Annotated in this window: 198 protein-coding genes, 7 pseudogenes and 2 riboswitches (2 of these 207 only partly in view); of the genes and pseudogenes, 109 read left to right on the forward strand and 96 right to left on the reverse strand. The window is 71.0% G+C overall.

What is annotated here, in order from left to right:
- Together OG413_RS30620 and OG413_RS30625 are read left to right on the forward strand one after the other, a co-directional pair.
- Positions 1-1,060, forward strand: partial view of a glycoside hydrolase family 26 protein gene (locus tag OG413_RS30620; RefSeq protein ID WP_266811276.1) — the 3' portion only. It extends 125 nt beyond the left edge of the window; the window shows 1,060 of its 1,185 coding nt (coding positions 126-1,185); the start codon falls outside the window, past its left edge; it ends in the stop codon at positions 1,058-1,060.
- Positions 1,061-1,285: 225 nt separating this feature from the next.
- On the forward strand, positions 1,286-3,808 hold the full coding sequence (locus OG413_RS30625; RefSeq protein ID WP_266811278.1) for a SpoIIE family protein phosphatase: 2,523 nt from the start codon (positions 1,286-1,288) through the stop codon (positions 3,806-3,808).
- 78 nt (positions 3,809-3,886) lie between these two features.
- Here OG413_RS30625 and OG413_RS30630 read toward each other — a convergent pair whose 3' ends face one another.
- On the reverse strand, positions 3,887-5,269 hold the full coding sequence (locus OG413_RS30630) for an MFS transporter (RefSeq protein WP_266811279.1): 1,383 nt from the start codon (positions 5,267-5,269) through the stop codon (positions 3,887-3,889).
- Between the two features lie 340 nt (positions 5,270-5,609).
- Here OG413_RS30630 and OG413_RS30635 point away from each other — a divergent pair, with 340 nt between their 5' ends.
- The gene (locus OG413_RS30635) at positions 5,610-6,479 is read left to right on the forward strand and encodes a helix-turn-helix domain-containing protein (RefSeq protein ID WP_266811280.1); all 870 of its coding nucleotides are present in this window, start codon (positions 5,610-5,612) and stop codon (positions 6,477-6,479) included.
- Positions 6,480-6,511: 32 nt separating this feature from the next.
- Here OG413_RS30635 and OG413_RS30640 read toward each other — a convergent pair whose 3' ends face one another.
- On the reverse strand, positions 6,512-8,026 hold the full coding sequence (locus tag OG413_RS30640) for an APC family permease (protein WP_266811282.1): 1,515 nt from the start codon (positions 8,024-8,026) through the stop codon (positions 6,512-6,514).
- 253 nt (positions 8,027-8,279) lie between these two features.
- Here OG413_RS30640 and OG413_RS30645 point away from each other — a divergent pair, with 253 nt between their 5' ends.
- The 3 genes from OG413_RS30645 (at position 8,280) to OG413_RS30655 (ending at position 11,907) form a co-directional block, all read left to right on the forward strand.
- Positions 8,280-9,728, forward strand: a complete 1,449-nt coding sequence (locus OG413_RS30645; RefSeq protein ID WP_266811283.1) for an aldehyde dehydrogenase — start codon at positions 8,280-8,282, stop codon at positions 9,726-9,728.
- 135 nt (positions 9,729-9,863) lie between these two features.
- Positions 9,864-11,291, forward strand: a complete 1,428-nt coding sequence (locus tag OG413_RS30650; protein WP_266811284.1) for an FAD-binding oxidoreductase — start codon at positions 9,864-9,866, stop codon at positions 11,289-11,291.
- Between the two features lie 82 nt (positions 11,292-11,373).
- Positions 11,374-11,907, forward strand: coding sequence for an Lrp/AsnC family transcriptional regulator (locus OG413_RS30655; RefSeq protein ID WP_266811286.1), 534 nt, complete (start codon positions 11,374-11,376; stop codon positions 11,905-11,907).
- Here OG413_RS30655 and OG413_RS30660 read toward each other — a convergent pair.
- Complete coding sequence (locus OG413_RS30660; RefSeq protein WP_266811288.1) at positions 11,851-14,118, reverse strand: heavy metal translocating P-type ATPase; 2,268 nt, start codon at positions 14,116-14,118, stop codon at positions 11,851-11,853. The genes OG413_RS30655 and OG413_RS30660 overlap by 57 nt on opposite strands.
- 96 nt (positions 14,119-14,214) lie before the next feature.
- Between OG413_RS30660 and OG413_RS30665 the strand changes: the two genes are divergently transcribed.
- Both OG413_RS30665 and OG413_RS30670 read left to right on the forward strand, forming a co-directional pair.
- Positions 14,215-14,601, forward strand: coding sequence for a metalloregulator ArsR/SmtB family transcription factor (locus OG413_RS30665; RefSeq protein ID WP_266811290.1), 387 nt, complete (start codon positions 14,215-14,217; stop codon positions 14,599-14,601).
- Positions 14,602-14,779: 178 nt separating this feature from the next.
- A complete protein-coding gene (locus tag OG413_RS30670; protein WP_266811292.1) occupies positions 14,780-15,835 on the forward strand; it encodes an iron-containing redox enzyme family protein in 1,056 nt (351 codons plus the stop codon).
- Here OG413_RS30670 and OG413_RS46960 read toward each other — a convergent pair.
- From OG413_RS46960 to OG413_RS30685, 3 genes are read right to left on the reverse strand one after another with little or no spacing between them, the layout of a single operon-like run.
- Positions 15,821-16,120, reverse strand: coding sequence for a CDGSH iron-sulfur domain-containing protein (locus OG413_RS46960; RefSeq protein ID WP_323137938.1), 300 nt, complete (start codon positions 16,118-16,120; stop codon positions 15,821-15,823). The two genes, OG413_RS30670 and OG413_RS46960, sit on opposite strands and share 15 nt — an antisense overlap.
- The gene (locus tag OG413_RS30680; RefSeq protein WP_266811294.1) at positions 16,095-16,760 is read right to left on the reverse strand and encodes a HemK2/MTQ2 family protein methyltransferase; all 666 of its coding nucleotides are present in this window, start codon (positions 16,758-16,760) and stop codon (positions 16,095-16,097) included. Before OG413_RS30680 ends, OG413_RS46960 begins: the two co-directional genes overlap by 26 nt.
- A gap of 39 nt (positions 16,761-16,799) precedes the next feature.
- On the reverse strand, positions 16,800-17,927 hold the full coding sequence (locus OG413_RS30685) for an L-histidine N(alpha)-methyltransferase (RefSeq protein ID WP_266811296.1): 1,128 nt from the start codon (positions 17,925-17,927) through the stop codon (positions 16,800-16,802).
- Between the two features lie 475 nt (positions 17,928-18,402).
- On the opposite strand from OG413_RS30685, the gene OG413_RS30690 reads away from it, so the two are divergent.
- From OG413_RS30690 to OG413_RS30735, 10 genes are all read left to right on the forward strand, one after another.
- The gene (locus OG413_RS30690) at positions 18,403-19,161 is read left to right on the forward strand and encodes a serine hydrolase (protein ID WP_266811298.1); all 759 of its coding nucleotides are present in this window, start codon (positions 18,403-18,405) and stop codon (positions 19,159-19,161) included.
- The gene (locus OG413_RS30695) at positions 19,158-20,753 is read left to right on the forward strand and encodes an alpha/beta fold hydrolase (RefSeq protein WP_266811300.1); all 1,596 of its coding nucleotides are present in this window, start codon (positions 19,158-19,160) and stop codon (positions 20,751-20,753) included. Before OG413_RS30690 ends, OG413_RS30695 begins: the two co-directional genes overlap by 4 nt.
- 77 nt (positions 20,754-20,830) lie before the next feature.
- Positions 20,831-21,688 (forward strand): AraC family transcriptional regulator, encoded by an 858-nt coding sequence (locus OG413_RS30700; protein WP_266811302.1) that lies wholly within the window; start codon positions 20,831-20,833, stop codon positions 21,686-21,688.
- A 372-nt stretch (positions 21,689-22,060) separates the two neighbouring features.
- Positions 22,061-23,149, forward strand: coding sequence for an iron-siderophore ABC transporter substrate-binding protein (locus tag OG413_RS30705; protein ID WP_266811304.1), 1,089 nt, complete (start codon positions 22,061-22,063; stop codon positions 23,147-23,149).
- A gap of 69 nt (positions 23,150-23,218) precedes the next feature.
- On the forward strand, positions 23,219-24,235 hold the full coding sequence (locus OG413_RS30710) for an iron ABC transporter permease (RefSeq protein ID WP_266811306.1): 1,017 nt from the start codon (positions 23,219-23,221) through the stop codon (positions 24,233-24,235).
- 113 nt (positions 24,236-24,348) lie between these two features.
- Complete coding sequence (locus OG413_RS30715) at positions 24,349-25,362, forward strand: iron chelate uptake ABC transporter family permease subunit (RefSeq protein WP_266813177.1); 1,014 nt, start codon at positions 24,349-24,351, stop codon at positions 25,360-25,362.
- A 56-nt stretch (positions 25,363-25,418) separates the two neighbouring features.
- On the forward strand, positions 25,419-26,246 hold the full coding sequence (locus OG413_RS30720) for an ABC transporter ATP-binding protein (protein ID WP_266811307.1): 828 nt from the start codon (positions 25,419-25,421) through the stop codon (positions 26,244-26,246).
- Positions 26,243-27,952, forward strand: a complete 1,710-nt coding sequence (locus OG413_RS30725) for an ABC transporter ATP-binding protein (RefSeq protein WP_266811309.1) — start codon at positions 26,243-26,245, stop codon at positions 27,950-27,952. Before OG413_RS30720 ends, OG413_RS30725 begins: the two co-directional genes overlap by 4 nt.
- Complete coding sequence (locus OG413_RS30730) at positions 27,949-29,763, forward strand: ABC transporter ATP-binding protein (protein WP_266811311.1); 1,815 nt, start codon at positions 27,949-27,951, stop codon at positions 29,761-29,763. The genes OG413_RS30725 and OG413_RS30730 overlap by 4 nt, the downstream gene beginning before the upstream one ends.
- Positions 29,764-29,815: 52 nt before the next feature.
- Positions 29,816-30,709: a siderophore-interacting protein gene (locus OG413_RS30735; RefSeq protein WP_266811312.1), complete on the forward strand. Its 894-nt coding sequence runs from the start codon at positions 29,816-29,818 to the stop codon at positions 30,707-30,709.
- 107 nt (positions 30,710-30,816) lie between these two features.
- Here the strand turns inward: OG413_RS30735 and OG413_RS30740 are convergent, their stop codons facing one another.
- Together OG413_RS30740 and OG413_RS30745 are read right to left on the reverse strand one after the other, a co-directional pair.
- The gene (locus tag OG413_RS30740) at positions 30,817-31,476 is read right to left on the reverse strand and encodes an MSMEG_1061 family FMN-dependent PPOX-type flavoprotein (protein ID WP_266811313.1); all 660 of its coding nucleotides are present in this window, start codon (positions 31,474-31,476) and stop codon (positions 30,817-30,819) included.
- Between the two features lie 362 nt (positions 31,477-31,838).
- On the reverse strand, positions 31,839-32,786 hold the full coding sequence (locus OG413_RS30745) for a MerR family transcriptional regulator (RefSeq protein ID WP_266811314.1): 948 nt from the start codon (positions 32,784-32,786) through the stop codon (positions 31,839-31,841).
- A gap of 124 nt (positions 32,787-32,910) precedes the next feature.
- Between OG413_RS30745 and OG413_RS30750 the strand changes: the two genes are divergently transcribed.
- Positions 32,911-34,458 carry an alpha/beta hydrolase gene (locus tag OG413_RS30750; RefSeq protein WP_266811315.1) on the forward strand — a complete coding sequence of 516 codons (1,548 nt, stop codon included), beginning with the start codon at positions 32,911-32,913 and terminating at the stop codon, positions 34,456-34,458.
- 103 nt (positions 34,459-34,561) lie between these two features.
- Here the strand turns inward: OG413_RS30750 and OG413_RS30755 are convergent, their stop codons facing one another.
- The 3 genes from OG413_RS30755 to OG413_RS30765 form a co-directional block, all read right to left on the reverse strand.
- On the reverse strand, positions 34,562-35,548 hold the full coding sequence (locus OG413_RS30755; RefSeq protein ID WP_266811317.1) for an alpha/beta hydrolase family protein: 987 nt from the start codon (positions 35,546-35,548) through the stop codon (positions 34,562-34,564).
- A gap of 106 nt (positions 35,549-35,654) precedes the next feature.
- Positions 35,655-36,368: a C39 family peptidase gene (locus OG413_RS30760; RefSeq protein ID WP_266811319.1), complete on the reverse strand. Its 714-nt coding sequence runs from the start codon at positions 36,366-36,368 to the stop codon at positions 35,655-35,657.
- A gap of 161 nt (positions 36,369-36,529) precedes the next feature.
- Positions 36,530-37,528 (reverse strand): helix-turn-helix transcriptional regulator, encoded by a 999-nt coding sequence (locus tag OG413_RS30765; RefSeq protein WP_266813179.1) that lies wholly within the window; start codon positions 37,526-37,528, stop codon positions 36,530-36,532.
- Positions 37,529-37,950: 422 nt separating this feature from the next.
- Between OG413_RS30765 and OG413_RS30770 the strand changes: the two genes are divergently transcribed.
- The 8 genes from OG413_RS30770 to OG413_RS30805 all read left to right on the forward strand — a co-directional run bounded on the left by OG413_RS30770 (position 37,951) and on the right by OG413_RS30805 (position 47,594).
- A complete protein-coding gene (locus OG413_RS30770; RefSeq protein ID WP_266811321.1) occupies positions 37,951-38,670 on the forward strand; it encodes a cupin domain-containing protein in 720 nt (239 codons plus the stop codon).
- On the forward strand, positions 38,667-39,731 hold the full coding sequence (locus OG413_RS30775) for a hypothetical protein (RefSeq protein WP_266811323.1): 1,065 nt from the start codon (positions 38,667-38,669) through the stop codon (positions 39,729-39,731). The genes OG413_RS30770 and OG413_RS30775 overlap by 4 nt, the downstream gene beginning before the upstream one ends.
- On the forward strand, positions 39,728-40,924 hold the full coding sequence (locus tag OG413_RS30780) for a hypothetical protein (RefSeq protein ID WP_266811325.1): 1,197 nt from the start codon (positions 39,728-39,730) through the stop codon (positions 40,922-40,924). The genes OG413_RS30775 and OG413_RS30780 overlap by 4 nt, the downstream gene beginning before the upstream one ends.
- Positions 40,921-41,841, forward strand: coding sequence for a hypothetical protein (locus tag OG413_RS30785; RefSeq protein WP_266811327.1), 921 nt, complete (start codon positions 40,921-40,923; stop codon positions 41,839-41,841). Before OG413_RS30780 ends, OG413_RS30785 begins: the two co-directional genes overlap by 4 nt.
- A 100-nt stretch (positions 41,842-41,941) precedes the next feature.
- Entirely contained in the window at positions 41,942-42,484 is a 543-nt protein-coding gene (locus tag OG413_RS30790; protein ID WP_266811328.1) for a hypothetical protein, read from the forward strand.
- Between the two features lie 101 nt (positions 42,485-42,585).
- Positions 42,586-44,361 (forward strand): asparagine synthetase B, encoded by a 1,776-nt coding sequence (locus OG413_RS30795; protein ID WP_266811330.1) that lies wholly within the window; start codon positions 42,586-42,588, stop codon positions 44,359-44,361.
- 85 nt (positions 44,362-44,446) lie between these two features.
- Positions 44,447-45,808 carry an aldehyde dehydrogenase family protein gene (locus tag OG413_RS30800; protein WP_266811332.1) on the forward strand — a complete coding sequence of 454 codons (1,362 nt, stop codon included), beginning with the start codon at positions 44,447-44,449 and terminating at the stop codon, positions 45,806-45,808.
- A 121-nt stretch (positions 45,809-45,929) separates the two neighbouring features.
- A complete protein-coding gene (locus OG413_RS30805) occupies positions 45,930-47,594 on the forward strand; it encodes a hypothetical protein (protein WP_266811334.1) in 1,665 nt (554 codons plus the stop codon).
- Positions 47,595-47,622: 28 nt separating this feature from the next.
- On the opposite strand, the gene OG413_RS30810 is transcribed toward OG413_RS30805, so the two are convergent.
- A complete protein-coding gene (locus tag OG413_RS30810) occupies positions 47,623-47,952 on the reverse strand; it encodes an alpha/beta hydrolase fold domain-containing protein (RefSeq protein WP_323137939.1) in 330 nt (109 codons plus the stop codon).
- A 418-nt stretch (positions 47,953-48,370) separates the two neighbouring features.
- Positions 48,371-49,960, reverse strand: a complete 1,590-nt coding sequence (locus OG413_RS30815) for an ABC transporter substrate-binding protein (protein ID WP_266811336.1) — start codon at positions 49,958-49,960, stop codon at positions 48,371-48,373.
- An 817-nt stretch (positions 49,961-50,777) separates the two neighbouring features.
- On the opposite strand from OG413_RS30815, the gene OG413_RS30820 reads away from it, so the two are divergent.
- Both OG413_RS30820 and OG413_RS30825 read left to right on the forward strand, forming a co-directional pair.
- Positions 50,778-51,395, forward strand: coding sequence for an SUKH-4 family immunity protein (locus tag OG413_RS30820; RefSeq protein WP_266811337.1), 618 nt, complete (start codon positions 50,778-50,780; stop codon positions 51,393-51,395).
- A gap of 262 nt (positions 51,396-51,657) precedes the next feature.
- Entirely contained in the window at positions 51,658-52,782 is a 1,125-nt protein-coding gene (locus OG413_RS30825; RefSeq protein ID WP_266811339.1) for a hypothetical protein, read from the forward strand.
- A gap of 76 nt (positions 52,783-52,858) precedes the next feature.
- Here OG413_RS30825 and OG413_RS30830 read toward each other — a convergent pair whose 3' ends face one another.
- The 5 genes and pseudogenes from OG413_RS30830 to OG413_RS30850 all read right to left on the reverse strand — a co-directional run bounded on the left by OG413_RS30830 (position 52,859) and on the right by OG413_RS30850 (position 58,967).
- Positions 52,859-53,686, reverse strand: coding sequence for a PhzF family phenazine biosynthesis protein (locus tag OG413_RS30830; protein ID WP_266811341.1), 828 nt, complete (start codon positions 53,684-53,686; stop codon positions 52,859-52,861).
- A gap of 144 nt (positions 53,687-53,830) precedes the next feature.
- Complete coding sequence (locus OG413_RS30835) at positions 53,831-55,909, reverse strand: iron ABC transporter permease (protein ID WP_266811343.1); 2,079 nt, start codon at positions 55,907-55,909, stop codon at positions 53,831-53,833.
- Between the two features lie 22 nt (positions 55,910-55,931).
- A pseudogene (locus OG413_RS30840) lies at positions 55,932-56,813 on the reverse strand (iron-siderophore ABC transporter substrate-binding protein); the annotation flags it as partial.
- Position 56,814: 1 nt separating this feature from the next.
- Positions 56,815-57,585 (reverse strand): annotated as a pseudogene (locus tag OG413_RS30845) (ABC transporter ATP-binding protein); the annotation flags it as partial.
- Between the two features lie 116 nt (positions 57,586-57,701).
- The gene (locus tag OG413_RS30850) at positions 57,702-58,967 is read right to left on the reverse strand and encodes a cytochrome P450 (protein WP_266811345.1); all 1,266 of its coding nucleotides are present in this window, start codon (positions 58,965-58,967) and stop codon (positions 57,702-57,704) included.
- A 131-nt stretch (positions 58,968-59,098) separates the two neighbouring features.
- Here OG413_RS30850 and OG413_RS30855 point away from each other — a divergent pair, with 131 nt between their 5' ends.
- The 3 genes from OG413_RS30855 (at position 59,099) to OG413_RS30865 (ending at position 61,614) form a co-directional block, all read left to right on the forward strand.
- Positions 59,099-59,698: a hypothetical protein gene (locus tag OG413_RS30855; protein ID WP_323137941.1), complete on the forward strand. Its 600-nt coding sequence runs from the start codon at positions 59,099-59,101 to the stop codon at positions 59,696-59,698.
- A 180-nt stretch (positions 59,699-59,878) separates the two neighbouring features.
- Positions 59,879-60,613, forward strand: coding sequence for a hypothetical protein (locus OG413_RS30860; RefSeq protein ID WP_266811349.1), 735 nt, complete (start codon positions 59,879-59,881; stop codon positions 60,611-60,613).
- A gap of 206 nt (positions 60,614-60,819) precedes the next feature.
- Positions 60,820-61,614, forward strand: a complete 795-nt coding sequence (locus OG413_RS30865; RefSeq protein ID WP_266811351.1) for a methyltransferase — start codon at positions 60,820-60,822, stop codon at positions 61,612-61,614.
- 190 nt (positions 61,615-61,804) lie between these two features.
- Here OG413_RS30865 and OG413_RS30870 read toward each other — a convergent pair whose 3' ends face one another.
- The 3 genes from OG413_RS30870 to OG413_RS30880 form a co-directional block, all read right to left on the reverse strand.
- A complete protein-coding gene (locus OG413_RS30870; RefSeq protein WP_266811353.1) occupies positions 61,805-61,996 on the reverse strand; it encodes a ferredoxin in 192 nt (63 codons plus the stop codon).
- Between the two features lie 28 nt (positions 61,997-62,024).
- Positions 62,025-63,242, reverse strand: coding sequence for a cytochrome P450 (locus OG413_RS30875; RefSeq protein ID WP_266811355.1), 1,218 nt, complete (start codon positions 63,240-63,242; stop codon positions 62,025-62,027).
- Between the two features lie 459 nt (positions 63,243-63,701).
- Entirely contained in the window at positions 63,702-64,838 is a 1,137-nt protein-coding gene (locus OG413_RS30880; protein WP_266811357.1) for a sorbosone dehydrogenase family protein, read from the reverse strand.
- Between the two features lie 320 nt (positions 64,839-65,158).
- Between OG413_RS30880 and OG413_RS30885 the strand changes: the two genes are divergently transcribed.
- From OG413_RS30885 to OG413_RS30895, 3 genes are all read left to right on the forward strand, one after another.
- Entirely contained in the window at positions 65,159-65,461 is a 303-nt protein-coding gene (locus tag OG413_RS30885; protein WP_266811359.1) for a helix-turn-helix transcriptional regulator, read from the forward strand.
- The gene (locus OG413_RS30890; RefSeq protein ID WP_266811361.1) at positions 65,458-65,850 is read left to right on the forward strand and encodes a VOC family protein; all 393 of its coding nucleotides are present in this window, start codon (positions 65,458-65,460) and stop codon (positions 65,848-65,850) included. Before OG413_RS30885 ends, OG413_RS30890 begins: the two co-directional genes overlap by 4 nt.
- Positions 65,851-66,346: 496 nt before the next feature.
- Positions 66,347-67,228 carry an SDR family oxidoreductase gene (locus OG413_RS30895; RefSeq protein ID WP_266811363.1) on the forward strand — a complete coding sequence of 294 codons (882 nt, stop codon included), beginning with the start codon at positions 66,347-66,349 and terminating at the stop codon, positions 67,226-67,228.
- A gap of 149 nt (positions 67,229-67,377) precedes the next feature.
- Here the strand turns inward: OG413_RS30895 and OG413_RS30900 are convergent, their stop codons facing one another.
- Positions 67,378-68,448 carry an AraC family transcriptional regulator gene (locus OG413_RS30900; protein ID WP_266811365.1) on the reverse strand — a complete coding sequence of 357 codons (1,071 nt, stop codon included), beginning with the start codon at positions 68,446-68,448 and terminating at the stop codon, positions 67,378-67,380.
- Between the two features lie 615 nt (positions 68,449-69,063).
- Between OG413_RS30900 and OG413_RS30905 the strand changes: the two genes are divergently transcribed.
- The 9 genes from OG413_RS30905 to OG413_RS30945 all read left to right on the forward strand — a co-directional run bounded on the left by OG413_RS30905 (position 69,064) and on the right by OG413_RS30945 (position 84,010).
- The gene (locus OG413_RS30905) at positions 69,064-70,599 is read left to right on the forward strand and encodes an acyltransferase domain-containing protein (RefSeq protein WP_266811367.1); all 1,536 of its coding nucleotides are present in this window, start codon (positions 69,064-69,066) and stop codon (positions 70,597-70,599) included.
- Positions 70,596-76,778, forward strand: a complete 6,183-nt coding sequence (locus tag OG413_RS30910) for an SDR family oxidoreductase (RefSeq protein WP_266811368.1) — start codon at positions 70,596-70,598, stop codon at positions 76,776-76,778. Before OG413_RS30905 ends, OG413_RS30910 begins: the two co-directional genes overlap by 4 nt.
- A gap of 18 nt (positions 76,779-76,796) precedes the next feature.
- Complete coding sequence (locus OG413_RS30915) at positions 76,797-77,813, forward strand: 3-oxoacyl-[acyl-carrier-protein] synthase III C-terminal domain-containing protein (protein WP_266811369.1); 1,017 nt, start codon at positions 76,797-76,799, stop codon at positions 77,811-77,813.
- Between the two features lie 8 nt (positions 77,814-77,821).
- Positions 77,822-79,309 (forward strand): cytochrome P450, encoded by a 1,488-nt coding sequence (locus OG413_RS30920; RefSeq protein WP_266811371.1) that lies wholly within the window; start codon positions 77,822-77,824, stop codon positions 79,307-79,309.
- Between the two features lie 4 nt (positions 79,310-79,313).
- Positions 79,314-80,423: a Rieske 2Fe-2S domain-containing protein gene (locus OG413_RS30925; protein ID WP_266811373.1), complete on the forward strand. Its 1,110-nt coding sequence runs from the start codon at positions 79,314-79,316 to the stop codon at positions 80,421-80,423.
- A gap of 116 nt (positions 80,424-80,539) precedes the next feature.
- Positions 80,540-81,433 carry a 3-hydroxyacyl-CoA dehydrogenase family protein gene (locus tag OG413_RS30930; RefSeq protein WP_266811375.1) on the forward strand — a complete coding sequence of 298 codons (894 nt, stop codon included), beginning with the start codon at positions 80,540-80,542 and terminating at the stop codon, positions 81,431-81,433.
- A 2-nt stretch (positions 81,434-81,435) separates the two neighbouring features.
- Positions 81,436-81,732 (forward strand): acyl carrier protein, encoded by a 297-nt coding sequence (locus OG413_RS30935; RefSeq protein WP_266813181.1) that lies wholly within the window; start codon positions 81,436-81,438, stop codon positions 81,730-81,732.
- Positions 81,725-82,831 carry an acyl-CoA dehydrogenase family protein gene (locus OG413_RS30940; protein ID WP_266811377.1) on the forward strand — a complete coding sequence of 369 codons (1,107 nt, stop codon included), beginning with the start codon at positions 81,725-81,727 and terminating at the stop codon, positions 82,829-82,831. The genes OG413_RS30935 and OG413_RS30940 overlap by 8 nt, the downstream gene beginning before the upstream one ends.
- A 42-nt stretch (positions 82,832-82,873) precedes the next feature.
- Positions 82,874-84,010, forward strand: a complete 1,137-nt coding sequence (locus OG413_RS30945) for an HAD family hydrolase (protein WP_266811379.1) — start codon at positions 82,874-82,876, stop codon at positions 84,008-84,010.
- Positions 84,011-84,085: 75 nt separating this feature from the next.
- Here OG413_RS30945 and OG413_RS30950 read toward each other — a convergent pair whose 3' ends face one another.
- Positions 84,086-84,748, reverse strand: a complete 663-nt coding sequence (locus tag OG413_RS30950) for an O-methyltransferase (protein ID WP_266811381.1) — start codon at positions 84,746-84,748, stop codon at positions 84,086-84,088.
- A gap of 3 nt (positions 84,749-84,751) precedes the next feature.
- Entirely contained in the window at positions 84,752-84,985 is a 234-nt protein-coding gene (locus tag OG413_RS30955) for a DUF5988 family protein (protein WP_266811383.1), read from the reverse strand.
- A 956-nt stretch (positions 84,986-85,941) separates the two neighbouring features.
- Here OG413_RS30955 and OG413_RS30960 point away from each other — a divergent pair.
- The 6 genes from OG413_RS30960 (at position 85,942) to OG413_RS30985 (ending at position 92,131) form a co-directional block, all read left to right on the forward strand.
- Positions 85,942-86,595 carry a TetR/AcrR family transcriptional regulator gene (locus OG413_RS30960; RefSeq protein WP_266811385.1) on the forward strand — a complete coding sequence of 218 codons (654 nt, stop codon included), beginning with the start codon at positions 85,942-85,944 and terminating at the stop codon, positions 86,593-86,595.
- A gap of 209 nt (positions 86,596-86,804) precedes the next feature.
- Positions 86,805-88,493 (forward strand): hypothetical protein, encoded by a 1,689-nt coding sequence (locus tag OG413_RS30965; RefSeq protein WP_266811387.1) that lies wholly within the window; start codon positions 86,805-86,807, stop codon positions 88,491-88,493.
- A 281-nt stretch (positions 88,494-88,774) separates the two neighbouring features.
- Complete coding sequence (locus OG413_RS30970; protein WP_266811388.1) at positions 88,775-89,134, forward strand: hypothetical protein; 360 nt, start codon at positions 88,775-88,777, stop codon at positions 89,132-89,134.
- 134 nt (positions 89,135-89,268) lie between these two features.
- A complete protein-coding gene (locus OG413_RS30975; protein ID WP_266811389.1) occupies positions 89,269-89,952 on the forward strand; it encodes a response regulator transcription factor in 684 nt (227 codons plus the stop codon).
- 2 nt (positions 89,953-89,954) lie between these two features.
- The gene (locus OG413_RS30980) at positions 89,955-91,472 is read left to right on the forward strand and encodes a HAMP domain-containing sensor histidine kinase (protein WP_266811391.1); all 1,518 of its coding nucleotides are present in this window, start codon (positions 89,955-89,957) and stop codon (positions 91,470-91,472) included.
- Positions 91,469-92,131 (forward strand): hypothetical protein, encoded by a 663-nt coding sequence (locus OG413_RS30985; protein WP_266811393.1) that lies wholly within the window; start codon positions 91,469-91,471, stop codon positions 92,129-92,131. Before OG413_RS30980 ends, OG413_RS30985 begins: the two co-directional genes overlap by 4 nt.
- Positions 92,132-92,358: 227 nt before the next feature.
- Here OG413_RS30985 and OG413_RS30990 read toward each other — a convergent pair whose 3' ends face one another.
- A complete protein-coding gene (locus tag OG413_RS30990) occupies positions 92,359-95,700 on the reverse strand; it encodes a S8 family serine peptidase (protein ID WP_266811395.1) in 3,342 nt (1,113 codons plus the stop codon).
- Positions 95,701-96,011: 311 nt separating this feature from the next.
- On the opposite strand from OG413_RS30990, the gene OG413_RS30995 reads away from it, so the two are divergent.
- The gene (locus OG413_RS30995) at positions 96,012-96,206 is read left to right on the forward strand and encodes a hypothetical protein (RefSeq protein WP_266811397.1); all 195 of its coding nucleotides are present in this window, start codon (positions 96,012-96,014) and stop codon (positions 96,204-96,206) included.
- Between the two features lie 130 nt (positions 96,207-96,336).
- On the opposite strand, the gene OG413_RS31000 is transcribed toward OG413_RS30995, so the two are convergent.
- From OG413_RS31000 to OG413_RS31010, 3 genes are all read right to left on the reverse strand, one after another.
- On the reverse strand, positions 96,337-96,969 hold the full coding sequence (locus OG413_RS31000; protein ID WP_266813183.1) for a L,D-transpeptidase: 633 nt from the start codon (positions 96,967-96,969) through the stop codon (positions 96,337-96,339).
- Between the two features lie 358 nt (positions 96,970-97,327).
- Positions 97,328-99,466 carry a choice-of-anchor A family protein gene (locus OG413_RS31005; protein ID WP_266811399.1) on the reverse strand — a complete coding sequence of 713 codons (2,139 nt, stop codon included), beginning with the start codon at positions 99,464-99,466 and terminating at the stop codon, positions 97,328-97,330.
- 310 nt (positions 99,467-99,776) lie between these two features.
- Complete coding sequence (locus OG413_RS31010) at positions 99,777-100,904, reverse strand: NAD(P)/FAD-dependent oxidoreductase (protein WP_266811400.1); 1,128 nt, start codon at positions 100,902-100,904, stop codon at positions 99,777-99,779.
- 81 nt (positions 100,905-100,985) lie between these two features.
- On the opposite strand from OG413_RS31010, the gene OG413_RS31015 reads away from it, so the two are divergent.
- The gene (locus OG413_RS31015) at positions 100,986-101,657 is read left to right on the forward strand and encodes a TetR/AcrR family transcriptional regulator C-terminal domain-containing protein (protein WP_266811402.1); all 672 of its coding nucleotides are present in this window, start codon (positions 100,986-100,988) and stop codon (positions 101,655-101,657) included.
- A 213-nt stretch (positions 101,658-101,870) separates the two neighbouring features.
- Here OG413_RS31015 and OG413_RS31020 read toward each other — a convergent pair whose 3' ends face one another.
- The 7 genes from OG413_RS31020 to OG413_RS31050 form a co-directional block, all read right to left on the reverse strand.
- Positions 101,871-102,740: an alpha/beta fold hydrolase gene (locus tag OG413_RS31020; protein WP_266811404.1), complete on the reverse strand. Its 870-nt coding sequence runs from the start codon at positions 102,738-102,740 to the stop codon at positions 101,871-101,873.
- A gap of 90 nt (positions 102,741-102,830) precedes the next feature.
- Positions 102,831-103,940: a peptidase C39 family protein gene (locus OG413_RS31025; protein WP_266811406.1), complete on the reverse strand. Its 1,110-nt coding sequence runs from the start codon at positions 103,938-103,940 to the stop codon at positions 102,831-102,833.
- Positions 103,941-104,030: 90 nt separating this feature from the next.
- Positions 104,031-106,133, reverse strand: coding sequence for an iron ABC transporter permease (locus OG413_RS31030; protein ID WP_266811408.1), 2,103 nt, complete (start codon positions 106,131-106,133; stop codon positions 104,031-104,033).
- Positions 106,130-107,194, reverse strand: a complete 1,065-nt coding sequence (locus OG413_RS31035; RefSeq protein ID WP_266811409.1) for an iron-siderophore ABC transporter substrate-binding protein — start codon at positions 107,192-107,194, stop codon at positions 106,130-106,132. The genes OG413_RS31030 and OG413_RS31035 overlap by 4 nt, the downstream gene beginning before the upstream one ends.
- Before the next feature lie 68 nt (positions 107,195-107,262).
- A complete protein-coding gene (locus OG413_RS31040) occupies positions 107,263-108,126 on the reverse strand; it encodes an ABC transporter ATP-binding protein (protein ID WP_266811411.1) in 864 nt (287 codons plus the stop codon).
- A 152-nt stretch (positions 108,127-108,278) separates the two neighbouring features.
- Entirely contained in the window at positions 108,279-109,169 is an 891-nt protein-coding gene (locus OG413_RS31045; RefSeq protein WP_266811413.1) for an AraC family transcriptional regulator, read from the reverse strand.
- 349 nt (positions 109,170-109,518) lie between these two features.
- Positions 109,519-110,181, reverse strand: coding sequence for a deoxynucleoside kinase (locus tag OG413_RS31050; RefSeq protein WP_266811414.1), 663 nt, complete (start codon positions 110,179-110,181; stop codon positions 109,519-109,521).
- Positions 110,182-110,900: 719 nt separating this feature from the next.
- On the opposite strand from OG413_RS31050, the gene nrdI reads away from it, so the two are divergent.
- The 3 genes and pseudogenes from nrdI to OG413_RS31065 form a co-directional block, all read left to right on the forward strand.
- Complete coding sequence (gene nrdI, locus OG413_RS31055) at positions 110,901-111,716, forward strand: class Ib ribonucleoside-diphosphate reductase assembly flavoprotein NrdI (RefSeq protein WP_266811415.1); 816 nt, start codon at positions 110,901-110,903, stop codon at positions 111,714-111,716.
- Positions 111,695-112,021, forward strand: coding sequence for a hypothetical protein (locus OG413_RS31060; RefSeq protein WP_266811417.1), 327 nt, complete (start codon positions 111,695-111,697; stop codon positions 112,019-112,021). The genes nrdI and OG413_RS31060 overlap by 22 nt, the downstream gene beginning before the upstream one ends.
- A 77-nt stretch (positions 112,022-112,098) precedes the next feature.
- Positions 112,099-112,290 (forward strand): annotated as a pseudogene (locus OG413_RS31065) (bifunctional 2-methylcitrate synthase/citrate synthase); the annotation flags it as partial.
- 81 nt (positions 112,291-112,371) lie between these two features.
- On the opposite strand, the gene OG413_RS31070 reads toward OG413_RS31065, so the two are convergent.
- On the reverse strand, positions 112,372-113,784 hold the full coding sequence (locus OG413_RS31070) for a hypothetical protein (RefSeq protein WP_266811419.1): 1,413 nt from the start codon (positions 113,782-113,784) through the stop codon (positions 112,372-112,374).
- Between the two features lie 137 nt (positions 113,785-113,921).
- A riboswitch (cobalamin riboswitch) is annotated at positions 113,922-113,997 on the reverse strand.
- Between the two features lie 163 nt (positions 113,998-114,160).
- Positions 114,161-114,232: riboswitch (cobalamin riboswitch) on the forward strand.
- Positions 114,233-114,425: 193 nt separating this feature from the next.
- On the opposite strand from OG413_RS31070, the gene OG413_RS31075 reads away from it, so the two are divergent.
- The 5 genes from OG413_RS31075 to OG413_RS31095 are packed head-to-tail and all read left to right on the forward strand — an operon-like array spanning position 114,426 to position 121,749.
- On the forward strand, positions 114,426-117,146 hold the full coding sequence (locus tag OG413_RS31075; protein WP_266811421.1) for a prenyltransferase/squalene oxidase repeat-containing protein: 2,721 nt from the start codon (positions 114,426-114,428) through the stop codon (positions 117,144-117,146).
- A complete protein-coding gene (locus OG413_RS31080; RefSeq protein WP_266811423.1) occupies positions 117,143-118,072 on the forward strand; it encodes a hypothetical protein in 930 nt (309 codons plus the stop codon). Before OG413_RS31075 ends, OG413_RS31080 begins: the two co-directional genes overlap by 4 nt.
- A gap of 4 nt (positions 118,073-118,076) precedes the next feature.
- Positions 118,077-119,261, forward strand: coding sequence for an energy-coupling factor transporter transmembrane component T (locus tag OG413_RS31085; RefSeq protein ID WP_266811425.1), 1,185 nt, complete (start codon positions 118,077-118,079; stop codon positions 119,259-119,261).
- Complete coding sequence (locus OG413_RS31090; RefSeq protein ID WP_266811427.1) at positions 119,258-120,913, forward strand: ABC transporter ATP-binding protein; 1,656 nt, start codon at positions 119,258-119,260, stop codon at positions 120,911-120,913. Before OG413_RS31085 ends, OG413_RS31090 begins: the two co-directional genes overlap by 4 nt.
- Positions 120,910-121,749: an ECF transporter S component gene (locus OG413_RS31095; protein WP_266811429.1), complete on the forward strand. Its 840-nt coding sequence runs from the start codon at positions 120,910-120,912 to the stop codon at positions 121,747-121,749. The genes OG413_RS31090 and OG413_RS31095 overlap by 4 nt, the downstream gene beginning before the upstream one ends.
- Before the next feature lie 117 nt (positions 121,750-121,866).
- Here the strand turns inward: OG413_RS31095 and OG413_RS31100 are convergent, their stop codons facing one another.
- Both OG413_RS31100 and OG413_RS31105 read right to left on the reverse strand, forming a co-directional pair.
- On the reverse strand, positions 121,867-123,489 hold the full coding sequence (locus OG413_RS31100) for an ABC transporter ATP-binding protein (RefSeq protein WP_266811431.1): 1,623 nt from the start codon (positions 123,487-123,489) through the stop codon (positions 121,867-121,869).
- Positions 123,486-125,105 carry an ABC transporter ATP-binding protein gene (locus tag OG413_RS31105; RefSeq protein WP_266811433.1) on the reverse strand — a complete coding sequence of 540 codons (1,620 nt, stop codon included), beginning with the start codon at positions 125,103-125,105 and terminating at the stop codon, positions 123,486-123,488. The genes OG413_RS31100 and OG413_RS31105 overlap by 4 nt, the downstream gene beginning before the upstream one ends.
- Before the next feature lie 223 nt (positions 125,106-125,328).
- On the opposite strand from OG413_RS31105, the gene OG413_RS31110 reads away from it, so the two are divergent.
- The 3 genes from OG413_RS31110 to OG413_RS31120 are packed head-to-tail and all read left to right on the forward strand — an operon-like array spanning position 125,329 to position 128,449.
- Complete coding sequence (locus tag OG413_RS31110) at positions 125,329-126,360, forward strand: ABC transporter substrate-binding protein (protein ID WP_266811435.1); 1,032 nt, start codon at positions 125,329-125,331, stop codon at positions 126,358-126,360.
- The gene (locus OG413_RS31115) at positions 126,357-127,391 is read left to right on the forward strand and encodes an iron ABC transporter permease (protein WP_266811437.1); all 1,035 of its coding nucleotides are present in this window, start codon (positions 126,357-126,359) and stop codon (positions 127,389-127,391) included. Before OG413_RS31110 ends, OG413_RS31115 begins: the two co-directional genes overlap by 4 nt.
- Positions 127,388-128,449: an iron chelate uptake ABC transporter family permease subunit gene (locus tag OG413_RS31120; RefSeq protein WP_266811439.1), complete on the forward strand. Its 1,062-nt coding sequence runs from the start codon at positions 127,388-127,390 to the stop codon at positions 128,447-128,449. Before OG413_RS31115 ends, OG413_RS31120 begins: the two co-directional genes overlap by 4 nt.
- Before the next feature lie 78 nt (positions 128,450-128,527).
- Here OG413_RS31120 and OG413_RS31125 read toward each other — a convergent pair.
- Positions 128,528-128,656, reverse strand: a pseudogene (locus tag OG413_RS31125) (pirin family protein); the annotation flags it as partial.
- Between the two features lie 31 nt (positions 128,657-128,687).
- Here OG413_RS31125 and OG413_RS31130 point away from each other — a divergent pair.
- Positions 128,688-129,107 carry a hypothetical protein gene (locus OG413_RS31130; RefSeq protein WP_266811441.1) on the forward strand — a complete coding sequence of 140 codons (420 nt, stop codon included), beginning with the start codon at positions 128,688-128,690 and terminating at the stop codon, positions 129,105-129,107.
- Positions 129,108-129,652: 545 nt separating this feature from the next.
- A complete protein-coding gene (locus tag OG413_RS31140; RefSeq protein ID WP_266811443.1) occupies positions 129,653-130,807 on the forward strand; it encodes an oxygenase MpaB family protein in 1,155 nt (384 codons plus the stop codon).
- A gap of 124 nt (positions 130,808-130,931) precedes the next feature.
- Here OG413_RS31140 and OG413_RS31145 read toward each other — a convergent pair whose 3' ends face one another.
- A complete protein-coding gene (locus OG413_RS31145) occupies positions 130,932-131,120 on the reverse strand; it encodes a carboxylesterase family protein (protein ID WP_323137943.1) in 189 nt (62 codons plus the stop codon).
- Between the two features lie 439 nt (positions 131,121-131,559).
- Between OG413_RS31145 and OG413_RS31150 the strand changes: the two are divergent.
- Together OG413_RS31150 and OG413_RS31155 are read left to right on the forward strand one after the other, a co-directional pair.
- A pseudogene (locus tag OG413_RS31150) lies at positions 131,560-132,017 on the forward strand (transposase); the annotation flags it as partial.
- A gap of 202 nt (positions 132,018-132,219) precedes the next feature.
- A complete protein-coding gene (locus OG413_RS31155) occupies positions 132,220-132,435 on the forward strand; it encodes a helix-turn-helix transcriptional regulator (protein ID WP_266811445.1) in 216 nt (71 codons plus the stop codon).
- 162 nt (positions 132,436-132,597) lie between these two features.
- Here the strand turns inward: OG413_RS31155 and OG413_RS31160 are convergent, their stop codons facing one another.
- Positions 132,598-132,906, reverse strand: coding sequence for a hypothetical protein (locus tag OG413_RS31160; protein ID WP_266813324.1), 309 nt, complete (start codon positions 132,904-132,906; stop codon positions 132,598-132,600).
- On the opposite strand from OG413_RS31160, the pseudogene OG413_RS31165 reads away from it, so the two are divergent.
- A pseudogene (locus OG413_RS31165) lies at positions 132,853-133,594 on the forward strand (IS6 family transposase). The gene OG413_RS31160 and the pseudogene OG413_RS31165 sit on opposite strands and share 54 nt — an antisense overlap.
- 241 nt (positions 133,595-133,835) lie before the next feature.
- The gene (locus tag OG413_RS31170) at positions 133,836-134,447 is read left to right on the forward strand and encodes a TetR/AcrR family transcriptional regulator (RefSeq protein ID WP_266811446.1); all 612 of its coding nucleotides are present in this window, start codon (positions 133,836-133,838) and stop codon (positions 134,445-134,447) included.
- Here OG413_RS31170 and OG413_RS31175 read toward each other — a convergent pair.
- From OG413_RS31175 to OG413_RS31185, 3 genes are read right to left on the reverse strand one after another with little or no spacing between them, the layout of a single operon-like run.
- Positions 134,411-135,550: a nitrilase-related carbon-nitrogen hydrolase gene (locus OG413_RS31175; RefSeq protein ID WP_266811447.1), complete on the reverse strand. Its 1,140-nt coding sequence runs from the start codon at positions 135,548-135,550 to the stop codon at positions 134,411-134,413. The two genes, OG413_RS31170 and OG413_RS31175, sit on opposite strands and share 37 nt — an antisense overlap.
- Positions 135,547-136,908 carry an ArgE/DapE family deacylase gene (locus OG413_RS31180; RefSeq protein ID WP_266811449.1) on the reverse strand — a complete coding sequence of 454 codons (1,362 nt, stop codon included), beginning with the start codon at positions 136,906-136,908 and terminating at the stop codon, positions 135,547-135,549. Before OG413_RS31180 ends, OG413_RS31175 begins: the two co-directional genes overlap by 4 nt.
- Positions 136,909-136,910: 2 nt before the next feature.
- On the reverse strand, positions 136,911-138,692 hold the full coding sequence (locus OG413_RS31185; RefSeq protein WP_266811450.1) for an amidohydrolase: 1,782 nt from the start codon (positions 138,690-138,692) through the stop codon (positions 136,911-136,913).
- A 223-nt stretch (positions 138,693-138,915) separates the two neighbouring features.
- Here OG413_RS31185 and OG413_RS31190 point away from each other — a divergent pair, with 223 nt between their 5' ends.
- A complete protein-coding gene (locus OG413_RS31190) occupies positions 138,916-139,551 on the forward strand; it encodes a helix-turn-helix transcriptional regulator (RefSeq protein WP_266811452.1) in 636 nt (211 codons plus the stop codon).
- Positions 139,552-140,203: 652 nt separating this feature from the next.
- On the opposite strand, the pseudogene OG413_RS31195 reads toward OG413_RS31190, so the two are convergent.
- The 3 genes and pseudogenes from OG413_RS31195 to OG413_RS31205 form a co-directional block, all read right to left on the reverse strand.
- Positions 140,204-140,945, reverse strand: a pseudogene (locus OG413_RS31195) (IS6 family transposase).
- A 1,145-nt stretch (positions 140,946-142,090) separates the two neighbouring features.
- A complete protein-coding gene (locus tag OG413_RS31200) occupies positions 142,091-142,783 on the reverse strand; it encodes a response regulator transcription factor (RefSeq protein WP_266811453.1) in 693 nt (230 codons plus the stop codon).
- Positions 142,780-143,901, reverse strand: coding sequence for a sensor histidine kinase (locus tag OG413_RS31205; protein ID WP_266811454.1), 1,122 nt, complete (start codon positions 143,899-143,901; stop codon positions 142,780-142,782). The genes OG413_RS31200 and OG413_RS31205 overlap by 4 nt, the downstream gene beginning before the upstream one ends.
- Before the next feature lie 168 nt (positions 143,902-144,069).
- Between OG413_RS31205 and OG413_RS31210 the strand changes: the two genes are divergently transcribed.
- The 3 genes from OG413_RS31210 to OG413_RS31220 all read left to right on the forward strand — a co-directional run bounded on the left by OG413_RS31210 (position 144,070) and on the right by OG413_RS31220 (position 146,631).
- Positions 144,070-145,263: a lipase gene (locus OG413_RS31210; RefSeq protein WP_266811456.1), complete on the forward strand. Its 1,194-nt coding sequence runs from the start codon at positions 144,070-144,072 to the stop codon at positions 145,261-145,263.
- Between the two features lie 181 nt (positions 145,264-145,444).
- Entirely contained in the window at positions 145,445-145,744 is a 300-nt protein-coding gene (locus OG413_RS31215) for a hypothetical protein (RefSeq protein ID WP_266811457.1), read from the forward strand.
- Between the two features lie 536 nt (positions 145,745-146,280).
- Positions 146,281-146,631 (forward strand): hypothetical protein, encoded by a 351-nt coding sequence (locus OG413_RS31220; RefSeq protein ID WP_266811458.1) that lies wholly within the window; start codon positions 146,281-146,283, stop codon positions 146,629-146,631.
- Between the two features lie 166 nt (positions 146,632-146,797).
- On the opposite strand, the gene OG413_RS31225 is transcribed toward OG413_RS31220, so the two are convergent.
- Positions 146,798-147,571 carry a hypothetical protein gene (locus OG413_RS31225; RefSeq protein WP_266811460.1) on the reverse strand — a complete coding sequence of 258 codons (774 nt, stop codon included), beginning with the start codon at positions 147,569-147,571 and terminating at the stop codon, positions 146,798-146,800.
- A gap of 757 nt (positions 147,572-148,328) precedes the next feature.
- On the reverse strand, positions 148,329-149,294 hold the full coding sequence (locus tag OG413_RS31230; protein ID WP_266811462.1) for a pirin family protein: 966 nt from the start codon (positions 149,292-149,294) through the stop codon (positions 148,329-148,331).
- Between the two features lie 155 nt (positions 149,295-149,449).
- On the opposite strand from OG413_RS31230, the gene OG413_RS31235 reads away from it, so the two are divergent.
- A complete protein-coding gene (locus OG413_RS31235) occupies positions 149,450-149,803 on the forward strand; it encodes a tetratricopeptide repeat protein (RefSeq protein WP_266811464.1) in 354 nt (117 codons plus the stop codon).
- Positions 149,804-149,838: 35 nt separating this feature from the next.
- Here the strand turns inward: OG413_RS31235 and OG413_RS31240 are convergent, their stop codons facing one another.
- The 5 genes from OG413_RS31240 to OG413_RS31260 all read right to left on the reverse strand — a co-directional run bounded on the left by OG413_RS31240 (position 149,839) and on the right by OG413_RS31260 (position 153,597).
- Complete coding sequence (locus OG413_RS31240) at positions 149,839-150,552, reverse strand: TetR/AcrR family transcriptional regulator (protein WP_266811465.1); 714 nt, start codon at positions 150,550-150,552, stop codon at positions 149,839-149,841.
- Positions 150,553-150,565: 13 nt separating this feature from the next.
- On the reverse strand, positions 150,566-151,459 hold the full coding sequence (locus OG413_RS31245; RefSeq protein WP_266811467.1) for an SDR family NAD(P)-dependent oxidoreductase: 894 nt from the start codon (positions 151,457-151,459) through the stop codon (positions 150,566-150,568).
- A gap of 119 nt (positions 151,460-151,578) precedes the next feature.
- Entirely contained in the window at positions 151,579-152,346 is a 768-nt protein-coding gene (locus OG413_RS31250; protein ID WP_266811469.1) for an SDR family oxidoreductase, read from the reverse strand.
- A 239-nt stretch (positions 152,347-152,585) separates the two neighbouring features.
- Positions 152,586-153,362, reverse strand: a complete 777-nt coding sequence (locus OG413_RS31255; RefSeq protein WP_266811470.1) for a CbtA family protein — start codon at positions 153,360-153,362, stop codon at positions 152,586-152,588.
- Positions 153,363-153,381: 19 nt separating this feature from the next.
- Positions 153,382-153,597, reverse strand: coding sequence for a CbtB-domain containing protein (locus tag OG413_RS31260; protein WP_266811471.1), 216 nt, complete (start codon positions 153,595-153,597; stop codon positions 153,382-153,384).
- 278 nt (positions 153,598-153,875) lie between these two features.
- Here OG413_RS31260 and OG413_RS31265 point away from each other — a divergent pair, with 278 nt between their 5' ends.
- The gene (locus OG413_RS31265) at positions 153,876-154,499 is read left to right on the forward strand and encodes a histidine phosphatase family protein (protein WP_266811472.1); all 624 of its coding nucleotides are present in this window, start codon (positions 153,876-153,878) and stop codon (positions 154,497-154,499) included.
- 70 nt (positions 154,500-154,569) lie between these two features.
- Here the strand turns inward: OG413_RS31265 and OG413_RS31270 are convergent, their stop codons facing one another.
- From OG413_RS31270 to OG413_RS31285, 4 genes are all read right to left on the reverse strand, one after another.
- Positions 154,570-155,238, reverse strand: a complete 669-nt coding sequence (locus tag OG413_RS31270; protein WP_266811474.1) for a 4'-phosphopantetheinyl transferase — start codon at positions 155,236-155,238, stop codon at positions 154,570-154,572.
- On the reverse strand, positions 155,235-156,224 hold the full coding sequence (locus OG413_RS31275; protein WP_266811476.1) for a metallophosphoesterase: 990 nt from the start codon (positions 156,222-156,224) through the stop codon (positions 155,235-155,237). The genes OG413_RS31270 and OG413_RS31275 overlap by 4 nt, the downstream gene beginning before the upstream one ends.
- A 197-nt stretch (positions 156,225-156,421) precedes the next feature.
- Positions 156,422-157,609, reverse strand: a complete 1,188-nt coding sequence (locus OG413_RS31280; RefSeq protein ID WP_323137944.1) for an MraY family glycosyltransferase — start codon at positions 157,607-157,609, stop codon at positions 156,422-156,424.
- A gap of 392 nt (positions 157,610-158,001) precedes the next feature.
- Positions 158,002-158,799 (reverse strand): inositol monophosphatase family protein, encoded by a 798-nt coding sequence (locus OG413_RS31285; protein WP_266813190.1) that lies wholly within the window; start codon positions 158,797-158,799, stop codon positions 158,002-158,004.
- A 645-nt stretch (positions 158,800-159,444) separates the two neighbouring features.
- Here OG413_RS31285 and OG413_RS31290 point away from each other — a divergent pair.
- From OG413_RS31290 to OG413_RS31305, 4 genes are all read left to right on the forward strand, one after another.
- Complete coding sequence (locus tag OG413_RS31290; RefSeq protein ID WP_266811477.1) at positions 159,445-160,542, forward strand: DUF6235 family protein; 1,098 nt, start codon at positions 159,445-159,447, stop codon at positions 160,540-160,542.
- A gap of 201 nt (positions 160,543-160,743) precedes the next feature.
- Complete coding sequence (locus OG413_RS31295) at positions 160,744-161,229, forward strand: DUF6423 family protein (RefSeq protein WP_073721169.1); 486 nt, start codon at positions 160,744-160,746, stop codon at positions 161,227-161,229.
- Positions 161,226-162,560, forward strand: coding sequence for an FAD-dependent oxidoreductase (locus tag OG413_RS31300; RefSeq protein WP_266811481.1), 1,335 nt, complete (start codon positions 161,226-161,228; stop codon positions 162,558-162,560). Before OG413_RS31295 ends, OG413_RS31300 begins: the two co-directional genes overlap by 4 nt.
- Positions 162,553-163,002 (forward strand): DUF6187 family protein, encoded by a 450-nt coding sequence (locus OG413_RS31305; RefSeq protein WP_266811483.1) that lies wholly within the window; start codon positions 162,553-162,555, stop codon positions 163,000-163,002. Before OG413_RS31300 ends, OG413_RS31305 begins: the two co-directional genes overlap by 8 nt.
- 201 nt (positions 163,003-163,203) lie before the next feature.
- Here the strand turns inward: OG413_RS31305 and rpsN are convergent, their stop codons facing one another.
- Positions 163,204-163,509 carry a 30S ribosomal protein S14 gene (gene rpsN / locus OG413_RS31310; RefSeq protein WP_266811485.1) on the reverse strand — a complete coding sequence of 102 codons (306 nt, stop codon included), beginning with the start codon at positions 163,507-163,509 and terminating at the stop codon, positions 163,204-163,206.
- Complete coding sequence (gene rpmB / locus OG413_RS31315) at positions 163,509-163,745, reverse strand: 50S ribosomal protein L28 (protein WP_266811487.1); 237 nt, start codon at positions 163,743-163,745, stop codon at positions 163,509-163,511. The genes rpsN and rpmB overlap by 1 nt, the downstream gene beginning before the upstream one ends.
- 68 nt (positions 163,746-163,813) lie before the next feature.
- Between rpmB and rpmG the strand changes: the two genes are divergently transcribed.
- The 11 genes from rpmG (at position 163,814) to OG413_RS31370 (ending at position 173,740) form a co-directional block, all read left to right on the forward strand.
- Positions 163,814-163,978 carry a 50S ribosomal protein L33 gene (gene rpmG, locus OG413_RS31320; protein WP_266811489.1) on the forward strand — a complete coding sequence of 55 codons (165 nt, stop codon included), beginning with the start codon at positions 163,814-163,816 and terminating at the stop codon, positions 163,976-163,978.
- Positions 163,979-164,071: 93 nt separating this feature from the next.
- Positions 164,072-164,326 carry a type B 50S ribosomal protein L31 gene (locus OG413_RS31325; RefSeq protein ID WP_266811491.1) on the forward strand — a complete coding sequence of 85 codons (255 nt, stop codon included), beginning with the start codon at positions 164,072-164,074 and terminating at the stop codon, positions 164,324-164,326.
- The gene (locus tag OG413_RS31330) at positions 164,326-165,480 is read left to right on the forward strand and encodes a GTP-binding protein (protein WP_266811493.1); all 1,155 of its coding nucleotides are present in this window, start codon (positions 164,326-164,328) and stop codon (positions 165,478-165,480) included. The genes OG413_RS31325 and OG413_RS31330 overlap by 1 nt, the downstream gene beginning before the upstream one ends.
- Positions 165,481-165,519: 39 nt before the next feature.
- A complete protein-coding gene (rpsR, locus tag OG413_RS31335) occupies positions 165,520-165,762 on the forward strand; it encodes a 30S ribosomal protein S18 (RefSeq protein ID WP_266811495.1) in 243 nt (80 codons plus the stop codon).
- A gap of 250 nt (positions 165,763-166,012) precedes the next feature.
- Complete coding sequence (locus OG413_RS31340; RefSeq protein WP_266811497.1) at positions 166,013-166,315, forward strand: hypothetical protein; 303 nt, start codon at positions 166,013-166,015, stop codon at positions 166,313-166,315.
- Between the two features lie 148 nt (positions 166,316-166,463).
- A complete protein-coding gene (locus tag OG413_RS31345; RefSeq protein WP_266811499.1) occupies positions 166,464-167,984 on the forward strand; it encodes a Y4yA family PLP-dependent enzyme in 1,521 nt (506 codons plus the stop codon).
- Positions 167,974-169,293 carry a pyridoxal-phosphate dependent enzyme gene (locus tag OG413_RS31350; protein WP_266811501.1) on the forward strand — a complete coding sequence of 440 codons (1,320 nt, stop codon included), beginning with the start codon at positions 167,974-167,976 and terminating at the stop codon, positions 169,291-169,293. The genes OG413_RS31345 and OG413_RS31350 overlap by 11 nt, the downstream gene beginning before the upstream one ends.
- Before the next feature lie 59 nt (positions 169,294-169,352).
- Positions 169,353-170,513, forward strand: coding sequence for an aminotransferase class V-fold PLP-dependent enzyme (locus OG413_RS31355; protein ID WP_266813192.1), 1,161 nt, complete (start codon positions 169,353-169,355; stop codon positions 170,511-170,513).
- Positions 170,514-170,580: 67 nt separating this feature from the next.
- Positions 170,581-171,336, forward strand: coding sequence for a trans-aconitate 2-methyltransferase (locus OG413_RS31360; protein ID WP_266811503.1), 756 nt, complete (start codon positions 170,581-170,583; stop codon positions 171,334-171,336).
- A gap of 111 nt (positions 171,337-171,447) precedes the next feature.
- The gene (locus OG413_RS31365) at positions 171,448-172,650 is read left to right on the forward strand and encodes an NAD(P)/FAD-dependent oxidoreductase (protein ID WP_266811505.1); all 1,203 of its coding nucleotides are present in this window, start codon (positions 171,448-171,450) and stop codon (positions 172,648-172,650) included.
- A 172-nt stretch (positions 172,651-172,822) separates the two neighbouring features.
- Complete coding sequence (locus OG413_RS31370; protein WP_266811507.1) at positions 172,823-173,740, forward strand: RNA polymerase sigma-70 factor; 918 nt, start codon at positions 172,823-172,825, stop codon at positions 173,738-173,740.
- Between the two features lie 48 nt (positions 173,741-173,788).
- On the opposite strand, the gene OG413_RS31375 is transcribed toward OG413_RS31370, so the two are convergent.
- Positions 173,789-175,243, reverse strand: a complete 1,455-nt coding sequence (locus tag OG413_RS31375) for an NAD(P)/FAD-dependent oxidoreductase (RefSeq protein ID WP_266811509.1) — start codon at positions 175,241-175,243, stop codon at positions 173,789-173,791.
- 115 nt (positions 175,244-175,358) lie between these two features.
- On the opposite strand from OG413_RS31375, the gene trxA reads away from it, so the two are divergent.
- Complete coding sequence (gene trxA, locus OG413_RS31380) at positions 175,359-175,739, forward strand: thioredoxin (protein ID WP_266811511.1); 381 nt, start codon at positions 175,359-175,361, stop codon at positions 175,737-175,739.
- A gap of 77 nt (positions 175,740-175,816) precedes the next feature.
- Here the strand turns inward: trxA and OG413_RS31385 are convergent, their stop codons facing one another.
- The 3 genes from OG413_RS31385 to OG413_RS31395 all read right to left on the reverse strand — a co-directional run bounded on the left by OG413_RS31385 (position 175,817) and on the right by OG413_RS31395 (position 178,225).
- Positions 175,817-176,113, reverse strand: a complete 297-nt coding sequence (locus OG413_RS31385) for a hypothetical protein (protein WP_266811513.1) — start codon at positions 176,111-176,113, stop codon at positions 175,817-175,819.
- Between the two features lie 61 nt (positions 176,114-176,174).
- Entirely contained in the window at positions 176,175-177,197 is a 1,023-nt protein-coding gene (locus OG413_RS31390) for a LacI family DNA-binding transcriptional regulator (protein WP_266811515.1), read from the reverse strand.
- Between the two features lie 86 nt (positions 177,198-177,283).
- Complete coding sequence (locus tag OG413_RS31395; RefSeq protein ID WP_266811517.1) at positions 177,284-178,225, reverse strand: glycosyl hydrolase family 18 protein; 942 nt, start codon at positions 178,223-178,225, stop codon at positions 177,284-177,286.
- A 275-nt stretch (positions 178,226-178,500) separates the two neighbouring features.
- Here OG413_RS31395 and OG413_RS31400 point away from each other — a divergent pair, with 275 nt between their 5' ends.
- Complete coding sequence (locus OG413_RS31400; protein WP_266811519.1) at positions 178,501-178,968, forward strand: type II toxin-antitoxin system PemK/MazF family toxin; 468 nt, start codon at positions 178,501-178,503, stop codon at positions 178,966-178,968.
- A 102-nt stretch (positions 178,969-179,070) separates the two neighbouring features.
- Here OG413_RS31400 and OG413_RS31405 read toward each other — a convergent pair whose 3' ends face one another.
- Complete coding sequence (locus OG413_RS31405) at positions 179,071-179,907, reverse strand: TIGR02452 family protein (protein WP_266811520.1); 837 nt, start codon at positions 179,905-179,907, stop codon at positions 179,071-179,073.
- 147 nt (positions 179,908-180,054) lie between these two features.
- On the opposite strand from OG413_RS31405, the gene egtA reads away from it, so the two are divergent.
- The 4 genes from egtA to egtD are packed head-to-tail and all read left to right on the forward strand — an operon-like array spanning position 180,055 to position 184,437.
- Positions 180,055-181,392, forward strand: a complete 1,338-nt coding sequence (gene egtA / locus OG413_RS31410) for an ergothioneine biosynthesis glutamate--cysteine ligase EgtA (RefSeq protein ID WP_266811522.1) — start codon at positions 180,055-180,057, stop codon at positions 181,390-181,392.
- Positions 181,392-182,723, forward strand: coding sequence for an ergothioneine biosynthesis protein EgtB (gene egtB / locus OG413_RS31415; protein WP_266811523.1), 1,332 nt, complete (start codon positions 181,392-181,394; stop codon positions 182,721-182,723). Before egtA ends, egtB begins: the two co-directional genes overlap by 1 nt.
- Positions 182,723-183,478, forward strand: coding sequence for an ergothioneine biosynthesis protein EgtC (gene egtC / locus OG413_RS31420; RefSeq protein ID WP_266811525.1), 756 nt, complete (start codon positions 182,723-182,725; stop codon positions 183,476-183,478). Before egtB ends, egtC begins: the two co-directional genes overlap by 1 nt.
- Entirely contained in the window at positions 183,475-184,437 is a 963-nt protein-coding gene (gene egtD, locus OG413_RS31425) for an L-histidine N(alpha)-methyltransferase (RefSeq protein WP_266811527.1), read from the forward strand. Before egtC ends, egtD begins: the two co-directional genes overlap by 4 nt.
- Here the strand turns inward: egtD and OG413_RS31430 are convergent.
- From OG413_RS31430 to OG413_RS31440, 3 genes are all read right to left on the reverse strand, one after another.
- On the reverse strand, positions 184,380-185,303 hold the full coding sequence (locus tag OG413_RS31430) for a 1-acyl-sn-glycerol-3-phosphate acyltransferase (RefSeq protein WP_266811529.1): 924 nt from the start codon (positions 185,301-185,303) through the stop codon (positions 184,380-184,382). The two genes, egtD and OG413_RS31430, sit on opposite strands and share 58 nt — an antisense overlap.
- The gene (locus OG413_RS31435; RefSeq protein ID WP_266811531.1) at positions 185,300-186,169 is read right to left on the reverse strand and encodes a GNAT family N-acetyltransferase; all 870 of its coding nucleotides are present in this window, start codon (positions 186,167-186,169) and stop codon (positions 185,300-185,302) included. Before OG413_RS31435 ends, OG413_RS31430 begins: the two co-directional genes overlap by 4 nt.
- A gap of 164 nt (positions 186,170-186,333) precedes the next feature.
- Positions 186,334-187,587, reverse strand: a complete 1,254-nt coding sequence (locus OG413_RS31440; protein ID WP_266811533.1) for an extracellular solute-binding protein — start codon at positions 187,585-187,587, stop codon at positions 186,334-186,336.
- Between the two features lie 204 nt (positions 187,588-187,791).
- Here OG413_RS31440 and OG413_RS31445 point away from each other — a divergent pair, with 204 nt between their 5' ends.
- Positions 187,792-187,998, forward strand: coding sequence for a dodecin (locus OG413_RS31445; RefSeq protein WP_266811535.1), 207 nt, complete (start codon positions 187,792-187,794; stop codon positions 187,996-187,998).
- A 9-nt stretch (positions 187,999-188,007) separates the two neighbouring features.
- On the opposite strand, the gene OG413_RS31450 is transcribed toward OG413_RS31445, so the two are convergent.
- The gene (locus OG413_RS31450) at positions 188,008-188,496 is read right to left on the reverse strand and encodes a hypothetical protein (RefSeq protein WP_266811537.1); all 489 of its coding nucleotides are present in this window, start codon (positions 188,494-188,496) and stop codon (positions 188,008-188,010) included.
- Between the two features lie 56 nt (positions 188,497-188,552).
- Here OG413_RS31450 and OG413_RS31455 point away from each other — a divergent pair, with 56 nt between their 5' ends.
- Positions 188,553-189,617, forward strand: a complete 1,065-nt coding sequence (locus OG413_RS31455) for an MsnO8 family LLM class oxidoreductase (RefSeq protein WP_266811539.1) — start codon at positions 188,553-188,555, stop codon at positions 189,615-189,617.
- 107 nt (positions 189,618-189,724) lie between these two features.
- Positions 189,725-192,190, forward strand: coding sequence for an excinuclease ABC subunit UvrA (locus OG413_RS31460; RefSeq protein ID WP_266811541.1), 2,466 nt, complete (start codon positions 189,725-189,727; stop codon positions 192,188-192,190).
- A gap of 84 nt (positions 192,191-192,274) precedes the next feature.
- Here OG413_RS31460 and OG413_RS31465 read toward each other — a convergent pair whose 3' ends face one another.
- Genes OG413_RS31465 through OG413_RS31475 form a run of 3 tightly spaced genes read right to left on the reverse strand, consistent with a single transcriptional unit; the run spans position 192,275 to position 195,676 of the window.
- Positions 192,275-193,021 carry a succinate dehydrogenase/fumarate reductase iron-sulfur subunit gene (locus OG413_RS31465; protein ID WP_073721137.1) on the reverse strand — a complete coding sequence of 249 codons (747 nt, stop codon included), beginning with the start codon at positions 193,019-193,021 and terminating at the stop codon, positions 192,275-192,277.
- The gene (locus tag OG413_RS31470) at positions 193,018-194,967 is read right to left on the reverse strand and encodes a fumarate reductase/succinate dehydrogenase flavoprotein subunit (RefSeq protein WP_266811542.1); all 1,950 of its coding nucleotides are present in this window, start codon (positions 194,965-194,967) and stop codon (positions 193,018-193,020) included. Before OG413_RS31470 ends, OG413_RS31465 begins: the two co-directional genes overlap by 4 nt.
- A gap of 1 nt (position 194,968) precedes the next feature.
- On the reverse strand, positions 194,969-195,676 hold the full coding sequence (locus OG413_RS31475; protein ID WP_266811544.1) for a succinate dehydrogenase: 708 nt from the start codon (positions 195,674-195,676) through the stop codon (positions 194,969-194,971).
- Between the two features lie 97 nt (positions 195,677-195,773).
- Between OG413_RS31475 and OG413_RS31480 the strand changes: the two genes are divergently transcribed.
- Positions 195,774-196,694, forward strand: a complete 921-nt coding sequence (locus OG413_RS31480) for a LysR family transcriptional regulator (RefSeq protein WP_266811546.1) — start codon at positions 195,774-195,776, stop codon at positions 196,692-196,694.
- 48 nt (positions 196,695-196,742) lie between these two features.
- Here the strand turns inward: OG413_RS31480 and OG413_RS31485 are convergent, their stop codons facing one another.
- The 3 genes from OG413_RS31485 to OG413_RS31495 form a co-directional block, all read right to left on the reverse strand.
- On the reverse strand, positions 196,743-198,917 hold the full coding sequence (locus OG413_RS31485) for a bifunctional diguanylate cyclase/phosphodiesterase (protein WP_266811548.1): 2,175 nt from the start codon (positions 198,915-198,917) through the stop codon (positions 196,743-196,745).
- Entirely contained in the window at positions 198,914-199,732 is an 819-nt protein-coding gene (locus OG413_RS31490; RefSeq protein WP_266811550.1) for an SAM-dependent methyltransferase, read from the reverse strand. The genes OG413_RS31485 and OG413_RS31490 overlap by 4 nt, the downstream gene beginning before the upstream one ends.
- A gap of 823 nt (positions 199,733-200,555) precedes the next feature.
- Entirely contained in the window at positions 200,556-200,888 is a 333-nt protein-coding gene (locus OG413_RS31495) for a hypothetical protein (RefSeq protein ID WP_266811552.1), read from the reverse strand.
- A 112-nt stretch (positions 200,889-201,000) separates the two neighbouring features.
- On the opposite strand from OG413_RS31495, the gene OG413_RS31500 reads away from it, so the two are divergent.
- The 3 genes from OG413_RS31500 to OG413_RS31510 all read left to right on the forward strand — a co-directional run bounded on the left by OG413_RS31500 (position 201,001) and on the right by OG413_RS31510 (position 202,636).
- A complete protein-coding gene (locus OG413_RS31500) occupies positions 201,001-201,135 on the forward strand; it encodes a hypothetical protein (RefSeq protein WP_266811554.1) in 135 nt (44 codons plus the stop codon).
- Between the two features lie 15 nt (positions 201,136-201,150).
- On the forward strand, positions 201,151-201,915 hold the full coding sequence (locus OG413_RS31505; RefSeq protein ID WP_266811556.1) for a DUF4239 domain-containing protein: 765 nt from the start codon (positions 201,151-201,153) through the stop codon (positions 201,913-201,915).
- Positions 201,916-202,099: 184 nt separating this feature from the next.
- Positions 202,100-202,636: a hypothetical protein gene (locus tag OG413_RS31510; RefSeq protein WP_266811557.1), complete on the forward strand. Its 537-nt coding sequence runs from the start codon at positions 202,100-202,102 to the stop codon at positions 202,634-202,636.
- Between the two features lie 95 nt (positions 202,637-202,731).
- Here the strand turns inward: OG413_RS31510 and OG413_RS31515 are convergent, their stop codons facing one another.
- Complete coding sequence (locus tag OG413_RS31515) at positions 202,732-203,283, reverse strand: hypothetical protein (RefSeq protein WP_266811559.1); 552 nt, start codon at positions 203,281-203,283, stop codon at positions 202,732-202,734.
- Between the two features lie 321 nt (positions 203,284-203,604).
- Here OG413_RS31515 and OG413_RS31520 point away from each other — a divergent pair, with 321 nt between their 5' ends.
- A complete protein-coding gene (locus tag OG413_RS31520; protein WP_266811561.1) occupies positions 203,605-204,264 on the forward strand; it encodes a class F sortase in 660 nt (219 codons plus the stop codon).
- Between the two features lie 86 nt (positions 204,265-204,350).
- Here the strand turns inward: OG413_RS31520 and OG413_RS31525 are convergent, their stop codons facing one another.
- Positions 204,351-205,193, reverse strand: coding sequence for a polysaccharide deacetylase family protein (locus OG413_RS31525; protein WP_266811563.1), 843 nt, complete (start codon positions 205,191-205,193; stop codon positions 204,351-204,353).
- Between the two features lie 164 nt (positions 205,194-205,357).
- Between OG413_RS31525 and OG413_RS31530 the strand changes: the two genes are divergently transcribed.
- A complete protein-coding gene (locus tag OG413_RS31530; protein WP_266811565.1) occupies positions 205,358-205,819 on the forward strand; it encodes a universal stress protein in 462 nt (153 codons plus the stop codon).
- A gap of 112 nt (positions 205,820-205,931) precedes the next feature.
- Here the strand turns inward: OG413_RS31530 and OG413_RS31535 are convergent, their stop codons facing one another.
- Positions 205,932-207,146 (reverse strand): CapA family protein, encoded by a 1,215-nt coding sequence (locus OG413_RS31535; RefSeq protein ID WP_266811567.1) that lies wholly within the window; start codon positions 207,144-207,146, stop codon positions 205,932-205,934.
- A 270-nt stretch (positions 207,147-207,416) separates the two neighbouring features.
- Between OG413_RS31535 and OG413_RS31540 the strand changes: the two genes are divergently transcribed.
- On the forward strand, positions 207,417-208,001 hold the full coding sequence (locus tag OG413_RS31540; RefSeq protein WP_266811569.1) for a sigma-70 family RNA polymerase sigma factor: 585 nt from the start codon (positions 207,417-207,419) through the stop codon (positions 207,999-208,001).
- Here OG413_RS31540 and OG413_RS31545 read toward each other — a convergent pair.
- Entirely contained in the window at positions 207,935-208,132 is a 198-nt protein-coding gene (locus tag OG413_RS31545; protein WP_266811571.1) for a zf-HC2 domain-containing protein, read from the reverse strand. The genes OG413_RS31540 and OG413_RS31545 overlap by 67 nt on opposite strands.
- A gap of 111 nt (positions 208,133-208,243) precedes the next feature.
- Between OG413_RS31545 and OG413_RS31550 the strand changes: the two genes are divergently transcribed.
- Entirely contained in the window at positions 208,244-208,831 is a 588-nt protein-coding gene (locus OG413_RS31550; RefSeq protein WP_266811573.1) for a hypothetical protein, read from the forward strand.
- Between the two features lie 61 nt (positions 208,832-208,892).
- On the opposite strand, the gene OG413_RS31555 is transcribed toward OG413_RS31550, so the two are convergent.
- The 11 genes from OG413_RS31555 to OG413_RS31605 all read right to left on the reverse strand — a co-directional run bounded on the left by OG413_RS31555 (position 208,893) and on the right by OG413_RS31605 (position 221,155).
- On the reverse strand, positions 208,893-210,083 hold the full coding sequence (locus OG413_RS31555; protein WP_266811575.1) for a sensor histidine kinase: 1,191 nt from the start codon (positions 210,081-210,083) through the stop codon (positions 208,893-208,895).
- Positions 210,080-211,570, reverse strand: coding sequence for a cation acetate symporter (locus OG413_RS31560; RefSeq protein WP_266811576.1), 1,491 nt, complete (start codon positions 211,568-211,570; stop codon positions 210,080-210,082). The genes OG413_RS31555 and OG413_RS31560 overlap by 4 nt, the downstream gene beginning before the upstream one ends.
- Positions 211,567-211,929, reverse strand: coding sequence for a hypothetical protein (locus OG413_RS31565; RefSeq protein ID WP_266811578.1), 363 nt, complete (start codon positions 211,927-211,929; stop codon positions 211,567-211,569). The genes OG413_RS31560 and OG413_RS31565 overlap by 4 nt, the downstream gene beginning before the upstream one ends.
- Before the next feature lie 64 nt (positions 211,930-211,993).
- Positions 211,994-212,746 (reverse strand): LytTR family DNA-binding domain-containing protein, encoded by a 753-nt coding sequence (locus tag OG413_RS31570; protein ID WP_266811580.1) that lies wholly within the window; start codon positions 212,744-212,746, stop codon positions 211,994-211,996.
- A gap of 60 nt (positions 212,747-212,806) precedes the next feature.
- Positions 212,807-213,667: an Fpg/Nei family DNA glycosylase gene (locus tag OG413_RS31575; protein WP_266811582.1), complete on the reverse strand. Its 861-nt coding sequence runs from the start codon at positions 213,665-213,667 to the stop codon at positions 212,807-212,809.
- Positions 213,668-213,754: 87 nt separating this feature from the next.
- A complete protein-coding gene (locus OG413_RS31580; RefSeq protein ID WP_266813194.1) occupies positions 213,755-214,627 on the reverse strand; it encodes an amidohydrolase in 873 nt (290 codons plus the stop codon).
- A gap of 64 nt (positions 214,628-214,691) precedes the next feature.
- Entirely contained in the window at positions 214,692-215,003 is a 312-nt protein-coding gene (locus OG413_RS31585) for an L-rhamnose mutarotase (RefSeq protein ID WP_266811583.1), read from the reverse strand.
- 1 nt (position 215,004) lies between these two features.
- Positions 215,005-216,000, reverse strand: a complete 996-nt coding sequence (locus OG413_RS31590; RefSeq protein WP_266811584.1) for an aldo/keto reductase — start codon at positions 215,998-216,000, stop codon at positions 215,005-215,007.
- A gap of 131 nt (positions 216,001-216,131) precedes the next feature.
- The gene (locus OG413_RS31595) at positions 216,132-217,499 is read right to left on the reverse strand and encodes a wax ester/triacylglycerol synthase family O-acyltransferase (protein ID WP_266811586.1); all 1,368 of its coding nucleotides are present in this window, start codon (positions 217,497-217,499) and stop codon (positions 216,132-216,134) included.
- 259 nt (positions 217,500-217,758) lie between these two features.
- Positions 217,759-219,825: a SpoIIE family protein phosphatase gene (locus OG413_RS31600; RefSeq protein ID WP_266811588.1), complete on the reverse strand. Its 2,067-nt coding sequence runs from the start codon at positions 219,823-219,825 to the stop codon at positions 217,759-217,761.
- Positions 219,826-219,925: 100 nt separating this feature from the next.
- Positions 219,926-221,155: a DUF6777 domain-containing protein gene (locus OG413_RS31605; RefSeq protein WP_323137946.1), complete on the reverse strand. Its 1,230-nt coding sequence runs from the start codon at positions 221,153-221,155 to the stop codon at positions 219,926-219,928.
- Positions 221,156-221,361: 206 nt separating this feature from the next.
- Here OG413_RS31605 and OG413_RS31610 point away from each other — a divergent pair, with 206 nt between their 5' ends.
- Together OG413_RS31610 and OG413_RS31615 are read left to right on the forward strand one after the other, a co-directional pair.
- On the forward strand, positions 221,362-221,871 hold the full coding sequence (locus OG413_RS31610; RefSeq protein WP_266811590.1) for a DUF1990 family protein: 510 nt from the start codon (positions 221,362-221,364) through the stop codon (positions 221,869-221,871).
- Positions 221,872-221,893: 22 nt separating this feature from the next.
- Positions 221,894-223,330, forward strand: coding sequence for a lipase maturation factor family protein (locus OG413_RS31615; RefSeq protein WP_266811592.1), 1,437 nt, complete (start codon positions 221,894-221,896; stop codon positions 223,328-223,330).
- On the opposite strand, the gene OG413_RS31620 is transcribed toward OG413_RS31615, so the two are convergent.
- The 6 genes from OG413_RS31620 to ureC form a co-directional block, all read right to left on the reverse strand.
- Entirely contained in the window at positions 223,308-225,662 is a 2,355-nt protein-coding gene (locus tag OG413_RS31620; protein WP_266811594.1) for an alpha-L-fucosidase, read from the reverse strand. The two genes, OG413_RS31615 and OG413_RS31620, sit on opposite strands and share 23 nt — an antisense overlap.
- A 231-nt stretch (positions 225,663-225,893) precedes the next feature.
- Positions 225,894-227,243 carry an ammonium transporter gene (locus tag OG413_RS31625; protein WP_266811596.1) on the reverse strand — a complete coding sequence of 450 codons (1,350 nt, stop codon included), beginning with the start codon at positions 227,241-227,243 and terminating at the stop codon, positions 225,894-225,896.
- A 47-nt stretch (positions 227,244-227,290) separates the two neighbouring features.
- Entirely contained in the window at positions 227,291-228,280 is a 990-nt protein-coding gene (locus OG413_RS31630) for an urease accessory protein UreD (protein ID WP_266811597.1), read from the reverse strand.
- A 1-nt stretch (position 228,281) separates the two neighbouring features.
- Entirely contained in the window at positions 228,282-228,902 is a 621-nt protein-coding gene (gene ureG / locus OG413_RS31635) for an urease accessory protein UreG (protein ID WP_266811599.1), read from the reverse strand.
- 31 nt (positions 228,903-228,933) lie between these two features.
- Positions 228,934-229,749: an urease accessory protein UreF gene (locus OG413_RS31640; RefSeq protein WP_266811600.1), complete on the reverse strand. Its 816-nt coding sequence runs from the start codon at positions 229,747-229,749 to the stop codon at positions 228,934-228,936.
- Between the two features lie 2 nt (positions 229,750-229,751).
- A protein-coding gene (ureC, locus tag OG413_RS31645; RefSeq protein WP_266811602.1) for an urease subunit alpha crosses the window boundary here: on the reverse strand, positions 229,752-230,686 show its 3' portion. It continues 790 nt past the right edge of the window; only the last 935 of its 1,725 coding nucleotides appear in the window; its start codon lies off the right edge, out of view — the gene reads right to left on this strand; its stop codon occupies positions 229,752-229,754.

Genomic DNA, 230,686 nt, shown 5'->3' on the forward strand with positions numbered 1-230,686 from the left:
CCCGCCCGGTGCGGGCGGTACCGCACACGGCGCCTACCTGGACTACGGGCCCGCCGGCGTACGAAGAATGGCCGGCCTGTCGCGCTGGCTCGGCGGTGCCGAGCTGCGCGCGGGGCACAGCTATCTGCCGGGCGATCTCTGGGTGAACATCGAGGGCAGACCGGAATTCCTACGTTCCTGGGCGAACTGGCGGCAGGCGAAGAGCGACCGGATGTTCGTGCTCAACACTCCCATGCTGGAGCGGAACGAGGAGCACGTCCCGGACGCCGTGGTCCGCACCATGCTGCGCGCGGGGGCCGCCGGAGAATACGACGAGCACTTCCGGAAGCTGGCCGAACGCCTGGTCTCCCTCGGTATCCCGGACACGGTGATCGTGCTCGGCTGGGAAATGAACGGCACCACGTACACACATCGCTGCGGCCCCGATCCCGCGTCGTGGAAGGCGTACTGGAAACGCATCGTCACCGCCATGCGCGAGGTTCCGGGCCAGCAATTCCGTTTCGACTTCGCCCCCAGCCGCGGGCGGGACGCGATTCCCTGGACCGACTGCTATCCCGGCGACGACGTGGTGGACATCATCGGCATGGACTCCTACGACCAGCCCCCCGGCGAGTCCTTCGACGACCAGGTCAACGCACCCTACGGACTGCGGAAACACGTCGACTTCGCGGCCGAGCACAATAAACCCATCTCCTATCCGGAGTGGGGCCTGTTCCGTAACGGCGACAATCCCGAGTACATGCGCCGCATGCTCACGTGGATCGACCAGCACGATCCGCTGTACCAGACCCTCACGGACTACTGTCCGCACGGTGTGTGGCAATGCGCCGACAACCCGGAGTCCTCACGGGTGTACCGCTCCATGCTGACCGAGCAGGCCGCACCGGCCGACCCCGCCACCCCGGCCCCCTCCCCGACGCCGACACCCTCCGCACCCGTCCCGCCGACCCCGACCGCGCCCGTGCCGGATCCGGGCTCCCGCAGATGGTGCGTCACGCTTCCCTTCAGCGACTGGTTCGGCCATTGGCTGAGGGAACGCAAGATCTGCGTGCGCTACTGACCCGCCCATGGAAACGGCTCCGACTCCCGCGGGAGTCGGAGCCGTCCACCCACACGGGTCCAGCGCGGGGGAATGCGGGACGAGCGGCGCCCGTCGTCACGACAACGCGCGTGGGGACGGCGCGGTCACGCCGCCGAACGGGGGAAGCTCCCCGCGCACGGCCACGCTCGTGCACATTCCCGGCGGAAGCGGGACCATGGAATCCCAGAGAGTGTGGTGAGGCGCATGGCAGCCGCCGCTGAGCAGCCCGAGCCGGGCTCCGGCGCCCTGCCCTCCACGGGACCGCAGGGGCCCTTCGACGCGTCCAACGACGCGACGGCCGTGATCGCCGGGGACGGCACGGTCATCGGCTGGACCAAGGGGGCACAGGACCTTCTCGGGTACACCGCCGCCGAGGTGACCGGCCGGTCCGCGGCCATGCTGCTGGCGGTCCCCGAGGACCCCATCCGTACGGCGGGTGTCGCCGAGCGGTGCCGGGCGGGGACGGGCTGGAGCGGACTGATTCCCGTGCGGTGCCGGGACGGCCGCCGCATCGACGTGGAACTGCGGGTGTCCGCGTCCTTCCGGATCGACGGCCGCGAGTGCTTCCTGGTGTCCGGCACGGAGCGCAAACCGCAGTGGACGATGCGCCAGTCCGTACTGGACGGCTTCCTGACCCGCTCGCCGGTCGGCATGGCGGTGCTGGACACGGAGCTGCGCTACATCTGGCTCAACGACACCCTGGAGCGTCTGGGCGGTGTCCCCCGTGAGCAGCGTCTGGGCCGCCGGATGAGCGAGGTGCTGCCGGGGCTCGGGGCCGACCGTCTCGAAGAGCTGATGCGGAAGGTCACGGAGACCGGCGCACCGGTCACCGACTACGAGTACCAGGGTTGGAGCTGGGCCGATCCGCATCGCCCGCACGCGTACTCGGCCTCGTTCTTTCCGCTGGTCGACGAGGAGCGGACCGTCACCGGCGTCTGCTACATCGTCCTCGACATCACCGACCGGTGGAACGCCCAGCGGCTGCTGTCCCTCGTCAATGAGGGCGGGGCCCGCATCGGCAGCACCCTGGACGTGCTGCGGACGGCTCAGGAGCTGGCCGACTTCGCCGTGCCGCGCTTCGCCGACCTCGTATTCGTCGATCTTCTGGAGCCGGTCGTCAGCACCGATGAACAGCGGGTGCGGCTTTCCAGCACCCTGCGGGCGGCCGACGGTCCAGTGATGCGGCGGGCGGCCATGTGTTCGGTCCGGGAGGGCTGCCCGGAGGCCGTCGCGCGGATCGGGGAGCTGGTGGACTTCACCCCCCCGCCGCACGATCCGCGTTTCCTGATCGACGGCGAGCCGGCGCTCATCCCGGTGCTCGACCCCACGAGCCCGATGTGGGCCGTGGACCAGCCCGCCAGGGCCGCGCGCATGCGGGAGTTCGGGCTGCACTCCCTCATCTGCGTGCCGATGCGCGCCCGCGACACCGTGCTGGGCCTCGCCACGTTCGTACGGTCGCGGAATCCGGTCTCCTTCGCGGAGGAGGACGTGGCACCGGCCCGCGAGCTGGTGGCGCGGGCGGCGGTGTGCGTCGACAATGCCCGCCGCTACACCAGGGAGCACACGGCGGCGCTCATGCTTCAGCACAGTCTGCTTCCGCAGACGCTCCGCAGCGGAACGGCCCTGGACGTGGCCTCCGCCTATCTGCCCGCGGACGCGAAGGACGGGGTCGGGGGCGACTGGTTCGATGTGATCCCGCTGTCCGGCGCCCGGGTCGGCCTGGTCATCGGCGATGTCGTCGGCCACGGCATCAGCGCCGCCGCGACCATGGGCCGGTTGCGCACCGCGGTGCAGACCCTGGCCGACATGGACCTGGCCCCCGATGAACTGCTGGCCCGCCTCGACGATCTGGTGCTCCGGCTGAGCCAGGAGGAGTCCGACGACGAGGCCGCGGGCCCCGCCAGCACGACAGTGCTGGGCGCCACGTGTCTGTACGCCGTCTACGACCCCGTGACGCGCCGCTGCACCATGGCGCGCGCCGGGCATCCGCCTCCCGTGCTCGTCACCCCGGAAGGCGACGTCAGCTTTCCCGAGCTGCCCGCGGGGCCGCCGCTGGGGCTGGGAGGGCTGCCGTTCGAGGCCGTGGAGATCGAACTTCCCGAAGGCACTCTGCTCGGCCTGTACACCGACGGTCTGATCGAGGGCGCCGACCGGGACGTCGAACTCGGCATGTCCCGGCTCGGCCGCGCCCTGGCCCGGCCCGGCCTTCCCCTCGACACGCTGTGCACCAGCGCCGTCGAGCAACTGCTTCCCGTGCCGCAGCCCGACGACATCGCGCTGCTGCTCGCGCGCACCCACGCCCTGAGCGGCGACCAGGTCGTCTCGTGGGACGTACCCAGCGAACCGGCGGCCGTCGCCGGGACGCGAGCCCGCGCGGCCCGTCAACTGGAGAGCTGGGGACTGGCGGAGCTGGCGATGACCACCGAACTGATCGTCAGCGAGCTGGTCACCAACGCGATCCGGTACACCTCGGGGCCGGTACGCCTGCGGTTGCTGCGCCAGTCGGTCCTGATCTGCGAGGTCTCCGACGCGGGCAGCACGTCGCCCCGTCTCCGCCACGCCCGGACGACGGACGAGGGAGGGCGCGGCCTGTTCCTCGTCGCTCAGCTCGCCGCGCGCTGGGGCACCCGGTACGCGGCCCACGGCAAGATCATCTGGGCCGAGCAGAACCTTCCGGAGGACGACCCGCATACGCGTCCTCCGGAGGACGAACCCCATACGGGGTGAGCCCGTTGGTGTCGCTCGTCGGCCCCGGCGGGAGTGCCGCACGGCCCCCGAGGCAGGGAAACGCCACTGCGCCCGGAGCTATCGCCCGATCCGGGCGGCCGTCGGCAGGCCGAGCAGCAGGACGACGCCCGCGGCCACGGCGTACGCGAGGTGGTGGCCCGACAGTGTGGGGGTGCCGTGCCCGGCGGTGGCGGCCACGGCGGCCAGCACGGTCGGGCCCACGGCGCTGCCGATCTGGAGAGCGGTGACCGTCACCGCCGACGCGGTGCCGTGGGCCGCTTCCGGGACGCCGCTCAGACCGGTGACGCTGATGGCAGGGAAGGACAGCCCCTGTCCGATGCCGGTGATGACCAGCCCGGCGAAGACCGGCCACCAGTAAGTGGATTGGGCACCGGCCAGGCACCACAGCAGCACTCCGCCCGCGGTCAGCAGCAGCCCCGCGACGAGGACGGGGCGGGCCCCGAACCGTGGGATCAGCCGGCCGGACACCAGCGCCGCGCAGGTGACGGCGATGCTGACCGGCAGCACGGCGAGGCCGGACGCGGCGGCGGACATTCCTCGCACCTGCTGGAGGTGGAGCGGCAGCAGGAACAGCGCACCGCTCACGCAGAAGTAGAAGGCCGCCCCCATGAGCGCGGCGGTCCTGACGCCGTCCAGGCGCAGCAGCGCCCGGTCGAGAAGCACCGCGTCGGCGGACCGGGTGCGCCCTCGCCGCCACCACACGGTCCCCGCCACCGCCGCGGATCCGAACGCGACGAGGAACATGCCGCCGCCCGTCCGGGCCGCCAGGTCGGCGCCCAGGACGAGCAGGACGATCGCCGCCATGAGGGCACCGGCGCCGACCGGGTCCGGGCGGCGCGCCCGCTCCACCGTGCCGGTGGGCAGACACCGTACGGCGGCCGCGGCGGTGACCGCGGCGGCCGCCGCCTGCAGGACGAACACCCAGCGCCAGCCCAGCGCGTCGGTGATCACCCCGCCGAGTACGAGCCCGGCGCCGTAGCAGCCCGCCTGCGCGGACGCGTAGACGCCGAGCGCTCTCGTCCGGGCGGCGCCCTCCGGGTACAGCTCGGTGACCAGGGCGGTGGCGGCGGGCATGGTGGTCGCCGCGCCCGCGCCCTGCACCACGCGGCCCGCGGCGACCAGCCAGAAGGCCGGGGCGAGGAACGCGAGCACGGCTCCGGCGGCCAGCATCAGCAGCCCGACGACCAGCACCCGCCGCCGTCGGAAGCGGTCGGCCATGGCACCGCCGCACAGCAGCAGTCCGGCGAACGCGAGCGCGTAACCGGTCACCGCCCAGGACAGATTCTGCGCCGAGGTGCCGAATTCGGCGCCCAGGGAGGGCAGGGCGCTGTTGAGTACGGCGACGCTCCCGGCGTCGAGCCCGGCGGCGGCGCTCAGGACGAGAAGGGGCAGGTGCCTCGGCGCCACCGGCGGGCGGCCGAGTGTGGGGGCGGTGGACATCTACGGGCTCCGAAAGGCGTGGACGATGCGGACGGGGCACAGTCTTCGCAGGTCGGAGGAGGTGGACCAGATACCGGTCGGGGGTGGCCCCGGCAGGGCCACCCCCGGGACCGCCGCCGGTCGGGGCGAGGAGAGATAATCGGGCGATATGGCTCTCGTTCCCCCGGCCCCGCGCTCAACGGCCCCGGCGTCCGGATCCGCGCGCGTCGCTTTTGCCCCCGCGCCGCCGGGTCCCCCGGCGTCCGGCGCCGTGCCTTCCGCTCCCAACCCTTCCGTACCCAACCCTTCCGTACCCGTGCCTTCCGTACCCGTGCCTTCCGCACCCGCTCCTTCCGCTGCCGTGGCCTCCGCTCGTGGTGCTTCCGAGCCGCCGCTGCCCGAGCTGGCGCACTTCCTGCGGTCGCGGCGGGCCAGGCTGACGCCGGAAAGCGTGGGCCTGCCGCGTTCCGGGGCGCGCAGGCTGCCCGGTCTGCGCCGGTCCGAGGTCGCCGTGCTGGCCGGGATCAGCCCCGAGTACTACACCCGGCTGGAACAGGGCCGCCAGCGTCACCCTTCGGCGGAGGTCCTGGATTCCCTGGCCTCGGCGCTGCGCCTGGACGCCGACGCCCGACGCCATCTGCACCGCCTCACCCTCCGGGCGTCGCGGCGGGGCGAAACCGGGGGCGACGCGGCCGGGGGCACCCCGAGCGTTCCGGCGGCGACGCTGCGCCTGCTGCGGACCATCACGGTGTGGCCCGCCTACGTCGTCAGTCCGGTGCGTGATGTGCTGGCCTGGAACGACGCGGCGGCCCGGCTGATCACCGACTTCGCCGCGCTCCCCGTCCCGCACCGCAACCTCGCCTGGTTCGCCTACGCCGACCCGCACTCCCGGAGGCTCTTCGTGGACTGGGACGCCGTGGCCCGCGGCAATGTGCACCGGCTGCGCGACGCGCTGGCCGCCGATCCCCACCATGCGCGGGGCAACCGGCTGGTGGCCGAACTGGCCGCGCACAGCCCCGGGTTCGCGGCCGCCTGGGAGGATCACGACGTACGCGGTCCGGGCACCGGCCACAAGGATCTCGACCATCCGGTGGCGGGGCGCCTGCGGCTCGACTACACGGTGTACGTGCTCCCCGGTGCGCACGCGCTCGAACTGGTCGTCATGACGGCCCCGGAGGACTCGCCCTCGTACCGGGCACTGGAGGCGGGCGCGGCAGCCGGACCGGGCTGACCGGACTCCCCGGTCCGGTCAGCCGCCGGGGATCACACCGGACGGCCGTCGGCGCCCGGCGCGTCCCGCTCCCCGGTCCGCTCCCTCGCACCGGTCCGCTCCCCCGCACCGGCCCGGTCCTGGACCTTGGTCCGGTACAGCCACAGCAGCACGGCCAGTACGAGTACGGCGAGCGCCACACCCAGCTCGGTGTAGCCCCCGTATCCGGTGATGGAGAAGCCGGTCGCTCCGACCACCAGCACCACACCGAGGAACGCGGCGAGCGCCCAGGCCAGGGGGACGAAGAAGCGCGGCAGCCGGATGGGCCGTGCCGCGTCGGGGCGGTCCTTGCGCAGCAGCGCGAAGCCGGAGACGGCCAGTACGTGCGTGAGGATGTATCCCAGGTTGCCGGTGACGATGATGGCCAGCGGGGTCTGGAGCACCGTGAGCACGAAGACGTTCAGGACCAGGGCCACCAGCAGGGCGCGGGCGGGTACGCCGCGCTTGTTCAGGACCCCGACCTGCTTGACCGTGAGCCCCGACCTGCCCATCTCGTACAGCACCCGGGAGCCGTCGGCGAGACCGGTGATCATGATGAGCAGCAGGGAGGCGATGAGGAAGACCACCATGAGGTCGGCGGCGCCGCCCACCAGGTCCTGGAACGCGCCGATGTAGAAGGTGGTGGGCTCCGCGGTGATGGCCTTCTCCCCCACGTACCCCGAGAGGGTCAGCGGGAGCAGGATGAAGACGCCGAGCGAGAACAGCACGCCCGCGCGCAGTGCCCTGGTGGTGTCGCGCACGGTGTCCTTGTACTCGGGGGCGAAGGTCGCGCACACCTCCACGCCGAACGAGGTCCAGGCCATGACGTAGAGCCAGACCAGTGCCTCGCGCAGCCCCGAGGCGCCGTGCAGATTCCAGTGCAGGCCCTGTGCGCTCCAGTCGCCGGAGAACAGCGGCAGGACGATGAAGACGGCGAGCGGTATCAGCAGGGCCCCGCCGGTGACGTAGACGACCCACATGGCGACATGCAGGCCGATCATCGCCGCGCCGAACAGCAGGAGCATCACCAGCAGGCCCACCGCGATGGGGAAGTCGACCTTCAGCGGTCCGAACTCCACGCTCCAGTCCTGGCCGGGGAACCACTGGGCCTGGACGAAGGAGCCGATGAGCCCGGAGTAGACGGCCAGTGCCGTCGTCCAGGGGAACCAGTAGCCGATGCTCGCGACGGGGCCCACCACGGGGGCCCGCGTCTTCCAGCCCTCCGTCGCGTAGTGGGCTATCCCGCCGGAGGATTCGGGGAACATCGCGGCCAGTTCGGTGTAGATCCAGTTGGTCGCGGTGGCCAGCACCATCGAGGCGGCCCACAGGGCGATCGCACCCCAGGCGCCGAGTCCGCCGATGGAGGCACCGAGCGAGGCGATGAGCGCCGCCGGCATGGTCAGCGACATCGCGAAGCCGTCGAACCAGCTCATCTTCCTGGGCAGCGCCGGGGCGTTCGCGCCGTCCGCTCCCGGTGGTGCGGGCGAGCGGGGTGGGGCTGGGGGCGGGTTCTGCGGCTGGACTGACATGGCGATCCCCTCGGGGTGGACGCAGACAGAAGTAGCGATGGGGCCTGGTTATAGATGAAGCGAAAAACACCTGTCAATACTCATGAACAAGCAGTGAGTGAGTTGTGATTTTGCTGAATCAGCAGTCTTGACAGTTCTTGTTTGCTCGGCGAGTCTCCAGTCATCGCTTCGCACCGGACCCCTGGGCCGAGCGGCCCGCGGCCCCGTGCCCCGGCCCACGCCCCCGGCCCGGACAGGACAGAGAGGCCAACGCATGAGCACCCCGACCGCCGACCGGCACCAGCTCTTCATCAACGGCGCCTACACCGATGGCACCTCCGGGGCCGACCACGAGGTCATCAGCCCCGCGACGGGCGAACTCGTCGGCACCTTCCCGCTGCCCGCCACCGCCGATGTCGACGCGGCGGTGCGCGCCGCGAACGCCGCCCAGCCGGCCTGGGCCGCCACCAATGTGTGGAAGCGCGCCGAGCTGTGCCACCGCATCGGCGACGAGCTGAGCCGGCGGGTCGACGAACTCGCCCGCCTCCAGTCGCTGGAGCAGGGCAAGCCGCTCGGCGAGTCCGTCGCCGACATCGAAGAGGCGGCGAAGCTCTTCCATCTGCACGCCGAGGACGCCGTACGGCTGCACGGTGAGACGCTGCCGTCCACCGACAGCACCAAGCGGATGTTCACCTTCCACCGCCCGGTGGGGGTGTGGGGCATCATCACGCCCTGGAACTTCCCGCTGCTGATGCTCGCGGAGTTCGTGGCCCCCGGGCTCGCCACCGGCAACGCCCATGTCGTCAAGCCGCCGGCCAACACCCCGCTCACCGTCCTCAGGGCGATGGAGGCGTTCGTCGCCGCCGGACTGCCCGACGGACTCGTCAACATCGTGCCCGGCGAGGGCGAGACCGGCGACGCGCTGGTCCGTCACGAGGGCATCCACGCGATCGGCTTCATCGGCTCCACCGCGACCGGGGCGAAGATCCAGGCCGCCGCCGGACTCAAGCGCTCCATCATGGAGTGTTCGGGCAACGGGCCGCTCGTCGTCCTGGCGGACGCCGATGTCGAGGCCGCCGCCAAGGCGGCCGTCGACGGCGCCTACCCCTGCGCCGGGCAGGTGTGCTGCGCCACCGAACGCGTCATCGTGCACACCGACATCCACGACGCCTTCGTCGAGGCCGTGCTGCGTGAGGCCCGGCGCATCACCCTGGGCGACCCCTTCGACCCCAAGACCGTCCTCGGTCCCCTCAACAACGAGGGCGTCGCGGCCAAGATGGACCGTCACATGGCCGACGCCCGCGAGCGCGGCGCGCGCATCCTGCTCGGCGGCAGGCGCGCCTCGGGTCACCCGACCGATCTCTACTACGAGTTCACCGTGGTGGACGGTGTGCCGGAGGACAGTCTGCTCTCGCGCGAGGAATCCTTCGGACCGGTCGTCCCGATCATCACCGGGCAGGACGAGGACGACCTGCTGCGCATCGCCAACGACGACAGACTGGGCCTCCAGGGCGCCGTGTTCACCCGCAGCATGACCTCCGCCTTCCGCTTCATCGAGGAGATGGAGGTCGGCCAGGTCATCGTGAACGAGAGCAACAACTGGTGGGACATCAACATGCCCTTCGGCGGCGCCGGCAGCCGTTCCACCGGCTGGGGCCGGATCGGCGGCAAGTGGACGCTCATGGACATGACGGACACCCGTACCGGCGTCATCAGCCTCTGACCGGCGCCGCGCCCGCCCCGCGCCGCGCGACACCGCCGTACGTCTTCACCGCCCAGCCCGCGCGGGCCGGACCCCGGCCGATGCCGGGGCCCCGGCCCGCGCGCCCCCACCCGCCGGCAACGAGGTATCCGCCCCATGACCACCGCAGCCCCGCGCCCCGAGCAGCGCGGCACACACCACCGCAGCCGCCTGCGCGACACGAAGGCCGCCCCCTACTGGCTCGACCGGCCCCAGCACCCCGAACCGCTGCCCCGGCTGACCGCCGACACCACCTGCGATCTCGCGGTCGTCGGCGGCGGCTACACCGGGCTGTGGACCGCCCTGCTCGCCAAGCGCGCCGACCCCGCACGGGACGTCCTGGTCCTGGAGCAGAACACCTGCGGGCACGCGGCCAGCGGCCGCAACGGCGGATTCTGCTCACCGAGCATCACCCACGGCCTCGCCAACGGCGCCGACCGCTGGCCCGCCGAGGCCGGACTGCTGCACCGCCTGGGCATGGAGAACTTCGACGCCTTCCAGCGGGACCTGGACACCCATGACATCGACTGCGGATTCGTGCGCGGCGGCAAGGTCACCGTCGCGGCCACCCCCTGGCAGGCCGAAGGGCTGAAGGGCGCCCACGCGCTCGCGCACCAGTACGGCGAACGGACCAGGCTGCTGGACCACGCGGAACTGAAGCGTCACATCGACTCGCCCCTCTGGACGGCCGGTCTGTGGTCCCCCGACTACGCGCTCCTGGACCCGGCCGCGCTCGTCTGGGGCCTGCGCGCCGCCTGTCTGGCACTCGGGGTCCGGATCGCCGAGCACACCGAGGTCACCGCCCTGACCAGCCGTCAGGCCGGCCGGGTCCGCCTCACCACTCCGTACGCCGAGGTCGGCGCCCGGCAGGTCGCCCTCGCCACCAACGTCTACCGGCCGCTCCTCAAGCGCCTCTCGCTCAGCATGATCCCCGTCTACGACTACGCGCTGACGACCGAACCGCTGAGCGACGGGCAGCTCGCCGCCATCGGCTGGAGCGGCGACCACGGAATCACCGACGCGGGCAACCAGTTCCACTACCTCCGCAAGACCGACGACAACCGCGTCCTCTTCGGCGGCTACGACGCCATCTACCACTACGGCAACCGGGTCGAGGAACGCCTCACCCAGCGCCCGGCCACCTTCGACACGCTCGCCGCGCAGTTCGCCGAAGCCTTCCCCGCCCTCGCCGATGTCCGCTTCTCGCACTCCTGGGGCGGCGTCATCGACTCCACGACCCGCTTCTGCATGTTCGCCGGTACCGCCGCGCGGGGGCGGATCGCGTACGCCCTCGGCTTCACCGGGCTCGGCGTCGGCGCCACCCGCTACGGCGCCCGGGTCATGCTGGACCTGCTCGCCGGTGAGCGCACGGAGCGGCTGGAGCCCGCCATGATCCGGCGCCCTCCGGTGCCTTTTCCCCCGGAGCCGGTCCGCTATCTGGGGGTGGAGGCCACCCGGTGGTCCATGGCCCGCGAGGACGCCCACGGGCGCCGCAATGTGTGGCTGCGCACGCTGGACCGGCTCGGCCTCGGTTTCGACTCCTGAGCCGTGCAGGATAGGCGCCTACGACCGAAGATCCAGGCCCCCGCACACCGCGTGGGCCGTACATGAGAGCCGGAGCGACAGCATGAGCACGCTGGGTGGCAGCCCCCTGGACGACACCGACCGTCAGATCATCGCCGCACTTCAGGCGGAGGGCCGCCGCCCGTACAGCCAGATCGCCGAGGAACTCGGCATTCCCGCCTCCTCCGTGCGCTACCGGGTCCAGCGCCTGGAGGAGAACGGAACGCTCCAGATCGTGGGGATCGCCAACCCGCTGACCATCGGGTTCGACCGGTTCGCGATGGTCGGCATCCGGGTCCGGCCGGGCACCGCCCAGGAGGTCTGCCGACGGTTGCGGGAACTGCCGGAGACCTCCTACGTCATCATGACGGCGGGCACGTACGACGTGATGGCCGAGGTGATCTGCCGGGACACCGACCACTTCACGGATCTGATGAACCGCAGGCTGCAGCTGATCGACGGCCTCGTCTCGACGGACTCCTTCTTCGTGCTGGAAGTGCACAAGCTGGCGTACGGCTGGGGTGTCGGCGAGGTGGACACCTCACTGCTCGACGCCCCGCAGCCGCCGCTGGGAGCGGGGATCGACCAGCGCGACTGAAGCCCGCCGCCCCCTCCGGTCAGTCCGACGCCGCTGCCGCCGCCGCTGCCGTGCGGTGCAACAGCCGGGTCGCCGCCGCGCCCGGTGGAAGGCCACGACGCCCCAGCTCGTGCCGGTATCGATCGACGGGACGGTCCACCGGGTGCCGCGGCGGCTGGTCAAGGCGTACGAGCGCGGCCTGCCGCACCCCCGGGGGCCGAGCCTCCATGACGCACGACCGGCTGCCCGGCGCCAGGCACTGTCGCGCAGCAGGCGCAGTCCGTTGAGGCCGACGATGACGGTGGAGCCCTCGTGCCCCAGGACGCCGAGGGGCAGCGGAAGGTGCCCGGCCAGGTCCCAGACGACCAGCGCGGAGATGAACACTCCGGCGATGACCAGGTTCTGCACGACGAGAGCGCGCGCCCTGCGGGAGAGTGCCACGACGGCGGGGACAGTGGCGAGTTCGTCGCGGACGACGACCGCGTCGGCGGTCTCCAGCGCGAGGTCGGAGCCGGCGCGGCCCATCGCGATGCCGGTGTGGGCGGCCGCGAGCGCGGGCGCGTCGTTGACGCCGTCGCCGATGACCAGCACCTTCGCCCCGGCCTTCTCCTGTTCGCGTACGGCGGTGACCTTGTCCTGCGGCAGCAGTCCGGCACGCACATCGGCGATCCCGACCTCGTCGGCGAGGCGGGCGGCGGCGCGCGGGTTGTCGCCGGTCAGCAGCATCGGCGTACGGCCGGTCAGTGCCGCGAGAGCCGCTACGGTGGCGGCGGCGTCCGGACGGAGCCGGTCGGCGATGCCCAGCACGCCGACCGGGACCCCGTCCCGCTGGACCAGGACGGCGGTGCGACCGCCGTCCTCCAGTGTGCGCACCACCTCGACGGCGCGGTCCGATGCCTCGACGGCGCCGGCCGACGCGGTGCCGGTGAGGACGGAGAGCAGCCGTGCGGGGGCACCGACCGCGATGGTGCGGCCGTCGACCGCGGCCGTCACCCCGACCCCGGGGGCGGAGGTGAAGTCCTGGGCGGCGGGCGGCTCCAGGCCGCGTTCGCGGGCGGCGTCGACGGTGGCGCGGGCGAGGGGATGTTCGCTGGGGTGTTCGGCCGCCGCGGCCAGGGTGAGCAGTTCCTCCGCGCTCAGTCCGCTGCCGGGCAGCGGGTGGACATCCGTGACGCGCGGTGTGCCTTCGGTCAGGGTGCCGGTCTTGTCCAGCGCGACCGCGTCGACCTGCCCGAGACGCTCCATCACCACGGCGGACTTCACCAGGACGCCATGGCGTCCGGCGTTGGCGATGGCCGACAGCAGCGGCGGCATGGTGGCCAGCACCACCGCACACGGCGATGCCACGATCATGAAGGTCATGGCCCGCAGCAGCGAGTCCGTGACCTCCGCGCCGAAGGCGAGCGGGACCAGGAACACCGCGAGCGTGGCGACGACCATGCCGAGGGAGTACCGCTGTTCGACCTTCTCGATGAACAGCTGGGTCGGCGCCTTGGTGGCGGACGCTTCCTCGACCATGGCCACGATCCGCGCGATCACCGAGTCGGCCGCGTCGCGTTCGACGCGCACCCGCAGGGCCCCGGTGCCGTTGAGGGTTCCGGCGAACACCTCGTCGCCGCTCTCCTTGGCCACCGGCAGGGGTTCACCGGTGATGGTGGCCTGGTCGACGTCGCTCGCGCCGTCCAGGACACGGCCGTCGGCGCCGACGCGCTCACCGGGGCGGATCAGGATCGTGTCGCCGACCGCGAGGTCCCCGGTGGGGACCGTCTCGTCGGTGCCGTCGGCGCGCAGGCGGGTGGCGGTGGTGGGAGCGAGGTCGAGCAGACCGCGGACCGCGTCCTGGGTACGGGCGGTGGCCAGCGCCTCCAGGGCGCCGGACGTGGCGAAGATGACGATCAGCAGCGCACCGTCCATCACCTGCCCGATCGCCGCAGCACCGAGCGCGGCGACGATCATCAGCAGATCGACGTCGAGGGTCTTGTCCTTGAGCGCCCGGAGACCGGCCCAGGCCGGCTCCCACCCGCCGGTCCCATAGGCCGCCGCGTACAGCGGACCCCAGACCCAGGCCGGGAGACCGGTCAGTTGCAGCGGCAACGCGAGCAGGAACAGCGCCGGCGCGGCCCCGGCCCAGCGGGCCTCCGCCAGCGTCAGCACACGCGTACGGCGCCTCGGAGTGAGGGTGGCCCGTCCGCGTCCGGCCGGGGCCGGACACTCGGTGAGGGTGGAAGACATGGCGTGGACGTTCCTCAGTGGAGGAGGCACGGGCAGTACGGCCACCATACAAGAACGTATGAACAGGTTTTCACGTGTCATCGGTAGAATGAACTCATGGGACACGGAGCCGACGTCAGGAACACCGCCACCACTCGTGAGCGTCTGGACGCCGTGGGGGCCACCGATGTCGCCGCCACCCTCCAGGCGCTGGCCACGCCGTCCCGGCTGCGCATCCTCGCCCGCCTCCAGGAAGGCCCCTGCGCCGTCGGGGACCTCGCCCAGGCGGTCGGCATGGAGTCCTCGGCCTGCTCCCACCAGCTCCGTCTGCTGCGCAACCTCGGCCTGGTCACCGGTGAACGCAACGGCCGCTCGATCGTGTACGCCCTCTACGACCACCATGTCGCCGAACTCCTCGACCAGGCCCTGTTCCACGTCGAGCACCTGCGCCTCGGCCTGCGCGACGCCCCGGCCGCCGGAGCGACCCCGTCCGGAGCCGCCTGACCGGCCGGTCGGGCGGCGTACCCGCCTCCCCCGCGCACCCCGCCTCCCCGCGTCACGGGTCGTTCACCCGGCCAGTGCGACGAGAAGGGCGTCTGGCGGCGCGGGGCCACGGTGAGCGAACATGTCTGTACCGACCGTGCGCATGACATCCACGTGATCCGATCGAGCTGGAGAGTCGATGACCCCCGTCGCCGCCACCGGAGTTGTGCCTCACCTCACCCCCGTACTACCCGTTCCCCGCGGGCCGTTGTCGGCAGCGGTGGTCAGCGCGCTGGCGAAGGACCCCTCGAATCCGCCGGAGCCGCTTCCGCCGCACGACGTGGACCGGATCGATCCGTACGGCGAGGACCTGACGCTGGCCCTCCACACCTGCTACGAGCTGCACTACCGGGGTTTCGCCGGTGTCGACCCGCTGTGGGAGTGGGATCCGGAACTGCTCCGGTTCCGGGCGGTGATGGAGCGCGTGTTCCTGACGGCGTTGCGCTCGGACGCCGTTGGCGGTGGCGGTGACGGTAATGACGTCGCTTCGGCGCTGGACGCGTTGCTCGTCGAGCCGGTACCCGGTGACGGGGTCTCGCATTTCCTTCGGGACTCCGCCGACTGGGGGCAGGTACGCGAGTACTTCGCGCACCGCTCGGTGTATCACCTGAAGGAGGCCGACCCGCATGCCTGGGTCATTCCCCGTCTGCAGGGGCAGGCCAAGGCGTCCCTGGTGGCGGTCGAGTTCGATGAGTTCGGTGGTGGCCGCGCCGAGAACGCGCACTCGCAGATGTTCGCCGACCTCCTGGTCGGGGCCGGACTGTCCGCCGCGTATCTGCACTATGTGGATGACGTCCCGGCGCCCGCACTCGCCCTCGTGAATCTGATGTCGATGTTCGGACTGCACCGCAGACTGCGCGGCGCTCTGGTCGGTCACTTCGCGGCGGCCGAGATCAGTACGGCGCCGAGCGCGCAGCGGATCGCCCAGGCGCTGGAACGGCTGGGCGCGGACCCGGCGTGCACCCTCTTCTTCACCGAGCACATCGAAGCCGACGCCGTGCACGAGCAGGTGTTGCGCCGCGATGTCATCGGTGACCTGCTCCGGCGGGAACCCGACCTCGCCGGTGACGTGGTGTTCGGCATCGCGGCAACCGAGCTGCTGGAGGGCAGGCTGTCGGCACACCTGCTCACCGCCTGGCGGACCGGTACGACATCACTGCGCCGGGCGCTGCCCGAGCACTCAGTCGGGAGGTGATCCCCCGGTCCCGTCCTGCGGGGCCTGACGAACGCGTCGGCGGTGGCTGGTGTCACAGAACGGCGGACGTCTGCTGCGCTGACAGACGCACAACGCGACCACGAACCGGTCCGAGACGACGGTCCGGCCGTCCCCGGTCACGATCTCGACCGGCCCCTCGACGAGCAGCGGTCCGCCGGGGACGACGGTGACCCGCCTCCGGTCCCGGTCGCGCGGGCCGGGAGCCGGACCCGGTTCCGCGCTACGTTCCGGTTCCGCGCTACGTTCCGGAGTCCCGACGGTCACCGCGGATCACCACCAGTTCCTCGTGACGTTGTCCTGCCGTGATCATTCCCTGGTCCTGCAGCAGTGCGACGCGGCCGTTCATGACCGGACCGAACGGCACTGTCCGCCGGGCCACCACGGCGGCCTTCAGTCCGCCCTCGTGCAGCTGGTCCACCGTGGTGTCCACCCCGCACACGGCGGAGTGCACGATCAGCAGCATGCCGCCGCTGGAGAGCATCCCGGGGGCGTTGGCACACAGGGGATCCAGCAGGGCCCGACCGTCCCGTGCGGCGTCCCAGGCCCGGCTCGGGCCGCTCCGGGGGAGCTCCCGCCGTGGGGACGGTACGTACGGCGGGTTGGCGAGTATCACGTCGAACTGCCGACGGGCGGGGAATGTCAGGGCGTCGCGGCGTTCGACCCGGACCGGGAGCCCGCGTACCCGGGTATTGAACCGCGTCGCCAGGGTGGCACGGAGCGAGATGTCCACGGCGGTGATGTGCCCCGCCCCCGCGGCGGCCGCCGCGACGGCCAGCGCTCCGGTACCGGTGCACATGTCGAGAACTCGTGCGCCACAAGGGATTCCGGCGTCGCGCAGAGCCTGAACCAACAACCACGTATCCGCCTGGGGCCGGTACACGCCCGGGGGTCTCAGTAACCACACGGCGCAATCCGCACATCGCGGGAATCGGCCTGACTCCTCTCAGATCTCATCGGCCGCCTCTCGACGGCCGGATGAGCGGGTGAAGAGAAAGATGCCGTACTGCCATTCCTCGTCGGTCCACTGTGCGCGCAGTTCAAGACCGCGTGCGGTGACGTCGGCCACGAACTGCTCACGCCGGAACTTGTGGGACAGACCGACGTTGAGCGAGTCGCCCCGCCGAAGGTTCAGCTCAAGATCCAGCTCGTGAAGCGCGACGGAATGGTCCTCGGTCGCGTAGACGCGCGCATCGACGGTTCCGGTGCCGGCGTCGAAATGCGCCCGCGCGGAGAAATTCCGCGCGTCGAAATTACCGCCGAAACGCCGATTGAGGTGGTCCAGATGATTGAGCCGGAATGGTGTGAAGGCGGATCGGCCGGCCGGATCGTTGTAAGCAGATTCGAGTATCCGGGCCGGCTTCAGAAGGTCGACCGACACCAGGAATCCGTCACCGGGACGCAGCGTGCCGACGATCTCGGAGAGCAGCTTGTCACGCTCCTCCAGCGGCATATTGCCGAAATTGCTCCCGAGGAACGACACCGTCAGCGGTTCGGGCCCGCTGTCCCGCAGCCAGGCAAGACCCGCCTCGTACCGGCCCCACAGCCCCCGCACCCGCAGGTCGGGCAGTTCGGCGGTCAGATCCCGGCCACTGGCCTCAAGCATCTCGCGGCTGACGTCGATCGGCAGATAGGAGGTCGCACGACGCTCGACGCAGGCCGCCAGCAGCAGACGGGTCTTCTTCGCGCTCCCGCTGCCCATTTCCGCTATCAGTCCGCACCCGATCAGGTCGGCGATCTCCCCGGCATTGCGCTTCAGCAGCCCGTACTCGACGCGGGTGAGGTAGTAGTCGGGTAACTCGGTGATCAACTCGAAGAGATCCGACCCGAGCGCGTCATATCCGAAGTGCGCGGGAATCCTTGGCGGATTCTCCCGCAGACCGGTCAGAAGTGCCGACCGGTCGTCCCAGAAAGCCGCACCATCGTCAACGGCCACGATATCGACCTGACTCAGCGACATGATCTCTCCCCTGGCTCTTCGAACCGCGCCTCCCCGGGCGGCGGCCGTAGTTCCGTGCCCGTCTCGCGCGCCGATCGGACAGAACGCAATGGCGGCTTGCTCTTCCGGCCGCACCCGTGGAGCCTGCCACTGCGCGATAGAGCGCAAACGGATTAAGTCAGCCACATCGCGGTCCGTCCGCTATCGCATATGCCAGAGGCCGCAGTTCACCCACGACGGCCACCGATGGGCCGCCGCACCGCGCTCCCCGAGGCCACTGGTGGACGCGATACCCCCGCCGCCCGCCGTCACCGAGTCGAGCCGGACATTGACTCACGGGGCGTCATATCGGTGCCTTAATCACGGTCCGGGCCGAACTCCGGGAGGCGAATTTCACTGTCTTCAGGTGGGGTTGGTGTAGCAGGCACCACCGGGATCGGGGGGACAGCTGTAGTGAGTTCGGATTACCGCGCGCCTAGCGTCTGGCGGTATGAGACATGACCGGAGAAGAGCGAGGAAACTCCCCTTCAGGATGAGACAACGGGCTTGGTGCGCAACGGCGTTAGCCGCGGCCGGCTGCGAGGCGGCGCGCGGCGCGCCCGCCGACGCCTTGGACACCCTTGTCACCCGGCACGGAATACCGGGTACGGCGGCCGAGGTCATCGACCCGGACTGCGGCCGGTGGTCCGCCGCCCGTGGCGTCGCCGATCTGCGTACCGGCCGCCCGATGCGTGCCGAGGACCGGCTGCGGATCGGCAGCGTCAGCAAGACGTTCACCGCCACGGTCGTCGTGCAGCTCGCCGCGGAGGGCCGGACCGGGCTGGACTCTCCGGTCGAGCGCTATCTTCCGGGGCTGATCCGGGCCAACGGCTATGACGGCCGGAAGATCTCCGTACGTCGGCTGCTCCAGCACACCAGCGGCCTTCCCGACCATGTCGAATCCATCGCGCCGCCGCCGGTGGACGAGTGGCGCTTCCGCCACTTCGAGCCCCGCGAACTGATCGCGACCGCGCTCACCATGCCGCCCCCGGACAAGAAGTGGCACTACGCGACCACCAATACCGTCGTCGTCGGGCTCATCGTCGAAAAGGTCACCGGACGCGGCGTCGAGGCGGAGGTGACCCGCCGGATCATCAAGCCCCGCGGCCTGCGCGACACCTACCGGCCGGGCGACCGCACACGTGCCCGGGGCCCGCACTCGCGCAGTTACGTCATCGCCCCGGGCGGAGCGGACGGCGCACCGCCGTCCCGGTCCGACGGCACCGAGTGGAACGTGGCCCTCGGCGGTGCGGGCGGCGCGCTGATCCCTGCCGTGGACACGGCCCTGTGCGCCACCGACCGTACGCACCAGCTCAAGGAGACTCCGTGAACACCCTCCGCCCGGCCGCGCGCCGCGCCTCGGCCGCGGGCCTCGCGCTCGCCGCCTGCCTCACCGCTTCCCCCGCCGTGGCCACGGCACTCCCCGCCACGGACCGCGACCGCGCCACGACGGCCACCGGCGCCACCGGGGCCGGGCTCGACCGCTACTACCGCCAGCGCCTCGACTGGGGAACCTGCCTCAAGGGCCCCGACGACACGATGGGCCGGGACCTGGAGAAGGCCGGTGTACGGTGCGCGGACGTGACCGTACCGCTCGACTACGCCGACCCCCGGGGCCGTACGATCACCGTCGCGATATCCCGGCTCAAGGCCACCGACACCCGCCGCCGGATCGGCTCGATCCTCCTCAACAACGGCGGTCCGGGCGGCACCGCCCTCGAATCACCGCCGGATGTCCGCAAGGCGATGAAGCGGGTCGGACCGCGCTACGACATCATCGGCTTCGACCCGCGCTTCGTCGGCCGCAGCACCCCGCTGGACTGCGGCTGGCCCGTCGGCACCTCCATCGCCTCGGCCGGTCTCGGCCGGGCGTCGTTCGAGCGGCAGGTCGCCCTCCACAAGAGCCTGGCCGACAAGTGCCGCGCCACGAACGCGTCGGTGCTGCCCCACGTCAGCACCCGCAACACGGCCCGCGACATGGACGTCATCAGGGGCACGCTCGGCGAACGGAAGATCTCCTACCTGGGCTACTCGTACGGCACTTACCTGGGCACCGTCTACACGCAGATGTTCCCCGGCCGCTACGACCGCGTGGTCCTCGACGGAGCGCTCGCCCCGCAGGACTACGGCCCCCGGCTACTGCAGGGCGCCGAGGACGCGAACGAGCGGGCGCTCTCCGGCTGGGCCGCCTGGGCGGCGGAGCGCGACGCCGCGTACGGTCTCGGCCGCACCCGCGCCGAGGTGCTCGCCACCGTCGACCGGGTCTACGCGGTGTCCGCGCGCGACCCGCTGACCGTCGGCACCGCCCCCGATGTCTTCCGCATCGACGACACCCAGGTGCCGTTCCTCCTGATCGCCGGGGTCGCTGACGACAGCGAAGTGGAGCGGGCCGCCTTCGGCGAGCAGGTGTCCGTGCTCGCCAGGGCCGCGGAGGGCCGGCCGACCCGGCTGTCGCCGCAGTTCGCGGCGATGCTGCGGCGTGCGCTGACGGGTGGGGAGTCGCAGTCGGGCAGCGTGCAGTCCGCGATCATCTGCGGGGACAGGGCGGCGCCGCGCGACACGGAGGTCTACTGGCGGGACATCGAGCGCAGCCGCGCCGCGCACCCGCTGTTCGGCCCGCTGACCAACAACATCGGCCCGTGCGCCTTCTGGGACCGGCCGCGTGAGGAGCCCACCCAGGTGCGGCGCGACGCCCCGGCGCTGATCGTGGCCGCCACCGGTGACCCGCGTACGACGTACCGGAGCAGCGTCGCGCTGCACGGCATGCTGCCGAGCTCCAAACTGATCACGCTCAAGGGCGCCAACCGCCATGCGGTCTACGGCCTTTACGGCAACGCCTGCGTGGATGCCGAGGTCAACACGTACCTGGCGACCCGGAAGCTGCCCGTGCACGACCGGACCTGCGTCAAGCAGACCGGCTGAGCCGGCCGGAGCCGGCGACGGGAGCGGCCGGGCCTGCCCGGCCGCTCCCCAGCGTGAAGTTAGGGTAGCCTAAGTTCATGCCGATCACCCTTCCCCGTCACCAGCGCGGCGAGGCCCCCTCGACAGTCCCGCTCCAATGGGCCGAACCGCCGGGCGGTGGCGGCGAGGTGGCCGACCCCTATCTGCTCACCACATCGGTCTTCGACGGCGCCGAGCCGAAGGAGCCGCCGACCTCCGCGGTGCACACGCACACCGACGGGCTCCTGGTCTGGCCGCACTTCGGTTCGCTGACGCTGCACACGCGCACCACGGTGCGCCGCCTCATACCCGGACAGGGTGCCTGGCTGCCGCCCGGCACCCCGCACGCCGCGTTCCACGAACCGGGCAGCGTCTGCTGCTACACCTATGTGGCGCGGGCGGCCGCCCCGCCGCAGTGGTCCTCCCCGCGTCCGATGAAGGTGGGCCGCGCGCTCCAGGAGATGCTGCTCCACCTCGACGCGACCTCGATGCCCGACGATCTCCGGCTGCGGACGCAGCGCGTCATCATCGAGATGCTGGAGGAGGACACGCATCCGGTGATCGAGGTACCCGTACCGGAGGACTGGCGGATCCGGGTCCTCGCCGACGATGTCATGCGCGACCCGGAGAGCGATCGCTCGCTGGAGGAATGGGCGGCCCGGCACGCGCTGAGCGTGCGCACCGTCACCCGGGCGTTCGGCCGCGATGTCGGGATGCCGTTCACCCGCTGGCGTTCGCTGGTACGGATGTCCGTCGCCACGGCTCTGCTCGCACAGGGGCGCCCGGTCAATCTCGTCGCGCACCGCTGCGGATACTCCACCACGAGCGCGTTCTCCGCCGCCTTCCGCCGGGTGACCGGGGCCAGTCCGACCGAGTATCTGCGCGAGCAGAACGTGCCGGTACCGGCCGGCCGCTGAGCCGCCCCGGCGGGCGAGTCCCGCCGGTGACCGTACCCTCTTGCCGCACCCCCTCGCCGTACCCCCTTACCGCTCGTCCGCCCGTCCACCGGCACCAGAAGTGTGCCGGGGACGGGCTTTCGGCCGTTGCCGCCCGGCACGATGCACCCCGGATCCGCGCTCCGCCGGACATTCGGCGGGACGTGGCCGATACGCGACGCACCCTGGCCGCTCCGCGACCCCCACGAGACTCCCGCCTCTCTACTGTCTCCTTGGGTAAGGGTTGCCTAACTTTCTGGTGCGCGGAGTCGCGCACCGTATGCACCCGCCTTCGGTGGTTTTCCCTCACCCGTGCCACGTCGCACCGAACGCGGTCAGGATCCAAGGAGAGACATGTCCACATTCACCCCGGCCCGACGCGGACCGGGAGCCCTGGCCCGCGCGCTGGCGGTGGCGGTCGCCGCCGTCGTCGTCCTGACGGGCTGCGGCGGCAACGCGTCCGAGTCCGACTCGGCCGAGGCGAAGCCCGGTGCCGCCGCGGCCGGCTTCCCCGTGAGCATCAAGCACGGCCACGGGACCACGACGATCAAGCAGAAGCCCAAGCGCGTCGTGGCGGTCAGCTGGATGTCACTGGATGTGGTCGCGGCCCTGGGTACGGTCCCGGTCGGTGTGGACAAGCAGTGGGGCGGCGACAAGCAGGGGTACACGCCCTGGTTCCGCAGCACGGTCGAGAAGCTCGGCGGCCCCCTGCCCGAGACGCTGAACTACGGTGACGCGGGCGAGATCGACTTCGAGCAGATCCTGTCGCTGGAACCCGACCTCATCGTCGGGCTGTACTCCGGCATCAGCGACGTCGACTACAAGCGCCTCTCCGAGATCGCGCCCACCATTCCCTATCTGAAGAAGCCGTGGGACGGCGGGACCTGGCAGGAGATGACCCGCACCATCGGCACGGCGCTGGGCGAGACCAAGAAGGCCGAGAGCGTGGTCACGGACGTCCAGGGGCAGTTGGCCTCCGTCGCCGCGGACCACCCCGAGTTCAAGGACACGACGTTCACCTACGGGGTCGCCCTGACGCCCGGCTCGACGGACCTCGGCCTCTACGTCGACTACGACGCCCGGGTCCGGCTGCTGACCGAGATGGGCTTCAGGAACACCCCGTCGATGAAGGCGATCTCCTCCACCGTCAAGGGCACCAACTGGTACGGCGGGATCAGCCTGGAGAAGCTCGACAGCATCGAGGCCGACATCTTCGTCGGCTGGGCCAACGGCCCCGACGAGGTCCCCTACACCCTCAAGGACCCGCTGTTCACCCGCTGGAAGCCGATCGCCGGGAAGCACTACGCGTTCGTCCAGGACCCGGCGATGGGCATGGCCACCAGCGGACCGTCGGTGCTCTCCATCCCCTGGGCGATCGAGCGGTACGTCCCGATGCTCGTCGACGCCGTCTCGGGCAAGGGCAGCACCGGCGCGGACAACTGACCGACCCCGCCGCTCTCCACAGGTGACGCCCTCCCCCAAGGACAACCATGACGACCGCCTCACCCACGGGTGACCTCACCACCGGCCCGGCGCAACCGGTACCGCCCGCTGATCCTGCTCACCGCCGTCGGGCTGCTGCTCGTCGTGGCCGTCCTCAGCGTCATGGTCGGCGCGCGTTCCATCGCGCCGGGCACGGTGTGGGACGCGCTGTTCCACTTCGACGACTCCGACGAGCACGTCATGGTCCGCGAACTGCGGGTCCCGCGCACCACGATCGGACTGGTCGTCGGCGCGGCACTCGGCCTCAGCGGCGCGCTGATCCAGGCGTTCACCCGTAACCCCCTGGCCGATCCCGGCATCCTCGGCGTCAACGCGGGCGCGAGCCTCGCGGTGACCTTCGCGGTCGCCGTACTCGGGTACACCGGCGCCGGCCAGTTCATCTGGTTCGCGCTGGCGGGGGCCTTCGGGCTCACCGTGCTGGTCTACACGCTCGGCTCGGTCGGCGCCGGTCGCGGCAGCCCGGTAAAACTCACCCTCGCGGGCGTCGCGTTCACCGCCGTGTGCGGCGGCTTCACCTCCGCCATGGCGCTGAAGAGCACGACCACCTTCGATGTCATGCGGTTCTGGTCGGTCGGCTCCATCGGCGGCCGGTCGCTCGACATCCTCCCGGTCGCCCTGCCACTGATCGGCGCCGGTCTCGTACTCGGGCTGCTGAGCGCGGGATCGCTCAACGCCCTCGCGCTCGGGGACGACATCGCCCGGTCCCTGGGCACCCGCCTCGCGGTGACCCGGGTGGTGCTGGTCCTCGCCGTCACCCTGCTGGCCGGAACCGCCGTCGCCGTCGCCGGACCCATCTCGTTCGTCGGCCTCATGGTGCCCCACATCGTGCGCTGGTTCGTGGGGCCCGACCAGCGCTGGATCCTGCCCGTCACCGTCATCGTCGCCCCGGCCTTCCTGCTGAGCGCCGACATCATCGGACGCCTGGTGCTCCCCTCCGGGGAACTGCGGGTCGGACTCGTCACCGCGCTCGTCGGCGCCCCCGTACTCGTCGCCCTCGTCCGGCGCCGGAAGGTGAGCACCCTGTGACCGCCGAAGCCGCACCCGCCACGACCGAAGCCGCACCCGGCACGACCGTCGCCGTACCCGCCGCGACCGAAGCCGCACCGGACCGGGTCGACTTCGGCCGGACCACCTGGACGCTGCGGCGTACCGGACTGGCCCTGCGCGTCGAGCGCCGGTCCGTCCTCGTCTGCGCCGCGCTGGCCGTCACCGTGGTGGCCCTGGGCATCGCCACCCTGGGCTCGGGGTCCATCTCGTTCACCCCCGGCCAGGTCCTGTCCGCCCTGTTCGACCCGGACGCCGACTCCCGGGCCCGGCTCGTCGTGGTGACCTGGCGGCTGCCCAGGCTGCTGTTCGCGATCATCTGCGGCGCGGCGCTGGCGATCAGCGGCGCGATCTTCCAGTCGCTCACCAAGAACCCGCTCGGCTCCCCCGACGTGATCGGCTTCGCCTCCGGTTCGTACGCGGGCGCGAGCGTCGTGATGCTTCTGCTCGGCACCGCCAACTACCTCGCGGTCGCCACGGGTTCACTCATCGGCGGGGCCGCGACCGCGCTGCTGGTGTACGTGCTGGCCTACCGTCACGGGCTGCACCCGTTCCGGCTGATCATCGTCGGCATCGCCGTGGGCGCGTTCCTCAGCTCGCTCACCTCGATGCTGCTCCTCTCCGTCAACCCGCAGCAGGCGATGCTCGCGGCCACCTGGGGGGCCGGCTCACTCAGCGGACTCGGTTTCGGCCAGCTGTGGGTGACCATGGTCGTCTTCGCCGTCCTGCTGGTCGGCTCCGCCGCCGTGGTCCGGCCCCTGATCCATCTCGAAATGGGGGACGACACCGCGGTCTCGCTCGGGGTGAGCGCGCAGCGCGCCCGGCTCACCGCCACCGTCGTCGGGGTCGCGCTGACCGCGCTGGTGACCGCGGCGGTCGGCCCGATCGCGTTCGTCGCACTCGCCGCACCCCAGATCGCCCAGCGTCTGACCCGGAGCTCCACCACCCTGCGGATCGTTCCCGCGTCACTCACCGGCGCCGCGGTCCTGGTCGGCGCCGACTTCGTCGCGCAGCGCATCGACCTGCCCGTCGGTGTCGTCACCGTGTCCGTCGGCGGGGCCTATCTGGCCTGGCTGCTCGCCCGCCAGTACGCGGGCAGCCGCCGATGACCGCGCCCGCGGCGCACCGCCTGCCCACCCCGTCCCCCAGCTGCCAGGAGTACCCCGTGACCACCACGACGCAGAGCACCCGGACCCCGGTACCGGCCCGGCTGGAGGTGCGGGACGCGTCCCTCGGCTACAGCCGGCGGCCGGTCTCGGAGCACCTGGACGTACGTATTCCGGACCAGTCCTTCACCGTCGTCATCGGCCCCAACGCCTGTGGCAAGTCGACCCTGTTGCGGGCCGTGGCCCGGCTGCTGAAGCCGACCGCCGGGCAGGTGGTGCTCGACGGCCGGTCCATCGCGAGCTACCGCTCCAAGGAGGTCGCGCGGCTTCTCGGGCTGCTGCCGCAGACCTCGCAGGCGCCGGACGGGATCACCGTCGCCGAACTGATCGCCCGGGGCCGCCACCCGCACCAGGGGCTGCTGCGCCAGTGGACCGAACAGGACGAGCGGGCCGCGCTCGACGCCATGGCGGCCACCTCCGTCACCGAACTGTCCGGCCGGCTCGTCGACGAGCTCTCCGGCGGCCAGCGCCAGCGGGTCTGGGTGGCGATGGTGCTCGCCCAGCAGACCCCCGTCCTGCTGCTGGACGAACCGACCACCTTCCTCGACATCGCCCACCAGATCGACCTGCTGGAGCTGTTCACCGATCTGCACCGCGCCGGTCACACCCTCGTCGCCGTGCTGCACGACCTGAACCACGCGGCCCGCTACGCGACCCATCTGATCGCCATGCGCGACGGCAGGGTCGTCGCCGAGGGCGCCCCCGAAGAGGTGGTGACGGCCGAACTCGTACGGGAGGTGTTCGACCTCCCCTGCCAGGTCGTGCCCGACCCGGTCACCGGCACCCCGATGGTCGTCCCGCTCGCCCGGCAGCGGGACGCACGGTGAACGAACCCACCGCCGTCCGCGAGCCCGCCACCGGCACCCGCCCGGAACTCCCGGACCGCGAACCCAGCACCGTACAGGCACTGTTCCGCACCGCTCTCCTGCGGCAGGGGCGCGGCGGACGGCTCGTGCTCACCACGCTCTCGTTCATGGTCCACGAACTGTGCGAGGCCCTGGTACCGATCCTCATCGGGATCGTCATCGACCGGGCTCTGGCCCCTTCGGACAGCTCGGCGCTGATCGGGTGGCTCGCCGTGCTCGCCGGGGTGTTCGTCGCCCTGTCCTTGTCCTACCAGCGGGCTTCGTCGGCCATGGTGAGCGTGTACGGCTACGGCGAACACGCCCTGCGACAGCGCGCCATGGACCGGCTGCTGGACCCGCGCTCCCTCCTGCGGCGCCCAGGAGCGGGAGAGGCGCTCTCCCTGGTCTCGTCCGACACCTACCGTGTCGCCGGGGTCTCCTGGAGCGTCGTGCAGCAGGCGTCCACCATCACCGCGATCCTGACCGCGTCCACCGCCCTGCTGCTGATCTCCGTCCCCCTCGGTCTGGGCGTCATCACCAGCACCGTCCTGGTGCTGCTCGTCATGCGCAGGATCTCGATGCCGCTGGAGGCCCGGGGGCTGGCCGAGCAGAGCTCGGCGGCGCGGGCCGGTGAGGTGGCCACCGACATGATCACCGGACTGCGGGTGGTCATCGGCATGAACGCCCAGGCCGAGGCGGCCCGCCGCTACCGTGCCGCGAGCGACGAGTCACGGCGCGGCGCCGTCACCGCCGCGCGTGCAGTCCTGGCGTACTCCAGCCTCAGCGTGCTCATGTCCGGTGTGTTCCTCGCCGCGCTCGCCACCGCGTCCGGGTACCTCGCGCTCGACGGGCGCATCACCATCGGTCAGCTCGTCACCGTCCTCGGGCTGGCCCAGTACCTCCAGGGCGCCCTCGCCCATGTCGGCACCTTCGCGTCCAACTGGATCCACAAACGCGCCTCCGCCCGGCGGCTCAGCGACCTGATCAACGAACCGCCCCTGATCGGCCCCGCGTCGGCCGCCGCCCGCACCGTACCGGCCCCTTCCACCCCGGTCTCCGGCACCACCGGCCCGGTTCTGCGCTGGCACCCGCCCGGCCGGGACGAGCCGCTCCAGCTGCGAACCGGCGACCTCGTCGGCGTCGTGCCCGCCCACCCCGCGCACGCCCGGAACCTCAGCGACCGGCTCGGCTACCGCGTCCCGCTCGACCGCGGTGAACTCCTCATCGACGGGATCGACGCCGTCGACCTCGGCCCCGACCGGGTCCGCGCGCGGATCGCCGCGCCGCCCCACCACGGCGCCCTGTTCTCGGGCACCCTGCGGTCGAACCTCGTCCCCCGCGGCCGCGACGGCGACCCCGCCGTGCTCCGGGCGACGATGCTCGACGACGTACTCGAACACCTCGGCGGGGACGGGAGCGACATCGGCGAGCGCGGCCGCAAGCTCTCCGGCGGCCAGCGCCAGCGCCTGCTGCTCGCCCGCGCGCTGCACTCCGGGGCCGACTTCGTCGTCCTCGACGAGCCCACCACCGCGGTCGACCCCGCGACCGAACAGCGCATCGCCGAAGGACTGCGCGCCCTGCCCGCCACCACCCTGCTGATCACCACCAGCCGCATCCTGCTCTCCGCCTGCGACCGGGTCATCGACCTCGGCGCCGCCCACCACGAACCGAACGGAACCCCCCGGTGACCCCGGCGCACCCCACCCTGCCCATCGCCGGCCCCCGCCGCACCCGGCGGGAACTGCGGCGCCGACTCGGCGCCCACCGCGTCCGGCTCGCCGCCGCGCTGCTCACCCTGCTCAGCGGTACGGCGGTCACGCTGGCCACCCCGGCGATCCTCGGGAGCATCGTGGACGCGGTCACGGAGCAGGCCGGACGCGGCCGGCTGACCGCTCTCGGCGTCGCTCTCCTGCTCGTCGCGACCGCCGGCGCCGCCCTCGCCCACGCCGGAGGCCGGATGCTGATCACGGTGGTCCAGGACGTCCTGGCCGCGCTGCGCGAGGACGTGTTCGAGACCGCGATCCACCTGCCCGTCGCCACCCTGGAATCCTCCGAAAGCTCCGACGTGGTCTCGCGGGTCACCCGCGATGTCGAGGCGATCTCGGAGGCGGCCTCGGATGTGCTGCCCGACATCACCAACGCGGGCTTCACCATCGGCCTCAGCCTGGTCGGGCTGGCCGTCCTCGACCTCCGGCTCGCCCTCGCCGGTCTGGTCTGCCTGCCCCTCCACATCCTCGCCACCCGTCAGTTCCTCGCCCGTTCCCACGTCGTGTACGGGGACATCCGCCGACTGGAGTCCGCACGCGGGCAGTCCGTCATCGAGGCGGTGCACGGGGCGGAGACCATCCGTACCTACCGGACGCAGGGCGAGCACCTGGGAGAGCTGTCCGAGCGCGGTGAGCTCGCCATCGAGCGGCAGCGCGACGGGGTGAAGTTGCGCAACCGCTTCACCGGCCTGCTCAACGCGGCGGAGTTCATCGGGCTGGCCGCCGTTCTCCTGTGCGGTTACGCGCTGCTCGGCTCGGGGGCCATCACGCTCGGCGCGGCCACCGCCGCCGCCCTCTACTTCCACCGGCTCTTCGGTCCGGTCGGCGCGCTTCTGGGCAGCCTGGACGACGTGCAGCGGGCCACGGTCGGCCTGGCCCGCCTCGTCGGGATCACCGACCTGGGCCGCGACCGGGACGAGACGCACGGGCGGGACGAGACGGACAGCCGGGGCGAGACGGACGGCCCGGCTGACGCGGACGGCCGGGGCGAGGCCGACGGCCCGGCCCGTGCGCCGCACCGCCCGGCGATCGAGGTGAAGGGCGTCTCGTTCTCGTACGACGGCACCCGCCCCGCGCTCAGCGAGGTCTCCCTGCGCGTGCCCGCCGGCAGCAGCCTCGCGCTCGTCGGCGCCAGCGGCTCGGGCAAGACCACGCTGGCCCGCCTGATCGCGGGTCTGGGCGAACCCTCACAGGGCCGGATCACCATCGGGGACGGCATCGCTCCCCCCGGCCGGTACCTGGTCACCCAGGAGGTCCACCTCTTCGGCGGCACCCTCGCCGACAACCTGAGGCTCGCCCGCCCCACCGCCACCGACGAAGAACTCCGCGACGCCCTGCGCGAGGTCGGCGCCGACTGGGCACTCGACCAGGAATGCGGGCCGGACACCGTGCTCGGCCCCGGCGGCACCCCCCTCGACGACGGAGCGGTCCAGCACCTCGCCCTGGCCCGGGTGCTGCTCGCCGATCCGCCCGTGGCCGTCCTCGACGAGGCCACCGCCGAGTCCGGACCGCAGGCCAGGAACCTCCTGCGGGCGGCTCTCGGACGAGTCACCCGGGACCGCACCAGCGTGATCGTGGCGCACCGCCTGGAACAGGCACGCGACGCCGACCTGGTCGTCGTCCTCGCCCGCGGCCGGGTGGCCGAGCAGGGCACCCACGGTGAACTGCTCGCCCGCCGCGGCGAGTACGCCGCCCTCTGGCACGCCTACACCGCGACCGCTCCCCCTTCCTGACCTCACCCCGACGCACCGCACCACCACCACGCCAGCACGAAGGAGCACACCCATGACCATCCACCGAGCCGTCGTCGCCCGGGTCCTGCCGCTCACCGGAACCATGGTCCGGATCACGTTCCACGGCGCGGACCTCGCCACGTTCACCTCGACGGGAGTCGGCGACGAGTACGTACGCCTCTTCTTCCCCCACGGGGCCGACCGGGCCGACCTGTCACTGCCCGAGACGACGGAGAACGGCGACTGGCAGACCCCGGAGGGCAGGCCCACCGCCCCCATGCGCACCTACACCATCCGCGCGGTGCGCCCGGAGGCCGGGGAGATCGACATCGACTTCGTGCTGCACTCCCACGGTGTGGCGTCGAGCTGGGCCGCCGCCGCGCGCCCCGGCGACATGATCGGACTCAACTCCCCCACCGGTCTCTACAGTCCCCCCTCCGACCTCACCTGGCAGGTCCTGATCTCCGACCTCACCGGCCTGCCCGCCGTCGCACGGATCCTGGAGGACACCCCGGACGGGGTCACGACCCGGGCGGTCATCGAGGTGCCGGGACCGGCCGCCGTCCAGCCGCTCCCGGACCGGCCGCACATCAGGTCGACCTGGAGCTACGGCGGCAACGGCGAGGGCCCGAGCCGCCTGGCCGAGCTGGTCGCCGCCGCGATCCCGCCCGGCGCGGACCTGACCGGCGGATACATCTGGGTCGCGGGCCAGACCAACGCCCTGCGCACCGTGCGCCGCCACCTCCGCAAGGACCTGAAGCTCCCCATGGAACGCTTCAAGGTGGTCGGCTACTGGGTGCCGGACTCCGACACCTGGACCGAGCGCTACGAGGCCCTGCCCGCGGACGTACGGTCGGAACTGGACGCCCTCTGGGACAACCCGGCCGACGAGCCGGAGGACCTCACCATCCGGTACGAGGCCCGCCTCAGCTCCCTCGGGCTGTGAGGCGGCGCGGGCCGAGGCCCGCAGGGCTCACGGGCTGACCCGCGTTTGATCCTGGGGCGTGCCGGCCCGGGGTCCGGCCGCCTGGTGTTCGCTCGCGGATCGGCCCGTCACTCGTACCGGTACTCCAGCGAGTCCGCCTCCGCCTGCTCGATGTCGGCGATCGTCAGCTCCGGCATCCGCAGTTGGGCCAGCGTCACCTCGGCCGAGGTCGGCTGGGCGTCCGTCGGCAGCCACTGCTCCGGCTTCCAGGCCCCGCTGCGCAGCAGCGACTTGGGGCAGTGCGGGTAGACCTCCTCGATCCCCAGCACCAGCGCGCTGCCCGGCGGCTTGCCCACGGCGGTCAGCTGCGACAGCAGCTCCGGGCGGGTGGAGACGACAGCCCGGCCGTTCACCCGCAGGGTGGTGGTCCGCCCGGGGATGACGAACAGCAGCCCGGCCCGTCCGGTGGCGATGACGTTCCGCAGGGTGTCCAGGCGCTTGTTGCCGGTCGCGTCCGGTATCGCCACCGTCCGTGCGTCCAGGACGGCGACGAATCCGGCGGGGCCTCCGCGCGGAGAGACGTCGCAGTTGCCCTCGGCGTCCGCGCTGGCGACCAGCACCAGCGACGAGCAGCCGATCAACCGCCGCGTGTGTTGGGTGAGTTCGGTCATCTGCTTGCGCACGGCCGCGTCGCCGGGGAGTCCGTAGGCCCGGCGCAGCGCCTCCTGGTCGGGCACAGCGTCGCGGCGGAGCGAGTCGAAGGCACTGCCGGCAAGGGGTGTCGTCATGCCTCCGACCCTATGGGGCCGACCTGCGATTGATCTCGGTCGGTGGGGGTGGGGACATGGAGACGGCCGCGCGAGTTGTCCGGTGTGCGATCGGGCAGGCCCGCGCGGCCATGTCCCGTCCTGCCGCCTGTGGTCTGTCGCGCCGGCATCTGGGCGAGTTGGTCGCGGAAGTCGCCCCGCGCTGGGTGGCGCGCTGCTGGTCCGTGCGTCATGGGCGACGTGAGGACGGCCGTCGGCGGAGGCGAGTGCCGGGTCGGGCCGGAGTACGAACCGGTCTTCATCGACCGGCTCCTGGTGGCACCGGTCCATCCGCGGACATCAATCGCGGGTCGGCACGTCAGGCTTTCCGGCCCCGCCGGGGTTCAGGCCGCCCGCTCGGCGCTCTCCCCCGTCAGCGCCGCGAGCAGCCAGTCGTGCGCGGTGCCGGGGGTCGGCTCGGCACGCCCGTCCCGCGGGCCGATCACCTCGGCCACCAGCTCCCAGTACCGGTCGATCCGCGGGTCCGCCGCGAGCCTGCCGGTCAGCAGACGGCGGAAGTCCGCGCTGTCACCCGTGCCGTACGAGGCGGCGTAGGCGGCGACGAAACAGTCCAACGCCTCGCCCGGACGCGGTGCCCGCCCCCATCGCAGCTGAGCCGCCGCCAGGCCGTACGCCTCGCCCAGACCGTCGTACAGCACCGCCGGACGGAAGTCCGGGGAGGACCGGTGGACCACGGGCTGCACCCGCTCGGTCCCCTCGCACGGGCGTGTCACAAAGGCGTTCAGCCGCGCGAAGGCCAGCACCTGCGCGGGCGTCGGGTCGTCGGGCGGCGGCGGCACGGCCTGATCCAGGAACGCCGCGAGCGCCCGGCCCCGCATCCGTCGCGGCAGCCAGGCCCGCCAGAACCGTACGAGCGGGTCCGTACTGGGCGGGGCCGTCACCGTACCGATGAGCCGCAGCCGCTCGGCACGTTCCTCCGGCGCGCACTCCTGGACCAGCCGCAGTCCCGCCTCGCGCCACCGCAGCGCCCCCAGCCGGCTGCCGACCTCGCGCAGCTGTCCGGCGACGGCTTCCTCCAGCGCACCGCCCGACCCGTCCTCCTCGTCGAGGATGCGCCGCACCTCGGGGACCGGCAGGTCCAGGGCGCGCAGGGAACGGATCAGCAACAACCGGTCCAGGGCGTCCGGGCCGTAGCGGCGGTGGCCCCCTGAGCTGCGCGCGGTCTCCGGCAGCAGGCCGCGGTCGGAGTAGAAGCGGACGGTCTTGACGGTGACTCCGGCGCGCCCGGCGAGCTCGCCGATGCCGCACAGGCCGTCGTGCGACGGGAACACTTGAACCTCCCTCAGGGGGAGTTCCTACCGTACCGGTGCGAGCGGACGGGCGATCGAGGAAGGCTCGGCCGCCGCGCGGACCTCGGTGTACGGGCTCCGCGGCATGACGTACGAGGAGAGGCCAATGACCACATTCATTCTGGTGCCCGGTGCCTTCACCGGCGATCATGTGTGGGACGAGACGGCGGCGGGGCTGGCCGCGGAGGGCGCCGAGGCGCACGCGGTGACGCTCACCGGGCTCGGCGGGAGCGAAGGGCTCGGCAGGAACGGCGGGAGCGCGGCCCCCGGGACGGACCTGGAGACGCACATCGCCGATGTGGTGCGGCTGATCGACTCCGTCGGCACGGCGGACGGCCGGGACATCGTGCTGGTGGGTCACGACTACGGGATGCACCCGGTGCTGGGCGCCGCCGACCGGCGTGCCGGGCGCATCGCGCGGATCGTCTGCCTGGACACGGGCCTGCCGCGGAACGGCGTCCCGGCGCTGGCCGCCGTGCCCGCCCAGGGCGTGCGCGAGGAGTTGCGGACGCGGGCGGGGCAGGACACTCCGGTGGGTGACGAGGTACTCCCGGCCCCGGACTCCGGGGAGGACTGGCAGCGCTGGGGCAGCACCGCCGGTGTTCCCGAGGAGGCGCTGGACCGGCTGACCCGGCTCGCGGCCCCGCAGCCGCTCGGCACCCTGCTCCAGCCGCTGCGGCTGACGGGCGCGGCCTCGGCGGTGCCGACCACCGGCGTGCTGTGCACCGCCAACGGCGCGAGCATCGAGATGGTCCAGACGGTGGTGGGCCTCGGCGACCCCGCCCTCCAGGCCCTCGTGGACCAGCGGGTGAGCTTCTTCGAACTCCCCACCGGGCACTGGCCGATGCTCTCCTGTCCCGGCGAACTGGTCACGGTGCTGCTGCGGGCTGTCGCGGGCGAGGGGCGTCGGCTGACCCCGGCGACGGGCGAACGGCCGGCGCACCTGAGACCGTTCCTTCTGGACCTGCCGGACATCCCGCGCGAGCGGAGCGGAAACGTGGATCTGTATCTGCCGCCCGAGGGCGAAGGGCCATACCCGGCCGTGGTGTTCGTGCACGGCGGCCCGGTGCCCGCCGCCGCCCGGCCGACCCCGCGGGACTGGCCGACGCTGACCGGGTACGGCCGGCTCGCCGCCCTGCGCGGGGTGGTGGGCGTGACGCTGGACCACCGGCTGCACGAGATCACCGACCACGCGCGCGCCGCCGAGGACGTCGCGGCGGCGGTGGATCTGGTCCGGGCCGACCCACGGGTCGACCGGGACCGGGTCGCGCTCTGGTTCTTCTCGGGCGGCGGCCTGCTCGCGGCGGACTGGCTGGGCGCGCCGCCCGGGTGGCTGCGCTGTGTCGCCGCGAGCTACCCGATCCTCGCACCGCTGCCGAACTGGGGGCTCGGTGGCAGCCGCTTCCGGCCGGTGAGCGCGGTGCGCGGGGCCGGTGAGCTGCCGGTCGTCCTGGTCCGGGCCGGGCTGGAGATGCCGGAGATCGCCGTGACGGTCGCGGAGTTCCTGGCCGCGGCCGACGAGTGCGGAGCCGCTGTCGAGGTGATCGACGTGCCCGAGGGCCACCACGGGTTCGAGACCGTCGACCCGACCGACGCGTCACGCGACTCCGTCCGCAGGACGATGAGCTCCGTCCTGTCGCACCTGACGTCCTGATGGCCTGACCCCACCTGACCACCTGACCGCCTGACCCGGCACGGGCAGCTCGACGGTCACCCGGCACCGTCTGCTCGACGGTCCTGGAGCGCGAGTGCCCTGCCTACGCCTTGCGGAGCCGGGCGACGATGCCGTCGAGGTCCCGCCGGAACAGGTCGGGGCGGACGAAGTGCCCGCCGGGCACCTCATGCCACTCGTGCGGGATACCCGCCGCGCCGAGGCCGGCCCGGAACTCCCGCTGCCCGGCAAGCACCTGCGTCTCGTTGAGCGTGTCGAACCAGTTGATCGGGTCGGGGCTGGTGCCGGCGACCAGGAAGACCCGCTTGTCGCGGTAGCTCTCGATGCGCTGCACCGGGTTGTCGGCGCTGACCCTGGCCTCGTCCCACAGCGGCGCACCGTAGACCGAGCCGCCTCCCAGCTCCACGGCCGCGGAGGAGACGTTGGCCCAGTGTGTGACCAGCCCGGCGTCGCGGCGCAGGCTGGCCGGCCCGGAATGGGCACTCACCGAGGCGAAGTGGCCGTAGTACTTGGCCGCGTACTTCAGCGCGCCGAAGCCGCCCATCGAGAATCCGGAGACGGCCCGGCCGTCGTACTCGGCGTAGGTCCGGAAGTTGGCGTCGATCCACGGGAGGAGCTGGGCGATGTGGAACGTCTCCCAGTTCCGGGGGCCGGTGTTGGAGCTGACCGGATTGGAGTACCAGCCCGCGTGGCCGCCGTCGGGCATCACGACGATGACCGGCTTGCCCGCGGTCCAGGCGCGGATGCCCATGCGGTCGAACGTGATGAAGTCCTGGTCGGTTCCGCCGCCGTGGAAGAGGTACAGGACCGGATAGCGGCGTCCACCGGTGTGGTAGCCGTCGGGGAGCAGGACGTTGACGCCCGGATCCCAGCCGATCGCGTCGGTGGCGAAGCGGTAGTACCACATCCGGGGATCGCCCTCGTTGTGGTCCACGATGCGCAGCCCGAAGCCGTCGCCGGCCGCGCCGGCGGCCGACGCCGAGGCCGGCACACCTCCGGCGCCGAGAGCCGTCGCCGCGGTGATTCCGCCGATGGCCCTGATGACGTTCCTGCGGGTGGGGTGTGTGCTCAACGTGATCTCCTGGTGGTGGGGGAAGCGGCGCGGACTCGGCGGCGGGACACCGTGCGGGGTCGGCGGCCGGACCCGGATGCCGGGGCGGCCGTCGGCCGGGCGGACGTCAGGCGGAGTACCCCTTCGGGGGAATCAGCGTGGCGAGCTGGTCGAAGGAGATCCAGTAGATCTGGTTGCCGCTGAAGGAGGCGGGGTCGGCTATGAGAACCGTGCGGTCCACCTCGTCGTAGCCGAAGACGGTGAAGTAGTGATAGATCGTCTGGTCCGACGGGTATCCGGGCGGCTGGTTGCCCGGCGGGGCGACGATGTTGGCCACCAGCGGATAGTTCCGGTCGATGTCGAGGACGATGTCCGACCACAGCAGGTCGCGCTGCGCCTGGGTGGGCGGGTCGTTCGGCATCTCCTTGGTCTCGTACCAGCCCCCGCCCAGGTTCGCGTTGAGTACGCCGGTGACCTGGCCGATGTGGTCGGTGCCCGCCTCGGTGGTGCCGAGCTGCCGGGCCAGCTCGCCCTGACCGGGCGGGGCGGTGCGGGCGGAGAGCGCGATGCGCGTGGCGGCCGGGCCGCACCAGTAGCCGGTCTCCTGGACCTGGTAGTCGATCTGCAGCCAGTGGGCGCTCCGGGTACGGCCGGAGTCGACACTCAGCCGGTCGCCCGGCCGGTTGTACCCGCTGACGACGGCCGTACCGGCCCGGGAACCGTGGGTGAGTACGGACACGGCCGTGACGCGCGGTGCGGAGGACGCCTGGGCCGTGACGGGAAGGAGGAGTGTTCCGACGGCGACGGCGGCGATCGTGGTGGCCACAAGTCTCTTACGCATGGGGGCTCCTGGTGGGGGACGGGCCCTTACGGGAAGAAGCGGCGTGGGTAGGCACCCAGCCGTGGGGGACGGGCGAGGACCAGCGTGGTTCCACACCCACCACGGGCACAAGCGAGGTAAGTCCAGGCTTACGACCGGAGTTGGGGCCCGGTGCTCGCGGCCTACCGGCCGGCCGTCCGCCCCTCGGCGGCCAGCAGCGCGCGGCCCTCCGCCGTAGCGACGTGAAAGGTCCGTCCGGCCCTGCGGACGGTGGTGATCAGACCCGCCGCGCGCAGCACGTTCAGATGCTGGCTGACGGCCGGGTGGGTCACTTCCAGCAGGCGGGCCGCCTCCACTGTGGAGCAGCCGTCGCGGGTCGCGCGCAGAACGCCCGCGCGGGTGTGCCCGAGCAGCGGTCCCAGGGGGCCGGCGCCTTCTGTCGGGCGGGCATCGGGGGCGGGCAGGGCCCAGTCGGCGTTGTGGTGGATGGGATGGACCAGGACGGGTGGCAGTTCCCCGTCGGCCAGTGTGATCGGTGTGGGCCAGCAGAAGAACGACGGTTGCAGCACGAGGCCCCGTCCCTCCAGGCGCAGCTGCTGTTCGACGGGGTACGCGACTTCCAGTACCGGTGGCCGCCAGCGGAACTGCGGACCGAGTCCGGCCAGCAGCCCTTCGGTTCCGCCGTCCAGGAGACTGTGCAGCCGGACGGCACGGTCGGCGTCGACATGTGCCCGGACGCATTGCCAGTACGGTGCCAGCGCCTCCAGCTGGTAGGCGTTAAGGGCATCGCCCAGCTGACGCAGGGCATGCGGGTCACCGTTGGCCAAGGCGCCTGTCCAGCCCGCCAGTTGCCATGAGGAGGCCAGCCGCGTCAGCTCGGTGCGCAGTCGCGGGCGCGGTGTGCTCATCAGGGTGTCGACGGCCGCCTGGAGGGTGGTGCGGTCGCCGGAGGTGGGGGTGAGGAAGTCCGGCGAGTAGCCGCGGGGCGGCAGCAGGCAGGACAGCAGTCGGCGACTGTCCGGGAGCCGGGGCCGCGCCCAGCGGCGCCACGCGCCGAACACCCTCTCGCCGTCGCGGCGTTGCAGCGTCTGCACGCTGTTGCTGATCTCCCAGAGGAAGTCCGGCCCCGGGGCCACTCGAACCCGTACCAGGTCCTCGGACGTGAAGTACACCCGCAGCATGGCGGCTCCATCGATGGGTGAAGGCGTGCCGATGCCGACCGCTGCCATGTCCGTCTGATTCGTCTGCGTCCGCCTGCGCCTGTCTGTGCCTGTCTGCTCAATGAGCTTGTGGAGAAACGGAGTTGCCCCGATGCGCCACCGCTCCCGCGCAGCGTACCGCCGTACCGTGGCCGTACGGGCGTCGCTCGCGCGAGGCCGTTTCTCCGGCCCGTGGGACGACTCCCCCGGCGGGGGCCGTCCCACGCCGCCGGGTTCGCGGTCCCCACCCCCGTGTACGGCGCCGTCCGCCCGACCTGCGTTCACTCACCGTTCCCGCGCGCGTTGCCCAAGAGTCGCCGCGGAGGCTCCCCTTGTTGTGATCCAAGGCCATACGATGCGCTTGCGAAGCGCGCGCCGCGCACAGGAACACAGGGGGAGGCGCGATGTCAGGGAATCCGCGTGACGGCATATCCGACTCGATGCCGGGCGGGGCGTGGGGGACGCTCCCCGAGGGTGTGGAGCTGTACCACCTGAGGCCGGACGGAGGCATCGAGCTGGCCGACCGCGACGGCCCCCGCCTGCTGGGGCCCGAACGGGAGTTCCTCCGCTTCATCGATGACGGGCAGTTCGCCCACTATCTGGTGGGCGACGCGACGACCTCCCCCGAGCATCCCTCGAACGCCACGGTCAAGCTCGGTGTCGTGGGGCCGCGCAGCGCCTTCACCCCGCATGCCCATGGCGGTGAACACTTCGTCCTCAGCCTGGGCCACGCGGCGTGCGGCCTCTACGACGCGGACCGCGACCGGGTCACCGACATTGCCCTGACTCCCGGAACGCTGATACGGATTCCGGAGATGATGCCCCACTCCTTCGCGAACAGGGGCACCGATCCACTGACCATCCTCGCGGCCAACACCGGTTACGGGATCGACCACGAGGACTACGCGATCACCGCCGGTGAGGCCGAGCGCCGCGCCGCGGGCGGCATCCCGGCGGCCGGGCAAGTGGCCGTGGCCGCCGCCACCGACTACCGGGCACTCGCCGCCGCCCTGCGCGACATCGAGCGCCTCCAGCGGGACCGCGGCATCTCCACCACCACCGTCCGCGAGCGTCTGGCCGCACGACTGCGCCGTGTGGCGACCGCACTGGAGGTCCGCCGGTGATCTGTCCGCAATGCGAGAAGAACCTGCTCCGCAAGGAGCGTCCCAACAACACCTGCTCCCACTGCCGGCGCGGCTACGCGCTGGACCCCAAGACCAACTCCCTCGGCCTCAGCGACCTGCGGGTGCGCAGGATCCTCGCCAAGGTGACGGAGAACGGCAGCATCGCGGTGACGCCGGACCAGTTGTGGTTCGCGCTCTCCCGCAACCGCCTCAAGCAGGGCACGTTCGCACCGGGGTGCGCGGGTTCCTCGCTCTTCGCCGGGCTGGTCGTCGGTGCCTTCGGCGTTTTCAGCGAGATCGTGGTCCTCCTTCTCGTCTCGGGCGCCCTGCTGCTCATTTCCGCCGGGTTCACCTACGCGCGGGCCGCCGGTGCGGGCCGGGGCTTCCCGGCCATGAGCCGTGCGGCGTTCCGCACGGAGGCGCTGGCCCCCTGGCAGCGTGTGTACGGCGGGCTGCCGCCCGGGGTGCTCGACGACGCGCCCCGCGTTCCCCCGCAGGCCGGAGCCCGCGCGTTCTCGGGCACGGAGCCCAGGGCCGTACTGCTGTGCCCCGACCGTTCCATCACGGCGTTCCTGATCGCCGACGGCCTGCCCGCCCGCTACGGGATCGCGGCGGCCGGTGACCTCGACGCGGTCCGTGCCCTGCCCACGCGGGGCCCGGTGATCGTGCTCCACGACGCCGACGCGCACGGGGAACTCCTCGTCCGGCGCGTCCGCGAGAGCCTGGGGCAGCGCGCGGTGATCGACGCCGGGCTGCCGCTGCGTACCGTCCGCTCCCTCGCACGGGCCGTGCCCTACCGCGACCGGAACGGCCGGCCCGACCGGGAGACCATGGCGCGGCTCGCCGCGTTCGGCGAGTTCACCGACGAGGAGCTGAAGTGGCTGGGCAGGGGCTGGCGGTACCCGCTGGCCGGCATGCCTCCGGCCCGGCTGCTCGCCGCCGTCGCCCGGGTCGCCGAACAGGTCACCCGGAGCGTCGATCCGGAACGTCGTCGCGCCGCGTCCGTGGGATTCATGACCTGGCCCGGTCCGACGGCCGCGGACCTGGCGGGAGAGCGATGATCTGCCCCCGGTGCACCGCCTCGCTCAAGGGCAAGGAGCGCACCGGCCGGGTGTGCGTGCGCTGCCACAAGCGCTTCGCGCTGGACCCCGCGGTGCACGGCAAGGGCATGCACGACCTCCGTGTCCGGGGCATCGCGCGGCGGGCCACCGACCACGGCCGGCTGAAGATCGCACTCACCCAGCTCTGGTACCTGTCCCGCAGCGACAACTACGCGTGGGCCGGGCGGGAGCGGGAGGGTGTGCCGGCCAGGATCCGCTGGCTCGTGGCCCTGCCGGCGGCCGTCGCCCTCCTTCTGTGCACCGTCCTGGTCGACGGCGACCTCGCCTTCTTCGCCGGAGCCGCCGCTTTGCTGATCCTCGTCGCCGCTTCGGCCATGCGTCATCGCCCCGCGGTGCCACCCCGTTCGCAGATCATCCCCTCCGAGGAGAGATTCCGCGGTCTGATGACGGGCGCCTGGCCGACGGCATACGGCGGACTGCCCGCGGGCGTCTTCGACGACGCCCGCCCGCTGCCCCGGCCGCGCGGTGCGGGCCCTTCCCGTGCGTCCGCGCCGGTGTCGCGGCCCAGGGCCGTGATCCTGTGCACCGACCGGGTGGTGTCACTCTTCCTCACGGCCAATGACGTTCCGGGCCGACTGGGCGCCGTCCTGCTGGACACCACCGGCCCGGACGGACCGGCGGGGCATTCCGCCCTCGTTGCCGAGGCGCTTGACCGCCTCGCGGAGTACCGCGGCGCGCTGCCGGTGGTCGTCCTGCACGACGCCGACCCGCTGGGCGTGCTGCTGGCACCGCTCATCCGCGCCGCGCAGCCCGACCGGGTCGTGGTGGACGCGGGCCTGCCCGTCTCCGCGGCCCGGGGCAGGAAGGGTGTCGTACGGCTCGCCCGGCCCAACCGGATCGCCGACGCGGAACAGCTCCGCACGGTCGCGGGCCTGTCCGAGGCCGACGCCAAGTGGCTCGCCGACGGCTTCTGGAGTCCCATCGCCGCCGTACCGCCGCCCCTTCTCTCCTCGATCGTCGAACGAGCCGTGGAGCGGGCCCTGACCGTCCCGCCGCCCGGCCCCCAACAGGCCCACACCCACGGCTTCCTCACCTGGCCGCAGGCACCGCAGCCCCCACAGACCCCTCGGGCGCGGGGTACCGGCCGTCCCGGCACCGGCCCGTCCACGAAGGAAGGCACCAGCTCCGCATGACTCCGCGACGCCCCCAGGCTCCCGGAAGCGGTACCTCCACCGCCCCGGCACCCCGAACCGGACGCGGGCCCGGCGCCCGCCTCCTCGATCTGGCGATCACCGGGGCCGCCGCCCGCGCGGCGGGCCCCGGCGGCATCAGGTTCACGGAACGGCAGCTCTACTACGAGACGTGCCGCGTCCTGAGCCCGGCCGCGACCCTGCTCACCCGCGTCCCCCGGACCCCCGCCCCTCCCCTGCGTCTGCCGGCGTTCACGCGCGCTCTGGAGGCGCGGGGCAGGGAGAGCGTCGAGGGCCTGCTCCCGCCGGTACCGGCGCGGCCGCCCGCGCTGCCGCGGCCCCCGGCCACGCCGGAGCCGGGCGAACCCGACCTGTACGCCTACGGGTTGCCCCGCCTCCTCGTCTGCCAGGACCGCTCGATCGCCCGCATGCTGCTCGCCAACCATGTGCATCTGGAGGCGGCCTGCCCCGTCCTCGCGGCGGACGACGCCCTGCCGCTCGCCCCGCGCCTCGTCGGGGCGCTGGAGCGGGCGGAGGGCGCGACGGTCCACGTGCTGCACGACGCGAGCCCCGAGGGCATCGAGCTCCCGGCGCGGATCAGGGCCGCCCTCGGCCGCGTCCCCGGCGTACGGATCTCGTCGATCGGGCTCGTACCCCGGCATGCGGCGGCCCTTCGGCTCCCCACCGGCCGCGGCCCGGCACCGGCTCCGCCGCTGCGGCCCTGGCCTCCGGCGCTGCGGCCCCAGGAGGCCCAGTGGCTGGCGGGGGGACGGTTCGCGCAGGTCGCGGCCGTGTCACCGCCCCGCCTGGTACGGACGGTCCTGCGCCTCACCCGGGGACCCCGACCGCCGCGGAACTCCCTGTGGGTCGAACTGCGCGGGCTGCGTACGACGGGCTTCCTGACCTGGCCCGTCTCATGACCCACCACGTCATCCCGCCCGTGAACCGCGGGGCGGCCGGTCCGGGCGAGCCCTGGCACCCGCGGCCACGACCGCCCCACAGATCCGAGGAACGCACACGATGATCCGACCTCAAGAGATCGGCTACTCCGACGAGCTGCTCGCCGACGGAAGCGTCCACCGGCGCTACGAGGACGGCCGGGAGGAGTGGCGCCACCGCGAGGGTTCCCACCGCGACCTCGTGCGGTGGCACGACAACCGGAACGCCGCAGGCACCGACGAGCTCCTCGGCAACCGCATCATCAAGCGCACCCTCGCCGACGGCACGGTGACGTACGCCCGCGACATCGGATACGGCCGCACCCTGTGGGGCCGCGGCGAGACCGTGATGGTCAACCGGACATCGTTCGGCGGCAGGATGGGCGTCATGCTCACGGGCCTGGGCGTGGCGGGCCTCGCCATCACCGCCGCCCACCTGCCGCCGCTGAGCATGAGCCCCGCGGAGGAGGAAGCGCTCCGCCAGCAGCAGGCACAGAGCCAGTCGTCGTCCTCGGGCGACTCGGGTGGCGGCGGGGGCGGCGATTCCGGTGACGGCGGGTCGGGGGACTGGGACGCGGGCTGGAACGGCGACGACGACGCCTGGAGCGACGACGACTTCGGCTGAGCCGGCCGTTGTCGGCACGACCGAAAGCCGTGGCGACGGCAGCAGGGGCCGGGCCTGGGGCAGCGGCACGTAACAGGGAACATCAAGGAGAGGAGCCGTCCATGGCACGCTTCTGCGTCTGCCTGGCCCCGGCCACCCGACAGGCCCGGACCCATATCGAGGCGATGGGCGCGGCCGGGACCGGCCGCGCGCCCGTGGATGTCGCCGGGGCCGACCTGGGACTGATCGCGGCCGAACCCGGCCGCGCCGAAGGCCCGTTCACGGCGTACGGCCTGACGGCGATGGGTGAGGTCACCCTCCACAACCGCCCGGACCTCCTGTCCGCGCTGCACGCCGAGGGGTCGCCCGTACCCGACCGGTGCTCCGACGCCGAGCTGCTGTTGCGCTGCTGGGCGCGGCTCGGTGACGCGGGGGTGGCGCTCGCCGAGGGCATGTTCGTGCTGGCCGTGCTGGACGGCAGGGACCTGGTCCTGATCCGCGACCAGGTGGGCGCGCGCACGCTCTTCTACGCCCGCGCCGAAGGGGCGTGGGCCGCCTCGACCTCGCTGAGGGCGCTGCGGCGCTGGCCCGCGCTCGGCACGTCAATGAATCTGTCCGCGGTCCGTTCCTTCCTCACCTTCGCCTATCTGCCGGGCGAGGAAACGCTCCTGACCGGCGTGCGGGAGGTTCTGCCCGGACGGGTGCTGCGGCTGGCGGAGGACGGCACGGTCACCGAAACGGTGTACTGGGAGCCCCGCGAACACGTCGCGCGACCGCTGCCGCAGGATCCCACGGAGCATGTCCTGGCCCTGCGGGCGCTCCTGGAGCGGGCGACGGCCGACCGGCTCCCGGCGGCGGAACCTGCGGCGGTCCTGCTCTCCGGCGGGATCGACAGCTCCCTGGTCACCGCGCTGGCGGCGAAGCTCCACCACCATCCGGTGCGCACGTACTCGATCAGTTTCGGCGACGAACTCCCCAACGAACTGGGCTACTCGGGCCTGGTGGCCGCCCACTGCCGCACCCGTCACCGGGTCCTGAACGTGTCGGGGGAGACGGTCGCCTCACGGCTCGCGGAGGCGGCCGCGCTCCTGGACAGCCCGGTGGGCGACCCGTTGACGGTTCCGAATCTTCTGCTCGCGGAGGCCGTCGCCGCGGACGGCGCCTCGGTGGTCCTCAACGGCGAGGGCGGCGACCCCGTGTTCGGCGGCCCGAAGAACCTTCCGATGCTGGTGCAGGAGATGCACCGTGAAGCGGGGGCGCCGTGGGACGAGGACCGGGCGACCGCGTATCTGCGCTCGTACCGCAAGTGCTGGACGGATCTCCCGACGCTGCTGACCCCGCGGACCCTGGACGCGCTGCGGGACGCCCCGCGCCCCCAGCGGTTCGTGGAGCCGTATCTGATGCCGGGCGACGGCAGCCCGCACCGCATGGACCACCTCCTCAACCAGCTCCTGCACTGCAATCTGCGGACCAAGGGCGCGCACCACATCCTGACGAAGGTGGAGCGGCTGACGGCGTCGCAGGGCATCGAGGGCCGCTCACCGCTCTTCGACCGCCGGGTCGTCGACCACGCGTTCGCGACGCCACCGACGTACAAACTCCGTGGCTCGGCGGAGAAGTGGATCCTCAAGGAGGCCGTGCGCGACCTCCTGCCCGACACGGTCGTCGACCGGCCGAAGAGCGGGATGCGGGTGCCGGTGCAGCAGTGGCTGACGGGTCCGCTGCGCGATCTCGGGAACGATCTGCTGCTGAGCCGGCAGGCGGTCGGCCGGGGCCTGTTCCGCCCGGACACGGTGCGCGCCTGGATGAAGGGCGAGGGCACGCTGCTGCCCCGTCAGGGCGGCAAGCTGTGGCTGGTGCTGACGCTGGAACTGTGGCTGCGCTCGTACGCGTTGTGAGGTACGGGCGGCGGGATACGGCGGGTGTCGGAGACAGCGGGTGTCGGAACGGACGGGTGTCGGAGACAACGAGTGGGAAGCAGCGATGAACACGGAACTCATTGACCCTCGTACGGGACGTACTCGCGGCACGGCGGCCGTCTCCCGCGAGCCGGAGGTGACCGCGGCGGTGGCGGCGGCCCGTACGGCACTGGGCACATGGAGCGCCCTGACCCCCAGGGACCGGGCGCGACGGCTGGAGCGGCTGGCGACGCTGATCGAGGACGGTGCGGCACAGTACGCGGCCCGTGAGCGGGCCGGGACGGGCAAGCCGGACGCGGAGACGGCGGGCGAGATCGAGCAGGTGGCGGATCTGTTCCGCTTCTACGCGACGGCGGCGCGGACCCGGACGGCCCCGGCGGCGGGCCGGCTGGTGGCCGGGCACGAGAGCTGGGTGCGCTGGGAACCGATGGGTGTGGTCGGGGTGATCGTCCCCTGGAACTACCCGCTGATGATGGCGGCCTGGCGCTGCGCCCCGGCACTCGCCGCGGGCAACACGGTGGTGGTGAAGCCCGCGGAGACCACTCCGGACTCGCTGGAACTGCTGGCGGAGCACGCCGCGCGGACCCTGGGCGAGGGCGTGCTCCAGGCGCTGGCGGGAGACCGGCGAACGGGTCGGCTGCTGGTCGAGTCACCGGTGGACATGGTCGCGTTCACGGGCAGCGGCCGGGCGGGACTGGATGTGGCGGCGCGGGCGGGGACGCGCCGGATCAGCCTGGAGCTGGGGGGCAACGCCCCGGCGCTCGTGCTCCCGGACGCCCCGGCGGACACGTATGCCGCGCTCGCGGAAGCGGCCACGTACAACGCGGGCCAGAGCTGCGCGGCTCCGGCCCGGGTCATCACGCTCGCCGGGAACTACGAGTCGACGGTGGCCCGTCTGACGGAGGCGATGGGCGCCCGGCTGGCGGGCCGCGACTTCGGCCCGCTGAACAACCCGGACCAGGTGGCGCGGTACGACGCCCTCGTCGCCTCGTCGTCGGCGAAGCGGCGACGGGAGGCCGGCGTCGCCGCCCCGCCCGGCGAGGAGCGCGGCCATTGGCGGGCGGCCCTGCTCCTGGCGGATCTCCCGCACGACGACCCGGCGGTCACCGAGGAAGTCTTCGGCCCGCTCCTCACGGTCCAGTACGCGGACACCGTGGAGACGGCGTTGGACCTGGCCAACAGCGTCCCCCAGGCCCTGGCGGCCAGTGTCTGGACGACCGATCTCGGCACGGGGCTGGACCTCGCGGCCCGTCTCGACGCGGGCGAGGCATGGCTCAACTGCCATCTGGTGCAGACCGCTGAGCTCCCGCACGGCGGGCGGGGCGCGTCCGGCCACGGCACGGACCTGAGCGCGCTGGCGCTCCAGGAGTACCAACGGCCCAAGACGGTGACGGTACGGCTGTCGCCCGGCATACCCGGAAGCTGAGCCTTCGGCATACCCCGGAGCTGAGCCCCGGTTGGGCCCAGGGGCCCTTCTGGTGGGCCCGCCCGTCCCTCTACGGTCCTGGGGCAGACCGGGTGACGGCAGCGGAAGGCATGGGTGGGGCATGAATGGCGGGCGTAGGCAGAAACGTGGCACAAGCCGGGCCGGGGGCGACCGCGGGCAGAGCGCTCTGGAGTATCTGGGGCTGCTCACGGTCGTCGGCGCGGTGGTCGGCGGGGTGGTGGTGACGTCGGTCTCGGGGCAGTTGTCGGGCGGGCTGGCGGACGCGGTGTGCCGGATCGCGCCGTCGGGAGGTTTCGCCGGTCATTGCGGCCCGGAAGCGTCGGCCTCGGACGTGTCTGCGAACGCACAGGATGACAACGTTGCCACCCTGGAGGGAAGCCGCTCCGCAGGCCGGCTCCTGCCGGGTGAGAAACCCCTCAGCCAGCTGTTCGAGCCGGCCAAGTGCCTGCTGAGCGAGGACCAGACCAAGGACGCGGTCTCGGTGCAGATCCTGTTCCTCAAGCTGAACCACAGCGAGGAGCTCAAGGTTCAGCAGTGGTCCGACGGCACCGTCACCGTCGAGCGGATGAAAACGGACAGCGTCGGCGTCACCGCGAGCGTCTCCGCTGGCATCCCGGGTCTCAGGGACTGGGGCGGCAGCGCCTCGCTGAGCGGCAGCTTCGCCACGGGCAACGGGGTCGGCGGTCAGTGGGAGTTCGCCAACAACAGGAGCGGCGATTCCAACGCCGACCTCACGGCGAATCTGGACGACGCCAAGGACTTCGTGGAAGCGCTCAAGCAGTCGGAAACCTGCGCGGCCATGGCCGGCACTCCTGTCTCGCCGATCAGTCAGGTGGGGTGCAGCAACAACGCCCTGCGCCAGATGCAGAAGGACGATCCGACGAAGATGCCGGACCTGGACATCTCCAAGACCACCACCGAACTGGCGGGCGGCGTGAGCTTCGGCCAGTCCTTCACCAGGAGCACGAAGAAGGGCGGCGACGAGATCGGCAGCGTCTCCACCGACCTCGCCTCCGGATCGATGACCAACGACGTGGTGGTCATGCGCTCGACCACCGGCAAGGACGACACCGTCACCTTCGTCTACACCTTCTCCCTCACCGGAAAGACCGGAGTGGGCAGGACCGCCGAGGGGAACCGGATGCAGCAGGTCTCCGTCACCTACGACGCCGACGACTACGACGCCGAGGAGAAGAAGGGCACGCCCCACCGCCCGACGGACCTGGAGATCACCACCAGCACCGAGAAGGGCTCCAGCACCGGCGGTTCGGCGGGCGGCGGCGCCAACGCGGGCCCCGTGACCATCGAGGTCAGCGGCGGGAAGGGCAACACCACGTCCGAGATCCACACGGAGACCGCGGCGGTCGACCTCATCGACGGCCAGGACAGCGAGACCGTGGAGAACTGGCTGCGCGGACGCGGAAACCCGGCGGCGTCCGACGGGATGCCCACCCCGTCGGACGCCGCCGCACCGCCGAACGGGGACACCGGCCCCCTGATGCGGCTCCTGCACGACCAGGCGGGCATATCCACCGTCGACTACAAGGCCAACACCGACTGGTGGAACGCCTCGCTCGGTATCGGCTTCGGCATCTCGGCCGGCCAGGTGTCCCTCGGCTTCAAACTTTTCGGGATCGACATCTCCCACGAACACCGGACCCAGTCGGTCACCGGCGATCCCGTCTACGCGGGCGCCCCGACCAGGGACGGCAACCGCCCGTGGAAGCCGTGGACGAACTGCACGAAGACCACCCCCATCGCCTGACCGTGCGTACGGCCGGATGGGCGGGCTATCAGCGAGTGCTGGGCGTGGGCGGGCTGTTGAGGGCCCGGCGGAGGACGCTCATGCGGTAGTCGGTGATACGCGTGCTGAGTTCGGCATCGGGTGCGAGCAGCTCACCGGCGTGGATGCCGCCGGGGTAGACGTGCGGCTCGACCGGAACGCCTGCCCGCATGAGCCGGTGGGCGCAGGCGACGTTCTCGTCGCGGAAGAGGTCGAGTTCGCCGACGTCCAGGTGGGCCGGCGGCAACCCGCTCAGGTCGTCGGCGCGGGCGGGGGCCGCGTAGGGCCCGACCCGAGATCCCCGCCGACATCGAAGCCGGTGTTGCCGCGCGGACGGCACGAGCCCAGTACATCGGACAGGAAGGACGCACTTACCACGTACTGCTCGGGGAACAGGCGCTGCTCACCAACATCGGGGAGCGGACGTCATGCGGGGGCAGTTGCGAAGGCTGCATGACGCCGCTGCCCTCCCCGGACTCACCCTGGGGATCATCCCCGCACGTGCCGCGCTCAGGATCTACCCGGGCGACGGCTTCTCCCTCGTTCGACGTTCGACCAGCATGCGCGATGAAGGCACGCCGCGCACCCTGCCGCGTCGTGGACGTGGCAGGGGCCCGAGAGCGCCGCGCCCGGCCGTGGCGGTGGCCAGTCCGGCCGCCACGGCCGGGGGTCCGGCCCTCACCTCGCCCGGCTCATGGGGCGACGCCGCGAACACGCCTTCTGTACGCCGCCGATGCCCCCGTACCGGACGCCCGGCGCTACTCCGCGGTGCTCAGTTCCCAGAACCGGAAGACTGTCGAGGTGTCCAGGCAGTTCTGCAGTCCCCGGACGTTCTCGTGGGCGACCGCGTACTGCTTGCCCTGCCACAGCGGCAGGAGCGGCAGCTCCCGCGCCACGATGTCCTGCAACTTCATGAACTCCTGCCGGGTGTTGGCGCGGTCGGTCATGGAGGAGGTCTGCGGGATGATCTGCTTGATGATCTCGTTGTTCTCATAGTTGTTCGACAGGACGTTGCCCTGGCCGAAGAACGGCAGGGTGAAGTTGTCCGGGTCGGGGTAGTCCGGCACCCAACCCTTGACGTAGACGCCGTACTTGCCGTCGGCGATGCCCTGCTCGTACTCGTCGAACGGGACGGACTTCATCCTGGCGTCGAAGAGTCCGCTCTCGTTCAACTGATCGGCGATGGTCTGGAGTTCGTCATCGGTGGCGGGTCCGTAACGGCTCGGGGTGGACCAGAGGGTGAGTTTCACCTTGTCGGTGATGCCGGAGTCCCGCAGGACCTCCTTCGCCTTTTTCGGCTGCGGGCTGTCGCCGTAGGTGTCGAAGAAGGAGGTGCCATGGCCGGTGATGCCGACCGGGATGATCGAGTAGAGCGGCGTCGCCGTGGACTGGTAGACCTCGCTGACGAGCGAGTAGCGGTCGACGAGATAGGCCATGGCCTTGCGCACGGCGAGCTTGCCGACCACGGGGTCCGCGACGTTGAAGACCATGTGCTGGACTTCGGCGCTGCTCCCCTGGACCACGTCGATGCCGTCCGCCTCCGCGGTGGGCGAGGTGTCCAGCGCCGCTATCGCCTTGGCGGTGAGGCCGCGGTAGGCGATGTCGACGTCACCCTTCTCCAGGGATGATTTAAGGTCCTGCTGGTTGCCGTGGAAGAATTCGAGCGTCACACCGGAGTTCTTCACCTCGGCAGTTCCGTGGTAGCCGGAGTAGACGGAGAAGACAGCCTTCTCCTTGTCGAAGGAGTCCAGCTTGTAGGGGCCGGATCCAACCGTTTTGCCATCCTTGAGCAGACTGTCCTTGGGATAAATCCGGCGGTCTACGATAGAACCGGCACCCGAGGCTATCTTGCTGGGAAATGTCGCGTCGGGGACTTTGAGGCGGAAGACGACGGTCTTGTCATCCGGTGTACTGATCGACGAGATGGTCGAGAGCAGCGGCGCCGGGCCCGCCGGATCATTGATTTTGATGGCCCGGTCGAAGGAATACTTGACATCCGCCGATGTAAGGCTGTTGTCGTTGCTGAACTTCAACCCATCACGCAGGGTGCACGTATAGGTCTTGCTGCCGTCCGAGAACTTGCACTCCTCGGCGGCCTCCGGCACCGGGGAGGAAGCCCCTGGCGGGAAGCTCAGCAGGGACTGGAAGACGTTGTTGAACAGCAGCCATGACCCCGGGTCGTACCCCGCGGCCGGATCGGTCGCGAGGATGTCGTCGGACATCCCGACGACCATCTTCTCTTTGGACTTGAATGTCCAGATCTGATCCGTGGAGCCGCAACCCGTCAGCAACACCGCTGCCAGTCCCCCGGCGATCAGGGGGCTCGACCGCTTCGTACGAACCTTCACAGAACGTGCCTCATAATCTCGGCCGGCCGTGTGGGTGTCCCCGGACAACCGGATCAGGGTCAGGAAATACTGCAAATACCTTGGCCGTCCAGGACTGTCAACCCGGCCGGTCTCGGCGGTAGGACCGACAGCCTGTCCGGACACGCTGTTCACCTGAAATTCTGGCCATGGTGACTGACTGCCAGATTTCCGGCCGGTGAACAAAGACAGACCATGATCGGTCCCGTGGTGCAGCTTGACAATCTAGTAGGAGACCGCGCCGCGCGGTGGCACATCATCAGACAAAAAATTCCCATGGCCTGCCCGTAATGTTGGCCTGGTTTGCCAGATATCACATCATGGTGGTCGAGCCGGCCGATCCGGTCGTCGCCCCGGATCGGCCGTTCGGTGAACATGTGCGAGGAACGTACGCGGGCCGCCGAGGCGGTGGTCGGGCATCCCTCCCGGTATCTCTGCCGCATCTCTCCTGCCAACGACGGCCGGTCACCGGCTCCGGACCGCCGTCACGTTCCCAAGTCGCGCCGTCGAGGCCGAAAACCTTCGGATCATCCACGGAGCGCCCGTGAGGACGCACGCGCGCTTGCCCACGTGTGCCTCCTCTGCCGCGTAACACTCCCCCCCGGCTCCGGACTTTGGCCGATATCCGGGAGGGGAGGGATGCCCGGACCGTTGCCTCGACAGGAGTTGGCGGCGCACGCGCCAGGTGACGCACCGGCATCTCCGCACCGGCGCGCACGGCGGCGCGATGCCTGAGAGATGATGTCCGGCATCCCGGTCCGGGACGGCGGAAGACCAAGTACCCGGAGGGGCGCACCGCATGATCTTCGACGTCGATGAGGAATGCATGCGCCCGGACGTGGCGGGATCGCGGCGCGTCCGGGCCTCGCGCGAGGTTCTCGGCGACGTCGTACGGCGGCCGGAGGACCTGCGCGCGCTCTGCGACATCGGCTTCCCGCAGAGTCCGTTCCGGATGGCCCCGCCGATCGTGGCCCCGGAGTGCGCCTTCGAGCGGTCCTCCATGGTGCACCTCGGAGATGCCGTGGAGATCGCCGAGCGCGAGTTCGGTGAACTTCTCCTCTTCGGAGCCGTACAGGGCTGGTACCTCTTCCTGCACCTGGGCGACGGAACGGTGCACGCCTTCCCGGACGAGATCGCGCTCTTCCCCGGGGACTTCCGCCCGGTCCACTCGGACCTGTCGTCGCTCCGGCGGCTGCTGGAGCTGTTGTACCGCCAGGAGTTGAGCGCCGAGAGGACGTACGTCCCCGGGGCTACCGGCGCCCCGAGCCGCCGGATGGAACGCTTCACGGGCGAGGTCCGCGCCGAATTCTTCGACGCCGACCCGGTAGCGCTCTCCACGGACAGCCTCTGGCCCGCCTTCTTCCGCGATATCGAGGACGGCCTCTACGCCACCTACTGCACGGGCCGGCGAAAGTAGCGCGGCGCGTTCTCACTCGCTGCACGTAGCAGCCCTGCCGACGGTACGAGCGCGGAGTCGGCGGTCATCGCCGGCCGGCCGCCGGGTAGTTGCGGGCGGCCGGTCATCCGGCGGCCGGTCGCACGGACGGTCGGAGATTTGGCTTGAGTTGTGGCCCCGAGCGTGGTGACCCCGGCGCTCCACGCACGTTGTAGTTGGTGTGTCGAACATTCCGTCTGTCTCATCCCATGCTCCCCCCGCACCGACAGTGAAGAGCGACCCGTTGCCGTTCCTCCTGTCGGCCCGGCAGGGAGCAGCCGCCCGCACCCTTCTGGAGTACGTGGGCACGCTGCCGCTGACCGGAGCCGACGCGCAGTTACTGGCCATGGTCATCGCCATCCGCGCCGCCCGGGGCGGGGTCGGCAATCTGACCGGAGCGGACCTTCGCTCCCTGCGACTGGGCGACGCCGAAGCCGCCCTCGGTGCGGTGACCGCTCTGGGGTGGCAGCCACAGGGTGACCTGCTCCACGGCGATCCCGATACGCCCGTGGGCGTCGTCGTGCCCGATCTGGCCGGCGACACGGACCGCAGGCTCCCCTTCGGCAAGAACATGCGCTCACGGGTGTCGGGATGGACGACCCGCGCCCTCGCCGCCAAACCGGTGAAGAAGACCTCGCCCGCAACGCGCCTGGCCGCCCTGTACCTGGCCGCGCACAGCACGTCCGACCGCTGCGGCGCTCTTCCGGACGGACTTCCGGCACACTGCCACGCCGCCCTTCCGGAACTGTTGGCCAAGGGCTTCGTAGCCGAACTCGAAGGCGACAGCTACCTGTTGTCCCCAGTCGTGCGCCACCTCTCGGGTCAGTATCCGCGCCCCGGCGACGAGGAGAGGGAAGAGCGCGAGCAGCAGCGCAAGCCACAGCCCGACGAACACGGCCTGCTGCCGGCCGAGCGCCTGCGCTGGGAGGAGTGGAAAGCGCGGGCGAGCACCGCGTTGCGCCGGCATGTCGACAACGTCCAGCGCTGTCCGCTGTGTTCGCTCCCTGAATGGCGGGTCGCCGAAGCGTTCATCGGCAGGCCCGTTCCCGCCCAGCGCAAGGCGCACGCGCGTGCCGCCTACACCGCGTGGAAGGACAACAATCCGGATCGGGGCCCCCGCGCCGCCGAGTTCGCCGCCGCCTTCCGCGCCGACCATGGGCACGGCCCCTCCATCAGGCAACTGTGCGAAGGAATGGGCTGGGGGAAGCAACGCCGTGCCCTGCGGACGCACATCATCGACCGCCTCATCGCCAACGAGTGGCTGATCAACACCGAGCCGGTTCCCTGGACACTGCGTCCGGGGAAGGCTTTCCTGGACGGCGCGTCAAACCCCGTCGAAGCCGACGCGGCGCAACGACAGGCGACGTGAGAACGCCCGGCTCGTTCGACTCGACGACCTGCCGCAGCCGCTCGAACGGCTGTGACCGGCCCTCGGGGTCGGCCGGTCAGACGAGCAGCGTCGCGTCGAGGACGGTGACCGCGTGTCCGTTGAGATGGACGCGGTCACCGTGCACGGAGGTCCTGACCAGTCCGGTGCGCGCGGACACCTGTAGGCCGGTGAGCCCGTCGCGGCCGGTCCGCGCCGACCAGTAGGGGGCCAGCGCGGTGTGGGCGCTGCCCGTGACCGGGTCCTCCAGGATGCCCTCGGCGGGCGAGAAGAAGCGGGAGACGAAGTCGTACTCCAGGCCGGGCTCGGGCGCCGGGGCCGTGATGATGATGCCCCGCAGGTCCTCACGCCGGGTCACCCCGGCCACCGCGTCGAGGTCGGGCCTCACGGCCCGGACGGTGGCCTCGTCGGGCAGGACGGTCAGCAGGTCGCCGAGCGCACCGGTACGGAACGCGGCCTCCGGCGACACCCCCAGGGCCTCCGGCAAGCCCTCCGGCACCGGGACCTCGGTGCCGGGCGCGGCCGGGAAGTCCAGGGTGATACTGCCGTCCTCCTGCGCGTGCGCGGTGAGAATGCCGCTGCACCGGCTGCGGAAGCGCAGCGTCCCGGTGACGCCCCGCTCCCGCCGCAGGGTGTGCGCCGTGGCCAATGTGGCATGGCCGCAGAGATTGGTCTCGATGAGCGGGGCGAACCAGCGGATCTCCCAGTCGGCGTCCGCCTCTGTGGGGAGCGGCCGCGCGAACGCGGTCTCCGAATGATTCAGCTCGGCGGCAACCCGCTGCATCCAGGCATCCTCGGGCCACTCCCCCGCATCGAGCAGGCACACGCCCGCAGGGTTGCCCGCGAAGGGCCGGTCGGTAAAGGCGTCAACGACGTGGATTCGCATACTGCGACCATACCGACGCCAATCACAGTCCACCCAAGTCCAATTCGATGGAAGTGGACTGGATTTCAGTGCCGGATTCCCGATGGTCTCCACGCCCGTGCCCGCGACCGGGCGGGCAGTGGGTGACGGTCGGAGCGAGTACCCCTACCGCGTCTCCCCCCGGCTCCGTACCAGCAGCCACAGGAAATACGGCGTCCCGATGACCGCCGTGAGCAGTCCTGCCCCGAGCTGGGCCGGTGCGATCACCGTCCGGCCCACCACATCCGCCGTACCCACCAACACCGCGCCCAGCAGTACCGCCACCGGTACCACCCGCACATGGCGGCGGCCCACCAGGGCGCGCGCGGCGTGCGGCGCCACCAGTCCGACGAAGGCGATGGTCCCGGCGGCGGCGACGGCCGCGGCGCTCAGCAGAACGCCCAGCGCCAGGAACCCGAGGCGCGCGCGGGACAGCCCCAGTCCCAGCAGCCTGGGGGTGTCCCCGTCGAGCGAGACGAGGTCGAGCTCGGTACGCCGGGCGACGGTCACGGCGACCGCCGCCACCAGGACGACGGCGAGCGGCAGCAGGTCGGGCAGGGTCCGCCCGTACGTCGAACCGGACAGCCAGGTCAGCGCCTTGGTGGCGTTGAACGGGTCGGTGAGGACGATGAGCAGGCTGATCAGGGCGGAGCTCGCGGTGGCGACACCCATGCCGACCGGGACCAGGCGGTTCTGCTGGAAGCCGCCGCGCGCGGACAGCCCGAAGACGAGTGCGGAGGCGAGGGCGGCGCCCGCGAAGGCCGCGGCGGCGAGGCCCATCGGCCCGGCCGCGGGCACGGTCGTCACCAGGATCACCGCGCCCAGTGCGGCTCCGCCGGAGACGCCGATGATGCCCGGTTCGGCGAGCGGGTTCCGGGTCACCGCCTGGACCAGGGTGCCTGACAGCGCGAGGGCCGCACCCGCGAGAAGAGCGGCGAGCACCCGTGGTACCCGGGTGTCGAGGACGAAGGAGACGGCCCGGCCGGCCCTGCCCCGCATCCAGTTCATGACATCACCGAACAGCAGCTTGGTGTCGCCGAGCAGTACGGAGACGACGGCCAGCCCGATCAGTAGCGCCACCAGCGTCCCGGCCACGGTCAGGAATACGGCTCTGCCGCGGATGCGTAACCGCTCGGGTGGGGCGGCGGCCCCGGTGTCCCGGCCCCTGGTCGCCAGCACCACCAGGAAGACGGCGCCGACGAGACTCGTCACCACACCGGTCGACACGGCCACCGCCGTGTCCGACGACACCAGTGTCCGCAGCGCCACGTCCGAGCCGATCACCAGGGCCGCACCGGCCAGTGCGGACAGCGTCACGCTCGTACGTACCCGGGAGAATCCGCGATAGCGACGCGCCAACAGCCGTACGACGGCGGGGGCGCACAGTCCGACGAAGCCGATCGGACCGGCGAGGGTGACGGCGGCGGCGGACAGCAGCGCGGACAGCACGACAGTGGTCACGCGGGTGGCCCGCACCGGTACGCCCAGCCCGCGCGCGGCGTCGTCGCCGAGCGCCAGGGCGTCGACCCGGCGGGCGACCATCAGCAGCCCGGCCAGCCCGATGACGGCGAGCGGCGCCATCCACAGCACCCCGCCGAAACCGTTCTGCGCGATGCTGCCCTGGTTCCAGGCGTACAGCCCCTCCGTCTGCACGGGGAACAGCAGCAGCAGACCTTCGGTGACGGAGGTGAGACCGAGGGTCAGAGCGCTGCCCGCCAGAACCAGCCGCACGGTCCCGGCTCCCAGGCCGGACAGCCCCAGTACCACGGCCGCCGCCACCAGGCCGCCGACGAAGGCGATGCCGGAGGAGGCGAGCAGCGGCAGCGAGACGCCGGTCACGGCGACCAGCCCGAGCGAGGGGTAGGAACCGGCGTTGACCGCGAGGGTGTCGGGTGCGGCGAGCACATTGCGGCTGACGGCCTGGAGAGCGGCGCCCGCCACGCCGAGCACCGCTCCGACGAAGAGCCCTGCGGCCATGCGCGGCAGGCGTGAGGCGATGACCACGGAGGCGTCCGCCGGGTCTGCCTGCCCGGTGAGTGCCTTCCAGACCTCGGCGGCGCCGACGGCGGAGGTGCCCTGTGCGATGTCGACGAGCGCGAGGACGGCGACCAGCAGGACGAGCGTGGCCGTCACCGCGACCACGCCGCCCCTCCGGGAAGCCGCCGCCGTGGTGGGGGCGGAGGGGGCGGTGGTGGTGACGGCCATGATGTTTACGCGCGCTCCGTCATCACTTCTTCAGCGCGGCGACGACCGAGTCGACGTACGACTCCATCGACCCGGTGCCACCGAACATCCGCACACCGTCGGGCAGCCGGTGCACCTTGTCCGCCTTCACGAACGGAAGGGACTTCCACACCGCGTTGTCCGCGAGCGCCCCGGTGAACGGTGTGCTGCCCTTGTCACCGTCGCTGCCGATGTACGCGAACTCCACGTCACCGAGCTTGGTCAGCCCCTCGACGTCGGTGGCGGCGAGGCCGTAGGCCGGGTCGCCCTTCATCGTCCAGGGGTTCCTCAGCCCGAGCTTCTCGTTCACGGCGCCGATCAGAGAACCGCTGGTGTACGGCCGGATGGACACCTGGTTGCCGGTCACGTACCCGTCCGCGAAGGCGAACTTCGTCCCTTTGTGCCCGGCCTTCTCCAGCTCCCGCTCGCCCTCGGCAAGCTTCGCCTCGAAACCCTTCTTGAGCTTGTCGGCCTGCTCGGTGGTGCCCGTGGCCTTGGCGATCAGGTCCAGTTCGCCGGTCATCCGCCCGAGCGGATCGGCGGCGTCGGCGGCCTTCAGGTCCAGGACGGGGGCGATCTTCCGCAACTGTGCGAGGGCCGCGGCGGGCAGGTCGCTGGTGGCCACGATGAGATCGGGCGCGAGGGCGGCGACGGTGTCCATGCTCGGCTCACCGCGTGTGCCGATGTCCTTGGGCTCGTTCGTCAGCGGAACGGCCGTGTCCCAGGTCCTGTACCCCTTGACGTCAGCGACACCGACCGGCTCGACGCCCAGCGAGACCAGGTGTTCGACGACGTTCCACTCGGTCCCGACGACCTTCTTGGCGGGACCGTCCAGCTCCACCTTCGTACCGGACGCACCGGTGAGGGTGATGCGCTCGGCTGACTTGTTCGATCCGAATGCCGTACGTGTCCGTCAGCCGCTCCGGAGTGAGCACGTCCTCGGGCTCTCCGTCCGCGATCACCCGTCCCGCCCGGAGCAGCACGATCCGGTCGGCGACGGCCGCCGCTTGATCCAGGTCGTGCAGCACCACGCCGACGGCGATCCCGTGGTCGTCCGCCAAGTCCCTTATCAGGTCCAGCAATTCCACCTGGTACCGCAGGTCGAGGTAGGTCGTCGGCTCGTCCAGCAGCAGTACGCCGGTTTCCTGGGCGAGACACCCCGCGAGCCACACCCGTTGCAGCTGACCGCCGGAGAGGTGCTCGGCACCCCGCTCGGCCAGCTCGGCGACCCCGGTCATCCCGAGTGCCCGGTCCACGGCCGCACGCCCACCCGCATCGGCCCGGCCCCAGCGCCCCCGGTACGGATACCGCCCGAACTCCACGACGTCCCGCACGGTCAGCCCGCTGGGCGTGGGCCGGCCCTGGGTCAGCAGCGCCACGTGCCGCGAGAACTCGCGGGGTGTCAGGGCGAAACCGTCCGTACCCTCATCGAGGGTCAGCGCCGCACTCCGCGCCCGCTGCAACCGCGCGACGGTCCGCAGCAGCGTCGACTTCCCGCTGCCGTTCGGCCCGACCAGTACGGTCACCTGCCCGGGAGCGAGGTCGAGGAATGCCTCGTGCACGACGTCGACACCGTCGTACGCCACGGTGACGCCCGTGGCGGACAGGGTGTGACCGCGAGAGTGCGCGGCCTGGGGAAGTGCTTCACCAACTTTCACAAATTGAAGGTTAGCCTAACCTTACTTTGGCTGAAAATCGCTGGTGCGGTGCCCCTGCTCCTGCCTCGGTGCCGGGTGCGGGGGCTCCGTACCGGGTGTGTTCGCGTGGTCCGGGGCTACAGGCGCACCGGGAGGGCTTTCAGGTGCCAGTTGACGGGGTTGGTGCCGCGTCGCAGGTGCCGCGGATCGATGGCGAGCCGCAGGTCCGGGAAACGGTTGAGCAGGGCGGTCAGGGCGGCGGCCGTCTCCTCCTGGGCGAGGTGTGCGCCGAGGCAGCGGTGGGCACCGTGTCCGAATCCGAGGTGGGGTTGGCGGCCACGCCGGGCACGGGTGATGTCGAAGCGGCCGGGGTCGGCGAAGGCGGCCGGGTCGCGGTTGGCCGCGGACACGATCGGCAGGACGGCTTCACCGGCGCGCACCGGGGTATCGCCGAGGGTGACGTCGCAGGTGGCGTACCGGGGCAGTGCGCGCACGACGGGGCCGCAGTAGCGCATGAGTTCATCGACGGCGTGCGGCATGAGCGTGGGGTCTTCACGCAGCAGGGCGAGTTGGCCGGGGTGGGTGAGGAGCGCTTCGGTGCCGTTGGCGATGAGATTGACGGTGGTGATGTGCCCGGCGACGACGAGGTTGACGACGAGAGCCACCAGTTCGTCGGTGCTCAGCCGGTCGCGGTGGTGGGGGCTGAGCAGATCGGAGATGAGGTCGCTTCCGGGGTGGGTGGTGTGGTTCTCGATGAGGATGTGGGCATCGTCGACCATGCCGGCGAGCGCGTCGCCGAGTTCGTCACCGCAGGTACCGGCGGTCAGCGTGCTGCTGCGGGCGCGCCAGCGGTCGCGGTCGGCTTCAGGGACGGCGATGAGTTCGCAGATGACGGTGATGGGCAGCGGCCGGGCGAAGTGCTCGACGAGGTCGACGACGCCGTCCTCGGTGTGGTCCGGCAGGCGGTCCAGCAGCTGGGCGGCGATGGCGTCGATCCTGGGGCGCAAGGACGCCACACGTCCCCGGGAGAACGCGGCGGTGACCAGGCCGCGCAGCCGGCGGTGATCGGCGCCGTCCGCGTCGAAGATCCCGGCGCGCAGATACTTCTCCTGGCCCAGGCGCATGCCGCGGGCCTGCCAGGTCTGCTCGGTGCGGTGTGCCACCGGTGCGCCGGGAACGGTGGCGGCGTCAATGGTGAAGCGGGGATCGCTCATGACGGTACGGATGTCGTCGTGGCGGGTGGCCACCCACATCGGGTCGACCCCCCGCACGCACCCGCGCACCATCGGCCCGTTCTCGTCGGTCTGCGCGTATGCGGTGAACGGATCCCGTACCAGCGCCTGATCCGAGAGGTCCAACAGCGCGTCGTCGGCGTCGTCGGCATGCAGGTCCTGAACGGCCATACCAGAATTCTCCAAACATTTGGGGATTCGGCTACGCCATCATCGCCTCGGGGACGAACCTCGCGCACCCCTGATGGGCGCTAATCCACCCGGCCGGGTGCCATGACCGGGCCCCCGGGAGAATGCCGGGCATGGATGATGCCTTCACGCTCCTTCGGCGCGCGACCGATCTGCTTCCCGAGATCACGCATGCCGAAAGCTGGGTGACACGCGAAGACGTGCGCGAGTACCAGCGGCACCAGGAGTGGGAGCTGGTGCTGGATCTTCTGATGGAGATCGGGGACGACTGTCCCCTTCCCTCGCACTTCTGGTCGCTGCTCACGGAAGCTGCTGAGCAGATGATGCTGGAGGACAGCGCCCGCTGGTGCGATTGGCGCGCCGGGGAGGTGCGACACGGCACCTTCCGGGCCAGGTTGAGCCTGCTGAGGACGGAGGAGGGCGGGCGCCGGACCGCGTTCTCCGGGGATGGCCACCTCAGGCCGCTGTGGGGCATCGGCAATCGCGCACCCAACGGGGAGCGGGCTGTGAACGTCGCGCGGCTGTGGGTCGAACAGGTGCCGAGGATGGCGCCGGGCGAAAGTGCCACGGTCCGCTTGGCTCCCCTCAGCCCCGAGCAGTGGCGCCATCTTCGGCCCGGCGACGTGATCACGATGCATGAGGGCAGGCCGGCTGTCGGCACAGCCACGGTTATCGAGGTCAGGCCACCGGTCGATCCGGACCACGAGCGGTAGTTGGGGACGCGAGCGGGCGGCGCCCTCCGCTCCCGCACTCGTGCGGCCTTCTGGTCGGCAAGGCGTGCTCATGCTTAGCTGTGGCACGCGGGCTCCCGCGAATCACGCTCCTCATCTGGATATCCCATGGATCGCCCCGTCCCACCCCGCGACTCCATCACTCTGAGGAAGAGGTTCTTCATGCGCTTGACCTGCCGTCTCACGGGATTGGCCGCGGCCGTCGCCGCGCTCACCCTGACCCTCATCACTCCAGCCTCGGCCGCGCCCGTCGCCGCGCCCGTCGCCGCGCCCACCGCCGCGTCGGCCCCCGCCGAGCGGGCGGTCTCATCCGTCGGCCCGGTGCAGCTCTACATCGGTGGCCTGGGAAGCGGCCCGTACAACATCGCCGTGCAGTCGGCGGTCGGCACCGCGGCGGACAGTGCCGTGGCCAAGGGATTCGATCCCGCCCGGTGCAACCTGGTCAAGGGCCCCACCGTCGTCAATCAGCTCCCGAACGGGTACGTGCAGGTCGCGGTCGAGTACCTCTGCGCGGGGGATCCCTACACCCCCGGTCCGACGTTCATGCTCAACCGCTATCACAAGAGCTCCGACACACAGAGCAACAGCTGGTACCACCCCACCGGTTACCAGTTGCAGGGGCCGCTCGGTTCGCTGTACACCTACGCGGCCCCCGGCACCACGCCGTTGTACCTCTGCCAGGTCAGGGGTGACCACTTCACCAGCACGGACGTCAACTGTGAGGGCCAGCAGTACGTGACCCGCCTCGGCTGGCTCTACACCACCCAGCCGGCCGGCGTGGGCACCGTTCAGCTGCTCCGCTGCCTGCGGAACGAGAACCGCCAGATCTTCGACTCCATCCAGCCCAACTGCGAGGGCCAGATCCACGGAGGCGTACTGGGATACACCCTGTCCTGAGGGCCTGGCACGCCCGTATCGGCCCGCCCGTATCGGCCCGCCCCGACCGGACATGCCCCGCCCGCCGGGCGGGGCATGTCCGGACACCCCCGGCCTCGCACTTCGATCCGTCCCGTAGTCACCGGACTGGGCACCGACCCCGGCGCCACCCGCCGTCTGCTGCGGGCGCTGGCCGCTTCGGGCCTGGCCACCGAACCGCGCCCGGTGTGTTCGCCCTGACGCCCCATGGCGCACTGCTGCGCACCGACCGCCCCGACTCGGTCGCCGAGTTCGTCGGCATGTTCCTGGACCCGACGATGGTGAGCGCCTGGGGCCACCTCGACGACAGCGTCCGGACGGGACGCGTCGCGTTCGACGACCTGTTCGCCAGCGATTTCTTCGGCTTCCTCGCGAAGCACCCCGTGTTGTCACGGGCGTTCAACGCCTCGATGCGCCAGGGCACCCGGGCGACCGCGGCGATCCTGCCGAGCGTGCTCGACCTGGACGGAGCCACCTCGATCACCGACGTCGGCGGCGGCACACTGCTCGCCGCGATCCTGCCCGCCCGCCCGCATCTGCGTGGCGTGCTGTTCGACAGTCCCCAGGGGTCGGCTGAATCCGGTCCGGTGCTGGACGCCGTCGGCGTCGCCGGGCGCTGCGAGGTCGCCACCGGGGACTTCTTCGCCGCGGTGCCCGCCGGGTCGGACGTCTATCTGCTCAAGAGCATCGTGCACGACTGGGACGACGAGCGGGTGGTCACGATCCTCGGTCACATACGGGCGGTGATCCCGCCCGAGGGGCGGCTGTCGGTCGTCGAGCCGGTACTGCCGGAGACCGTCGACGGGTCGCTGCCGCCGATGATGTACCTCAGCGACCTCAACATGCTGGTCAACGTGGGAGGCCGGGAGCGGACCGAGGCGGAGTTCCGTTCGCTGTGCGGGCGCGCCGGGTTCTCCGTGGCCGGGGTGACACGTCTGCCGGCACCGGCCGCGATCTCGGTGATCGAGGCTGTCCCCGCCTGATCCGTGTTCATCGGGCCGACGGCCCTACTGCCTGACTGCCTGACTGCCTGACTGCCTGACTGCCTGACCGTGCCGTCGTCGGAGAGGTACGACGCCGAGCACCCGAGGCCCGAGGAGCACCCTGGCTCCGCGGGCCTCGCACAACGTGTCCGGGGCCTCGATGACCGGACCCCGGCATCCGGGCCCGGTGCTAGGCCACGGTGATCGCTTGCACCGGGCAGACCCGGGCGGCCTCGCCCGCCAGCGGGCCGACGGTGCCACCCTCCGTACCCGGCAGCAGTTCGCCGTAGCCGTCGTCGTCCTGGGTGAACAGGTCCGGGGCGGTCAGCGCGCACTGTCCCGCGCCGATGCACACATCCGTGTCGATACTGATCCGTGTCATGGTCGGCTCCTTTCCGAAAGAGTGCGGGTCACCAGGCCACGGGCAGTTCGAGCATGCCCTGGATGGTGTCGCCCGGCTTGAACGGGATCTCGTCGGCGGGCGCCGCGAGCCGAAGCCCCGGCAACCGTGCGAAGAGGCTGCGCAGGGCGATCTCGATCTCGGCCCGCGCGAGGTTCTGGCCGAGACACTGGTGGATACCGAAGCCGAAGGCGACGTGGTGGCGCGACCGGCGGCCGAGGTCGAGCTCGTCCGGTGCGGGGTAGGCGGCGGCGTCGCGGTTGACCGTTGACGTGGACAGGACGATGCCTTCGCCGGCCCGGATCGTCACCCCGCCGATCTCGATGTCCTCGGTGGCGACCCGTGAGACCGTGTCCGCGATCGACAGGAAGCGCAGCAGTTCCTCCACCGCGGTGGGCATCAGCTCCTTCTCGCTGCGCAACCGTGCGAGCTGGTCGGGGTGTTGAAGCAGGGTGAAGGTGCCCAGCGAGATCATGTTCGCGGTCGTCTCGTGGCCCGCGACGAGGAGAATCTGCGCGAGGCGGACCAGTTCGTCGCGGCTGACCGCCCCGGTGTCGAGCCGTTCGGCGATCAGCTCGTCGAGCAGTCCGTCCCCCCTGACGGCCCGTTTGTGGTCGATCAGTGTCCGGAAATACTCGTCGAGATCGTCACGGGCGGCCTGGACATCAGTGACCACCGGCCCGCGCAGCAACGTCCGCGTCCGTGACTCGAAGAAGTCGTGGTCGGAGTACGGGACGCCGAGCAGCGCACAGATCACCATCGAGGGAACCGGAAGGGCGAACGCGTTCACCAGATCGACGGGCGGCCCCTGCTCGATCATCCTGTCCAGCAGCCGGTCCACGGTCTCCTGGATCTGGGGACGAAGGGTCTCGGTGCGCCTGAGGGTGAAGCTCGGTACCAGCATCCGGCGTTGTGCGTGATGCTCCGGGTCGTCCACACCGAGCAGTTCGATGCGGCGCGTGGCCAACTTCGCCACCCGCTCGGTGGCCATGGGAAACGCGGGGTTCTGCCGGTCGGCGGACAGCCGCTGGTCGGCCAGGAGCGCGCGTGCCTCGGCGTGCCCGGTGACCAGCCAGACGGTCCGGCCGTCGTAGAGCGTGGCGGGCGACAGCGGCTGCTGCGTCACGCCGGGGGGCGGCCGATACCCCGTCGGCGGGTGATAGGGGCAGGTGCGGTCCTGCGGGAAAGCGATGGTGTCGGCCTGAGGGCCGGTGTCGGTGTCTGCCATGACGAGCCTCGCAAGAGCAGGAGGGAAGGAGTCCTACCGATCTCCCCCTACTAGATGCCTGAGTCACCTATTTGGTCTATGCACTGTTCGGCCAACTCGCGTCCGCCCGGAACGCGGCTCACGCGGAGGTGATGCCGGAGGCCGAGGCCAACGGCTTCGAGGTGTGGCCGTGCTCCGCGCACGGAAGCGCGGCCACAACCCGTTCAAGGCTGTGGCCGCGCTTCCACGAAGGGGCACCGGCCTGCCGCCGGTCCCGGGCCGGGCCCGGCGGGCCCGGCCCGAATATGGCTCGAACGCACGGCGCCGAACGCGCGGCACCGACTCCGTGCCGTCCGGCAAGGATGGCCGAACCGCGGGTCCCGCACTCGAAGGACGTCAAGTTCTCGGGCCGGGGCGGATCAGTTCCGTCCACAGGCACGGGTGGATCACCCAGCAGACGGATGGATCACCCAGCAGTCGTTACGCCGGGTCGATGCGCGAGACGGTGCCACCGATGTCGAGCACGTACAGCTCGCCGTTGCCGCCCTGCACGAACGAGACGACCTCGCCGCCGCTGACTCCGAGGTCGCTCACACCGGTCACCTCGCCGTTCTCCATCTGCAGAGCGCGGACGGTGCCGTCGCAGTAGTCGCTGAACACGTACTGACCCTTGAGGTCCGGGATCGCCTCGCCGCGATAGACGAATCCGCCGGTCACCGAGCAGCCCAGTCCGTTGCGGTCGTACTCGTGGATCGGCCGCACGTGGTTCGCGGGTTCCGTGCCGCCCCGGAAGGGATGGCTGCCCTCCATCTGGGACCAGCCGTAGTTCTCGCCGCCCTCGCTGTTCGCCGGGGCCCAGTCGATCTCCTCCCAGGCGCTCTGGCCGACGTCACCGATCAGCAGGTCGCCGGTGCCCGCGTCGAAGGAGAACCGCCACGGGTTGCGCAGCCCGTACGCCCAGATCTCGCCCTTCGCGTTCGGGTCGTCCACGAACGGGTTGTCCGGCGGGATCGCGTACGGCTCGCCGCCGCTCGGGTCGATCCGCACCATCTTGCCGAGCAGCGTGTCAAGGTTCTGCCCGTTGCCGTGCGGGTCGCCGCCCGAGCCGCCGTCGCCGAACGCGATATAGAGGTACCCGTCGGGGCCGAACTTGATGTCGCCGCCGTTGTGGTTCGAGTAGGGCTGCGTCTGGGTGAGGACGGTGCGCCGGGTGTCCGGCTGGATCTTGCCGTCCCGCACGGCGAACTCGTCCACGGTACTGGTGCCTTCGAGGTTCGTGAACGAGATGTAGAAGTGCGCGAACTCCTTGTCGAACGCGACGCCCAGCAGGCCGCGTTCGCCGTCGGTGGTGGTCTCGCCGGAGATGTCGAGGACCGGATCGCCGAGTCCTTGATCACCTAACACCCTTACGGTGCCGGCGCGTTCGGCAATCCAGACCGTGCCACCGGGACCTGCGGTGCCTGCGGATGGATTCTTGGCCGTGGTCACTTCCTTGAGCGCGACCTTCGGGGCCTGACGTGGGGCGGCGGGCTCGTCGGCGGACGCCGTGGTGAAGGCGAGGGAAGCGACGAGGCAGACGGCGCCGATGATCGCCGAGCTTCTGGTGCGAACGTTCACCGTGATCCTCCTGGAGGCGGCGAAGAGGGAGGTCACCCGGCTGCTTGGGCAGAGTTGAGTGGGTGTTGCCCGCGCCAGCACGCAACCTGGGTGGGGGGATGGTGTGCTACTGGCTCCGGATGAGGATACGGGGACAGGGGTGGTTGGTGTAGACCAAGGATCGATCCATCTGTCTCCGTTCCGCTTGCGTTCCGCTTCCATTCCTCTCCCGTCGCGACCTCCGCCGCCGTGCTCCCCGGTACCTACCCGGCGGTGGGCCGACTCGGGCAGCGACGCACCTCGACTTGATAGGCAAGCGAACGTTTGCCTATCATGGAGTCATGGCCGACGACCTTTTCAAAGCCTTGGCCGACCCCACCCGCCGCACCATCCTCGACGAGCTCACGGAGAAATCCGGACAGACACTGTTCGAGATCTGCTCGCGACTGAGCATGAAGCATCAGCTCGGCCTCTCGCGCCAGGCGATCTCCCAGCACCTCGCCGTGCTGGAGGCCGCCGGGCTCGTCGGGACCAGGCGGGAGGGCCGCTACAAATTCCATGACCTGAACACGGCCCCGCTGCGGCAGATCGCCGAGCGATGGCCCGTGCCAGACACATCCGGACCGGAGGAGAGCACCCCATGAAGATCCATCTGACCAGCGTCTTCGTCGACGACCAGGCCAAGGCCCTGCACTTCTACACCGAAATCCTCGGCTTCGTGAAGAAGCACGACGTCCCTCTGGGCGAGAAGGACCGGTGGCTGACCGTCGTCTCGTCCGACGACCCCGGCGGCACCGAACTCCTTCTGGAGCCCGCCGGCCACCCGGCCGTCAAGACCTACCGCGACGCGCTCGTCACGGACGGCATCCCGCTCGCCCAGTTCGCCGTCGACGACGTGAAGGCGGAGTACGAGCGCCTGCACGGCCTCGGCGTCCGCTTCACCCAGGAGCCCCTGGAGATGGGCCCCGTCACCACCGCCGTGTTCGACGACACCTGCGGCAACCTGATCCAGATCGCGACACAGCCGCAGTAGGCGTTCGGGGCTCGACCGTGTACGGGGGCGCGGCGGCGACCGGCCCTTCGTGTCCTGTCGCATGGAAACTGTCGGATTCTCACTCGGTCCTGTCGGCCCTGCCGGATTCTCACGGCGCCGCGGCCGACCGTCGGCGGGGCTTCTCGGCGAACCGCGGACAGCCCGGCACCGCTCGGTCCGAGGAACGGGGCCCGGCACCGCTCGGCCCAAGGAATGGGGCGACGTGATGCGGTAACCGTCATCACCCCCTAGCGTGATGACGGCCAAGGGCTGTCCCGTCATCCCTGGTGAACCGGCGCGCGGCGTCGGATGCGGTGCATCGCAAGGCGGAGGGGCTTCCGCGTCCTGGATGTATTCGGGCGTTCCGACAACGCCGCGAGAGTGGGGCCTCCCCTGCTTGAGCGCAGCCGAGAGCTTGAGGAAGTAGCTGTCGTCGCGCGCCCGCCAGGGATGACGGGACAGCCCTTGGCGGCAACAGGAAATCGGAGGTTCCCGCATGCGGGTTTTCGTCACCGGCGCGTCCGGCTGGGTCGGCTCGGCCGTCGTCCCGGAGCTGATCGGCGCGGGCCACCAGGTCCTCGGGCTCGCCAGGTCCGATACGTCGGCCGCCGCGGTCACCGCTCTGGGAGCTGAGGTGCTCCGCGGCGACCTGGACGACCAGGACGCGCTGCGCGCCGGGGCCGCCCGATGCGACGGGGTCATCCACCTCGCCTTTATCCACGACTTCACCGATTTCGAGGCGTCGGTGCAGGCTGACGCGCGCGCCATCGGGACGCTGGGCGCCGCCATGGAAGGCTCCGGCAAGCCCCTGGTCGTCACTTCCGGCACGCCGGCGGTGACGGGGAAGGTGGCGACGGAGCGCGATTCCTCGGCTCCCGGCTCACCCGGGGCGGGCAGAGACGCGAACGGCGCCATCGCTCTCGGCACGGCCGCGCGCGGCGTCCGCCCGTCCGTCGTACGTCTGCCCCGGTCGGTCCATGGCGCGGGCGATCGGCACGGCTTCGTCGCCAGTCTGATCGAGACCGCCCGCGACACGGGCGTGTCCGGCTACGTCGACGACGGCTCCAGCCGCTGGCCCGCGGTGCACGTGCGTGACGCCGCAACACTGTTCCGGCTGGCCCTGGAAGAAGCCCCGGCAGGATCGGTGCTGCACGCGGTCGCCGACGAGGGCGTTGCGACCCGCGACATCGCCGCCGCGATCGGCCGCCATCTGAACCTGCCGACGGCCGTGGCCCCGGCCGAGGGCTTCGGCTTCCTCGGGATGCTCCTCGCGATCGACCAGCCGGCGTCCAGCGCCATCACCCGCGACCTGCTCGGGTGGCGGCCGGTCCAGCCCGGACTCATCGAAGACCTCGACAAGGGCCACTACTTCGCCTGACCACCGCCTCGGCACCGAAGCGTTTGCGTCGAAGGACACGTCGACCGCGTCAAGATGCTCACCCACGAGCCCCTCCCCCTTCATCAGCCGGCCCGGCAAAGTCGCTTCCGTATCGTGGAGCTTGTCGCGGCGAGGCGGGCTCGCCTCCGTCACTTCGTACGGTCCGGCCGAGGACGCGGTCGTTCACCGAGGGAGGTTCGTCCCCCACCGGGCTGAGAATTCCCTCTGAACGCGGCGGCTACCGCTCGTTCGACTTCGCTCCGGTCCCGTGACACGCGAGCGGCGTCCCGGAAACGCTTGGGCGCGATTCCGGTCGCCCGCTTGAAGGCGTGACTGAAGGCGCTCTCGGAGGCGTAGCCGAGGGAGAGCGCCAGCTCCGACACCGGTGTGTCCTTGTGGAGCAGGGTCTGTTCGGCCAGCCGCATGCGCCATTGGTGGAGATAGGTGAGTGGTGGCACGCCGGCGACCGAAGTGAAGACTCCGGCGAAGACGCTGCGGGACATGGCCGCCGCCTGGGCGAGTTCGGTCAAGTGCCAGGGCCGGGCGGGATCGGCGTGCATCAGCCTCAGGGCCGGGGCGATGCGATCATCGGCGAGAGCCCGGAGCCACCCGGCGGGGTAGGACTCGCTCCGGTCGAGACAGGCGCGGAGCACGTGGGCGAAGACCAGTTGGGAGAGGTATTCGGCCACGCTGTCCCCACCGGGACGGTCGGAGCTCATCTCCCGCAGCATCTGGTCGAGGAGCCAGCACAGCGCGGGCGCCTCCTCACCCGCGCGGGGCAGGCGGATCACCGGGGGCAACGCCTGGAGCAACAAGTCCTCTCCCGCGGTGTTCAGTTCGAAATGCGCACCGACCGACACCACTTCGGTGATGTCCTCGTCCCCGGCATGGGCGAAGAGCTGCGGCGAGGTCCCGAGCAAGGCAAGCGCGTCCTGCGGCGGCACGGACGGGTCGGAGGCCAGAACATAGGAGAGACCTCCGCCGAAGGCCACCGCATCCCCCTGCTCCAGAAGCACGGGGTGCTCGTCGCCGTCGACCATCAGCCAGCTGACGCCGCGCAGCACGGCGTGGACCTTGAGTCTGCCGGGGGCCGGAAACCGCAGGGCCCAGCCTCCCCCGGCGGTGAGACCCCGGACGAGCACACAGCGTGCACCGGTCACGCCGAGGGTGTGGGTAAGCGGATCAGGAACGGTCGAACCCAGATACGGCGGTGCACCCATGAAAGGACTCTCGCGCAACTTATCCGGACTGACAAGCATTTACCGGGGGCGACTTTTCGTTGCATCCTAAATAAGTCACACGCCACGGTCGACAGGTGACGAAAATATGAACAATCCCACTTGCGTTCGCACGCACATCCGACATGCATGATTTCGAATCACACCACCCAAGAATTCCCGAAACCTCATGGCCGAAATGGCGTACATGCCGCTGAAAGAGGGAATGGACTCCGGCAGCCGCGGATTCAGAGCAACACATCGACTCTATCGAATTTCAGCTCGACATTGCAGAGAGTGAATCTCCGCCACAGAAAATCGTTTCGCACCTAATCCCCGCTGCTAGCCAGGTAGTTCACCGAGACTGGCGCCACAGGCCCGCGCCTTCGCGACACACTCTCGGCTTTACCTGGCGACAAGAGCCTGATCCCTCGCCCTTACCTGATTGGTAATCCATGGCGGTGAGCCGGGGGCGCATTTCGCTGGACTCACTGAACGGGTACAGCAAAACAAAGTGGACGCATGTCGTGGTTTTCGACACGCTGTCGTGGCGTTTCAGATCCCCGGCCGACAGATGCGACATCGCCAGAAGTCGGGACGGAGAAAAGGGTGATGCACATGGTGGGTTCTGTCTTTGTCATGCCCGGTACGGTGGCTCCCCCGCGCGGGGGGATCCTGCGCGACTTCCACAACCGGTACGAGACCGTACGTGAATCGCTGTCCCTCATCGACAAGGCAGCCCGGGAAATGGGGCTGCCCGACATCAGCGCCCGGCTGATCGAGCACAACGGGACGAGCGACCGGCGTGGCCCCGAGGTGCAGTATCTGGAGATCTTCGCAGTCGCCATCGCGACGCACCACGTGCTGATCGCCGAGGGCGCCCGGCCCGTCGCGATCGTCGGACAGAGCATCGGGGAGCTGTGGGCCCTGGCCGCCGCGGGACGCCTGTCCGTGGAGGATGCCGCGCGCCTGGCCGTGGCGCGGTCCCAGGCACTGACCCGGCAGGGCTGGGGCGGAAAAATGCTCGCGGTCGGTGTGGACGGCCGCCGGGCGGAGTCGCTCGCCGGACTGATCGACCATCCCCACCTCGTACTGGCCTGCGAGAACACTCCTCGGCAGAGCGTCATCAGCGGCCCCGAACCGTTGATCGAGCATGTGGAGCGGGTGACCGACGCGCTCGGCTGGCCGAGTTTCCGCCTGGACGTCCCGCATCCGACCCATAGTCCCGCGATGGCGCAGGCCGCGCGGGACCTGCGGGCGACCGCGCCGCGGGTCCCCTACGGTGCCGGGCGCTGGCGGGTGTGCTCACCCTGGCTGGGCCGGGATATCGGCGACGACGACCCGGTCGACCTGGTCGCCGACGCACTCACCGCCCGGGTCCGCATGCTGCACACGATCCGTGACCTGCATGCGGCGGGCGCCGACGTCTTCGTGGAGTGCGGGGAGTGGCCCGTCGTCACCAAGTTCGTCGAGGCGTCGATCCCGGGGGTGCGGTGTGTCGTCCCGCTGAGCGAGAGTGATCCTGTCGAAGCCGTCCGGGCGCTGGTCACCGAGTCCACCGACGGCGGCCCATTCCGCCCGCGCCTGCCGGCGCCGTCGAGCAACGGAGGCGGTCTCGCCGTGCGGGTGAGTACGGCCACGTCGGCCGACCCGGTTTCGGCACTCCCCACCGCCGTTCCGTTGCCCCGGGCCGACGTGCCCGTACCCACGCCCGCCATGTCCTACGTGGCCACGGTCTCCCCTCCGGCCCCTCCGGCCCCTCCGGCCCCTCCGGCCCCCGTGGCCCCCGTGGCCCCCGCTGCCCCGGCGGCACCCACAGCCTCGGCGGCTCCGGTCTCGATCGCCCCGGCCGCCCCGACCGTCGCGGATGTCTCGCCGACGTCCGCCGGGTTGGACTACGAAACGGTGCTGGCCGAGTTGCAGACGCTCTACGGCGATTTCCTGGGCTACCCGCCGGACCTGCTCGGTGAGGACGACGGCCTGGAGTCCGAGCTGGGTGTGGAGTCGCTCAAGCAAGTCGCCCTGCTCGGGCGGGTGTCCGACCGGTTCGACCTGCCCGATCTCCGGGCGAACTCCTCCCTGCTGACCGTCGGCACACTGCGCCGGATCGCGGAGTCCGTCGTGCAGGGCCGGGCGGAGGCTGCCGCGCGATGACCTCCACCGACAACCTGCGAGGCCGGGTCGCCCTCGTGACCGGGGCCGCGAAGAGCCTCGGCGCGGACATCGTCCGCCGTCTGGCGGGGAACGGCGCCCATGTGATCGTCAACTACTTCCACTCGGTCGAGCAGGCGAAGCTGCTGCGGGCCGAGCTGGAACAGGCCGGTCACAGCTGCGAGTTCATCCGCGCCTCGGTGGCCAAGACCAGCGAGATCGACCGGATGTTCGACCTGGTCCAGGAGCGGCACGGCAGTCTGGACATTCTGATCAACAACGCCGCGGGCGGGGCGTTCCTGCCGCTGTTCGGCATCGATGACACCTATTGGCAGCGGGCGTGGTCGACCAATGTGATGGCGGCGTACCACTGTTCGCGCCGGGCGGCCGAGCTGATGGCGGGACGAGAGGGCGCGAGCATCCTCTGCCTGTCCAGCGTCGGGGCGCATCAGCCGGTTCCGGGGTACGGCCCCGGCGGTGTCACCAAGGCGGCCCTGGAGTCGCTGGTCCGCTATCTGGCCCTTGAGCTGGTCGGCCGGGGCATCCGGGTCAACACGGTGCTGCTGGGATCCGTCGCCAGCGAGATCGTCGTCAATCTCGACGACCCGGACATTGCGCTCGGTGACCCGGCCGGGACCAGCGAACTGATGCGCCGTACCCTCTCGACGCCGGAGGCGGCCAAGTTGATCGTCCACCTCCTGCACGAGGACACCGGGTACATCACCGGGCAGACCATCGTCGCCGATGGCGGCATCAGCATCGGCGGGATGCAGGGAATGCGGCTGCACAGCAGGCTGGCCGACCAGGTCCGTACCCCCGCCCCGCGCCAACCGGTCCCGCCTGCGGTGGTGACGACGCCCGAGGTGAGAAGTCCCGCCCCTGAACAACCGGCGGCTGTCCACCCCGCGCCCGCGCCTGCCTCCGCGCCTGCACCTGTACCTGCGCTTGCGTCCGCACCCGCACCCGCACCGACCCCGGAGCAGGATCGAGAGCCGGAGACGGACCCCGGAGCCGTCGCGGTCGTCGGCCTCGGCCTGACCCTGCCCGGCGCGAACAACACGGCGGAGTTCTGGGACCGGCTGCGGGAGGGCGTCCTGCTCTCCAGCGAGCCGTCCGCCTTCGACCTGAAGCACTTCTGGGCACCCACCCGGGAGGAGACCGACGCCTTCTACGTCCGCGAGGCCGGGTACCTCCACACCTTCGTCCCCGATCCCGCCTCGGTCACCGAACCGGACGGGAACGCCGGCCACCCCGGGTGGCCGCGGACCACGCGCTGGCTGCGGCACTGCGCCGTCCAGGCCCTCGCAGGGGTGGCCCGGCGTCCGGAGGACAGGTGGCTCGCCGCGACCACGGGTATCCACGACCAGACGGGGCTCGGCCCCCAGGGTGTGGTGCTGGGTGACGAGTACCGGCGCATGGTGCGCGAGGCGATCCCCGCCGACCGGGACGGTGACTGGCTGGCCGAACTGGCCGACCACGCGATCGGCGCGCACTACGGTGGAGACGGCGGGAACCCGCAGGCCTACCTGCCCGCGTCCGTGTCCCGCGACGCGCTGCGCGGGTTGATCCCCGCCGACTCGCAGCACCTGACTCTCGACTCGGCCTGTGCCAGCGGATTGTTCACCCTGGACGCGGCGGTCAAGGCGCTGCGCGAAGGCTCCTGCGACGTGGCGCTGGCCGGCGGTACCGCGGTGGTCGAGCCGATCGGGTTCACACTCTTCTGCCGGGCCCAGGGCATTTCGATGAGCGGCAGGGTACGTCCCTTCGACCGGGCGGCCGACGGGACCCTCATCGGTGAGGGCGCCGTCATGCTCGCCCTGAAGTCGTACGCGCGGGCCGTGGCCGACGGCGACCGGGTGCTCGGTGTCATCCGGGGCACCGGTCTCGCCGCCGACGGCCGGGGAAAGGGCATTCACGCTCCGGCCACCCGCGGGCAACAGCTGGCGATCACCCGGGCCTGGGCCGACGCGGGCGTCGAGGCCGACGACGTGGACTGGATCGTGGCACACGGCACCGGCACGCCGGTGGGCGATGAGATCGAACTGCGCTCGCTGCTCTCCCGGCTGGGGCCGCGGAAGCGGGCGTGCCTGCTGACGTCGAACAAGCAGGTCTTCGGGCACACCGGTGTGCTGGCGGGCCTGGTCTCGGTCGCGCACGCGCTGGTCGCTCTCGAACGCGGGGCGGTCCCCGGTCAGCCCGTGGTCACCGATCCGCACGCGCTGCTGGGTGACGGCACGCGACTGACCGTACCGGTCAAGGACGCGCCCTGGCCGACGGACGACGCGCGACCGCGCGTGGTGGGGGTGTCGTCGTTCGGCCTCGGAGGAGCGGACGCGCACGTGGTTCTCTCCGACCGTGTGCCGCGGGCCGCCCCCGCGGAAAGGCCGGGACGTGTCCGGCCCGCCGACGCGGAGGACCTGGTAGTCGTGGGCTGGAACACCCACCTGCCCGGCCTGGACGCCGCCCAAGTGCCCGCCTGGCTGCGCGGTGACGGCCCGCTCCCGGAAGCCGACTTCGGTACGCCGTACCCCCTGCCGTCCCCGCGTGATGTACGCATCCCGCCGCTGACGATGCGGCACATGGACGCCGCCCACCTGATGATGCTCCAGGTCCTCGGCCCGCTGCTGGACCGGCTCGGCGAGCCGGGCACCCGCCTGCGGCCCACCACCGCGGTGCTGGTGGGGTCGACGCTGCCGACCACGCACAACACCCGGGCCGCACTGCGGGTGCACGCCCGCGAGTGCGCCACCACGTTCGACATCCTGCCCGACCCGATGCAGGCACAGGCACTGAAGAAGTACCTCGCGAAGGGAATGGAGGAGGCCAAGGGGGTGATCCCCGGCGACCTGAACGAGGACGACTTCACCGGGGCGGTCTCCTGCATCCTGTCGGGCCGGGCCGCCAACTACTACGACTTCCAGGCCATGGGCACCAGCGTCTACTCCCACAGGGACTCCGCGCACACCGCGGTCGACCTGGCCCTGCGTCAGCTCAGGCACCGGGCCTGCGACCTCGCGCTCGTCGGCGCGGTATGCCTGCGACCGATCAGCGGCTGGGACCGCCACCTCTCGGGTCTGGTGCCGGAGGGCCGGTCCATCGCGGAAGGCGCCGCCGTCCTGGCGGTCACTCGGCTTTCCACCGCGCTGGAGCACAACCTGCCCGTCCTGGGCTCGCTCTCCACCACGGCCGGCGATGCCGGCCCCAGGCCATCGGCAACGCCCGCGCACGCCCTCGCCGCGGTGGCCGACGCCGGACACACCTATCTGTCGCTGGACGCCGTGCTCGCGGTCCTCAAGGCCGTCGTCAGCGGAACGGACACCGTCGTGACGCCCGCCGCCGCCGGATCACCGCCGATCCGGTTCACCCGGCCCCCGGCCGACCCGCAACACCACAGCCCGGCCCGGGAGGAGCCGGAACAGGTTGCACGCACCGGGCAGGAGCACACCACGCCCGCCCGGACCACCGAGCCGGACCACACATCGACCGACCGGACCACCGAGCCAAAACACACGGCGAACGACCGGACCACCGAGCCGGAACAGACATCGACCGACCGGACCGGGCCGGAGAATGCCACGCCCGACCAGGCCACCGCGCCGGAGCACACCACACCCGACAGAACCGGGCCTGAGCACACCGAGGACTTCCTCGGTCGTCGCCAGACCTTCCGTCTCGTCCCGACTCCCCCGCCGCCGGGAGACCCTGACACGCCGTCGATCCCGCCGGGCACCGTCGTCATCACCGACGCCCCGGACATCGCCGCGGCGGTCACCGGCCCGGACATCGCCGTCTGGTCACCGCGGCCGGGCCTCGAAGCCGCCACCCATGTCCCGCCCGAGGCCGCGCCCGACGCCCTGACCGGTCTGCCGTTCGTCCCGCGCCACATCCGGGTCCTGTCCCGGCTGCCCGTCCTCCACGACGGGGACGAGCACGGGGGCGACGGTGCCGAGGCCGCCCGGATGGAAGATCTTCAGGACCTCACATTCACCACACTCCAGGCGGCGCTGCCCGCCCTGCGTACCGGCGGCTCGCTCAGCGCGCTCCTGCTCGGGGCGGTACCGGACGACCTCCCACCCCCGCTGAGCGCCCTGTTCACCGGCCTCGTCCGCTCCGTCCGGGCCGAGGTCCCGCAGTGCGGCGGGGTGACCCTGCTCAGCGACGCGGCGGACACCGCGACCGCCCTGGACCAGTTGGCACGGGCGGCCACCGCCCAGGTGCCGACGCGCACACTGGCCTGCCGCGGTGACAGTTGGCTCACCCTGGCCGTCGCCGACGACCCGGCGCCGCCGCCCCCGGCGGGACATGTCACGCTGCCGCCCGGCGCGGTCGTGGTCGCCTTCGGCGGCGCGCGGGGCATCACCCCCGAGCTCCTCCACGCGGTCGCCCGCGCCGGCGACCGGCCGCACATGTACGTCATCGGCCGCACCCCGCTGCCGGAGACCGACGACGCGCTGCCGCCGCAGGCCGAGTTCATCACCGCCGAACGCCGCAGACGCCCCGGAGCGTCGGTGGGCGAACTGCGCGCGGCGTACGAGAAGGCCCAGGCGCGCCTGGAGGTACGCCGCACGGTGCGGCGGCTGGCGGAGCTGTGCGGCCCGGACCGAGTCCACCACCGGGTGTGCGACGTCCTGGACGCCGAGCGCACCACCGCCGTCCTCGGCGAGATCCTCGACCGGCACGGCCGGATCGACCTGCTCGTCAACACGGTCCTCGACCTGCGTTCGCGGGCGCTGCACGCCAAGACCCTGACCGATTTCCGGGCGGTACGGGCCACCAAGGCGACCGGCTACCGCAACCTCAAACGGGCCCTGGCCGGGCGTCCGCCCCTGATCTGGTGCAATTTCAGCACCCTGGCGACGCTCGCTCCCGCGCCCGGTGACATCGACTACTGCGCCGTCAACGAGTACCTGGCGTACGCGAGCGCGTGGGCACAGCGGCACGGACCGGACGGCCACCACGAGACGGCGATTCTCTGGAGCGGCTGGCGGGAGGTCGGCGTCGCCAGCAGCGTCACCATGCGGGAGACCCTCAAACGCAACCGGATGGACGCCTACGTCAGTACCGCGCAAGGATGCGCGCAGTTCCTCTCGGCCGTGACCCGGCCACCGGCCAACGGGGTGGCGTTCTTCATCCGGGAAGAGGAACGCGTCCTGCTGGCCCGGCGCGGGATCAGTACCTGGGGTTCCTCCGGCGAGCTGCGGATCCCCGCCCCGGACGCGCCACCGCCCGCCCCACCGGATCCGGCGCTGACCACCCCGCTGCTCGACGGTGTCCTGCACCGAGGCAGGAACTGGGCCGTCTTCACCAAGACCTGGGATCCACGCACCCTGGCCGAACAGGACGGGCGGTGGATGCGCCACCACCGGGTCAACGGTGAGTACACGCTGCCCGGCACGTTCGCCCTGGAGGCCGCGGCCGGCGCGGCAGCGACGCTCTGCCCCGGCCTCCAGGTCACCGGGTTCCGCGGTCTCGTCTGCCGGACGTCGATCACGGTCAGGCTCGCCGGGCCGCCGCGCACCGTCGCGGTGGAGGCCCGGGTCACGAGCCGCGAGCGCGACCGCGCCGAGGTGGCCGTCAGGATGACGGCGCACCGGATCGGCAAGAACGGCAAGGTGCTGCGCTTCAACGACCTGTTGTGCGAGACGACGGTCATGCTGGCGGATCGCTTCCCCGACCTCGCCGGCCCTCCCGACTGCTCGTCCCACGAACCCGAACCCGGTTTCGCGATGCCGGTGTACTCCCCCGACCCGCCGATCTCGCTCACCGGCCCGTTCGCCGGCACCAGCGACTACGCCCGCGGGCCGGACGGGAACAGCGCCCGGTTCAGTCTGGACCACGCCGCCTGGGCTCCGGTCCTGGCGGGGACGACCGTACCGGCGATCCTGCTGGACGCGATGGTGCACCTGTTGCTGCTGCCGCCGCGCGGTGACCAGCCGCCTCTGGTCGGCCCGATGGCCGGCCTCGACGAGGTCGACCTCAGGGGGCCGGGCAACGACTGCCGGCTCAGCGCGGAGAACCCGGCCATCCGGCTGCACTGCGACTTCGCCACCGGGGCCCTGACCGCCGTGACGGGGCACGGCCGGGTGCTGGCCCGGATCACCGGGGTCAGCGCCCATGCCCTGGACCACAGCGGAGAACTGGTCCGGCCTCGCGGCCGCGTTCCGCAGTCGCCCCTTTCGTGACAGCCCGAGGAGACAGCAGTGTTGTGGCAGAACATCGCGATCGCCGGGACCGGCGCGTGGGTACCACCCGTCAAGACCGGGCACGAACCGTGGGACCTGACAGTCACGGGGCAGCCCTCCCTGGCGGCGCTCAACGGATTCACCTCGGCCGCCGTCTCGACGGACAGTACGGCGACGCAGATGGCGGCCCGCGCCGGCCTCAAGGCGCTGCGCCACGCGGACGTCGCCGCCGCCGATCTGAGTCTGCTCGTGCACGCCAACTTCCAGGACGAGGACCACTACACGCCCGCGCCGTACCTGCTGCGGGTGCTCGGGGGGCCGGACACCAACGGGATCGAGCTCGGCGCCGCCAGTGACGGCGGGGCCGCCGCACTCGTCGTCGCGGCCGAACACCTCACCGCCAGACCGGACGCGAAAGCCGCGCTGGTCACGGCCGCCGGCCGGTTCCCGGAGGAGCGGTGGGGCCAGTCCCAGGAGATGAATTACGTGGCCGGTGACGCCGGCGCCGCCGCCGTCCTCACCCGGGGAACGGGCTTCGCGCGCCTGGTGGCGACCGCCCACGCCACGGAGCCGCAACTGGAAATGCTGACCCGGGCCAGGAAGGGGCCCGTCGGCACCGACCGGTCGTTCCCCATCGAGGAGACCGGGTTCATGCCCCACATCGACGCGCTGCAGCGGTCCACCCGCCGCTGTATCGAGACCATCCTCGACGAGACCGGTGTGAATCCGGCGGACATCTCGCATGTGGTGTCCATCGCGATCGGGTCGGTCGTGCTCGACCTGGTGCTCGCCGGCTCACCACTCAACGTCCGTTCCGGGGACACCGCCTGGACCTTCGGCCGGCACCTCGGCCACGCCGGTCCGTGCGACGTACTCCTCGCCCTCGACCGGATGTTCCGCTCCGGCACGCTGCGGGCCGGGGAACGCATCCTCGTCGTGAGTTTCGGGGTCGGCTTCCGCTGGACCACCGCGCTGCTAGAGGTCACCCACGATCACGCCGCCGCGGTGCCGGCCGGCCGATCCACGAAGGAATGAGGCTGTCCATGACAGACACGACCGCGGCGACCGCCGCGTCGGTTCCCCTCGCCCCGCGGGCCCTGCCGCTGCTGGGCCACGCGCTGCCCCTGCTCCGCGATCCGCTGGCGTTCATCATGTCCCTGTCCGAGTACCGCACGATGGTCCGCGTCCGGCTCGGACCGAGTACCGCCGTGATGATCTGCGATCCGGCCCTGACCCGGCAGGTGTTCCTGAACGACCGGGTCTTCGACAAGGGCGGCCCGATCTACGACCGGATCAGTGAGGTCATCGGCGACGGCCTGTCCACCTGCTCGTACACCCTGCACCGGCGGCAACGACGGCTGTGCCAGCCGTCGTTCCACCCCACCCGGCTCGCCGGTTACGGGGTGGTGTTCGCCCGTGCCGCCGAGCTGAAGGCGGGCTCCTGGCACGACGGTGATGTCCTCGACGTCACCCAGGAAATGATGACGCTGACGACGCGAGCCACCATGGAGACGATGTTCAGCGGCTCGCTGCCGGCGGAGACCATGCGGCGGTCCCTGGCCGACACCGCCACCATCGTGAGCGCGTTCTTCCGCCGGATGATGACGCCGCCCCTGCTCCGATGGCTGCCGACTCCGCGGAAGCGGCGGTACGACCACGCCCGTAACCGGCTGTCGGCCACCATCGCGGAGATCATCGCCGAACGGCGGGCCGATCCGACCGACCATGCCGACCTGCTCTCCGCACTGGTCGCGGCGGTCGACGAGGAGAGCGAGGACGGCAAGAAGCAACTCGACGACACCGAACTGGCCGACGAAGCCCTCACGTTCTTCCTCGGCGGGATGGAGACGACGGCGATCACCCTGGCCTGGGCGCTGAACCTGCTCGCCACGCACCCGGACGTCCAGCGCCGCCTCCAGGCCGAGACCGACAGCGTCCTGGCCGGTGGGAAGCTCGACCCCGCGCACCTGCCCTCGCTCGGCCTGGCCGCCCGCGTGGTGACCGAGGCGCTGCGGCTGTATCCGCCCGCGTGGATGATGACCCGCACCCTCAGGGAGGACGCCGAACTCGGCGGGGTACGGCTCAAGAGCGGCAGCATCCTGGTGCTCAGCCCGTACCTCCTGCACCGCCGGCCCGACCTCTACACCGAGCCCGACCGGTTCGACCCGGACCGCTGGCTCGACGCTCAGCCCGACCGGGCCACCTACATCCCGTTCGGCGCCGGCCCTCGTAAGTGCATCGGGGACCAGTTCGCCCTCAACGAGGCCATCCTGGCCCTCACCGCCATCGTCGCGCGCTGGGAGGTGTCCCCCGTCGGCGACGAGCCGTTCCGGCCCAAGGTGGAGACCAGCCTGAGTTCGCGCGGGCTGGGCCTGCGGCTCAGTGAGCGGCGGACGGGCGGCGCCGACGGCGCCGAGCTCCGCGACGCGGCCGTGCCGCGGCCCACGCCCGCACAGGCGCCCGCACAGGCGGGCGCCGAGCCGTCCGCGGAGCCGGGCGGCGCGTGCCCGGTGAAGCACGGGGAGCGATGACGCCATGAAGCCTCACCTCAAGCCGCTGGTGAAACAGCTTCTCAGCTCCCGGCAGGCCGACCTGCTCACCGCGGCGCCGGCCGACACCCTGCACACTCCCTCGCGCCCGTATCCGAACGGGTGGTTCAGCCTGGCGTTCACCGACGAGCTGCGGCCCGGATCCGTGACCACCCGTCCGCTCGCGGGCGCGGAGGTCGTCCTGTACCGGACGGCCGGAGGCACGCTGCGGGCCGTCCGGCCCCGGTGCCCGCATCTGGGAGCGCATCTCGGGGTCGGCGGGTGGGTCGAGGGTGAAGACATCGTCTGCCCCTTCCACCAGTTCGCGTTCGACCCGGCCGGTACCTGCGTACGCACGGGCTACGGCCAGCCACCGCCGAAGGCGTCGCTGTCGCAGTACCCGGTGTGCGAGGCCAACGGCTCGGTCTATGTGTGGTGGCACTCCCTGGGCCTGCCCCCGCAGTGGGAGGTCCCGGTCTTCCCCATGGACGACCGGCAGCCGTTCAGCCATGACACGTTCGATCTCGCCGGTCATCCGCAGGACGTCATCGAGAACGCGTTCGACTGGGGTCATCTGCCGACGTTGCACGGTCTGAAGGGTCTCGACATCGGGGGCACACCGGTGGCCGGACAACCGGTCAGCACCGTCACCGCGACCGCCCGCGGCACCATGATGCGCGGCTTCCGCCAGTCCTACACGCTCACGGTGATCGGTCTGGCCACCATCGCGGCGCGGACCGTCCTGCCCCGGGGCGCGGGCAGCCTGTACGTGATGCTCCACGCGACCGCGACCGGGCCGGGACGCATGCAGCTCCGGTTCGGTACGAAGCTGGAGCTGAGCGGCCTTCCCGGCATGCCCGACAGGATGGGGCGCGCGGCGGTGAGGCCCGTCGCCCGGCTGCTCAGCGCCGTACTCCAGCGGGTGGCGAGCGTCGACACCGGCGCGGACCTGCTGATGTGGCACCACCAGGAGCACGTCGAGCATCCGAAGCTCGCCAAGGGGGACGGTCCGATCGGCCGATACCGGCAGTGGGCGCAGCAGTTCTACACGGAACCCACGGGCGGCCTCGCACCACCGCGGCCTTCCCGTACCGAGGTGAGCCGCTCGGAGGAGTGAGGGTCGGCGGCAGCAGTCCGGGGGCGCGGGCCGCTCCCGGGGCCGCTGTCGTCTGCGATCACCGTGTTTCGACGTAGCCCGGGAGCCGGCCGGGCCGGGACCGAAAGAGGGACGACATGGCAGCGGAGAGCGGTACGCCCGGCGCCGGGCACCGATTGGCTGTGCTCGGAGCGGGGGTGATGGGGTCGGGCATCGCCGCGCTGGCGGTCGGGCACGGGATCGCGGTGTCGCTGATCGACCTGGACCGGCGCCGGCTGGACGAGGCCCCGGCGAGGATCGGCCACCAGGTACGGATGGCGCGGCTGATGGGCGCATTGCCGGACGAGGCCGTCCCCGGCGCTCTTGTCACCGGTCTGTCGCTCGATGGTCTGGTGGCGGCCGACGACGCGGCACCCACCGCAGTGATCGAGGCGGTCACCGAGGACGCCGACGCCAAGGCGAAGGTGCTCGCGGACGTGTCCGCACTGGTCGCGCCCGGTACCCCGATCATCTCCAACACGTCGGCGATTCCCATCGACGAACTCGCTCGGGCGACGGCCCGGCCGGTGGATCTGGTCGGCACCCACTTCATGAATCCGCCCTACCTGATCCGGACGGTCGAGGTCATCCGGGGTACGCACACCGGCGAGGCCACCCTGGACGCGCTGCGGGCACTGCTGGCCGCGCTGCGCCGCGTACCGATCGTGGTCGACGACGCGCCGGGTTTCGTCACCAGCCGGATCCTGCACCCCATGATCAACGACGCGGTCCGGGTGGTGGCGGCGGGTACCGCGAGCGCCGAGTCGGTCGACCGGCTCATGCAGGGGTGCCTGGGTCACCCGACGGGACCGCTCCGCACCGCCGATCTCATCGGGCTGGACAACCTGGTCGACTCGCTGTGGGTGCTGCACAGCCGGACCGGTGACGAAGGGTGCCGCCCCTGCGGCCTACTGCTGGAGATGGTGCGGGCGGGCCACCTCGGCCGCAAGAGCGGACGCGGCTTCTACGAGTACGAGGGAGAACACGCATGACCATGCCATCCGACCAGCAGGTGCCGGAACCCGTCGACGGCCCCGGAACCGTCCGGACGGACCTGCTGCGGTTCCTGGAGCGGCAGACGGGGAGGACCTGGGCGATCGATGCGGACGTCTTCGGTTCCGGTGGGTTGTCCTCGCTCTTCGCCATGGAGCTGGTGGTGCATCTGGAGCGGACGTACGGGATCGCCATCCGCGGCTCCGACCTGCGGATGGAGAACTTCCGCACCGTGCTGCGGATGACCGCGCTGGTCGAACGGCTCCGGCAGCCGGCCCCCGGCGGCCCCGGTGCGTGAGGCGGTCGCCGCGGCGGCCTCGGCTCTCACCGAACTGGTCGGCGACCGCGCCTCCGCCTGGGACCGGGAGGGCCGGCTGCCCGAGGACGTGGTGCGGAAGCTCGGTGCGGCCGGGCAGTTGACCGCTCAGATCCCGGCGAGGTACGGCGGACCGGGGTGGAACAGCGCGGACAGCGGGGAGTTCACCGCCCATGCCGGCAGCCTGTGCAGCTCGCTGCGGAGTGTCATGACCTCGCAGGGCATGGCCGCGTGGACCGTCGAACGGCTCGGTGACCCGGCGCAGGCGGCGGATCTGCTGCCGCGGCTGGCCTCGGGCGTCACGGCGGCCGTGGCCTTCAGCGAACCGCAGGCGGGCAGCGACCTGTCGGCCATCGCGACCACCGTCACCGTCGACGGGGATGCCCTGGTGCTCACCGGCCACAAGAAGTGGGTCACCGCCGCCGACTACGCCGATCTCTTCCTGGTCGTCGCCCGGATGGGTGAGGAGGGTGCCGTGGTGGTGGTGGACCGGGCCGCCCCCGGCGTCCAGGTGCGGCGGGTGGCCGATCCGTTGGGCTGCCGGGCGGCGGGACACGCGGAAGTCCGTTTCGACGAGGTGCGGTTGCCGATCGGCAGCCTGTTGGGCGGCGGGCGGCAGCCGCTGTCCCTGCTCGTGACGACGGCCCTGGCCTACGGCCGGATCTCCGTCGCCTGGGGGTGTGTCGGGATCCTGCGGGCCTGTGCGGCGGCGGCCGTCGACCATGCCCGGTCCCGGCACCAGTTCGGCCGGCCGCTGGGGCAGCACCAGCTCGTCGCCCGGCACCTGGCCGACCTGTGGACCGCGGAGCAGGTCGCCACCCGGGCCTGCGAACACGCCAGTCGATGCTGGGACGAGAACGCAGCCGACCTGACCACCGCCATCGTGCTGGCGAAGTACGTGAGTGCCCGGCACGCGGCCACGGGCGCGGCCGCCGCGGTCCAGGTACTCGCGTCGGCCGGGGCGCAGGACGGTCACATCGTCGCGCGGGCGTACCGCGACGCCAAGCTGATGGAAATCATCGAGGGCAGTAACGAGGTGTGCCAGCTGATCCTGGCCGAGCACGCGCTCAGCCGGAGGTGACCCGTCCGTGGTCGCCGAAGAAGTCGTTACAGGGAGCCGAACATGAGCGACACCGCCCCGGCGGTCCCGCCCGCGATCGTGAAGTGCCTGGTCTGGGACCTCGACAACACGCTCTGGCACGGCACACTGCTGGAGGACGAAAACGTCGTCCTGTCCGAAGCGATCCGCGAGGTGATCACCGGCCTGGACGCGCGGGGCATCCTCCAGTCGGTGTGCAGCCGCAACGACCACGACCACGCCTGGGCACGGCTGGAGGCGCTCGGTGTCGCCGACTGCTTCGTCCTCCCGGAGATCGGCTGGGGGCGCAAGTCGGACGCTGTACGCCGGATCACCGACCAGTTGGACTTCGCTCCCGGCACCATCGCCTTCATCGACGATCAGCCGGCCGAACGGGCCGAGGTCGCCCACCATCTGCCGGACGTGCGCTGCTACCCGGCGGAGGCCGCCGCGACGCTGCTCGGCCTGCCCGAGTTCAGCCCGAGGTCGGTGACCGTGGACTCGCGGCAGCGCCGGAAGATGTACCAGGCCGGCTTCCGGCGCACGGACGAGCGGGCGCGGTTCACCGGCTCGCACGAGGACTTCCTCCGCTCGCTGGACATGGTGATGCGCATCGGGCGGGCCACGGAGGACGAACTCTCGCGGGTCGAGGAACTGACCCTGCGCACCAGCCAGATGAACGCGACCGGGGTGCACTACCCGGACGAGGTGCTGCGCGCGCTCCTCGCCCACCCCGACTACGAGATTCTGGTCACGACGCTCACCGACCGCTTCGGGCCGCACGGTGCGGTGGGTGTGGTGCTCCTCAGGAAGCACGCGGAGGCGTGGCACCTGCGGCTGCTGGCCACCTCGTGCCGTGTGGTGGCGTTCGGCGCGGGGACGATCATCCTGAACTGGCTGGTCGACCAGGCCGCCCGAGCCGGTGTCCACCTGCTGGCGGACTTCCGTGCCACCGATCGCAACCGGATGATGGAGATCGCCTACCGGTTCGCGGGATTCGATGAGCAGCCCTGCGACTGCCGGAACCCGGTCCCGGGGAGTTCCGGCGACGACGTCCAGCTGCTGCACCTCGTCGCCGAGCGGCGGGACTCGCCCGCGGTGGCCCGGCTGATCGCTCCGGACCTCACCGACCGGACGTCACCGACCGGCGCCGCGGGCGCGGGCGCGGGCCTTCCGGATTGAGTGCGACGGCACCGGCCGGACCGGCCGACCCGACCCCGATCCGATCCGGCCCGATCCGGCCCGATCCGCTGGCGGTCACCTTCGGCGGACCAGAGTGATGCCGTCGGCCACCGGGAGCATGCAGATGTCGACCCGCTGATCGTCCCGGATCCTGGCGTTGACCTCACGGACACCGGCGGTGTCCGCGTCGTCGGCGAGGGGGTCGATGACCCGGCCCGCGAGAAGTGTGTTGTCCACCACCAGCAACCCGCCCCGCCGCACGAGCCGCAACGCCAGCTCGTAGTACCGCGGATAATTCGCCTTGTCGGCATCGATGAAAATGAGTCCGAAGCTCTCGGAATGGCCGTCGGCGAGCATCTCCTCAAGCGTTTCGATCGCCGCACCGATGCGAACGTCGATCCGTTCCTGAACGCCTGCCCGCCGCCAATAGTCGGCACCGATCTCGGGCCACCGCTCGCTTAATTCACAGGTGACCAATCGACCGTGCGGCGGAAGAGCACGAGCCATCCACAAGGTGCTGTAGCCGGTGAAAGTACCAATTTCCAGCACGTCCGCGACACCGGCCGCCGCGACCAGAAGTGCGAGTAACTGCCCTTCCTCGGCCATGATGTGCATCGATTCCCCACCGGGCAGCTCTGCGGTCACCCGGCGCAGATCGCGCAGAATCTCATCTTCCCTGAGAGAGAACTCCCGGACATATTCCAGAAGCTCCGGGCCGACGGAAACCTGACTCGCCACTGCCTACTCGGCGATCTTCGTGCTGTAGTCGAACCGGAACACCGGTACTGTCCGGCCCTCCACCAACTCCGTCTCACTGGTGCGCACGAAGCGCTGATGCCGTCCGTAGAAGGCCACGATGAGCCGCGACGTATCCGCGACGACCCCCTCCGGCAGCCGTTGCACACGCGGGAGTTCCGGTGGACCACCGCTCAGCACCACCAACCGCCCTGCCCCCGTCACATCCTCGCCGGCCATGCCACCCCCATCTCTCGTCACCGCACCGGGCGGCGACCACACGCCGGGCGCCTGGAGCGATACATTTTCCTTTGTACCCAATTGGGCATGATCAGAAAGAGATCCACCAGGCGTACGGGCAGGGCGCTCGTAGCGCCTCACGAGCGACGTGGAACAGCGCACGCCCCTAACTCTGTTCGCTGCACAAGATTGCTGGGCCGATGCGGCGACTACTCGCTCCGACTGGGCAACAGGTCCTGGGTGAGGCGATGCAGACGCGGTGCGGCGTCCGGGTCGAATGACGGCCTCTTCAGCGGCAGTTGGTGAGTGACGCGGTAGGCGAGTGACGCGGTAGGCGGTGAAGCCTTCGGCCGGTGGTTCGTCCAGGAGGCGGGCCATGGGGGTGACGGCCTTCGCCACAGAGGTGGCGAGCAGGGCGAAGGACGCCCCGGCGAGGGTGCGCAGCGGTTGTGGAAGCTGGTTGGGCATGCCGGTCACCACGACGCCGGGGTTGTAGCCGATGCGGCGGATGGGCGTGCCGGGGTGCACGGCGGCGAAGGACACGCCGAGCAGGTCGTTGGCGCGGAAGGACTGCGGAGTGGCCTTGGTGCCGAGTTCTTTGGCCGCCGCGACCGAAGTCAGGTCGGCCTGGGGGAATGTGGAGCGGCCACCGGCCGCAAGGGCCGCCGCCTCCGCCGGCAGGGCCTCACCCTTCGCGGGCGGCCCACGGCGAGTACGCGCGCTCCTTGGCGCACATAGTGCAGAGTGAGCCCTTCGCCGAGCCCGTCGGTTCCTCCGGTGATGACCACGGTCCGCATCCCCGACTCCCCTTCCCTCCGGGCCGCGTGACGGACACGCGGCCCGATACCACGGAACAACATCCGGATATTTGCATCCGCTTATGCGGGCACCGCACCATGAACCGGATACGCTAAATCCGGTTCGAGTTCGGGTTACATCGACGGAAGGAATCGTTCATGGGCAGGCAGAGGGGGGACGAGGTCATCGCCGTAACAGAGGGACGCCCGCTGAGGCGGGATGCCGAGCTCAATCGCCGGCGCATCCTCCGGGCCGGGCGCGAGGTCTTCGCCGCGCGCGGCCTTCAGGCCACACTGAACGATGTCGCGCACCACGCCGGTCTCGGAGTCGGCACCGTCTACCGGAAGTTCCCCGACAAACAGGCGCTCGCGGAGGCCGTCTTCGGCGAAGAGCTCGACGAGATCGCGGCGATGGCGCAAGAGGCGCGGGGCGGGCGCGACGCCTTCGCCGCCCTGGCCGACTTCCTTGAGGGGGCCCTGGCGCGGGCCGCGCACAACCGCGGGCTGCGTGAGCTGATGCGCCACGACACCGTCCAGGGCGCCGGCCTCGCCCACGCGCGGCTGGAGATCACCTCGCATTGCGAGCATCTCGTGGCGCGGGCCCGTACCCAGGGCTCGCTGCGCGACGGGATCACCGAGGCCGACCTCGCGCCGATCGCCGCGATGATCGACGCCGTCATGTCCCTGCCCGCCGAACACCCGTCCGAGGCGTGGCGGCGCTATCTGGCGATCATTCTCGACGGACTCCGTACTCAACCGCACCAGGCGCCGCTGCCCGGCCCGGAGACGCGCTCCGACCCCGGCCACCACTGAGCTCAATCAGCGCCGAAGAGCCGCTGCGGGCCGAGGTGGCGCAGGGGGAGCGCGCGGGTGGCGCGCCGTAGTTCGATCTTTCTGCTCCTATGTCACGCCTGGTCAGATTGGCGGGCGCGATCTCACACTGTCTGTCGGCCCTCCCGGGCTGTCATCGGCACAGTGCCGCCCCCGGGAGCGATGGCGCATGCGGTGGTCAACGTACCGGCATGCGCATTCAGGAAGGCCGAAATTACCGGGTGGTAGCAGATATGCGTCATCAGAGTTGGCCGATTTTCGCCGTGTGTGCGCACGGAGGCAAGCAAGCGGAAGGGTTCGACGAACAATTCGTGGCACCTCTGGGCGAGGTTGCCGACGTCGAATCCCTGATCCGTTTGGCCTACGGGTATTTCGCGGCGCTCGGTTCACACGTTCCGGCATCGCCGTCCGCGCTCTGCGGCTGCGGCCAGGGGCGGGGAGCGATGTGCGCGGAGTGTGGCGGCCGCTGGCTGTCTGCCGCGTACAGGGTCGCGGAGATCCCCGAGAAAGCCAGTCGCGGCGCTTTCCTGGCCGGCCTGCTGAAGGACGAGCACAAGGGTGCTGCCGGGATTACCAAAGCGGCAATTCTGGGAAGCGTCCTCAAGGTGGTGGGCGACGTACTGCGGGAATGGCATCGAGGAAGCCATTTCGAGAATCCGGGAGGTGGCGAAGAGCTTTCGCTGCTCGGCAGGAACCCGTTCCTGCGGCCCGCCCCGGAGCTGTGCGACGACCATGTCGGCGAATGCGCGATCCTGGTACTGACCAGCGGATTCCCGCTCGCACGCGACCGATCGGACCTTTGGGCGGCATCGAGGCTGGGCCTCGGCTGGGCATGCGACTACCAGGGTGGAGACCACTACCAGTACGCGGACTGGCTGAAGGCGCAGCGGGCGACGACGCTGCCGGGCCGGGTGCGTGACGCGGAAGAAGTGGTGTGCCTCGGACTCAGTCAGGGCGTGGACTCCGGTGGGCGGGTGGACGCCCACTGGCTGTGCGACGCGGCTCTCCCCGCCGGAGTGGACCCGCTTCCGATCCTGCTGGGCTCCGAGCTCGTCAACTTCGGAATCCTCGGCGACGTCGAATCCGACTGCGACGAGTTCGCGCGGAGTGTGGTCGCCCGCCTCGGGGTGATGATCATCTGCAGTAGCGTCGACATGGTGGACGAGGCCATGTGCGGGGAGCGCAATCTCCTCGACACCTTTTGCGAGTCCGGTGCCCGGGGTGCGATCGAATGGGCGGTGGAGCGCATCCGCGACGACTCGTGGTCCCGGTCCGAGACGGATGCGTGGGCTCTGTGGAGCCACTACGTCTGGCTGGGACAGCGGCACCGGTTCGTGTTCCGGGGGCTGCCGGAGCGTACGCAGGCCGAATTGGCGACGAGCTGGAGGGACTCCGACAGTCTGTCCGCGCTGCTGCGGACGCAGCGCGAGTATCTCTCCACCGTCGTGGCCGACCCCGAGTTGCAGGTGGCCTGCGACTGCTGCGACTACGTCGCCATGGCCCGCGAGATGACGGCGTGGCTGAAGGCGGCGAACGGCTCGGTCGATGTGCGGGACGAAGGAGAGGTCGCGTTCGTCAAACTCGTCGACGCGTGTGGAGTCAACGAGTGCGACAACTGGCATCGCAGCATCCTCGATCTGTGCCCGTCGCTGCGGGCCAGGCACAGGGTTCTCCTGCGGTCCCTTGTCCGCGACATCCGGAAGTTCACAGCAGGGCTGGACCACTACGTGGCGTACCTGAAGGGCGCGGACTGTCACTTCCTGCCCGTCCGGCCGCAACGGATCGCGGAGGAAGCGTCGGCAGACCTGTGCGTGAAGTACCACGGGCACCTGATGCGCGCCGCGCAGAGCGATCAGGTGGAGTTGGCCGGAGTTCATTGACCGCGGGGATACGGGTGTGCGGGTTGCCCGGCGGCCCCTCCTCGATCAGGCCGCGCGCGAGCCCGGTGCCGATCGGCGGAGCCGTTTCGGGCGGGAGGCCCAGCCCGCCCCCGTATCCAGCCTCTCCTCTCAAGTGCCGCACACGGGCATACTGAGACACTGCCCGCCCGCTCCACGCACCCGCCCAAGCTCACGCCCACCCATGACGACCACCCCGATCGCGACAGTCGCAGATAGATCATTGATTTCAGATATGGCTCGGTGTTCCCCAGACTGCTGTCATGGCACTACAGAACGACGACCAAGCGGCCCTGCCCGCAGGCGGCTTCGCGCCGGGCTCAGGGGCGGTGCGTCCCACGGACACGGTGGGGTGGGGCCGGATGCGGCACGGTCCCTGGGTGTGGAGGGTCCCGTCGGCACCGCGCACCGGGTGCGGCACCGCGGGCCGGGGGGTGCCGGGGCACCTGGTGGCGCGCTGGGCGGAGCCGGGCGGGCCGTTCGCCGAAACCGCCGCTGGGCCGGTGGCCGTCGCCGCCCTGTTCCCGCGTCCCGCGCGGCTTCCGCGGCTGATCGAGCCGGACGCGCTGTCGCGCCGCGCCACCGACCGCCCGCGCCGGACAGACCCGTACCGGAACCAGTGACGCGGGCCGTCGGGTGACCGGTATCGCGCGGGCAAACCACGGACGTGGTAGTCCGATCCCCGGTTCCGGCCCCCGCCGCCCAGTCGCCCAGCCCTTTACGACTTCTCATTCGCCACGGCCCTGGAGACACTGCCATGCCACGCGTCCTCCTCGTCGAAGATGACCCCTCCGTGCGCGAAGGCGTCGAGATCGGGCTGCGCCGGCGGGGGCACGAGGTCCTCGCCGCCGCGACCGGCGAGGCCGGTCTGGAGGCACTGCGTGCGTTTCGCCCCGATCTCCTGCTGCTCGACCTGATGCTGCCCGCCATGAGCGGCGTCGAGGTGTGTCGCCGGGTGCGCGAGACCAGCCAGTTGCCGATCATCATGCTGACCGCGCGCGGCGACGACGTCGACATCGTCGTCGGCCTGGAGACGGGGGCGGACGACTACATCGTCAAGCCTGCCCGTAGCGAGGTCATCGAGGCTCGTATACGTGCCGTGCTGCGCCGCATGGAAAGCCCGGTCGACGCGAGGCCCGCCGTTGAGCACCATGGTGAACTCGACATCGACCGCGCCGGTCACAGCGTCCTCAAGTCGGGCGACCAGATCGCGCTGGCGCCCTCCGAGCTGAAGTTGTTGCTGTACCTGTCCGCGGTGCCGGGACAGGTCTTCAGCAGGCAGCGGCTCCTGGAAGAGGTCTGGGGGCACAGTTACCACAGTGACGTCCGTCTGGTGGACGCCTGTGTGCGCCGGCTGCGCGCCAAGATCGAGGATCCGTCCCGCGGTCCTCGGTACATTCAGACCCTGCGTGGCTTCGGCTACCGCTTCGGTCCGCTGTGAGGATGCCTGGAGCGACCGCCGCGTTCGGGCTGCGCACCCGGCTGGTGATCGCGTTCCTGCTGGTGGCCGCTGTCAGCGCTGTCACGACCGCCGCGTTGACCTATCGGGAGGCGCGCAGCGCGGTCCTCGTGCGTGCGCAGGACACAGCCGTCGTCTCCTTCCGCGAGGAGGTCGAGCGGTTCGCCCCCAGCCTGCCCGTGGACCTGGATTCGCTGCGGTGGGACCTCTTCGACATCGCGGCGCGCGCCAAACCGCATCCGTGGATCGTCTTCGCCGAGTACGGCTCGTTGCGCGTCTCCTCGGGCGACCGGTCCGTCTCCGGTGTTCTGACCGCGGAGCTGCGACGCACCGCGCTCACTTCGCCGCACGGCAGCTTCGAGCGGGTCGTCAAGGACGGGAGCGCGTATCTGACGATCGGGATGCCGGTGATGACCCGGGTCGTCGCCGGCGGCGGCGCGGTGCCGAGCGGCCTGGTTCTCTTCGCCGTGATGCCCATGACGAACGAGGAAGTGGACATCGACGCCCTGGTGACCGCTGCCCGCGACGGCGCGCTGCCAGGGCTGGCCGTGGCCCTGGTGCCCGCACTGCTCTCGGCGCGCAGTGTGCTGCGCCCCGTCCGTGAACTGCGGCGTGCCGCGCACTCCATGGGCGGCGGGCAGCTCGACACGCGTATCCCCGTACACGGCCGGGACGAATTGGCCGACCTGGCCAGGACGTTCAACGAGTCGGCGGCCCGCCTCGAACGCTCCGTGCAGGAGTTGCGGGACGCCGGGGCGCGGGCCCGGCGCTTCGCCTCGGACGTCTCGCACGAGTTGCGCACCCCGCTCGCCGGTATGCTCGCCGTCACGGACGTGCTGGACGAGGACGCCGCGACACTCGCCCCGGACACCGCGCGGGCGGTGCGCCTGATCAGCGCCGAGACCGGCAATCTGGCCGTACTGGTGGAGGATCTGATGGAGATCTCCCGCTTCGACGCCCGCGCGGCGGAGCTCAACGCCGACGAGGTGGATGCGGCGGAGGCTGTGCGCAGCACCCTGTCCGGCAGGCAGTGGCTCGGCCGGGTCCGCGGGGAGCTGCCCGGGGGCTTCCGTATCCGCCTCGACCCGCGTCGCTTCGACGTCATCGTGGCCAACCTGGTCGGCAACGCCCTGCGCCACGGTGCCGAACCGGTCACTGTGCGGCTGTCGGCAGGCAAGGACGCGCTGATCACCGAGGTGCACGACAGCGGCCCCGGGATCGCGCCGGACGCGCTGCCGCACATCTTCGACCGTTTCTACAAGGCGGACGCCGCGCGTTCCCGCTCGTCGGGCAGCGGCCTCGGGCTTGCGATCACCGAGGAGAACGTACGGCTGCACGGCGGCACGATCCGCGCGGAGAACCCGCCCGGCGGCGGCGCGCTGTTCACTGTGGAGCTGCCCTTCGACGGGCCCGCGTCCGGGGGCTGCGCGCCGGACGGTCCGTCGCCTGCGCATGGCGTAGCTGCGATGGGAAGCCGAGACCGGACGGAGGCCACCGCGTGAGGAAGTCGGCGTTCCGTGGGCGTCGAGCGGTCCGGCTCGCCGCGCTGCTGGTGCTCGCCGGGGGCACGCTCACCGGCTGCGGTGTGCGGGAGACGGCCGTGATCGAGGCCGGCCGCCCGGCTGTCGCCGATCTGCTTCCCCCGCGTGAGGGACGCGTGTTGTTGTTCTTCTTCTCCCCCGACAACGAACTGCTGCCCGTGCCGCGGACCGTCGAAACACCGTGGCGAAACGGCAACGCGGGCTCGTCCGGGCCGGATGACTCGTCGACCGGCCCGGACGAGTCGCACGGACAGGACGGCCTCGGCGGTTCGCTCCCGGCAGGTGAGGAGACGAGCGAGTCCCTCTCGCCACGCGCGGCCGTCACCGCCCTGCTCGCCGGGCCGGACAAGGCCGAACGGCGGGCCGGGCTGCGCAATGCGCCCTCGCTGCCCCGCACGGCATCCGCCGCGGAACGGATCGTGACGGGTGGCCCCACGGTCGAGGTCAAGCTGCGCCTGCGGGTGACACGGCTGACCGCCCCGGCCCGCGACCAGATCGTCTGCACGGCCGCGTACGCGGCTCATGCGCAGGGCGCCGTGTCCGTAAGCCTGGTCGGGCAGGACGGGCGCCTCGCCCCGGCCGACTGCCCCGTTCGCCCGGTCAAGGTGCCGGCACGCTGAGCCGTGGCAGAGGCCGTGCGAACGCCGTGGCAGAGGCCGTGCGAACGGCTGAGCACCGGCCGAAGAGGCCAATCCCCGTGTGACGTCGCCGGGTTGCCCCGCACAGCGGGAAGCGGCCCGCCGGAACCTCCGGCGGGCCGCTCTCCTCAACTCACCCGGGGCCGTGCCCCGCCCGTCGGGATCTCACCCGATCGCGCGCCGCCCGTGGGTTCCGGCCCCGTGGTGCCTCACTTGCCGAAGAAGGCGTTGTGGATCGTGACGGTCGACTCGTTGCCGTCCTTGTCGGTGACGACGGCCTTCAGCGAAATCGCCTTGTCCTTCGCCGGGACGCGGACCGTGATCTTGTCCGCCTTGACCGGGGTGGGCAGCCACGTCGTGCCGTCGTACGACACCAGGACCCGCAGCGTCTTCAGGTTGGCGCCGGCCGCCGCGCCCTGCACCTTGACGGGGAAGGTCTGCTTGCCGCCCGCCGGAGCGGTGGAGTCCAGCGCGAGCTGCGGCAGGAAACGGACCGTGGAGACCGGGAGCCCGGTCGGGCTCTCGGTACGGGCCGAGTTGAAGGTCCACGAGGCGTCGATCCGGGTGCCGGTACGGTTGAACTTCGGGTTCCGGTGGACCGTGGTCGACACCGTGTACGCGGCGGAGTCCGACGGCAGGGTGAAGGGCCCCTGGTCGATGGCGGCGTCCTTCTGCACGTACAGCTCGCCATTGCGGTGGATGGTGGTGCTCGCACCTGAGTACTCGGCGAACCCGGAATGGCCCGCCCCGTCACTGACCAGGGGGAACGCGCCGCGGATGTCGTCGCCGTCGCGTACGATCCCCTCGTCCGCGTTCATCCGCGGCCCCATGACACCGATGTTGTAGTCCTCGGTGTAGGTCTTCCCCGCCGTGAACCGCTGCGGCCCGCCGAGTTCGTATACCGAGTCGAAGCCGCGGTAGCCCGTCGGGTCCTTCTCGCTCAGTACACCCGCGACGATGTTCCAGGCGGCCCCGTCGGCCGTGGACAGATACACATTCCGCGTTCCCGGTGCCGACTGCACGGCGAAGGGAGCGTCGAAGCCGCCACCCCAGTCCAGCATGCCGTGCGCCGCGAGGGCACCGTCAAGGCCGGGTACGGACGACCCGATCCTTGCCTTCACCAGGGCCATGTCCTTGGCCGTGTAGGTCTTGCTGTAGCCGGTGGCCAGCTCCTGGACCGGGCCGCCGGTGAGGACGTTGTATTCGGTGGTGCCCCGCGCCCAGTTGGCGGACCACTGCTGGGCAAGGGAACCGTCGTCCATCTTGGGACCCTGGTACGCGGTGCGGACGTTGTCGAAGCTGCTGAAATCGGCCCCCTCGATGATGTAGGTCTCGGGTGTGCTCAGGGTGTTCATCATTCCGGCGCGCGTGGGGCGTGCGGCCGCGTCCGGCACCTTGAAGGTCACCGGCCGGGTGGTCCGGGCGTCGAGGGTGACAGTGGTGGGACCGGTCACCGAGAGCTGCGGATTGTTGATCAGATCGGCGCCCTTGTGCGGGGCCGCGGGGTCGACCAGCATGTTGGCGGCGAGGCTGTAGGTACCGCGCGGCAGCCGGACCGTGGTGGTTCCCGACGACAGATCCGGGAAGAACCGCTGTCCTGCGGCGGACTCGCGGTAGCCCTTCAGGTCGGCCTGCCAGCCGGTGCTGGGCTCACCGTCCCGTCCGATGGTCTTGAAGGTGACCTCGTACGACTCGCTCTCACGCTCCGCGGCTATCGCGGTGCGCACGGTCCGGCCTTCCCCGGACGCGACGACCGTGGCCGAGTACGAGCCGTCGACCGTACCGCCGAGCCGGGTGTCGGCCGTCAGATCCACGGCGGCGGTGCCGCCCGCCGGGACCGTGAGCCGCTGCTCCTTGAGGGTGAAGAACCCGGCCGGCGCGGGCTTTCCGTCCCCGCCGGTGGGTTCCGACAGCGACAGGTCGACCGTCACGTCGGCGGTGCCGTTGTTCCGGTACGTCACCTGCTTGGTGACGGGGGTGCCGTCGGTGTGGGGCCACGGCTGGGTGCCCAGGTTGACCGAGCCCGGTTCGGAGACGAGCGTCTGGTCGATCGCCTTGTCGACGGCGAGCCGGCCCGCGCCCTGCTGGAAGACCGACTGGGAGCTGCCCTTGGCGGAGCCCGTCAGGACGGCCTTGATCTGTGCGCCCGTCCAGGTGGGGTTCTTCTGCTTGAGGATCGCCGCGGCGCCCGCGACATGCGGGGTCGCCATCGACGTGCCGTTCATGCTGACGTATCCGGGAGGGTTCTGTCCCTCGGTACCGGCCGCCGCGGCCGCCGTGATTCCCACGCCCGGCGCGGTGATGTCGGGCTTGACGGCGCCGTCCCCGGTACGGGGCCCGACGCTGGAGAAGTCGGCGATCAGGTCGTTGTCGTCGACGGCGCCGACCGTCAGTGCCGCGTCGGCGCTGCCCGGCGATCCGACCGTGCCCCGTCCCGGCCCGCTGTTGCCCGCGGCTACCGTGAACAGGACGCCCTTCTCCGCGGAGACCTTGTTGACCTGGGCTTCCATCGGGTCGATCCCCACGGTGTCGGTGCTGCCCAGGCTCATGCTGATGATGTCGGCGCCTTGGGCGACGGCCCAGTCGACGCCCGCGATGATGCTGGAGTCGTCGCCGACGCCCTGGTCGTCCAGCACCTTGGCGTTGATCAACTGGGCCCCGGGCGCAACGCCCTTGAACCGCGAGTCCTTCGCGCCCGTACCGGCCGCGGTGGAGGCCACGTGTGTGCCGTGACCGACATGGTCCCGGGCGTCCGCGGAGCCGCTGAAGTTCCGCTCCGCCACCACCTTGCCCGCCAGATCCGGGTGGGTGGCGTCGATTCCGGTGTCCACGACTGCGATCTTCACACCCGTGCCGTCGTACGAGCGGGCCCAGGCAGCCGGGGCGCCGATCTGACCGGTGCTGCGGTCGAGCGACGCCTTCCGCACGCCGTCCAGCCAGATCCGCGAGATGCCGGAGGTCGTGGCCGCCGAACCGTCGCCCCGCTGACGGGTCAGGGCGTCCCACAGCGCGCCCGTGCTGTCGGTGGTGGCGGCAGTGGTGACGGCATCGGCGTCGAGTGCCGACAGGGTCCGGCGGACGGTGGTGCCGTCGGAGGAACGCACCTCGGCGCGGGCGGACTTGGCCGCCGATCCCCGGTAGCCGACGATCACCTTGAGTCCGGCCCGGTTGGCCTTGCGGCTCTCCGGCTTGGCGAGTGCGGTGATGTCGAACAGCCGCTGGTCCAGCGTGCCGTCGGCGATCAGCCGCCGGGCGTCACGCGGCACCACATAGGTACGGCCCTCGTAGGTCTGGGTGAAGAAGGGTATGTCCTCCCGGCCCTTCGCCCGCTGGATACCGCCCGCCCGGCCGCGGGAGTCCACGAGGACCCGGTCGCCGGTGATCAGGGTGACGGTGTGCACAGCCCTGCCGGCTGCGCCCAAGTCCTTGGCGGCAACCGGGGATTCCGTATCCAGGCCGCCGAAATTCGCCGATGCCGGGCCGGTCATGCCCGCTGTGAGGGCGACGGCCGCAGCAACGACGGCACACGCCTTCTTTGATTGTCTACGCAAGATTGCCCCTGCTCAGGAGTGAATCGGGCGGGCGAAGGCCCAGCCCGCACGGGGCGCATTCGGATACGTGTACGACCCCGGATTTCTGAAGTATGCCGGGGTCGCTCGGACGCACTCAATGATCGTTGTGTAACAGCCGCTCGGAATGATCGGGCTTACTCGGAAGGGGAGTTCGGCCCCGGATTCCCGGCGCACGCGGATACCTGGCGTGCGGGTCGGCGGGCGAACGGCCCTGAGGGCTGGGTACCTTCGAGCGGGTCGGCTCGGACGCGCCGGAGACCGGAGAGGCACCGCTGAGGAGCGCCGGCACCATGGCCGCATCGGGCACGACGTTCGCCGTCATCGGGCGCAAGGACGCCCTGGTCGCCGGACCGGCCCCGGGCACAGCGGAACTGGTCAGCACCGCGGTTGACAAGACTCTCGCCCGGTCCCGGACCGGCTGCTCGCCCCCGAGGTCACGGAGACCGCTGCCCAATGGCTTGCCGGTGACGACCGGTACGAGGTGATCGGACCCGCACCACGGCCCTTCCGACGAGCCCGGTCGGAACCCGCCGTTCAGAAGGGTGAGGGTGCTGGTCCGTTCGCCCCGGCGCCCGCAGGCACCGGTGCGGCTGCGTCTCCCCGGGCCCGGCCGGGTCAGTCGGCCGTGCCCGGCTTGGTGCCCCAGATGTACAGCGCGTCGTCGGTGTCCAGCAGGTCCCACAGGGCCGCCGCGTCCGCGAGCCGCAGGTTCACGCAGCCCGCCGACCCGCCGCCGTCGAACAGCCCGTCGGGGCGCCCGTGCAGTGCCTGGCCGCCGTCGAAGAACTGCGAGTACGGCATGGGCGCGTTGTTGTAGATCGTGGAGACGTGGTCGCGGTCCCGCCAGTAGATGGCGTGCCAGCCGGTCCGGGTCTCCTCGTTGTCGCGCCCGGTACGGATCGGTACGGGGTCGAAGACGACGTTCTTGCCGGTCTGGACCCACAGGAGCTGACGGTCGAGGTCGACGCAGGTGACGCGGTAGGAGCGCTGGGGACAGTCACCGGCGGCGTTGGGGTTGGCGCGGGCCTTGACGGCCGTCATCGTCCGGTAGGTGACGAGGTTGGCGTAGCCGTCGGCGGGGGTGATCGACCGGGACCGCTGGAAGGTACGGATCGCCGCGCAGTCCTCGGGGGACTGCGCACCGTCGACGGTCCGTTTCAGGTACTCCTCCATCGGCCGCTGGTAGGGGCCGGTGGCGGCTGCGCACGTCTCTGCCGCGGCCGACGCCGTCGCGGGCAGCGCTGCCATCAGTCCCGCGCCCACCACGGCCAGCACCGCGATCCGCCGCCGCACCGTACCGCCCCGAAGCCCCGCCCGTACGCCCCTCCCCCGTACCGCTGTCGCCCGGTCGCCTCCTGCGGACGGCCCTCCCGTACGTCCGCTGGCATCCGTAAACCTCATGCCGACCTCCGCGCCTCGTGCGGCACACCCCCGGCGACGTGTGACCACCGGTGCCCACCGGGCGACCGTCGCCCCTTGCCACCCCACAGCTATCAGGAGTGGCCTCTCCGCGCCCTGCGGAGCGTGCCGAACCGGTGAGGCCCCCGGGACGGCACGCGTGGAACGCGGCCGTCCGGGGGCCTCACCGGTTCGGGAGGGAAACGGGTCACTTGTACTTGCCGGGCTCTCCCCGCTCGTTCGCGACCTGGACCGTCACGGTCTCACCGGCGTTCTGCTCGGTGATCACGACCGGGCCGTTCACCGGGTTCCCCGGCAGGACATAGCCCTCGGGTACGGCTGTTTCCAGCAGGTAGTACGTCCCGGGCGGCAGTTCGTCGAAGACGCACGACCCGACGCTGTCCGTGGAGCAGCCCGGACCGGTGCGGGTGTCCGGCGGCACGGTGCCGTCCGGGCGGGTCTGCAGACCCGCGACCCCGTTGGACTCGCGCCACAGCTCGAAGACGGCCCCGGCGAGCGGCTTGCCGTTCTTCGCGTCGGTCTTGGCGACCTCGATGGTCGACTCCTCGGTCGGCACCGACGTCTTGGTGTTCGCCGCGGTGACGGTGACACCGTCGGGCGCGCTCTCGTCGGTGAGTACCAGCGGGCCGAATACCGCGGGGTCGGGCAGGTCGTACCCGGCGGGTGCGGCCGTCTCGCGCCAGTAGTACGTGCCGGTCTCGGCGGTCCTTGTGCACCGACCGTCGGCGCCGGTGGTGCAGGGGGCCCCGATCTGGGTGTCGGGAGTCCCACCGCTGGTCTGGAGACCGGCCACCCCGTTGGTCTCCTCCCACAGCTCGAACACCGCGCCCGGGAGCACGTCGCCCGTCGCCGCGTCCTTCTTGACGACCGTCACGGAGCCCAGGACGGGCGTCTTGTCGTCCTCGACGGTGATGCTGACGCCGTCCGGAACCTGTGCCTGGGTCAGTGTCACGGGCCCGAAGACCGTCTGCGGGGGCAGCTCGTAGCCGGGCGGGGCCGCTGTCTCACGCCAGTAGTACGTACCGAGGTCCACCGTCTTGGAGCACTCGCCGTTGGCACCGGTGGTGCAGGAGGCGCCGACCTGGGTGTCGGGAGTCCCACCGGTGGTCTGGAGACCGGCCACCCCGTTGGTCTCCTCCCACAGCTCGAACACCGCGCCCGGGAGCACGTCGCCCGTCGCCGAGTCCTTCTTGACGACCGTCACCGGGGCCTGGGGCGCCGGGGCCGAACAGTCCGGCAGGTCGCCGTCGAACGGGTAGGCGTGGAACTCCTGGCCGCCGCCCCCGCCCGCCGGGCTGGTGTGGGTGAGGGAGCCGGTGGTGAAGAAGCGGCCGTTGACACCCGGCAGGGTGATGGTGGCCTCCGAGGCGGGGTTGCCGATCAGGACACTGCCCTGGAACTGGCCGGTTCCGGCCAGGTTCACCGTCGTGGCGTCCGGGAAGTTCCACAGCAGACGCGGGCGGAGCCGGTTCAGCGGGTCGGTGTCCGCGATGCCACCGCTGTAGGTGCTGAGCGTGCGGGAGGTCCCGAGGACGTTCACCAGGACGGTGGCGCCCGCGGGAATGTTCCGGAAGACGAGGCCCTGCTGGGCACCGGTGCTCGTGGTCATGTCGAAGTCGACGTTGAAGACCTGGAGTGCCGAGGTGTTGTCGCCGGTGAAGAGGGTCTGGCCGCCCTGGTTGACAGCGGTGCCGGTGGCGGGCCGCGGTCCGGTCTCCGTGCGCGCGTAGCACTGGCTCGCGGTGGTGAGCAGGCCGGGAAGCCCGGCGTACGGCGCGGCGGCGTTCGGGTCGGCGATGACCGTGCCGGCGATGGTGCCCGTGGCTGTGCCCGCGTGCCGGACGACCCCGCCCTCGGCGAGCAGGCGCTGGCCGGTGGCCACGGAGACGTTGCCGCCCGTGGTGAGGAAGTCCGCGCCGTTCGGCGGGGGGACCCGTGAGCCCACGCCCACGATGCCGATGTTGTAGATCGCGCTGCCCGCGGCGCTCTTGTTCTGGTCGAAGTCGCCCAGAACGACGAGGCGTCCCTCGGCCTCGGCGGCACGTTCGCGGACCCGGTAGTCGCCGCCCGCGAAGATGTTGATGCCGTTGTCGCGGCCCATGATCGGGCCGTTGCTGATGGGCGGGTACGGATCCGGGCAGTCACCCGGGACGCAGGGACCGAGACCGCCGGGGAGGGGAGCCGCTACGGCCGGTGTCGCCGCGGCACCGAGGGCGATGACGGGGGCCGATGCGGCGGCGACCACGTACGCGAGCCCGGTGGCCCAGGCTCGGGTGCGGGTGCGTCTGGTGGGCCCCCGGCCGGATAGCTGGGTGAGGAGTTTCATACGTGGCGTTGTCGCACGCGCGCGGGGGATGGCCCGCACGGGACACTCGCTCCGAACCGTTTGCCGCACGACAGATCACCCGACCGGACCGGTGTCGCCTGGACAGAGGCGGGGCCAACCCGTGAAACGGGACGCGATCCGCGAAGCCTCCCCGGACCACGAACATGAGCGGCCCGGCCGCTGTTGCGACAGTGCGTCACGGCAGCCGGCGGGTGGTGCCGGTCGGAGGAGCGACGGGGTGATCCATTCGCGCGACTGCCCGACGAGGACGAGATCGGCCCATGACTCTCGTAGGTGGCCGGGGCGGTGCTCAGTCGGAGGCGCCCTCGAAGAAGTCGATGAGGCCGAACGGTGCGCGATCGCCGAGGCAGAGGTCCAGGATTTCGTGGGCGTCCGCGTAGAAGGACTCGCTGCGCGGGAACAGCGCCTCCTCGTAGGCGGTGAGTGCCGCTTCGGTGTCGTCGGGGTGAGCGGCGATCGCCTTGCCGAGTTCGGCCCCGTCGAACATGGCCAGGTTCGCGCCGTCGCCGGACGGCGGCATCAGGTGCGCGGCATCACCGAGGAGCGTCACCCCGGGCACGCGGTCCCACCGGTGTCCGTCGGGGAGCGTGTGGATCATGCGCGCGACCGGTGCGGTCCCGCCCTCGGTGATCAGCGCGGTGAGGTGCGGAGCCCATCCGTCGAACTCGGCCGCGACCTGTGCCCTCGCGGCGGTGGCGTCGGTGAAGTCGATGCCGGCGATCCACTCGGCGGGGCGGTTCAACTCGATGTACGTGTGCAGGATGTTCCCCGCCTCGCGGTGCGCGACGATCCCCTTCCCCGGGGTCAGCGCGTACATTGCGCCATCGCCGACCGCCTCGGCCGTCGCGGAGTGCCGCTCGTCCGCGTCGTACAGGTAGGTCTCGATGAACGTCGTGCCGATGTACTCGGGCTTGGCGTCGGAAAGCAGCGGCCTGATCTTCGACCAGGCGCCGTCGGCGCCGACGAGGAGGCTGCTGGTCACGGTCGAGCCGTCGGCGAAGGCCAGCTCGTGTCGGCCGTCGCCGACGGGCCGGACACCGGTGACCTTGCGTCCCCACTGGACCACGTCGTCGGGCAGGGAGTCGAGCAGGATCCGGCGCAGATCTCCGCGGAGCACCTCGGGGCGCCCCTCCGTGCCGTCGGCGGGGTCGTCGAGCAGCACCGTGCCGCTCCGATCGAGCATGCGCAACGCCTCGGCGCCCTCGTGGATGATCGCGCGGAACTCGTCGGTGAGGCCCGCCTCCGCGAGCGCGCGCTGCCCGTCGTCCTCGTGGATGTCGAGCTGGCCGCCCTGTGTGCGGGCCTTCGCCGAGGGGTCCGCCTCATAGACCGTGGCGGGGATGCCGTGGACGTGGAGCACACGGGCGAGGATGAGGCCGCCGAGGCCCGCACCGACGATCGTGACAGGTGTGGCCATGATGTTCCTTTCACAAGCAGATTAGAACGCCGTTCCACAGCTACTTTGGAACGGCGATCCACGTATGTCAAAATTGTGCTCATGGCTACCAAGGCGCGGCGGACCGATCGGCGCACGGACGCGCTCTCGAAGGAGCGCATCGTCGAGGCCGCGATCGAGATCCTCGACGCCGAGGGCGAGAGTGCTCTGACTTTCCGCGCACTCACGGCGCGCCTGGCCACAGGGAGCGGAGCGATCTACTACCACGTCGCCAACAAGAGCGATCTGCTCGCGGCGACCACCCACTTCGTCATCGCGCGTGCCATGAACGAGGTGGTCAGCGTCGCGGAGCCGCAGGAGGCGATCCGTGCCACCGCCCTCGGGGTGTTCGACGCGATTGACGCACACCCCTGGGTGGGCGCCCAGCTCTCCCGTGAGCCGTGGCACTCCGCGATGCTGCAGATCTTCGAAAGCGTCGGCCAGCAGCTCCAGGCGCTCGGCGTCCCCGAACGAGCGCAGTTCGACTGCGCGTCCGCGCTCGTGAACTACATTCTCGGCCTCGCAGGACAGTACGCCGCGGGCGCCCGCCTCCAGGCCCCCGAGACAGATCGGTCGGCCTTCCTCGCGGTCTTCGCCGCGGAGTGGGCGCAGCTCGCCCCCGCGGAGTACCCGTTCATGCGTCAGGTGGCGACGCGGCTGCGCGATCACGACGACCGGGAGCAATTTCTCGCCGGCATCGACCTCATACTGACCGGCATTGAAGCCGTCCGGTAGTCCGATGGGCGGTCCCGGCCTCGGAACCGGTGCGCTCGCGTGTCGAGGTGTCGCGTGTTCAGCGGACGGCCCGGCTTTCCGGCTACCGACTGTCGCCGGGCACGGTGGTCCAGCGCGGATCGATGTGGCCCAGCCATACGTCTTGATCGTCGGCCAAGGGCTGCTTCAGGGGAAGGGGAAGGCTGTCCCCCCGCCGCCGAACCCGTCGAAGTCCTATGCGCCGACGGCGCCCTGCACGAATCGCCGCAGGTGCGCACGGACGGCGTCGGGCTGCTCCAACCAGGGTTCGTGTCCTGCGCCCTCGATCCGTGTCAGCGGAAGAGCGAGGCGGAGCGCGAGCGATTCGAGTGCCGCCAGGGGGCGGGGATCGCCGCGTCCACCGAGGAGCTCCGCCCGCGCGGGCAAGCACGCACGCAGCTCGGCAAGGCGCTCATCGAGCGGGTCCGCGCGCCCTTCCCTGCCGAGTTCGCCGTTCATGGCCCAGTTGACCGGGCGACGCCGCCGGGCGCCCTGGGCTGCCCAGTGCCACCCGCGTTCGAGGTCGGCGTGGTCGGTGAACCAGGCCAGCGTGAGCAGTTCGACTTCCCTCTCCTCCGTGCGGTGCGACAACTCCTCCAACTCACGGAGTCGCGCCTGCTGCGCCACGGACATGCGACGGCCGCGCTCCGCCTGGTCCCCCGTACGCCAATCACCGACGAAGGGTCCGCACATCAGGAGCATCGCGGCAACCCGGTCGGAGTGCGCCAGGCAGAACCGGCTCGCCAGATCGGTGCCGTAGGAGTGCCCGATCAACACGGCCTTGGGCACGTCCCACTCGTCGAGCAGCTCGGCGAGATCCTCGACATGCCGGGCAAAGGAATGAGGCCCCCGCCACGGGGATTGGCCCGTACCACGCTGGTCATACCGGTACACAGGCGCAAGGTCCGCGACCATGGGGGCAACATCGCCCAGGTAGTCCGGCAGCCCCGGACCGCCATGGAGCATGACCACGGCCGGCTGCCGAGTCGTGTCTCCCCGCGCCACCCAGCGCAACTGCGCGCCGTCGGTCATCGAGGCAAGGCCCCGTACCTCTGTCAAAGTCACCTCGGCAACCTACCGGTCTCACTGAGGCTCCACCGAAAGTTGAAGAACCCGCCGCCGCCGATGCCGGGTGGGGTGCCGGCCCCGAGGGGGCTACTCGTCGGCCGGTTCGGAAGAAGGCGCACCGCTCCGCTGCGGGCGGCCGATGGTCACGGCACCGCTGAAGCCGTCTGCGGAGACGGCCGACATCGTGTCGAGCGACGGATCGGGGACGGGCAGCAGATGGGCATCGACCCAGGTGTCCCCCGTTGCCGCGTTGGCCCACGGGTCCTCGACCACGACGGCGCCGGGCACGACGCCGTGACAGAGCACCCAGTGCGGCACGTCGAACCCCTGCATCCCGGCCAGCGAGACCAGGAGCAGCACATGCTCCCGTCGGCCGATCGCGGACCGGATCGCGGCCGTGGAGAAACGGTGCGGGGCGATCGGGACGCCGATCCGTCCGGCGTCCGCACGCGACATGCGCTGGAGGTGGGCACGCCACTCCTGCTCGTTCTCCGACAGGTGGTCGAGCAGGACGGGCCGGTCCACGTCGAGGTGGACGGCGACGGGGGACGACGGCCATGCCCGGCGTACGGCAACGCCCAGCCCCACCGGCTCGCACGCGGGGAAGTTGGTCGCGTCGCGCCACAGCGTCAGCTCCGCCCGGCGGTCGAACTCCTCCCGCGACAACACCCCCGCGTGCACCTGGGCGACCAGGGCGGTGACGGCGCCGCACGTGAAGTGTGTGGTCTGCCCGTAGTACGGAGGCTCGGTCACCGTACTGCCGCGCAGCCAGCGAACGTAACCGGCCTCAGGCCCCGTGGCAGCCTCCCGTTGCGCGAGCGGAGGGCTCAACGAGGCGAAGCCGGCGGCAGCGGCATCCTCGGGTCTTGCCGCCCATCCTTCCCACTTGACCTGCGCGAGATCCCGGCCGCGTGCGTGGGCGACGACGGCTGCGACGGCTGCCGGCACGTCGCCGATGGCGTCGACGATCTTCAGATAGGCCGTGTTCGGGCGTGCCGTCACGAGCGCGGCGGCGGTCCAGTCCTCGCCGTCCTCACCCGGAACGGCCACGATGTGAGGGGCGTGGGCGGAGCGGTCGACCGCATGCCAGCGCTCCAGCACCTCATGGTGTCCGAGCCGGCTCAGCGGGCTCGGCGAGGTACCGGCCGTGAACGGGACGACGATGGGCTTCAGGGACGTTTCCCGCTGGGACGTCATTCCGGTACTCCTGGTGGGTCTGAGAGGACGGGGCGGGAATTCACCCGCCGGGTGCACGGCGAAGCGGACGGGGGCGCTGCCCGCCCGGTGTCACGCGCGGGACTGCCGGAGCACCCAGACGAAGTACGGAGCACCGACCAGAGCGATCATGAGGCCCGCCGGCATCTGGGCGGGCGCGACGAGCGTGCGGCCGAGGGCGTCGGCCACACACACCAGCAATCCGCCGAGCAGCATCGCGACCGGAATCGCGCGGCCGTGCCGGGCGCCCACCAATGACCGGGCGAGATGCGGGGCGACGAGCCCCACGAAGCCGACGACGCCGACGGCGATCACGCTGAGCGCCGCGAGCACCGCGGCGATCGCCAGCGCGGCGAAGCGTGTGCGTTCCACCCTGACGCCGACGATGCGCGGGGTGTCCTCGTCGACGGCGAGCAGGTCGAGCCGGCCTCGCATGGCGAACAGCACGGGAAGCGCGAGCGCCAGCGCCACCGCGACCGGTACGACGTCGGGCAGCGTACGGCCGTAGGTCGTGCCGGAGAGCCAGGTGAAGATCCGGGGCGTGTTGTACGGGTCGGCACGCAGCAGGAGGAAGGTGGTGATGGAGCTGAGGCCGTAGCCGCAACCGATGCCGATCAGTACGAACCGGTCGGGCAGGAATCCGCCGCGCCAGGCCAGCAGGGCGATCAGCGCGAACGTGGCGAGCCCCGCCGCGACCGCGACAGCGATGAGCACAGGCCGTCCGCCCGACAGACCGGACGTGACGACGCTCGCCGCGCCCAGCCCGGCACCCGCCGTGATGCCGAGCACGCCCGGCTCCGCGAGCGGGTTGCGTACCGCGCCCTGCACGACGCATCCGGCCAGTCCGAGCGCCGCGCCGGCGAGGACCGCGGCCGTCACCCGCGGGACCCGGTCGTCGAGCGCCTGGCCGATCAGGTCCGGGGCGGCACCGCGGAACCACAGCGTGATGTCCCCCGTCCGCAGCCAGAGGCTTCCCGCCAGGACCGCCACGAGGGCCGCCCCGGCCAGGAGTGTCACCACACCGAACACGACGAGGAGGAACGCGCGGCGTGAGCGTGCGGCGACCCGTGAGTGCGGTGGTTGCCGGAGCTGGCCCGTGTCACGGAGGCGCAGCGCGAGGACCACGATCACGACGGAGCCGAGCAGCGCGGTCGGCACGCCGGTGGGAATGGAGGCGGCCCCGTCCGCACCCTGCACCGCGCGCAGGGTCGCGTCCGCGAGCAGGATGAGCAGGGCGCCGAGCAGCCCGGCCGCGGGCACCAGGAAGAGGTGCCGACGCAACGCCCGGACGCGCCCCGCGATCAGGCGGGCCAGGACGGGGGCGCCGAGGCCGACGAAGGAGATCGGGCCCGCGAGGGTCACCGCCGTACTGGTCAGAAGTACGGCGCAGATCACGGCGGTCACGCGGGTGGTCCGAACCGGCACGCCGAGGGTGGACGCGGCATCGTCTCCCAGGTTCATCACGTCCAGCCGTCGGGACAGCACCAGGGCGACGCACAGCACCACGGCCACGAGAGGGAACGCGCGTGCCGCGGCATCGATGTTCAGCTGCGCGAGCGAACCGCTCCCCCAGGCGAAGAGGCCGGTCGTGTTCTGGTTGAACAGGACGAGGAGCATCCCGGTCGCCGCGTCCAGGGCCAGGGCCATCGCCGATCCGGCGAGGATGAGGCGTGTGCCCGCGGTGCCCGCGGCCCGGCCCGCGAGAAGCAGCACGAGCGCCGCCGCGAGCAGGCCGCCGGTGAAGGCGACGGCCCCCGACGCCCACAGCGGAACGGCGAGGCCGAAGACCGCGACGAGCGTGAGCGTGAGGTAGGCCCCGGCCGTGACCGCGAGGGTGTCGGGGGAGGCCAGCGCGTTGTGCGTGACGGACTGGAGCAGTGCTCCGGCGGTGCCGAGGGCGAAGCCCACCGCGACGCCCGCGAGCAGGCGCGGCAGGCGTGAGCCGGTGAGGATCTCTCCGACCGGCGCACCACCGGTGCTTTCCCGGTATCCGGCGAGATGGCGCACCAGGTCGCCGACGCCGACGCCCGACGTCCCCTGCGTCAGGTGCCACATGCCCACCAGCACGGTCACGACGAGAAGGAGTGCCAGGACGGCCGCCCCCTGGGGGCCGCCACCGCGCTCGGCGCGCGGCAGCGATCTCCCACCGGGTTTCACTGTCTGCGGTGTGTTCACTTCTTGTCGAGTACGTCGACGTACGCGTCGATCGCCTGCTCGCAGGAACGCGGACCGCCCGCGCCCCACACCCGCGACGGGAACGCGTGCGCACGGCCTTCCTTCACGGCCGGGATGGTCTTCCAGATCGGGTTCTTGGCCAGCGCCGAGATGTACCCGCCGGCTCCTTCGTCGTTGGCGTAGAAGAGGTTGGCGTCACCCACCGCGGTGAGTCCCTCGACATCGGTCTGCGCGAGGCCGTAGGCGGCGTCGACGCCGCCGTCCCCGTGCGCCTTGTTGATGGCCTTGGTCCATGCGGGGTTCATGCCGAGCTCTTTGCCTATCTCGGTGAACAGGGCGCCGTCACTGTAGGGGCGGACGGTGAGGTTGCCTCCCTGGAGCCAACCGTCGAAGAACAGGAAGTCCTTCGTCGGCAGATCCGCGTCGGTGACCCGCTTCTTCGCCGTGGCCAGGTGCTGGTCGAACTCCTTGAGCACCTGGTCGGCACGCTCGGTGCGCCCCGTCGCCTTGCCGATCATGCTGAACACTTCCTGCATGTTGCCGATCGGGTCGGCCGGGTTCGCACCTCGCGTGGCCATCACGGGGACCCCTCTCTTCTCCAGCTTCGCGATGGTCTCGTCGTCGGCGTCGAACGCCTCGACGACGATGAGGTCGGGCTTGGCCGCGTAGAGGGTGTCGAGGTCGGGCTCCTCCCGGGTGCCGATATCCGTCACCCCGCCGGGCAGCTTCTCCGCACTGACCCAGGTGCGGTACCCCTTCGCGTCGGAGACGGCGGTGGGGGTGACGCACAAGGTCAGCGCGTCCTCGATCTGCTGCCATTCCAGGACCGCGATCCGTTTGGCGGGCTTGTCGAGCTTCACCTGCCGACCGACGCCGTCCTTGAAGGAGACCGGCTTCGTCGAGGTGACCGTGGTGTCCTCGGCGCAGCTCTTGGACGCGGGCGACGCGCTGGTGGCGCCGCCGGCCTCGGCCTTGTCGACATCGGTCGTGCCGCAGGCCGTTGCGACGAGGAGGGCGAGCCCGGTGGAGGCTGACGCCGCCAGGCGACGGGCATGCTTCATGAAGGGTCCTCTTTCTTGAGGTTTCTTGAGGTTCGTTTGCGATGCGTCGGAGGGGCGGATGTCCTGCTTCAGGAGGAGTGCCGCCCGAGCGGGTCGATACGGAGACGGCCCGTGCGGGGATCGATGCCGACCTCGACCCGGATGTCGTAGACCTCGCTGATGTTCTCGGCGGTGAGGACGTCGGCGGGCGCGCCCGCCGCGTGCACGTGACCGGAGCGCATCAGGACCAGCGTGTCCGCGACACGGGACGCCTGGTCCAGGTCGTGCAGCACGACGCCGACCGCGATGCCGTGCTCCTCGACGAGATCGCGTACCAGGTCGAGCGTCTCGATCTGGTAGCGCAGGTCCAGGTGGTTGGTCGGTTCGTCCAGCAGCACGACGCCGGTGTCCTGGGCGAGGCAGGCCGCGAGCCAGACGCGCTGCATCTCCCCGCCGGAGAGTTCCCCGACCGGCCGGCCGGCCATGTCCCGTACGCCGGTGATGCCCATGGCGTGGTCGATGGCGGTCCGGTCCTCGGCGGTCTGTCCGCCGAAGCCCTGCCGGTAGGGGTGGCGTCCGAACGACACGACCTCCGTGACCGTCAGCCCTTGGGGCGCGGGCCTCGACTGGGAGAAGAGCGTCACCTCGCGGGCGAACTGGCGGGGACTGAGCAGGGCCGCGTCACGCTCGGACTGCCCGTCCCGGGGGCCGAGCGTCACCCGGCCGCCGTCCACTCGATGCAGTCGGGAGAGCGCTCGCAGCAGCGTGGACTTCCCGCTGCCGTTCGGCCCCACCAGGGCGGTCGCGCGGCCGGGTTCCAGGGCGATGGAGACACCGTGGACGACGGCCTTGCCGCTGTACCGCAGTACCAGGTCGTGCCCGTTGAGAGCGGCGGCCGGCGTGGCGCGGTCCGCCGTGGGGCGGCCGGCGTGCCGGAAGGGGCTTGTGAACATCGAGGGGTCCGGACGGTCGGAGGGGCAAGGACTGCGGCACCCTCCGTCCGGCCTTCACCGGCCGGGCCGCGGCTCTCCCACGCACGGAGAGAGCACCGTTCGCGGCGAGCACCAACTAAGGGTCACCTAACTCCGTGAAGGTTATATTCCGCTTACCGAGTCGACAATCCGGAGTTCTGGACACGCGATACGGGATTCCGGACATTCCCGTAGGTACCGTCGGTCGCGCCGAAGAACGCGCCCGGCGTGGTTCCCATGACCCGCCGGAAGGCGGCGATGAAGGAACTGGGCTGCGCGTAGCCGAGCGTCTCCGAGACCGTCATCACATCGAAACCTTCGGAGAGGAGCATCAGCGCCCGATGCACACGCAGCATCTGCCGCCACCGCGCGAAGGAGAGACCCGTCGCGTGACGGAACGCGCGGGTGACGGTGCGGTCGCTGATCCCCAGCGACTGTGCCCACTCCTCCAGCGAGCGGCCGTCGGCGGGATCGTCCAGCAGCGCCTCGGCGATCGCGTCGATCCGGGCGTCACCGGGCAGCTGCAGAGCGAACTGGCGCTCCGACGGCTGGATCACGTCGAACACGACCGACTCCGCCCGCGCCCTGGCCTCCGCGTCAAGATCCTCGCGGGACAGATGGGTCAGCAGCGACTCGAGCAACGGCGTCATCGTGATCGCTTTCGGTTCCCCGAACGCGAACGGCGTGCGGTCGGGAGCGAAGAAGGCGTCGTGGAATTCCGCGCCGGCCGTCGCCCTGCCCCCGTGCACCACTCCGGCGGGCATCCACAGACCGCACCCCTCGAACACGGTGAAGACGCGGTCCTCCACCCGGGACGTCAGCGTCCCCCCGCGTACCCAGACGAGCTCGTGCAAAGCATGCGCATGCGGCGCCCACTCCGTGGGAACGTGAGGAACCCGGACCCCGGCGACGATGGCGTAAGGGACTGCCTCCTCCTCCGGCGGCGCCGCTACCCGGCGCATAGCGGTGCCCGCCTCGCGCCGCCACATCCCGGGGGTCGCCTCACCACAGGACGATCGGACCATGGGGACGAGTCTATCCAGGGCCTCCGCACCGGCACCGGCGCCCCGGACCGCGATGAGCCGACGAGCGGTGCGGACGCGAAGGAACAACACAACGCGCGGCCACCACCACGGAATTACCGCATGGACCACTCGATACGCACGCCGCCCCGCTCACGAGGTCGCCGGGACCTCCGCGCACGGAAGCGTCCGCGTACGGGCACCGGACAGGTCCGACGGACGGGGGTCAGGAGTACGGATCGGGGATACGAGGTGCCGTCGAACGGGCTGGATGCCCCCCTGGAGCAGGATCACAGCTCGCCCCCCGGCTCCGTCCGGGATCTCCGCGTGGGGGCAGCCGCGCGGATCGGCTTCAGACCCGGAGCCTGGCCGCCGTCAGGGCGCCCTTCACCTCTCGCAGCACGCGGGCCGCGTCCTCGGGGTTGTTCACCACATCGGTGTGATTCATGTCGACGACGAGGACATCGCTGGCCGAGTAGTGCTTGTGCACCCAGTCGTCGTAACCGGACCACAGTGTCCGGTAGTACTCGACGAGGCTCGCGTCCTGCTCGAAAGCGCGGCCCCGGAGCCCGATGCGATGCAGCACCGTCTCGAAGTCCGCCTTGAGGTAGACCATGAGATCGGGTGCCTTGCGGTACGGCAGGCCGTCGATCTCGCGCATCATCTCGTCGAGCAGCCCCTCGTACACCCGCATCTCCAGGGAGCTGATCCGCCCCAGGTCGTGATTGACCTTGGCGAAGTACCAGTCCTCATAGATGGACCGGTCGAGGACGTTGTCGCCCTGCTTGTACGCCTCCTTGATCGAGGCGAACCGTGTCTGCAGGAAGTACAGCTGGAGCAGGAACGGGTAGCGCTTCGCCTGGATCTCCTGCGGGCTCGCCGTGTAGAAGAGCGGGAGGATCGGGTTGCCTTCCACACTCTCGTAGAAGACTTCGCTGCCCAGCTCCTTGGCGAGCAGCTCGGCCACGCTCGTCTTGCCGATCCCGATCATGCCTCCGACGCAGATCACCGGCATACCTCGCTTCTCCCTGGGGGCTTCTGTTCACGGGCGGGGGCTGGACACCCCACGCCACTGAGACGCGGGCCGGCAGCCACCCGATTCCCCAAGATCTTCATGATCGGCGTCATCCAGGTCCCGGCCGGACCAAGGTCCCGACGCATGCGGCGCACCTACGGCTCGACGAACCGTTCCGCAGGCGCCGCCCACCGCGAGGAGCCATCGCCCCGCGGCCGCCCTGAAGCATAAATGACGACTCGCGCCACGCGGGCCAGGGCTCCGGCACCCACCTCCCCTCGGCGGGAGCGAGACACCCCGGCCCCGAGGCGGGCCCCTCTCGCAGACCACGCCGCACAGGCGCGCGAGAGCCGGGCAACAGAGTTCGCAGCACGCGCGACCCACGGACCGAAGCGCGACTTAGGGTTACCTAAGATAGTCGTCGACGCAAGCTCGCGACACAAGAGGTGGGGTGCTCGCCCGACCCCTGGTCCAGATGCCGTGTTGCTTTCGCTGGTGGTTCGCCGGGCACGTGCCCACGAGTCCGACGACCTGCCACCGGTGCGTACGTCGTCCTTGGGCGTCGTACATGCTCCGAGGCCCCGAGGGAGGGCCGCGTGGCCGTCGTACGGACCGGGCCGGACTCAGCGCCGACCGGTGGTCCCGCCGTACGCGCCGCCGGTCTCCCCCTCCCCCGGTCCTCGGAATGAACCGGGTACGAGCGAGAGGAGACGGAGACCGTGAGCGGCCCGGTGTATTTCTCCAGCGTCCCGGAGAACACGAAGCGCTGTGCGGAACGGCCGGGGCTGCCCGCGTTGCGCATCCCCCCGCACCCCCGTCGCGAAGGCATGCCCCGCGTCGCCGACCCCTATGGGCTGATCGTGCCGACGTACGGCGGCGGCCCCGGCGGGGGCGCGGTCCCGAGGCAAGTGATCCGCTCCCTCAACGACCCGGCCAACCGGGCGCTGCCGCGCGGCGTGATCGCCTCGGGAAACACCAACTTCGGCATGGAGTACCGCAAGGCCGGAACGGCGATTCTCAAGAGGGTCTGGGAGTATGCCCCCGGGCAGGAAGCACCGACCGGGCGTATGACCACGGGGAGCAGCCACGTGATGGCTTTCCCGGCGGAGCCGACACGACTGAACACCCCTACTGGAGCCTCGGTGGCCATGGAACCCTCGACATACCCCGAACCCGGCGTACGGCTGGCACGCCTCGCGGACGCGGTCGGCCTCTCGGCCACGTGGCCCCCGACCGAGGAGTACCTCGACTGCCTCGCGGAGCGGACCGGTCTGCGTACGCACGACCTCCTGCTCCTCGCGGATCTCCCCGTGCCCGAGACCGCGTGGCTCTTCGACAAGACGGCCGGCCCGTCCAGTTCCCTGGTGGGGCGCTCCCTTGCCCTGCCCGCATCGAGTCGGCAGCTGCTGCGCACCCGTGCTCGCTCCATGACCGCTCCGAAGGGCATGCTCACCTTCTCTCAGCGCCGCGCGCACGAGCACTTCCCGCCGGGCTTCGGCTCGCTCCTTCTCCGATGCTCGCGCTCCGTAACCTGAGTTGGTCGGGGACGGCCAAGGCGATGTGTCTGATGTCCGGTGTCTGCAAGGCGGCTTCGACCATCGGCGCGGTAGGACGAGGCGCCAAGCCGCTCGATGCGGAGATGCTCGACGGCTTTGCCTCGACGCTCGGCGTACCGGTCGCCGTGCTGGCCGAGTTGACCGACATCCGCCCGTCGGCGGAGCGCCGCGAACTCACACCTGAGGTGGTCGAAACAGCCGCGCTGGTCTGGGAGATCCGTCACTTGACCCGGGACCAGGAAGGCATGCTCACCGAGTACGCGGAGGTGCTGGGCAGGAAGTGAAGCCGTCCGGTGCGACGGCCCGCGCCGCGTAGGTGATCGGACCGCACGGGGGCCGAGGCGGACGTCCGGAGCCCGGCGTGCCGCTCACGCAGGAGGCCACCGACCGACTGGTCACCAGTGCCGCGAACCCAGAGGTGACCCGGCTCGCCGCCCTGCACGCGGAACTGCGCCACGCGATGATCGGGCGCAAGGGCATTCATCCGAATCTGGACTACCCGGCCGCGCTCGCGTACCACCTGGTGGGCTTCGACGTACCCGTGTTCACGCCGGCCGTTGCCCAGGGCCGTCTGAGACCGGACAGGCCCGATGCCGGGTGCGGCCCCCGTGCGGAGGCCGCACCCGGACCGGGATCAGGCGCCCCAGCGCAGGGCGATGGTGTCGCCCACGTTGATCACCTTGTTGCGGGCGGCGCCGACGAAGGCGGAGCCGTCGACGCCGACCTTCCAGGTGTTGGAGCCGCTGTTGGCCTTGCCGTTGATGTCGGTGAGGGTGCCGGTGCCCGAGGAGGGGGTCACGCTCGTGACGCATCCCGACGGGGTGGCCCCGCCGCCTGCGGCGTTGAGGACGTCGCCGAGGGTGGTGGTGGTACCGGTGGGTGTGAAGGCCACCGAGCAGACCTTCAGGTTCCCCGTGCCGTCGTCGACGGTGAGGGCCAACTTGGTGGCGGTGCCTGCGGTGAAGGTGGGCTGGGCGACCCACCGCGGGGCTCCAGGGGTGACCGGGACCGGCGGGGCAGTCGTGAAACCGCCGCCGACGACGCCACGCAGAGCGTCGATTGAGGAGTAGGCGGAGGGGCCGGTGTCGGCGGGCTGGTACTTGAAGCCGCCCGCCGGGTTGTACTGGTTGGCGATCAGGAAGTCGATCGGGGTCTTGCCGCTCGATGTGAGGAAGTCACCGGTCTGCGGGTTGATGCCGCAGGCGTTCAGGCCCGCGACACCCCACCCGTTGGAGCTGGTGTTGACCCCGTACATGGAGTTGAAGGCACCGGTGCCCGTGATCAGCTTGCCCTTGAGGAAGTTCTTCGCCCGCACCACGTCCGCGTCCGTGTTCGGCACGCCGGAGACGCACAGGGCAGCCATCGCGGAGCCGGTCATGTCGACGTCGCTGGGAGCGTTCAGGGCAGTGGGGTCGCCCTCGGCCTTGCTGAAGGTCCAGCCGCCGTCGACATGCTGGTTGGCGCGGATACGCGTGACCATCGAGTCGGTGAGCGCCTGCGGGATACGGTTCGCGCCGCCCTGGGTCTTGGCACCACGCAGCGCGAGGGCCGCGAAGACGGTCCCGTTGAAGTTGCCGGACGGGCCGAAGTACCCGGCCTCGGCCGTCTGCCAGTACGAGTAGATGTTCGCGACGAGGTTCCGCGAGGCCGACACCCGGGCGGGGTCGATGCCTGCCGCGTACGCGTTCAGCGTGCCGCGCTCGTAGTCGGTGACCACCGGGGCGCCGGACGGCCAGCCCGCCGTGGACAGCAGGTCCCGGTAGACGGTCCGGGCGTTCTTCGTGGTGTCGCCGCCGGGGTAGACGTCGACGACCGCGGTGCCGGCGGCGGCGAAGGCGCTGAAGGCCCATTCGTTGGACAGGCCGGAACCGGCGTACGAACCATCGGCCGCCTGGAGCGACTTGAGGTAGGCGACACCGTTCGCCTTGGACGTGGCGATCTGCGCGGGAGACGAGGTCGCGAAGGCGGGCAGCGCGGTGAGAGCGAACGCACTCAGGGCTGCGGGCACCGCGAGCGCGAGGCGGCGGGAGATACGGGGACGGGACATGTCCTGCTCCTGGAATCGGCGGACCCCGGCTGCTCCTGCGCAGGCCGCACGTCACCGCCGTAGGGCACGGTTCGAGCCTGGTCGGAGGGCCGTTGTCCGGAACGCGTGGCACGGCTTCCTGTACTGCATCGCCGTTTGGGCATTCGGGCTCGGAAACGGCCCCCGCCGTCCCACACCGCTGCGCGTCAGCTCCGGCATCTCACCGGATTCCCCCATGTGGCAGCCCAGGACGCTACCCGAGTGGTCGAGGGACCGCCAGCCATCCGGAACGTGACGCGGACCGCACGCGTCCGGGGCCGGTCCGCCGGGTCCTGTGCCACCTTGACGCGTCCATGGAATCCGTGTTGCACTCCGGCTGATAGCTGCTCAACTCCAGGGGAAGCCGGTCGAATTCCGGCGCTGACCCGCAACCGTAGACCCGGGCTCGTCCCGGGTGAGCCGGAATGCCTGGGGCTGGGCCACCGTACGAAGAGCGCCGTCGCGGATTGCGGTGTGGTCGTCGCAGCCTCCCCATGGCGAAGGAAGCCGTGCGGGGGCACATCGCCACGCACGCAGCCGCCCGGCAGAGACGAGGGGCCGCGGTGGGGACCGAACAGCAGGCGAAACGGCAGTCGGGGACGGGACGACGGTTCCTCTCGCTCATGACCGCGTCCTTCCTGACGCTCGGTGCGGGCGTGGCCTTCTTCACAGCCCCCGACTCCGCCAGTGCCGAACCGATCGAGCGGTGCACGGCCACCACCGGCGCCATCGTGGCCGTGGACTTCGGTCCCTTCGGGGGCAAGGTCGAGCGCGGCTGCGACACGACCCCGACGACCGGCTACGAGCTGCTGCACACGGGCGGCTTCACGACCGAGGGCACCGTCCACGACGGCCCCGCCTTCATCTGCCGCATAGGCAAGGACTCCGGTACGCGGTACCCCACTCCGGAGAAGGAGGACTGCGTCCTCACCCCGCAGGCCACCGCGTACTGGTCGTACTGGATCGCCTCCCCCGGCCAGAAGAACTGGACCTACAGCCCGCTCGGCGCCATGGCGCGCACCCCGAAGCCCGGCGACGTGGACGCCTGGGTCTTCGGCGGCACCGACATCGGCGGCACCAAGGGCAAGCCGGGCTTCTCCCCCGACGACGTCCGGGCCGGAGGCGGCGCCACCCCCGACCCGACGGTGCCGACCGCCCCGCCGGACGTTCCCGCGGGATCGGTCGACGTTCCCGCGGGCACCCGGTGGATCACCGGAAAGCTGACGGACGGGCAGCGCGTCGTCGACGAAGGCTCCACCGCCCCGAACTACTTCCTCACCACCGAGGCCGTGTTCGCCCTGGCGTCCACCGGCGCCAAGAGCCCGGCGGCCCGCAAGATCGCCGACTTCCTGGCCAGGCCCGCGCAGACGGACGCGTACGCGTACCCGGCCGGCAAGGACGGGATACCCGACGCCACCGCCGCCGCCCGCCTCGCGCTGGTCGCCGAGGCCACCGGCAAGGATCCCCGTGCCTTCGGCGGGCACGATCTGCTCGGTGACCTCGTCACGTACGTCTGTCCGCGCGACATCGGCGACGGCGAGACGATCGACGGCTGCCTCACCAAGGGCGACTTCCGCACGACGGGACAGTCCGAGGCACAGGCCATGGCCGTTATCGCGCTGCTGAACGGCGGTGTGACACCCCCCGCCGACGCCGTGACGCGGCTGACAGGTCTTCAGTGCGAGGACGGGGGTTTCACCTCCATCCTGATCCGCTCCGGCGGGTGGTGCGACAGCGACGTGAACTCCACCGGTCTGATCACCCTGGCCCTCAAGCGGGCGGGCGGTCATGACGCCGCCGTGCGGAAGGCCCGCGGCTACCTCAAGAAGTCCCAGCTGGCGTCCGGGGCCTGGCCCTCCGCCTCCTACATGACCACCGGCAGCCCGGCCTCCACCGCCTGGGCGGCGCAGGCCCTGCGCGCCTCCGGTGACACTGCCTTCGCGGATGCCGGCGTCTCCTGGCTCTCCAGGCAGCAATTCCCCGAAGGCGGCTTCGGCTTCGAGGAGGACGACACCGAATCGCGACTCTTCGCCACCGCTCCGGTCACCGTCGCCGGCGCGAAGAGCGACCTCGTCACGCTCACCACCAAGAAGACCGACCCGCCCACCGAACCTCCGGCAGGCAACGGGCCGGATCTGAAGAAGGGCGCGACATACCTCACCCACCCCAGCCGGTTGATCCAAGGCCGCTACTACGAGGCCGGCGCGGGCACCGGCCACGCCGACTACGGCATGACCATCGACGGCGCCTACTCCCTGGCCGCCACCGGCACGGACAACGCCACCCTGCGCAACATCGTCGACTTCTTCGACAAGGGCGGCAAGGACGGCAAGGGCCGGGGCATCCACGACTGGACGCTCATCGGCACCAAGTACGCGAGCGGCGGCTCGATCGGCAAGGCGGCCCTCCTCGCGGAGGCCGTGGGCCGCGACCCCCGCGACTTCGGCGGTCAGGACCTGATCGCCGCACTCGCCAAGGGCACCTGTGCCGCCAGGACCTCGACCCGCCAGGAGTGCGCGGCGAAGGGCAACTACACCTACGCGACTTCCGTGTTCTCCCAGTCCCTCGGCGTCATCGCTCAGCTCCGGGCGGGCGAGACGGCTGCCGCGGCCGAACCGATCGCCTATCTCAAGAGCCTCCAGACCCCCTCGGGCGCCTGGGTCAGCCTGATCGGCGAGCCGAGCGATGCCGAGGTCGACTCCACCGCCATGGCCGCCATGGCCATCGACCTGTTGCCCGATGCCGCCTCCCAGGCCGCCGCGGACAAGGCCGTCGCCTGGCTCGCCACCCAGCAGAAGGAGGACGGCGGGTTCCCCGGCGCCTCCGGCAACTCCGTCAACTCAGCCGCCCTCGCCATCCAGGGGCTCTCCCTGAACGCCCCCAAGTACAGCGCGCGGATCGCCAAGGCCCGCAAGTTCCTGGCGAGCCAGCAGAACCGCGACGGCGGCTTCAACATCGCCAAGGGCGGCCAGCCCGGCTCCGATGTCCGCGCCACCGCCCAGGCGGTCGGCGGCGCCACCGGGATCTCCTTCGGCCTGTTGACCCGCGACCTCGACGGCACCACCCCTGAGCCCGTCCCCGGCACGTCCGGCGGGACGGACGGCGGGACCGCCGGTTCCTCCTCCGGGGGCAACCGCTCGCCCGTCATCGTGACCGCGGGCGAGGACGCGGGGGGCGCGGGCTCCTCCGGGGGCAGCAGCCCCGGCCCGGGCGGCGGGGGCCTCGCTTCCACCGGTGCTCAGGCCGGCGGCCTCGCCGCTGCCGCCCTGGTCCTGGCCCTCGGCGGCTGGGGCCTCACCCGCGCCAGCAAGCGCCGCCGCGAGACCACCGGGAGCAAGGCATGAGCGGCAACCGACTCCTGAGGGCCCTGGCCCGTACGGTCGCCGCGCTCGGGCTGACGGTGGCGGCCTTCGCCGCCACCGCGGCCCCCGCCGCCGCGACCCCGCAGCCGATGGGCGGGTGCACCACCTCCTCCGGGGTCGTGCTGGCCGTGGACTTCAGCCACTGGGGCGGTCCCGTCTACCGCTCCTGCGGGACGACCCCCACCACCGGCTACGAGCTCCTCAACCAGGGCGGCTGGGCCACCACCGGCACCGGCCACGACGGCCCCGCCTTCGTCTGCCGCATCGGATACAGCGGCCACAAGAACGGCAAGCAGTACCCGACGCCCCAGCAGGACGACTGCGTGCTGACCCCACCGGCCTCCGCGTACTGGTCGTACTGGCACGCGAACCCGGGCCGGAACACCTGGGAGTACAGCCAGCTCGGCGCGATGCTCTACAAGCCGAAGCCCGGCAGCGTGGACCTGTGGATCTTCGGCGGCACCAACATCGAGGGGACCGAGGGCAAGCCCACCGTCACTCCCGACCAGCTGCGCGCCAAGAACTCCAGGCCGACCGGTGGACCCGCGCCCAAGGACACCCGTACGGCGGCGCCCCTGCCGCCCGACGTCAACACCGGCCCCGATCCGGAGAATCCGCCGCCGTCCGACCCGACCCCTCCCGCTACGGCATCGCCGCCCGGCCCCACCGCGTCGCGGAGCCCCGCACCTTCGGCAAGCCCGTCCGAGAGCGTCTCGCCGTCACCGTCGTCCAGCGCCCCGGCGGTGGCCGCTTCCGCTCCCGGTCCCCAGGTCGTTGACGCGGCTCCCGCCGCTGACGCGAAACACGACGTGGGCTCGTACCTGCCCGCCGTCGCCACCGGGGCCCTGGTGCTCCTCATCGGCGCCGCCGCCGTACGCGCGGCCAAGCGCCGCCGTCGTACGGAGTAGCCGCGTGTCACGCACCACCACGGCCGCGGCCGAGCCGCCCGTGTCCGGCCTCGCGCCGGACGCGGGCGGCCGCCGTCTGCCCCGCACCCTTCACCCCGTCGCCTGGTGGATCTGGGCCCTGGCCCTGGCCACGGCGGTCAGCCGCACCAACAACCCACTGCTGCTGTTCCTCGTCCTCGCCGTCCTCGGGTACGTCATCACCATGCGCCGCACCGAGGCCCCCTGGGCCCGCGGTTTCACGTACTACCTCTACCTGGCACTGACCGTGGTGGCGATCCGGGTGGTGTTCCGCGCGATCTTCGCCACCGGGGTCACCCCTCGCGACCACTTCCTCTTCTCGCTCCCCCACATCCCCACCCCGGACTGGTACGCCGGCATTCAACTCGGCGGCCCCGTCTCGCTGGAGGCGCTCCTCTCCGCGGCCACGGACGGGCTGCGGCTGGCCTGCATGCTGTGCTGCATCGGCGCGGCCAACACGCTCGCCAACCCCAAGCGGGCCCTGCGCGTGCTGCCCGGGGCCCTCTACGAACTCGGCGTCGCCGTCACCGTCTCCATCAGCGTGGCCCCGCAGCTCGTCCAGAGCGTCCAGCGCGTGCACCGGGCCAAGCGGCTGCGGGCCGGCCGCTCCAAGGGGCTCCGCGCCCTGCGCGGCATCATCGTTCCCGTCCTCGAAGACGCCCTGGAACGCTCCCTGCGGCTGGCCGCGGCCATGGACTCGCGCGGCTACGGCCGGGCCGGTACCGCCACCCGCCGCTCCCGGCGGGCCACCGGTGCCCTCATGCTGCTCGGCATGTGCGGGTTGTGCGCCGGCGCCTACGGCCTCCTCGACGCCACCGCCCCCAAGCTGCTCGGCCTGCCCGCCATGGGCGCGGGCGCGCTCCTGTGCTTCGCAGGTCTGCGCCTCGGCGGCCGCCGCGTCACCCGGACCACGTACCGCCCCGACCCCTGGCACTTCGCCGAATGGGCCGTCGCCGCCTGCGGCGTCCTCTCCGCCGTCCTGCTGTTCACGAACGTCGGCTTCAACGCCGCCGAGCTCAACCCCTCCATCTACCCGCTCAGCTGGCCCACGCTGCCGCTGGTACCCGCCGCCGCGATCCTGCTCGCGGGCACGGCCGGGATCCTGGCCCCGCCCCCGACCGCCCCGGCCCGACCGGCCGTTCCCGCTCAGCGCACCGAGGAACCCAAATGATCACCTTCGATCAGGTCGCCGTCCAGTACGACGACACGGCCGAGCCCGTACTGCGCGACGTGAACCTCACCGTGGAGGAAGGCGAGCTCTGCCTGGTCGTCGGGCACACCGGTGTCGGCAAGTCCACCCTCCTCGGCGCCGTCAACGGCCTCGTACCGCACTTCACCGGCGGCACCCTCTTCGGCCGGGTCCTGGTCGACGGCAGGGACACCGCGGACCACCCTCCGCGCGAACTCGCCGACGTGGTGGGGGTCGTGGGACAGGACCCCCTCGACGGTTTCGTCACCGACACCGTCGAGGAAGAACTCGCTTACGCGATGGAACAGTTGGCGGTTCCGCCCGCCACCATGCGCAAACGCGTCGAGGAGACCCTCGATCTGCTCGGCCTCGCCGACCTGCGCCACCGCGCGCTGCACGAGCTCTCCGGCGGCCAGCAGCAGCGCGTCGCGATCGGCTCCGTCCTCACCGCCCACCCCCGCGTACTCGTCCTGGACGAGCCCACGTCCGCCCTGGACCCGACGGCCGCGGAGGAGGTCCTGGCCGCCGTCACCCGGCTCGTCCACGACCTCGGCGTCACCGTGCTGCTCGCCGAACACCGCCTGGAGCGCGTGGTCCAGTACGCCGACCGCGTCATCCACCTCCCGGGCGACGGCCTCGTCGTGTCGGGCGCACCCGCCGAGATCTTCCGTACTTCCTCCATCGCCCCGCCCATCGTGGAACTCGGCCGCGCCGCGGGCTGGTCCCCGCTCCCCCTGTCGATCCGCGACGCCCGCCGGGCGGCGGCTCCGCTGCGCACCCGGCTGGCGGGCACCGTTCCCCCGCCGGTGAGGCCCGCCCCGGCCCCGGAGCGCCCCGAACTCCTCACCGCGCGCGGCATCACCGTCACGTACCACGGCGTACCGGCCGTACGCGAGGTCGGCCTGACCCTGCACGGCTGCGAGGTCACCGCCCTCATGGGCCGCAACGGCTCCGGCAAGTCCTCCTTGCTCTGGGCGCTCCAGGGATCGGGGCCGCGCAAGGCGGGCTCCGTGGCCGTCGCGGCGCCCGGTGCACCGAAGCCGCAGGATCCCCAGAGGCTCTCCGCGGCGGCGGCCCGCCGACTCGTCGGACTCGTCCCCCAGACCCCGACCGACCTCCTCTACCTGGAATCCGTCAAGCAGGAGCTCGACCAGGCCGACGCCGAGGCCGGGGTCAGCGGGGACGGGATCAGGGCCCGCGCCATCCTGGACCGGCTGGCACCGGGCATCCCCGGCACCACCCACCCCCGCGACCTCTCCGAGGGCCAGAAGCTCGCCCTGGTCCTCGCGATCCAGCTGACCGCCGCCCCCCGCGTGCTGCTCCTCGACGAGCCCACCCGCGGCCTCGACTACCGCGCCAAGAGCGAACTGATCCGCATCGTCGACGGCCTGGCCGCGGAGGGCCGCGCCGTCGTGATCGCCACGCACGACGTGGAGTTCGTCGCCCGGGCCGCCGACCGCGTCGTGGTCATGGCCGAGGGCGACGTGGTCGCGGACGGCCCCACCACCGAGGTGATCGTCGCCTCCCCCGTCTTCGCCCCGCAGACGGCCAAGATCCTCGCCCCGCTCCCGTACCTCACGGTCGCCCAGTTGGCCGCCTCCCTTCCAGCCGACGAGACGGACCCGGACTCATGACCGCACGCGCCGCAGCCATCCGGATCAACGCGCGAGCCGGGACCGTCATCGCGATGGCCGCCTTCCTCGGCGTCGTCGCTTTCTTCTGGCCCTTCCTCGTGGCCCCCGGGGAATTCGGCTCGAACTACGCGCCACCGCTGATCTTCGGCGTCCTGCTCGTCATCGTGCTCTGCGTGGTCATCTCCGAGATCGCCGAAGGCGGCATCAACTCCAAGGCCCTGGCCATGCTGGGCGTACTGTCCGCGGTCAACGCCGCCATCCGCCCCCTCGGCGCGGGTACGGCCGGCATCGAGACGGTGTTCTTCATCCTGGTCCTGGCCGGACGGGTGTTCGGTCCCGGCTTCGGCTTCACCCTCGGCTGCACGTCCCTCTTCGCCTCCGCCCTGATCACGGGCGGGGTCGGGCCCTGGATGCCGTACCAGATGTTCGGCTGCGCCTTCGTCGGTATGCTCGCCGGCTTCCTCCCGAAGGCCACCGGCCGCCGTGAGGTCGCCCTGCTCGCCGTCTACGGCTCCGTGTCCGGTTATCTCTTCGGCTTCCTCCTCAACCTCTCCTTCTGGCCGTTCTCCCTCGACCCCAACAGCTCCATCGCCTACCTTCCCGGCCTCCCCTTCACCGAGCAGTTCCAGCGCTACCTCGCCTTCGACCTCGCCACCTCCCTCGGCTGGGACACCGGCCGCGCCGTCACCAACTTCATCTGTGTCTGCCTGGCCGGGCCTGCCGTGCTCACGGTCTTCCGCCGCGCGGCCCGCAAGGCCCGCTTCCAGGCCCCGATCCGCTTCGCCCCCCGCACGCCTCCAGCGGAGCACACGCCCCCGAAGCGACCCGCGCCCTGAATCGCGACCCGGCCCGGCCCACGGTGTCGGCCGGGCCGTGCGGGTCATGAACACCGGGACCGCGCCGAATCGGCCCTTCCTTCCACTCCTTCCACCGGCGCCTCGGTGGGAGGCAGGTCACGCATCCCGCTCCCGGCGGTGCCGGTCACCCGGCGCTCCTCGTACCGGTTCCGCGTCGGTGATGCTGCCGTCGACGAGTCGGACGATCCGGTCGGGACGCCAGCGTTCGGGGTCATGGTGGGTGACCACGACGCGGGTGCAGTGGAGAGCGTTGACCGTGGCCGTGACATGGGCGCTGGTGACAGGGTCGAGAGCGGCAGTCGGTTCGTCGAGGAGCAGGACGGGGGCGTTCCTGAGCAGGGCGCGGGCGAGGGCGACGCGCTGGCGTTCGCCGCCGGAGAGCGCGGTGCCGCGGGCTCCGACCTGGAGGTCCAGGCCGTCCGGATGGGTGTCGAGCAGAGTGCCGAGGCCCGCGCGCAGTGCCGCGTCACGCAGCGCGGCGGTGTCGGCGTTCGGGTCGCCGACGCGGATGTTGTCGGCGACCGTCCCGTCGAAGAGCGTGGGTTCCTGGGGGAGGACGGCGAAGCGGCGGAGCCGGTCCGCCGAGGAGAGGTGCCGCAGATCGGTGCCGCCCAGGATGACGCGTCCGCTGTCCGGGTCGTCGCCCCGCAGCAGGAGCTTCAGCAGGGTGGACTTGCCGCTGCCGGTCGGGCCGGTGATCACGGTGGTCGATCCGGCGGGCATGTTCAGGGACACGTCTCGCAGCGCCGGGGCGAACGCGACGCGGTCGATGCCGAGGCCGGTGTCGTCCGGCAGCGGGCGCGGGTGCGGCGGTTCGGACAGCGGGGGCACGGTCACGAGCGAGGCGTACCGGTCGATACCGGCGCGGGTGTCGCCGAGGGTCACCCCGAGGAGCGCGAGTTCGTCGACCGGGGCGGCGGCGCGCAGGGTCAGCAGGAGCACGGCGAACGCCGTGGGAGCAGGGGCGTCGAGCGCGACGCAGAGGGCGAGCATCCCGACCGTGGGCAGGGCCGTGGCCAGTGCCGAGACGAGGGTCACCGGGGCGCTGACAGCGTTGAGCCGTCGCAGTGCGGCGTACTCGCGGTCCCAGGCGTCCGTGAGCCGACGCACCGCTCCGGCGGTTCCGGTGACGCTGCGGTACAGCTCCTGGTGCTCGGAGAATTCCAGCAGCGCCTCGGTCGAGGCCGCGCGGGCGGTCTGGCGGTGCGCGTCCGTGCGGGCGAGGGCCCGTTGGGCGAAGGTCTGTGCCGTGCCCGAGACCGCGAGGAGGCCGAGCAGCACGGCGGCGTGGGTCCAGCCGACGACGATGCCGAGGCCGAGGACGACGAGCGGCGGGGTCAGTACGCCGCGGACGAGGAGTTCCACGAGATGCGCGGGGATGCCCATCAGCCGGGGCACGCCCTCGCCCGCGATCCGGTTGGCGAGCGCCCGGTGCTCATGGGTGAACCAGCCGAGCGGCAGCCGGACCAGGGCGCGGCCGAGCCGCCGGTACAGGTCGGTGGCGAGGGCGGCCCCGGCGAGATAGCCGCCTCGGGAGACCAGGACGGTCGCGCCGAGCACGAGGATCACGGTGCCCACCGCCCAGCCCAGGGGTGTTGCGCGTACCAGGGTGGCCGCGAGCAGCGCGGCCACGGTGGCTTCGAGGGCGGTGACGCAGATCCAGGCAAGCGCCACGACGCGTACGCGCCGCACGGCCGTGGCGCCGAGCGCGGTCCTCACGCGACCACCGCCCCGTGCTCCAGGACGATGCGGTGGTCGGCCCGTGCCGCGAGGGCGTGGTCGTGGGTGGCCAGCACGATGGTGCGGCCGGGGAGGGCGAGCAGGGTGTTCATGACGGCCTCCGCCGTGTCGGGGTCGAGGGCGCTGGTGGGTTCGTCGAGCACGAGCACCGGAGCCCCGGTGAGCAACGCGCGGGCGAGGGAGAGGCGTTGGCGCTCCCCGCCGGACAGCGGTCCGGCCGGGGCGTCGAGCGGGACGTCCAGGGCCGTGGCCGCCAGGGCCGCACGTAGTTCCGGATCGGTGGCATGGGGGCGGGCGAGCAACAGGTTCTCGCGGACGCTGCGGGGAAGGACACCGGGCGACTGGGGGACGGTGGCGACGCGTCGTGCCATCGATTCCAGCGGCAGGTCCCGGTAGGACGTGTCCCCCAGGCGGATCGTGCCGTCGTCGGGGTCGGTGCCCCGGCCGAGCAGGCGCAGCAGAGTGGTCTTGCCGGAACCGCTGGGACCGGTCACCGCGGTGACCGCGTTCGGCGTGATGGCCAGGTTCAGCGGGCCGACGAGGTGCCGTCCGCCCTCCCGTACGGTGACCGCTTCGAGGACCGGTGCCGACTTCGGGTCCCCGGCCGCACGGGTGGGGCCGGCGGTTTCGTCCCGGTGTGCCGGTCCGTCCCCCGCGGGGCCGGGACGCAGCAGGGGTTCGGCGATCAGGGCGCCGATGCGCCGGGCCGCGTCCCGGGCGGCGCCGAGGTAGTCCAGGCCGTGGCCGAGGCGAAGGACCGGCGCGAGGGAGGCGAGGGCGAAAACGCAGACGGCGGTGAGCTGCCAGACCGGCATCCGGTGGCCGACGCAGAACGCCGCGACCAGGGTCACGCTCGGCTGGAGCAGCGCGGTGGCCACCGCTGCCGGGGTCGCGACCCGTCCGACCCAGTCCCGGAACCCGTGCCCGAACTCCCGGGTCGCGGTGGCGTATCGGGCCGAGGCGCCGGATTCGTCGCCGTGGACCTGGGTGATCACCGCGCCGCGGACCATGTCGTCGACGGCGGTGACGATGCGGCCGACGGTCCGGCCCCGGTCCGCCGCGTAGCGCCGTGACAGCCGCGGGATGACCACCAGGCGGAACACGGCCGCCAGGGCAGCGGGCACGACCGCGAGGAGGCCGTACGGACCGGCGTATCCGGCCAGCAGGACGAGCGCGGCGAGCGGGGCGATCAGCACGGTCGCGATCTCGCCGGGCAGATGGGCCACCGCGTGGTGCAGCGCCGAGACGTCGTCGTCGAGCCGGGTGCGCAGACCCTGGGCGCCGAGCCGGGCCAGTGCGGACGTGGGCAGCCGGGAGACATGGTCCGCCAGGATGCGGCGGAGCCGGTGCTCGAACTCCGCCTCCGCGCCGTGCGCCAGCCAGGACGACAGGGAGTTCAGGACTCCCGCCGCGACGAGGGCCAGGGCGCCCCACCACACCCATCGGGGGTCCGGGGCGCGGACGAATTCGACGACCGCGGCCAGGAGCGCGACTCCCGCCCCGGCGGCGAGCGCCGCGCAGCCGATCCCTGTGGCGAGACGTCCGACCGAGCCGTGCAGTGCCCGTCCGATACCGGGCCTCGTAGAAGTAAGCATTGCCTTACTGTACATGTAAAAATATCTGCCAGATAAGGCTAGGCTTACCTGATGGCGGTGCTGGTCGTGACCAGTGACACGTGAGGGCACCGGTGCGTCATCGCCGCCGACACCTCATACCGCCGCACCGCCGCACCGCCGCACCGCCGCACCGCCGCACCGCCGCACCGGCGATCCGCACGCCCCTTTGACGCGAACACAACCCCCTGCGAAAGAGAGAACGATGCCCCGCCCCCTCCGCCCGTGGACACCGCTGTTCGGTGCGCTGCTCGCTGCCACCATCGCCCTGAGCGGCTGCACCGCCACCAAGAGCACCGAGAGTTCCGCCGCCCCGGACGCCGCGAGCGGGACGAGCAAGGGCTTCCCCGCCACCTTCACCAATGCCTGGGGCACGGCCACCGTCCCGGCCGCGCCCCGGCGCGTCGTCACCCTCGGCTACGCGGACACCGCCGTCGCGGGCGCCTTGGGCGCGCACATCGTCGGCGCGGTCAAGAGCTACGGCAGCCTCAGCGGGGAGACGAAGGACGAGAACCTCCCCTACGCCGAGCCGCTCGACGACTCCGTGACCTGGCTCGACCCGATGAACATCAACACCGAGCGGATAGCGGGACTCAGGCCGGATCTCATCCTGGCGAGCACCGCGTTCACCCTCGACGAGCCCACCTACAAGCGCCTGTCCACCGTGGCGCCCGTCGTCGCCTACGAGAAACGGCTCTACGGGGCGGACGCCACCGAGGAGGCCCTGCGGATCGGGCGGGCCCTCGGCGACGAACAGGGCGCGCGGAAGGTCCTGGACACCGCCGACCGAGCAGTGGAGAAGCTCAAGGACGACCTGCCGGGCCTGGCCGGAAAGACGTACCTGTACGGCCAGGCCCGTGACGGGTTCGCGGTGATGATCACCGAGGAGACCAACGCCACCGCCCGGTTCATGAACCGGCTCGGCCTGACCCCGCTGCCCGCCGTCGCGAACCTGGACGGGAAGGGCTCCGTACCGGGCGCCGTCGACGTCAGCTACGAACGGGCCGCCCTGTACGACCGCGCCGACGTCCTCTTCATGACGTACCAGAGCGGCGCGCTCAAGGAGAAGTTCGAGTCCGACCCCGTCGTGTCCCGGCTCCGGATCGTCAAGTCCGACCGGTACCTGCCGCTCGGAATCGAGGCGGCGACCGCGCTCCAGTCCCCGAACGCCGCCGCCGTGCCGTGGCTCATCGGTGAACTCCGTGCCACCCTCGCCACCGCCGCCTCCGCTCGATGACCGCTTCCACCTCGCCCGTCGGGCGGCGCACGACCCGGCCCCGCTTCCGCGTCCTCGCGTTCGCCGGGGCCGGGTGCGGCGTCCTGCTGCTCGTCGCCGCCGCCAGTGTCGCGCTCGGCTCGCGGACCGTCGGAATCCATCAGATCGTCCAGGGGCTCGCCCACACCGGACCGGCGGACGTCGTCACCCTGGTCCGGGAGGTCCGAGTGCCGCGTACGGCGGCGGGGCTCGTCGCCGGAGCCGCGCTCGGCGCTGCGGGCATCCTGATCCAGGCCGTGACCCGCAACCCGCTCGGCGACCCCGGACTGCTCGGCGTCAGCAGCGGTTCCGGCTTCGCCGTCACCCTCACCGTCGCCCTCACCGGGTCCACCGGCGTCACCGCCACCGTCTGGTCCGCCTTCGCGGGGGCCGCCGCCGTAACCGTACTGATCGTCGTCGTCGCCGCGGCGACCAACAACCGCCACCCCGGACAACTGGTCCTCGTCGGGGTCGCGCTCGGCGCCGTCCTCTCGGGAATCCAGGCAGCCCTGACCCTGCTCAACCCCCGCACCCTCGACACCATGCGCGCCTGGAGCGCCGGCACCCTGACCGGGATCCCGCCCGGCACCACCGCGTTCCTCACGTTCTTCGTCGCCGTCGGGCTGATCGCCGCCCTGACCGTCGCCAGGGGCCTGGACATGGCGGCGATGGGCGAGGACCTGGCGCGGGGCCTCGGCACCCGCACCCACCTCACCCGGGCCGTCGCCATCGCCGCGATCACCCTGCTCGCGGGCTCGGCGACCGCACTGGCCGGACCCCTGTCGTTCCTCGGGCTGATGGTCCCCCACCTGCTGCGTCCACTCATCGGTCCCAACACCCGGCGCCTGCTGCTGGGTTCGCTGATCGCCGGACCCGTACTGCTGCTGACCGCCGACGTGGCCGCTCGGCTCGTCACCCGGCCCGGCGAACTCCCTGTCGGAGTCGTCACCGCCTTCCTCGGAGCGCCGCTGCTCCTCCTGCTGCTCCACTCCCGGAAAGGACGGATCCGGTGACCGGCCCCACCACCACCGCGCCCACGACCACCGTCCCCGGCGCCCGTCGCTCCCGGAACAGGCGCCGGCACCGGGCGACCGCCACCACACTGACACTGACGCTCTTGGGGGCAGCCGTACTCATCGCCTCCCTGGCGGCCGGCGACATCACCGTCCCCGTACCCGATGTCCTCCACGCCCTCGCCGGGCGGGGGGACCCGCTGACCAGCACGGTGATCCTCACCTGGCGACTGCCGCGCGCCCTCCTCGCGCTGGCCCTCGGGGCAACCCTGGGGCTGTCCGGGGCGATCTTCCAGACCCTGACCCGCAACCCGCTCGGCAGCCCCGACGTGATCGGGTTCAACACCGGCGCCTCGACCGGTGCCCTGACCGTGCTCCTCACGGGCACCGCCGGTTACGCCCGGACCGCACTCGCCGCTCTCATCGGCGGGCTCGCCACGGCGGCCCTGGTGTACGCGCTCGGCGGCAGGCGCTCCACGGCCAGCACCCGGTTCGTCGTCACCGGCATCGCCGTGAGCGCGATCCTCACCTCGGTCAACACCTGGCTGATGTACGGCGCCGACACGGCCGTGGCCGCCCGTGCGGCCCAGTGGAACGCGGGCAGTCTCGACGCGCTCGGCTGGGAACAGGCCGTCCCGGCCCTGGTGGCCCTCGCGCCGCTCGCCCTGGTCACCCCGTTCCTCGTCCGTACCCTGCGGGTCCTCGAACTCGGCGACGACGTGGCCACCGCGCTCGGTGCGCGGGTCGTGCGGGGGCGGCTGCTCCTCGCGACGGTGGGTGTAGCACTCACGGCCGTCGCCACCTCGGTCGCCGGCCCACTCACGTTCGTGGCCCTCGCAGCACCGCAGATCGCCCGGCTTCTGTACCGCCGCGCCCCGGGCATCAGTCTGCTGGGCGCCGCCCTGGCCGGTGCCCTCCTGCTCGCCGGGGCCGACTGGGTCGCCGCGCACGCCGTCGCCCCGGTCCAGCTCCCGACCGGAGTCGTCACCGTCAGCGCCGGGGGCGCGTATCTGCTCTGGCTGCTCCTCGCCCCGCGGCGCGGAGGCCGGAAGGGGTGAGCCACGGTCCCGTCCCGCTGCCATCGACGGAACAAGCCGCGGATCAGCGCACCCTGTCCTGGCCTTCAGTCGGGTCGTCGGGAGTTCCGGGGCCGGAATCGGAGGGCCGTCATAGCCCTTCACCTCGCCGAAGCGGGTCCCGTTCATCCAGTCCTCACAAGCCCGGGCGATGTCCTCCTGGGACCGTCCGGTCCAGTTTCAGAACAAAGCGCGGCACAGGAACGTCTCCGCAGGTCAAGTGGGACCCGGCGGACGGCAGACCGAGGAATCGGGCTACCACAAGGTGGTGGACGGCTTCATCCGGACGATGGAGCGCAACGGCGTCGGCCTGGCAACACAGTCCAATGCGTACGACGAGCTGAAGTCGATACACCGCAAGGTCGGCGAGTACCGCGACGTCCCGCTTCCCTTGCGGACCAGAACCACCATCGAGTGGTACGCCGACAAGCACGGCACGACGGACGGCTACCTACTGCGTCACCCGCAGGCCCCCGACCGCCCCTTTCAGCCGTACCTCCTGCAGAACCAGTGGCAACGGCTCAAGAGACGAGGCGGACTTGACGTTCCCGAGGGCACGGTCATCTACAGCCTCCGTCACTTCTTCGCCTCGAACTGCCTCAGGCACAACATCCCCAGTTCCCGCAGGGACCTGCCCTGATCTTCACCCGGTCCGAACTGGCCGCGTTCCTGGACGGCGCCAAGAAGGGTGAGTTCGACGCCATCGTGGCCGACATGAGCTAAGGGCTGTCCCCTAGCACGGATACGCGAACAGCTCCAACCGGACGGACACGGCGACGAGGCCGTAGCCTCACGGCACCGGAACCCGGGCTGTACGGACCCAACCTCCCGGCCGATCTACCGCCTTTGGCCCTGGAGTACCCAGCCCGCTGGTTCACCTTTCGGGAGCAGAGCAGCCAACCCTTGCGCACTCCCTGATTCACGCGGAGGCGCACGCCCCCTTACTCCTATTGGGTGACCCTTTCAGTGCGCGGATTGCGGCAAGATCGAAGTAAGTGATCTTGCCGCACAAGCCTTTCCCGCTCACGCCCGTCCGGCGGATTGCGCGGTGGGCTCAGTCCGCAGGAGCGGGAATTCAGGGCCCTCTTGCGCAGCGCGCAGGGCGTCCCCCGCAGCGGGAGCGCGTCCGTGCGCAGGTCACACCTATTGCATGATCATTTAGCTGAATACATGAGGAGTATGGGAATGGCGTTGACATCGGCAACGGTTGCGGCTGAGTTGGAGGCCGCGAGCAAGGTCGGGGATCCCGCGGCTGACGCGCTTGTGTCCGATCTGCTCGAAAAGAGGGAGGTTGACGGGGTCAACGCCCTGTTCCGGACGATCGGAACGCTCAAGCCCGACACGGATATGTCACGGCTTCCCTATCGGCTGGCGCAGTTCCTGCGGGAGGCAGCTGCCCCGCCGCCGGACTGGAGCGAGGCAGACGTCAAGGCCGCCGAGGGCTTCTTCGGCCACCACCACGGCACCGTGTCGATGCTGCAAGGCACCGTCGGGCTCATCGGCACCTACCTCTCCCCCACCGGAGCGTTCACCCTGCGCTCCACCGGCCGCCTGGGAGGTGTCGAGGGACCGGGCCGACGACTGTCGCAGTCCTCCCGGCTGTTCCTCGACATGGGCAACAAGAACGCCATGCGCGACGGGACCCTGGCCGCCAGCGTGACGAAGGTGCGCCTCGTGCACGCCTCGGTCAGGCAACTGCACAAGCAGAGCGGCCAGTGGGACTACGACAAGTGGGGCGAGCCGGTCTCCCAGAAATACACCACCGGCGCCGCCTGCATCTTCAGCACCCAGATCCTGCAGGGCATGAGGAACCTCGGCGTCGATGTCTCCGCCGACGACGCCCGCGGCTTCATGTGCGCCTGGCACTACGTCAACCACTACCTCGGCACGCCGGAGAAATGGCAGCTGCCCAAGGACGCCGACGAGACCGAGCGGCTGTGGAACCAGGAGCGGGACAAGGAATGGAAGAAGACCGACGACGGTGTCTTCATGACCGCCCAGGCCCTCAAGTTCTACCGCGACCTTCTGAAGCCCGGGGTCAGTGACGCGTACATCGCGCTGACCCGCGTTGCACTCACCGACAAGTACGCGGACATGGCCGGTGTGCCCAAGAGCCCCCTTGATCTCGTGGGCAAGCCGCTTGCCGCGGGCCACGGCCTCGTCAGCGGAACGGCCGGCGGCCTCTTCGGCGGAGCCACCCAGCGGGCCGTCGGCGTCAACCCCTACAAGGACCTGCTGGGAGTCGCCTCGAAGGCGTTCAACGACATCGAGAAGTACGCGCTCACCCACGACCAGGACGACCAACCGCAGATGCACCAGGAACTCAACGACAACCGCTGACACCCACCCTGACCCACCGGTACAACTGAACCGCCAGGCGCACGAGAGCACCGTGCGCTTGGCCGCCGCGGTTCCTCGCACAGGCCAAGGGCGGAGGCAACTGAACCCTCAGCCCCAATTCAGTTCAGCATGCTGAACTTGACAGAAAAACACCCGGCCACGGGGCCGCGGGCTGCGGCGGCGCCCAGCGCAGCTTGACGACCGGCGGCTTCGCGTAGGGCACACCCAGGAAGTAGCGGGCGGTCGCGGTCGCCTCACCCCGCAGCAGCCCGGTGTCCACCCGAACCGTGACCGGCGCGTCCGTCGGCGACACCGCCGCGGCCGCTGTCTCCAGGGAGCTTGGGAACAGCCCGCGTCGCCGCCCTGTGGCTTCTCGGAGATCGAGTACTGACCATGGGCCGCAAATTCCACTGTCCGCTCCTCATGCTCGACACGGAGCCCACGGCCACCGGCCTTGGACCCGGTGCACACCCGCTCTTGTCGTGAGCGTGACGCTCCTGACGTGACCGTGAGGCTGAACCCAACCTCTTGCCCCAAAAGTGCGTGCAAGGCAGGCAGGCCGCCGACACTGAGCAACTCGCTGAGGCTGCGGCCACGCTGCTGCAAGGCCGACGAAGCCACCCCATACCCCGCGCACGTGACCGTGCCGTGCAACCGCTTCGCCACGAGCGTGCGGACCTCCGACATCTTCCGGGCCGGCCGTCCAGCGAGCCCGGCCCCACGAACAGAGGACGGCCGGAAAGCTGTCGGCCATGGAGTGGACGCTGCCCGAGCCGATGCTCGCCGAGCCGGTCAACAACCCGACGTTGCCCCGCGGCGCCGCCGCAGAACCGAAACGGGACGGCTGCCGAGCCCTCATCGCCCGGGACGATGCCCGTTGGGAGTTGATCGAGCCGGTTCTTGAGGCCTGGCGCTTCGAGCTCCGCGGGAGAGCCCTGGACTTCGACCGGCCGCCCGACCACGACCTGCGCGACATAATCGACGCGATCTTGTACGTGGACCGCAGCGGGGTCGAGTTGCGCTACCTCACGCACGGCTTCCCGCACTGGAACACGGTCTACGGCTACTTCGCCAAATGGGCCGACGAGGGCGCGTGTTCCCCCAGCTCAACGGCCTGCTCAGGCGGCTTCTGCGCGAGAAGGAGGGGCGGGACAGCGAGCCTTCCGCGTGCGTGATCGACGCCCGGAGCGTCAAAACATCCACCACCGTCATCCGGGGAGTATGGGTCGACGTCGGCTACCGCCAGGTCGGCCTTCAGGCTGGGTGCTGGCAAGGTCCGCGACGGGCAGGACCCGGGGCCCGGGGTGTGCTGCACGCGCCGGGCTGCGAAGAGGCGCCCCAGGGCGCGCCGCTGCTCGATGTGGAGCATGCGCTGAACGTCGCGGGGAGCTCTGGGACGCGGCTGAGCGGGTATGGCCCTGCCCCGGACCGAGATGGCCGTGGCCCGGCTGGTCTCAGAGGCAATGGCCAACAAGGAGATAGCGGATCTCCTTGTTGTTTCGGTCCACACCGTGGGGACGCATGTCCTCAGCAACTTCACCAAGCTCAACGTGACCAGTCGTGTGGCACTGGCCCGAGAGGTCATCCTCTACGACTGTGCCCAGCGGTCCGCGAGCCGTCTCCCGTAACTCCTCAGCCCCGGAACGCCTCGTTCCTGTCGCCTTCACGAGAACGAGGCGTCCCACGTTGGCCGCGGTGTCCGAGACCTTGATCGTCAGAGGTCGCTTTCTTCGACGTGCCCACCGGGCCGAACCGCCACGATCAGGACCAACAGCTCACCGGCTGTGGACTCACGGCGTCACGGCCTTCTCGGGGACGGTGTCGCCTTCAGCCGTGTGCCGCGAGGAAGGATAGCGGCGTACGGACAGCGCCATCACCGCGATAGTGATCACGCCGGCGATGGAAGCGACCGCCAGGACACCGGTACCGCCGAAGGCGTTGACCGTGCCGCCGCCGATGGCACCCGCCAGTGCGATGCCCGCGTAGAGCCCGCTGGCGGGTGCTGTCGCGTTGACTGAGCGGGTGGGATGATCTTCGGGTTGATCATGGTGGAGGGGGAGTCGTCCGGGGGGTGCGCGTCGCCGTCGTGCAGGGGTCACCGGTACCCGGTCGAGGTGATCTCCCACTGCGTGTGGCTGTACTTCCGGTTCCCGCTCGGTTTCCGTGAGGTCGAGGAGCTGATGCTCGAGCGCGGCGTGATCGTCTCCTACGAGACCATCCGCCGCTGGTGCCTGAAGTCCGGGCAGCACTAGGCCAATTCGCTGCGCCGCCGCCGGCCCCGGCCTGGTGACAAGTGGCACCTGGACGAGGTCTTCGTCAAGATCAACGGCGAGCAGAAGTACCTCTGGCGGGCTGCCGACCAGGACGGCACGGTGCTGGACATCCTCGTACAGAACCGGCGGGACAAGACCGCGGCCAGGCGATTCTTCCGTCGTCCGGTGAAGACGACCCGTACCGTGCCGCGGGTGGTCGTCACGGACAGGCTCCGCTCCTACGGCGCCGCTCACCGCGAGGTCATGCCCCCGGTCGAGCACCGCTCGCACAAAGGGGCTGAACAACCGGGCGGAGAACAGCCACCAGCCCACCCGCCAGCGCGAACGTGCGATGAAAGGCTTCCGCTCCGCCGGCGGGGCGCAGCGGAACCCGTCCGCGTTCAGCGGCATCTCACCCCACTTCCGGCCCCGCCGCCACCTGACGACCGCCGCCCACTACCGCACCGAGATGACCACCCGCTTCGCCATCTGGTACCAGATCACCGGCGCTGCAAACCGGCCCACCACGGCCTGACCCCAGACTCGAAACGCAAGCCCACCACACCCCGACGCCCCATCAGACACTCACACGCCCAACAACGTGACAGCGCCCTCACCGGGCCTCCGCCGCCGCATGCCTCGTGCGGACCGGGCGCGGGCCGGGCGAGGCCCGGAGGTCGGGGGCGGCGGTGCGCGAGCAGGGGTGGCGGTGAGCGGCGTCTCGTGGTCTCCCACCCGTCGCGGCCCCCGCCGGGCGCCCCGCGTACAGTGAGGCCATGCCCAACCCCGTCCGTGAGCCGCGCCTGGCCCGCGGCGCCGCCCGTCGCGAAGCCCTGCTCGACGCCACCGTACGCCTGCTCGCCCGCGAGGGCGCCCGCGCCGTGACGCACCGGGCGGTCGCCGAGGAGGCGGGCACCACCCACGGGTCGGCCCGGTACTACTTCGGCACCCGCGACCGGCTCCTCGACGAGGCCCTGCGCCGACTGGCCGCGCGTCAGATCGTCGAGGTGCAGAACCGCCTGTCCCCCACGCCCGACGCCACACCGCACGCCCACGCCGCCCGCCTGGCGCACTACCTGGCCGGCGCCGTCGACGACGACCGGGACGCGTGCATCGCCCGCTACGAACTGTTCCTGGAGGTCGCCCGGCGCCCGCACCTGCGCCCCGCCCTCGACGCGTGGGGCGACGCGCAGCGCCGGGCGTTCGCGGTCGAACTGGCCGCCGCGGGGGCCGACGACCCCGAAGGCGACGCCGCGCACCTGCTGACCCTGCTCAACGGGCTCATCCTGGAGCAACTGGCCGCTCCCGAGCCTGACTTCGAGCGCACCCGGCTGCGCCCGGCGATCGAGCGCTACCTGGTCGGACCGGGATCCGGCGGCGCGATGTAGCGGGCGCCGGGAAACGTGTGCGCCGGTGGCGTGTACGCGCCCCGCTCCACCAGCCGCCGGATGTTTGCGCGGTAGATCTTGTCCGCCTCGGCGTGCCGGACCGGTTCGTCCGTCAGCCACAGGTTGGCCGGATGGATCGGCTCGTCGTACATCCGCCGGAAGACCTCGGTGCGCAGGTCCTTGAGCCAGTTGCTGTTGAGATTCATCGTCCGGAACTGCCGCAACGCCTCGATGTCGACGATCCCGGACACGAAGGAGTTGTACCCGGAGACGGTGTGCCCGAGCACCGCCCCGTGGAAGTCGACGACGTGCGCGTTGCCGCCCGCGATGTCGTACGGGTGGCGGGAGTCGGGCGTCGGATAGACCGGTCCGGCGTTCGGACAGACCAGGTACAGACTGTTGAAGTGGGCGTGCGCCCGGTTCTGCAGTAGCCAGGTGCCTCCGGGGTCGGGACCGGCCTGGGTCATTGGCACCGCCTCGCTGGGGCGGTACACCACCTCGGCGCCCTGGAGGGCCAACGCCCGCACCGCCTCCGGGTATTCGCCGTCACTACAGCAGATCGTGCCGAGGTTGCCGATGTCGTCGGTGCGCAGCACCGGGTAGAACGCGTCGATGCCGTCGCCGAAGAGTTCCACCCACCGGTCGTACACGTCGTGCGGTGTGCAGGAGCGTTCGCGGCACCATACGTGGTTCTTCGCCGCGCGGTGCACGATCTCGCCCGCCGGGGAGATGACGAACAGAGTGTTGAAGAACCGGTCGGGCAGGATCTCCGGCCAGCGCGCCTTGCACTGCGCGACGATGTAGGTGTCGTAGTGCCGGGCCAGCGCGGCCAGTCGCTCGGTCTCCGGACCGGGGATGTTGACGAACAGGTCGCGGGCCGCGGTGACGTGCGGGATGTCGAGGATCTCGTCCGCGAATCCGGTCAACGCGCCCTCGGCCAGAGCGATCAGCTTGACCGGCATGTTGATGCCGACGACGGACACCGCGGCGTGCACGGCCTCCTCGACGATGTCGAGGTTGTGCGCGATCTGGGCGCGCGAGGTGATGCTGCGGACCACCGTCGACAGGCCGACGGTCAGGTACGGTGCGACCGGCTCGCTCATGATCCGCACCAGTCCATCGCGGCCAACGCGTACGCGCGTGCGGCGCAGACGATCTCGTCCACCGCACAGCGCTCGTCGTACGCGTGCGCCATCGCGAGTTCGCCCGGCCCGAGGCCGACCGCGGGGACCCCGGCGGCGCACAGCCACGTGGAGTCGGCCGCGGAGGGAAACGCCGCCACCGGCGGGCGGCCCGCCAATGGTGTGTCGACGGCGGCGAGTTCACGGGCGTCGGTGACCACGGCGCAGAGCGGATGGGTCGCGTCGACCCGCGAACCCGGATACCGCAACGGCCATTCCACCACCGGCGGATGCGCGCGCAGCCAGGGATCGGTGGCGGCGACGTGCGCGATGTGGCCCTCGATCTCCTTGCGCACGACCGCCTGGTCCTCCCCCGGCGGGTGGAACACCGCGTACACCATGCTCATCGAGTCGGGGATGAACGCCCCACTGCGCGAGTGGCGCGCGCCGCCGTCCACGACGCCGGGCGCGAGGGTGAAGTGTCCCGGTTCGAAGAGCGGATCGAACTTGGTCACCGCCCAGTCGCTCTCCAGCCGGCGCAGCGCCTGGTAGATCACGAATCCGCGGTCGATCGCGCTGGCCGCGACCGCCTCGGTCGTGCTGGGTCGGCACAACATCCGCCCGCGCATCGACGAGTGGGAGCTCTTGCCGGCCACCTCGATCCGCATCACCAGCAGGCCGGGGGTCGCGGCCATGACGGACAACGGCCAAGCCCCGCCGGTCGGTTCGGAGACGATGGCCCCGTCTGCGGTGTAGCCGCGGTCGAGCACCGCGGAGGTGCCGAGGTGGTTCTCCAGGTTCTCCTCGCCTACGACTGCCTGGAGGATCAGGTCACCGCGCAGGCGCACCCCGGCCTCATGCAGCGCGCGGGCCGCGAACGCCTGCGCGACCAGGCCGCTCTTCATGTCGACGGTGCCGCGACCGCGGATCCAGCCGTCCTCGACGACACCGTCGAACGGGTCGCCCGAGCGCCAGCCGGACGCGTCCCCGGGCGGGACCACATCGACGTGTCCGTTGAAGATCAGCGAACGCCCGCCCCCGGTACCGCGGATCACACCCACCGCGTTGTCGCGGCCGGGTTCAACGGCGAAGACGTCGGTCTCGGCGCCTGCTTCGGCGTAGACCTCGGCCAGCAGGCGCGAGACCTCCCCCTCGGCGCCGACCAGGTCGGCGTAGATCTCACCGGGGTAGGTCGGGGTGATGCTGGGGATCTGGACCGCGGCGGTGAGGGTGTCCAGCATCTCGCCGCGCAGCAGGTCGAGCCGGGTGAGCACCCGTTGGCGCGTGCTCGTTGCCGGGGACCCGGGCACGCCCCTGTCGTGGTTCAGGCTCTCGTCCATGGTCACGCTCCCGTCGATTCCGGCTCGTCGCCAACGGTCCGCAGGTCACCGGTGTCGTGTACGGTTCGCCCACCAAGCAGCGTGCGCAGCACCGTCGTGCCCGCGAGATCGTCCATGTCGCAGCGCAGCGGATCGCGGTCGACGATCGCGATGTCGGCGTGGTGGCCGGGGACCAGTGCGCCGATGTCCGACCAGCCGAGCACCTCGGCCGCACCGGTGGTCCACATCGCGAACGCCTCGGCGCGGGTGAGTACTTGATCCGGCCCGTCGTTGCGGTGGTCACTGCCCGCGAACTCGTGCGTCTGGGCGAGCTTGATCTGTTCCCAGGGGTTCTTCGGCCCCCAGTCGGTACCCCCTGCGAGGTCGAGGCCGGCGTCCAGGAGCCGCCTGAGTGGCGCCAGGTCACGCCACACGTGGGTGCCGATCCGCTCGCCGTACATCGTGCCCTTGCCCCACGCGAAGCCGACCGACGTGGTGACCTGGAAGCCGAGGGCACGATAGCGCCGCACCTGGGCCGGGGTGATGGTCATGGCGTGCTGAAGGATCCAGCGCCGGTCCCGGAAGTCGTGCTCGCGCACTACGCGTTCGGCAATCTCCAGGAACTCGTCGTGCTCGCGGAAGGCCCCCAGACACACGTTCGCGCGGATGCCGTGCTCGGCGCAGTGGCGGACGAACGCCTCCTCCTTGTCGAGGGTGATGAAGCGGGTACCGTGCGCCGGCCGGCCGAAGGGGTTCGTGTACGGCTCGTGGGTCGCGAAGTGACCGGAGAAGCACGGGCCGCCGGGGCTGAGGGTGAGGCCGTTGAACCGCAGCAGGTCGTCGTCGAGGTCGACGCAGTGGGCGCCGAGGCGGTGCAGGCGCTCGGTGAACGCGTCGAGGCTCAGCGGATCGAACGGATAGAAGATGGCCGATTCCATGTCCCAGGTCGCCAGCACTCGGGCCGTAAGCGCGTCTGCGGCCCGCAGCCGGCGATAGACGTCGATGTGCTCGGGCTCCATTGCGTGTGCCTCGTAGAGCGCGGTCACGCCCTTGGCCGTGAAGCGGGCCATCTCGTCGATCGTGCCCTGAACCGCGTCGGCGGGGTCCAAACCGGGCAGCTTCATCAGGATCTGGCCCCAGAACGGGTCGTACGTGTAGTAGTTGGTGACCGGGCCGCGCAGGATGCCGGTCGGGTCGCCGCGCTCGTCCTTGTCGATCTCGACGTCGCAGACCCGGTCCGGCAGGAAGCTGGCCAGCCCAACGGCGCGCAGTCCGGCGCTGTTGAACGCCACCACGGCGGGCATCTTGGGCGCCCACGCCTGGATCAGCACCGGGTGGTCGGCGGTGGCCCGATCCAGCGTGTGGCGGTCGGGCAGTCGTCGCTCCGCGAGATCCCGTTCGGAACGGCGGATGAAGTAGTGCGGCTCGCCGACCGGGGTGCACATGATCCAGCCGCCGGCCGGCGTGGTGGCGGCCCTGGCCCGGATCCGCTCGACGATGTCGGCGTGGTCGACGGCGTCGGTCAGGTCGACCAGGCCGCCCGCGAGCGCCCCGAAGTGCAGCACGTGCGGGTGAGTGTCGATCAGGCCGGGCACCACCCAGGCGCCCTCCGCTTCGATCCGGTGCGCGGCCGGACCCGCGAGGCTGAGCATGTCGTCGTCCGGCCCCGCAGCAAGTACCCGGCCGTGCTCCAGCACGACGGCCTCGGCTTCGGGGGAGGCCGGGTTTAGGGTGTGTACGCGTCCGCCGGTGATGATCGTCCTGGTCGTTGGCTCTGTGGCCGGCTCGGCCGTGGTCCCAGTCATTGCCTCGGGCATTCCCTTCCTCCGCTGCGACCGGTATTCCCGATCACCGAGGCGAAGGTATGCCAGTCCCTCGACCCCGAACATCATTCCAATGTATGAGATCGCGCCTGTTTCGCTTTCCTGGATTCCTGCTAGAATCACGCAAATCCGCTTCGAGGTTGTGGCGACAACGATGCGACTTCTTCCCGAAAACGAAGACCCCTGGAGCTTCAAGACTGAGGCAATGACGTTCCTGGCGAACATGGTGAACTGCTCCGGAATCGTCTTCTACTCCGTCGACGCGCAACTGAACGCCGTCGATCACGCGTTCCACCGGATTCGGCCCGTCGAGAACCGGAGCTACACCGCGCACTACCACCACCTCGACCCGTTCCACCCGCGGCGCTTCGTCGGCCCCCGCCGACCCCTGGTGACCATGCGCGACCTGCCGGAGCGGTACGAGCGCGGCGAGTACTACCGGCGCTTCATGGCCCCGCTCGGGTTCCGCCACGAGACAGAGCTCTACCTTTACAGCGGCGCGCGGATCGTGGGCGGCCTGTCCCTGCTGCGGACTACGGAGCTGGGCGGGTTCACCCACTCCGAACTGGGCTTTCTCGGCAAGGCCCACGCATTCCTGGAGCACACGTTCCAAGCCAGCCACTGCCCCGTCGAGACCGGGCCGCCAGTCGCCGCGTGGGGGCTCACCCCTCGCGAGCGCGATGTGGTCCGCCTGGTCTGCGAGGGCGCCGCGAACGCCGAGATCGGCGCCGCGCTGTTCATCAGCGTGACCACCGTCAAGACGCACGTGCAGCACGTCTTCGAGAAGGCGGGAGTCCGTTCCCGGACACAACTGATCGCGCGACTGCGGGACGACGGGTAGCGGTCGCTCACGCGCCGCGCGGGTCGGCGGGTCGGCGGGCGGATAAAGATTACTTCCCGTTCCCGCCGAACGAGTACACCGGGGGCGTATCGGCGTGGAATCCCCGAATGTTCGAGCGGGCGACATCGCGCATTACCGAGGTTGGACGGCGAAACGAAGTCCGTGTGGAATACGCGCCGTCCTGGAAATGGGCTCGTTCAAATCCGCGATGCCGCAGACCGAATTTCGGCCCATCAATACCATTATCCGCGCATGTCGACGAATTACGCACGACGGAAAAAAAGCGCACGCGCCACGCATACGACCGGTGGCGTTTCCGGTTCCCGCGCCTGTACCGAACGGTGGCCGGCCGGTGGGCACCACGATCGGGTCGCCCCGCCCCACAGGCGCCGCCCGGTACTCCCGCCCCCGTGTCGGTTCCACCTCCTCGCCCGCCTTCCCCCTCGGGGCGGCCTCCACTCGGACGGGTCGGCCGCGTCGTCCCGACGGTACGGTCCGGCCCGATGGTGGCGAGCGTATCGCCGTTCCCCAGTTTTCTCCAGTCGGAGAAATTCGAGCACACACGTAGGCAGCGGGGCGCTGTCACGTTGTTGGGTGTGTGGGTGTCTGATGGTGTGTCGGGGCATGGTGGGGCCTGGTTCGGGGCCTGTGCTCAGGCCGTGGTGGACAGACCGGCGGTGCCGGTGGCCTGCTCCCGGGTGGTGGAGCTGTGCTGCGTCTCGGTGCGGTAGTCGGGGGCGGTCGTCAGGTGGCGGCGGGGCCGGGAGTGGGGTGAGATGCCGCTGAACGCGGACGGGTTCCGCTGCGCCCCGCCGGCGGAGCGGAAGCTTTTCATCGCACGTTCGCGCTGGCGGGTGGGCTGGTGGCTGTTCTCCGCCCGGTTGTTCAGCCCCTTTGTGCGAGCGGTGCTCGACCGGGGGCATGACCTCGCGGTGAGCGGCGCCGTAGGAGCGGAGCCTGTCCGTGACGACCACCCGCGGCACGGTACGGGTCGTCTTCACCGGACGACGGAAGAATCGCCTGGCCGCGGTCTTGTCCCGCCGGTTCTGTACGAGGATGTCCAGCACCGTGCCGTCCTGGTCGGCAGCCCGCCAGAGGTACTTCTGCTCGCCGTTGATCTTGACGAAGACCTCGTCCAGGTGCCACTTGTCACCAGGCCGGGGCCGGCGGCGGCGCAGCGAATTGGCCTAGTGCTGACCGGACTTCAGGCACCAGCGGCGGATGGTCTCGTAGGAGACGATCACGCCGCGCTCGAGCATCAGCTCCTCGACCTCACGGAAACCGAGCGGGAACCGGAAGTACAGCCACACGCAGTGGGAGATCACCTCGACCGGGTACCGGTGACCCCTGCACGACGGCGACGCGCACCCCCCGGACGACTCCCCCTCCACCATGATCAACCCGAAGATCATCCCACCCGCTCAGTCAACGCGACAGCACCCGCAGGACAGCTCGTCAGACTTCACGTTCGTGGTGGACGGGTCGGGACGAGCTGAACGTATAGATGCCAAGGACGACAGGCGCCTCGGCGAGGCCGGGCCGCTGTCTTTGATCAGGCAGCGATGTCCACGGCGGCGCCGGGTTATTGACGTGCCCGAGCCAGACCGGGCGCCCGCCGGCCTTCGGCGGAGGGCTGGATGACGATGACGTCGGCGCGCTCGCACGCGTCGAGGCAGCCGGTTAGCCGGATCATCGTGACTCCGGCCGCGCGGCCTGGGGGTCTAGGCCGCGCGCGGGATCACAAGCGCATGATTCCCAGCCGAGCGTTGCGGCCCCGATCCGCAGGTAGCCGTCCGCGCCGACCCCACCACTGCGGCAGGACTCAGCGGACGGCGCCGTAACAGACAGGAAGGAACCCTCAGGGTACGGCCTGAGGGCTCCTTGTCAGGGCGTGCCGACGGGGGATGGCCGGGGCACCTGCGAACAGTGTGACCGACGAGCCCTGTGGGATCGGTTGCGGTGAAAACGCGGGTGCGTGTCTCATCCTGCTGGCTCACCTGCCTGCAGGGCTGCGGAGAGGGAGGGCTGATCCGGATCCAGTGGTTCACCACGGTTCAGCGCTGCTCAGTGCATCAGGGTTCTCGGGCCGGTGTAGAGCACCAGGAGTGCGTAGCTGGAACACCAGGTCGGGGCTCTTGCTCGGCATGACGCCGCGGTGCCGATCTGGGTGGTCTTCAGCTCGGCGGGCGTGTTCTCTCCCCCACCGTTCGCCGTAGAGGGCGGCCGTTCGTCGGCCGACGCCGTTCGCTCTGGTCACGGCCCGGGATGTCCAGGCTGTATGCGATCACCTGGACCCGGATGTCCTGGGGCGTTCGGACGCTTCGGCCCCGCCCGCTGCGGACAGTGGAGATCCATGAAGTGTGGGGAACCTTCTCGACCGGCAGTTTCCACATGCCGGGGAGCTGCTGCAGCAGGCCGCCGGGACGGAGGCCCGGGAGCGGTTCGCCGCTCTGGACCAAAGGCAGTTGGTAGTTCTCGCCCGCGACGCTGAGGCACGCCTGCGTCCGGGGCGGCGGCATACGTCCATGGGGGCGGGGTGTCAGTCGGCGGACGGGGCGTTGCCGCCTGTGGCGGAGACGAGGCCTGTTTCATAGGCGATGACGACCAACTGGGCCCGGTCATGGGCGTGGAGTTTGGCCAGCAGCCGCCTCACATGCGTCTTGACGGTCGCGATGCTCAGCCCGAGATGTTCGGCGATCACACGGTTGGGCAGGCCGCGGGCAACCAGGCGGAGCACTTCCCGCTCTCTTGGGGTCACGCCCGACAATTCCTGGGCGAGCCGGGGGCGTGGCTCGTGGCGTCCGGCGAACTCGCTGATGAGACGGCGGGTGACCGTGGGCGCGAGCAGGGCGTCGCCGGAGGCGACCACCCGTAGTGCGGTCAGCAGATCGGCGGGGAGGATGTCCTTCAGGAGGAATCCGCTGGCTCCGCCGCGGAGCGCCGCGTACACGTACTCGTCCAGATCGAACGTGGTCAGCACCAGCACGCGGGTGCCGGCGGTATCCGGGTGTGCGCAGATGCGCCGGGTGGCCTCCAGGCCGTCCGTGCCCGGCATCCGGATGTCCATCAGCACGACGTCGGGCCGCAGTCGCAGCGCGAGATCGATGGCCTGGTCGCCATTGACGGCTTCGCCCGCCACGGTGAGGTCGGGCGCGCTCTCGATGAGCAGCCGGAAGCCCGTCCGCAACAGTGCCTGGTCATCCGCGAGAAGGACCCGGACCGGCCGGTTCACCGCACTGTCTCCGGTCCGCAGGACAGCCGCGCGTGCACCCGGAAGCCGCCCGTCTCCAGGGGGCCGGCGGAGAAGACCCCGCCGCACATGACCGTCCGTTCCCGCATCCCGATCAGTCCGTGCCCGCCGGTCCGGCGTCCGGTGGGCCGGGGCGGCGCGTCGTTGACGATCTCGATCTCGACGGTTGCGGGGCTCGTCCGGGTCAGCGTCACCCGGCAGTTGGCCGATCCCGCGTGCTTGACCACATTGGTGAGGGCTTCCTGAACGATCCGGTAGACGGTCAGTTCCACACCCGGGGGGAGCGGCGGATCAGGGTCGACGGACAGCTCCACTCGCGGGCCCGCGTCGCCCGCGAGCGCGGCCAGGTCCGCCAGGCCGGGTGAGGTCCCCAACTCGGCGCCGTCCCAGGGGGTTCGCAAGACGCCGAGCATGCGTCGCATCTCGGTGAGCGCTGTCCGCCCCGCGGCCCCGACCAGCGCGAGGGTCCGTTCGGCCTCCTGTGGGCTGGCGGAGGTCACCGCGCGGGCTATCTCCGCCCGTACCGTGATGACGGTCAGATGGTGGGCCACCACGTCGTGGAGTTCCCGGGCGATCCGCAGGCGCTCGTCCGCCACGGCCTGCCGGGCGGAGAGTTCCGCGTACGACCGCTGCTCCCTCAGCGCGGTGCCGACCAGCCACGGCAGGGTCATCAGCAGCGACGCGAAGGCGACGCCGGACGCGACCTCGTGCGCCGGGACCGGTCGTGGCAACAGGATCATGGCCGCGGCGACGGCGCCCAGGGAGCAGCCGAGTGCCGTCGCGGAGCGGCGCTGCGATTCCTGCGCCGCCACCGTGTACAGGGCGACTCCGATGGGGATCCAGGATTCCTCCCGGCCGGTGAACGCCAGGGCGCAGACCGCTCCGGCCAGGACCGTGTACAGCACCGGAACGGGCCACCGGCGCCGCACCGCGACCGGCAGCCAGACGACCGCTGCCACGGCCGCCGCGTCCCAGCCGCCCCGCGTCTCGCTCGCGCCGAACGCCAGGGCGAGGAGCACGGCCGCGACGGTGTCCACACCGTGCCACTGCCTCTTCCGCAGACGTCCGGTCACCAGCGGCCGTGACTCCCCATCGTCCATGACAGTCACGCTACCCATGCCGGGATCCGGGGTCGCTCAGCCCGCAGGACGTCATCTCAGGGGCTGAGTCATCCGCGCGGCGGATGCCCGTTCTACCCTCCTGGGCTGATACCGGGTTCCTGCCCGGGGACGAAGCCGCCGGGTCCATCGGCCGGAACAGTGGAGTGCATGAACCGGAGAACACTTCTGACCTCGTGCGCCGGGCTCGTCACCGCCGCCGCGATCCCGGGCCCGCTCGCGTCGGCGGCTGTCGCGCGAACGCGGCGGGAGGAACCCGTGCGGTTCCAACTGCCCGCCCCGAGCGGCCCGTACCCGCTGGGCGCAGTCTCGTTCCACCTGGCCGACACCACACGGCCGGACCCTTGGGTGCCCTCCCGCCCCTGCCGCGAGTTGATGATCAGTATGTGGTACCCCGCCCGCAGCGGGCCGGTCCGTCCCGCCGTCCCCTGGATGCCGCCGGCGGCGGCCGACCGGTATCTGAGCTTCCTCGGTCTGCCTCCCGGCCGGGTGCGGCTGGGATGCGCCCACGCGCACGAGGGCGCTCCCGTTGGCGGTCCGCCGGGCCCTCTGCCCGTCGTGCTCTATTCCCCCGGCGCGAACGCGTCACGCTCCTTCGGCACCGGCATCGTGGAAGACCTCGCCAGCCACGGCTATCTCGTGGTCACTGTCGACCACACCTACGACGCGGCGGTGGTCGAGTTTCCCGGTGGCCGGGTCGAGATGAATCCGGCGGGCGGGATCAGCGACTACGCCAAGGCCCTCCTGGTCCGGAGCGCCGACATCCGGTTCGTCCTCGACCGGGTCGCCGTGCTCCGGTCGGGCGGGCACCCCGGTGTCTGCCGCACCCCGCTGCCCACGGGCCTGCCCGGAGCGCTCGATCTGCGACGCGTCGGGATGCTCGGTCACTCCCTGGGCGGAGCCACCACCGCTGCCTCGATGCTCACCGACGGGCGGATCACGGCGGGAGCAAGCCTGGACGGAGGCGCGGCGGGCCCCGTGGTGGACGCCGGGCTCGACCGCCCGTTCCTGGTCGTGGACACCCCGGGCAAGGGCGGCATGGAGAACAATCCCGCCCTGCGCGCGTTCTGGTCGCATCTGCGCGGCTGGCGGCTCTGCCTCACCGTGCAGGGAGCCGCGCACCAGACGTTCGGCGACGACGCCCTGATCCTCCCGCTGATCGCCCCTCTCCTGGGCATGTCCCCGCATGACCTGGAAGGAGAGGTCGGGACAATTCCCCGGCACCGGGCACAGGCATTCCAACGCGCCTACCCCCGGGCCTTCTTCGACCTCCACCTTCGCGACCGGGGGCGACTGCTCGACGGCCCCTCCCCCGACTTCCCGGAAGTCGCTTACACCCGGTGAAAGGCCGACGACGGCACCGGAGGCATACCGCGCCGGGCCCGGCGTGGCCTGAGGACCAGGAACGGGTTTCCGGGCAGCCGGCCCCTGGTTGTGGTGGCCGAGAGTCCGATGATCGGCTGTCACACTGGCCCCGTGTGCGTCGCGGCGGTGCGGCGCCCAGTCGGAGGGAACTGATCGCGGGATGTCCCGATGGATAGTGCTGGCGATACCGGTCGGCGGTGTGGCGGAGGCCTACAGCGACGCGCGTACCGTCGCGGAGTTCGAAGGCAGCACCGAGGATGCGGAGAGCGCTCTGCTTCAGGCGGCGAACACGTACGAGCACGGCCGGTGGAAGGTGCGCCGCCGCGAGATCTTCAAGTGCTCCGGGCGGTCCTATTTCGTCCGCGTCCAGGGGCGTACGGCGACGTACAGTCTCCTGGTTCAGCTTGCCGAGCTGGTCCACGACTCCGACGCGCAACCAGCAGTCAAACCCATCAGCTGAAATTCCGTCACGGAAGTGTCCCCGTGCGCACCCGGTGCGGCTGGACGCGGGCGGTGCCCGCGTCGGCCTTTGAGGGCGGTGCGGCGGCTCGACGCCTGGCGGCCGAGGGGGCAGGTGGTGCGGCCGCCAGGGCGTGACGTGACCCTCATCCGGATAGTTGGCCGGGGCCCACGCTCCACCAGGCTACGTCTTGCGCTGGAACTCCCCAGCTGGTGACACGGGTGTGTTCAATGCGACGCCCTTCTTCGCCCAACAGCCAATTCAAGACCTCAGTAACCGGACGCTCTGGGCTGGTCCGAGCCTCGACCGCGCGACCTGGACACTCGCGGCTTCCCCGTGCATCCCGAGCTCGCTGCTGGCCGACCTCCCGGTTTCGCTTCTTCAGTTGATCTGTCCGCGATCGCCGGGGGCTCCCGCATACTCATCCTCCCAGCGATCTCGCTCGGGATGAATCGGGGAGGGGCGGAATGCCGCCAACGAACGTACACAACAGGCGAAGACCCCGATGGGGAAGTGGGCAACGGGCCGCCGCCGCCATGCTGGTGCTGGCCCTCACCGGCGGCTTCGCGGCAGCGGCCAACTACGAAGCACAGGCGGAGACCGAGTCAGTGTCAACGTCGGCCGTTCCGCCGGCGCCCGATCTCGGGCCGGCCGAGGCCGCCAATGAGTCCGAGGCCCGGATCCTCGCCCAAATGCAGGGTCGCCGTATCGAGATCCTTTCGCGGCGCACCGCGACCGGCGGGGTCTGGGCCGACCCAGAAGGGTCCCTCACCACGGAGGCGTATCCCGCCCCAATTCGGGTGAAGGAGAACGGGGCCTGGAAGGACATCGACACCACCCCCTCGCGCCGGTATAGCCCGGCGGGGTCGAGCAGCGCACCGAGTTGAAGCTGATGGTGCGCCCTGAGCCGACCAGTCTCTCCTCGCACAGCGCGAGCGCGAGCGGCTCGATGGGCAGGACATGCAGCGTGGTGCGTTCGACGTCCAGACGGTCGGCGGGTATCTGCCCGGTCGCCCGGTGACGGCGCGAGTTCACCGCATCGCACCAGGTCAGTCAGGCATCGACGAGCTCGGCGAAGGTGTCGTAGGCGGCCAGCAGGTTCGCGCTGGTGGGCACCAGGTCGGCCTTCGCGATACGGACCGTGGCCTCCGCACCGCTCTTCGATTCGGGGTCGTAGGGCACGCAACTGACCAGCTGGCAGCCGTAATGCCGGCCCGCGGCGACCATCTGCGGATGACGTACCGGGATCCCGGCGATGTGCTCGACGGTGACCGTCTTCGCATTGTCGGTCAGCACATACGTTGGCGCCCCGCCGATCTGCCGGAGCGTGGTATCCAGGCAAGCCACCAAAGTGCCCAACGTGCAGTCCCAGAACGGGATCACCACCCGAAACCGCGACCAGGACAGCCAAGCGCAGAACAGCCAGGTCCGTCGGCCGCCGATCCGCGGCCCCTCGCCCCAGTCGAACTGCAGCCACCGGCCCGGCTCGGGAATCCACGGCCTGTACGTCCGGCGCTTGCCCGCCTTCCACGCACCCTTCGCCGCGTTCACCGCCCGTCTCGTCGAGCGCGCGCTGCCCCGGTAGCCCATCTTCACGAGCTTCTCGTGGACCACATCGGCGCGGATCGTCGCCTTCGACTGCTCGACCCACTCCTCGACCTTCTCCAGGAACGCATCGATCATCTTCGGCCGCGGCTCTCGCCCATAGGGATTGCGCCCACCGTTGCGGGCCTCGACATACCGCTTGACCGTCTTCGGGTCGTGCCCCGTCAAGGTCGCCGCCGACCAGACCGTCCCGGTCAGGTCGTACGCCTCAAGGATTTCCATAATCTCCGTGTCAGACTTCGTCACAGGACCTCTCCGGCCGGTAACTGATGCGTGCAAACACCAGCAAACGGGCGGAGGGGTCTCCTCCAGTTAAGGAAGTGATCAGGAACACCACTGGTCAGACGGCCATCCACCTGGAATTCCGGTGGCCATCAGCCTGGACTCGGCTGGCCGCACATCTGGACTTTGCCACGGCCGCTGGCACAGTAGCGATCCGTCCCACAAACCCAGCTCTGCGGCAGCCCGAGATCAACCGCTCAGGCGGGTGACACTGCGAGGCCGACCGATGCAGCTTCTCCGACGGCATCCTCGCGAACTCGGCGACTCGCATCATGATCACGCACGCGGACGCGGTCCTGTCGCGAACTGGAAGCCGAGAGGGCTTTCTTTGTCGACTGCCCATAATTCGGTGGATCAGCGTAGCCGCGTAGTCGACCGTTGCCCATCACGCGCGACGCAACACACGCCACGCCCCTGCCCCATACACCGGACCGCCTTGCGGGCGGAGCCTCGGCCGGCCCACTCCTGGCGCGACGACATGGCGCGGACCACCACCAGATAACTGACTGGTCGTCAGTGACGTCAGCGTTGAGTCAGCATTCGTTCCATCAAACGTCACCACACCCTGCTCTACATGGGAGTCGCACCCAAGATCCGCAGCGCACACCAAGGGCCAAGTGAGCAGCTACGAGTCGACCAGAGACGGAACTTGTCCGAAGCCAGCCAGCCTGAGGTCAGTTCGGGCGATTTCCCCAGCTCAGCGCACCCTCCCCCGTGCCTTCAGCGGCACCACAGGCAGCTCCGGGGCCGGGATCGGAGGGCCGTCGTAGCCCTTCACCTCGCCGAAGCGGGTCCCGTTCATCCAGTCCTCGCGGGCCTGGGCGATGTCCTCCTGGGAGCGTCCGATCCAGTTCCAGAACATGACAATCTCCTCTTCGAACGGCTCGCCCCCGAGGAGCATGAGTCCAGCATCGGAGATCGCACGCACCGGCAGTTCGGAGCGGCCGCAGCCGAGGTAGAGCATCGAGCCCGGCAGTACGGGTACGCCGTCGACCTCCGCCTCGCCGGACATGGACAGAACCGCGTACTCGAAGTCACGGTCCAGCGGCAGCCGGGCCTGGGCGCCCTGCGCCAGCGCCAGGTCCGCGCCGACGATCGGGGTGTAGGCGGTGCCCGGCGAGACCGCACCGTCGAGTTCGCCCAGGATGACGGTGGCGGTGAGGCCGGGCGCGGTGACGGTGGGCAGGTCGACGTGGTGCTGGAAGTGCGGCTCGACGTCCCGGTGAGCATCGGGCAGGGCCACCCAAAGCTGGGCGCCGTGCAGAAGCCTGGCGTGCGACTTCGGGCTTTCCTCGGAATGGCTGATGGCCCGGCCCGAGGTCATCAGGCCCAGCTCGCGGGGCCGCACCGTCTGGAGGCTGCCCAGACTGTCGCGGTGCAGAACCTCGCCGTCGTGGAGCCAGCTGACCGTCTGCAGCCCCATGTGGGGGTGGGGCGGTACCTGCATGCCGGGCTCGTCGGCGATGTCGTCGGGGCCGTAGTGGTCCACGAAGGCCCAGGCACCGACCATGCGGCGCCCCAGGTTGGGCAGCAGGCGGCGCACTTCGGTGGACTCGCCGAGCTGGACGCGGCGCGGGGTGAGAAGTTCACGTACCGGTTCGGCGACGACGAAGCCCCGCCCTCCGCAGACGGAGAGTGCGGCCTGGCGCTCGAGATTGCTCATGGCGCACAACCTATTCCCGTACGGGCGCGGAGGTCCGGTCCCCACGCCGAAAATTTAGTGGAATGTTAAACCATTATGCTGTGTTCTCATCCCTGAGCGAACGCGGATGGAGCCTTCGGGCAGCCCGCGCCGGAAGGGAAACAGGAGGAGGACACGTGAGCGAGACCTATTACGAGTTCGGCACTGCCGCCGACCGGTGGGACCGGGCACAGATGTTCTTCGAGGCCAAGGAGTACCTGACGGCGGCCCGGATTCTGGGCGGGCTGGTCGAGGAGGTGCCGGAGCAGGTCGCCCCGCGGCTGCTTCTGGCCCGCGCCTACTACCACTCCGCCCGGCTCGGCAAGGCCGAGGCCGAGCTGCGCGCGGTACTGGAGCGGGACCCGGTGGAGGACTACGCGCGCCTCATGCTGGGGCGCACCCTGGAGCGCCAGGGACGGCACGCCGAGGCCGCGCCGCATCTGCGGATGGCTGCCGCGCTGACCGGCGACTTCGACTCCGGCGCTTCCTGAGGCGGGGGCGAAGGCGAAGGCGGTGGGTCGACGGTTCAGGCCGTCGGCCCATCTCCCGGAAGAGAGTTCGCCACTCGGTCCAGCCATTCCGTCATCAGGGCCGCCTCCGCGGTACTGAGTCCCGATTCGTGGGAGTGGCGCAGCAGAGCACTCAAGCGAGCCGCCGTCGAGGGGACTCCGGCTTCCGCAGGGTCGCTCGGGGTCGCGTCCGGAGTGAGGACGGCCGCATGCACGGCGTCGCGCACCCTCCCGGACATGGCGCTGTCGGAGAAGGTCGCCGGGCGCGCCACGAGCATCAGGGCCACTCCCGTGTTGGCCGACATGATCATCTGCGCCGCGAGGTCCGGGGCGACGCGCAGCCTTCCCACCGCGGCCGCCCGTGTCAGATCCCTGGTGAGGATCCGGTGGGACTCAAGTGCCGCCTCCGGCGGCGTACGCATCGCCGGCGAGTTCATCAGCCGGTAGAGGTTCGGGTTCCGAAGGGCGAACTCCACATGGCTGTCCCAGCCGTTGCGCAGATCCTCAACGGGGTCCGTGGTGTCGTCGCGTTCCCGTTTGGTCGCCAGATACTTGTCGAATCCGTCATCGACGACCGCCGACAGCAGACCTTCCTTGTCCCCGAAGTGCCGGTAGAGGGCAGGGGCTCCCACCTGCGCCGCCTCGCACACCGCACGCGTGGAGATGTCACCGTCGGGCGACTCCCTCACCAAATCCGCCGCCACTTCCAGAATGCGTGTTCGCGTGCTCATCGAACGGACGCTATCAAGCGGCATGCGGCGTCAGCAGGTCGTCCAGACCGATCCGGCCGAGGAACTCCGCGCGGACACGGTCGGCGACCGCGCTGACCGCCTCGCTGCCGTCGTCGACAGGATCGACGTGCAGGCGAAAGGGGCGTTTGCCGTGCTCGGCGTCCACGACCCGGACGATGCCGTCGGCGACCTGTACGACATCGGCATCGGCGGGAGCGAGAGCGGCCAGGCGCTGGGACACCTGCTCCATCAGGCCGGCGTAGAGCTCTTCGTAGTCCGGGACCACGGCCTGGTCGGCCGGATGCCCGCCCGTGATGAAGTGGTTGGTTCCCGAGGTGAAGGAGCCCGGCACGACGATGGTGGTCTCGATGCCGAAACGCGCCAGCTCGGCGGCATAGGAGACGGCCAGGGCATCCATGGCGGCCTTGGCGGCGAAGTAGGGGGCCAGATAGGGCGGCGTACCGCCCCTGGTGGACGTGGAACCCATCCACACCACCAGACCGTGCCGCTGGCCTCTCAGCCGCGGCAGCGCGGCCCTGTTCACACGCTGGGTCCCCAGCACATTGGTGTCGTAGACCGCCGCGAGTTCCTCGGGGGTGAACGCCTCGGTGGGGCCGGTGACCATGTGCCCGGCGTTGTGGATGAGTACGTCGAGGCGGCCGGCCTCGGTGATGACCGCGGAGATCGCGGTATCCGCCGATTCCTGGGACAGCACATCCAGCTCCACGGTGCGCAGGTCCACCCCATGCTCGGTCGCGTAGGCCGCCGCCTCGGCGACCCGGCCGGCGTTGCGCGTGTTGGTGTTCCGCATGGCGGCGTAGACAATGTGGCCCGAGCGTGCCAGGGCCCGAGCGGCCAGGGCTCCGAAACCGGAACCCGCACCGGTGATGACGATGACCTTGCTCATGGGGCTGCTCCTCGGTCGGAAATGCGCACGGGCGAACAGCGGCGCAGGCAAGAGACATGCGGGGCCCACGGTCCGGCTCGCGCCGCAGGCCGTCGGCCGTCCGCTTTCGGAAGCGGCCGTCAGACGATGCCGCCGTTGGCGCGCACGACCTGCCCGTTGACCCAGCGCGCGGGGCCCGCGAGGAACGAGACGACCTCCGCGATGTCCCGCGGCGTGCCCAGTCGCTCCAGCGGCGGCTGAGCGGCCATCCTCGCGACGGTCTCCTCGTCCTTGCCGTCCAGGAACAGGGCCGTGGCGGTCGGCCCGGGGGCCACGGCGTTGACCGTGATGTCCCGGCCGCGCAGCTCGCGGGCGAGGATCAGCGTCATGGCCTCGACGGCCCCCTTGGTGGCCGCGTAGGCGCTGTATCCGGGCAGGGAGAGCGACAGCACCGAGCTGGAGAAGTTGATGATGGCCCCGCCGCCCCGCAGGCGCCGCGCGGCCTGCTGGTCGACGACGAACGTGCCGCGGATGTTGGTGCGGTGCATCCGGTCGAACGCGTCGAGGTCGAACTCGACCAGCGGCGCGAGTGCCATGACACCCGCGGCGTGCACGACCACGTCGATGCCCCCGAACGTCTCCTCGGCGGCGTCGAAGAGAGCCGCGACGGCGATCTCGTCGGCGACGTCGGCCTGACGCGCGACTGCCTGTCCGCCCGCGGCCGTGATGGCCTCGACAGCGGCCTCGGCCTCGGTCCGGTTGCTCGCGTAGTTGATGACGACGGCGAAACCGTCGGCCGCGAGCCGTTCGGCGCTCTCCCGGCCGATTCCCCGGGATCCCCCGGTGACAAGGGCGACGCGCGGTGCGGCAGCAGTGGTGGCGGCAGTAGCAGTGGCGTGGTCAGTCATGGTCTCGCTCCCGATGACACAGGGGTCGGCGTTCCGCGAACCCGATGACATCAACGCTAACACCATAACGTTAGCGTCGCTACCCTTGCTGTCGGTGACGCCCGTAGCATCGCTACCCCGCCGCATACGACGGAACCCGCCGGGATGATCCCCGGCGGGTTCTTGTCCGCCCAGCAGTCCTGTCCGACCAGCAGTACCGCCAGCAGATCAGGCGGTCAGCAGGTCAGGCGGTCAGCCCGTCAGGTCACCGCCCCGGCCCTGTCGCGGGACACCGCGACGCCGTCCGCCGCCGCCCCCGTCCCGGGCGGCGCCAGCAGGCGTTCGGTCAGATAGCCGAAGACCAGGCCGAAAACGGCCCAGAGCGTGGCCTGAATGGCCAGCGTGGAGAGCCGGAACTCCCACAACAGGGCGGCCGGGAAGTCCTTGCCGACCTCGTTGACCGAGGGCAGGAACGCATAGGCGAGCCCGATCAGCAGGACGAATCCGGCAGCCGCGACGATGGTCGCGTTCCAGTTGCCCAGGCGGGGTGCGAGCCGTCTGCCGAGGATGACGGCGGCGACGGCCAGCAGGACACCGAGCGCGACCATCAGGAAGAACAGGGTGGTGCGCTTCCCGATGGTGTCGGGGTTGCCGACAGCCGGCGGATTCGCCGGGTACTTCAGGAACGGCACGACGTACACCGTCAACAGGGCGGCACCCGCGATCAGCGCCGCCGTGGCCCGCGGGCCGAAGTCGCCGATGCGCCCGAGGGCGTAACAGAAGACGAGAGCGGCGATGCCGCCGATCGCCACACCGAAGACCAGGATGCCGGTGGCGAGTCCACCGGTCGCCTGCATGGTGCGGCTGACCAGCTCCTCGCCGCCGCCGTGGTCATGGCTGTGGGCCTCTTCCAGCGCGATGGCGGCGTCCACTTGGGACTCGCCGAGGAAGTAGGCGACGACGAGAGCCACGGCGCCCGCGATCAGGCCGGCCAGCATGCCGCGGACGAGCAGGGCTCTGACAGATATGGAGTTCACGAGAGTTTCCCCTGTTTTCTCAGTGGCAGGGGAAGCCGAGCAGATGACGACCGTCGTGGACCCATTCATGGACGCCTTCGCCGGAGATGACCGCGGTGGCCCCCTGCTCGGCGCCGACGAAGTACAGCAGGACGAGCATGAGAATGCCGAAGAAGACCGCCCAAGGGGCAATGGCCTTCGCCGAGATGGGGGTGATCGCAGATGCGCCGGTCGCCGGGGCAGCGGACTGTGCCATGGCAGAACCTCCTGTGGGAACACGCGTCCCTGTCGTGGTGCCTCAGACGACGGTGCTGGGTCTGACTTCCCGTACACGTACGGGTACACAGTGGCGCGACCGTGCCGGACTCTCACCGGACTTCCGTCACACCCTCGTCATGGTCGACGCGACCCTACCGCCTGCACGCGGACACCGCCATGGTGCAATCGGCATGGCCGCGGACCCGGAGACCTTGGGAGACCGTGCCACCGGGGCCACAGTCGAGGGAGTGGAGGCAAAGCGTGACGGTACGGGTGATGTTGGTCTCGCCTGCCATGAACGCCGCGCTGCGGGAGGCCCGTTTCGACGGCGACGGCCCCCTGGACAGGGCCGGCGAACAACGTGCCCGCGCCGCCGCGGGCGCGATACCGGCGGCAGGCCGCTACGCGAGCGGCCCTTCGGAGCGGTGCCTGCGGACAACCGAGGCGCTCGGTCTCGCCGTCCGGCCCGAACCGGACCTCGCCGACTGGGACTTGGGACGCTGGCGCGGCCTACGCCTGGACGAGGTGGCGGCGCGGGAGCCCGAGGCGGTGGCCGAGTGGCTCGGCGACCCCGTGGCGGCCCCGCACGGCGGTGAGTCCCTGCGGGATCTGACGGCCCGGGTCGGCGGCTGGCTCGCGGCGCAGGCCCAGGCCCAGGCCCAGGCCGGGGCCCAAGCCGAGGCCCAGGCCGAGGCCGAGGCCGAGGCCGAGGGCAACGACAGCGTGCTGGCGGTGGCCGGGCCCTCGGTGGTACGGGCGGCGGTCGTCCATGGACTGGCTCTGCCGATGGCGGCGTTCTGGCGGCTCGATGTCGCCCCGTTGTCACTCACCGAGCTCAGCGGCCGGTCCGGGCGGTGGAATGTGCGGCTGGGGCAGCCTTTGACGGCGCGGGACAGCTGAACCCCGGCGGTGCGACCGGGAGAACAGCCGACCGGGAGAACAGCCGATTCCCGCCGCACGCGCGGCAGCCTCAGCCGTGCGGCACCAGGACTGCCGTGGCGGCGATGCCGTCCTCGACCCGCCATCGGCCCCGCAGCGTCGGTGGCAGCGCGGGGTGGGTACGCAACAGGCGTGCGCTCAGGGTGCCTTCGGTGCCCCCGACTTCGGCACGACGGAAGGTGATGTCCGCCTCGTCGAAGTCGAGTTCGGTCCCGGTGATCGGGAACCACGCCTTGAACACGCTCTCCTTGGCGCTGAACAGCAGGCGGTCCCAGTGCAGCGCACCGTCGTCGTCGGGCGCGGGCGGGAAGTTCCAACGGCGTTCGGAGGGAAGCGAGATCAGGTCCCGGACGCCGCTGGGCAGCGGGGCGTGCGGCTCGGCGTCGATGCCCAGACTCAGCGCGTCCGTCGCCCGCGTCAGCGCAGCCGCCCGGTAGCCCTCGCAGTGCGTGAGGCTGCCGATGATCCCCTCGGGCCACAGCGGCACACCGCGCCGGCCGCGCAGCACCGGCACGGGCGGCAGGCCGAGGCCCGCCATGGCGCGACGGGCGCAGGCGCGCGCGGTCGCGAAGTCGTTGACGCGCTTGGGCACGCTCCTGGCCACCAGTTCCTCCTCCTCGGGGAACAGGATTCCGTCCGGCACCGTCTCCTCACGGGTGGCGGCGCAGGAGACGTACTCGGGAAACAGCCGCTCGATCACGAGGCTCCCTCAGGTGCGGTGCGGCTCGGTTCGTGCCCGTGGGCGGGTGCGCCGTCCGGGGTCGCGGGGCGTTCCTCGTACGGGAGGATCTGCCGCAGCAGTCCGCGCGGATGTCCGCGTTTGCGCCACTCCCGGGGGTAGCCGATCGAGACCTCCTCGAAGCGCACCCCGTCGTACCAGGTGGTACGGGGGATGTGGAGGTGTCCGTAGACGACGGCCGCGACGTTGAACCGGCGGTGCCAGTCCGCGGTGAGTTCGGTGCCGCACCACTGGGCGAACTCCGGGTACCACATCACCGCGGTGGGTTCCCGTACGAGGGGCCAGTGTCCGGCGAGCACGAGCGGGATGTCCGGGTCGTGCGCGGCCAGTCGGCGTTCGGTCGTCGCGACCCGGGCCCGGCACCAGTCGTCCCGGCCGGTGTACGGATCGGGGTGCAGCAGGTACTCGTCGCTGCAGACGATGCCCGCCTTGTGCGCGATCGCCAGCGACTCCTCCTTGGTCCGTGCTCCGGGGGCGCGGAACGTGTAGTCGTACAGGAGGAAGAGCGGGGCCACCGCCACAGGGCCCTCCGGGCCGGGCCACAGGGGAAACGGATCTTCGGGGGTCGTCACCCCGAGGCTCCGGCACAACTCGACGAGGTGCTCGTACCGGGCCTGCCCGCGCAGTCGTACGGGGTCCTTGTCCATCGTCCACAACTCGTGGTTGCCGGGGGTCCACACCACATGGGCGAAGCGTCCCGCGAGGAGTTCCAGCGCCCACCGGACATCGTGCGGCTGCTCCGCCACGTCGCCCGCGACGATGAGCCAGTCCTCGTCCGACGTCGGGTGCAGAGACTCGACGATGGCCCGGTTCTCGGAGACCGCGGCATGCAGATCGCTCACGGCGAGGAGCCGGCCCCCTCCGGACGAGGGGTGCGCGGCGTGCGGAGAATGCGCGAAGGGCGCGGCGTGGGGGGCGGGGTCGCTCGCAGGAGTTCGAGAAGTCATGGAGGTCGATTCCCCATCTGTCGGTCGGCGTACGACTCCGCTCGCACGGTGCGGGGTCAGGGGAAATCTACCGTCCCGCACGCGCCTGATGGTCTCGAACGCGGTCCTCGTCCACGTCTCCGTGGCTCCATGCTTCACCGACAGGCCCTGGCCGACCGGGCGGCGACGATGGCCGACCGCTGCCGCAGGGGCTTCCGTCAGCGTCGGTCTGCGGCAAGTTCGGTGGCGGGGCGGCCGTTCGGCGGGGGCGGCACGGTCGGACCGGAAGCGGCGGCGGTGGAAGAAGCGGCGGTGGAAGAAGCGGACGTCGAAGCCGGGGCCGGCACCGCCGCGCCAACCGCTCCGGTCGTCCTCTTCCCTGCGGGCCTCCGGCGGCCGGCCGGCCGTGCGGAGCGCCGGGGCGGGCCCCCGTACACCGGAATCCTGAGCAGTGCGACGACCGCGAGGAGCGCGCCCGCCGACGGTACGAGTCCGGCGAGCGGGTGCAGCAGCCCCGCGTACACCAGCGTTCCTGTGAGTGCCCCGACCACCGCGCCGAAGCCCAGGACGACCGCCACACCCGGCGCCGTGAAGCGGATCCGGCGCAGGCGGTGGGCGATGTGATCGCCGCCGTCCGGGAGCAACGGCCGTGCGGCCCGTCGGCGCGACACCAGCACGAGCGCCGTGTCGGCGACGGCCACCACCATCAGAACCGGCAGCGCCACGCACGCGGCACGCTCCGGTGGCGCCGCCGCATGGAGCAGCACGACGGAGCCCGCCAGCACGAACCCGGTGAACAGGGAGCCGCACTCGCCGGGGAAGATCCGCGCGGGGTACCAGTTGTGAACCAGCGACCCGGTGAGAGCGGCCACGAGCACGGTCAGCAGCAGGACCACACCGGACCGGCCGTCGAGTGCGGCGCAGACGAGCAGGCCGGTCGCGGTGACAACGGCGACGGTGGCCATCGCGCCGTCGGAATTGTCCAGCGTGCTGAAGGCGTTGGTGAGGAACACGATCCAGAGTGCGGCGAGCACGCCCACCATCGGGGACAGCCCGGCGAGGGAGACGAAGACGGCCGCGGCGACCACTTGTGCCGCCAGCCGCAGCCAGGCATTGAGCGGTTTCAGGTCGTGGACGAGGCCGAACGCGGCGACGGCGCCGGACACGGCGAGCAGTGGCAGGACGGGGGCGCCGGGTTCCGCGAGCCCCAGCTCGGATCCGGCCCAGCCGACGCCCGTGACGCTCAGGACTGTCGCCACTCCGCCCAGGTACGACATCGGCCGGGCGTGCCGCTTGCGGCCGTCCGGGCGGTCCAGCGCTCTGCGGCGGAGCGTTGTTCTGCGGATGCCTGCGGTCAGTACCACCGTGATGAACAGCGCGACCACACCGGAAGTGATGATCCCCACCACGTTCACCTGCCCTGCCTTTCCTGACACGTGCCCCTGCGGAAACCGGCGCTCCGGGTCGTGCGGCTCATCCGTCGCAGCCGTCCGCACACATCGGTGTCGCACGTTCCTTGCGGTCCCGGAGCGATGCGTGACGCCACCCGAGTGGAGTCGTCCCACAACTTAAGGCCCGAATGTCACAATATGCCCCGAATAACACGAAAAACTCGGCACTGATTGAGGTTCCGTCAGGAAAGGGCGTGCCGGAGTCGGCTCCGGTACGTCATCGGCGGCCCGGACGGTCCGGGGTTCCCTTCGTCGCGTGCGGTGCGCCTTCGGGGCCGCCGCCGGTCCGCGCAGGCAGAGGATCGCGGAGCAGGTGGTGACGGGAGGTGGTGGCGCGCGGCCCTGCCCTATCGGTCGCCCGAGGACCGACCGCTGATCAACTTCAGCAACGCGGTGTGCGTTTCCCGGTCCGCCGCCACGACCAGTCCGCCCGCACCGGTGTGCAGAAGCTGGCCGTGGATGCCGGTCACCACGCAGCCGGCCGCCCGGCACAGCGCGATTCCGGCGGCGAAGTGCACGCTGTCACGCAGGTCGCCGTCGGTGACGTAGGCGGCCCTTCTGCCCGCCGCCACCCAGGCCACCGCGAGGGTGGTGGAGACGACGCGCGGCCGGAACCGCTCGATGAACCCCGGGTCGTCGAGAAGGCGGGCCACCCTGAAGCCGGGCGCGTTGGGGAACGGTGGGTCGAGGTTGACATCCACCAGGCGCGAATCGGGCGACGGCACCGACTCCTCGTCCCTGCCGCCGCCGCGGAGGTGTGCGCGCTCGCCGTCGGTCCAGAACACCTCGTCGGTGAAGGGGTCGGCGGACGCGGCCGCGGTGATACGGGTCCCGACACGGAGGGCCACATTCACCGCGACCAGCATGTTGCGCACGGCGTAGTTCAGCGTGCCGCACAGCGGATCGACCAGCCACCTGCGCTCCGCGCCGTCCGCGCCGGTGCGCCCGCTCTCCTCACCGGTTATGGCGTCGTCGGGCCGCGCGGTTCGCAGAACACGCAGGATGGCCTTCTCGGCTTCCAGGTCCGCGGTGGTCGCGAAATCGGCCGCGGACTTCTCGAACCGTTCCAGGGGTTCCCCGTACAGCGCGCGGACGACGGCCGCTCCCGCCTGTGCTGCCGCTACCGCCAGTTGCGCGTCCGTCATCGCGTCCGTCTTCGCGCCCGTCTTCGCGTTCGTGATCGCGTTCGTGATCGCGTTCGTGATCGCGTTCGTGATCGCGTTCGTGATCGCGTTCGTGATCGACATGCGCGCAGAATAGCCACTCCCCCTTTCCGGGCAGGGCTGCACCGGCCGGCACGGCCACTCCCTTGGGCCGCCGGAGCCCCGGGCCCATCCCCCGGCTCCATCCCCCGGGTCCGTCCCCAGATCCGTCCCCCGCATCGAGCGGCGCGAAGCCCCCGCCGCGGTGACTGAACAGCCACTTGAACAGCAACCTGAACGTCCACGAAGACAGACGCGTGGGCGCACGCATCTCATCTGGGGTTATGGCAAGAGCGGACTTGGCGAGGTGGGTCAGTTTCCTGCAACACCCCAGGCGCGAGAGCAATTTGGAAGATGTGGCACCCCCGAGACGTAGCTACTTTGCTAAGTGACGGAAAGCGAAGGAAGTACCTTCCGGCACGATATGTGAATACTGCCAAGGCTACGTCGGCCATCGGAAGCGCCATTGCCGTGGTCGTGCGCGACGCCATCTGACACGACCGATCACGAGGTCACCGATGCGCGGTGGAGGCGGACAGCCGTGCCACCGCTCGGCCGTATCCGAGCCGATGGATCACTGGGGTAGGGATGCGTAGATTCGCTGTGCGGGCCGAGATCGGAACGGTCGGCTTCTCACCGGTGCGAGCCCTGATCAACACGGGTGCCACGGCAACGTGGCCCCGGCAGGCACGCATCGGACTGAAGCTGGTCGCTCCCGACGACCCCGCGTGTGCCACGGACGAGGAAGAGGAGAACGGGACCGTACGGGGACGGGCCCACGCCCCGGACAGGGTGCCGTACGGAGAGTGGGTGGTGCGCAGTCTCCGTGAGGTCGCACGGGCGTGGCTCGACCAGGTGGGCCCCTGCCGCGTCGACGTGATCGACGCCGAACTGCTCGACGACGGAAGCCGGTTGTTCTTCTCGGCCCTCGCCGAACTCGCCGAACTGTCCGACGGGTTGATCACCGTGCACTGTCCGGCGGCCGGCACCACCGGCTCGGCCGTCCCGGTCGGTCTGATCGGCCCGGTCGGCCCGGTCGGTCTGGTCGGTCTGGTCCCCGAGGTCGCAAGCGCCCGCGAGCGACGCATCGAATACCTCGCGACCTCCACCGGCCGGCTCAGCGGCGAGGAGGCCGACTTCCTGTACCGGCAGGCGCTCGGCTACCTGGGAACGGGGGACGGCTGGACCGCGGAGCGCATCCTGCGAGCGGTGCTTCGGCTGCGCCCGACGCCTGCCGTCCGAGCCAAACTGCGGGCTGCCTGCGCCCTGCTCGGGCGGCCCCTGAACCCCGGACACCACGCGCCGGGGGCGGAGCCGGGACCGGCGCCCGAGCACCACCCGCCCGGCCGGGCACCCGGGCACACGCCGGACGGCGCCGGTCCGGCAGGCCGCGGCCCGCTCCGGCTGCACTCGGGCTGGGAGCGCGTGGAGCGATGGGCCGAGACGGCCGGGCAGATCCACAAGAACGCGGTGCACAAGGCGCTCTTCGCCGTCGCCGACAGAACGGTGTTCCGAACGTACGAGACCTATGACGACGCCACGCAACCGCTGGACTTCTTCGTCCCCGTGAGGGAGGGACTCATCCTCAAGATCCATATTCGCGACCTGGACAGCTTCGAGATCGCCCACGTCGGCTCGATCGACGAGGTGCCCGGAATCGGGAGGGAAATCGACCGAGCGGCTTGACACACTTCCCGGGCGGACGGGTGTTCATGCATCAACTCAGGTCCGAACAAGTGTGCTTGACAGGGTGCAGAGCCTGTGAAAATGTCGGCCGCACTTGCGCTACCTGGACTTCCTCTGTCAAGAACTCGGGGAGATTTGATGCCGCCACTGGAAGTATCCGGAATAGATGTTTCCTCACGGGTCCGGGCCCGTGATATCCAAATGGCCGGCGTCGCCGACATACGCCGCCACGTCCTGATGATCTCCGGCGCCATCGACACCGTCGACCACGACGTCTCGGTCTGCGTCAACCTCCCCGAGCCCGGCCGCTGGCAGGTCATCAAGTCAGAGACCAACCTGACGGACCGCACGTGGGTGGCCATGCAGGCCGCCACCGACGAGGACTCCGTCTTCGTCGACGACGCCGACACCCTGGTGATGTCACGCCAGTTCTCCAAGTCCTTCATCACGCCCGACCAGCGCCGCCTCACCTTCTACGGTGGAGAGGTGCGCCCCGGCGAGGCCGTGGTGAAGATGTACTCCCTGGAGACCACCGGCCGAAGGCCCACCTACGCGTACTCCCGGTACAGCCCGATCGCCACCGACAGCCCTGAGATCACGGCCAGGACCCTCGAAGAGCTGGTCGCCGAGGGGATGCCGCAGCGACCGGTCATCGAGGTCATCGTTCCTGTGACGGTCATCGGGTGATCTCCTTCGTCCCCGAGCCCCACCTGCTGGACTCGCCCCGGGGCCGCGCCTGGCCGCCCTCCCCGGGGCCGCACGGCACACGCACCACCCCGCCGCCCGCCACCGCGGACGTGGCCATCATCGGCGCCGGCCCCGCCGGTCTCGCGGTGGCCTCCGCGCTCTGGCACCTCGGCGTCCACGACGTCGTCCTCCTGGACCGCGAAGGGCGGGCGTGCGGGCGGTTCTTCGACCGGGTCGACGTCCTGGGGCAACGGGTCCTGCGCTCACCCTACGAGCACCACCCCGGAGTCGAGGGCTACCGCGACTGCGAACTGCTCGACTTCGCCCGCCTCCACTGGTCGCTGCTCACCCCCGTCGAGCGCCGCGAGATCCGCATGGCCCAGGCCGGGCACCGCTCCGTCGTGCCCGTCGATGTCTTCGAGGCCTACTGCGGGCACGTCGCCACCCTGCACCACGTGGACGAGCGCGTCAGGCGGGCCACCGTCCGCGAAGTGCGGCCCAGTGCCGACGGTGTCACCGTCCGCGGCGACGGGTTCGCGGTCACCGCCGCGTACACCGTCCTCTGCCTCGGCGAGGAACGCCGTTCCGCTCCGGCCGACTGGTGGGACGGCGAGGCCACCCCTCGAAGCGTCAGCTACTGGGACGAACCCGTGCCCCGGGAAGCCCAGCGGCTGGTCGTCGTCGGCTCCGGCCTCAGCGCGGCGCACCTCATCGCGAACGCCCTCAACGACGGCAAGAACGTGCACTGGGTCCTGCGCGCCCCCGAGGAGCGCTACCAATGCGCCGATGTCAACGCGTCGTTCTTCCGCGCCGAGGGCAGGGCCCGCTTCGACGGGACGAGTTGGGAGGACCGCCAGATCCTGATGGGCAGACAGCGCCGGGCCTCGGTCATGTTCGAGTTCCGCCCCCTGCTGCGGCGCGCAGAGGCCGACGGCCGGCTGACCGTGCACCGGGGCAGCACCATCACGGCCGTGACACCCGAGCGCGCCGGCCGCGCGGCCGTCCGGCTCGCGGGCGGCGAGCAGGTCATCGGCGACCATGTCGTACTGGCCCTCGGCACCACCGTCTCCAATGGTGAACACCTCCTGCCCGAGGGAGTCACCGCACCTCGCGACGGCTGGCCCGACCTGGACGAACAGACCCTGGCCTACCGCAACGCGCCCCGCGTGTTCGCCGTCGGCGCGGCAGCGGGCATGGTGCTGGGCCCCGCCGCCCGCAACATCGACGGGCACCGCGTCGCGACCGCCCGAGTGGCCACCGCCGTCGCCGCCCACCTGGAGTCGGCGGCCGTCCCGCGCCTCGCCGACGACCGAGTGGCCGCCCATGTCTGACCAGGACGACTACGACTCCCGGTTCTCCCTGACCGCCGTCGACGAGCCCGCGCTCACCGAGACGGGCGTCATGCTCATGGGCCTCGACGCCGAACGCCTGCTGGCCGGACTCGGCCTGGCCACCCTCGCCGACGATCCCGCCCAGGTGGCCCTGGCCGTCGACCGGGTCCGGCACGGCGTCCCCGCCTTCCTCGGCTTCGACGCCCTCGTCAACACCGGCGCCCGCCACTGGCGCTCCACCCGCGCGGTCCTCGCCGCGGCGGGTTCGCGGCCACCGGCACCCGCCTCTCTCCGCAGGGCCTGGGACGACACCCTGCGCATGCTCACCTACTGCGACCTCGGCGAATCGGGCTCCGCCGCCGTCGCCCACCTCGCGGCCTGCTGGCTGCGACAGGAGGAGATCGACCGGTTCGCCCAGCGCCTGGCACACACGGGAAGCTGACGGACCGGGCTCCGTACGCTCCGGACGGAGCGCGAACCGAGCGCGCGGGCCGGTCCTGGCCGGTCCGGCCCGCACAAGCCGACGCGCACAAACCAAGCCGGGCCGAGCTGAAGTCGGCACCCGGAACACGGCGGAAGGCGGGTGACCGCGCGGCCCGCAGGCCGAGCCGCCACCCGTCTCACCAGGTCAGGTGTGCCGCCGTCACCAGGACGACTTGGTCACCCCGGGCAGAAACCCCGCGTGCGCCTGCTCCCGCATCCGGACGCGGGACAGCCCGAACTTCCGCAGGTGCCCGCGCGGTCGGCCGTCCACACTGTCCCTGTTGCGGACGCGCGTGGCGCTGGCGTTACGCGGCTGGCGCCGCAGCGCGTCGATGGCCACGGACCTCTCCGTCTCCGGCGTCCCCGGCCTGCGGATGATCTCCTTCAGCTCCGCCCGCCGCGCCGCGTACCGCCCGACAGTCGTCCTTCGCTCCTCGTTCTTCGCGATCTTGCTCTTCTTCGCCATCAGACCTTCACCCCTCGCGCCCGGATACGGGCCACCGCCGCCTCGATTCCGATCGAGTCGATCGTCTTGATCGCCCTGGCGCTCAGAGTCAGCCGCACGTACCGGCCCTCGCTGGGCAGCCAGTAGCGCTTGCTCTGGATGTTCGGGTCGAACCGGCGCGACGTACGCCGGTGCGAGTGGGAGATGGCGTTGCCGAAGCCCGGCCGGGCGCCGGTCAGTTGGCAGTGGGCGGACACAGAGTTACCTGCCTCTCATCGACGGGGCCCATTCTTGAAAATGGAAACCATTCCCATATAGTAGCGCCATGGCTCGCACCGAACTACGCCCGATCGTCAGGCTCCGCTCCACCGCCGGAACCGGCTACACCTACGTCACCCGCAAGAACCGGCGGAACGATCCCGACCGGCTGGTGCTGCGGAAGTTCGACCCGGTCGTCCGCCTCCATGTGGACTTCCGAGAAGAGCGCTGACGCCGCCCCCGCCCGACCTGCCCACCCGGCACGACCTGCCGACCTGCCGACCTGCCCGACCTGCCCGACCTGCCCGACCTGAAGGACATCAGCATGAAGCCCGGTATCCACCCCGCCTACGGACCCGTCGTCTTCCGCGACAAAGCCGCCGACTTCGCCTTCCTGACCCGCTCCACCCTCACCAGCGAACGCACCGTCGAGTGGGAGGACGGCAACGTCTACCCGGTCGTCGATGTGGAGATCTCCTCCGCGAGCCACCCCTTCTACACCGGCACCGCCCGCGTCCTGGACACCGCGGGCCGGGTGGAGCGGTTCGAGCGCCGCTACGGCAGCCGCGAGGGCCGGTGATGGAGGACAACCGGAAGCTGCCCGTCGTCATCGTCTGCGGCCTGCACGCCGACGCCCGCCGCGAGGTGGTGGAGGGGCTGCTGAGGAAGGTCCCTCACAGCGTCGCCCTGCACCACGACCTGACCACGGCGGACCGGGGAACCGTGCACCGAACGGTCCGCGATTCCTCGGGCGAGCAGTCCAGCGGCGAGGCACCTCTTGTGAACGACTGCGCCTGCTGCGCGCTGCGGGAGGATCTGCTTCCCGAACTGCACCGGCTCGCGGCCGACGGACTCACCCGACTCGCCGTCCTCGATCTCTGGGACTCCGTCGAGCCGAAGGCCATGGCCGAGGTCATCGCCGTCCACGGAGAGGGGCGGGCCGAGGTGAGGAGCGTGATCACCGCGGTCGATCCGGCCCTCGTGCTGCCCTGCCTCACCAATGGCGACGATCTGGCGGAAGCCGGGCTGGCCGCGGCGGCGACCGATCAGCGTACCGTCGGGGACACCTGGGCACGGCAGTTGGAGTACGCGTCCGTCGTCGCCCTCATCGAGAGCGACGAAGCGGACGACGCGGACCGTGCGCTCATCGGGCAACTGCACCCCACGGCCCGGCAGGCGGCGGCCGGATCGGACGCGCTGACAGAACTCGCGCTGGCCGGGTTCGACGTGGAGGCGGCGGGCGCCGCCCAGCACCCGGCGTGTGCGCTCCTCCCCCAGGAGGCGGAGGAGTCCGGCGTCAGCACCCTCGTCTGGCGCAGGCACCGCCCCTTCCACCCCGAGCGCCTGTACGAGGCGCTGGAGGGCCTGTGCTGCGCGGCCGCCCGCAGCCGCGGCCGGTTCTGGCTCGCCGACCGGCCCGACACTCTCCTCTCCTGGGACGCGGCCGGCGGCGCGCTCTGCGTCGAGAACACCGGCCCCTGGCTCGCTTCCCTGCCGGACGCCGCCTGGGACATGGTGCCGCCCCTCCGCCGGGCCGCCGCCGCGCTCGACTGGCACCCGGAGCACGGCGACCGCTGCCAGCACCTGGTCTTCGTCTCCCCCGGCCTCGACCGCGACGGCCTCACCGCGGTGCTGGATTCCTGTCTGCTCACCGACGAGGAGTACGCGGCCGGGCGCGAAGCGTGGAAGAGCCTGCCCCGCGCCTTCGACTCGCTCCTCGACCCGGTCCACTGACCGCACCCGAACCGCACCCGTGACCCTGAAGGAAAGCCGATGACACGCCGCCCGGACCCCCACAAGCCCCTCAAGACCCGTCCGAACCCGCTCGACGCCGCGAGGATCACGTACATCGACTACAAGGACACCGATCTGCTGCGGAAGTTCGTCTCCGACCGGGGCAAGATCCGCAGCCGCCGGGTGACCCGGATCAGCGCGCGGCAGCAGCGCAAGGTCGCCGCCGCCATCAAGAACGCACGGGAGATGGCCCTGCTGCCCTATTCCAGTTCCCTCAAGTGACCGACCGGCCGGGGCCCCGCCTCCACGGTTCCGCGTGAGGCGGGGCCCCAAGGTTCGGCCCGCCGTGGTGCTCGGCCGGGCACCACGGCGGCCCGGCCGGCGGCTCGTCGCACGCCGTCGCGGGCGTTCCCAGAAGCATCCCCACAGCGTCGGCGATAGACTAGAACATATGCCGAAAGAGCCATTTACGCGCCTTTCGGCCGACGCGAGCACATCCCCGAGTCCTTGACCCCCGCGAGGAGCAACGCAGATGTCCGCCACGACAGAACACCGCCCCCACGCCACCCACCCCCATCAGCACTCCCCGGGATGCGGACACGTGGCGGTGCCTCACGAGGACCACGTCGACTACGCACATGACAACCACCTGCACCGTGCGCACGGTGACCATGTGGACGAATGCGTGAAGACCGAGCACTCGGTACACGACGGGCACGACCACCGGCACGGCCCGGCCTGCGGCCATGTCGCCGTTCCGCACGACGATCACGTGGACTACATCCACGAGGGCCACCGGCACGCCGAGCACGACGGTCACTGGGACGACCACTGACGCACGCGGCTTGCCCCGGTTTTTCGCGTAACGGACAGGCATACAGCTCCCGCAGCCTGGACATCATCGATATGACAATCATTTCGATGAATCCCTTGACCGCCCGAGGCAGCGCCGACCGGCCCCGCAGTCCGCCCAGTTGCCTCCCATGCCCCTGGGAAGGCGCGTGCCGTCGTTGGCTTCTCCTCTGTACTTGGAACCAAGGCTCGAACCACGGCCGAAGTCATTACTGGCCTCGGCCCCGCTCCTCCACAGCCTCGTGGACGGTCTGGGGTCGCCGCTGAACGTGGTGCTTCCGGACCAGGTCGCCGAGAACGTCTCCCGGTTCCGGTCGCTGTACCGGCGCCATCGTCTGGGCGGGGACATCTCCTTCGCCCACAAGGCCAACCGGTCCAGTGCGCTCGTCCGCCGGCTCGCCGCCACCGGGGCCGCCATGGACGTCGCGTCGTTGCACGAGTTGCAGCACGCCATGGCCTGCGGCTTCACTGCGGACCGCATCAGCGCGACGGGCCCGAAGGAACCGGAATTCCTCTGGCTGGCCGCCCGTACCGGAGTGACGGTCAACGTCGAGGGGCGAACCGAACTCGAAGCCCTGGCCGCTCTGGTGCGCGGCCATGGGCTGGCGCCCGCGAAGGTCCTCCTGCGGCTGTCGGACTTCGCCGCCCAGGGGGTGAAGGTACTCAGCCGCCGCAGCCGTTTCGGCTCCCCGGCCGGTGAACTGTCCGGCCTGCTGGACGCGGCGGAACGGCATCGCGACGCGGTGGAGATCATCGGCGTCGCGTTCCACCTCGACACCACCAGCCTCGATGAGAAGGCGGTGGCCATGGAGGGCTGCATCCGGGCCATGGACGAGTGCCGGGCCAGAGGAATGCACCCGCGTGTGCTCGACATCGGAGGGGGCTTCGGCGTCAACTACCTCGCGCACAAAGCACAGTGGGAGGACTACACCACGCAGCTCACCCTGGCGGCGCTGGGCCGGCGCGAAGCGCTGACGTGGCGCGATCACCGTTACGGGCTGAGCAGCGAGGCGGGCACCCTTCGCGGCGCCCTGGAGCTCTACCCCTCCCACCGCCCGGTCGCCGGTGTCGACTACCTCGACGAACTCCTGCGCCACCCCGCCCCGTCGCTCGGCCGTCCCCTGGCCACCTTGTTGCTGGAGAGTCTCTATGACCTGTGCGTCGAGCCGGGACGTGCGCTCGTGGACCAGTGCGGGCTGACCCTGGCGCGCGTGCTGGAGGTGCGCGGGAATCCGGACGGGGTACGCGGGAATCCGGACGGCTCGTACACGGTGCGGCTCGCCATGAACGCCGACGACTGCGCGCTGGAAGAGCACGGGATTCTCATGGACCCCGTGCTCCTCGACCGCGGCGGGCCGAGCCGGCCGAGCGACGGACCGGATTCCGTCGGGGTGTATCTCCACGGAAATCTGTGTCTCGAATCCGATCTGATCACGCGCAGGATGGTGTTCCTTCCTCGTCGGCCGGTCCCGGGAGATCTCCTCGCCTTCGCCAATACCGCGGGCTATTGCATGGACTTCAACGCCCAGAACGCCCAGCAACGACCGTCCGCCCGCAAGGTGGCGCTCTACCGAGATACCGACGGCTGGCAGTGGAGTCTCGACGACCAGTACTGGCCCATACATTCCCCGGGGGACGCCCGTGAGATATGACAACATCATCGATACGGTGGGCGACACCCCCTTGGTACGCATCGACTCGCGCGTGCACGGGCTCCAGAACATCGACGTCTTCGCGAAACTCGAATTCTGCAATCCCTTCGGATCGCTCAAGGACCGGGCCGCCTGGAACATGGTGCGGCCCGGACTGCCTTCGGCGGTCGAGCACGGCAGCCAGATCGTGGAGCTGTCGAGCGGAAACACCGCCAAGGCCCTCGCGGCGATAGCGGGCATGCACGGCATAGGATTCAAGAGCGTGACCAACCGGATGAAGATCCCGGAGATCAAGGAATTACTCCTCCTCCTGGGAGCGGAAATAGAAGAACTGCCGGGCCGGAGTGAATGCCTCGACCCGACGAACACCGACGATCCGCTGACGCTCTTCCACCGGAGCCTGTCCGACCCGAGCAGTTCGTATGTGCACACGGACCAGTACTACAACAGCCTCAACTCCGAGGCGCACGAGACCGGAACCGGCCCCGAGATCATCGCCGACCTCGGCAACCGGGCGCCGGACTGGTTCATCTCCGGCGTCGGCACCGCCGGATCGTCGACCGGTGTAGCACACGCGCTGCGAAACCAGGACCCCAAGGTGCGGGTGATCGGGCTGGTCGCGGACAAGTCAGACTTCATTCCCGGGATTCGGAATATCGATGAGGTCCAGGAGGTAGGGTTATTCGATCCCCAGACCTATGACACCATCGAATCCGTCACGTCCGATGAGGCCATCGACGGGATGGTCACGCTTCTCCGAAAGTGCGGAATACTGGCGGGACCGACCGGTGGAGCAGCCTATTTCGGGACCGTTCGCCATCTACGGGAAATAGATTCACAGCTGACCGGACGGAAAACGGCTGTATTCATTGTCTGCGATCGCGTGGAAAGCTATCTCAGTTACATCAGGAAGCGTCGGCCCGAACTGCTCGGACAACGACCGAAGGACCACTCGGTCGCATCTCTCTCGGATGCCGATATGGCACATGCGTCCGCGATCGGCGTCACGGAGGCCCAGGACTGGATACAGCAGGCCGGGCCGACCGTGGTCGACATGCGCAGCCCCTTCGCCTATGCCGCGCTCCATATCGCCGGATCGATCAATATCGTTGACGAACTCTTCGAGGACCTCGTCCGAGGAGGGCTGCCGTTCAGCAAGAAACAGCCCGTACTCCTGGCCTGCCCCGTCGGCGAGAAGTCCCTCAAGTACGCGGCTCTCCTGACCCGTATGGGTCACCCGGACGTCCGCAGCCTGGCCGGGGGCATCATCGCCTGGCGCGATGCGGGCGCCCCGCTGATACGGGAGTGATCTTCGTGATTCAGCACGGACAGAATTCCTCCTGGGAGGATCTGAGCGCTTGGCAGGGAATGATCCGTGCCCAATTCCCGATCATCACCGCACACCCGGAGCTGGCCTACCTGGACAGCGCCGCGACAGCGCAGAAACCCCAGCCGGTTCTGGATGCCGTCCACCACTACCTCACGACGTCCAACGCGAATGCGGGACGGGGCACGTATCCCTGGGCCAACAGCACCACGGCGCTGATCGAGCGGGTACGGGAGCGTGTCAAAGCGTTCCTCGACGATCCGGACCCCGCCCGCTCCCGGGTGCACTTCGTCAGCGGGACGACCGAGGGGTTGCGGACGGTGGCACTCGACTGGCTCGTGGACGAACTGGCCGACGGTGACGAGATCATCGTCCCGTTCGCCGATCACGAGGCCAACGTCTCGCCCTGGCTGGAGGCCAGGGATGTCCTGGCCCGGCGGAACATACAGGTCGGCGTCCGGGAAATGCCCTACCAGGAGTCCTCGGGCGACTACGACACCCGCGCGCTGTCCGACATGCTGACTCCTCGCACGCGCTTCGTCGCGGCCACACATGTTCACCATGTCTACGGCGGCGACATGAACGTACGCCGGATACGCGAAGCGGTGGGCCCGGACGTGGCCATCGCCTTGGACGCCGCCCAGAGCGTCGGCCATCTGCCGGTGTCGCTAAGGAAGTTGGACGTCGACTTCGCCGTCTTCTCGGGTCACAAGGCATTGGCCCTGCCCGGGTCGGGAGCGGTCTGGTCCCGTGGCCTGCGCGGGGCGGAGTTCGCCCCGCGCGGCTGGCAGGGCACCCCCAACACCGTCGGCATCGCCAGCCTCGGAGCAGCCCTCGACTGGCTCGACGGCGCCGGGCCGGCGCGTATCGAACAGTGGACCGTCGGCCTGGCGGCCCGCCTCACCGAAGGGCTTCGCGGGCTGCCCCCGTACGAGGTGGTGGGGTGTCAGCTGAGTCTGGCGGAGCAGTCCGCGGTGCAGCAGCGCCACGGAATCGTGACGTTCCGCCACTCGGACATCGATTCGGTGGACCTGGGGTTCATCCTGTTCAGCCACGGGTTCATGGTCCGAGCCGACGGCCTGTGCCAGGGGCGCGCCGGAGAGAAGCGCAACTCGGTCCGGGTCAGCCTGCACGCGTACAACACCCGGGAGGAGATCGACCGCCTGCTGGATGTACTGACTTCACTGGCGCCGCAATCATGAAAACCATTTTCACCTGTAGATTCGGAGTCTCGGGAAGAGACCGGAAGAGCAGGGGTGGTACCGCACGATGAGCGTGAGCATGCCGACGGCCGAACGGTGGGTGGACCGCTGGGAACAGCAGCAGCAGCGGTACGCGATCGACCGGGAAGAGCGATTCACCGTGGTCGCCGACGTGGTCGAGCACGTGACAGCCGGCCATGACCGGCCCCGCATCCTGGACTTGGGCTGCGGTCCGGGCTCCCTGCCCGCGCGGCTCGTCGGGCGCCTGCCGACGGCCCGGATCGTCGCCGTCGACATGGACCCCCTGCTGCTGGCACTGGGGCGCGCCCGCCATCCGAACGCGGCGCGTTATGTCGAGGCGGTCATCGGCGAGGACGGCTGGATCGACACGCTGGAACTGCGGGGACCGGTGGACGCGGTCGTCTCCACCACGGCACTCCACTACCTCCCCCAACATGTGCTGCGCCGCACCTACGCCGAGCTCACCACGCTCCTGCGGCCCGGCGGCGTGCTGATCAACGCGGACCACCTCTCCCAGGAGGGGGCGAGCGTCGCCGAGATCGCCGAATTCGTCGGAACCCGCAGGGCCGAGCGGCAGCGGGCGTTCGACCACGAGGACTGGGAAGCGTGGTGGGCGGCGATCGAGCACGAACCCGAACTGGCGGAGTTGTGCGCGCGAAGGCGCCGACGCGCCACCGAGCACTCCGACTGCTCCGTCACCGTGGCCCGCCATGTCGAACTGCTGAAGGAGGCGGGTTTCACAAACGCCAGTCCGGTCTGGCAGGTGGGCAACAGCTACGTACTCGTAGCCGTACGGCAGTGACGGTCGAGCCCTCAGGGTCGACCCCTTGGGGAGTGATCCGCCTCACACGCTGTCACAAGGGCCGATCACGCGGTGTCTTGAGGCCGAACGCCTCAAAACGAAGGAGACACCATGACTGAGAACACCGCTGTGGTCGTGATCGGCGGCGGATACGCCGGTGTCATGACGGCCAATCGCCTGACGCGGCGCGACGACGTGACAGTGACGCTGATCAATCCGCGCCCGACGTTCGTCGAGCGGATCCGTCTGCACCAAGTGGTGGGCGGGACCCACGACGCGGTCGTCGACTACCGGGACATCCTGGCCGTGGGCGTCCGGCTGGTCGTCGGCACCGTGACACGGATCGACGCGGCCGGGCGCGGCGTGACGCTGGCGACCGGCGGCACGGTCGGCTACGACTATCTGGTGTACGCGGTGGGCAGCGGCAGCGCCGACCCGCGGGTGGCCGGAGCGGCCGAGTTCGCCTACCCGCTCGCCGGCCTGGAAGAGGCGCAGCGGCTGCGGTCGGTCCTCGACGCCGCGTCGGCGACGGCCGCGGTGACGGTGGTCGGTGCCGGTCCGACCGGCATCGAGACCGCCGCCGAGCTGGCGGAGGCGGGCCGCACCGTGACCCTGGTCTGCGGCGACGTGCTCGGCCCGTACCTGCACCCCCGCGGTCGACGCTCGGTTGCCGGACGGCTGGCCACGCTCGGTGTGACCGTGCTCGAAGGCCCCGACGCGAAGGTGACGGCGGTGACGCGCGATGCCGTGCGGCTGAGTGGCGGCCGTGAACTGCCGAGCGAGGTGACCCTGTGGACCGCCGGATTCGGCGTGCCTGACCTGGCCGCCCGCAGCGGCCTGAGCACCGACGCCTTGGGCCGCCTGCTCACGGACGAGACGCTGACGAGCGTGGACGACGCGCGCATCGTCGCGGCCGGGGATTCGGCGGCGCCCTCGGACCTGCCGTTCCGGATGAGCTGCCAGGCCGCGGGTCCGCTGGGCGCGCACGCCGCCGACACGGTGCTCAGCCGGATCGCGGACGAGCGACCCGCGCCCATCGAGCTGGGGTTCGCCGGACAGTGCATCAGCCTGGGCCGCCGCGTCGGCATCTTCCAGTTCGCCCATCGGAACGACACCGCGATGAGGTTCCATCTCGGCGGCCGCCCCGGCGCGAAGCTCAAGGAGTTCATCTGCCGGGGCACGGTCAAGCAGCTGGCCGACGAGGCACGCAGGCCCGGTTCGCTCAGCTGGTCCTGGACCAAGGACGACACGCGCCGACAGCTGCTGGAGGCCAGGCGCGGCGAGGTGCCGGCCGCCACTGAACCGGCGGCCTGAGTACTCGTGGCCGGTCCGGTCGGCCGGGGCGGCACCGGGTGGTGTCACACTCCTGATCGCACCGGCCAGGTGCATCGGATCGAACGGCCGCCGGTAGAAAGGACCTTGCTGTGGATGCGCGCTCGACGGCCCTCCTCCACCGGGGCCGACCGCGAAGGAGAGGGATCGGGACATGAGCGACCACGCCACTGCCCCGGAGACCGGGACGACGGACCCGGCGACCGAGACGTTCGTCGCCCACCGCAACCTGCTCTTCACCGTCGCCTACGAGATGCTCGGATCGGCGGCCGACGCCGAAGACGTCCTCCAGGAGACCTGGCTGCGATGGGTCGAGGTCGACCTGGAGCAGGTGCGCGACCAGCGTGCCTACCTCGTCCGGATCACGACCCGGCAGTCCCTCAACCGGCTGCGCACGATGAAGCGCCGCAAGGAGGCGTACGTCGGCCCCTGGCTGCCCGAGCCGCTCCTCACCGCACCGGACGTGGCCCAGGACGTCGAGCTCGCCGAGAGTGTGTCGATGGCGATGATGCTCGTCCTCGAAACGCTGTCGCCGACCGAGCGCGTGGTCTTCGTGCTGCGCGAGGTCTTCGACGTCGGTTACGACGAGATCGCGGCGGCCGTCGACAAGAGCCCCGCGGCCGTCCGCCAGATCGCGCACCGCGCCCGTCGGCATGTCGATGCCCGCCGCCCTCGCCAGGTGGTCTCCCCGAGCGTGGCCAGTGCGGCCCTGGAGTCGTTCCGGCGCGCGCTCGAAACCGGGGACCCGCAGGGTCTCCTCGATGTGCTCGCCCCGGACATCGTCCTCATGAGCGACGGCGGCGGCATCAAGCAGGCCGCGCTGCGGCCGATCACCGGCGCCGGAAAGGTGGCCCGCTTCATGATCGGCGGTCTCGGCAGGAACCAGCGCCCGATCACCGTGGCTCCCACCGTGGTCAACGGCAGTCCGGCACTCCTCGTCCATCTGGACGGGGAGATCGACGGCGTCATGGCGATCCGGGTCGAGGACACCCGCATCACTGGCCTCTACTACGTCCGCAACCCGGAGAAGCTGTCCCGCGTCACATCCGAGACCCGGCTCACCCTGCGATGAACACGGAAGGCATGCCGAACGCCCGTCGAAGCAACCGCCCGCACGCGGCTACGCGTCCCGGTACGCCTCCAGCAGCCGCAGCCACACCTCGCTGATGGTCGGATACGCCGGGACCGCGTGCCACAGGCGCTCGATGGGCACCTCGCCCGCGACCGCGATCGTCGCCGAGTGCAGCAGTTCGCCGATGCCGGGCCCTACGAAGGTGACGCCGAGCACGATCTCCCGGTCCAGGTCGACGATCATGCGGGCGCGGCCCCGGTACCCGTCGGCGTACAGACCGGAACCCGCCACCGCGGCCAGGTCGTGGTCGACCGCCCGTACCCGGTGGCCGGCCTTCTCGGCCTCGGCGAGGGTGAGGCCGACCGACGCCGCCTCCGGGTCGGTGAAGACGACCTGGGGGACGGCGGCGTGATCGGCGGTGGCCGCATGCGCGCCCCAGCGGTCGGTCTCCAGCAGGGGGACGCCCTGGGCGCGGGCGGCGATCGCGGCGCCCGCGATACGGGACTGGTACTTGCCCTGGTGGGTCAGCAGCGCCCGGTGGTTGACGTCCCCGACGGCGTACAGCCAGGTACTGCCCTCGACCCGGCAGCTGTCGTCGGCCGTGAGCCAGGAGCCGGGTTCGAGGTCCACGGTCTCCAGGCCCAGATCGTCGGTGCGGGGTGCCCGGCCGGTGGCGAAGAGAATCTCGTCGGCCTCGATCCGCTCGCCGTTGTCCAGCTCCACCGTGACCGGTCCGTCCTGCCCGGCCCGGTGTACGGCGGTGGCGGACACTCCGGTACGGATCGTCGCGCCGGCCCCGGTGAGCGCCTCGGCGACCAGCTCGCCCGCGAACGGCTCCATCTTCGGCAGCAGGCCCGTGCCCCGGATCAGCATCGTCACCTCGGCCCCCAGGGCCTGCCAGACGGTCGCCATCTCGACGCCGACGACGCCCCCGCCGACGATCACCAGCCGGCCGGGCACCTCCTTGGCGCTGGTCGCCTCGCGGCTGGTCCAGGGACGGGCGTCGGCGATTCCGGGGAGGTCGGGGACGACGGCCCTGCTGCCGGTGCAGACGGCGACGGCGTGCCGGGCGGTGAGCCCGTGTTCCGTACCGTCCGGGGCGGTGACGGTGACCTTTCTGGGGCCGGTGAGGCGGCCCGTGCCCCGGTAGACGTCCGCGCCGATGCCGTCCAGCCAGGCGGCCTGGCCGTCGTCCTTCCAGTGCGAGGCGTACACGTCGCGGTGGGCCAGGACCGCCTCGACGTCCAGGGGGCCCTGCACGGCGGCGCTCAGGCCCGGGACGCGGCGGGCGTCGGCCCGCGCGACGACGGGGCGCAGCAGAGCCTTGCTGGGCATGCACGCCCAGTACGAACATTCGCCGCCGATCAGCTCGGACTCCACGACAGCCGCGCTCAGCCCGGCGGCGCGGGCCCGGTCGGCCACGTTCTCGCCCACCGGCCCCGCACCGATCACCACGACGTCGTACTCGGTGTTCTCCACTGCGCCCTCCGCTGCGTCGGTCATGCGAACAGTCTGATCGTGGGTGTGCGCCACGGCCACATGGGAAGGCGGAATAGCGCAAGGACGGTCACCGTTGTGCGGGACACGTCCAAACGGGCACAGGAAGAGGTATCACAGCATGAGCACCGTAGAGCTCACCAAGGAAAACTTCGATCAGGTCGTCAGTGACAACGACTTCGTGCTGATCGACTTCTGGGCTTCCTGGTGCGGCCCGTGCCGGCAGTTCGCACCGGTCTACGACTCGGCGTCCGAGCGCCACCCCGACCTTGTCTTCGCCAAGGTCGACACGGAGGCGCAGCAGGAGCTGGCGGCCGCCTTCGAGATCCGGTCCATCCCGACGCTGATGATCGTGCGGGACAACGTGGCCGTGTTCTCCCAGCCCGGCGCGCTTCCCGAGACGGCCCTGGAGGACGTCATCGGACAGGCCCGGAACCTGGACATGGACGAGGTACGCAAGTCCGTCGAGGCCCAGAAGCAGGAGCAGCCGGAGCAGCGGTAGGGCTTTCGCGGCGCGGCGGTCGGGATGAGGGGCCGGTCCGGACGGGCCGGCCCCTCATCGCTGTCCGCGACGGCGGATCAGCTCCGGGTGTTCTGGTCGGTGCCGCTGTCCACGCTCTTCTCCGAGATTCTGACGGAGAGCCCGTAGTCCAGCTCCGCGCCGTCGACCAGCAGCGCCTCCACGGTGCGGGTCGCCGGGTCGATGTCCGCCACCATGCCGTCGCCGGCGTAGCGGGGGTAGCCCGACTCCCCCCTCTGGCCGGTGGCGGCCACGACCGCGGAACGGATGGCGCGGCCGGGCCGGGGGGCTTCGTCGGTGCCGGACTTGTCGAACTCGGGGACCAGCAGGATCTCGTAGCTCTGCGGATGGCTCATGCCTTCGACGCTAGACATCCGTCGTGTCCCGCGCATGTCGTCACGCCGCTCGGGGGTCCGGTCAGCTGGATTCGCGGGGGACGGCACGGGTGCGCAGCAGGTCGTGGCGTTCCGGTGCTCCGCCGGGGTGCTGCGTCAGCCGGTCGATCATCTCGGCCAGGGGCTGTTGTGTCGCCAGCTCCATCCGTACGGTGCTCAGTCTCGGCCGCAGCAGTCTGCCCAGCATCAGGTCGTCCGCGCCGATCACCGCTGTTTCGCGCGGCACCTCGACGCCCACGTCCTGAAGGGCTCTTGTCAGCAGCATCGCGTACTCGTCGTTGTAGGCGAAGACCGCGTCCAGGCCGAGTGTGCGCCAGCGGGCGGCGAGGCCCGCCGCCGACTCCTCCTCGTAGCGCAGCGGCAGCGGCTGGACGCGGGCGCCCGCCGGTTCCGCCGCGCGGAGTGCTCCGGCCAGGCGTGGTTCGGCGAACGGCGCTAGGCCCGGCTCCTGGGGCATGACCACGCCGATCCGGCGGCGGCCGCGCCCGAGCAGATGCCCGACGGCGCAACTGCCGACCTCCCGTTGGTCGATGACCAGCGCGTGCGCGCCGTCGACCGGTTCCGGGCCCAGGGTGACGACCGCCTTGGCTCCGGATCGGGTGAGCACGGCTATGCCGTGCGGGGTGAGGGCGACACCGGGGGGTGCGACGACGGCGACGGGCCGGAGTTCGGCCCAGGCCCTGGCGGCCTCGTCGGCGCCGAGGCCGACACTGCCGTACTGGACGACGGTGTAGTCGAGGCGGCGCAGGCCGGACTGGAGTTCCTGGAAGAAGTGGTGGTGCGCGGGTCCGGCCGGGACGTGTCCGGCGGGCAGCAGCACCATGCGGGTGTGTCCGGCACGCAGACTGCGGGCGGCCGCGTGGGGCACATAGCCGAGTCGGGTGGCGGCTTCTCTGACTCTGTGCCGGGTGGGTTCGCTGATCCGTACGGTGGCGTTGTTGTTCAGTACGTACGACACGGTGGCCCGGGAGACTCCGGCGAGTCGCGCCACATCGGCGCTGGTCGGAACGGAGGCTGCGGCGGGCTGTTTGGGTAACTGGCTCATGGCGTCGGGCAGTCTTCCAGACCGTCCGGGTCGGGGAACGGCCCGGGGCCCCGTACGGCGGAGTGGGGGCTGTACGTGGAGTGAACTCAGCCACGGGCCAGTACCGGCCACAGTTCCGGGTCCTCGAAGTTCAGGGCCCACAGCGCCGTGTTGCGTACGCCGTGGCGGCGCAGCACCGGCAGATGCGTGGCGACCCCGCGTGCGTCCTGGTACCAGACCTCGCGTCGCTCCGTGCCGTCCAGGTAGGTGAAGTACGGCGTTCCAGACACCTCGTCGAGCCGGTAGGGCGCGCCCTTCTCGCGGCGCAGCGCTTCGGCGTCCTTCCAGGTGACGTGCTTGGTGGCGGACTTGGCGCCGCTCGTGGACCAGTCCCAGCCGTAGGCGGGGAGCCCCATTTCCAGCTTGGCCGCCGGTACGAGGGCAGTGGCCCGGGTGAGGATGTCCTCGTACCAGCGGGTGTCGGCGATCGGTCCCGGTTCGCCGCTGGACCAGTGCAGGTTGTAGGCCATGATCCGCATGCGGTCGGCCACCTTGCCGATCGCCGCGTAGTCCCAGATGCGTCCGGTGGTGGCGGTCTTCGGGAAGACGGTGATCACGCACTTCTTGCGCAGGCTGTGGAGCCGGTCGCACAGTTCGGTGGCGAGCGCGGTGAAGCCGTCGCGGACCTTGGCGTACGTGGCGTCGCCGGTGGCGGCGATGGACTCGTAGTCGAGGTCGAGACCGTCGTAGTCGCGGCTGCGGACCGTGCGCATCAAGGCGTCGGCGTGCTCCGCGCGCCGGGTGGGGCTGGTGAGGATCGCCGCGAGGGCTCCGGACTTCATCGTCTCCATGACCGTGGGCACGACCTCGGCGCCCGCCCGGTGCAGTCCGTCGATGATGCGGCGCTCGCCCGCGCCGGGGTGTGCGTCGATGCGGCCCGCCGAAATGGCCTGGTACCAGAAGGGGCTGACGGTGTGCAGCTGATCGGCGTGGAGCAGGGCGTCCTGGTACGCGCCCTCCTGGTCCCAGTAGGGCAGCCAGGCCGACACGGTGCGGGGCGGGGTGGTCGCGCCGCCTCCCGCGGAACCGGAGTCTGACCCTACGGTTGAGGGTGAGGGTGTGCGTGTGGGGGGCGGTTCTCCTGATGACGATGGGGCTGACGCTCCGGCAGGCGCCGCCGGGAGCAGGGCCGCTGCCAGGAGCGCGGCGACGGTGGCGGTTCGGGACAGCTGGGCGAGGACTGCGAGGGCCATGAGGTCGACCTTGCGGCCTGTTCGGCGGACCCGCTCCACGGAATGGGCCGTCCAGGTCCTACGGTGATGCGATGACGTTCCACCACGGCACACACAGCACCGACAGCGCTTCCGACTTCCCCGGCCGCAACGGGCCGACCGCGACCTCGGAGGCCGACCCGCGCGACGCGGGACCGGTCCGTACCTCGTACGCGCCCGACCGTGACGGCGATCCCGATCCTGGCGAGATCGTCTGGACCTGGGTGCCGTTCGAGGAGAACGACGGGCGCGGCAAGGACCGGCCGGTACTCGTCGTGGCCCGCGAGCAGACGGGTACCCTGCTCGCCGTCCAGCTCTCCAGCAAGCAGCACGACCCGGACCGCGAATGGGTGGCGCTGGGGGCGGGCCCCTGGGACAGCTCGGGCCGGCCGTCCTGGGCCGATCTGGACCGGGTGCTGCGGATCCACGAGGACGGGATGCGACGGGAGGCGTGCGCGCTGGACCGGGACCGGTTCGATCTGGTCGCCGTGCGGCTGCGGGAACGGTACGGCTGGAACTGACCGTGACGGCGGCACCGGACCGCGCGGACCCGGAACCGGCCCCGGACCCGCCGCTGTACACCCCGGCCGTGACGGCGGCAGCGCACCGCGAAGTGGTCCGCCCTACACCTGGATCCGGTCGGCGAACATCCGGGTGAACGCGGCCCGGACCGCGGAGTCGGGGTCGCGGTCCAGGATGCCGAAGACGATCTGCTCGAAGTGGCCGCCGAACCGGCCGCCGTCGGCGAGCAGCGCGTGGAAGGCACCCGCCACCCGGGCCGGGTCGTTCTGGAAGACGCCGCAGCCCCAGGCCCCCAGCACCAGCCTGCGGTAGCCGCGTACGGCCGCCACCTCCAGCACCCGTTCGGCACGGCTCGCGAGCGCGGCCGGGACGCGGTGCGCCTCGTCCGGGGTCTGCCTGCGGATCACTCCGGCGTTGGGCGCGGGCGAGGTGAGGAAGCCGACGGTGTACGGGAGGTCGAGCAGCCGGCCCCGGTCGTCGCGGAAGACGGGCACGCCGGGCGAGTGGATCACCCGATCGGTGTAGAACGCGCTGCGTTCGGCTCGGTGGTGCGCGTAGTACTCGGGGGCGCGCAACAGGGTCGCGTGGAGCGCGGAGCCCCGGCACAGGGCCTCTTCCTGGGCCTGCGCGCCGTTGAGGTAGCCCCCGCCGGGATTGCGGGCCGAGGCGTAGCTGAGGACGGCGACCTTGCCCGCCGCCTCGCCGGTCATCCGGCGAGCCGCCCGGAGGCTGCTCTCGTCCGTCACCTCGATGGCGGCGACGCGGTCGGTGTCCAGTGCCGCGACGGGCACGGGCTCGGGGCCGTACAGCCGGGTGCCGGAGAGTGCGGCCGTCAGCGCGCGCTCGATGGAGACCTCGCGGCCCTCCGCCGTGCGGTACCGGCCCGCCTCGACGATGGCCTCGGTCTCGCGGGCGATGCCGCGCAGTCGTGCGCTCATGGGCGCGTCCCCGTGTGGTGCATACGGGGCATGTTCGACCCCGCGACGGCATGGACGCAACCATATTTTTGTCGGGCAGAGGCACTCTTGTGCGATCTCACGGGACGGGTTTGGGTGGTATCGATGTAACCGAAGAGGAGGCCCCGTATGCCCCCGGACAATCCCGGTGATCACGGCACGCGCCCGCCCGTCGCAGCCCCCCTCGGGGAAGGCGAGGCGGAGGATTTACTGCGCGGCATCTGCTTCAAGACAGGTCCGCCCCGCACCGTGGGCGTGGAGGTCGAATGGCTCATCCACGACCGTGAACGTCCCGACGTCGCGGTGTCCCCCGAGCGGCACGAGGCCGCCGTCGACGCGGTCCGCGCCCTGCCGCTGAGCGCCCCACTGACCTTCGAACCGGGTGGTCAGCTGGAGCTCAGCTCGCTTCCCGCGGACTCCCTGATGGCGTGCGTCGAGGCCACCGCCGCCGATCTGGCCGCCGTACGCGACAGCCTCGGGCGGCTCGGCCTCGCGCCGGTCGGTCTGGGCGTCGACCCGTGGCATCCACCGCGACGCAGGCTGCTGGAGCCGCGTTACGAGGCCATGGAGAGGGCGCTCGACCGCTCGGGCCCGTACGGCCGGGCCATGATGTGTACCTCCGCGTCCGTCCAGGTCTGTCTGGACGCCGGGGTGGAGGAGCCGGGGCCGCTCGGCTACGGACGGCGCTGGCAGCTGGCGCATCTGCTGGGTGCGGTCCTGGTGGCCGCGTTCGCCAACTCCCCCTACCAGCAAGGGCGCAGGACCGGCTGGCAGTCCACCCGGCAGGCCCTGTGGGCGCATCTCGATCCGGTACGTTCGCTGGCACCGCCCGGCCATCTCCCCCCGCGCGACGCCTGGGCCGCCCACGCGCTCGACACGACGGTGATGTGCATCCGCGGCGACGAAGGACCGTGGACCGTGCCGGACGGGCTCACCTTCCGGGAGTGGATCCGCGGCGGCGCGCCCCGGCCGCCGGTGCGCGCCGATCTCGACTACCACATCACCACCCTCTTCCCTCCGGTCCGCCCGCGCGGGCATCTCGAACTGCGCATGATCGACGCGCAGAGCGGACCGGACGGATGGCTGGTGCCGCTCGCCCTCACCACCGCCCTGTTCGACGACCCGGAGGCCGCCGAGACCGTGTACCGCACCGTCAAACCGCTGGCGGAGACGGCGGGCACACCTGCCGCACCCCGCAACCGGCTCTGGACGACCGCCGCCCGGGACGGCCTGGCCGACCCCGAACTGCGGGCGGCGGCCGCCACCTGCTTCGAGGTCGCGCTGGAGGCACTCCCCCGGATCGGCGCGAGCCAGGCCGTGCAGAACACCGTGGCGGACTTCAACGACCGGTTCGCCGCCCGGGGCCGATGTCCGGCCGACGATCTGCCCGACCCCACGGGGCCGGGCGCCGGGGCCGCATGGGCCGCGGGGACCACGAAGCCGCACACCGGAAGGGGAACCTCCTGATGACCGACGCGCATACCGGACCCGGCATCGACCCCGAGGCGCTGCGGCGTCGCGCCTTCGACGCGCTCCTCGCCGCCCGCGAACGCACCGCGCTGCTCACCGACAGCGTGGAGGACGACGAACTCACCGCCCAGCACTCCCCGCTGATGTCGCCGCTGGTCTGGGACCTGGCGCACATCGGCAACCAGGAGGAGCTGTGGCTGCTGCGCACCGTGGGCGGCCGGGAGGCGATGCGGCCGGAGATCGACGGGCTGTACGACGCCTTCGAGCACCCGCGCGCCGCCCGGCCCTCCCTGCCGCTCCTCGCGCCCGCCGAGGCACGCGCGTACGCGTCCGAGGTACGGGGCAGGGCCCTGGACCTGCTGGAGGGCGCCGCGCTGCACTCGGGCGGGCGCCCGCTGGAGCGGGCCGGGTTCGCCTTCGGCATGATCGCCCAGCACGAACAGCAGCACGACGAGACGATGCTCATCACCCATCAACTGCGCGCGGGACCGGCCGCGCTGACCGCGCCGGAACCGCCGCCCCCCACGGACACTCCGGCTCTGCCCGCCGAAGTCCTGGTCCCGGCGGGGCCGTTCACCATGGGGACATCCACTGAGCCGTGGGCCCTGGACAACGAACGGCCCGCACACCGGCGCGAGGTGGCCGCGTTCCTCCTCGACACGGCGCCGGTCACCTGCGGCGCGTACCAGCGGTTCATCGAGGACGGCGGCTACACCGACGCCCGCTGGTGGGCACCCGAGGGCTGGGCCATGGTGCGTGAACACGCGCTGTCCGCCCCGCTGTTCTGGCACCGGGACGCCGGTCAGTGGCTGCGCCGCCGGTTCGGGGTCACCGAGCCGGTGCCCGCCGACGAGCCGGTGCTGCACGTCAGCTGGTACGAGGCGGACGCTTACGCCCGCTGGGCGGGCAGGCGGCTGCCCACGGAGAGCGAGTGGGAGAAGGCGGCCCGCCACGATCCGGCGACCGGGCGTTCCCGGCGCTACCCGTGGGGCGACGAGGATCCCACCGCGGACCGGGCCAACCTGGGCCAGCGCCATCTGCGCCCCTCGGCGGCCGGCGCCTACGCGGCGGGCCGTTCGCCGTCCGGCGCGGGCCAGTTGATCGGTGATGTGTGGGAGTGGACGTCCAGCGACTTCCTCCCGTACCCGGGCTTCGCGGCCTTCCCGTACCGCGAGTACTCGGAAGTGTTCTTCGGCCCGGCCCACAAGGTCCTGCGCGGGGGCTCGTTCGCCGTGGACGCGGTCGCCTGCCGGGGCACGTTCCGCAATTGGGACCTGCCGGTACGGCGCCAGATCTTTTCCGGCTTCCGTACCGCGAAGGACGCGTGATGTGCCGTCATATCGCCTATCTGGGACCGGCGGTGACGCTCGGCGAGATCCTTCTCTCGCCCCCGCACTCGCTGGTGCGCCAGTCCTGGGAACCTCGGCGGCAGAAGTACGGCACGGTCAACGCGGACGGCTTCGGCGTGGGCTGGTACGCGGACGGCGACCCGGTGCCCGGCCGCTACCGGCGCCGCGGCCCGGTCTGGGGCGACGAGACCTTCGCCGATCTGGCCCGGGTGGTGCGCAGTACGGCGCTGCTCGCCGCGGTCCGTGACGCCACGGAGGCGGGCGCGGACGGGGAGGCCGCGGCCGCGCCGTTCGCCGCGGACCGGCTGCTGTTCAGCCACAACGGGGCGGTCAGGGGCTGGCCCGGATCGCTCGCGCCGCCGGCCGCCGCGCTGCCCCCCGCCGCCCTGCTGACGCTGGCCGCCCGCAGCGACTCCGCGCTGATCTGGGCGCTCGTGCGCCACCGGATCGCCATGGGCGACGCCGTGCCGCAGGCCGTCGCGGACACCGTGGGCGACATCGCTGCGGCGGCACCCGGCTCACGGCTGAATCTGCTGCTCACCGACGGCTCCACGATCGTGGGCACCGCGTGGGGCGACTCCCTCTGGTATCTCCGGGCACCGGGCCGCCGCACGGTGGTGGCCTCGGAGCCGTACGACGACGATTCCCGCTGGCAGGAGGTCCCCGACCGCACGCTGCTGGTCGCCACCTCCACCGACATCCTGCTGACCCCGCTCAAGGAGCCCACCGCGTGAGTCCTTTTCTGCTGACCCGCACCCTGCCGGTGGACGCGACGGACGCGGCGCTGCGCGCCGACGTGCTCAGCGGCCTGACCCGGCACCCGAAGACCCTGCCGCCCAAGTGGTTCTACGACGCGCACGGCAGTGAGCTGTTCGAGGAGATCACCCGGCTGCCCGAGTACTACCCGACGCGTGCCGAACGGGAGATCCTGCTGGCCCGCGCCCCCGAGATCGCCGCGCTCTCCAAGGCCAGGACCCTGATCGAGCTGGGTTCGGGCTCCTCCGAGAAGACCCGGCACCTGCTGGACGCGCTGAGCGACCTGCACAGCTACGTGCCGGTCGACGTCAGCGAGAGCGCGCTGACGGGGGCCGCCGAGTCGTTGCTCGCCGAACGGCCGGACCTCTCCGTGCACGCGCTGATCGCCGACTTCACCGGCGGCCTGGCGCTGCCGGGTACGCCGGGGCCGCGGCTGGTCGCCTTCCTGGGCGGCACGATCGGCAATCTGCTCCCGGAGGAGCGTGCCACCTTCCTGCACTCCGTACGGTCGCTGCTCTCCCCCGGCGACGCGCTGCTGCTCGGCACCGATCTGGTGAAGGAGGAGGGCACGCTCGTGGCCGCGTACGACGACGCGGCCGGGGTGACGGCGGCGTTCAACAAGAACGTGCTGAGCGTCGTCAACCGTGAGCTCGGCGCCGACTTCCCGCTGGACGCGTTCGACCATGTCGCGGTGTGGGACCCGCGCGCCGAGTGGATCGAGATGCGGCTGCGCGCCCGTCGGGCCCTCACGGTGAAGATCCCGGAGCTGAATCTGGTGGTCCCCTTCGAGACCGGTGAGGAACTGCGTACGGAGGTGTCGGCGAAGTTCCGCGAGGAGGGGGTGCGTGAGGAGCTGGCCGTCGCGGGGCTGCGGCTGGATCAGTGGTGGACGGACTCCGCGGGCCGGTTCGCGCTGTCGCTGGCCACGGCTGTCTGACCGGCGCCCAGGACAGCGGCGCGGGCCGCGCGCGCCAGTGCCCGCCTGCCGGGCTCACCGGCCGGGGTCACCGGCTCCAGGACCCGGATCTCGGCGGTGAGTCCGGCGGCCCGCACCACCCGCCACAGCGAGACGGCGAGCGGGTCGTCCCCGACGAACGCGACGGCCCCGGCGACGGCGCCCGTACCGCCCCCGGAGCCGTCGGCGACTCCCGCGCCCCCGGCGCTGTCGGCGGTGTCCCGGCGGCGGACGCGGTAGTCGATACGGACCGGTCGCACCCGTGCCCCGGCGTCGATCGCCGCCTGGAACACGGCGGGCGCGAACCGGCCGCCGGGGCCCCGGCCGCACCAGGTGCTGCCCTCGGGGAACGCGACCACCCGGTCGCCGGAGCGCAGCGCCCCGGCGACCGTCCGCACCGCGCCCGGCAGGGCGCGCAGCCCGTCACGGTCGATGAACAGCGTGCCGCCGAGCGCCGCGAGCGGGCCGAGCAGCGGCCAGTTCCGTATCTCCTTCTTGCCGAGCATCCGTCCGGGCAGTGCGGCGGCGACGAGCGGGATGTCGAGCCAGGAGACATGGTTGGCGACGACGAGCTCGCCCGCACCCGCCGTGTCCCGTCGCACCGGTCGGCCGCTGATGGTCACCCGTACACCGAAGGCGCGTACCACCGCGTACGCCCACCGGCGGATCAGCCGGTCGCGGTGCGCCGCGCCGAGCAGCAGTACGGCCGGGACGCACACCGCGCCGAGCAGGGTGAGCGCGCACCCGGTGAGCAGCAGGGCGGCGGCGGGCAGGGGGGCCCGTACCGCCCCGTGGTGCCCGGCGCATTCGCGTGGGGTGCACGGGGCGACGGGCAGCCAGACGCTCATCGCAGCGGGGCGAGGGAAAGGAAGTGGCGCAGGTAGCGCGGGTCGGTGCGGCGCAGCGACAGCAGGACGTAGAGGTCGGCGACGTTGAAGTCCGGGTCGTACGCCGGGGCTCCGCACACCCAGGCGCCGAGCCGCAGGTAGCCGCGCAGCAGGGGCGGCAGGTCGGCGCGGGCGCCACCGTCGCCCGCGGGGTGCCCGGAGGCGTCCCAGAGGCGGCGGGGGGTGACCCAGTACTCCTCGGGCGCCAGGTGCTTCGTGCGTACGGTGTCCCAGCTGCGGGCGGCCATGGCACCGCCGTCGGCGAGCGGTATGGAGCAGCAGCCGGCCAGCCAGGTGTGGCCGGAGCGCTCCATGTAGCGGGCGAGTCCGGCCCAGATGAGGGCGATGACGGCGCCGTCCCGGTGCGCGGGGTGGACGCAGGAGCGGCCGACCTCGACCAGGTCGTCCCGGATCGGCCCGAGCCGGGAGAGGTCGAACTCGCTGTCCGCGTAGAGGCGTCCGGCGATCCGGGCCCGTTCGGGCGGCAGCAGCCGGTAGGTGGCGATGACGTCGCCGGTGGCCGATTCCCGTACGAGCAGGTGGTCGCAGTACGTGTCGAAGGCGTCGCTGTCCAGGCCGGGCTCGGGACCGTCCAGCCGGGCGCCGAGCTCACCGGCGAACACCTGGTGCCGCAGGCGCTGTGCGGCGCGTACGTCGTCCTCGTCGACGGCGAGCGAGACCCGGTAGGCGGGCCCGGAGGAAACGGGCACGGAAGGAGCGGGCACGGAAGGAGCGAAGGCGGAGGGCGCGGGGGCAGGGGCGGAAGGAGCGGAACCGGTGGGCCGGTCCGGGATGGGGGCGAGCGGGGTGGTGGGCAGCACGGTCATGGCAGTCTCCGGGGACGGATCAGCAAGGGCGGCCGCCGGTCCGCCGCGGTGCGCGACGGCCCGACCCCTTACTTCTTCCGTGACCGACTGGATTTGACATGACCGCTACGGAGAGCGGGGATGTGCGACGGCTGAATCCCGGGCGCGATCCCTCCTCCCGCGGCTCAGCCGCCCGCGAGCAGCGCGGTGATGCGCTCCGCGGCCGCCTCGGCCTCCTCGGCCGGATCGCCGCCCTGGAGGACCGCCGTCATGTACGGCTTGATCGGGTTCTCGGCCTCGACGGCCGCCCACTGGGGCGAGTTGGGGGTGGCGCGGCCCCGGGTGGCTCCGACGGCCATCGCCGCGGTGCCCTCCTCGCCCTCGATGACATGGGCGAGGCTCGGCTTGTTGGGCACGTAACTCATCGTCCGGGCGAGTTCCGTCTGCCACTTCTCGCTCGCCAGCGCCTTGACGACGTCGATGCCCGCGCTGCGCTGGTCGGCGTTCTTCGGAACGATCAGGTCCGAGCCGCCGGTGAACACGGAGCCGGGATTCTTCGCGGTCTTCCCGGGGATGGGGAAGTAGCCGAGCTTTCCCTTGAGTTCGGGATTCTTCTGCTCGATGAGCGAGGCGGCCCCCGGCACCGAGATGATCTGCGCGACATTGCCCTCGGCGAAGACATCGGTCTGCGGGGGCTTCTCCTCGTCGGCGTCCAGGGGGCCGTCACCGAGCGCCTGGAGTTCCTTGTAGAACCGCATGCCCTTGAGCGCTTCGGGCGAGGCCAGGGCGCCCTCCCAGTCGCCGCCGTTCTCGTCGGCCAGCTCTCCGCCCTCGTCCCAGATGAACCCGGCCAGGACGTACCAGTTCTGGCCCGCGAGGTAGATGCCCTGATTCCCGTTGGTGTTGAGCCTCTCGCCCGCCTCGATCCACGCGTCGCGGGTCTTCGGCGGAGACTCGACGCCGGCCTGCTCGAAGATCTCCTTGTTGTAGATCACCACCCGGTTGGCCGCGTACCAGGGGATGCCGTACTGAACGCCGTTGATGCTGCCCGGCTGAGCGAGTCCGGGCAGCCAGTCGTCGCTGCCCAGGTCCCGCATCGATTCGAGGGTGAGATCACGCAGGCCGCCACTCTCCGCGTACTGCGCCACCTGGGTGTTGCCGACCTCGATGACGTCCGGGGCGTCGTCCCCCTTGAGCGCGGTGATGATCTTGGGACCGATGTCGCTCCACCCCTGGATCTTGAACTCCAGTTCGATGGAGGGGTGCTCCTCCTCGTACGACGCGGTGAACTTGTCCAGGAATCCCTGGGAAACACTGTCCTTCATCAGCCAGACCGTCACCGTGCGGCCACCGGAACCGGAGTCCGAGAAATAGCCGCACCCACCGAGCGCGACGGACGAAACGAGCGCGACGGCTCCGGCGAGTATGCGGTTCTTCACTAGGTCACCTTCTGCGAAACGGCACGACGGAATCAGAACCCGGTGTGGGGGACTGCGGCGGCATCGCTCGCACGGGCGTGTGGCTGGATTTTGGTATGGACCATTAATAAGGTCAAGGCCCGGACAGGGCCGGGCCGGTCGAACCCTCCCTCTCGCGCGGCAACTCGTATTGAGGCACCGTGGTCACAGGAGAGGAGACATACCATGCCTAATCACACCTATCGGGTGACCGAAATCGTAGGAACCTCCGAGGAGGGAATCGACGCGGCGATCCGGAACGGCGTCAGCAGGGCTTCGGAAACGTTGCACAATCTCGACTGGTTCGAGATCACCCAGGTGCGCGGGCATATCGAGGATGGCCGAATCGCCCACTACCAGGTCGCACTCAAGGTCGGTTTCCGGCTCGACTGAAACGCCTGATCACGTACGCCCCTCCCGCTCCTGCGCATCCTTCAGGGATGCGTGGGCCTGCGCCCAGTCGGCCCTCACCACGGTGAATCCGGCCACCTCGGCCGCATCGCAGACCAACTCGTCGTCATCGACGAAGACCCGCACCGCGCGCGCCCGGCCCAGCCGCTTCAGGATGTCCAGCTTGGTGCGGCGAGCCGGTCGCCTGTCGCCGTTGCGCCGCATGTGCAGGCCGCCCTCGGGCAGCCCCTGGCCGGCCAGCCAGTCCACGGTGTCCCGGCGGCAGCGTTCCGGCCGCCCGGTCAGATAGACGATCTCGCACTCCTCGGCGCTCGTCAGCGCCAGAGCCACCCCGTCCCGCAGCGGTGGATCGTCGACGGCGGCGGTGAAGAAGCTGTCCCAGTCCTTCGTCCGCCCTTCCAGGAAGTGCTGCCGGTGGGCAGTGTCGGCAAGTGTCCCGTCCAGGTCGAAAACGGCCAGTGGCCGCGCGTCGTCGCTCACGCCCCCAGCTTAGGGAGGCACGGGAATCCTGGCGGGCCGCAGACGTTGAACAGTGCGTGAGCTCTGTGATCGCGTCGACCCGCTTTTCCGTCCTGGACCGTTCCCGCACCCGTGAGGGTCACGACGGCCCGGAGGCCCTGCGCGAGACCGTGCGGCTGGCCCGGGAGGCGGAGTCGCTGGGCTATCACCGCTTCTGGGTCTCCGAGCACCACAGCGTGCCGGGGGTCGCGGGTTCGGCGCCGACCGTGCTGGCCGCCGCAGTGGCCGCCGCGACCTCCACCATCCGGGTCGGCACCGGCGGCGTGATGCTGCCCAATCACCAGCCCCTCGTCGTCGCCGAGCAGTTCGGGGTGCTCGCCTCGCTGTTCCCGGGGCGGATCGACATGGGCCTCGGCCGTTCCGTGGGGTTCACCGACGGCATCCGCAGAGCACTGGGCCGCGACAAGCGGGACGCCGAGGACTTCGCCGGTCAGCTCACCGAACTTCTCGGCTGGCTGGACGGCACCCAGCGGGCCCATCCGCAGGTGCACGCGCTGCCCGCGGAGGGACTGCGCGTTCCCCCGTACGTGCTCGCGACCGGCGAGGGCGCGGGGATCGCGGCGGCGTCCGGGCTGCCCCTGGTCGTCGGTGATCTGCGCGGCCGGGAAAAGCTGCTGCGGGCCGTCGAGGGCTACCGCCGGGACTTCCGGCCCTCCGCCTGGTCGACGGAGCCCTATGTGGTCGTCGCGGGCACGGTAGCGGTCGCCGGGACCGAAGAGGACGCACTCCGGCTCCTGATGCCGGAATCCTGGTCCCTGGCCTACTCCCGCACCCATGGCACCTTCCCTCCGCTGTCACCCGCCGAGCGCATCGAGACGCTCACGATGACGGCGAAGGAACGGAGCCTGTTCGAACAGGGGCTGCGCGGGCACATCCACGGCACCGGGGAGCAGGTGGCCGCGCAGCTCGACACGGCCATCGGGGAGACCGGCGCCGACGAGGTGCTGGTCACGACCAGCACCTACGACCGCCAGGGCCTGCTGGACTCCTTGACGCGACTGTCCCGGATCACGGGCCGGCCGGCCTCCCGCACGCCGCACCGGCCGCACACGGACGGCCCCGCTTCCGCCGTGCGCGCGTGACCCCGCCCCGTACGTCATCCGACAGGGCAACGGCCGCGGTGCCTAGAATCGAACCGCTTGACCCGAATTCGCCGCCCCGCCCAGATCTCGTACGGAGCCACGCCCCGATGCCCACCCCCCACGATCCGTACGTCCGCGTGCGCGGCGCCCGGGAGCACAACCTTCAGGACGTCCACGTCGACATTCCGCGCGACACCCTGACGGTCTTCACCGGCGTCTCGGGCTCCGGGAAGTCCTCGCTGGCGTTCGGGACGATCTACGCCGAGGCCCAGCGCCGCTACTTCGAGTCGGTCGCCCCGTACGCCCGCCGGCTGATCCACCAGGTCGGCGCTCCCGCCGTCGGCGAGATCACCGGGCTGCCGCCCGCGGTCTCCCTGGAACAGCGCCGCTCCGCGCCCGGATCGCGTTCCTCGGTGGGGACGGTCACCACGCTGTCCAACTCGCTGCGCATGCTGTTCTCCCGGGCCGGGGACTATCCGGCGGGCGCCGAGCGGCTGGACTCCGACGCGTTCTCGCCGAACACCGCCGCCGGGGCCTGTCCCGCGTGCCACGGGCTCGGCCGCGTCCACCGCACCACCGAGGAACTCCTCGTACCGGATCCTTCGCTGTCGATCCGGGACGGGGCCATCGCCGCGTGGCCGGGAGCCTGGCAGGGCAAGAATCTGCGCGACGTGCTGGACGCCCTGGGGTACGACGTCGACCGGCCGTGGGGGGAACTGGCGGCCGGGGACCGGGAGTGGATCCTGTTCACCGACGAGCAGCCGGTGGTGACGGTCCATCCGGTGCGCGACGCGGGCCGCATCCAACGCCCGTACCAGGGCACGTACATGAGCGCGCGGCGCTATGTGATGCACACGTTCGCGGACTCCAAGAGCCCCACGCTGCGGGCGAAGGCGGAGCGGTTTCTGACCAGCGCGCCGTGCCCGGTCTGCGCGGGCGCCAAGCTGCGGCCGGAGGCGATGGCCGTCACCTTCGGCGGGCGGACGATTGCCGAGCTCGCCGCGCTCCCCCTCGCCGAGCTCGCCGGGGTGCTGTCCCGCGCGGGCGGCGAGGAGACGGCGCGGGTACTGACGGCCGATCTGCTGGCCCGCATCGGGACGGTGACCGAGCTGGGTCTTGGCTATCTCAGCCTGGACCGTACGGCTCCGACGCTGTCCTCGGGCGAGTTGCAGCGGCTGCGGCTCGCCACCCAGCTGCGGTCGGGGCTCTTCGGGGTGGTGTACGTGCTGGACGAGCCCTCGGCCGGGCTGCATCCGGCGGACACCGAGTCGCTGCTCGCCGTGCTCGGCCGGCTGAAGGAGGCCGGGAACACGGTGTTCGTGGTGGAGCACCAGATGGACGTGGTGCGGCAGGCGGACTGGCTGGTCGATGTGGGGCCGCTGGCCGGGGAGCACGGCGGGCAGGTGCTGCACAGCGGACCGCCCGCGGGACTCGCCGACGTGGCCCGGTCCGCGACGCGACGGTTCCTGTTCGACGAGGATCCGCCGCCGGTACGGGAACCGCGTGCGCCGGCCGGGTGGCTGCGGCTGAACGGGGTGGACCGGCACAATGTGCGCGGCGTCGACGCGGCGTTCCCGCTCGGGGTGTTCACCGCGGTGACCGGTGTGTCGGGTTCGGGGAAGTCGACCCTGGTCGGTCAGGTGCTGGCCGGGGTACTCGCGGACCGGCAGGCCTCGGCCGCCGCCGGGCTGCCCGAGGTGCGGGTGGCGCAGCACTGCGCGTCGGCGCAGGGGCTGGAGGCGGTGGACCGGCTCGTCCAGGTCGACCAGAAGCCCATCGGCCGTACGCCCCGGTCGAATCTGGCCACGTACACCGGTCTCTTCGATGTCGTACGGAAGCTGTTCGCGCGGACGGAGATGGCGCGGGCGCGCGGATACCGGGCGGGGCGGTTCTCCTTCAATGTGCCGGGCGGGCGGTGCGAGACCTGTCAGGGCGAGGGGTTCGTCTCCGTGGAACTGCTGTTCCTGCCCAGTACGTACGCGCCCTGCCCGGACTGCCATGGCGCGCGCTACAACCCGGCGACGCTGGAGGTCACGCTGCGCGGGCTCACCGTCGCGCAGGTGCTGGACCTGACGGTGGAGTCGGCTGCCACGTTCTTCGCGGGGACCCCCGCGGCCGAGCGCAGTCTGCGCACGCTGCTCGATGTCGGGCTGGGCTATCTGCGGCTGGGCCAGCCCGCGACGGAGTTGTCGGGCGGCGAGGCCCAGCGGATCAAACTGGCCGCGGAGCTCCAGCGCACCGGGCGCGGGCACACGCTGTATCTGCTCGACGAGCCGACGACCGGGTTGCATCCGGCCGATGTCGAGGTGCTGATGCGGCAGTTGCACGGGCTGGTGGACGCGCACAACACGGTGGTCGTCGTGGAGCACGACATGGCGGTGGTGGCTGGCGCGGACCATGTCATCGACCTGGGGCCGGGAGGCGGTGACCAGGGTGGCCGGATCGTCGCGACGGGCACTGCGGCCCAGGTGGCACGGGCGGCGGGCAGCCGAACGGCCCCGTACCTGGCGAGGGCTCTGCGGCTGGGCCCCGTACCCGGCGAAGGCCCTGCGACCGGCCCCGGGGCGCGGTGACCAAGTGATCCGCTCCGGACACCCGGGGCCCGGAGGCGGGCGGCCTCCGGGCCCCGGGGTCAGGGGCGTTGTGTGCCGGCCGGGTCAGCGGCGGACCTTGCGCGTCGCCCGCAGCCACTCCTTGTTCATGGCGGCGATCGACGGCAGCGGAATGCCCTTCGGGCAGGCCGTGGCGCACTCTCCGGTCAGGGTGCAGCCGCCGAAGCCCTCCTCGTCCATGGTCGCGACCATGTCCAGGACGCGGGTCTCGCGTTCGGGTGCGCCCTGCGGGAGCACATTGAGGTGGTTGACCTTCGCCGAGGTGAAGAGCATCGCCGAGCCGTTGGGACAGGCCGCGACGCACGCGCCGCAGCCGATGCACTCGGCGTGCTCGAAGGCGAAGTCGGCGTCCGGCTTGGGCACGGGGGTGGCGTGCGCGTCCGGGGCGGTGCCGGTCGGGGCGGAGATGTAGCCGCCGGACTCGATGATCCGGTCGAAGGCCGAGCGGTCCACGACCAGGTCCTTGACGACCGGGAAGGCGGCGGCCCGCCAGGGCTCGATGTCGATCGTGTCGCCGTCCCGGAAAGACCGCATGTGGAGCTGGCAGGTGGTGGTGCGCTCGGGCCCATGGGCGTCACCGTTGATGACGAGGCTGCACGCGCCGCAGATTCCTTCCCGGCAGTCGTGGTCGAAGGCGACGGGCTCGTCCCCGCCGAGGATGAGCTCCTCGTTGAGGGTGTCGAGCATCTCCAGGAACGACATGTCCTGGGAGATGCCGTCGACTTCGTAGGTGGCCATGGCGCCGGGCGTCTCGGCGTTCTGCTGGCGCCAGACGCGCAGGGTGAGCTTCATGCGTAGCTCCGCTGGGTGGGGTGGACATACTCGAAGACGAGGTCTTCCTTGTGCAGGACGGGGGCTTCGCCGGTGCCGGAGAACTCCCAGGCGGCGGCGTAGGAGAACTCCTCGTCCCGGCGGGCGGCCTCCCCGTCCGGGGTCTGTGACTCCTCGCGGAAGTGGCCGCCGCAGGATTCGGCGCGGTGCAGGGCGTCGAGGCACATCAGCTCGGCGAGTTCGAGGTAGTCGACGACGCGGTTCGCCTTCTCCAGCGACTGGTTGAACTGTTCGCCGGTGCCGGGGACCTTGATGCGGCGCCAGAACTCCTCGCGGATCTGCGGGATCCGTTCGAGGGCCTTGCGCAGTCCCTCCTCGGTGCGGGCCATGCCGCAGAACTCCCACATGAGTTCGCCGATCTCGCGGTGGAAGGAGTCGGGGGTGCGGTCGCCGTCGACGGAGAGCAGCAGATTGATACGGTCCTCGGTCTCGGCGACCGCCTCGGCGACGGCCGGGTGGTCCGCGTCGACCGTCTCCGTGTGGGGGTTGCGGGCGAGGTAGTCGTTGATCGTGGACGGCAGGACGAAGTAGCCGTCGGCGAGGCCCTGCATGAGCGCGGAGGCGCCGAGCCGGTTGGCCCCGTGGTCGGAGAAGTTCACCTCGCCGATCGCGAAAAGCCCGGGGACGGTGGTCTGGAGGTCGTAGTCGACCCAGAGGCCGCCCATCGTGTAGTGCACGGCCGGATAGATCCGCATGGGTGTCTCGTACGGGTTCTCCGCGGTGATCCGCGCGTACATGTCGAAGAGGTTGCCGTACTGCTCCTCGACCTTGGCCCTGCCCATCCGCGCGATGGCGTCGGCGAAGTCCAGGTAGACGCCCTGTCCGCCGGGGCCGACACCGCGGCCCTCGTCGCAGACGTTCTTCGCGGCGCGGGAGGCGATGTCGCGGGGCACGAGGTTGCCGAAGGCCGGGTAGACGCGTTCCAGGTAGTAGTCGCGCTCGTCCTCCGGGATCTCGTTCGCGGGGCGCTCGTCGCCCTTGGCCCTGGGGACCCAGATACGGCCGTCGTTGCGCAGCGACTCGCTCATCAGCGTCAGCTTGGACTGGTGATCGCCGGTGCGCGGGATGCAGGTGGGGTGGATCTGGGTGAAGCAGGGGTTGGCGAAGTAGGCGCCGCGCCGGTGGGCACGCCAGATGGCGGTGGCGTTGGAGTTCATGGCGTTGGTCGACAGGTAGAAGACGTTGCCGTAGCCGCCGCTGGCCAGGACGACGGCGTCGGCGAAGTAGGTGTCGATCTTTCCGGTGATCAGGTCGCGGGCGACGATGCCGCGGGCCTTTCCGTCGATGACGATCAGGTCCAGCATCTCGGTGCGCGCGTGGAGTTCGACGTTGCCCGCGGCGATCTGCCGCGCCAGCGCCTGGTACGCGCCGAGGAGGAGCTGCTGTCCGGTCTGGCCCCGGGCGTAGAAGGTGCGGGAGACCTGGACGCCGCCGAAGGAACGGTTGTCGAGGAGCCCGCCGTACTCGCGGGCGAAGGGGACGCCCTGGGCGACGCACTGGTCGATGATCTCCACGGAGATCTGGGCGAGCCGGTGGACGTTGGACTCCCTGGCGCGGAAGTCGCCGCCCTTGACCGTGTCGTAGAACAGCCGGTGGACGGAGTCACCGTCGTTGCGGTAGTTCTTCGCGGCGTTGATGCCGCCCTGGGCGGCGACCGAGTGGGCGCGGCGGGGCGAGTCCTGGAAGCAGAACTGGACGACGTGGTAGCCCTGTTCGGCGAGCGTGGCGCCGGCCGAGCCGCCCGCCAGGCCGGTGCCGATGACGATGACGGTGTGCTTGCGGCGGTTGGCGGGGTTGACGAGCTTGGCCGTGAAGCGCCGGGTGTCCCAGCGTTCGGCGACGGGTCCCTCGGGGGCCTTGGTGTCGACGACGGGCACGCCCGTCGCGTAGCGGGAGTAGTCGGTCATGTCAGCTCACCAATCCGGCCATGACGGCGACGGGTACGGAGATGAAGCCCAACGTCAGCGCCGCGGCGAGGAGGTTGGCGAGGGTCTTGAGGATGCGGTCGCGGGTGGCGCTGCCCACGCCGAGGGTCTGCGCGGCGCTCCAGAAGCCGTGCCGCACGTGCAGTCCCAGGGCGAGCATGGCCACGATGTAGACCGTGTTCCCGTACCAGGTCGAGAAGGTGTCGACGACGTTCTGGTAGGGCCGCCCGGACTGGAAGCCGCCCGGGTGCGCGGTGCCGGTCGTCAGGTCGAGGATGTGCCAGACGATGAACAGCGCGAGGACGATGCCGCCCCAGCGCATGGTCCGGGTGGCGTAGCTCGCCCGCGGCTTCTTGTGGACGTACTTGGCGGGGCGCGCCCTGATGTCGCGGCGGCTCAGCTGGTACGCGGAGACGGCGTGCAGCACGACGGCGAGGACGAGCACCACGCGGACGATCCACAGGGCCCACTCGTAGTGCAGGAAGGGATCGCCCAGCGTCCGCAGCCAGTGGGCGTAGCGATTGAACTCGCCGGACCCGAAGAAGATCTTCAGGTTGCCCACCATGTGGACGACCAGATAACCGAGCATGATCAGGCCGCTCAACGCCATGATCGTCTTCTTGCCGACGGACGAGTCCCAGAGCGTACGCGTCATGGACGGCCGTCGGTCCGCCCGTGTTGCCAATGCCATGGACACGACGCTAGGGCCGAAAGACCTCATCAGTCCAAGACATGGTGTGGCTCATGTCCATAGGCATTGGCTATCGTACGGCGCTAGGGTCGGTGTCATGCACTTCCCACAGCTCAGCTATTTCGTGGCCGTCGCCGAAACCCGGCACTTCACGCGTGCCGCCGAGGCCGTTCATGTCTCCCAGCCCTCGCTCTCCCAGCAGATCAAGGCGCTGGAGAACGAGCTGGGCGCCGAGCTGTTCAGCCGGGCCCGGGGCAACATCACCCTCACCGACGCGGGCGAGGCGCTGCTGCCGCTGGCCCGCCGGATCCTCGCGGACGCCGACACCGCCCGCCACGAGGTGCAGGAGCTGGTACAGCTGCGGCGCGGTCGCGTCCGGCTCGGGGCGACGCCCAGCCTCTGCACGGGACTGCTGCCGGACGTCCTGCGCGCGTTCCACGACCTGCATCCGGGCATCCAGCTGCTGCTGGAGGAGGGCGGCTCGCACGACCTCGTACGGGAACTGGCCCGCGGTGCGCTCGATCTCGCCCTGGTGGTACTGCCCCTGCCGTCCGCCTCGCCCGCGCTGACCACGATCGAGCTGCTGCACGAGGACCTGGTGGTGGTGTCGGCGGCGACGGAGCGTGCGCCGGGGCGCGGCGGCAGCGTCCGGATCTCCGATCTGCGGGGCGCGCCCCTGGTGATGTTCCGCCACGGCTACGACCTGCGGGAGCTGACCGTGGCGGCCTGCCGCGCCGAGGGCTTCGAGCCGTCGTTCACGGTGGAGGGCGGCGAGATGGACGCGGTCCTGGGATTCGTGCGGGCGGGTCTGGGCATCGCCGTGGTGCCGAGCATGGTCGCGACCCGCTCGGGCCATGATCTGCGGACCACACCGCTGGCCAGGCCCGGACTGCGCCGCACGATCGCGCTCGCGCACCGCAGCGATGTGGCCCCGCCGCGGGCGGCACGGGAGCTCCAGCGCGTACTGCTGTCCTCGATCGACGGACGGGCCGGAAGACCGGACCCGTCCGTCGGCTGAGGTCGCCTCCGGGGCGCCGGGCGGTCGCGGGACCGCCCGGCGCACCCGTCACACGGCGTCGGCCAGCAGCAGGGAGTGGATGCGGTCCGGGGCGCCCGGACGGGCGTAGTACCAGCCCTGGGCGGTGTCGCAGCCGAGCTCCCGCAGCTGCTGCGCCTGGGCCCCGGTCTCCACGCCCTCCACCGTCACGGCCAGCTCCAGGCTGTGCGCCAGCGACACGATGCCTTCGACGATCTTCAGGTCGACCGGATCGGCCGGGTGCTGCTGCATGCCCTGGGTGAAGGACCGGTCCAGCTTGAGCACACTCACCGGCAGCCGGCGCAGATTGGCCAGGTTGGAGTAGCCGGTGCCGAAGTCGTCGAGCGCTATGTCGACGCCCATTTCCGCCAGTTGGCGCAGCGGCTTGAGCAGATCGTCGTCGGCTCCGATCAACGCGGACTCGGTGACCTCCAGGCAGAGCGCCCCCGGTTCCAGGCCGGAACGTTCCAGCACGTCGACCGTCTCGGCGACCAGCCGCGGGTGGTGCAGCTGGGTCGGGGAGAGATTGACGTTGATCCGCAACGGGCCGCCGTCACTGTGCCGTTCCTGCCAGAAGTTGGCCTGCCGGACGGACTCCTCCAGCACCCAGCGGCCCAGCGGCACGATCAGCCCGGTGTGCTCGGCGAGCGGGATGAACCGGTCGGGGCCGAGCACCCCGTGCTGCGGATGGCACCAGCGCACCAGGGCCTCCGCGCCGTGCACACTCCCGTCACCCAGGTGCACGAGGGGCTGGTACTCGATGAAGAACTCACCGCGGTCCAGCGCCGCGGGGAGCGCCGTGGTCAGCCCGTGCCGGGTGATGGCACGCGCGTCGGCCTCCGGGTCGGCGAGTTCGAAGCGGTTGCCGCCGGCCGACTTGGCCCGGTACATCGTGATGTCGGCGCTGCGCAGCACCTCGGCGGCGCTGCGCTCCCCGGAGGGCCCTTCGACGATGCCGATGGAGCCGCGCACGGTCAGCTCCCGGCCGTCGAGCCGGATGGGGGTGGCGAGCACGCTCAGGATGCGGCAGGCGAGTTCGTCGACCTCCTCCGCGGTGTCCGGTCCGGTGGTCAGCGCGACGAACTCGTCCCCGCCGAGCCGGGCCACCATCTCGCCGGGAGCCGTGGCACAGCTCTGCAGCCGGTCGGCGACCTCGACGAGCAGCCGGTCGCCGGCCGCGTGCCCCAGGCTGTCGTTGATCGCCTTGAAGCCGTCGAGATCGAGGTAGCAGAGCCCGAAGCGGGTGCCGTTCCTGGCCGCGACGGCCTTCTCCAGCCGTTCGAAGAAGAGGGTGCGGTTGGGCAGGCCGGTGAGCGCGTCGTGGGTGGCCTCGTAGCGCAGCCGCAGATTGAGGAGTCGTCGCTCGGTGGTGTCCTCCAGGAGCGCGAGCTGGTACTCCGGGCGGCCTTCCGCGTCCCGCAGCAGCGACACCGTCAGGTTGGTCCACAGGACCGTGCCGTCGTTGCGGTAGTACGGCTTCTCGACCCGGTAGTGCTCGCGTTCGCCGCGCACCAGCTCGTTGTAGTACTTCCACACGTGCGGCGAGTCCTCGGGGTGGACCCACTCGTTCAGCTTGTGGCTGCGGACGTGGTGGTCCAGGCCGCCGAACATCCGGGTGAGGGTGTCGTTCACCTCCAGGACGTTGCCGTCCAGATCCGCGATGCCGATGCCGATGGCGGCGTCCCTGAAGACGGCACGGAAGCGCGCCTCCGTGGCGTGCAGGACCTGCTCCGCGTGGGAGCGGGCGGCGAGCGCCGAGCGGGCGATGGCCTCCTGCTCGGACAGCGTCCGATCGCGCAGCGCCTGCGTGAAGCCGCCCGCCATCGCGTGCTGCATCCGTGCGCAGCGGGACCTGCCGTCCTCGGTGGACAGCCCTTCCGGCCCGTTTCCTCCGCAGTAGAGGACCAGGTACGAGTCGACGACGCCGAGCGTGGAGCTGAGGGCGTCCGGGTCGGTGCAGTGCGCCTCGACCAGCGCCGCGCCCACCCGTTGGGCGGGACCCGCGTCGAACGGGCGCGCGTGCAGGATCTCGTTCAGCTCCCGCGCCAGCGGCAGGAGATGCTGCTCGAACTCGGGGCGGGTCAGGGAGGTGGCCGTCGCGGGGAAGACGGCCCGGCTCCAGATCGTGGCGAATCTTCGGAGCCGGTCTTCCGGTCCGTCAGGTTCCGCGTCCGGCTCACCGGACGCCTGGGCGGGAATGCTCACGCCTTGTGTCCTACCCCTGCGAAGCCCGAGAAGGCGAACGGGTCCTCCTGCTCCGGCACCACCGGGGTGTCCGGACGCCAGTGCGGCATGGAGACGAGGCCCGGCTCGACCATCTCGTACCCCTCGAAGAATCTGCTGACCTCGGCGCGCGACCGCATGACGAGCGGGCTGCGGATGGCGCGGTAGACGCCGACGGTCCCGCTCGCCTCCGCCTCGGTCAGCGGGATCCCCTCGTACGAGGCGTGGGTCACGACGATCAGGCTGCCGGGGGCCAGCGCCTCGCGCAGTTCCGCGACCGCGGCGTACGGGTCGTCGGCGTCCTCGATGAAGTGGAGCACCGCGACGAGCAGCAGCGCCACCGGCCGGTCGAGGTCGAGCAGCCTGCCGACCTCGGGGCTGTTCAGGATCTCCTGGGGCCGGCGCAGATCGGCGGCGGCGACGACCGTACGGTCGTCGCCCTCCAGTACCTCCTGGCTGTGCGCGACCGCGACCGGGTCGTGGTCGACGTACGCCACCCGGGACTCGGGGTCGGCTGCCCGGGCGACCTCATGCACATTGCCGAAGGTCGGTATGCCGGAGCCGATGTCCAGGAACTGACTGATACCCGCACTCGTGGCGTAGCGCACCGCGCGGCGCATAAACGCCCGGTTCGCCTGCATGATCTTGGGAAGGCCGGGCATGAACTCCATGGCCTTGCGTGCCGCTTCCCGGTCCACCTCGAAATTGTGCGATCCGCCCAGATAGAAGTCGTACATTCGGGACACGCTCGGCACCGAAATGTCAATGCCTTGCGGTGCCCAGGCGGGACGCTCCATCGATGTCTCCAACAAGTCGCCACGGCGATCCGGCCATGTTCATGGTCAGTGTTGACCAGAGGCTACTGATCGGCCGCCAGGAGAGCGAGCGGAAACGGAAATTAGCGGTCCGTTATTGGTCACACACCAGTGACATGTGCGGGACGGCCCGTCGCTGCGTGTGCGCATTCCGCGACGGACCGGTACGTCAGGCGCCGTTTTCCGCTCCACGGAAGCGACTTGAGCGAATAGCCACCGAGTCGCCCCGGGACCACTCCGGTACACCGGCGCGTTCGTCGTCGATCCAGGCGCGTATCATGTGCCGCCGTCTCCTTGGCCGTTGATGCCCGGCCTCATGTCACCGGAAAAGGTATAGACCGACGGCAGTCGATCGACGCCGTTTGATGTCCGGGACGCGGAACGGCTGAAGATGACCCGCCTCTTGGCCGTGATGCCATCCACCGAATTCCTCTCCACCGGTGACGACCGGCCACTTCGTGGGGCAATCGCCCGTGCGGCCCGGCCATCGGCCCCGCGGATTCCTTCGGGGACCCGGATGACCGTCATACAGCCCTTCTCGACGGGAATCCCTCTGACGGCGTTGTCGGCGCGCGGGACCGCCTTCTTCCCATCGGCCGTGACGGCGAACCAAGTACCGCGGACGACTTGCTCATTGGCCGGCCCGGAGACGAGTCCTTCAGCGCGCTCGGGGCTGCTGCCATCACCGCGGCCGGGGCGTGCTGGTGTCCTCCCCCGCCTTCACCCCGGCACCAGAAACGTCCGCGGCAAACACGAACCGTGAATTGTCCCCACTATCAGGCGAATCCCCTGCCGGAACCGCGTGTCACCCTCCGGCGGCGACCATGCTCCCCGTCGTGTACGGATCACGCATCGGGCGGCTCACCGCGGCCGCCGTCCTCATCTGGCTGATAGCCGTGCCGCTGCCCACGTCCGCCGACAGTTGCGCGGTGGCCTCGATCGGGCAGGGCGACGGCGGTTCCGCGGTTGCCGTGGCGGGCGGAGCGAAGTGCGAGGCGATCTCGAAGCCCGAACCACCGCCGCCACCACGGCCCGAGCCACCACCGCCTCCCCCGCCACCACCACCGCCACCGCCACCGCCTCCCGAGCCACCGCCGCCGCCTCCCGCTCCCGCTCCGGCCCCTGCACGTGCACCCACACCCGCACCCGCACCCGCACCGCCGGATCCGGAACCGGAGCCCGCGCCACCACCCACGCCCTCGCCCTCGCCGACCCCCTCGCTGCGCCCGACGCCCCCGTCCCCCCGGCCCGTGGCGCTCCCCACGTACCGCAAGGCGACACACAAGGCGCCGCGCGGCGGGCCTTCGCTGGTCTCCCTGACTCTGCTGATCACCGCCCCCGCGGTATTCGCCGTCGCCGTGCTCCGGCCCCGCTCGTCCCGCTGACCGAGGGAGAATTCCATGTCGGAATGGCTTGTTCTCACCATTGCCATGGCGTCGGCCTGTGCCGTCGTCCTCACCATCGCCATACTCAACAATCGCCGCGTCGGCGAGGACGACGATCCGTCCGAGACACCTGACGTCATCGAGTACATGACGATGATGATCGGCGTGGTGTACGCGATCGTGCTTGGCCTCGCCATCGCCGGTGTCTGGGAGGGCCGCAGCGCCGCCCAGGAGTCGGTACGGCTGGAGGCCCAGGCGCTGCACGAGGTGCGGGCCCGTTCCTCCGTCTACCCGGCCGAGGTCCGCGACCGCATCCGTACCGATGTCGACGCCTACGTCAGCCATGTGGTCCACGACGAGTGGCGGACCATGTCCGAACGCGGCAGCCTCAGCGACCGGGGAACCCGCCTCCTGGACCGGGTCCGCGCGGACGTCACCGCATACGAGCCGAGGACCGACCACGAGGGGCAGGCATATCAGCCACTGATCGACCAGGTCGCCGCGGCCGACGACGCCCGCAGCTCCCGGAGCCAGATGGCCGGAGCCACCATGCCGGGCGTGGTCTGGTTCGGCCTGATCACCGGAGCGCTGGTGACGGTGGGGTTGATCTTCACGCTGCAGATCCGCAGAACGTTCCGCGAACTGCTGCTGGCGGGCCTCTTCAGCGCGCTCATCGCCTTCCTGCTCTTCCTCATCTGGGACTTCGACTCGCCCTTCGGCCGGGGTATCTCGGCCACCACCGCCCCCTTCATCGACCTGTTCCCGCACGCCACCCGCTGACGGCGCCGCTCCCCCGGCCGGTGCGCTGACCGGTGCGCCGGCCGGGGGACAAGGCTGCCCCATTCGCCGGACCCCGATCGCGGGTGATATGCGCCGCTTCTAGCGTTTCGGGCATCGAGGCGCATTTCTCATTCCTTGTGGAAATTCGTTCCGCAGCTGCTCCTCGGGGACCGGAGGATTCACCATGCGCGCGATACGTGTCGCACCCGTCGCCCTGCTCGGCGCCACCGCACTCACCCTGCTGACCCCGGCCACCCACGCCATGGCGGGTGGCACGAACACCACGTTCAATCCGACCGTCGCTCCCTCGGTGATCGCGCCGGGCGGTCGGGTCACGCTCGGCAGCGGCGGGTGCACGGGCGCGACGACCGTCACCTCGGGTGCGCTCAGAACGACGGTCATCCCGAGCGGCAGCCCGTCCGCCAGCGCCACGGTCAACTCGGCCGCCAAGCGGGGCGCCGTCTACCCGGTGACGTTCGCCTGCGGCGCCACGGGCGCCAGCAAGAGCGTCAACCTCACCATCACCAGCACTCCGGCCACCTCGGTGCCCACGGCCAGTTCCACATCCATCGCGCCACCCGGCGGCGTGACCGGCGGGCTCGGCGGCAGCATCGGAACGATGGATCCCTCGGAACTCGCCGCCGGTACGGCCCTGGTGGTGGCAGCAGCCGCCGGAACCCTCTACTTCGTACGCCGGCGCGCCGCCGGCCGCCAGCACTGATCCTGCGGAACACGCGGTCGCACGACAGTCGCCCCGGGTCCTGACGCAGGACTCGGGGCGACGGGCGTATCGGGCCGGGCGGGAGGTTCGACGCCTCAGAACGCCGCATTGCTCGACCGCCGACGACGGACGATGAAGACAGCTCCTCCGACGGCCGCCGCGGCCACCAGACCGCCGCCGACCTGCATGTCCACGGAGCTCGGGCTCATGGAGCCACCGAGGCCGCCCTCCGCGCCCATGCCCGCCAGCACGGTGAACTTGTGCGTGGCGATTCCGCCGTCGCCGCCGTTGCCTCCGTTACCGCCGATGCCCTCATCACCGCCGCGCCCGCCGACTTCGTTGTCGTTGCAGCGCACGGACAGGTTGTAGTGCCCCGGAGTGGTGTGGTGGCGGATGTGCGCCGTGGCGTGCCCGGTGCGCCCGCCCGACAGCTCGGTGGTGGGGAAGGCGTTCGACCACACCCTGCCGCCGTTGCGGCACCCCTGCGCGCTGACGTGCAGAGTGGCGCCCTGGTGGACCGCGGCGGGGTGGACGGTGACACGGGTCGGAGTGTTGCCGGTACTGCCACCGGCAGCGGCCAGCGGGGCCGACAGCCCGACGGCCGCGAAGGCAGTCGCGGTGACCGCGAGAGCGCGTGAAGCACGCATCGTGTGAACCTCCAGCGGGGCACGCCCCGGAGTCTTTCCTCCGGGATGGATCGACGAGAACGCGCCCCATGACGAACCCTCACCAGTTCCCCGGCACGTCGCACTTCGACGCTGCTCCACCCCGGTGAGCCGACACGCCGTACGAAAGCCCGGGGCCTGACGGAGCCGCAGGTCACAGACCGTCAGAATTTTTATCCGCTCATTACTCCGAAGAGCAGTCCCCCGGTGGCCCTGTCATCGCCGCCACCCGTTCGCCCCTCCCTGATCGCCACCCTGCCGCACCGCACCTAACGTTCCAATCGTCGCGACGAAGGGAGAACCATGGGCCGGTACCACTCTGGCGCCGGGCGGACCAGACGCGTGCCCTGGGGCGCTGTCGCCCTGGTGATGCTCACCGGCCTCGCCCTGATGCGGAACGGTGCCGACACCCCGGCAGGCCCACCGCAGCCCGCCGCGGCCGCATCGCTGGACAAGGGCCAGGACGCACCGGGTCCGCCGGTGGAGGGCGAACCGGTCCAGCCCCTGCCGTACGCCCCCGCCTCCCGTGTGAAGATCTCGTCCATCGACGTCGACGCGCCGATCATCGATGTGAACCTGGACGCGAACGGCTGGATCGACGCACCGCCCCCGGAGGACCCGAACCTCGCGGGCTGGTACCAGAACGGCATCGCGCCCGGCCAGCGCGGCACCGCCGTGGTCGTCGGGCATGTCGACAACATGTCGGGGCCCGCCGTGTTCTACGGGCTGGGCTCGCTCGGCAAGGGCCACCACGTCGAAGTGACCCGCTACGACGGCAGGGTCGCGGTGTTCGAGGTGTACGGGGTGGAGGTGTTCGCCAAGAACGACTTCCCCGGCGCCCGGGTGTACGGCGACACGGGGCACGCGGAGCTCCGGGTGATCACCTGCGGAGGCGGCTACTCCAAGGCGGGCGGGTACGACGGGAACGTGGTCGCCTTCGCCCGCCTGGTCGAGACCCGCTGAGCCGTACGCGGGGGGGGCGCCCGGCGACGGTGCGCGGGCGCGTGCCCCCGGCAGTCGCGGGGGCACCGTCCCTCGGTCGGCGTGCGTCAGTCGCGGTGCGGCACCGTGATGCGGTAGCCGTCGTCCAGCAGTTCGGGCAGGTAGCGCCGGAGCGCGGCGACGCTCTGCGAACGGTTGCCGCCCGCGTCGTGCGAGAGGACGACCACGCCGGGCGCGGCCCCGTCCAGGACCCGGCGCACGATGGTGCCGGTCCCGGGTGTCGTCCAGTCCAGTGTGTCCACGGTCCAGGCCATCGGCTCCATGCCCAGTTCGGCGCCGATCTCGAACGAGTCGCGGTTCCACGCGCCGTAGGGGGCCCGGTACCAGAGCGGCGGGCCGCCCAGCGTGCGGTCGATCACTTCGCTGGTGCGGCCCAGCTCGTCGTGGATGCCGGCCCGGGAGAGTTTCGGAATCAGCGGGTGCGACCAGGAGTGATTGCCGACGACATGGCCGTCGGCCGCCATCTCGCGCAGCAGGTCACCGTTGTCAACGGCCATCTCGCCGCAGACGAAGAACATCGCGCGGACCTGGTACGTGCGCAGGGTGGCCAGGATGTCCGGGGTGTACAGCGGGTCCGGGCCGTCGTCGAAGCTGAGCACCATGGAGCGCCCGAGGCCGGGCAGTTCCTCGAACGGCCGGGTGCGCACCGGCGGTGGCGCCGGTCTGAACCGGGCGGGAGCGTTCCCGGTCATCGGCTGCAGCCGGTAGGCGGAGGGTCTCCCCCGTGGTTTCGCGGGCGGCCCGGCGGCCGCGACGGCCCGAGTGCCCGCCGGACGGGCGGGGGTGGCGGCCGGATCGGCGGCGATCATGTGCACGGCGGTGGCGGCCCCGAGGCCCAGGGCGAGCCTCAGCGCGGTGCGGCGCCCTGGTGAGGTCTGATCACGTCTCATGGCCAACTGCTCGCACGGGCGGGCGCGTGCCCCGCTCAACGACACCGAGTGATGGGCGTTTTGTACCCATTCGAAGCAGCACGTCCACGGCATCCGGCGGGTCCGCTCCGGGCCCCGCGGCACCCGGAGCGACTCCCTCCGCACCAGCCGATAACCTCTGTGCCGTGACAGACCAGCAGCCCCACCAGTTCGAACGTGGCACAGACGGTCCCAAGGTGATCGTCGCGGGCCTCGACGGGTCCGACTCCTCCATGCGGGCAGCGGCCTACGCCGCCGGTCTCGCCCGCCGCCAGAACGCCATGCTCACCCTCGTGTACGTCCAGCCCGTGATGCCCGCGGGCGCCTCGCTCGGCGCACCGGTCGGCGACACGACGGGGGAGGTCGCGGAGGGGCTGGTCAGCGAGATCCGGGCGGCGACGGAGCGGCTCAAGGACATATGGGATGTGCGCTGGGAGTTCCACACCTTCCGCGGTGACCCGTACAACGGGCTCGTGACGGCGGCCGACGAGCTCAAGGCGGACGCCGTGGTGGTCGGCGCGTCGGAGTCGGCGGGGCACCGGTTCATCGGTTCGGTGGCGGTCCGGCTGGTGAAGGCGGGCCGCTGGCCCGTCACCGTGGTGCCGTAGCCGTCGGCGAGCGGGTCCGCCGCCCCGGTGGACAACCCCCGCACCGGGGGTGCCGGTTGGGACCGGAGGACGGGCGACCGCCTTCCGCGCGGCCTGTTCCCATGACCGCGGCCTACTCCCCCATGACGAGGCCGTCGCGGCCCGCGCCCCGGCCGAGCACCACGGTGCGGACGCGGTCGCGGATCTCGCGCCGGTCGTCGACTCCGTCGCCGTCGCCGACGGGGTTGAGACTGACGACACGCCCGGCGTCCGTGTCGTACCACTGGGGGATGAACTCGGCCTTCCGCACCGTCCAGCGCTGTCCGGGTCCGCCGGGCGGCGCGAAGGTGAAGCGCCCCATGGAACCCTGGTTGCCGCGCGGGTCCCGGGCGCCCTCGTAGTTGATCATCTCCCCGGCGATCTGGTCGCCCATGCCGTAGATGACCCACGTGCCGTTGACCTTCTCGTACGCCTGCGGCACATGGGCGTGGGTGCCGATGATCAGGTCGATGTCGGGGCGGCCCGCCGACACGGACGCGGTGAGCCGCCGGGCGAGTTCGAGCTGCTCCTCGTCCGGTTCGTCCTGCCATTCGGTGCCCCAGTGCACGGACAGCACGACCACGTCGGCGCCCGCGCGCCGGGCCGCGCGGGCATCCGCGACGATCCTCCGCTCCTCGATCAGATTGACCGCCCAGGGCTGCCCGGCGGGCAACGGGATGTCGTTGGTGTCGTGGGTGTACGCGAGGTGGGCGACCTTGGCCGCCTGTTTCCCCGGACCCGCCCTCAGGAGTGTGGGGCGCGCGGCCTCGGCGGCGGAGCGGGCGGATCCGGCGTGCCGGACGCCCGCCGCGTCCAGCGCGCCGAGGGTGCGGCCGATGCCGTCGGCGCCGTCGTCCAGGCTGTGGTTGGAGGCGGTGGAGCAGGAGTCGAAGCCGGTCGAGCGCAGACCCGCGGCGACCTCGGGCGGCGAGGTGAAGTTCGGATAGCCGGTGTACGGGCCGCCCTCGGGGCCGTACACCGTCTCCATGTGGCAGATGGCCAGGTCCGCCCGGGAGACGACCGGGGCGACTCCTTCGAGCATCGGGGCGAAGTCGTAACCCCGGCCGCCCGCGTCGGCGGCGGCCCGGTCGATGACCGAGGCGTGCGGCAGCACATCGCCCGAGGCCAGCAGGGTGAAGGCGCGCGGCCTGTCGACGCCTCCGCCTCTCGCCCCGCGCGCGGGTGAGGCTTCGGCGGTGCGTGGCCCGCTCTCCCCGGTGGGCGGGGGCTGCGGGCCCGTGCAGCCGGTCGCGGCGGCGAGCAGCGCCGCGATGGCGGCCACCGCGCCCTGTCGGATGCGCTTCGTCATCTGCCCGGCTCCATGTTTCGGATGATGAGGACCATCCGACTACACATATCTTCATACGGGCCATTCAAGGAGCAAAGCCGTGTAAGTAGCTGAACCGGTCGTATCACTCGCACCCGACGGCTCCGTGACCGTTCACCGCACCATTCGCCGCACTGTGCGACCGCTCGTCGCACGCCTCGGCGTACCGCCTGTTCCTCCGCGCCCGAATGCGTTCGTATACGGCAGGCGGCAGCGAGGCGACAGGGGCCTTCGCGGGAGAGGACGTTCACGATGACCAGGACGACGACCGATGAGCGGGCCCTCGCCGCGTTGCAGCGGGAGCACGGCCCCGCGCTGTTCCACTTCCTGCTCGGTCTCACGTTCGGCGACCGGCAACGCGCCGAGGACCTGCTCCAGGAGACCCTGGTGCGTGCCTGGCAGCATCCGGAGGCGTTCGACGCCCCTTACGACTCGATGCGCCCCTGGCTCTTCACCGTCGGCCGCCGCCTCGCCATCGACGCCCGCAGATCGCGCCGGGCCCGCCCCGTCGAGGTGAGCGACGCCGTCCTGGAGACCGCCCCGGCGCCCCAGGACACCGCGGACTCGGCGGTCCGCACACTCGATGTGCGGGAGGCGGTACGGACGCTGAGCCCCGAGCACCGCGCGGTGCTGGTGCAGATCTACTTCCGGGGGCTGAGCGTGGCCGAGACGGCGCGGGTCCTGGGAGTTCCCCCCGGCACCGTCAAGTCCCGTTCGTACTACGCGCTGCGGCTGCTGTCGCGCAACCTGCCCGGCTACGGCGCGGACGGTCAGTCCAGCAGGTCCTCCTCGCTGAGCAGCGCGAGCAGGGCCGAGGTCTCCGCCACCTCCACATAGACCGCGGCGCACCCGTCGCAGAGCTGGAGATGGCCGGAGACGCGGCACGCCTCGTCCTCCGCCAGCGCGTCCAGGACGTACGCGCCGAGCAGCTGCCGCACATGCGGGTCATCGCCGGGGTCGGCGGCCATCACAACCTCGTATCTCCTCAACGATCCTGCTCTTCTGCCCACGCGGGGCGCCCGCCCCCGGTTCAATGCTCGGTGAAGCCCGGTGCCGAGTGAGGAAAGAGGCGAGGCGGGATGCGTCCCGAACGTGACGAGGGGACCGGTGGGGGCGGGCCGCTGGTTCCGATGGCCTGGATGTACACGGAGTACATAGCCGACGAGCTGCTGCGGACCGGCGATCTGATGGAGCCGACGACGCTGGAGTTCCGTGCGGGGCGCGATGCCCTCGCACTCACGATCTTCCTCTGCGACGGTCCGGTGGCCGGAGCCCTGCCGGAGGCGCGGGTGACTGAACTCCGGCTGCTCACGGCATACGGGGCGGCATGGCGGCAGTGGGTGTGCGAGCGGCTGGACGACGCGGCACGGCGGTGCGAACCCGGGGACCCCGATCTCGCGCTGGCGCGGGCCGCCTGGCGGTGGCTGGAGGAGACCGAACTGCTCGCCGCGGACCTCGGCGCTATCGGCCCGCCGCCCTGGGAGCCGCCGGGCCGCGGAAGGGACAGTGCCGGAGCGGTCAGGGCCGACGCGGACAGGGCGGACAGGGCCGACGGGTTGGAGTTGAGGGACGGGTCGGAGCCGGGGGACGGGGAGGAGAACCAGGTCTGGACCCCCGCGTGGCAGCTCGGGCTGCCGCTCGGGCATCTGGCGGTCCATCTCTGCTGACCACCCCACCGCGGCCGCCCGGCGCCGCCGCCGCGTCTTCGTACCACCGCCATGCGCCGGGTCATGAACCGTGCACCCCGGCGCGGTACTTCGGCAGTCGCAGCGTGATCTTCATGCCCGCACCCACCCCGGTCTCGATGACGAGCCCGTACTCGTCGCCGTACACCTGCCGCAGCCGCTCATCGACGTTGAGCAGTCCGATGCCGGTGGACGTGCCGCCCTCGCCGCGCAGGATCTGCCGCAGCCGCTCCGGGTCCATCCCGATGCCGTCGTCCTCGATGACGACCTCGGCCTCGGACCCGGCGTCCAGGGCGCTGATAGTGATGCGGCTGGTCGTGACGGCGCCTTCGAGGCCGTGCTTGACGGCGTTCTCGACAAGGGGCTGGAGGCAGAGGAACGGCAGCGAGACCGGCAGGACTTCGGGGGCGACCTGGAGGGTGACCGCGAGGCGTTCACCGAACCTGGCCCGGACCAGCGCCAGATACTGGTCGATGGAGTGCAATTCGTCGGCCAGGGTGGTGAACTCGCCGTGGCGCCGGAACGAGTAGCGGGTGAAGTCGGCGAACTCCAGCAGCAGTTCGCGTGCCTGCTCGGGGTCGGTCCGGACGAACGAGGCGATCGCGGCGAGTGAGTTGAAGATGAAGTGCGGGGATATCTGGGCGCGCAGGGCCTTGATCTCGGCCTCGATGAGCTGGGTGCGGGAGCGGTCGAGCTCGGCGAGTTCCAGCTGTACGCAGACCCAGCGCGCCACCTCGCCGGCGGCCCTGGCCAGCACCGCCGACTCCCGCGGCGCGTAGGCGACCAGCGTGCCAAGGACCCGGTGGTCGACGGTCAGCGGGACGGCGACGGCCCACCGCAGCGGGCAGTCGATGTCGCCGCAGTCACTGGGGAACGCGGTGTCGCGGCCACTGCCGAGAAGGCTCTGGACCTGGTCCATCACGTCCTTGCCGTGATGGTGCCCGTCACCGTCCCAGACCAGGACCCGGTCGCGGTCGGTGAGGCAGAGCGCGTCCGTGCCCAGCAGCGAACGCAGTCCGCGGGCCGACTTGCGGGCGCTCTCCTCGGTGAGCCCGGCGCGCAGCGGTGGCGCCGCGAGGGAAGCGGTGTGCAGGGTCTCGAACGTGGCGTGTTCGACGGGCGTGCCGACATCGCTGGGGCGTACGCGGCGCGCGGTGCGGCGCCCGAGCAGGAAGCCCGTGCCGGACAGCAGCGCCGCCAGTACGGCGAGTGCGGCGATCCCCGCCCCGGTCATCGCTCCCTCCCGGAGCTGAGGGCTTCCGGCAGATGGAAGCGGGTCATGGCGGCGTTGGTGCCCGGAGGTATCCGGCCGGGGGTGGCGAGCGACACCAGGACCATCGCCAGGAAGCCGACCGGCACGGACCAGACGGCGGGCCAGGCGAGCAGGGCGTGCGGCCAGCCGGGCGGCCGTACGGCGCCGCTGACCGTGATGGTCACCGCGACCAGCGCCGAGCCGCCGCCCAGCAGCAGTCCGGCCATCGCCCCGGGCGGGGTGAGCCGCCGCCACCAGATGCCGAGGACCAGCAGCGGGCAGAAGGACGACGCGGAGACCGCGAAGGCCATGCCCACCGAGTCGGCCACCGGCACCCGGCTGACCAGCAGGGAGGCGCCCAGCGGCACGGCGATGGCGAGCACGGTGGCCAGCCGGAAGTGGCGTACCCCGCGCGAGGGCAGGACGTCCTGGGTGATGACTCCGGCGACGGCCATGGTGAGTCCGGAGGCGGTGGACAGGAACGCGGCGAACGCGCCGCCCGCGACGAGGGCGCCGAGCAGATCGCCGCCGAGACCGCCGATGACCCGGGTGGGCAGCAGCAGCACGGCGGCGTCCGCGTCCGGTCCGTGCCGGAGTTCGGGGGCGTACAGCCGGCCCAGCGCCCCGTAGACGGGCGGCAGCAGATAGAAGGTGCCGACCAGGGCGAGGACGGCGACGGTGGTACGGCGGGCGTCGCGGCCGTTGGGGCTGGTGTAGAAGCGGACGACGACGTGGGGCAGCCCCATGGTGCCGAGGAACGTCGCCACGATCAGCCCGTAGGTGGCGTAGAGCGGGTGGTCGGCGCGGAAGACGGAGAGCTCGGCGTCGAAGCTGACGCGGGGCTGCCCGTCGCCCCGCCAGGCCAGCACGAGGAAGATCGCGGGGACGAGGAGGGCGGTCAGTTTCAGCCAGTACTGGAACACCTGGACGAAGGTGATGGAGCGCATCCCGCCCGCCGCGACCGCGATCACCACGACGGAGGCGACGAGCACATCGCCGAGCCAGCCGGGTGCGCCGGTGAGGATCTTCAGGGTGAGCCCGGCGCCCTGGAGCTGCGGCACGAGGTACAGCCAGCCCGCGCCGACCACGAAGACGCTGACCAGCCGGCGCACCTGCCGCGATTCGAGCCGCCCTTCGGCGAAGTCGGGCAGGGTGTACGCCCCGGAGCGGCGCAGGGGCGCGGCGACGAACACGAGGAGGACGAGATATCCGGCGGTGTATCCGACCGGGTACCAGAGCATGTCGGGTCCGTGCACGAGGACCAGCCCCGCGACGCCCAGGAAGGAGGCCGCGGAGAGGTACTCGCCACTGATCGCGGCGGCGTTGAGGCGGGGCCGTACGGTGCGTGACGCGACGTAGAAGTCGGAGGTCGTACGGGAGATGCGCAGACCGAATCCGCCGACGAGGACGGTGGCCAGGACGACGAGGGCGACCGCCACCCACGACGCCATGTGGTCGGGTTCGCTCACGGTGCGGGGCGGCCTTCCACGAGTCTGGCGAAGTCGCTCTCGTTGCGTTCGGCCCGGCGGACGTACCACCAGGCGGTCAGGGTGAGCGGCGGATAGGCGCCGAAGCCGAGCACCGCCCAGGTGAGCGCCGAACTGTGCAGCGCGGCGAACACGAGGGGGAGGGTGCCCGCGACGAGCGCGAGCACGGCGAAGGCGGTGATTCCGGCGCGGAGCTGGCTGCGCATCAGCGAGCGTACGTAGGCACCGCCCAGGGCGGTCTGCTCGTCGATCTCCGACTGGGTGCGGTAACGGGGCAGCGGACGGACCCGCCGCGGCTCCCCCGTGACCACTTCGCGCCGGGGCGTGGGCTCTGCGGACATGAGCCCGGAGTGTAGGCGTGGCCCGGCCCCGCTGGGAAGGTCTCGCCGCCGCGGTAGCTCCAGGTCAGCGACTGGTCTGGCGCATCAGGAGATCGCGCAGGGAGCGGGTGTGGCGGCGGCTGACGGCCAGTTCCGCGTCGCCGACGCGGACGCTCATGCTGCCCGCGTCGAGCCGGAGTTCGTCGATGCGGCCGAGCGCCACGAGATGGCGGCGGTGAATACGGACGAAGCCGCGGGAGCGCCAGCGTTCCTCCAGGGTGGTGAGCGGGATGCGGACGAGATGGCTGCCGGTGGCGGTGTGCAGCCGGGCGTAGTCGCCCTGCGCCTCGGCGTACGCGATGTCGTCCACGGGGATGAACCGGATGACGCCGCCGAGTTCGACCGGGATCTGGTCCGCGGCGATGTCGTGGACGGGGGCGGAGCGGTCCTGGACCTGTTCGGCGACGCGGCGCACGGCTTCGGCGAGCCGTTCCCGGCGGACGGGTTTGAGGACGTAGTCCACGGCCTTGAGGTCGAAGGCGTGGACGGCGAACCCTTCGTGGGCGGTGACGAAGACGATGAGCGGGGGCGCGGCGAATCCGGCCAGCAGCTGGGCGACGTCGAGGCCGGTGAGGCCGGCCATGTGGATGTCGAGGAAGACCACGTCGATGGCGCTCGGGTCGTCGGGGCCCGCGTCGACGGCGGCGCCGATGCGGCGCAGCGCCTCGGTGGCCCCGCCCGCGCCCTCGGCACCGCGGATGCGGGGGTCGGCGCGCAGGAGGTACAGGAGTTCCTCCAGGGCGGGTTGTTCGTCGTCGACGGCGAGTACGCGCAGCATGAGGCCGGAGTGTAGGTGCTGCGAGGGGGTGGTGGCTCGGCTGCCGCCGGGTTCTTCCCGCTATTTGAGGAGCTTGGACAGACGCCGGTCGGCGAGCGGTTTGCCGCCGGTCTGGCAGGTGGGGCAGTACTGGAGCGAGGAGTCGCTGAACGAGACCTCCAGGATGGTGTCGCCGCAGACCGGGCAGGGCGCCCCGGCGCGGCCGTGGACCCGCATGCCGCTCTTCTTCTCGGCCTTGAGCTTCCCGGCGGCGAGTCCGCTGGAGCGTGCGACGGCGTCCTCCAGCGTGGTGCGCAGCGCGGTGTACAGATGGGTGATGTCGTCCTCGCCGAGGCTGTTGGTGCGCTTGAACGGTGACATCTTCGCGACGTGCAGGATCTCGTCGCTGTAGGCGTTGCCGATGCCCGCGATCAGGGACTGGTCGCGCAGGGCACCCTTGATCTGGCGGCGTTCCCCGTCCAGGAGTGCGGCGAACGCGTCGCGGTCGAAGGAGTCGGCGAGCGGGTCCGGCCCGAGCCGGGCGACGCCGGGGATCTCCGAGGGATCACGCACCAGGTGGACGGCGAGGCGTTTGGTGGTGCCCATCTCGGTCAGGTCGAAGCCGTCGCCACCGCTCAGGACGGTGCGCAGCGCGAGGGGTCCTTTGCCTGGGCGGGGCGGGGTGGCCGGGAAGCTGTCCTTCCACTGGAGCCAGCCGGCCCGCGCGAGGTGGGTGACCAGATGCAGCGGGCCCACCCCGATGTCCAGGAATTTGCCGTGCCGGGACACGGAGGTGACGGCGCCGCCCGCCAGAGCGGAGAGCGGCGGGTCGTACGTCTTGAGGACGCTGATCGCGAGCGGCAGGACGCGGGCGACCTCCTTGCCGACCAGGTGGTCGTCGAGGAAGACCCGCAGGGCTTCGACTTCCGGCAGTTCGGGCATGCACCCAGCCTGCCGCAGGCCGGTGACGGGTGCCTCCCCAACGGCCTCCGGATGGGCCCGCCGGGGCCTCCCGGAGTCGCGGGTGCGTCAGCCGAGTCCGTAGACGCGGGTGGCGGTGTCCGCGAACACGGCCCGCCGCTCGTCCGGGGTGAGGTGCGCGGTGAGGGTACGTGCGGCGTCGACGACCTCCGCGTAACTCGCCGCGAGCCGGCACACAGGCCAGTCGGAGCCGAACATCAGCCGGTCCGGTCCGAAGGCGTCCAGGAGCGTGTCGGTGTACGGGCGCAGGTCCTGGACGGTCCAGGTGCGCGGGTCGGCCTCGGTGACCAGTCCGGAGAGTTTGCCGACCGTGTTGGGGAGGGCGGCCAGGGCCCTGAGGTCGTCGGCCCAGGGGTGGCTGCGCCGCGCCGCGATCGGCGGTTTACCGGCGTGGTCGAGGACGAAGGTGAGTCCGGGCAGCAGGGCGGCGGCCTTCGCGGCGGCGGGCAGTTGGTGCGGCAGGACGATGAGGTCGTAGACGAGTCCGGCGTCGGCGACCGCGGCCAGCCCCCGCAGCACATCGGGGCGCAGCAGCCACTCGGGATCGGGTTCGCCCTGGACCTGGTGGCGCAGGCCCACGAGTCGGTCGCCGCCGGGCAGGGTGCGCAGGGCGGCGAGGGTGTCGGCGATGCCGGGTGCGGTGAGGTCGCTCCAGCCGACGACACCCGCGACCAGGTCGCTGCCGTCGGCGAGCGCGAGGAATTCGGGGGTCTCCTCGGCGACGGTGACCGTCTGGACCAGGACGGTGGCGTACACCCCCGCGGCGCGGGCCTCGGGCTCCAGGTCGGCGAGGGTGAAGGTGCGCCGGATGGGCGCCAGTTCCTCGCCGGTGATCCATTCCTGGTCGCGTACGGCGAGGTCCCAGACATGGTGATGGGCGTCGACGGCCGGTACGGGAAGCGCGGGGCCTGCCGGGTCCACTGGGGAAGCCGCGGGGTCCACGCGAGCCGCCGGGTACGCGGGGGAAGCCGCGGGGGGTGTCATGTCACAGCTCCCAGGCGACGGGCAGTCCGGCTTCGGCGCCGTCCGCCGTGTAGTCGTGGGCGACATCGAGCAATTGGTCCATCCGGGCCTGCCAGGCGACATTGACCGGAAGCTGTTCCAGTTCGGCCAGGAGCCGGGCGTAGTCCGCGCACTCGATGAGGTGGAAGAGGTCGGTGCCGCTGCGCCAGATCGTCCACGAGGTGGCGCCCGCGGCGCGGATGGCACGGGTGAGTTCCTCCGGGACTTCGCGGTGGGCGGCTTCGTACTCCTCGACGCGGTCGGCACGGACCTTGGTGTGCAGGGCGACCCTCATGTCAGTTCCCGTCCTCGTGTCCGGTGGTGCCCAGCAGCCCTTCGGCGCGCAGGTCGTCCCAGAGCCCGTCCGGGATCTCGCGGCGCAACTGGGCGGCGGCGTCGTGCACCTCGTCCGGGGAACGCGTCCCGACGAGCACCCCGGCGACGGCCGGGTGGGCGAGTGGGAAGCGCAGGGCAGCGGCGCGCAACGGGACCCCGTGTCCCTCGGCGACCGCCTTCATGCGCAGGGCGCGGTCGAGCAGCGACAGGGGGGCGGCGGCGTAGTCGTAGCGTGCGCCGGGGCGAGGGTCGGCGAGCAGCCCGGAGTTGAAGACGCCGCCGACGACGACGCTCTTGCCCCGGGCGGCGGCCTCGGGCAGCAGGCGGGTCAGCGCGCTCTGGTCGAGGAGGGTGTAGCGGCCCGCGCACAGGACGGTGTCGACGTCGGTGTCGCACAGGAACCGGGTGAGCATCGCCGTCTCGTTCATCCCGGCGCCGATCGCCCCGACGACGCCTTCGGCACGCAGCTTCTCCAGCGCCGGGTACGCCTCGCGGAAGGCCGCCTCCCCGTGGTCGTCGGGGTCGTGCAGATAGACGATGTCGATGCGGTCGAGGCCGAGGCGTTCGAGGCTGTCCCCGATGCTGCGGCGGACGCCGTCGGCGCTGAAGTCCCAGCGGCGCCGGTGGGTGGCGGGTACGGCGAATCCTTCGGAGAGCCCGTCGCCGGGCGGCACTTCGCCGGGGGGCAGCGGTTCGAGGATCCGCCCGACCTTGGTCGACACCGTGTAGGTGTCGCGGGGCCTGGTGCGCAGGGCTTCGCCGAGCCGCCGTTCGGAGAGGCCGAGGCCGTAGTGCGGTGCCGTGTCGAAGTAGCGGACGCCCTCGTCCCAGGCGGCGTCGACGGCGGCCGCGGCCTGTTCCGGAGCGACGGCGGTGAAGAGATTGCCGATGGCCGCTGCCCCGAAGGACAGTTCGGTGATCTCGACCGCACTGCGTCCGAGCCTGTTGCGCCGCATGTCTCTGCCGCCCTCCCCGATGATCGCTTTGCTGTACAGAGCGAATATTCATCGGATCACTTGGGCACGTCAACACTCCCGGCACGACCCATTGCCAGGAATCGGGGCAGATCCTCAGCGATCTGTCCGATCTATCGCGTGTTCACGGGCTCCGGGGACGCGATCAGCGCGTACAGCTCCCGGAACTCCTCGTGCACCGCGGCCGCCAGCCGGTCGAGGTCCCCCAGCGCCTTGCCGTCGGCCACCAGACCGACCTGCACCCGCCCGCCGTAGGTGGACAGCGCCACCGCGAGGGACTGTCCGCGGGCCAGCGGAGCCATCGGGTAGACGGCGCGCAGGGGGCAGCCGCCCAGCGAGAGGGCGGAGCGCGGCAGCGGCACACTGGTGACCAGCACGTCGAACAGCACCCTGGCCGCGCTGGCGGCCAGCGGTGCGCCGAACCGGTGCGCCAGGGGCGGCAGTTGATCGGCGAGTACGGCGACGGCACCGGCGCCCCTCAGCGGCCCCGCCGCCTTGTTACGGTCCATCGCGGTACGGACCGCGCGCAGCCGCTGCCGGGCGTCGGGTTCGCCGACCGGAAGACCGAGGAGGTACGCGGAGAGCCGGTTGCCGCTCACCGCCGCGCCGCCCGGCCGGCGCCGGGAGACGGGCACCAGGGCGCGCGGATCGGCGGCGGGCAGTGGCTCACCGCGTTCCAGCATCCAGCGCCGCAGCGCCCCGGCGACCACGGCGAGCAGGATGTCGTTGGCCGTGCCGCCCTCGGCCCTGCGGATCCGCTGGACCGCCGTGGCGTCGAGCTCCGCCGTGGCGAGGCGCCGGGTGCCGCTGGACGGTGCGGTGAGCGCGGTCGAGCCGCGCAGATCGAGGCGGCCCGCCCGGACGACGGAGGCGCCGACTCCCAGCGCCCGGCCGACCTCCCCGATCCGCCCCAGCGCCATGCCGACCACCTCGCGGGGGTCCGGCAGCCGGGAGCGCGGCGGCACCGGAGCGCGACGGCGGGCAGTCCCCGGGCCACCGGTCGCGGCGGCGATCTCGTCGAAGATCCCGGCACCGATCGCGACGGCGCGCATGCCGTCGGCGAGCGCGTGGTGCAGTTTCACCAGCACGGCGAACGGCCCGTCGTCGGCGCCGCCGATGAGATACATCCGCCAGGGCGGCAGTCCCCTGCCCAGCGGCTGCTCCATCAGTCCCCCGGCCAGCCCGGTCACCTGCTCCATGAAGTCGCCCTCGGCGAGGACCAGCCGCCGGACGTGGCGGTGGACGTCGAAGTCCTTGGCCACGGACCATGCCGCGCCGCCGACCGGCAGCAGCACGTCCCGTACACACATCCGCAGCCGGGGAATCGCGGCGGCACGGGCGCCGAGGAGTTCCAGGATGTCGTGCGGGGCGACGCCGGGGGACGGGCAGAAGACGGCGAGCGCGCCGAGGTGCATCGGGTGGGTATCGGATTCGAAGTGCCAGAAAGCCAGATCGAGAGGGGCCAGAAGCTCGGTACCCAACGGGTCCTCATGTCATCGAAGGCAGAACCGCCGTACGTCCGCAGTCAATCCCTCCGGTCGGTTACGGTCAAGTGCTGACATGTTACGTATTGTTACCGTGCGGTACGGGTCAGGTTCCGCCATTCGGCCCCGCGATGAAGGCACCGGACGCCCGTCACGAACGCCCCAGGACGGACGCCTATCACGAACGTTCCAGGACGGTGCCGGTCACGAACGTTCCAGGGCTGTGCCGGTCACGAACGTTCCAGAGCTGTGCCCGTCACAGGCGTTCCGGGATGAGGAACTCGCACCACACACATTTGCCGGTGCCGCGGGACTCCACGCCCCAGACGTCGGCCAGCCGGTCGACGAGCATCAGGCCGCGCCCCGAGACCCCGGACTCGCCCGCGTCCCTGAGGCGCGGCAGCGCGCTGGAACGGTCCTCGACATCGACGCGCAGCCGACGCTCGGTCGCGGCCAGTACCCGGATGGTCACGATCGCCCCGCCGTCGGTGTGCATCAGCGCGTTGGTGATCAGCTCGTCGGCGGCCAGTTCGATCTCGTCGGCCCGGTCCTTCGCGCCCCACGCCCGCACCGCCGCCCGGATCATGTGCCGGGAGGAACTCAGCGCCTGCGGGTCGTTCTGGGCGACATGCTGCTGGAGCCGGCCACCCGGCTGCGGGGCGTGGGCGGCCCCGCGGCGCAGCAGCAGAACCGCCACGTCGTCCTCACCCCCACGCTCGTCGACCGCCTCGCAGAGCTGGTCGGCCAGCGTCTGCAGGTCGTGCGGACCGTTCGTCACCATGGACGTCAGCAGCTGCATGCCCTCGTCCAGATCGGCGCCCGGCAGCTCCACCAGCCCGTCGGTGTAGAGCACCATCGTCTGTCCGGGGTCCAGCTCGACCGTACTGACGGGGTACTCCAGCCGGCCGAACTCGGCCGAGAGCCCGAGCGGCAGTCCGCCCTCGGCCGGCACCCTGCGGCAGCTGCCGTCCACGTCCCGCACGAGCGGATCGACATGACCGGCCCGGACCAGCTGCACCACACCGGTGGTCAGGTCGACCTCGGCGTAGCTGCAGGTGGCGAAGCGGTCGGTGTCGAGTTCATGGAGGAAGACGGAGGCCCGCGCCATCACCGTGGCGGGGCTGTGCCCCTCGGCGGCGTAGGCGCGCAGCACGATGCGCAACTGCCCCATGACGGCCGCCGCGTGGGTGTCGTGACCCTGTACGTCGCCGATGACGGCACCCACCCGGCCGCCGGGCAGCGGGATGATGTCGTACCAGTCGCCGCCGATGTCCCGGCCCAGGCGGGCCGAGCGGTAGCGGACGGCGACCTGCGCCCCGGGCACCTCGGGGATCCGGCGCGGCAGCATCGCCTGCTGGAGCCCCTCGGCGAGGTCGTGCTCCTGCTCGTAGAGCATGGCCCGCTGCAGGCTCTGGGCGATCGAGCTGCCGAGCGCCACCAGCAGATTTCGCTCGTCGCCGGTGAATCCCGCCTTGTCCCGGTAGAGCAGCCCGAGCGCGCCGATCGGGCGGGCCTGGGCGATCAGCGGCAGATAGGCGGCGGAGGTGATGCCGAGGTGGCTGATGTTCGCCCACAGGCCCGCGTAGGAGGTGGCGAAGTCGCGGGCGGACTCGATGAAGCGCGGCGTGAGGGTGCGGATCACCTCACTCATCGGGTACGGCTCGTCCGTCCGCGTGTACCGGGTGCCCGGCACGTACGCACCCTCGGGACCGTCCGCGACGAGATGGATGCGGCCGGCCTCCAGGAGACCCATGACCAGGCTGGTCGCACCGAGGTGCGCGAGGCCCTGCGAGTTCTTGAGCACCGCGATGACGTCCTTGACGGTACGGGCGTGCGCCAGGGCCGCCGTGGTGCCCTCCACCAGGCTGGTGCGGCGCCGGCGTTCCTCGTCCAGTTCCCGCCGGGCGGTGGAGTCGGCGAGCTCCTGGGTGGCGTCGCGGACGATCCCGATGATGCGGCGGGGCCGTCCCGTCGCGTCCCGGCGGACGCAGCCCTGGGTGTGGGTCCAGCGCAGGCTTCCGTCGCGCCGCTGGATGCGGAAGTAGACACCGTAATTGCTGTTCCCGCTCTTCAGCGCCGACGAGACCATGGCGTCCAGCCGGATGCCCTCGTCCGTCGGTACGCGCACGGCGAGGGTCTCCGGCCGGTTGTCGTACTCCTCGGGGCTCAGGTCGAACACATCGAGGGCGGGCCGGTCCATGTGCATGAGGCCGCTGTCCAGATCCCAGTCGAAGCTGCCCATACGGTTCAGGGCGAGGCTGAGGTCCGGGTGGGCGGGCCAGTCGTCAGGGAGTGACAGGGCACCCGCTACCCGATCATCCATGCGGGTCACTCTGCCATCAATTGTCCGATTCTTCGAGCGTTCCGCGTGGCGACCGGACGGAACACTACGAACCACTCCCGCGCCCCGGCCCGCACCCCGGTCAGCCCCCGAAGGGTTCGGGGGCGGCGGGCTCGGCGGGCTCGTCCGGGAGCACCGAGCCCCCGCCGTCGTGGGCCTCGCCGTCCGGGCTCCCGCCGTCCGGCGCCTCATTTGGGTAGGCGGGGTCGAAGCCGTCGCCGGGGGCTTCGGGCTCGGCGGGATCCATGGGCCCGGCGGGATCCACCGGGCCGGTCGCGGCGTCCGGCGGAATGCCGGGCGGCAGGTCGGTCGGAGTGTCCGTGGGCACGTCGGGGGTCATGGCACCCCGGTCACCGCCATCGCCACCGCCGGGCGGCGTGAGGACGGAGGGATCAGAAGGGGACCCCGGGCCGGACGGCTCGCTCCGTTCCGTCGGGTCGGTTCCCCGCGACGGCGGGAGGATGTCTTCGCCCGGCTCGAACGGCGGCGGAACATCGGGGACCTTGTCCCGTCCCCCGCCGTCGCCCATCGGCCGCTCGATCCAGGTGTTGTCCGCGAGGTTCACGAGGGTCAGATCGGTGAGCACCTGCGCGCTGGGGCTGACGATCACGATCCGGGACGGGTCGTAGCCGGCCCAGCGCTCGCCCCGGACCGTGACCCGGCCCTTCGCGACGACGGGCCGGTCCAGCGGGTTGCCGCAGGCGCAGCGGACCCGCGGGAGGCCCCGGCTGTCGACCATGACGGCGGTGCCCGCCTGGAGCACGGACTGGAAGCCGGTGACCGCGCCCGCGGAGTGGCCGTGGTTGGTCACCTGGACGTCGGCCCGCAGGAGGACCGGGGTCAGCGCCTTGAGGTAGCCCGGAATCTGCACCGCCTCGATGCCAGCCACCTCGGCGAAGGCGCGGCTCTTGGCCCGGTCGGCGGTCAGGAGGCGGGTCTGGCGCTCGACATCGCACCCGGCGACGGACCGGGTCGCTCCGTAGAGGCCCGGGGCCGCACCCGACACGGCGCGCACCGCCCGGGGCGCCCCGGGCTTGGGGCTCGCCTTCGGCGCCGCGGTGTCCGCCGGGGCGGATACGGGCTTCGCCGTCGACCCGGTGAACGGGCCGGGGCCCGCCGCCGCGACCGGCTGGAGCAGGACCTCCTCGGCCCCCGCCGTACCCGTGGCGCCCTGCGGTGTCCGTTCGCCGCCGTCGCCGCAGCCCGCGACGAACATGACTCCCACGGACAGCGCGCCGAGCAGGGCGCGCCGAAGGCGTCGGGGGGCGGGCACGGTGCGCCCCTGTGCGTTGGCGTCAGCCTGACTGGCCACGTCGACCTGCCTGTTCACCTCGTGAATGGATGGTTTCCCCTATCTCTCCCGCACCCCGTACGGCCCCGCAAGCCGACGCACGCACACGGCCCACACCGCGCACGCGAGGAACACGGAACACCCTGCGGCACACGGCACCTTGAACACGTTCAAGAGAAGCTCTACTCTCAACCCAACTGTTGAACACGTTCAAAGAGGGAGTGGATGTGGACACCTTCACGTACCCGGAGGTCGGAGCCACACGGCTCGGCCCGCTCCCCGACGGCTACCACCATCTGCACCACCGCACCCGGGTGGGCCGGGGCCGGTCCGACTTCGCGACGGCGGGCGCCGCGGTCACCGAGTGGCGCGTGCACCGCGCCGCCGGAGCCCGCGTGAACGCCTCGGCCGCACGCGCGGAGGCCGGCGGTGGCGTGCGGGTGTCGCTGGGGCTCGGCCCGGTCCGCTTCACCGCCCCGTGCGAGGTGGTCTGGACGGCGTACGAGAGGGACCGCACCGGTTTCGGCTACGGGACGCTGGAGCGGCATCCGGAGTGCGGCGAGGAGTGCTTCGTGGTGGAACTGGCGGACGACGGGACGGTCTGGTTCACGGTCATGGCGTTCTCCCGCCCGGCGAGCTGGTACGCCCGGCTCGCCGGGCCGCTCGTGCCGCCGGTGCAGCGGTGGTACGCGCGCCGGCTGGGCCGCTCCCTGCGCCGGATTGTCGCCGTCAGCTGAACCGTGGCCGATACTGGGGGTGATGGAGTGGTTCACCGCAGACAGCTACTGGCTCAGCAGGCTGATCTTCCAGCGGGCTCTCGCCGGGGTGTATCTGGTCGCCTTCCTCACCGCCGCGCTCCAGTTCCGTGCGCTGATCGGGGAGCGCGGCATGCTGCCCGTACCGGAGCTGCTGCGGCACACGCACTGGCGGGCGGCTCCCGGGCTCTTCCGGCTCCACTACTCCGACCGGTTCTTCGCCGCCGTCGCCTGGACCGGCTGCGCGGTCTCGGTGGCTCTCATCGCCGGAGTGGACGGATACCTTCCGCTGTGGGGCGGCATGCTGCTCTGGGCGCTGCCATGGGTGCTCTACCTGTCGATCGTCCAGGTCGGCCAGGTCTGGTACGGCTTCGGGTGGGAGTCCCTGCTGCTGGAGACCGGCTTCCTCGCCGTCTTCCTCGGCACCGGGGACACGGCGCCGCCGGTACTGGTGCTGTGGCTGCTGCGCTGGCTGCTGTTCCGCGTGGAGTTCGGCGCGGGGCTCATCAAGATCCGGGGCGACGCCTGCTGGCGGCGGTTGACCTGTCTGGACTTCCACCACGAGACCCAGCCGATGCCGGGGCCGCTGAGCTGGTTCTTCCACCGTCTGCCGAGACCGGTGCACCGGGTCGAGGTGGCCGCCAACCATGTCACCCAGCTGCTGGTCCCGTTCCTCCTGTTCACCCCGCAGCCGGTGGCGAGCGCCGCCGCGGGCCTGATGGTCATCACTCAGCTGTGGCTGGTCCTGTCCGGGAACTTCGCCTGGCTGAACTGGCTGACGATCGCCCTCGCGCTCTCCGCGATCGACTGGTCCCTGGTCGCCGGGCCGCCGCCCGCGCAGTCGGCGCCACCGCTCTGGTACGAGGTGGCCGTCCTCGCGGTCACCGCTCTGCTCCTGGCCCTCAGCTACCGCCCGGCACGCAATCTGCTCTCCCGCCGCCAGGTGATGAACCGGTCCTTCGATCCCCTGCGTCTGGTCAATACGTACGGGGCGTTCGGCAGCATCAGCAGGCTGCGGCTCGAAGTCGTCGTGGAAGGGACGCGGGACCCGGTCGCCCACGACGGCGCCCATTGGCAGGAGTACGGCTTCCACGGAAAGCCGGGTGATCCGCACCGGGCGCCGCGCCAGTTCGCTCCGTACCATCTACGGCTCGACTGGATGATGTGGTTCGCCGCCCTCTCCCCCGCCTACGCCCGCTCGTGGTTCGGGCCGTTCGCCGAGCGCCTTCTGACGAACGACCGGGACACCCTCCGGCTGCTGCGGCACAATCCGTTCCCCGGCGAACCGCCCGCGCACGTCCGCGCCAGGGTGTACCGCTACCGGTACACCGACTGGCGCGAACTGCGGACCACCGGACGCTGGTGGCACCGGACCTACGTACGGGAGTTCATGCGGCCGATGGCCCGCCCGGTGCCGCTCAGGCCGACCAGGCGACCTTGAACACCCAGGCGTGCTCCCCCGTCCTGCGGGCCGCCGCGGGCACGTCGATCACCAGCGAGCCGCCCGTGGTACGCCAGTTGAGCGGCCGGTCGTGGCCCAGGAGCGTCACCCGGTCCCCGGCCCGGATGGGCACCGGTGCCGCGACGGTGAGCTTCGCGCCCGGCCGGACCAGTGAGTGGATGTAGAACGCCCGGTCCGGCCGGACGGTGAAGCGCAGCTCCTCGCCCAGCTGCGGCATCCGTGACCAGTACGTACTGCCGTACACGGCCTCGCCGTTGGTCTTCAGCCACGCCCCCGTCTCCCGCAGCCGGCGCTGCATGATCTCGGGGATGGTGCCGTCCGCCCTCGGCCCGATGTCGAGCAGGAAGTTGCCGTTCTTGGAGACGATGTCGACGAGCGAGTGCACGACGTCCTGCGTCGTCATGTACTTGTCGTCGGGCGTCTGGGAGTTGTAGCCGTAGGAGTACGGATCGAGGCCCCGGCTCGACTCCCATTTCGCGGTGACGATCTGGTCGTACGTCGTGTACTCGGGCGTCGTGAAGTCGTGCGGGCCGATACCGGACCGGTTGTTGACGGTGACCTCGATGGGCCGCGCCCGGTTCTTCGCGTGGTTGAAGTACTCCGCGAGCACCCGGTGGCTGTCGTTGTCACCGCCGATGTCGCACCAGAGGATCTCGGGGTCGTATCCGTGGACCAGCTCCAGCATCTGCGGGCCCTGGAGACCGGTGATGTAGTCCTTGCCCGCCGTGTGGCCGGTGTACGGGACGGGCTCCAGGGTGTACGGGTTGCGCGGGGCGTGCCCCATCCACGGGTGGTCGGGGTTGAACCATTCGGGCATCGAGAAGTACAGCCCCCGGTGGAGTTCGGGGGTGTAGCGGCGCGAGGCGTCGAACAGTTCCTTGATCAGGTCGCGTTTGGGGCCCATCTTCACGGAGTTGCGGTCGGAGAGCTTGGTGTCCCAGAGCGCGAAGCCTTCGTGGTGCTTGGAGGTGAGCACGTGATACTGCGCGCCCGCGTCCCGGAACAGCTCCACCCAGGCGCGCGGGTCGAACCGCTCGGCCCGGAAGCGCGGGATGAAGTCGTCGTAGGCGAAGTCCTCGCCGTAGGTGTCGCGGTGATGGGCGTAGGTGGGGTTGCCCGGGTCCTGCATCTGGTTCCAGTACCACTCCGCGTACTGCTGCCCGACCGGCGCCCAGGCGGGCACGGAGTAGACGCCCCAGTGGATGAAGATGCCGAACTTCGCCTCCTGGAACCAGTACGGCGCCTGATGGGAGCCGAGCGAGGCGTCGGTGGGCAGATAGTCGGGCACGCCGAGGGTCAGCGAGCGGCGGACGGTCGCCGCCTGCGCGCCCCTGCCCCGTGCGACGACGTCGCCTTCCCGGACCGTACCCGGTGCCGTGCCCGGCCGGTTGCGGACGCCGATCCGGACGCGGGCCCGGTCGCCGGGGGCGAGCCGGGTGATCCGGGCGGGGTCGACGGTCCGGGCTCCGGGGACGTCCACCGAGAGGGTGAGCGCGTCGGCGGCGAGGACGGTGACGGTGCCCGCGTTGACCACCGTGGCCTCGACGCTCTGGGCGCCGTTCGCCAGGGACGAGGTGGTGGAACGGGCGTCTCGCAGGGTGAGCGCCCGCCCGGTGGCGGCAGGCTGGAGGGACAGCGCGAAGACGTGCAGCGAGGACTGGTTCGCCTCGGCGGGCCGCGTGGTCGGGAGAGTGAGCGCGACGGCCTCCCTGGCCGGGTCGAGGGCGATCTCGGTGATGGCGAGGGCGACCTGATGCGGGTCCTTGGAGCCGTCGGGGCCGTAGCGGTACGCGGCGGTCAGGGCGCCGCTGCCCGAGTACCAGTCGGGGCCGCCGAGGGTCGTGGCGGACGTGGTGCCGTCGGCGTAGTGGACGGTGGCCGTGCCGGAGGCGGCGCCGTAGCTGCACGCGGTGAGCAGAAGGCCGGAGAGATAGCGGCCGCGGGGCAGCTCGATGCGCTGCCCGAGGGCGACGATGTTGTTCTTGGCACCCGCGGTCGCGGCGGGGAAGAGGAAGGGGGTGCCGTCGATCTCCCGCTCCCCGGGCGGGAGTTCCTCACCGGGGAAGGTGTAGCCGGAGCCGTCGAAGTCGCCGCCCGGGGCATCGGCGGTGTCGATGCCGTCGTTGTCGAACCAGGTGTCGAGGGGGACGGGGAGCGCCGCCGGGACGGTGCCCCAGTCGCCGGTGTCCCCGGGGAGGTGGGCGGCCCGGTCGAGCGGGGCCGCTTCGGCGGTGGCGGGGCTGAGCAGAGCGGCGCCGACTGCCGCTCCTGCCGTCATTCCGAGTACGTGTCGTCTGCGAGGCTCGGTCATGAGGTCCGATGATTGAGCCCTGACGCGACCCTGTCAATGGACTCTTCCAGACAGAGGGAAACTTCTCTCGCGCATCCATCGGATGACTGCTCAGGGATCGGTGCTCCGTCGGGTCCGGGATCGATACTCCGCACTGATCCGGGATCGGTGCTCCGTCGGGTCCGGCCCGGGGGCGTACGACCGACCCGGACCTGTGCCCGGAACCCCGGACCCCGCGCCCCGGAGCCCCCGCTACTTGGCGTTCTCGCGGGCCTTCAGCAACCGGCTGATCTCCTTGACGAGTTCGGAGTCGTTGGTGACCTGCTTGCCGGAGACCAGCGCGCCCAGGCGCTCGGCCGTCTGGAAGTCGTAGGCGTGCTCCACCTCTTCGTCCGGCACCGCCTCGTACTCCCCCGAGGAACGGAATCCGACGGTCAGGTCCACCGCCTTCGCGATGATCCAGGTGAGGATGAAGGAGAACGCGATCACGGCGACGATGGCGACGAGTTGCCTGCCCAGCAGCCCCCAGCCACCGCCGTAGAACAGTCCTTCCTTGCCACTGATGCGCGCGGTGGCGAACAGCCCGACCATGACGAGGCCGATCAGACCGCCCACCCCGTGCACACCGACGACATCCAGGGTGTCGTCCACGCCGAAGCGGTACTTCAGCGTGATGGCGAACGCACAGACGGCACCGACGACCAGACCTGTGACGACGGCCCCGAGGGTGTTGATCTCCCCGCAGGCCGGGGTGATGGCGACCATGCCCGCGACGGCGGAGGAGACGACGCCCATGGTGGTGACGCGGCCGGTGCGCCACTTCTCCACGAGCGGCCAGGTGACCATGGCGCCCGCGGCACCGAGCTGGGTGTTCAGGAAGGCGGCCGCCGCCGTGCCCTGGTCGGACAGCGCGGAGCCGGAGTTGAAGCCGAACCAGCCGAACCAGAGCAACGCGACACCGATGACGACGAGCGGGATGTTGTTCGGCCGTTCCTCGCGCCGCGCGAAGTCACGCGGCGCGCGCAGCACCAGCGCCACCGCGAGGCCCGCGACACCGGAGTTCAGCTCCACCGGCAGCCCGCCGGCGAAGTCGAGTGCGCCGAGGTGCTTCACGATCCAGCCATCCGCGTCGAACACCCAGTGCGCGATCGGGATGTAGACGATGAGCAGCCACAGGACGACGAAGACCAGCCAGCCCCTCATCGTGGCGCGGTCGGCGATCGAGCCGCTGATCAGCGCGACGGTGATGACGGCGAAGCCCATCTGGAACGTGCTGTAGACGTACGTGGGGATGTGACCGGTGAGGGTGGTCAGCTCGATCCCCCGCATGAACACATGGTCGAGATTGCCGATCACTCCGGCTCCCCCGACATCGGGGCCGAAGGCGAGCGTGTAGCCGATCACCCACCAGACGAGGGTGCCGAAGGCGAGCGCGGCGAAACTCATCTTGATCATCATCAGGACTTGCCTGGTGCGCACCATGCCGCCGTAGAAGAACGCCAGTCCGGGCGTCATCAGCAGCACCATCGCGGTGGAGGCGAGCAGCCAGGCGGTGTCCCCGGAGTCGTACGCGGGGGGCATCGGCGCGGGAGCGGTGTTCATCGGCGGATACCTCGTGGGTTCGGTGAACGTCCGGGACTTGGTGGCGTCTACGGTTTGCGCAGATCGGGAGCCGGATGGCCGGTGAGCAGGCGGCGTACGGCGTCCCAGGCGGTGTTCCTCGCGGCGGCGACCCGGATCGGACTGTCGTCGAGGAGGCGCACCCAGGCGCCGCACTCCCCGGGCAGCACGCTGACGCCGTACAGCAGGCCGAGGTCCGCCAGCGCTTGGTGCAGCGTGTCGGCGACCTCGGTGGCGGTTCTGCGATCGGTGACGACGAAGAGCGAGGCCACGTGGTCGTGCCCGGCGAACACACCGGGTCCGAGTACCTCCGCCCGGCCCCGCCCGCCGCCGGGCGACAGCCGCAGGGTGTCGATGGCCAGCAACGTGCCGTCGGGGCGGTCGATACGCAGGTCGGTGGCGAGGACCCGGTAGTCGTGCCGCTCACCGCGGGCGAGCCGCCCGGCGGTGAGGGTGTCACCGAGCACGACGGTGGCACCGGGGGCGACGGTCACCTCGGTGCGCTGGTAGAACCGGGCGTCCTTGAACGGGATCAGGGGGTCCGGGAGGTACTCGACATAGGAACCCTCCTCCGCCGTGAGGTGCACGCGCTGGCTCGCGTAATCGTGCTCCATCCGGAAGACCTTGCTCGCTGCCTGCGTGGTCAGATGCACCTGGGTGCCGGGTCCGCAGCGGAAGTCCATCCGGTAGCGGTCGGCCTGGGCGATGCCGCCGCCGGTGGCCATCAGATACACGTAGCTCATGCCGGGCAGCCCGTCATCGATCCACAGCGGCCGCATGATCTGCAGCGGAGACTTCTGGTAGCGCTCGACCAGCTCCGTGCGCCCGCCCCGGACGGCGAAACCCAGGTCCAGGATGCCGACCTTGGCCGGTGATCCGGGGGCGAGCGTATCGGGGACGGACGCCAGCGCCGCCACCTCCGGAGGAACGCGCTCCGCCGCGTAGTACTCCGGCGCGAGCCGGTCGACGGCGAGGCGCGGCAGAGTGGGCGGCAGGGCGGACTCCGGAGCGGGCGGCATGTCAGATCAACACCTTGCGGCGGGACTCCAGATAGCCGGCGATGTCCTCGATGCCGACACCGGTGAGGCAGTCGGTCAGGACGACGGGGCGGTTGTCGCGGACCCGGTAGGCATCCGATTCCATGATCCCGATGTCGGTGCGCACGTACTTCGCGATGTCGATCTTGTTGATGACGAGCAGATCGGAGTCGGTGATGCCGGGGCCGCGTTTGCGCGGCATCTTCTCGCCCTCGGCCGTGTCCAGGACGAACAGGAAGAGATCGACGAGGGCGGGGCTGAACGTCAGCGTGAGGTTGTCGCCGCCGGACTCGTACAACAGCGTGTCCGTGTCCGGGAACCGCTCCAGCATCTCCGCCCCGGCCGCCAGATTCATCGTCGGGTCGTCGCGTACGGCCGTGTGCGGGCAGGCGCCGGTCTCGACGCCCACGACCCGCTCCGGTTCCAGGACCCCGTCGAGCGTGCGGCGGATGTGCTGGGCGTCCTCCTGGGTGTAGATGTCATTGGTGATGACGGAGGGGCGGTGGCCGCGGGCGATGAGCACCGGCACCAGCGCCTCGATGAGGGCGGTCTTGCCGGAGCCGACCGGTCCGCCGATGCCGACCCGCAGTACGTTGTCGTCCATGGTGCTCCCTTGCGCGGTGGGGTGGGTGTGTTCAGCTGGCGAAGAGGCGTGCCTCAGCGCGTTCATGACGGCCCGACATGACATCGGAGGCGAAGACGGTGGCGCCGACGTCGGCTAGTTCGCGCCGCAGCGCCTCCTCGACCACGCGCTCGATGACGGGGGCGGCCCCCCGCAACAGGCTCTGGGCCTTGCGGTGGTCGGTCAGGCGCAGCCGCAGGGCCGCCCCGGCGAAGCTGGCGCAGAACGCGAACAGGTCACAGGCGACGGCCTGCCGGACCGGGACCCCGGTCGCGGCGTAGATGACCCCGGCGGCGACCGCCTGGGTGCCGGGTGCCTCACGACGTCGGACCCGGTCGAAATACGCGGCGATCGACGGGCGGTCGAATACCTCCGCCGCCAGGTCGAGGAGCTGCCGCCCGGTCCGGGTGGACGCCTGGCGCATCTCCCGGCCCAGTTTGGTCGCGAACAGATGCTCGTCCACGCCCGCCACCGCGTCGAGGTCACCCTCGGCCGTCGCCCGGTGGGCGAGGACCAGCGCGGTGGCGTCCGCCGGACCGACGCCGTGCAGCAGCAGGTCCCGCAGGAGCGACGGCAAACTGTCCGGATCGACGGCTCCGGCGTGGGCGAACCCCTCCAGGCTGTGCGACAGCGTGTAGAAGCCGCTGGGGAACGCCGAGTCGGTCAGCTGGAGACCGACCAGCAGCGACCCCAGGTCCGGCCCGGTCGGGGCGGTCGGGGCTAGACCGTTCCCGCTGCCGTTCCCGGCACCGTTCCCGCCGCCGGACACGGTCGTGGGCAGGGCGGTGGAAGCCTGGATTCCGGGGTGCTCGTCCTCGTTGCGGTACATCGCTAGACCAGGAAGAACAGGTGGTTGAGGGGCAGTTCCTCGGCCGGGTCGATCGTCGCGACCTTCCCGTCGAGGGTGACCTTGAACGTCTCCGGATCGACCTGGATGTCCGGCAGGGCGCTGTTGCGCACCATGTTGTGCTTGCCGATCGTGCGGGTGCCGCGCACCGGAAGGACCTTGCGTTCCAGGCCGAGCTCCGCCGGTACCCCGGCGGCGATTCCCGCCTGCGACATGAAGGTGACGTGGGTGGCCGCCAGCGCCTTGCCGAACTGTCCGAACATCGGCCGGTAGATGACCGGTTGCGGCGTCGGCAGCGAGGCGTTCGGGTCGCCCATCTGCGCCCAGGAGATGATCCCGCCCTTGATGACCATCTTCGGCTTGGCCCCGAAGGAATGGATGGGCCAGAGCACGATGTCGGCGATCTTTCCCTTCTCCAGGGAGCCGACGTGGTCGGCGATGCCCGTGGCGATGGCCGGGTTGATGGTGACCTTCGCGAGGTAGCGCAGCACCCGCTGGTTGTCGTTGCGGGCTGAGTCGCCCTCCAGGACACCGAGCTTGTCCTTGCAGTGGTGCGCGGTCTGGAAGGCGCGCGTCACCGACTCACCGACGCGGCCCATGGCCTGCGAGTCGGAGGAGAACATGCTGATCACACCGAGATCGTGAAGGACCGACTCGGCGGCGATCGTCTCGGCGCGGACCCGGCTGTCGGCGAAGGACACGTCCTCGGGGATGTCATGGCTGAGGTGGTGACAGACCATCACCATGTCGAGGAGTTCATCGACGGAGTTCTTGGTGTACGGCAGCGTCGGGTTGGTGGAGGACGGCAGGATGTTGGGCTCGCCCGCCACGCGCATGATGTCCGGGGCGTGACCGCCGCCCGCGCCCTCGCTGTGGAAGGTGTGGATGGTGCGTCCGTCGATCGCGGAGCGGGTGTCCT

Source organism: Streptomyces sp. NBC_01433 (assembly GCF_026340105.1).
Lineage (GTDB): Bacteria > Actinomycetota > Actinomycetes > Streptomycetales > Streptomycetaceae > Streptomyces.

Coding starts and splice junctions, on each gene's coding strand:
- OG413_RS30625 (WP_266811278.1), top strand. CDS start 1,286: ATGGCAGCCGCCGCTGAGCAGCCCGAGCCGGGCTCCGGCGCCCTGCCC.
- OG413_RS30630 (WP_266811279.1), bottom strand. CDS start 5,269: ATGTCCACCGCCCCCACACTCGGCCGCCCGCCGGTGGCGCCGAGGCAC.
- OG413_RS30640 (WP_266811282.1), bottom strand. CDS start 8,026: ATGTCAGTCCAGCCGCAGAACCCGCCCCCAGCCCCACCCCGCTCGCCC.
- OG413_RS30645 (WP_266811283.1), top strand. CDS start 8,280: ATGAGCACCCCGACCGCCGACCGGCACCAGCTCTTCATCAACGGCGCC.
- OG413_RS30650 (WP_266811284.1), top strand. CDS start 9,864: ATGACCACCGCAGCCCCGCGCCCCGAGCAGCGCGGCACACACCACCGC.
- OG413_RS30655 (WP_266811286.1), top strand. CDS start 11,374: ATGAGCACGCTGGGTGGCAGCCCCCTGGACGACACCGACCGTCAGATC.
- OG413_RS30660 (WP_266811288.1), bottom strand. CDS start 14,118: ATGTCTTCCACCCTCACCGAGTGTCCGGCCCCGGCCGGACGCGGACGG.
- OG413_RS30665 (WP_266811290.1), top strand. CDS start 14,215: ATGGGACACGGAGCCGACGTCAGGAACACCGCCACCACTCGTGAGCGT.
- OG413_RS30670 (WP_266811292.1), top strand. CDS start 14,780: ATGACCCCCGTCGCCGCCACCGGAGTTGTGCCTCACCTCACCCCCGTA.
- OG413_RS30700 (WP_266811302.1), top strand. CDS start 20,831: ATGCCGATCACCCTTCCCCGTCACCAGCGCGGCGAGGCCCCCTCGACA.
- OG413_RS30705 (WP_266811304.1), top strand. CDS start 22,061: ATGTCCACATTCACCCCGGCCCGACGCGGACCGGGAGCCCTGGCCCGC.
- OG413_RS30735 (WP_266811312.1), top strand. CDS start 29,816: ATGACCATCCACCGAGCCGTCGTCGCCCGGGTCCTGCCGCTCACCGGA.
- OG413_RS30740 (WP_266811313.1), bottom strand. CDS start 31,476: ATGACGACACCCCTTGCCGGCAGTGCCTTCGACTCGCTCCGCCGCGAC.
- OG413_RS30750 (WP_266811315.1), top strand. CDS start 32,911: ATGACCACATTCATTCTGGTGCCCGGTGCCTTCACCGGCGATCATGTG.
- OG413_RS30760 (WP_266811319.1), bottom strand. CDS start 36,368: ATGCGTAAGAGACTTGTGGCCACCACGATCGCCGCCGTCGCCGTCGGA.
- OG413_RS30765 (WP_266813179.1), bottom strand. CDS start 37,528: ATGCTGCGGGTGTACTTCACGTCCGAGGACCTGGTACGGGTTCGAGTG.
- OG413_RS30770 (WP_266811321.1), top strand. CDS start 37,951: ATGTCAGGGAATCCGCGTGACGGCATATCCGACTCGATGCCGGGCGGG.
- OG413_RS30780 (WP_266811325.1), top strand. CDS start 39,728: ATGATCTGCCCCCGGTGCACCGCCTCGCTCAAGGGCAAGGAGCGCACC.
- OG413_RS30785 (WP_266811327.1), top strand. CDS start 40,921: ATGACTCCGCGACGCCCCCAGGCTCCCGGAAGCGGTACCTCCACCGCC.
- OG413_RS30790 (WP_266811328.1), top strand. CDS start 41,942: ATGATCCGACCTCAAGAGATCGGCTACTCCGACGAGCTGCTCGCCGAC.
- OG413_RS30795 (WP_266811330.1), top strand. CDS start 42,586: ATGGCACGCTTCTGCGTCTGCCTGGCCCCGGCCACCCGACAGGCCCGG.
- OG413_RS30800 (WP_266811332.1), top strand. CDS start 44,447: ATGAACACGGAACTCATTGACCCTCGTACGGGACGTACTCGCGGCACG.
- OG413_RS30805 (WP_266811334.1), top strand. CDS start 45,930: ATGAATGGCGGGCGTAGGCAGAAACGTGGCACAAGCCGGGCCGGGGGC.
- OG413_RS30820 (WP_266811337.1), top strand. CDS start 50,778: ATGATCTTCGACGTCGATGAGGAATGCATGCGCCCGGACGTGGCGGGA.
- OG413_RS30830 (WP_266811341.1), bottom strand. CDS start 53,686: ATGCGAATCCACGTCGTTGACGCCTTTACCGACCGGCCCTTCGCGGGC.
- OG413_RS30835 (WP_266811343.1), bottom strand. CDS start 55,909: ATGGCCGTCACCACCACCGCCCCCTCCGCCCCCACCACGGCGGCGGCT.
- OG413_RS30850 (WP_266811345.1), bottom strand. CDS start 58,967: ATGGCCGTTCAGGACCTGCATGCCGACGACGCCGACGACGCGCTGTTG.
- OG413_RS30855 (WP_323137941.1), top strand. CDS start 59,099: ATGGATGATGCCTTCACGCTCCTTCGGCGCGCGACCGATCTGCTTCCC.
- OG413_RS30860 (WP_266811349.1), top strand. CDS start 59,879: ATGCGCTTGACCTGCCGTCTCACGGGATTGGCCGCGGCCGTCGCCGCG.
- OG413_RS30870 (WP_266811353.1), bottom strand. CDS start 61,996: ATGACACGGATCAGTATCGACACGGATGTGTGCATCGGCGCGGGACAG.
- OG413_RS30875 (WP_266811355.1), bottom strand. CDS start 63,242: ATGGCAGACACCGACACCGGCCCTCAGGCCGACACCATCGCTTTCCCG.
- OG413_RS30885 (WP_266811359.1), top strand. CDS start 65,159: ATGGCCGACGACCTTTTCAAAGCCTTGGCCGACCCCACCCGCCGCACC.
- OG413_RS30890 (WP_266811361.1), top strand. CDS start 65,458: ATGAAGATCCATCTGACCAGCGTCTTCGTCGACGACCAGGCCAAGGCC.
- OG413_RS30895 (WP_266811363.1), top strand. CDS start 66,347: ATGCGGGTTTTCGTCACCGGCGCGTCCGGCTGGGTCGGCTCGGCCGTC.
- OG413_RS30900 (WP_266811365.1), bottom strand. CDS start 68,448: ATGGGTGCACCGCCGTATCTGGGTTCGACCGTTCCTGATCCGCTTACC.
- OG413_RS30905 (WP_266811367.1), top strand. CDS start 69,064: ATGGTGGGTTCTGTCTTTGTCATGCCCGGTACGGTGGCTCCCCCGCGC.
- OG413_RS30910 (WP_266811368.1), top strand. CDS start 70,596: ATGACCTCCACCGACAACCTGCGAGGCCGGGTCGCCCTCGTGACCGGG.
- OG413_RS30920 (WP_266811371.1), top strand. CDS start 77,822: ATGACAGACACGACCGCGGCGACCGCCGCGTCGGTTCCCCTCGCCCCG.
- OG413_RS30925 (WP_266811373.1), top strand. CDS start 79,314: ATGAAGCCTCACCTCAAGCCGCTGGTGAAACAGCTTCTCAGCTCCCGG.
- OG413_RS30930 (WP_266811375.1), top strand. CDS start 80,540: ATGGCAGCGGAGAGCGGTACGCCCGGCGCCGGGCACCGATTGGCTGTG.
- OG413_RS30935 (WP_266813181.1), top strand. CDS start 81,436: ATGCCATCCGACCAGCAGGTGCCGGAACCCGTCGACGGCCCCGGAACC.
- OG413_RS30945 (WP_266811379.1), top strand. CDS start 82,874: ATGAGCGACACCGCCCCGGCGGTCCCGCCCGCGATCGTGAAGTGCCTG.
- OG413_RS30955 (WP_266811383.1), bottom strand. CDS start 84,985: ATGGCCGGCGAGGATGTGACGGGGGCAGGGCGGTTGGTGGTGCTGAGC.
- OG413_RS30960 (WP_266811385.1), top strand. CDS start 85,942: ATGGGCAGGCAGAGGGGGGACGAGGTCATCGCCGTAACAGAGGGACGC.
- OG413_RS30965 (WP_266811387.1), top strand. CDS start 86,805: ATGCGCATTCAGGAAGGCCGAAATTACCGGGTGGTAGCAGATATGCGT.
- OG413_RS30970 (WP_266811388.1), top strand. CDS start 88,775: ATGGCACTACAGAACGACGACCAAGCGGCCCTGCCCGCAGGCGGCTTC.
- OG413_RS30975 (WP_266811389.1), top strand. CDS start 89,269: ATGCCACGCGTCCTCCTCGTCGAAGATGACCCCTCCGTGCGCGAAGGC.
- OG413_RS30980 (WP_266811391.1), top strand. CDS start 89,955: ATGCCTGGAGCGACCGCCGCGTTCGGGCTGCGCACCCGGCTGGTGATC.
- OG413_RS30995 (WP_266811397.1), top strand. CDS start 96,012: ATGGCCGCATCGGGCACGACGTTCGCCGTCATCGGGCGCAAGGACGCC.
- OG413_RS31000 (WP_266813183.1), bottom strand. CDS start 96,969: ATGGCAGCGCTGCCCGCGACGGCGTCGGCCGCGGCAGAGACGTGCGCA.
- OG413_RS31005 (WP_266811399.1), bottom strand. CDS start 99,466: ATGAAACTCCTCACCCAGCTATCCGGCCGGGGGCCCACCAGACGCACC.
- OG413_RS31010 (WP_266811400.1), bottom strand. CDS start 100,904: ATGGCCACACCTGTCACGATCGTCGGTGCGGGCCTCGGCGGCCTCATC.
- OG413_RS31015 (WP_266811402.1), top strand. CDS start 100,986: ATGGCTACCAAGGCGCGGCGGACCGATCGGCGCACGGACGCGCTCTCG.
- OG413_RS31025 (WP_266811406.1), bottom strand. CDS start 103,940: ATGACGTCCCAGCGGGAAACGTCCCTGAAGCCCATCGTCGTCCCGTTC.
- OG413_RS31035 (WP_266811409.1), bottom strand. CDS start 107,194: ATGAAGCATGCCCGTCGCCTGGCGGCGTCAGCCTCCACCGGGCTCGCC.
- OG413_RS31040 (WP_266811411.1), bottom strand. CDS start 108,126: ATGTTCACAAGCCCCTTCCGGCACGCCGGCCGCCCCACGGCGGACCGC.
- OG413_RS31045 (WP_266811413.1), bottom strand. CDS start 109,169: ATGGTCCGATCGTCCTGTGGTGAGGCGACCCCCGGGATGTGGCGGCGC.
- OG413_RS31050 (WP_266811414.1), bottom strand. CDS start 110,181: ATGCCGGTGATCTGCGTCGGAGGCATGATCGGGATCGGCAAGACGAGC.
- OG413_RS31060 (WP_266811417.1), top strand. CDS start 111,695: ATGCTCGCGCTCCGTAACCTGAGTTGGTCGGGGACGGCCAAGGCGATG.
- OG413_RS31070 (WP_266811419.1), bottom strand. CDS start 113,784: ATGTCCCGTCCCCGTATCTCCCGCCGCCTCGCGCTCGCGGTGCCCGCA.
- OG413_RS31075 (WP_266811421.1), top strand. CDS start 114,426: ATGACCGCGTCCTTCCTGACGCTCGGTGCGGGCGTGGCCTTCTTCACA.
- OG413_RS31080 (WP_266811423.1), top strand. CDS start 117,143: ATGAGCGGCAACCGACTCCTGAGGGCCCTGGCCCGTACGGTCGCCGCG.
- OG413_RS31090 (WP_266811427.1), top strand. CDS start 119,258: ATGATCACCTTCGATCAGGTCGCCGTCCAGTACGACGACACGGCCGAG.
- OG413_RS31095 (WP_266811429.1), top strand. CDS start 120,910: ATGACCGCACGCGCCGCAGCCATCCGGATCAACGCGCGAGCCGGGACC.
- OG413_RS31105 (WP_266811433.1), bottom strand. CDS start 125,105: ATGCTTACTTCTACGAGGCCCGGTATCGGACGGGCACTGCACGGCTCG.
- OG413_RS31110 (WP_266811435.1), top strand. CDS start 125,329: ATGCCCCGCCCCCTCCGCCCGTGGACACCGCTGTTCGGTGCGCTGCTC.
- OG413_RS31115 (WP_266811437.1), top strand. CDS start 126,357: ATGACCGCTTCCACCTCGCCCGTCGGGCGGCGCACGACCCGGCCCCGC.
- OG413_RS31140 (WP_266811443.1), top strand. CDS start 129,653: ATGGCGTTGACATCGGCAACGGTTGCGGCTGAGTTGGAGGCCGCGAGC.
- OG413_RS31155 (WP_266811445.1), top strand. CDS start 132,220: ATGGCCCTGCCCCGGACCGAGATGGCCGTGGCCCGGCTGGTCTCAGAG.
- OG413_RS31170 (WP_266811446.1), top strand. CDS start 133,836: ATGCCCAACCCCGTCCGTGAGCCGCGCCTGGCCCGCGGCGCCGCCCGT.
- OG413_RS31175 (WP_266811447.1), bottom strand. CDS start 135,550: ATGAGCGAGCCGGTCGCACCGTACCTGACCGTCGGCCTGTCGACGGTG.
- OG413_RS31180 (WP_266811449.1), bottom strand. CDS start 136,908: ATGGACGAGAGCCTGAACCACGACAGGGGCGTGCCCGGGTCCCCGGCA.
- OG413_RS31185 (WP_266811450.1), bottom strand. CDS start 138,692: ATGACTGGGACCACGGCCGAGCCGGCCACAGAGCCAACGACCAGGACG.
- OG413_RS31190 (WP_266811452.1), top strand. CDS start 138,916: ATGACGTTCCTGGCGAACATGGTGAACTGCTCCGGAATCGTCTTCTAC.
- OG413_RS31205 (WP_266811454.1), bottom strand. CDS start 143,901: ATGGACGATGGGGAGTCACGGCCGCTGGTGACCGGACGTCTGCGGAAG.
- OG413_RS31210 (WP_266811456.1), top strand. CDS start 144,070: ATGAACCGGAGAACACTTCTGACCTCGTGCGCCGGGCTCGTCACCGCC.
- OG413_RS31215 (WP_266811457.1), top strand. CDS start 145,445: ATGTCCCGATGGATAGTGCTGGCGATACCGGTCGGCGGTGTGGCGGAG.
- OG413_RS31220 (WP_266811458.1), top strand. CDS start 146,281: ATGCTGGTGCTGGCCCTCACCGGCGGCTTCGCGGCAGCGGCCAACTAC.
- OG413_RS31225 (WP_266811460.1), bottom strand. CDS start 147,571: ATGGAAATCCTTGAGGCGTACGACCTGACCGGGACGGTCTGGTCGGCG.
- OG413_RS31230 (WP_266811462.1), bottom strand. CDS start 149,294: ATGAGCAATCTCGAGCGCCAGGCCGCACTCTCCGTCTGCGGAGGGCGG.
- OG413_RS31240 (WP_266811465.1), bottom strand. CDS start 150,552: ATGAGCACGCGAACACGCATTCTGGAAGTGGCGGCGGATTTGGTGAGG.
- OG413_RS31245 (WP_266811467.1), bottom strand. CDS start 151,459: ATGAGCAAGGTCATCGTCATCACCGGTGCGGGTTCCGGTTTCGGAGCC.
- OG413_RS31250 (WP_266811469.1), bottom strand. CDS start 152,346: ATGACTGACCACGCCACTGCTACTGCCGCCACCACTGCTGCCGCACCG.
- OG413_RS31260 (WP_266811471.1), bottom strand. CDS start 153,597: ATGGCACAGTCCGCTGCCCCGGCGACCGGCGCATCTGCGATCACCCCC.
- OG413_RS31265 (WP_266811472.1), top strand. CDS start 153,876: ATGTTGGTCTCGCCTGCCATGAACGCCGCGCTGCGGGAGGCCCGTTTC.
- OG413_RS31275 (WP_266811476.1), bottom strand. CDS start 156,224: ATGACTTCTCGAACTCCTGCGAGCGACCCCGCCCCCCACGCCGCGCCC.
- OG413_RS31285 (WP_266813190.1), bottom strand. CDS start 158,799: ATGACGGACGCGCAACTGGCGGTAGCGGCAGCACAGGCGGGAGCGGCC.
- OG413_RS31290 (WP_266811477.1), top strand. CDS start 159,445: ATGCGTAGATTCGCTGTGCGGGCCGAGATCGGAACGGTCGGCTTCTCA.
- OG413_RS31295 (WP_073721169.1), top strand. CDS start 160,744: ATGGCCGGCGTCGCCGACATACGCCGCCACGTCCTGATGATCTCCGGC.
- OG413_RS31305 (WP_266811483.1), top strand. CDS start 162,553: ATGTCTGACCAGGACGACTACGACTCCCGGTTCTCCCTGACCGCCGTC.
- rpsN (WP_266811485.1), bottom strand. CDS start 163,509: ATGGCGAAGAAGAGCAAGATCGCGAAGAACGAGGAGCGAAGGACGACT.
- rpmG (WP_266811489.1), top strand. CDS start 163,814: ATGGCTCGCACCGAACTACGCCCGATCGTCAGGCTCCGCTCCACCGCC.
- OG413_RS31325 (WP_266811491.1), top strand. CDS start 164,072: ATGAAGCCCGGTATCCACCCCGCCTACGGACCCGTCGTCTTCCGCGAC.
- OG413_RS31330 (WP_266811493.1), top strand. CDS start 164,326: ATGGAGGACAACCGGAAGCTGCCCGTCGTCATCGTCTGCGGCCTGCAC.
- rpsR (WP_266811495.1), top strand. CDS start 165,520: ATGACACGCCGCCCGGACCCCCACAAGCCCCTCAAGACCCGTCCGAAC.
- OG413_RS31340 (WP_266811497.1), top strand. CDS start 166,013: ATGTCCGCCACGACAGAACACCGCCCCCACGCCACCCACCCCCATCAG.
- OG413_RS31345 (WP_266811499.1), top strand. CDS start 166,464: ATGCCCCTGGGAAGGCGCGTGCCGTCGTTGGCTTCTCCTCTGTACTTG.
- OG413_RS31355 (WP_266813192.1), top strand. CDS start 169,353: ATGATCCGTGCCCAATTCCCGATCATCACCGCACACCCGGAGCTGGCC.
- OG413_RS31360 (WP_266811503.1), top strand. CDS start 170,581: ATGAGCGTGAGCATGCCGACGGCCGAACGGTGGGTGGACCGCTGGGAA.
- OG413_RS31365 (WP_266811505.1), top strand. CDS start 171,448: ATGACTGAGAACACCGCTGTGGTCGTGATCGGCGGCGGATACGCCGGT.
- OG413_RS31370 (WP_266811507.1), top strand. CDS start 172,823: ATGAGCGACCACGCCACTGCCCCGGAGACCGGGACGACGGACCCGGCG.
- OG413_RS31375 (WP_266811509.1), bottom strand. CDS start 175,243: ATGACCGACGCAGCGGAGGGCGCAGTGGAGAACACCGAGTACGACGTC.
- trxA (WP_266811511.1), top strand. CDS start 175,359: ATGAGCACCGTAGAGCTCACCAAGGAAAACTTCGATCAGGTCGTCAGT.
- OG413_RS31385 (WP_266811513.1), bottom strand. CDS start 176,113: ATGAGCCATCCGCAGAGCTACGAGATCCTGCTGGTCCCCGAGTTCGAC.
- OG413_RS31390 (WP_266811515.1), bottom strand. CDS start 177,197: ATGAGCCAGTTACCCAAACAGCCCGCCGCAGCCTCCGTTCCGACCAGC.
- OG413_RS31400 (WP_266811519.1), top strand. CDS start 178,501: ATGACGTTCCACCACGGCACACACAGCACCGACAGCGCTTCCGACTTC.
- OG413_RS31405 (WP_266811520.1), bottom strand. CDS start 179,907: ATGAGCGCACGACTGCGCGGCATCGCCCGCGAGACCGAGGCCATCGTC.
- egtA (WP_266811522.1), top strand. CDS start 180,055: ATGCCCCCGGACAATCCCGGTGATCACGGCACGCGCCCGCCCGTCGCA.
- egtB (WP_266811523.1), top strand. CDS start 181,392: ATGACCGACGCGCATACCGGACCCGGCATCGACCCCGAGGCGCTGCGG.
- egtC (WP_266811525.1), top strand. CDS start 182,723: ATGTGCCGTCATATCGCCTATCTGGGACCGGCGGTGACGCTCGGCGAG.
- OG413_RS31430 (WP_266811529.1), bottom strand. CDS start 185,303: ATGAGCGTCTGGCTGCCCGTCGCCCCGTGCACCCCACGCGAATGCGCC.
- OG413_RS31435 (WP_266811531.1), bottom strand. CDS start 186,169: ATGACCGTGCTGCCCACCACCCCGCTCGCCCCCATCCCGGACCGGCCC.
- OG413_RS31445 (WP_266811535.1), top strand. CDS start 187,792: ATGCCTAATCACACCTATCGGGTGACCGAAATCGTAGGAACCTCCGAG.
- OG413_RS31460 (WP_266811541.1), top strand. CDS start 189,725: ATGCCCACCCCCCACGATCCGTACGTCCGCGTGCGCGGCGCCCGGGAG.
- OG413_RS31465 (WP_073721137.1), bottom strand. CDS start 193,021: ATGAAGCTCACCCTGCGCGTCTGGCGCCAGCAGAACGCCGAGACGCCC.
- OG413_RS31470 (WP_266811542.1), bottom strand. CDS start 194,967: ATGACCGACTACTCCCGCTACGCGACGGGCGTGCCCGTCGTCGACACC.
- OG413_RS31475 (WP_266811544.1), bottom strand. CDS start 195,676: ATGGCATTGGCAACACGGGCGGACCGACGGCCGTCCATGACGCGTACG.
- OG413_RS31480 (WP_266811546.1), top strand. CDS start 195,774: ATGCACTTCCCACAGCTCAGCTATTTCGTGGCCGTCGCCGAAACCCGG.
- OG413_RS31490 (WP_266811550.1), bottom strand. CDS start 199,732: ATGGAGCGTCCCGCCTGGGCACCGCAAGGCATTGACATTTCGGTGCCG.
- OG413_RS31505 (WP_266811556.1), top strand. CDS start 201,151: ATGTCGGAATGGCTTGTTCTCACCATTGCCATGGCGTCGGCCTGTGCC.
- OG413_RS31510 (WP_266811557.1), top strand. CDS start 202,100: ATGCGCGCGATACGTGTCGCACCCGTCGCCCTGCTCGGCGCCACCGCA.
- OG413_RS31515 (WP_266811559.1), bottom strand. CDS start 203,283: ATGCGTGCTTCACGCGCTCTCGCGGTCACCGCGACTGCCTTCGCGGCC.
- OG413_RS31520 (WP_266811561.1), top strand. CDS start 203,605: ATGGGCCGGTACCACTCTGGCGCCGGGCGGACCAGACGCGTGCCCTGG.
- OG413_RS31525 (WP_266811563.1), bottom strand. CDS start 205,193: ATGAGACGTGATCAGACCTCACCAGGGCGCCGCACCGCGCTGAGGCTC.
- OG413_RS31535 (WP_266811567.1), bottom strand. CDS start 207,146: ATGACGAAGCGCATCCGACAGGGCGCGGTGGCCGCCATCGCGGCGCTG.
- OG413_RS31540 (WP_266811569.1), top strand. CDS start 207,417: ATGACCAGGACGACGACCGATGAGCGGGCCCTCGCCGCGTTGCAGCGG.
- OG413_RS31545 (WP_266811571.1), bottom strand. CDS start 208,132: ATGGCCGCCGACCCCGGCGATGACCCGCATGTGCGGCAGCTGCTCGGC.
- OG413_RS31550 (WP_266811573.1), top strand. CDS start 208,244: ATGCGTCCCGAACGTGACGAGGGGACCGGTGGGGGCGGGCCGCTGGTT.
- OG413_RS31555 (WP_266811575.1), bottom strand. CDS start 210,083: ATGACCGGGGCGGGGATCGCCGCACTCGCCGTACTGGCGGCGCTGCTG.
- OG413_RS31565 (WP_266811578.1), bottom strand. CDS start 211,929: ATGTCCGCAGAGCCCACGCCCCGGCGCGAAGTGGTCACGGGGGAGCCG.
- OG413_RS31570 (WP_266811580.1), bottom strand. CDS start 212,746: ATGCTGCGCGTACTCGCCGTCGACGACGAACAACCCGCCCTGGAGGAA.
- OG413_RS31575 (WP_266811582.1), bottom strand. CDS start 213,667: ATGCCCGAACTGCCGGAAGTCGAAGCCCTGCGGGTCTTCCTCGACGAC.
- OG413_RS31585 (WP_266811583.1), bottom strand. CDS start 215,003: ATGAGGGTCGCCCTGCACACCAAGGTCCGTGCCGACCGCGTCGAGGAG.
- OG413_RS31590 (WP_266811584.1), bottom strand. CDS start 216,000: ATGCGGCGCAACAGGCTCGGACGCAGTGCGGTCGAGATCACCGAACTG.
- OG413_RS31600 (WP_266811588.1), bottom strand. CDS start 219,825: ATGGATGATCGGGTAGCGGGTGCCCTGTCACTCCCTGACGACTGGCCC.
- OG413_RS31615 (WP_266811592.1), top strand. CDS start 221,894: ATGGAGTGGTTCACCGCAGACAGCTACTGGCTCAGCAGGCTGATCTTC.
- OG413_RS31620 (WP_266811594.1), bottom strand. CDS start 225,662: ATGACCGAGCCTCGCAGACGACACGTACTCGGAATGACGGCAGGAGCG.
- OG413_RS31625 (WP_266811596.1), bottom strand. CDS start 227,243: ATGAACACCGCTCCCGCGCCGATGCCCCCCGCGTACGACTCCGGGGAC.
- OG413_RS31630 (WP_266811597.1), bottom strand. CDS start 228,280: ATGCCGCCCGCTCCGGAGTCCGCCCTGCCGCCCACTCTGCCGCGCCTC.
- ureG (WP_266811599.1), bottom strand. CDS start 228,902: ATGGACGACAACGTACTGCGGGTCGGCATCGGCGGACCGGTCGGCTCC.
- OG413_RS31640 (WP_266811600.1), bottom strand. CDS start 229,749: ATGTACCGCAACGAGGACGAGCACCCCGGAATCCAGGCTTCCACCGCC.